The following is a 226695-nucleotide window of genomic DNA, read 5'->3' as shown; positions in this document are numbered from 1 at the left end:
GCCGACTGCCTCCGGGTGATGCTTACTTGGCGGCGTCGATCTTCGCCTGCATGCGGGCGGCACGCTCGTTGGAGCCGGGATGCGAACTCATGATGCTGCTTTCGCCGCCACCCAGTTCAGCCAGCTTCTGGAAGGCCGTGACCAGTCCCTGGGTGTTGAGTTTGCGCTCGGTCAGCAGTTCGAACGAGTAATCGTCGGCAGCGGTTTCCTGCGATTGCGAGAACTGTGCATTGAGCAGGGCCTCGGTCAGATCGCCCAGTTGCGAGCTGCTCAGCGCCACGGCGGCGGCATTGCCCGATGCGCCCACTGCATCGCGTGCAGCCGACAGGGTGTAGGCCGTCTGCATGGCACGCTTGCTGTGACCCAGTTCAACGTGACCCATCTCGTGGCCGATCACGCCACGCAGTTCGTCGTCGTTCATCTTGTCCATCAGGCCGGTGTATACGCGGATGCAGCCATTGGCCATGGCCCAGGCGTTGACGTCGTCGGTCAGGTAGACCTTGAACTCAGGCGTCTGGCCGTTGAGGTCCTTGGCGAGCGGGCGCACGATGCGCTGCAGGCGCTGGTTGTACTTGGAGTTCTTGCCGGCGACGCGGTTTTCCTGGTCCATCTGGGCGCATGCCTGGTTGGACAGGTCGATGACTTCCTGGTCGCTCAGGTTGTAGGCCTGCATCAGCTTGCTGCCGGAGTCCATCAGGCCGCCCATGTTGGCGGTTTCCATGCAGCCTGCGGACAGACCTGCCACCAGTACGGCGCTGGCAATCAATTTGAACTTCATGCTTCTTCTCCTGTGTGTGACAACTTTTTTGAATATAGGGCCGGCGGCATTGTAACGGGCGCAGGCGAGCCTGCAGTCGTGCTGCAATACGTTGATGCAAAACGAGAAAAAATGCAGCAAGCAGCTCAGTGCGCAGCCTGGGCGTGCTCGATGATCAACTGTGCCGAAACGACACCTCGCCAGGCATTGGGTTCCAGTCGGTAGGCTGCCTCGATGTATTCGGGCAACAGCTCCGACTGGCCGAACCAGATGGCATCGAAACGCTGGTGGTCACGCTCCAGCGACAGCTTGAGGTGCTTGCCCTTGAGCAAGCGCTGGTCGCGCACCACGAAGCGGTCGAGGAAGGAGGGGGCCGGGAATCCCGCTCCCCAGACCTGGGCCTGCAGCATCAAGGCCACATCTGCGTTGGCAAAGATACTTTCGAGGGAGCCATCGGTTTCGATCTGGGGATCGAACTGGCTGCGGCCGGTCAGGGTCTGGACGGCCTCGTCGAATGCATCACGGAAAAAAGGCAGGTCATCGCGGCCCAGTGTCAGGCCGGCTGCCATGGCATGGCCGCCGAACTTGCGGATCAGTTGCGGATGACGTTTGGAGACGAGATCCAGTGCATCACGCAGGTGCACATCGGGAATGGAACGACCCGAGCCTCTGATTTCGTCGTCGTCGGCCGGTGCGAAGGCCAGCGTGGGCTTCCAGAAGCGTTCTTTCAGGCGTGCGGCGACCAGCCCGACTACGCCCTGGTGCCAGTTGGGATTGAAAACGCAGACACAGGCGCTCTGGCTGGCCTCGGTGCTTTCCATGGCCTGCATGGCTTCGTCGCGCATGACGGTTTCGATGCTGCGGCGTTCGCGATTGATGGCATCGAGCTCATGGGCAATCTTTTCGGCCAGGGCGTCATCGTCGGTGATCAGGCAGGTGATGCCCAGACTCATGTCGGCCAGGCGACCGGCGGCGTTGAGGCGCGGGCCTACGGCAAAGCCCATGTCGAATGCGCTGGCGCTGCGTGGATCGCGTCCTGCCACGGCAAAAAGTGCCCGTATGCCGGGTTGCATGCGGCCCTTGCGGATACGCGCCAGTCCCTGGGAAACGAGCAGACGATTGTTGTCGTCGAGGCGGACGACATCGGCCACGGTGCCGAGCGCGACCAGGTCGGCCAGTTCGTCGAGTCGTGGGCCGCCGTTGGCTGGGTAGACACCGCGCTGGCGCAATTCGGCACGCAACGCCAGCATCAGATAAAACGCGACGCCGACGCCTGCCAGATTCTTGGACGGAAAGCCGCAGCCCGGTTGGTTGGGATTGACGATGGCCAATGCGTCCGGCAGCGTGTCGCCAGGCAGGTGGTGGTCGCTGACGATGACCTCGATGCCGGCCGCACGCGCAGCCTCGACGCCATCGATGCTGGCGATGCCGTTGTCCACAGTCAGGATCAGATCCGGTTTGCCGGCATGGTGCCGGCAGGCCAGTTCGACGACCGCAGGAGATAGCCCATAGCCGGTCTCGAAGCGGTTCGGCACCAGGAAATCGACCTGCCCACCCATGGCACGCAGTGCCCGCAGGGCAACTGCGCAGGCCGTGGCACCGTCGCAGTCGTAGTCGGCGACGATCAGGATGCGTCGACCGGCTGCCAGCGCGTCGGCCAGCAGGCTGGCCGCCTGCTGATTGTGGGTCAACTGGGCGGGTGGGTGCAGCCGGTCCCAGCCGAGTCGCGCCTGTTCCGCACGGGTAATGCCGCGCGCGGCCCACAGGCGGGCCAGCAGGGGGTGAATGCCTTCGGCTTCGAGTTGCCGGGAAGCTGTGTCATCGCCGGGGCGAAGCGTCAAGCGGGGAGAGACCACCAGGTAATCCAGTCGTGTTTCGGTTTGGGAAGCCAGCGGCGCCAGCCGTGGCGGGCCGGGCGATTCAGGGTGACGATGCGGTCACTGCCTGTCAGGACCAGGGTCAGTGGCTGGCCGGATGCGGCATCCAGTTCCTGACTCAAGGGGGCCAGTTGGTGGTCGAGTTGTTCCAGCTGTCCGATCCAGGTATTCCAGTCGCCCTGGGTATAGGCGGGCAGCAGATCCTCGAACAGGGTGGCGGCCTGGGGCGGCGTATTACCTGACTGATAACGGGTACCGCCATACAGCCACAGGCTGTTGAGTGCGGTCTGGCCACGCTCGGCGCGTGCCAGGTTGACGGGATGCTCGTGCCAGGTCATCTGGATTTCATTGAGCAGGCGTCGCCAGGGCTGGGGCAATTGGCGTGGGGGACACAGAATGTCCATGCGCTGACCTGCCAGCATGTCGGGCGTGCCGAGGTGTTGACAGTTCCAGGCCTTGGGCACCTGGATCTGCCATGTTTGCGGTGTCAGCATGTGTGCTTCGATACCGTCGCCCTCCAGCAAAGGGTGGATGGCATCGAACAATGCGGTGCTTTCTTCACGGCCGGGATCTAGGGCAGAGGGCGGCAGCAGGGTGGCCCCTTCGCTGCCCAGCGCCAGATGCACCAGGTCGACCAGCCAGACCGGACGGTCAGCGGGCGGGTTCTCGGGCAGGGCCGACAGCGCCTGCGACAGACGCCAGGGGCCGAGGGCTGCGCCCAGGGGCTGCCCTGGCTGCGCAGCATAGCCGGCCTGCTCGAGCAGCCAGCCCTCGTAGGGCGTGCAGCCATTGCGGCGGATATCGAAGGGCCGGATTTCGCGACGCGATTGCGCCATCCAGGCAACCAGCGTGGGCGCGATGGAAGGCAGTCGCGCAGCCAGGGAGGCGGAGACAGGGGAGGACGGCAAAGCGCCGGGCAGAACGATCAGCATGGGGGGATTGTAGATTATGATGCAGGCAATCAGGCGGCTGGACCCGCTCCCAATTGTCAAACACGTTCATGGACACGGTTGGAATCGACGATGTATGAATTCTGGATAGGTGCGCGCTACTCGGGCATGGCCTGGCTGCGCCGCTTCAAACGGCGCGGTGCTGCCGGCCGCGACCGTTTTGTGTCGTTCATTGCGGTCAGTTCCATGGCGGGCATCGGCCTGGGCGTGGCGGCATTGATCGTGGTGCTGTCGGTGATGAATGGCTTCCAGAAAGAAGTGCGCGACCGGATGCTGTCGGTGCTGCCCCATATCGAACTGTTCGTGCCGGGTGCCAGCCCTGCCGTGACGCTGCCACGCTGGCGCGAGCTGGTGACTGATGCCGAACGGAACCCTGCCGTGCTGGAAGGGGCTCCCTTCGTGGCCGCGCAGGCCATGCTGGCCCGGGGCCAGGCGCTGCGCGGCGTGCAGGTGCGCGGCGTGGATGCAGAGTATGAAGGCGGGGTTTCCGATCTGCCCGCTCAGATGGTGCAGGGGCAGTTGTCCAACCTCAAGCCGGGTGGCTTCGGGATTGTGCTGGGGCAGGAACTGGCAGGTTCCATCGGCGTCGGCGTGGGTGATACGCTGCTGCTGATGGCACCGGAAGGCAGCATCAGTCCGGCCGGCATGACGCCGCGCATGCGTCAATTCACCGTGGTGGGCTTGTTCGCCAGCGGACATTATGAATACGACTCGACCTTTGCCTTTGTGCAGGTCGAGGATGCGGCGCGGGTATTTCGCCAGGGGGCGGTGGCCGGGGCGCGACTGCGCATCTCGGACATGCAGCAGGCACCACGCGTGGCAGCACAGTTGCCGGCCGTCCTGCCGCCGGACGTCCTGGCGCTGGACTGGTCACAGAACAACCGGGCCTGGTTCGCAGCGGTTCAGACCGAAAAGCGCATGATGTTCCTGATCCTGGCGCTGATTGTGGCCGTGGCTGCCTTCAATCTGCTTTCTTCTCTGGTCATGACGGTCAAGGACAAGCGTTCGGACATTGCCATTCTGCGTACCCTGGGTGCCAGCCCGGCGTCGGTGGCGCGCATCTTCCTGGTGCAGGGGGCGCTGATCGGCATTGTCGGTACCGTGCTGGGCGTGGCCGGCGGTACGCTGGTGGCCCTCAATGTCGATGTTATCGTGCCTGCCATTGAGCGGCTGCTGGGCGTGCATTTCATTCCGCAGCAGATCTATTTCATCAATCAATTGCCGTCCGATCCGAGAGCGCCCGATATCCTGATGATCGGTGGCGTGTCCCTGCTGCTGTCTTTCGTGGCAACCCTGTATCCGAGCTGGCGCGCCTCGCGCCTGCAACCTGCGAGCGTGCTGCGCCATGACTGATCGTTCCGTTTCCATTGCCTCGTCCACCCAGGCAGGCGGACAGTTGCCCGTGGCCCTGCGTGCCGTCGATGTCTGCAAGGCCTACGATGAGGGGCCGGTCCGCATCCAGGTGCTGGATCACGTCAATCTCAGTGTCGCGGCCGGTGAGATGGTTGCGATCATCGGAGCATCCGGGTCTGGCAAGAGCACACTGCTGCATATCCTGGGGTTGCTTGACGCGGCCGACAGCGGCCGTGTCGAAGTTGCCGGAGTGGCGGGCATGGGGCTGTCCGAGTCGCAGCGCAGCGCTTTGCGCAACCGCAGCCTGGGTTTTGTCTACCAGTTCCATCACCTGCTCAACGAATTCTCCGCTGTCGAGAACGTGGCCATGCCGCTGATCGTGCGCCGCATGCCGCGCCATGAGGCGCGGGCACAGGCGCTGGCGGTGCTGGAGCAGGTCGGGCTGGCAGCGCGTGCCGAACACTATCCGGGCCAGTTGTCGGGGGGTGAACGTCAGCGTGTGGCGCTGGCACGGGCGCTGGTGACGCGACCTGCCTGCGTGCTGGCCGACGAGCCGACCGGCAATCTGGACCGTCATACGGCCCATGCCATGTTCGATCTGCTGGAACGCCTCAACCGGGAATCGGGCACGGCGTTCATCATCGTGACCCACGACCCGGAGCTGGCGTCGCGTGCCGACCGTCGCCTGGTCATGAGCGAGGGACGTCTCGAGGCAGAGCAGGCCTGAAATACAGGCCTGGCATACAGGTGGATTCGCTTGCACAGGCGCTCTGCCGCGCCATGACTGGACTGTACGGATGCTGATAGATACGCACTGCCACCTCGATGCGCCGGAGTTCGATACGGACCGTGCGGTGCTGATCCAGCAGAGCCTGCAGGCGGGCGTGGATCGCATCGTGATTCCCGCCGTGGCCAGGTTCAATTTCGAGACGGTGCGCAATGTGGCCCATGCGTGGCCCGGTGGTGCCTATGCGCTGGGCATTCACCCGCTATATGTGCATCGCAGCGAAGATGCCGACCTGATGGTATTGCGTCAGGCCATCATGCAGTCCATGGACGATCCCCGCTTCGTGGCGATTGGCGAGATCGGGCTGGATTTTTTCGTGGCGGACATTGCGGTCGGTGCGGCCCGTGCACGTCAGGAACATTTCCTGAAAGCCCAGTTGAAAATGGCCGCCGAGTTTGGTCTGCCGGTCCTGCTGCATGTACGCCGGTCCCAGGACAGCGTGCTCAAGTACCTGCGGCAGACGACGGGGCTGCGTGGCGGCATTGCTCATGCCTTCAACGGCAGCGAGCAGCAGGCCCGTGCCTTTATCGAACAGGGCTGCGCGCTGGGGATAGGCGGGGCGATGACTTTTGAGCGGGCTCTGCGCATCCGCCGTCATGCCGCCCAGATCGATCTGGCACACCTGGTGCTGGAAACCGATGCACCGGATATTCCGCCAGCCTGGCTGGGACGGGATCAGGCGGGTGCTGTGGCCGCTGGATTGCAGCGCAATGCGCCAGCCGAGCTGGCCGGCATTGCTCAGGCACTGGCGGTGTTGCGGCAGGTGTCGGTGGAGACGATCCGGGGGGCGACGACTGCAGCGGCTTGCAGGGTGTTGCCGAGATTGGCCAGCCGATAAGGCGGCAGGTCCCGGTGGAGATCGTCTTGCATCAAGATGCATGGATCTCCGCGATATACAGGCATGCATGGGTCGCGCGCAGTTTGAGCGGAGTCGCCAGGTTTGTGACCAGCAGGCCCTGGTCTGTGCGCAGCGAGCCACTCAGGCTGCCATCCATCGTGTTGTAGTCAAGCGTACCTGTATTGCACCAGATGAGCAGATTGTCGGCCAGAGGTGCGATCTGCTCCTGTCCTGCCAGGTGTCTGTGCTGCAGGGTATGGCTGAACAGTCCTCGGCGTGTCATCAGATTGAAATCCGTGATCTTGCTGCCCACCAGGCTGGCCCGTATGGGGACTTCGCCTGGAAAGGAGGCGGGGGAAGAGCAGGGGCGCAGCGTTATTTTTTTCTGGGCATCGTACAACTCCATGCCATCTCCAGACAGGACCGCCAGACTGCGGTCGACTCCAGGAAAGGCTGAAAAAGGCCCGGGATGCGTGACCTGTGCGCAACTGATACGCCAGCCAAAATCTTCGAGGCTGGCATCGCAAGGGTATATCGCCAACTGCTGGGTGCTGCCAAGACCGTTTTTCCATGGATGGGTCGCGAGTGTGGCGAGGTCAAGGTGTTCAGCATGCATGATGTGGGTCTGTGCTCTTAATGTATATACATTAATTGGATTGTAAGGTTGCGCCAACCTGCCTGAAATGGTTTTCGTATAAGGGTTTGTACTGATTTGTTTGGTGTTGACTGGGAAAACGTTGGGCTTTTATATTGTATATACAATATGAATGGGACACGGTGTGATGCAAACTCTTCCAGCAGTGCGGCAGCTATGGCGCGATGTCATTCTTTTTGACGGATATCGGCAATGGTCAGAGCCCATGGCGGTATTGGCAGAACAGGGAATCGTGGCGGGGCTGTGGCCCGAGCACGAGTTCGTATCGTCCATGGCGCAAGGTGCCCACGAGGCGGGTCGCGGCGGTGTCATGACACCCGGTCTCGTCGATTGTCATACGCACCTCATTTACGCTGGCGACCGAGCCGGCGAATTCGAACAGCGCCTGGAAGGGGTGAGCTACGAAGAGATCGCCAGGGCAGGTGGCGGCATCCTGAGCACGGTACGGGCGACTCGCAATGCCAGTGAAGAAGATCTGATCAAGAGCAGTCTGCCACGTCTGGATGCCCTGCTGGCGGATGGGGTGACGACGGTTGAAATCAAGTCCGGTTACGGCTTGACTGTCGCTGACGAGTTGAAGATGCTGCGGGTCGCGCGTCGATTGGGTCAGTTGCGACCGGTCAGGATCACGACAACCCTGCTTGGGGCACATGCATTGCCGCCCGAATATGCCAAAGACAGTGATGGCTATGTCGATCTGGTGTGCCGAGAAATGATTCCGTTGGCTGCCCGGCAGCAATTGGCGGATGCTGTCGATGTGTTTTGCGAAGGCATCGGATTTTCCCCTGCCCAGTGCGAACGCATTTTTCAGGCGGCTATTCAGGAAGGGCTGGCCATCAAGATACATGCCGAGCAGTTGTCGAACCTGGGCGGGAGTGCATTGGCAGCCCGGTATGGTGCCCTGTCGGCGGATCATGTCGAGTATCTCGATGAGGCGGGTGTCCAAGCCATGGCAGAGGCGGGCACGGTGGCCGTTTTGTTGCCGGGTGCCTTCCATGTGTTGCGCGAAACGACGCTGCCGCCCATCGATGCCTTGCGTCGGCATGGTGTGCCGATGGCTGTGGCGACAGATGCCAATCCGGGCACATCGCCGATTTGCATGCCGACTCTGATGCTCAATATGGCCTGCACCCTGTTCCGCTTGACACCGCGTGAGGCGCTGGCTGGCATGACGCGGCATGCCGCCCAGGCGATCGGCCACCCTGAGCTGGGGCATATTGTGCCGGGAGCACCCGCCGACCTGTGCATATGGGATATCAATCAGCCTGCGGAGCTGGCTTATGCCATCCAGGCCGGGCGTTTGCGTCAGCGTGTCTTTGGGGGAGTTGTACAGAATGTCCGATAAGGAAATCTCAATGGCGAGCTGGCAGGGGCGTGTGGACCCGGAGCCCGATAGTGCGCGTTGGCACCAGCGTATCCTGCCCTGGCGTGCGGGCAGTGTGCCAGGCGTGGTGCTGGTGGGATTCGCCTGCGATGAGGGTGTCCTGCGCAATAAGGGCCGCGTTGGCGCTGCGGCCGGGCCGCTGGCCATCCGCAAGGCGTTGGCCAGCCTCGCCTGGCACCAGCAGCGGCCTGTCTACGATGCGGGTGACATCACGTGCCCGGATGGCGATCTGGAGTCTGCCCAGGCACGCCTGGCAGTGCGAGTCAGCGAGGTGCTTGCCGAGGGGCATCAGCCGATTGTGCTGGGCGGGGGCCATGAGGTGGCCTATGGCAGTTGGACTGGCCTGGCGACATATATGGGAAGTGGCGGCGTTGTGCCACGCATCGGCATTGTGAACTTTGATGCTCATTTCGATCTGCGGGATCCTGCGAACGGTCCTTCGTCGGGAACGCCCTTTGCCCAGATTGCAGCACAGTGCACGATGCGTGGCTGGCCTTTTCACTATGCCTGCCTGGGTATCAGTCGTGCCAGCAATACCCAGGCGCTTTTTGCCCGGGCTGCAGCGCTGGGGGTTTGGGTACGGGAAGACCATGAAATCCGCGAGTCGACACTCCCGCAGATTGCAACGGAGCTGGATGCCTTTGTGGCGGAATGCGATGTGCTGTACCTGACACTGGATATTGATGTGTTGCCAGCCGCAGAGGCACCTGGTGTCAGCGCGCCGGCTGCACATGGCGTCAGCCTGCCCTTGCTGGAACCGCTGCTGGCCCGGCTCTGCAAGAGCGGCAAATTGCGGGTGATTGATCTGGCCGAACTGAATCCGAGTCATGACATTGATGGCAGAACGGCCCGCACGGCAGCACGGCTGATTCACCGCTTGTCCCTGATGTCCTGATATGCCCGATCAAATCGTGCGGGTGCCTGATCGCTTGTTGCTCGGGCAGGTGCTCTGTGTCTTCCAAGACTGCACAGCATAGCCAGCCCGGTGGCCTGTTTTTTTTCCGATTTTTCTTTTTACCCATCAAGGAGTCTGTCATGACCAAGTTCCGTGACATTGAAATACGTGCGCCGCGAGGCAGCAAACTCAACGCGAAAAGCTGGCTGACTGAAGCGCCGCTGCGCATGCTGATGAACAACCTGGACCCGGAAGTGGCCGAAAACCCGAAGGAGCTGGTGGTCTATGGTGGTATCGGGCGTGCGGCCAGAAACTGGGAATGCTACGACCGTATCGTAGAGACACTGAAAGAACTCAATGATGATGAAACGCTGCTGGTACAGTCCGGCAAGCCCGTGGGCGTGTTCAAGACGCATGCCGATGCGCCGCGTGTGCTGATTGCCAACTCCAATCTGGTGCCGCATTGGGCGACCTGGGAGCATTTCAATGAGCTTGATGCCAAGGGTCTGGCCATGTATGGGCAAATGACCGCAGGCAGTTGGATTTACATCGGCAGTCAGGGGATTGTGCAGGGCACTTACGAAACATTTGTCGAGGCAGGACGCCAGCATTATGGTGGCGATCTGACTGGACGCTGGGTGTTGACTGCCGGGCTGGGTGGGATGGGAGGCGCACAACCCCTGGCTGCAACCCTGGCAGGGGCGTGCTCTCTGAATATCGAGTGCCAGCAGAGCCGTATCGATTTCCGGCTCAAGACACGCTATGTCGATGAGCAGGCCAGTGACCTCGATGACGCCCTGGCACGCATCAAGCGCTATACGGAGGAAGGCAAGGCCGTGTCGATCGCCTTGCATGGCAATGCTGCCGAAATCCTGCCGGAACTGGTGCGTCGGGGAGTACGTCCGGATATGGTGACCGACCAGACCAGTGCCCATGATCCGCTCAACGGCTATCTGCCTGCTGGCTGGACCTGGGCGCAATATCGCGAGCGCGCCGTGAGCGAGCCTGCTGCAGTCGCCAGGGCTGCCCGCCAGTCGATGGCGGTGCACGTGCAAGCCATGCTGGATTTTCAGAAGCAGGGCATTCCCACGTTCGACTATGGCAATAACATCCGGCAGATGGCCAAGGAGGAAGGCGTTGCCAATGCCTTTGACTTTCCGGGATTCGTGCCGGCCTATATCCGCCCATTGTTTTGTCGGGGTATCGGTCCGTTTCGCTGGGCCGCACTTTCCGGCGATGCGCAGGACATCTACAGGACGGATGCCAAGGTCAAGGAACTGATTCCCGATGATGCACACCTGCACCGCTGGCTGGACATGGCTCGTGAGCGGATCAGTTTCCAGGGGCTGCCTGCCCGTATTTGCTGGGTCGGACTTGGCCTGCGCGCCAAATTGGGTCTGGCATTCAACGAGATGGTGCGTTCCGGGGAGTTGTCAGCACCCATCGTGATCGGCCGTGATCATCTGGATTCAGGCTCCGTGTCCAGTCCCAACCGGGAAACCGAAGCGATGCAGGATGGCTCGGATGCGGTGTCGGACTGGCCCTTGCTCAATGCTCTGCTGAACACGGCGGGCGGTGCGACCTGGGTTTCCCTGCATCATGGTGGTGGCGTTGGCATGGGGTTCTCACAGCATTCGGGGATGGTCATCGTCTGCGATGGAACCGATGCGGCTGCCGCACGGATTGCCCGTGTCCTGACCAATGATCCAGGCACGGGTGTGATGCGGCATGCCGATGCAGGTTATCAGGAAGCCATAGATTGCGCCCGGGAACAGGGGCTGAACTTGCCGATGCTGGGACGATGACGGCAATCTGAGTGTGTGCAGGGACGCCTGGCTGGAATCGTTTTGGCCAGACGTCGCTTGCCTGGGGAAAAATCTTATACCAAGGCCAAAAAATGAGTCAAAGTTTGCGCAAACGCTTGGATATCGCTGTATTTCTGCCTACCTCTCTCATCATTTTGTCTGCCGCCGTGTTGGGCCTGGTGGATAACGAGATGCTGGTGCGCATTGCCAAGGGCATCTTTTATTTTGCACTGTCCGATTTTGCCTGGTTATATCAACTGGCGGCCTTTGCGGCCTTGGTGCTGACTGGCTATATTTTCTTTTCCAAGGCAGGCAATATCAGGCTGGGTGGGCCTGATGCAAAGCCGGTGTTTTCGCTGGCCTCGACTTTTGCCATGGCCTTGAGTGGCGGCATTGCCACGGGAGTCGTGACCTACTCGGTGAATGAGCCGATCATCTACCTTGGCAATGTCTATGGAGAGATTGCAAACCAGGATTTTTCACCCGTCAGCAATGAGGCAGCGATTTTTGCGATTGCACGCAGTTTTCACAACTGGAGTTTCATTCCTTACGCGATCTACTCGGTCGTGGGGTTGATGATTGCCTACACGCATTTCAATGCGCGGCGTGATTTTTCGATTGCCGCAACGCTGGCCCCAGTGCTGGGAAGCATTCAGGAAAAGCCTGCGGTGCGCTCGGGGATCAGCATCATGGCGGTACTGGCGATTGCCCTGGGGCTGGCGTCTTCGTTTGGTGCCGGGCTGGCCCTGATCGGCTCCGGCCTCGAATCTCAGTACGGCATTGTGTCTACTCCGTCCAGTTGGCTGGTGCTGACGCTGGTGACTGCTTGTGTATTCCTGGTTTCGGCATTGTTCGGGCTGCGGCGCGGCATGAAGTTCATGTCCCATGTGAATGCATTTGTCTTCTATGCCTTTCTGGTGATCCTGCTGGTGGTGGGCCCGGTCAGCTATATCTTCAGTCTTTCCACGACTGCCCTGGGTTACTGGCTGGACAACTTTTTCCTCTGGTCGTTTGATACCGGCTTCCACGGTGGCGAAGCCCTGGTGTCGTGGTGGACGATGTATGACTGGTCCATCTGGATTGCCTATGCGCCACTCATGGGTTTGTTCCTGGCACGGATCAGCTATGGCCGGACATTGCGTGAGTTTTTGCTGATCAACTGGATTGCACCGTCCATTTTCGGGATGGTGTGGTTTTCGATATGGGGAGCCTCGGCCATTCAGTGGCAGATGGATGGCACGCTCGATCTGGTGAAAATCGTGACAGAGGGCGGTGCGGTAGCGGGGCTCTGGAGTTTCCTGCAGCATTTGCCATTCGCCTGGATCCTGGTACCCCTGGCGATCCTGACCCTGGTGGTTTCATTCGCCACGGCTGCTGATGCGATGACTTCCACGATTGCGGCAACCTGCGTCAAGCGGATTACAGCAGAAGAGGAAGCACCTAAAGTGCAGAAAGTGTTCTGGGGCATCCTGATCAGTGTGATTGCGTATGTCATGGTGGCGTTCGGTGGGGGTGCCCAGGGTGTGGACGGGATCAAGTTCCTGGCTGCGGCGGGGGGATTCTGCGTGCTGTTCCTGTTCATTCTGATAGTGGTGTCGGCGATACGCCTGTTTGTGGGGCGTGGCATGTTGCCGGGCCAGGATGAGGTCGTTGCAGGCAGCAAGGAGAAAATGTGATGAATCAGGTCATTATCGGTTCTCGGGAACCATCCTGGATGGACGTGGTGCATGTGGCTCGTGATGGCTGGATGCTGTCACTGGATGAGCCGGCGTGGTTGCGGATCCGACGGGCACGGGCCGCAGTGCTGGAACTGGCCAATTCCGGCCGGCCTTATTACGGTATCAACACAGGGTTGGGGGCATTGTGCGATGTCGTGCTGGAGGCCGGGGCACTGCAGCGCCTGTCGCGCCATACCTTGATGAGCCACGCCTGCGGAATCGGGCAGCCGCTGGCGGCCGAACAGGTACGTGCCATCATCTGTGCGGCAGTGATCAATTACAGCCACGGCTGCTCGGGTGTCAGCGAGACCGTGGTACATGCGCTGTTGCAGTTGCTGGAGCATGACGTGCTGCCCGAAGTACCCGCCGAGGGCTCGGTGGGGTATCTGACGCATATGGCGCATATTGGTCTGACGCTGATCGGAGAGGGGCAGGTACGTCATCGCGGTGAACTGATGCCTGCCGGCAAGGCCTTGTCTGCCATCGGGTTGATGCCGGTCGTACTGGGGCCGAAAGAGGGGCTGTGTCTGGTGAACGGGACACCGGCAATGACGGGCCTGGCCTGCCTGGCGCTAGATGATTCGCAGGCTCTGGCAGATTGGGCGGATGTCGTGGCGGCCATGAGTTTCGAGGCGTTGGGTGGGCAGGTTGATGCCCTGGATGACGAAGTGGCCATTCGCAAACGGCAGCCTGGCGTGCGTGTCAGTGCTCGCCAGGTGCGTCACATGCTGGCGGGCAGCGCCCGGCTGGATGCGTGCCAGGGCTGGCATTTGCAGGATGCGTTGAGTGTCCGTGCCATTCCGCAGGTCCACGGTGCCTGTCGGGACCAATGGCAACATGCTGCCGCGCAGGTCAATGATGAACTGGCTTCGGCAACGGACAATCCTCTGGTGATCGAGCGGGATGGCATGTTCAGAATTGTTTCTCAGGCCAACCCGCATGGGGAGTCCGTGTCCATGGCGTGCGATCTGCTGGCCATCGCGGTGTGCGAGTGGAGCAGTATTTCCGAACGGCGCAGCTATCGGCTGGTGACGCCTCAGGCAAATCGGTTGCCCCCTTTCCTGACCAGGGATGGCGGGGTCAAGTCGGGCATGATGATTGCCCAGTACAGTGCCGCATCGCTGGTGGCGGATAACAAGCGTCTCGCCGTGCCGGCCGTGGTGGATAATTTCCTGACTTCAGGCTTGCAGGAGGATCATCTGTCACTGGGGGAGTGTGCGGTGCTCAAGTTGGGCAAGGCTGTCGACAATGCCTTCCATGTACTGGCGATTGAGTATCTGTTGGCGGCACAGGCATTTGACCTGATCGAGGAGCGACCCTTCGGGCAGGGAACGGCGCATGCCTGGCGATGGCTGCGTGAGCGTATCGCGTTTTATGAAGAGGACCATCCCCTGTCGGAAGATATTGCTGGCGCGTGCCTGTTGATGCGTCATCAGGACGGCAGGGAGGCGCTGGGTTCATGGCTGGTATAGATAGCGTTTTCAGGCAGCCTGGCGCGGCGGGTCGCCGCAGCGCCAGGCTGATATAACGAGCACCGTTTCCGGTCGTGGGCTGGGGATGGATGACGGACGCGCTATCATTCGCCATCGGATGCCGTACCAGGAGACTTCGTGAGCCGTTCCGCCCTGCCTCGCTATAAAGCGATCGAGGATTTCTTGCTTGAGCATATCAAGAGGGGGGAGTACCCCGTCCATCACCAGATTCCGCCAGAGGAACAACTGGCCCGCGATTTTGAAGTCAGCCGCATGACGGCGAACAAGGCGATCAATAATCTGGTTCAGCAAGGTTATCTGGTACGCCAGGCCGGCCTGGGGACGTTTGTCACGGATCGCAAGTCGGAGTCTTCACTGCATGAAGTGTTGAATATTGCGACGGAGGTCCGGGGCCGTTGCCATGACTATAGCAACGACGTGCTTCGTTGCGAGGCCATTGAGGCCGATGACGAGGTGGCACTGCGGCTTGGTCTGCGGCTGGGGGCCAAGGTTTTTCACAGCATACTGGTACATCGCGAAGAGGGGGTACCCATACAGCTGGAAGACCGCTTCGTGAATCCGCGTTGGGTGCCGCATTACCTGGAAAGCGATTTTTCACGACAGACGCCTAATGAAGTGCTGGTGAAAAGCTGTCCAATCAGCGATGTCGAGCATGTGGTGGAGGCTATTCATGCCGATATCCAGACCGCCACGTGGCTGGATATCGCCCCTGGGGCCGCATGTCTTTCCATGATCCGGCGGACCTGGTCGGGAGAGCACCTGGTCAGTTATGCCAAGCTGATTCATCCAGGTACACGCTATAAATTGCGCTCCGGTACACAGCATGCTGCGCAGATGCGTGTGCATGGCAAATAATGCCGTGCGTGTGACTGCAAGAACAGCCGCGCCAAAATGACGCACTGAACGCGCCATCTCCCATTTCCCCGGCTAGCATGCCGGCAGACGGTGGGAGATCTCAATGACAGGTCGAGGAGCGGCAGTCGTGTTCGTGCTGGGCACGGCCTGGGTACAGCATTGGTCGGCCTTGCCGCCTCGACTGCTGGCCTGGGGATGCCTGTTGCTGGCTGGGCTCTGGAGCCTGGGTTGCTGGTGCCGGGCTGCCTGTCTCCAGCGTCGCGACCGCGCTGGCTGCCACCGGCGGCGACTCTGGCAAGTTGCCGGACTGTGGGGCGCAGCATGGGGGCTGGCAATCGGGCTGGCGCATCTGCAGGCACTTGATCGCATGGCGCAGTCCCTGCCTGCCAGTGAACAGGATCAGGTCTTTCGGGTGACACTGCGCGTGGTCAGCCTGCCCGATGCCGATGCAGGGCAGGTCCGGTTCGAGGCCGAGGTGCTGGACAGCCGGCCTGCGGGCTTGCCTGGACGCATCCAGGTTGCCTGGTATGCACCTGGATACCGGTCGGTCGAACGAGGCGCTCCTGAGGGCGAGAGGGCAACCGGCAGGGATGGGCAGGCTGGGGCCGAGTCGTCGTTGCCAGAGGTGGTGCCTGGGCAGGTCTGGCGCATGGCGCTGAATATGCGCAGCCCGCATGGCAGCCGCAATCCACATGGGTTTGATTACGAAGGCTGGATATTTCAGAAGGCGATCCGTGCTGTGGGTACGGTGCGTGGCACCCCGGTTATGCAGGATCGTCATGTGGTGCCTTCGTGGTCGATTCGGGTGCAGCAGGTTCGGCATGCGGTGCGTGCGGGCATGCAGCATCATCTGGCCGGATCGCGCTACGGCGCAGTGCTGGTTGCCCTGGCCCTGGGGGATCAGGCCGGCGTGCCGGCACAAGACTGGGCGACCTTCAATCGCAGCGGCATTACCCATCTGGTTTCCATCAGTGGGCTGCATGTCACCATGGTGGCCGCGCTGGGCGGTGGGCTGGCGCTTTATCTCTGGAAAAGGCTGTCCTGGCGTGGGGTGCCGCTGGCTGCACGCTGCCCTGCGCAGATACCGGCAGCCTGCTGCGCCTTGTGGGTGGCCTGGCTGTATTGTCTGTTGGCAGGCTGGGGCGTGCCGGCCCAGCGGACTTTTTTCATGCTGGCGGTGGTGGCTGTGTGCGCCTTGCTGCAACTGCCACTCAGCCTGTCGCGGGTATTGGCCCTGGCTGCCGTCATCGTGCTGTTGTTTGATCCGTGGGCGGTGCTGGCGCAAGGGTTCTGGCTGTCTTTCGGAGCCGTGGGCGTGCTGATGCTGGCGTCCCAGGGGCGCTGGCTGTCTCGTGATGCCGCGCAGGTCAGCCAACGAACGTTACACTTCGGACGAGATGCTTCAGGCGAGGTACCCGGTACGGAAGCGGACCGGGCCTGGCAGGAATACGTTGAGTTGTTCAGCCCGCCAGCGATTGCCGTATCTCGTGCCGAGCGTTGGAACACGGCATGCTGCCATGTCGCCCGGCAGCAGGTCAGCAGTCTGTGGCAGGGTACCCGGCTGCAACTGGCCATCAGCATGGCGCTGGTGCCGGTGCTGGCTGCCATGTTCCAGCAGGTGCCTCTGCTGTCGCCTCTGGCCAATGCGTTGGCGATTCCGCTGGTCAGTTTCCTCGTGACACCGCTGGCATTGATCGGGGCGGCCTTGGGCATGTTGCCCGCGTGGGGACAGGGTATGGCGGCACATGTGCTGGATATGGGGCAGGCTATCTTCGCTGTGTTGATGTTGTGGATAGACTGGTTGTCGAGCTTCGAGGCGGGGCTGCTGGATACGGCTGCAGCCCCGTGGTGGCTGACTTTGCTGGGCGTGATGGGAGCCATCATCCTGTTGCTGCCTGCGGGGGTGTTCGGAAAACTGTGCGGAGTGACCCTGCTGATGCCGGCCCTGTTCTGGCGGCCGGAAGCGATGACCCCTGGGAGCTGGAGTCTGACGGCGCTGGACGTGGGGCAGGGATCGGCCATTGTCGTGGCAACAGCGCGGCATGCGCTGCTGTTCGATACGGGGCTGCCCTATGGCCCAGGGAATGATGCAGGCGAGCGGGTGGTGTATCCCTATTTGCGGGCAAGTGGTATCAAGGGTCTGGATGTGCTGGTGGTTTCCCATGCCGACAGCGATCATGCGGGCGGTTTGCCGGGGCTGCTGCGACATGTCCCTGTGCGCTACGGTTTTGCCTCGTTTGATCTGGCCGCGCAGCGCTTGCCAGCGGATGCCGGGTTGCCAGCGCACAGATTGCCTTGTCGGGCAGGGATGCACTGGGAGCTGGATGGTGTCCGATTCCGCTTTCTGAATCCGCAGGGCACGGACGCGTTGCCCATTCGTTCAGGCAATGCCCAGAGCTGCGTGCTGCAGGTCGAGGGGCAGTATCACCGTGCATTGCTGACGGGCGATATCGGTGTGCAGGAAGAACGTCTGCTGGTGGAAAACGAGGGGCAGCAACTGCGCAGCGAGGTGGTGCTGGCCGGCCATCATGGGGCGCGGACATCGTCCGGCAATCGGTTCGTCCGTGCGACGGCCGCACGTCACGTCATCGCTCAAAGCGGACGCTTCAACCGGTTTGGGCATCCGCATCCCGATGTCGAGCAGCGCTGGCAGCAGGCTGGCGCGAGATTCTGGCGTACGGATCTGGAAGGGGCCGTGATGGTACGCTCCGATGCGACCGGCCTGGCGGTGCAGGCCGAGCGGCAACGGCGGCGTCGCTACTGGCAGGGGAACATGCCTTGACTGCTGCCGAACAGTCTATCGCGGCGTGTCTTCGCCCAGCGTTTCTTCTTGCCCGTAGTACTTGACGCCGATCTTGATGCGCTCGCGGCCATGCTCGCGACGCCAGCGGTTGGTGTCGCGCAGTGAGTACACGCAGCCGCAGTATTCCTGCTGGTAGAACTCTTCGCGCTTGCTGATCTGGATCATGCGCTGCGAACCGCCGCCCTTGCGCCAGTTGTAGGCCCAGTAGACCAGATCGGAGTAGCGGGCAGCGGCACGTTCGCCGCAGTCGTTGATCTGGTTCATGTCTTTCCAGCGCGAGATGCCGAGAGCACTGGTCAGCGTGTCGAATCCATGCTCGTGTGCATAGAGCGCAGCACGCTCGAAACGCATGTCGAAGCAGACGGTGCAGCGTTCGCCACGCTCGGGGGCGTCTTCGAGGCCCTTGACACGGTCGAACCAGTTGTCCATGTCGTAGTCGGCATCGATGAAGGGGATGTTGTGCTTCTGCGCGAACCGGATGTTTTCTTCCTTGCGGATTTCGTATTCGCGCACCGGATGGATGTTGGGGTTGTAGAAGAAAATGCTGTAGTCGATACCCGAGGCCGTCATGGCTTCCATGACTTCGCCGGAACAGGGCGCGCAACAGGAGTGCATCAGCACTTTGCTGCGGCCTTCGGGCAGTTCGAGTTTGGTACGTTTGAAATCGGTCATGGCTCTGTCCGGCGCAACGGGCCGGCCTGGGCTGATGGACAATCTTCCATTATCGCATTCTCAGCCCAGCACATGTTGCCAGAGCGTCCTGACCTGTTGTCGTTCCGTATCGAAGCGGCCCGGGTCGATGCGCGCCTTCTCGGCACCCTGCAGGCGCATCCGGTGCTGCATGGCACGATAGGCCCGGTAGGCATCGGCCACACGCTGTGCCAGTTCGAGCGGGATCAGGCCGGCTTCGCCTGCCAGCCGCAGGAGCGTAATGTTGCCCAGGTTATCCAGCAGTTCGGGATGTATCCGGCTGTGCAGCAGGACGAGGTATTGCACGATGAATTCGATATCGACCATGCCACCGCTGTCGTGCTTGAGGTCGAACAGTTCGCTGCGATTGGGATGGCCTTCGTCGATCTTGACCCGCATGGCGCGGATTTCGTCGGCCAGACTGGCGGGATCGCGCGGCAGCAGCAGGATCTCGCGTCGGATCTGCTCGAAGCGGGCTCCCACGTCGGCGTCGCCGGCTGCGAAGCGTGCCCGGCTGAGTGCCTGGTGTTCCCAGACCCAGGCATGGTTGCGCTGATACTGCTCAAAGGCGTCCAGCGGCAGCGCCAGCAGGCCGGCATTGCCGTCGGGACGCAGGCGCAGGTCGATTTCGTAGAGCCGGCCGGAAGGGGTCATGGTCGAGAGCCACAGGCTGAGGCGCTGGCCGAGCTTGGCGTAGCGCTGGCCGGCCAGTTCATGCGCGTCGTCGTAGAGAAAGACCAGGTCCAGGTCGGAGGCGTAGCCCAATTCCTTGCCGCCCAGGCGGCCATAGGCGATCACGGCGAAATGGGGGGCTTCGGGGTAGGGCCAGTTGCGATAGAGGATTTCCTCCAGCAGCATGTCGGCCAGCGCCGAAAGCTGGTCGGCCAGTGCCTCGACGCTGAGCAGGCCTTCCAGGTCCTGGGCCAGCAACTGGAAGCTGATCTGGTGCTTGCTGTCGCGCAGCAGGTCCATCTGGTGCTCGACATCCGGCTGTCCGTCAGGCAGCCGGCAGGCATCGAGTCCGGCCCGCAGTTGCTGGCCAACCTGCGTCATGTCGATCGGTGCCATCAGGGAGTGCCAGTCGAGCAGGCCGTCGAGCAGCAGGGGGTATTGCATCAGGCTCTTGGCGGCCCAGGGGCTGGCCGACATCAGGCGGGCAATGCGTACCAGCGTACCCGGATATTCGGTCATCAGGGCCAGGTATACGCTGCGCTGGGCGATGTGTTCTACCAGGTCGAACAGACGTGTGAGCGCCTCCCAGGGGGCATCGGTCTGGGCGGCTGCCTGGACCAGCTCCGGCAGCAGGGCTTCCAGGCGGCGGCGGCTGGTTTCCGGCAGACGGCGGATGCGGGAACTGCCCAGCAGCGCTTCGGTGCGCTCGATGACGGCTTCTGCCTGGTCAGGAAAATGCGTCTGTATCAGGCTGGCCAGGTCGTTGTCGGTACGTGCCTTGTCAGCAGGCAGGCTGCTGTGTGCCGGCAGGCTCAGGCAAGGTGCCGGCTCGCCGGATTCCATGCCGGCCAGCCTGAAGACATCGCGAAAGGCGGTTTCGACCACCGTGCGATGCTGTCGCAGTGTGTGTTCGAAGTCATCGTGCGACAGGCCCAGCGCCTCGGCCAGGCGTGCCCGCTGGGCGGCTTCGGCCGGCAGCAGGTGGGTCTGTTCGTCTTCGCGATATTGCAGGGCATGTTCGGTGCGTCGCAGAAAGCGGTAGGCCTGTTCCAGCGCATCCGCCGTGTCGTGCTGCAACAGGCCGGCCTCGCGTTCGGCGTGCAGCGACTGCAGCAGGTTGCGGGTCTGCAAGGTGGGCATGCGTCCGCCGCGCACCAGTTGGAAAAGCTGGGCGATGAATTCGATCTCCCGGATGCCGCCGGCACCCAGCTTGACGTTGTCGCCGGTTTCCAGACCGCTGCGGCGCAGGGCACGCAGTTGCCAGTCCTGGCGGATGCGCTCGCGCAGGTCGCGCAATGCCGACAGGGCATCGAAATCGAAGTATTTGCGATACACGAAGGGGCGACGCAGGCTTTCGAGCTGTTGCTCCTGTACCTGGGGCTGACTGTCGTCAAACGCCTTGCAGGGCATCAGCCGGGCCTTGAGCCAGGCATAGCGCTCCCATTCACGGCCCTGGGTGACGAGATAGCGCTCGAGCGCGCCCAGGCTCCAGGCCAGTGGCCCCGAATCGCCATCCGGCCGCAGTCGCAGGTCGGTCCGGAACACATGGCCCCATGCCGTGTTTTCGGAGAGAATGGGCATCATGCGCCGCGTCAGCCGACCATAATATTCATGATGGCTGATGCGGCGAGGTCCGTCCGTTTCGCCTTCCTCGTCGTAGAGCATGATCAGGTCGATGTCGGACGAAACATTCAGCTCGCAGCCGCCCAGCTTGCCCATGCCGACGATCATCATTTCCTGGGGCAGGTTGCTGCCCGGCGCGCGTGGCATGCCGTGGGTCGGTCGCATTTCCTCGACCACCTGCCGGTAGGCGGCATTCACGGCAAGATCCGCCAGTGCCGTCATGGCACCGGTGACTTCCTCGAGAGAGGCCTGTCCTCCCAGGTCGCGTGCCATGATGGCTAGGAAAGTCTGCTCACGCAATCGCCGCAGCCAGACGGCGGCGTTTTCATGTGGCTGCTGCTGGCGCAGGGTGTCGTACCAGTCTGCCAGGCATGCCCCATCGATGGGTACATGCAGATGCGCGGTCAGCCAGTCCGCCAGTTCCGGACGCGCCTGCAGGCGACGATTGAAGTACCCGGACCAGGCGAGGGCGGGAGTGAGTTCGGCGGGCAGGCTGCTCATGAGGCGCTATGAAAGGAAAAGGATGTTCGCTGACTGTAGCAGTTTCGGCAGATGGGTGGCAGCCGTGGCTATGCTTTCAACTGTGCTCCGTAGCGGCGGAACATCATCGCGCACCACAGCAGTGCGGCCAATGCCAGTATGCCGCCGGCAATGCCGATATCGGCCAGCCCGCTGTGCTGGCTGACCTGGCCACCCAGCAGGGCACCCGCACCGATGCCGACGTTGAAAATGCCGGAAAAAATCGACATGGCCACGTCGGTGGCGTCCGGTGCCAGTGCCAGTACCTTGACCTGCATGCTCAGGGTGACGCAGAGGATGACCATGCCCCAGATCGCGCACAGCGCCAGCAATTGCAGAGGATGGTGTGCCAGCGGGTAGAGCAGCAGCAGGCAGGTGGCCAGCAGGGCGACGGATACCTGGGTGAACACGGCCGGATGCCTGCTGCTGTAGCGGCCGAACAGGACGCTGCCGATGATGCCGGCACCGCCGAACAGCAACAGCAGCAGCGTGGTGGTCTGGCTGTCGAGGGCGGCGACACGCTGGGCAAACGGTTCGATATAGCTGTAGGCCGTGAAGTGCGCAGTGACTACGACGGCAGTCAGCAGATAGAGACTCATCAGTGCCGGGCGTCGCATCAGTTCGGGCAGGCTCTGCAGTGTGCCGGCCCGCAGGCTTGGCAGGATGGGCAGCAGCCGTACCAGTGCGATCAGGACGATCAGGGCCAGCACCGCGATGCCCAGGAAGGTCATGCGCCAGCCCAGTGCCTCACCCAGCATCCGTCCGAGCGGGATGCCCAGCACCATGGCCAGCACGGTACCGGTCGCCAGGATGCTCAGGGCCTGAGTGCGCTTGCCCTCAGGAGCCAGCCGCACCGCCAGCGAGGCTGTGATCGACCAGAATACGGCGTGTGCCAGCGCAATGCCGATGCGGCTGGCGACCAGCATGGCAAAGCTGTTGGCGATGCCGGAGACGATATGGCTGGCAATGAACAGAAGGAAAATGCCGACCAGCAGTTTTCTGCGTTCCATCTTGCCGGTCAGCAGCATGAACGGCAGGGAGGCCAGGGCCACGACCCAGGCATAGATCGTCAGCATCCAGCCGACCTGGGCCACCGGCATGTCGAAACTGGTGGCGATATCGGTCAGCAGGGCCACCGGGACGAACTCGGTGGTGTTGAAAATGAAGGCGGCAAAGGCCAGCACGATGACTGGCAGCCATACGCGCATACGATCAGGCAGAGCGGGCATGCTGTGTCAGCTCACATGCTTTGAGTAGCTATTGCGTTCCATCTCGCTGATCTGGACGGTCAGCGAAATATCCTGCTGACCAAGTGCCAGCAAGGCATCCATGACATGGCGGGACAGGGCCGTGCGTTGTTCCAGGGTGCGACCGGACAACAGGCGGACTTCCACATGAATGAAATCCTGCTGTTGCTCGCCTGTCTGGTAATCCTCGAAGGCCAAAGCCCGCGTCTTGATGTCCTGTCCCTGGAAGAGGCCGGAGGCCAGGGCGCTTGCGTAGACAGTCTGGACAAGTTGCTCAGGGGGAACCCGGCTTGCAAGCGGACGGGCGTAATGAATAATGCAGTGGGGCATGGTATGCGTGAGAGGGAGGGCAAAGGAAAACATCATATCCCAGCATGGCGCAGTCGCATACGGTTGTTCGCATATGGAAATTTGTGTGAATTTTCCGGGCCTGGCGATGTTTTCAGGGTATAAGGAGACACCTCGGAATCGTTTCCATTCTGCCCGTTTTTTTGTGCCGATCCTGCTTAAATCCCTTCGCTGGCTGCTCGTGGCCGTGCTTGCCGTTTACCTGGCTCTGGCCGTGGCTATCCTGGTGCTGCGCTATTGGGTCCTGCCCGATATCGGACGCTGGAAGCCGCAAATCGAGCAGATGAGCAGTCGGGTACTGGGTGTGCCGCTGACCATCGAGAAGATCGAGGCCGACTGGCGGGGGCTGCATCCTCAATTGTCCTTGAGCGGTGTCCGGATTGCCGGGGCAGATAACGCCACGATGCTGGACATCCCGCAGGCTGATGCCGTTTTCGCCTGGCGCAGCGTTCTGGCGCTGTCGCCACGCCTGTTGAGCCTGCGTATCGAGCGGCCGGATATCCAGATCCGACGCCTGGCGGATGGGCGTCTGAGGGTGGCTGGTTTCACGCTGGAAGCTGACCGTCAGGATACGGGGCATTCGGGCCTGCCTGCGGGTTTGCAATGGTTGCTGGCACAGCGTGCCATGGTGATTGAGCAGGCCAGCATCGAATGGACTGATGAACAGGGCAAGCTGCCTGCCCTGCGTGTATCGCAGGCGACCTTTCAGGTCTACAACCGGGGTTTGAGACACCGTTTTGCCTTGCGTGCACAACCGCCGCAGGGCATGGGAAGCCTGCTGGATATCCGGGGCGACTTTACGCGCAGGCTGTTTGCATTCAACGAACATGATCCGGATAGCTGGAAAGGGACGCTCTACGCGAGTCTGAACGAGACGGATCTGGCCGAATGGCAGCCCTGGCTGACACTGCCGGTGAGCCAGGGTCGCGGGCAGGCGCAGGTCTGGCTGGATTTCGACGGCAGTCTGCCAACGCGCCTGACACTGGGGGCTGCGCTTCAGAACCTGGCCGGGGAGGTGGCGTCCGACCGTTTTGCGGCAGGCTTGCTGCAGTTCGAACTGGATGGTCGCCAGGGGACGCAGCAAGACACCGTCGAACAGAGCCGCAAGGATGGGCTGACCTTGATGCAGGCCATCGAGGCCCGCCTGTCTGGATATGACTGGCAGGCCAGGGTGCGAGCCAGCCAGGCAGACCTGCATCTGCCCGACGTTTTCGAGCATCCTGATTTGCACCTCAATCATGCCCAGGCAGCGCTGGCGTTGCAACGCACCGGCCAAGACTGGACTCTGACGGTCGAAGAGGCGGCGTTGCAGAACGCTGATGCGCACATTACCCTGCGCGGCAACTGGCGTTCCGGCTGGGGCGAGGCAGGCATGGCCGCTCTGCAGGGGCGTATCCTGCGCGCATCGATGCCGGCCATTCACCGTTATCTGCCGCTGACCGTCAATGCCGATGCCAGACTGTGGCTGCGGCAGGGGCTGTTGCAGGGCGAGATTCGCGAAGCTGATTTCGATGTGAGTGGTGACTTGGCCTATTTTCCCTTTCAGGAGCGTGCCGATGCCGGCGATTTCAATTTGAAAGGGCAGTTCCAGGATGCCGTAATCGACTACATGCCGGAACCTCAGGACGGTGCCCGCTGGCCGGCGTTGCACGATCTGCGCGGGACATTCGGTCTGGCGCGTGCGGCCCTGTCGTTGCAGGTGGAAGCCGGGCGCATGCCACTGGCTGGCGATGATATTGTCCTGGGGCCAGTCTCGGCCCGTATTCCGAACATGGAGCATCACGCTACGCTGCTGCTCGATGGCCAGACTGAAGGGGCCGCTGCGACCTATCTGGCACTGGTACGCAGCTCCCCGCTCAATCACATGACGGGCGAAGCGCTCTCGGAAGCGGTGGGTGCGGGGCGCTGGAAGCTGGGACTGGCTTTCGAAATGCCGTTGCTGCATTCGGTCGACACCACGGTCAAGGGTGAAATCGATCCGCAAGGGGGCAGCTTCCGCTATATGGATGATACGCCCGAGATGACGGCACTCTCGGGACGCGTGCTGTTTACCGAAACGGGCATTGCCATGGAACAGGTGGCTGGCCAGACGCTGGGCGGGCCTGTAAAAATCAGCGGCAAGCTTGGGCCTCGCGATCCCGGACTTCTGTTCGAGGGGCAGGCAAGCGCTGCGGGCCTGCGCGATTTCATGCCCATGCCCGCGCTCAAGCGGTTGAAAGGCGGGTTCGATTGGCAGGGCCGTATCCTGCAGCGTGGTGATGACTGGACGCTGTCATTGTCAAGCAGTCTGCAGGGACTGGAAGCCGACATGCCCGCACCGCTTGCGAAGACGGCACAGGAAGCATGGCCGCTGGAGGTGCGCTGGTCTACACCGAATGCCCCTGCCCAGAAAGCGGCAACGGCCAATCCGGATCTGCGCTGGCTGACCGTGCAGGCAGGTGACGATCTTCGCCTGGTTCTGGAGCGCAATGTGCGCACACCGGGGCCGACCTATTTCCGGCGCGGCATCATCAGCTTTGCGCGTCCGGCCGATCTGCCGGCCAGTGGCCTGGCACTGGCCGTCAAGGCTGCCCATGTGGATGTGGATGCCTGGGAGCAATGGCTGGACGAAACCACGCTGCCACCAGTGAAAGGATCGCCTCGGCAATCGCTGTGGCCCGTGCTGGATGCGGTGAGCGTCGAGACGCCCAGCATGCATCTCAGCGGCCTGAACCTGCAGGATGTCCAGGCCAGTGCCCGCATGCCGCAGCAAGGGGTCTGGGAGGCTCAGATCTCCTCGCGCCAGATGACCGGTACGGCCCACTGGAAGGAATCTGCCGGTGCCGTCTCGGGTGAGGTAGTGGCGCGCTTGCAGCGGTTGTCGCTGGAGCCCATGGAAGATGACGACAAGGAGAGCCTGAGCACCGAGTTTTCGGATCTGCCAGGGATCGATCTGCAGGTAGAGTCCTTCGCGCTGTGGGGGCGCGAACTGGGGGCGCTGCGGCTCAAGGGACGTAGTCTGCAGCGGCGGGCTGTGTGGCAACTCGATGAATTGCGTGTCTGGAACGAATCCGGCAGCCTGGATGCCAGCGGTGTCTGGCATCTGGCACAGGATGCCGATGGTGAGGACGCACGTGGTTTGACCGTGGATCTCAAGCTGGCGACCAGTGACCTGGGCGGCTGGCTGGACCACATGGGCTGGCCGGATCTGGTCGGCAGTGGCAAGGGTGTGATCGAAGGGCGGTTGCAGTGGCGTGACTTGCCCTGGCACTACGATCTCGACAAAATCGACGGCAAGCTGTCGATTGCCCTGGAACAAGGGCGTTTCATCGGCGTCAATTCCCGCAGCGCCCGTTTGCTGGCGCTGCTGTCGGTCCAGTCGATCACCCGCCTGGGCAAGGGCGAACCCCCCTCGCTGGGGGTGCTGCAGTCCGGATTTCCGTGGGATACGATCAAGGGACAGATCACGTTCGCCAATGGCCTGGGATTGACCGATGACCTGCGCGTGGCCGGGCCGGCCGCGACGATTCTGCTGGCCGGCAGCGCCAATCTGGTCGAACAGCAATGGGACCTGCAGGCCGTGGTGGCTCCGGTGCTGGACGTCAGTGGTGCGGCAGTGGCGACGGCACTGGCGGTCAATCCAGTGGTCGGCATCGGTGCCTTGCTGACACAGTGGCTCTTCAAGGATCCTCTGGCACGGGCCATGACCACGGAATATCGTGTGGATGGCAGTTGGGATGATCCTCGTATCGAAGAGGCCAAGTAGTCACGCTGCTCCTGGCTTCTTCATGGAAAGTCTTATGCGTTGGGCACGCGCCTTGTGCGGCGTGTTTCAGCCCGCGATCATGTCACGCCATATCCACCAGGCCAGCAGCAGCATGATGCCACCGGTGACGGCATCCAGCAGTCGCCACGCCCGGGGATGTGCAAATACCCCCTGCAGCCGCTTCCCTGCCAGTGCCAGCAGCAGGAACCAGACCAGACTGGCGCTGGCCGCACCCGTCACGAAGATCCATTTCAAGCCGCCTTCCTGGCGGGCACCGATCGAGCCGATCAGGATGACTGTATCGAGATAGACGTGCGGGTTGAGCAGGGTCAGGGCAGCCAGGGTGCCCAGTACACGCAGCAGACTGTGTTCGCTGCGGCCGGCTGTGACCAGCGCGGCATCACCGCCATAGAGCGCCCGTCGCCAGGCAAACAGGCCATATGCCACCAGGAAGCTGGCACCGCCTACGGCCATGTACCAGGTCAGTTCAGGGGCGTGGCTCAACAACTTTGCCATGCCGGCTACGCCCAGGCCGATGAGCAGGATATCGCTCACCACACACCACAGTACACAGGCACGCACATGGCTGCCTTTGACCACCTGGCGCAGCACATACAGGTTCTGTGCGCCCAGTGTGGCGATGAGGGTAAAGCAGACCGTAAAGCCGGCCAGCCAGGTAGAGGAAAGGGAAAGGGCAGAGGTCCACATGGCCGGCATTATGGATATTGTCGATATTTAAGTAAAATTAATTATCCTAAGTAATATTAAGAAAATCTGAATGTTGGACTACCACGGACTGGAAGCCCTTGCCGCTGTCGTGAGGGAGGGAAGTTTCGAGCATGCCGCTCGCCGGCTGCACATCACCCCTTCTGCCGTGTCGCAGCGTGTCAAGCAACTGGAAGAGGCCACAGGGCAGGTGCTGGTACAGCGGGGCAAGCCATGCGCGGGAACCGAGGCAGGCAGACGCCTCTGCCTGCACCTGGAGCAGGTGGCTCTGCTGGAAAACGAATTGCGTCGCAGCAACCCCGCACTCATGCCGGATACGGAAGCTCCCGCACCGTCGCTCAAGCTGGCGGTCAATGCAGATTCGCTGGCGACGTGGTTCATGACGGCCATGGAAGCATTCAGTGGCGCAGGCAACGAACTGCTGGACATCAGCATCGATGATGAAAACCATACTGCGCAGCGCCTGCGCGAAGGCGAGGTACTGGCTGCCGTGACGGCCAGCAGTGGCAGCATTGCCGGCTGCAACGTCATGCCGCTGGGTGAGATGCGATATGTGGCGGCGGCCAGCCCGGCCTATATGGCGCGTTATTGCGCTGACGGTGTGACCCAGGAAGCCATGTCGCGGGCGCCGGTGCTCGTATTCAGTCGCAAGGATCGCCTGCAGGATGGCTGGCTGGCGCATTACGGATTGGCCTCGCGGCGTCAGCCGCCACGGCATTTCATCCCTACGGTGTCGGGCTACGAGCGCGCATGCGAGGCGGGCATGGGCTGGGGGATGCATCCGACCGTGCTGATAGGACGACAACTGGCGGAAGGGACCCTGGTGCAGATGGCACCGGACATGCCGTTGCATGTGCCGCTGTACTGGGCATATCCACGCACGGCACAGATCAGTCTCGAGCGGCTGACGCGGTGCGTGATGCGTGCTGCGCGCGAATGGCTGCACGAATCAGGCCGGGTGGCCGAAGCAGAATGAAGGGGAGCAAGGAGGAGGGGGCCGGGGGCTGAATTGCCCCCCGGCTGAGACTACGCTGCATGGGCGCATGCAGGGCATGCATGCAGCAGAAGGCAGTCTTATTTCTTCTTCATCATGTCGAAGAATTCGGCATTGGTCTTGGTCGAGCGCATCTTGTCCATGATGAATTCCATGGCCTCGATTTCGTCCATGTCGTGGATGAACTTGCGCAGTACCCAAACCTTTTGCAGCAGGTCCGGTGCAATCAGCAGTTCTTCGCGACGGGTACCGGACTTGTTGAGGTTGATGGCCGGGTAGACACGCTTCTCGGCCAGGCGACGCTCAAGGTGGACTTCGGAGTTGCCGGTGCCCTTGAATTCTTCGTAGATCACTTCGTCCATGCGGCTGCCGGTTTCGATCAGGGCTGTACCGATGATGGTCAGCGAGCCGCCTTCCTCGATATTGCGCGCTGCGCCGAAAAAGCGCTTGGGACGCTGCAGGGCGTTGGCATCCACGCCGCCGGTCAGCACCTTGCCGGAGGCCGGTACCACGGTGTTGTAGGCGCGTGCCAGGCGGGTGATCGAATCCAGCAGGATGACCACGTCTTTCTTGAGTTCGACCAGGCGCTTGGCCTTCTCGATCACCATTTCGGCGACTTGCACGTGGCGGGTGGCCGGTTCGTCGAAGGTCGATGCCACCACTTCGCCGCGCACCGTGCGCTGCATTTCCGTGACTTCCTCGGGACGCTCATCGACCAGCAGCACGATCAGGTAGGCATCCGGATTGTTGGTGCTGATGGCATGCGCGATGTGTTGCATCATGACCGTTTTGCCCGACTTGGGGCTGGCGACGATCAGGGCACGCTGGCCGTGGCCCAGCGGTGCGAAGATGTCGAGGATGCGACCGGTGAAGTTTTCCTCGCTCTTGATGTCGCGCTCCAGCCGCATCGGGCGGTTGGGATGCAGCGGCGTCAGGTTCTCGAACATGATCCGGTGCTTGATGGCCTCGGGGGCCGCGCCGTTGACCTTGTCCACCTTGACCAGGGCGAAATAGCGCTCGCCATCCTTGGGCGTGCGGACTTCGCCTTCGATCGAGTCGCCGGTATGCAGGTTGAAGCGGCGGATCTGCGACGGCGAGATGTAGATGTCGTCGGTGCTGGCCAGATAGGAGGTTTCGGGCGAGCGCAGGAAGCCGAAGCCATCGGGCAGGACTTCGAGCACGCCGTCGCCGAAGATCTGCTCGCCTTGCTTGGCGCGGCGACGCATGATGGCGAACATCAGTTCCTGCTTGCGCAGGCGGTTGGCGTTTTCGATTTCCAGGCCTGCGGCCATTTCCAGCAACTGCGAAACGTGCAGCGCCTTCAATTCATTGAGGTGCATGAGAGAAGAGAGAAAAGAGAGAGTGATCTGTGCGGGAAAGTGTCGGCAGGCCGCGAGCGGGCCTGCGCAGACAGTGGTCGTGAGCCTTACAGGGCGCCGTCGAGGAACGCCTTGAGCTGCGACTTGGACAGCGCACCGACCTTGGTGGCGGCCAGTTCGCCGTTCTTGAACAGCAGCAGCGTCGGGATGCCGCGCACGCCGTATTTGACGGGAGCCTCGGGGTTTTCGTCGACGTTGAGCTTGGCGATGGTCAGGCGATCCTTGTACTCCTCGGACACTTCGTCGAGGATCGGGGCGATCATCTTGCAGGGGCCACACCAGGCAGCCCAGAAATCGACCAGGACGGGACCCTGGGCCTGCAGGACGTCTGCCTCGAAGCTGGCATCGCTGACGTGTTTGATCAATGTGCTCATAATGTTCTGTTTGTTGAGTCAGATACGTATGCTGCCCCATGAGCAGCAGGCGGAAAATGCGCCTGCCCTGTCGGGCCCGCCTGTCTGGCGGCGTCTGGAGCAAGGAATGTGTGTCCGAAAATGTACCGCATCGCATGCGGTGTACGGAGCCCGTACGGCAATCAGAATCGGCTGTACGAACTGCATTGTGCCACAAAATTCAGCCGGTTCGTTGCGCATTTTTGCCATCATGCCGCGTTGCCTCGGCAACTGTCCTTAAAATAGGGCGTTTCCGTCCACAGTTTTGGGGATCAGTTTGACGAGTCCATCGCGCTATACCGAAGAGTCGATCCAGGTGCTCAAGGGGCTGGAGCCTGTGCGGCAGCGTCCCGGCATGTATACCCGCACCGAGAATCCGCTGCATATCATCCAGGAAATCATCGACAACGCTGCCGACGAGGCGCTGGCCGGTCATGGCAAGCATATCCAGGTCACGCTGCAGGCTGATGGCGCGGTCGCGGTCGAGGACGATGGGCGCGGCATTCCGGTCGGGTTGCATCCCGAAGAAGGCGCGCCAGTGGTCGAACTGGTGTTCACCCGCCTGCATGCCGGCGGCAAGTTCGACAAGCATGCCGGCGAGGGGGCCTATGCCTTTTCGGGCGGGCTGCATGGCGTGGGCGTCTCCGTGACCAATGCGTTGTCGACCCGGCTGGATGTGACGGTATGGCGCGATGGCGGTGTGCATTGCATGGCCTTTGCCGGTGGCGAAGTGATACAGCCGCTGGCACCGGTCGAGGGTGCCAAGCGCAAGAAATCCGGTACCCGCGTGGTGGCTCGCCCCGATCCGCGTTATTTCGACAGCCCCAATATCCCGCTGGGCGAACTGATCCACCTGCTGCGCAGCAAGGCCGTGCTGCTGCCCGGCGTCAAGGTCTCGCTGAATGTCGAAAAAACCGGCGAAACCCATCGCTGGCACTACGAAAATGGCCTGCGCGGCTATCTTGAAGAAGCCCTGGCCGGTACCGATCTGCTGATCCCACTGTTCGAGGGGGCTCAATTTGCCGGCAAGCACGACGAGCAGTTCGCCCAGGGCGAAGGCGCGCAATGGGTCGTGGCCTGGTCGGAAGAGGGGGCGGCCGTTCGCGAATCCTATGTCAACCTGATCCCCACACCGGCAGGTGGCACGCACGAAGCAGGCTTGCGCGAAGGGCTGTTCGGCGCGGTCAAGGGATTCGTCGAGCTGCACAGTCTGTTGCCCAAAGGGGTCAAGCTGCTGCCCGAGGATGTATTCGCTCGTGCCAGTTTCGTGTTGTCGGCCAAGGTGCTGGACCCGCAGTTCCAGGGGCAGATCAAGGAGCGCCTGACCAGCCGTGACGCAGTGCGGCTGGTGGGCGGGTTCGTGCGCTCGGCACTGGATCTCTGGCTGCACAGCAATGTCGAGTACGGCAAAAAGCTGGCCGAACTGGCGATCCGGCAGGCTCAGGCGCGTACCCGCTCCAGCCAGAAGGTTGAAAAACGCAAGAGTTCGGGGGTGGCTGTGCTGCCCGGCAAGCTGACCGATTGTGAGTCCAGCGATCCGTCCCGTACCGAGATTTTTCTGGTCGAAGGCGACTCGGCCGGCGGTTCGGCCAAGATGGGCCGCGACAAGAATTTCCAGGCGGTATTGCCGTTGCGCGGCAAGGTGCTCAACGCCTGGGAGGTCGACCGTGATCGGCTGTTCGCCAATAACGAGATTCACGATATCTCGGTGGCCGTCGGCGTTGATCCGCATGGTCCCGACGATACGCCAGACCTGAGCGGCCTGCGCTACGGCAAGATCTGCATCCTGTCCGATGCCGACGTCGATGGCTCGCATATCCAGGTGTTGCTGCTGACGCTGTTTTGCCGGCATTTCCCGCGACTGGTCGAACTCGGCCATATCCACATTGCCCGCCCGCCGCTGTTTCGCGTGGACGTGCCAGCCCAGGGCAAGCGTCCGTCGCGCAAGCTGTACTGTCTGGACGCGCGTGAGTTGCAGATTGTCGAAGATAAGCTGCGCAAAGAAAACGTGCGCGATGGCAGTTGGAGCATCAGCCGCTTCAAGGGGCTGGGTGAAATGAGCGCCGAGCAGCTCTGGGAAACCACCATGAATCCCGATACGCGCCGCCTGCAGCCGGTTGGCTACGGCGCGCTCGACCGCAGCCAGACCCATGGCATGTTCACCATGCTGATGGGCAAGGGCGAGTCGGCCTCGCGCCGTGCCTGGCTCGAAAGCAAGGGCAACCTGGCCGAAGTCGATATCTGACCCCACCAAGACACACAAGAGACGCATGCATGACTGATACCTTGCAACCCGAGCTGTTCGAGCCGGCTTCCGGGCCGGACGACCGCATTACGCTGGGCCACTACGCCGAGCGCGCCTATCTCGATTACGCCGTGTCGGTGGTCAAGGGCCGTGCCCTGCCCGATGTGGGAGACGGCCAGAAGCCCGTACAACGGCGCATTCTGTACGCGATGGAACTGATGGGCCTGTCGGCAGGCAGCAAGCCCGTCAAGTCGGCCCGCGTGGTCGGCGACGTTCTGGGCAAATACCATCCACACGGTGACCAGGCCGCCTATGACGCACTGGTGCGCATGGCGCAGGATTTCGTGCTGCGTTATCCACTGATCGACGGTCAGGGCAATTTCGGCTCGCGCGATGGTGATAACGCGGCTGCCATGCGCTACACCGAGGCGCGCCTGACGCCGGTCGCCCGCTTGTTGCTGGATGAACTGGGCGAGGGTACGGTCGATTTCACGCCCAACTACGATGGCAGCCAGAAAGAGCCGGTGCAATTGCCGGCACGCCTGCCCATGGTGCTGCTCAACGGAGCCTCGGGGATCGCCGTCGGCATGGCGACCGAGGTGCCGCCGCACAACCTGCGTGAAGTGGCTACGGCCTGCGTGGCCCTGCTCAAGACGCCGGACCTGGACGATGCTGCATTGCAGGCACTGGTGCCGGGCCCGGATTTTGCCGGTGGTGGGCAAATCATCACATCACCTGAAGACATTGCCCACATCTACCGTACCGGGCGCGGCTCCCTCAAGGTGCGGGCCCGTTGGACTTTCGAGGAACTGGCACGTGGCCAGTGGCAACTGGTGGTGCAGGAGCTGCCGCCGGGTGCTTCCTGCCAGAAGGTGCTGGAAGAAATCGAGGAACTCACCAATCCCAAGATCAAGGCCGGCAAGAAAAGCCTGAGTCAGGATCAGCAGCAGACCAAGGCCAAGTTGCTGTCGCTGCTTGATACGGTACGCGATGAGTCGGGCAAGGATGCGGCCGTGCGACTGGTGTTCGAACCCAAGAGTTCGCGTATCGACCGTGACGAGTTCGTTAATGTACTGCTGGCCCAGACCAGCATGGAATCGAGTGCGCCGATCAACCTTGTGATGGTCGGCAACGATGGCCGGCCTTGCCAGAAAAGCCTGCGCGATATCCTCCAGGAATGGCTGGCATTCCGCAACCAGACCGTGACGCGGCGTTCACAGTATCGACTGGACAAGGTCACCGACCGTATTCATGTGCTGGAAGGGCGCATGGTGGTTTACCTCAATGTCGATGAGGTGATTGCCACCATTCGGGAGTCCGACGAACCGAAGGCGGCACTGATGCAGCGTTTCAACCTGAGCGAGCGGCAGGCCGAGGATATTCTCGAAATGCGGCTGCGCCAGTTGGCACGGCTGGAAGGCATCAAGATCGAGCAGGAGTTGTCCGAGCGTCGCGACGAAGCGCAGAAACTGCGCGAATTGCTCGACAGCCCGGCAGCCATGCGACGCCTGATGATCAAGGAGATAGAAGCCGATGCCAAGCAGTTTGGCGACGAGCGGCGGACCCTGATCGAAGTGGCCGAGCGTGCCGTGGTCGAGGTCAAGGTGGTGGACGAGCCGGTGACCGTGATCGTGTCCCAGAAAGGCTGGCTGCGTGCGCGTCACGGGCATGGCCACGACGCCGCGCAATTCGGTTTCAAGGCGGGGGATGCGCTGTATGGTGCCTTCGAGTGTCGTACTACGGATACGCTGATTGCTCTGGGGGACAATGGCCGGGCCTATTCGGTGCCGGTATCGGCGCTGCCTTCCGCGCGAGGTGACGGGGCACCGATCACCACACTGGCAGATGTCGAAGCAGGCTCGCGCATCCTGCATATGTTTGCCGGTGATCCGGCATCGCGCTGGCTGCTGGCTGTCGAGCAGGGGCTGGGGTTTCTGGCGCGGCTGGGCGACATGAGTGGACGCATGAAGGCCGGCAAGCAGTTTTTCAACCTCGAGAAGGGTGAGAAGCTGATGCGTCCGGCCCCGGTGCCTGCCGATGCCACGCATCTGGCACTGGTCTCGGCAAAAAATCGCCTGCTGGTGGTAGCGCTGGACGAGATCAAGGTGCTGGCCGGTGGTGGGCGCGGCACCATTCTGATGGGACTGGATGCCGGCGAGAAGCTCGGTCGTCTCATCGCCATCGGCGAGGCTGGCCTGCGTGCCAGCGGTCTGTATCGCAACCGGGCTACCGAGGATGTCCTGGCGGGCGAAGCGCTGGAGCCCTATATCGGCAAGCGGGCACGCAAGGGTCGGCTACTGGAGGTGCGGCCCAAGCAGCCGGAGCTGGCGGCCCTGTGGCCGGATGAGGCCGAGGCAGGCCAGGGAGGTGTGGCATGAAACTGAAGATGGCCAAGAATTCGCTGTTTGCGATCCTGCTGCGCAACCCCTGGTGGATCAGTGCCTGTGTGGCACTGGCCTTCGTGGGCGTCGCCTTTGCCGTGCTGCCGCCGGAATATGCCCCCGTGGGGGCCATCGGTGCCTTTCCGTTCGTCGTGATTGCCGCAATTGCCGGCTGGAAGCAGATGCGTGCGCCCCGTCCGGCACAGCTTGAGGCCGTGCGTGGCGAAGTGGCTGCCATGAACTGGAAAGCCTTTGCGGCGCGTCTTGAACAGTCCTGGCGCGCGGCCGGCTATCAGGTGGAGGTTTCGCGCCAGGAAGGCGCAGACTGGTTGCTGCGGATTGAAAACCGACGTATCGCCGTGTCTGCCCGGCGCTGGAAATCGGCGCATACCGGCCTCGAACCGCTGACCCGCCTGTTGCAGGCAGGCGAACAGCTTGAGGCCAACGAACGCTGGTATATCGCCCTGGGCCAACCCAGCGAGAGTGCCGCAGCCTATGCCGCCAGGCAGAACATCAGGCTGATCGATGAGATAGGGTTGACACGAATTTTTAGTGCAAATATCATTTGAGCTGAAATTAATTATGCAGCCACCTCAATCGAAACCTGCCGCCATGCCCGACACCACTGGTATGCCCCTGCAAAACTATGACGTCCGCATCCTGCGAGCCTTGCGCCGCATCACGCGGTCAGTGGCGCTGTATTCGCGCCAGTTGTCGGCCTGCAGCCATATCACGGCACCGCAACTGGTCTGCCTGCGTGCGCTGGTTGCGGCCGAGCATCCGCTCACGGCCACGGCCATCAGCAAGGAAATCCATGTCAGTCCCAGCACGGTGGTTGGCATCCTTGACCGCCTTGAAGACAAGGGGCTGGTCCGGCGTGAACGTGGTCGCGAAGATCGCCGCATCGTCTTTGTCAGCGTGACAGAGGCTGGCCGCACGCTGGCGGCAGAGGCACCGTCGCCCTTGCAGAAAAAGCTGGCCGATGCGCTCAATGCACTGCCGGAACTGGAGCAGGCCACGATTACGCTGTCGCTGGAGCGGATCGTCGACCTGATGGATCCCGAGTCTGTGGCCAGTGGTGATGCCGGCCATGCCGCCGGCTCTCCCATTCTCGAGGTGCCGACCGATGGGACGGCACCCGAGTCCGGATTGGTGGTATGACGGGGGACGGCCCGATTCTCCGTTCTCCCAGGCGCGCCGATGGCGCGGCTATCCATCGCCTGGTGGCTGATTGTCCGCCGCTGGATCTCAATTCGACCTACGCCTATCTGCTGCTGTGCGAGCATTTTGCTGCGACCTGCGTGGTGGCAGAGGATGCGCAGGGCCTGGCCGGTTTCATTTCGGCCTATCTGCCGCCCGACCGGCCCGATACGCTGTTCATCTGGCAGGTTGCAGTGCATGAGCGCACGCGTGGCACGGGCTTGGGTGGGCAAATGCTGCTGCATCTCCTGGCGCGTCCCGGATTGCGGGTGCAGGCGCTGGAAACCACCGTGTCGCCCGACAATCGGGCGTCACGTCGCATGTTTGAAAAACTGGCCGCAGCACAGGGTGCTGCGTTGACCGAACAGGTGTTGTTCCGTGCCGCCGACTTCGGCGGTGACTTTCATGAAGAGGAGTGCTTATTGCGCATCGGCCCGTTCTGATGCGTACCAGTTCCAGATAGACGCAAGGAGGAAATCATGGACTTGAAAATATTCGACCGGATGGAGTCGGAGGTCAGAGGCTACATCCGGTCCTTTCCAGTCATTTTCAGTCAGGCGCGGGGTTCCCTGCTGATCGATGAAGAAAAAAATGAATACATCGATTTTTTCAGTGGCGCGGGAACCCTGAACTATGGACACAATAATCCCATTTTCAAGGAAAAACTTCTTGAATACCTCGCTTCGGACGGGGTGGTGCACGGGCTGGACATGGCAACCAGCGCCAAGAAGCATTTCCTTGAAACGGTAGACAGGGTACTGCTCAAGCCACGCAACTGGCGCTATACCCTGCAGTTCACCGGACCCACCGGCACCAATGCGGTCGAGGCGGCGCTCAAGCTGGCTCGACAGGTCAAGGGCCGTCCTGGCATCGTGTCCTTCACACACGGCTTCCATGGCGTCAGCGCCGGTTCGCTGGCGGCAACGGCCAATGCCAAGTTCCGGCGGGCTGCCGGTGTCGCGCTCGACAATACCGTGTTCATGCCCTATGACGGCTATTTCGGCCCTGATGTCGATACCATCAGCTATCTGGAACGCATGCTGGAAGATCCCTCCAGCGGGCTGGATCATCCGGCTGCCGTGATCGTCGAGACCGTACAGGGCGAGGGCGGCATCAATGTGGCGACACTGCGCTGGCTCAAGGAACTGGAGCGGGTCTGCCGACGTCATGACATGCTGCTCATCATCGACGATATCCAGGTCGGTTGCGGTCGGACCGGCAGTTTTTTCAGCTTCGAGGCAGCCGGGATCCGGCCCGACATTATTACCCTGTCCAAGTCGCTGTCGGGGTTTGGCCTGCCGATGTCGCTGGTGCTCTTCAAGCCGGAACTCGATGTCTGGAAGCCCGGTGCGCACAGCGGCACGTTCCGGGGCAACAATCTGGCATTCGTCACGGCGACCGAGGCACTGCGCCAATATTGGGCAGACGATCTGTTCACGGCAGAAATCCAGGTCAAGGAGCGCCATGTACGTGACTGGCTGGAAAATGTCGTGCACAGCTATCCCGAGGCAGGGCTGGTGGCACGCGGTCGCGGGCTGATTCAGGGGCTGGTCTGCCAGAGCCAGCCGGGACTGGCCAACCGTATTGCCGCCAAGGCATTCAGCCATGGCGTGGTGATCGAAACCTCCGGAGCCGAAGACGAGGTGCTCAAGCTGCTGCCTGCCCTTACCATCGAGTCCGAACTGCTGACTCGCGGGCTTGAGATCATCGAGCGCAGTGTGGCTGAGGCGCTGGCCGAACAGCAGGTATCCGGAAAGGTGCTCAAGTTCGCGGGAGGCAAGCGATGATCGTCAAGCATATCGATGACATTACCGGCACAGCCGACGAAATCCGGGCCGACAACTGGGTCAGCAAGCGCGTGCTGCTGGGCAAGGACGGCATGGGCTTCTCGTTTCACGAGACCACCATATTCCCGGGTACCGAAACGCACATCCACTATCAGAACCACCTCGAGGCGGTCTGGTGCATAGAAGGCGATGGCGAGATCGAAACCATTGCCGATGGCCGCAAGTATGCGCTGGGGCCGGGCGTGGTCTATGCACTTGACCAGCATGACGAACATTGGCTGCGCGGGGGGAAGCAGCCGCTGCGCGTCATCTGCGTTTTCAATCCGCCGCTGACAGGGCGTGAAACGCACGATGCGCAGGGGGTCTACCCGTTGCTGACGGAGGAGGCATCATCATGATACTTGCTGCCACCGACCCCTACGCCTCCCGGACCGAACGCGATTCGGCCATTGTCATGCGCCAGGAGCCGGTCGTCCACGGTGACGGGCATTATGTCGATGTACTGGCCGAGGCGCAATTGCAGGCCTACGAGCAGGACGGTTTCCTGGTGCTGGATGGCCTGTTCGAAAGCCGGGAGGTGGATGGCTGGCTGGCCGAAATCGAACGCCTGATGCATGCGCCGGACATCCGGGCACGCGAAGAAGCCATTCGCGAGAAAGGTAGCGATGCCGTGCGGTCGATTTTCCGTGTGCATGCCCTCAGTCCGATGCTGGCCAGGGTCATGCGCGATCCGCGTGTGACCGATATCGCCCGGCAATTGCTGGGGTCCGAAGTCTATATCCACCAGTCGCGCGCCAATCTCAAGCCAGGCTTCAAGGGCAAGGAGTTCTACTGGCATTCGGACTTCGAGACCTGGCACATCGAAGACGGCATGCCGGCCATGCGTGCTGTCAGTTGCTCCATTCTGCTGACCGAAAATACGGCCTGCAATGGTCCGCTGATGCTGATTCCAGGCTCGCACCGGCAATTCGTGTCATGCGTGGGACGGACCCCCGATGCGCATTACAAGGATTCACTGCGGCGTCAGGAATACGGCGTGCCGGATCCGATCAGCCTGCAACTGCTGGCGGAGCAGGGGGGCATCAGGGCCGTCACCGGCCGGCCGGGCACGGTGGTGTTCTTCGATTGCAATACCATGCATGCTTCGGCCGGCAACCTGTCTCCCTGGCCGCGTGCCAACCTCTTCACGGTCTATAACAGTGTCGAGAACCGGCTGGCCACACCTCGCTATGGGTTGGCACCACGTCCCGAGCACGTGGCTACGCGCGAGACGTTCGAGCCACTGTAAGTCAGGCTTGGCGACACGGTAGCATGTCCTGTCCAGGCAGGGGAATGCGGCCGTGTGTCCGTTCCGGCGCAGCTGCCGGGACGGATTTATAATGCCCGCAATATTGTGCTGGGTCATGTGAGATATATGAGTTTTCAAGTAGCAGTGCAGCCTTCCGGGCATGTCTTTGCCGTTGCCGCAGGCCAGACGGTTCTCGATGGAGCTCTGGCTGCCGGTCTGGTGATTCCCTATGGCTGTCGTACCGGCGGCTGTTCGAGCTGCAAAGGGCGCGTGCTGGCCGGCGAGTACGATGCCGGTCCTGCGCCTGCACAGACGCTGACGGTCGATGAACTGGGGGCTGGCTACACCCTGTTCTGCCAGGCCAAGCCGCTGTCCGACATGCAGATCGAGGTGAGCGAGGTCAGGCTGGCGACAGATATCCAGATCCGCAAATTGCCGGTACGGGTGATCCAGCGGGAGCCGCTGGCCGCCGATGTCATGCGCCTGACGCTGCAGCTACCGGCCGGCGATCCGTTCCGCTTCCATGCGGGCCAGTACGTCGACGTGATCTTGCGTGATGGCAGCCGCCGCAGCTATTCGATGGCGCGTGCGCCGCATGTGGATGGCCCGCTCGAACTGCATATCCGGCACATGCCGGGGGGGCTGTTTACGGACCATGTGTTCGGTGCCGGGGCGACCCAGATGAAGGATCGCGAGATCCTGCGCCTGGAAGGACCTTTCGGATCGTTTCACCTGCGCGAGGAAAGCCAGCGCCCCGTCGTGCTGCTGGCCAGCGGCACCGGATTTGCGCCGGTCAAGGCCATGGTAGAGCATATGATCCATGTCGGCATTTCGCGCCCGGTTGTCCTGTACTGGGGCGGACGACGTCCGTCCGACCTGTATCAGGATGCACTGGCGCGTGAATGGGAGCAGGTCCTGCCGGGCTTTCGCTATGTGCCGGTGGTCTCCAATGCGCAGCCCGAAGACGGCTGGCAGGGGCGTACGGGCTTCGTGCATCAGGCGATCATGCAGGATATGCCCGACCTGTCCGGCAGCGAGGTCTATGCCTGTGGTGCGCCGGCCATGGTGGACGCAGCTCGCCGCGATTTCGTGGCCCAATGTGGGTTGCCGTCCGACGCATTTTATGCAGACGCTTTTACCTCCTTGGCAGACACCGCCGTGCAGGCAGGTTAAACTTTGCCAGCGCGTCTTGTTCGAGAGGAATCGCACACATGAAAGTCGCAGTATTGGGTAGTGGGATCATCGGCGTATCGACTGCCTGGTGGCTCCGCCAGGCCGGTCATGACGTAGTGGTCGTGGATCGCAGCCATGGTCCGGCTCAGGAAACCAGTTTTGCCAATGGCTCGCAGATCTCGGTATCGTATGCCGAGCCCTGGGCCAATCCACAGGCACCTCTCAAACTGCTCAAGTGGATGCTGCGCGACGATGCGCCCCTGTTGTTCCGTCCCCAGCTCGACTGGCGGCAATGGCAATGGGGGTTGGCTTTCATGCGCGAGTGTCTGCCTGGACGTCTCAATCGCAACATCCGTGCCATGGTCAGAATGGCAGAGTACAGCCGCAGCACGCTGCAGCAGATGCGGTCGGCTCTGGGGATCGAATACGATCACCTGGAGCGCGGGATTCTCAATTTCTATACCACCCACGAAGAATTCGATGCTTCGCAGAAATCCGCCAGTGTGATGCGCGATTTCGGTGTCGACAGGCGTATCGTGTCCGCTGACGAGGTCATCTCGATCGAGCCGGCGCTGGCCCCCAATCGTAGCCGTATCGTTGGTGGCGACTATACCGCCGAAGATGAGAGCGGTGACGTGCATCTGTTTACCGTGGCACTGGCCCGCAAGGCCGAGCAGGCAGGCGTGCAGTTTCTTTACGATACGCAGGTCACGCGTTTGCTGCCCGAAGCTGGTCGTATTGCAGGGGCGGAATTGATCGACGCCGAAGGGGCCTACCGCACACTGCAGGCAGATGCCTTCGTGGCGGCATTGGGCAGCCATACGCCAGCTTTGGTGCGTCCTCTGGGTGTGCCCTGCATGGTCTATCCGACCAAGGGCTATTCGGCGACTTTCCGTGTCATCAACCCGGAGCAGGCACCCACGGTCAGCTTGACAGACAGTGCTCACAAGGTCGTCTATTCGCGGTTGGGTGATCGCTTGCGCATGGCAGGTACGGCCGAACTGGCAGGCTATAGCCGCACGCTCAACACGGCGCGCTGCGAGTCCATGAAGCAACTGGCCCGCGAGTATTTTCCACAGGCGCTTGATTTTGACGACGTCAGTTTCTGGACCGGCCTGCGCCCGTCCACGCCGTCCAATATCCCGCTCATCGGGCGTACGCGCATCAACAATCTGTACCTGAATACCGGTCACGGTACGTTGGGCTGGACCATGGGCGTTGGATCGGGGCGTGCACTGGCGGATCTTGTCAGTGGCCGACAGCCCGAGCCCGAATTTCCTTTCCTGGGTGGCTGAGTACAGCTATCCGTTCTTGCGTCATCAACGTCTCTCAGGCGTCATACATGAATAATCATTCCAAATTCCATCGTCTGCCGCATGCGGCTCGTCTATGGCGGCAGATCAGCGTGGCATGTGCCGGGCTGTTCAGTTGCGCAGTGGTACAGGCTGCGCCCGTGGATATCCAGGTCTGGCATTCGCTCTCCAATGCCAATCGTGCCGAGTTCGAAGAACTGGTCAAGCAGTACAACAAGGAACAGGATAACGTTCACGTCAGCCTCAAGGGCTTCGAGACGCAGGCCGCATTGCAGGGTGAGGCTGGGGCAGCGGTGGCGGCCAAGCAGGCTCCTAACCTGATCCAGCTCGATGACGAACATTCCCCCGAGGTCACTGCCCAGCATCGCGCCATCCTGCCGTTGCATACACTGTTGTCGCGCAATCCTCTGCCTGACAGCGACTGGTTCCTGTCGCAAACGGCCGGATTCACCCGTGACCGTCAGGGGCGCCTGCTGGCCTTTCCCTGGATGGCCGAAGTGCCGCTCATGTTCTACAACCGTGATCTGTTCGTCAAGGCTGGCCTGGATCCCAACGCCCCGGCCCGGACCTGGTCTGAATTGCAGGCCCAGTTGCTGGCCCTGCGCGACAGCGGCGTGATGTGTCCATATGCCACCAGCAAGCAAGTTTCGGTACACCTTGAGAATCTTGCGCCAGTCAACAATCAGCTCTACTCGGCCAACAACAATGGCTTTGGCAACGGTGTGCCTGCGTTGCAGTTCAATGTGTTGTACGCCCGCCATCTGGCCCTGATGTCGAGCTGGACCAAGTCGATGCTGCTGACGATGCATTCCAACGATCAGCAGCCGGATGATCTTTTTGCCAGTGGTCAGTGCGGTGTGCTGACCAGCGGTTCCGGTGCTGTCGGTGCCTTCCTGGCTGCGCCAGGGCTGTCCTTTGGCGTGGCTCCGCTGCCTTATTATCCGCAGGCCACCCGCACGCCCGGTGCTCCGTTTGTCAGTGGTTCGGCGTTCTGGGCCGTGGCCGGTCATGGTCGCGATCAGGAACGCGCCGTCGTCGATTTCCTGGGCTGGCTGGCCAAGCCCGTCAACGCTGCCCGCTGGCATCAGCAAACCGGCTTTTTGCCTCTGACCGATGCTGCATTCCGGGCTTCCGATGTGTCGTACTACGATCGTATCCCGGGTGCGCAAAGCGTGGTGAACAGTCTGAGTGGGCGTGGTGCCCAGGTCAGCCGCAGCTTCCGCCTGCCGCACTATGCGCAGGCCCGGGTGCTGCTGGATCGAGAACTCAACGCTGCGTTGCAGGATGGCGTGCCGCCCTCGCTGGCATTGAGCCAGGCTGCCTCGCAGGCCAACTCGGTGATGCAGCGCCGTTGAGTGCTGGGTTTGTCGTGAGTTGACAGATGAACCGCCGCGTTTGCGGCGGTTTTTATTTCAGTCGCATATGCAACAGCGGAAATGGTTGTCCCTGTCCATCGAGAGGTGATCGCCCCACGATTTCAAACCCCTGATGCTGATAAAACCCCACGGCATCAGGGTTCTGTTCATTGACATCCAGCTCTACAGCTTTCATGTGATGGATCGCATATTGCAGCAACTGCTTGCCGATGCCTTTGCCCTGTGCCTGTGGCGCGATGAACAGCATTTCAATCTTCGCGTTGGCAACTCCTACGAAACCGAGAATCGCGTGATGCTCGTCCCTGAAGGCGTGTAGTTCGACATGAATGAGATAGTGGTTGCGGATGCGGGGGCGGAGCCAGACGATGTCAGTTTCTTTGAGGAAGGTATGGGTTGCTCTGACGGAGGCCTCCCATAGCCCTGTGAGCGTATCGAAATCGTGTTCCTGCACTGCGCCGATGTTGCCTTTCATGATGAGATCCTGCCTGCTATAGGGGATGGTTTAGGCAGCCTTTGCTGCATCATATTCAATCCGCCGTCGACAGATACGTACTTTCCTTGATTTCTTCCATCACGATGCTGCTGCGGGATTCGGCCGCTGCGGGCAGGCGCTTGAGGATGTCGCCCAGCAACTGGCGGTAGTCGCTCATGGCGTGCAGCCGTGCCTTGACCAGATAGTCGAAGTCTCCCGATACCAGATGGCACTCCATGACTTCCGGCACGTCGCGCAGTGCCTCGCGGACCTTGTCGAAGACGTTGCCGGACTTGGCCGAAAGCTTGATCTCCAGGAAGACCAGCAGGGATTTTTCCAGAGCAAGCGGATTGACCCGGGCATGGTAGCCGGTGATCACGTTTTCCCGCTCCAGGCGCTTGACCCGTTCGGCACAGGGTGTGGCTGAAAGATTGACCTTGTCGGCCAGTTCGGTGATGGAAATACGTCCCTGGCGCTGCAGGATATCGAGGATTTTGCGGTCGGTGCGATCGAGTTGGCGCATTTCACTTGTATCCAGGATGAGTGTGGCATTATGGTAGTGGAACTGTCTGTATCCAGTCAAAAAAACAGTGATTGACACTGCTCTGAATGGGCTAGACTTTCGATTTTCCCGTTACTCAGGACTTTTCATGCGACCCGCACGCGCCCGGATTGATCTATCGGCTCTCAGACACAATTACGGCGTGGCCAGGCAGACGCATGGTGGTCAGGTCATGGCGGTGCTCAAGGCCAATGGCTATGGGCACGGTGCCATTCCCTGTGCGCAGGCATTGCAACAGACGGCAGATGGTTTTGCCGTGGCTTTCGTGGCTGAAGGCGTGGCCTTGCGTGAGGCTGGCATCCAGGGGTCTTTGCTCAGCCTTGAGGGCTGTTTCGATATGGATGAGTTGCAGCAATGCGTGGTCCTGGATATCTGGCCTGTCGTGCACCAACTGGCGCAGGTCGAGCAGATCGAACGTCTCGATCTGCCTGCGGGCCGGTCACTGCATGTCTGGCTGAAAATAGATACCGGCATGCACCGTGTGGGCTTTGCGCCCGACGCGGTGGCGACTATCCATCGACGCCTGTTGGAGAGCGGCAAGGTCGGCCAGATCACCTTCATGACCCACTTTGCGCAGGCCGATGACCTGGCTGTCGACGCTACCCGGCTCCAGATCGAACGATTCAACCAGGCCACGGCCGGGCTCGAAGGCGGGCGCAGTCTGAGCAATTCTGCGGCCATACAAGCCTGGCCGGCAGCCTATGGCAATTGGGGGCGGCAGGGGATTTCGCTGTATGGTGTGGACCCCGTCGACCAGACCCGGTCGCATCCTGAGCTGCGTGCCGTGATGACGCTTGAGGCCGGCATCTTTGCCGAACGCTGGCTGGAGCCGGGGGATGCGCTCAGTTATGGTGCTACTTTTGTGGCCGAGCGTCGTACGCGTATCGGATTGGTGGCGTTGGGTTATGCAGATGGCTATCCGCGCAGTGCGCCTACAGGCACGGCGGTCTGGGTCAGGGGGCAACGTACCCGGTTGGTCGGGCGTGTCTGCATGGATATGCTGATGGTCGATCTGACCGATCTGCCGGAGGCGGGTTCGGGCGACTGGGTGGAGTTCTGGGGACCACATATTCCTGTCGGCGAAATTGCCGCAGCCGTGGGCACGATCTCCTACGAATTGCTATGCAATGTCAAGCGGGTGGCATTCGAGTACCAGGGCTGAATCCGGCTGCGCTAGACTGGCACTTCCAATCTACGCATACAGGAGCGTTTCATGAATATCCTCGGATCCCTTGCTTCGGCTCTGGGCGGTGGCCAGTCCCCTCTGTCGGCGGCGAGCCTGCTGCCTGCGCTGATCGAACAGATCAAGAAATATCCCGGGGGCCTGACCGGACTGATCGAGAGTTTCCGCAAAGGGGGGCTGGGCGAAATCGTGACTTCGTGGATCGGTTCCGGCCAGAATCTGCCGGTCAGTGCCGATCAGTTGCGCGCCGTGTTGCCCGATAGCATGATTGGCGCACTGAGCCAGGCCTCGGGTCAGGACAATGGTTCGGTGCTGAGCCTGCTCACGTCGCTGTTGCCACAAGTGGTGGACAAGGCCACACCGGCTGGGCAGCCAGACGAACAGGCCCTGAATTCCGGCGGTTTGCTGGGGGCCTTGTCCGGCCTGCTCAAGTAAGCACAGGAAGCGTGCACGAAGGCAGGTGGACGGCGGGATCGGCAGTCGTTCCCGCCTTCGGTAGCGATACTGGCCTGCTGCGGGCCGTCTGTTGTCAGACAGTCGGTGCGGGCTGGAGCAGATGGCGGCTGCGTTCGAGCGCGTCTTTCAGGTCCCAGGCTACATGGCTGGCACCCAGCTTGTCTAGGAAGCCGTAGCGCTTCATTTCTATTTCGGGCTGTGCTGCCAGCCCGCATACCATCAGTTGGCTACCTTTTTGCTGCAGATGCTGGCGCAGATGATCGAGCGCATCCAGCCCGCTGGAGTCCAGCTTGACCAGTGACGTCAGATCCAGGATCGTGATGGCGGGCGGTGGTTGCGTAGAGGCTTCGAGTGGCTCGATCTTGTCGGTCGAACCAAAGAACAATGTGCCGTACAGCGCCCAGACGTGCACCTGCTCGGCGAGGTCCGGAGCCTCCTGATCCAGAGCGACACGTCGTACGTGTGTCGTCGCCGCCATGTGTACGATAAAGAATACGCATGCCAGTCCGAGGCCGACCTGTATGGCGACGGTCAGATCAAAGACCACCGTCAGCAGAAACGTCCCCAGCATGATGATGCGGTGCGACAGCGGAAAGCGTTTCAGGCTGGCAAAGGCACGCCATTCACCCATGTTCCAGGCGACCATCATCAGGATGGCGGCCAGCGCCGCCATCGGCACATGCACGGCGAGTGGTGCTGCGACCAGCATGATGATCAGCAGTGTTAGGGCGTGTACGCAGCCGGCAACCGGGCTTGTTGCGCCGGCGCGAATGTTGGTGACGGTACGGGCAATGGTGCCGGTGACCGGAATGCCGCCGAAGAAGGGCACGACGGCATTGGCGACGCCCTGGGCCATCAGTTCCTGGTTGGGATCGTGGCGATCGCCTGTCATGACGTCTGCCACACGTGCGCACAGCAGGGATTCGATGGCACACAGCACGGCAATGGTAATGGTGGGCCCGAACAACTGCTTGACCGTGAGCCAGGAAAACTCGGGCAGTTCGAAGGGGGGCAGGCTTTGCGGAATGCCGCCGAAACGGTTGCCGATGGTATCAACGGGGAGTGTGAACAGCCAGGTGGCGAGCGTGGCCAGCACCAGAACGACGACAGTGCCCGGAATGCGCTGGAGTGTATTGTGCAGGCCCTGGGTCGGAAATGCCTTTGGCAGTATGCGGCGTGTGACCTGAGCAAGGCGACCTGGGCGCGACGGGTTGCCGGGACGCGGCCAGATGGCCAGCAATAGCAGGCAGGCTGCGCCCAGCCCGACTGAAAAGAGCGATACGGTCTGGATGTGCGTGCCGATGGCATGCAATTGAGAAAAGAAGTCTGCCGGTACCTTGGCGATATCCAGTCCGAGAAAGTCCTTGACCTGGGTCAGTCCGATCAGGACAGCGATGCCGTTGGTGAAACCGACCACGATGGGCAGTGGTACGAAACGTACCAGCGTGCCGAGCTTGAACAGGCCCAGCAGGAACAGCAGGATGCCGGCCAGTATCGTACTGATCAGCAGGTTGGCCAGGCCATATTGCTCGATGATGCTGTACACCACCACGATGAAGGCACCGGCCGGCCCGCCGATCTGTACCCGCGAACCGCCCAGCAGCGAGACCAGCAATCCGCCCAATACGGCGGTGAACAGGCCGGCTTCCGGGTTGACGCCGCTGGCAATTGCAAAGGCCATGGCCAGCGGCAGGGCGACGACGCCGACCGTGATGCCGGCACCGATATCGCGCCCCAGACGGTCGCGGCTGTAGTGGCCGATGATCTTGAGCAACTCGGGCCGGAAACGGGCCAGATGGAGGGACGGAGCCTTCCGGTGAGGGTGAGGTGTACGCATGATGAAGCCGATAACGAAAACGACTGACTGCGGTTGCAGTCAGTCGGTTGCACAACGGAAATCATGTCGCAGGCGTTCGGGCATGCCAGGATGTCTGGGCGCCGGCAGGCATAGGATTTTGTAAGTTTTCTTATTCTACGCCGTAAGTGCAGTTTTGTGTGAAGATGCGTGATTTTGGCTGATTTTCATGGCCTTAAGTCTAATTGCGAAAATCAGCCAGACATGCATCGGGCCAAAGTCAGGCCGACGGTGGCACGAAACCCTGGGCCTCGATGTCGTGATCCTCGAACAGGAATCGTTCCATCTGTTCGGCCAGGTATTTGCGGGCGCGGGCATCGGCCAGGTTGAGGCGGTTTTCGTTGACCAGTCGGGTCTGGATACCGGTCCATTCTATCCAGGCTTCCTTGGAAATCCCTTGCCAGATGCGCTTGCCCAGTTCACCGGGATAGGGAGGATAGTCCAGTCCTTCGGCTTCGCGTTTGAGTTTGACGCATTGAATCATACGTGCCATGGCGTACAGGCTCCCATGTGAAAATTGAATCGATGTGGTGTGGCTGATTGTACCCAAGCGGGCCTGTCAGAGCCGCTTGATGAAAATCAAGCTGTTGCGCGACGGATTGTAGGTGGCCTGCTTGCTCCTGGGCAGGTCGCTGATGCCACCGGGCGTGAACCCACGCTTGATGAACCAGTGCGAGGTGCGCGTGGTCAGCACGAACAGCCGCTTGACGCCTGCTGCGCGGGCACGCCCTTCGATGTGGCGCAGCAGGATCTCGCCTTCGCCTTCGCCCTGCCAGTCGGGGTGTACGATCAGGCAGGCCATTTCGGCCATTTTTTCGTCAGGATGGACATACAGTGCAGCGCAGCCGTAGATGACGCTGTCGTGCTCGAGTACCGTGTATTTCTCGACATCGCGCTCGATTTCGCCACGGGCGCGGGGCACCAGCGTGCCGTCTGCCTCGAGCGGTTCGATCAGGCGAATGATGGCACCGACATCATCCATGGTGGCGGGTCGCAGGTCATCCAGCGTGTCTTCGACGACCATGGTGCCGACGCCGTCGTGGGTGAAGACTTCCAGCAGCACGCTGCCGTCGAGATCATAGGGCAGCAGGTGGGCGCGTGCCACGCCGCGCTTGACGGCTTTCGAGGCAAAGCCGAGGTAAAAGGCGGTTTCCTCGTCGAGCGCGCCGCCTGCCAGCAGGGCGTCTGCGTCGGCACGGGCCAGTTCGGTGTCGATGCCGCCGCTTTCTTCCACCACGCCGCTGGAGCCGGTCAGGAAAATGAGTTTTTCGGCACGCAGCGCGATGGCGGCAGCAGTCGCCAGGTCGGCCATGTCGAGCGTGAAGGCTTCGCCGGTGGGCGAGAAGCCCAGGGGCGACATGAGCACGATTGAGTCGTGCGACAGTGCGAACTTGAGTGCGTCCTGGTCGAGCTTGCGGGCGACACCGGCGTGCCGGTAGTCGACGCCGCCGATCACGCCAAGCGGGCGTGCGGTGACGAAATTGCCCGAGACGACACGCACATGGGAATGCGACATGGGCGTATTGGGCAAGCCCTGGCTGAAGGCGGCCTCGATATCGAGGCGGATTTCGCCAGCGGCTTCCTTGGCGCATTCGAGCATGGCGGCATCGACGATATTGAGGCCGCGCGTGAGCTGCTGCGAATAGCCCTTGAGGCGTAGTTGCTCGTTGACCTGGGGCTCCGAGCCGTGGATCAGCAGCAGACGAATGCCCAGCGACGACAGCAGCGAGATATCCTGTACCAGCGCATTGAGGGCACCGGCCTGTACCAGTTCGCCACCGAAGGCGACCACGAAGGTTTTGCCGCGAAAGGCGTGGACGTAGGGTGCGACCTCTCGAAACCATCGAACGAACTGAGCCGGCGCGAATTCGGGCGCATCGAGGGCTGAGTAGGTATCGGGCTCGGGGGTATCGGTCATGGCGTCGTGGCAGTCCGGGTCGGGGTTTGGGAGGGCGACATGAGCCGCCAGCATATCCGTGGTTTTGGTTGGCGTTTATTTTAGACGGATATGGAAGATGGCATTGTCTGAAATCAAAACCGGCTACAGAAACAAAGCGGTAGAATTCAGCCCATTGACATGACACTGGAGCGTGTGCGAGATGAATGTGGACGTAGTCATCGTCGGGGCCGGCCCGACCGGCCTGAGCATGGCCCATGTACTGGCGCAGGCAGGCATTTCGGTGGCGCTCCTCGAGCGTCAGTCGCGCGCAGCGCTGGCCGATGCTGCCTTTGACGGGCGCGAGATCGCCCTGACACACGAGTCGCGTCGCCTGATGCAGGCATGGGGGATGTGGGAGCGCATTCCGGCCGAAGAAATTTCGGATCTCAAGCACGCACAGGTCATGGACGGATCCTCGCGCCATGGCATGCATGTCCAGGCAGAAGCAGGCAGCGAGGCCCAGTTGGGCTGGCTGGTGCCCAACCACCTGATCCGCCAGGCGGCGTATGCCAATATCCTGGGCAACGAGCGCATCCAGTTGCTCGACGAGGTCAAGGTCGAGCGCGTATCGACCGACGAGCAAGGCTGTACGGTCAGCCTGGCAGATGGTCGCGTAATCGGCGGCAAGCTGCTGATCGCCGCCGACAGCCGTTTTTCCGAAACACGGCGGGCGCTGGGCATCCCCGCCCACATGAAAGACTACGGCAAGAGCATGATGGTGTTCCGTGCCCAGCACGATGTGCCGCACGGACACGTGGCCTGGGAATGGTTCGGCTATGGCCAGACCCGCGCGCTGCTGCCGCTCAACGGCAACCAGGCGTCGGTGGTGCTGACCCTGCCGCACAGCCAGATGCAGCAGTTGCAGGCGCTCGACGAAGATGCCTTCAATATCGATATTCAGCGCCGTTTCGAACACCGCCTGGGTACGATGAAACGTGTCAGCGTCAGCACGGTTTACCCGCTGGTCGGCGTGTATTCCTCGCGGTTCCATGCCCGGCGGTTTGCACTGATCGGCGATGCGGCTGTCGGCATGCATCCGGTCACCGCACATGGCTTCAACCTGGGGCTGACCAGCGTCAAGCTGTTGTCCGAGCGGATACTCGCAGCCCACCGCGCAGGCCAGGACATGGCGGCCGCTTCGTTGCTCGAGAGCTATACCTGGGCACATCGCCGCGCCAGCCTGCCACTCTATACGGCCACCAACCTGGTGGTATCGCTCTATACCAATGACCGCGCACCGGCGCGCGTGCTGCGCAGCGCCGTGCTGCGCGTGGCTGATGCGCTGGCACCTTTCAAGCGCATGGTGGCCTCGCAATTGACCGGCTGATCGTTGCTGTCCCGCTACTGGCAGGGGACTTTGCGCACCGATCGGGTGCGTAGCGTTTGCGCATTCCCCTGCAACGCGGTAAATTCGTTTTCTTGTATGTGCTTATTCATCAGTCGCACATGCATTGGCAGACAAGAACCCGGCCATCATCCGGGAACGATGCGCTAATACAACCTGCTGCGAGCCGCGCCACAAGCGTGTGATGCCACAGCTTCCGTTTCGACCTCAGGCATTCTCAGGAATGTTGCGATGCGCCCCGGGTGGTGCGCGCCGGGTCGGCAGGGCATCCAGGTAGCCCGGTTCCGTGAACCGTCAAGCCTTGATGTGCTGTTCCGATCAGCGCAAACCATGTTGCCGCCTTACCCTGGCAGGCAAGACTCGATGTCGCAAAGCCGGTTTTGAAAGGAATACAACATGGAAATCAATGGCGCCGAAATCGTCGTGCGCTGTCTGGTCGAAGAGGGCGTGACGCACGTCTTCGGATACCCTGGCGGCGCGGTGCTCTACATCTACGACGCGATTTACAAGCAAGAACAGTTCGAACACATTCTGGTGCGACACGAGCAGGCTGCCGTGCACGCGGCCGATGCCTATTCGCGTTCGACCGAAAAGGTCGGCGTGGCACTGGTCACCAGCGGTCCGGGCCTGACCAATGCCGTGACCGGCATTGCCACAGCCTACATGGACTCGATCCCGATGGTGATCATCAGTGGTCAGGTTCCCACGGCAGCGATCGGCGAGGACGCCTTCCAGGAGTGCGATACCGTTGGTATTACCCGCCCCTGCGTCAAGCACAATTTCCTGGTGCGCGACGTCAAGGATCTGGCCGACGTGATGCGCAAGGCATTCTATATTGCCCGTACCGGCCGTCCCGGCCCGGTGCTGGTGGACATCCCCAAGGACATTACGGTGGCGCAGTGCAAGTACTCGCCGGCCCGTGAGGAAATCCACCTGCGCTCCTACATGCCTGTCACCAAGGGTCATCAGGGACAGATCAAGAAGGCCGTGCAGATGCTGCGCCAGGCCGAGCGGCCGGTGATCTATACCGGTGGTGGCGTGATCCTGTCCAATGCTTCCGAAGAGTTGCGACAACTGGTTGATCTGATGGGTGCGCCCTGCACCAATACCCTGATGGGCCTGGGTGCGTTCCCGGCCAGTGATCGGCATTTTGTGGGCATGCCCGGCATGCATGGCACCTACGAGGCCAATATGGCCATGCAGCACTGCGATGTGCTGCTGGCCATCGGCGCGCGCTTCGATGACCGTGTGATCGGCAACCCGCGCCATTTTGCGCAAAATCCACGCAAGATCATCCATATTGACGTCGATCCGTCGTCGATCTCCAAGCGCGTCAAGGTCGATGTGCCCATCGTCGGCAACGTCCGTGATGTGCTGCAGGAGATGATCGAGCAGTTGCGCACGGCACCCGAGGCACCCAAGGCTGGCCGCTTCGAGAAGTGGTGGCAGCAGATCGAGACCTGGCGCGGCAAGCAGTGCCTGGCCTACGAACCCTCCGATGAAGTCATCAAGCCGCAGTTCGTGGTGCAAAAGCTCTGGGAAGTGACCGGCGGCGATGCCTATGTCACTTCCGACGTGGGCCAGCACCAGATGTGGGCGGCGCAATACTATGGCTTTGACAAGCCGCGCCGCTGGATCAATTCGGGTGGCCTGGGTACCATGGGTGTGGGCCTGCCGTACGCCATGGGCGTGAAGATGGCACACCCCGATGCCGAGGTGGCCGTGATCACCGGCGAGGCCTCGATCCAGATGAACATCCAGGAGCTGGCGACCTGCCGTCAGTACCGGATCCATCCCAAGATCATCTGTCTCAACAACCGTTTCCTGGGCATGGTGCGCCAGTGGCAGCAGATTGAATACGGTTCGCGCTATTCCGAGTCGTACATGGATTCGCTGCCCGATTTCGTCAAGCTGGTCGAGAGCTTCGGTCATGTCGGCGTGCGCGTCGAAAAGCCGGGCGATGTCGAGGGCGCGTTGCGCGAGGCCTTCGCCCTGAAGGACAGGCTGGTGTTCCTGGACTTCCTGACCGACCGCACCGAGAACGTCTGGCCCATGGTCAAGGCAGGCCGTGGCCTGACCGAGATGATGATGGGCTCGCAAGAGCTTTGAGGAGACGACATGAGACACGTGATTTCGGTTCTCATGGAGAACGAACCCGGCGCGCTGTCGCGGGTGGTGGGGCTGTTTTCAGCCCGTGGCTACAACATCGAGACCTTGACCGTGGCACCGACCGAGGATGCCACGCTGTCGCGCCTGACGGTGGTGACGACCGGTTCGGATGCCGTGATCGAGCAGATCACCAAGCATCTCAACCGCCTGATCGACGTGGTCAAGGTGGTGGACCTGACCGAAGGTCCGCATATCGAGCGTGAGCTGATGCTGATCAAGGTCCGTGCCGTGGGCAAGGAGCGTGAAGAGGTCAAGCGCATGGCCGATATCTTCCGCGGCAGCATCATCGACGTGACCGACAAGTCCTATACCATCGAGCTGACCGGTGCGCAGGACAAGCTGCAGGCGTTCATCGATGCACTTGATCGCAGCGCCATTCTCGAAACGGTCCGTACGGGCGCGTCCGGCATCGGCCGGGGCGAGCGGGTACTGAAAGTCTGACGCAGCGCCGGTATGCAGGGTGGGTTGCCCTGCATGGCCGGTTCTGCAGCAATGCATATTCCAATTTCTGAATCTGACTGAATACACAGGAGAGCACACATGAAGGTTTTCTACGACAAGGATTGCGATCTGTCCCTCATCAAGGGCCGCACCGTCGCCATCATCGGTTATGGTTCGCAGGGCCATGCCCATGCGCTGAACCTGCACAATTCGGGTGTCAAGGTCATTGTTGGCCTGCGCCAGGGCGGTGCATCGTGGAACAAGGCCGCCAACGCCGGCCTGGAAGTCAAGGAAGTGGCCGAGGCCGTCAAGGCTGCCGACATCGTCATGATGCTGCTGCCCGACGAGAACATCGCCGCCGTGTACCGCGACCAGGTCGCGCCCAACATCAAGGCAGGTGCCGCACTGGCCTTCGCCCACGGTTTCAACGTGCATTATGGTCAGGTCGTGCCGCGCGATGACATCGATGTCATCATGGTCGCGCCCAAGGCCCCCGGCCACACTGTGCGTGCCACCTATACCCAGGGCGGCGGCGTGCCTCACCTGATAGCTGTCTACCAGGACAAGTCCGGAGCTGCCCGTGATATCGCCCTGTCGTACGCCAGCGCCAACGGCGGTGGCCGTGCCGGCATCATCGAGACCAACTTCCGCGAAGAGACCGAAACCGATCTGTTCGGCGAACAGGCCGTGCTGTGCGGCGGTACCGTCGAGCTGATCAAGGCCGGTTTCGACACGCTGGTGGAAGCCGGCTACGCACCCGAAATGGCCTATTTCGAGTGCCTGCACGAACTCAAGCTGATCGTCGACCTGATCTATGAAGGCGGTATCGCCAACATGAACTACTCGATCTCGAACAACGCCGAATTCGGCGAGTACGAGACCGGCCCCAAGGTCGTGACCGAAGAAACCCGCAAGGCCATGCGCCAGGCGCTCAAGGATATCCAGACTGGCGAATACGCCAAGAAGTTCATCCTCGAACACGCTGCCGGTGCGCCCACGCTGACTTCGCGTCGTCGCATCAACGCCGACTCGCAGATCGAGCAGGTCGGTGCCAAGCTGCGTGCGATGATGCCGTGGATTGCTGCCAACAAGATGGTTGACCAGACCAAGAACTGATCATTCTCCAGGCTGTGTCGGGTTTTTAAGGCCTGGCATGGTGTGGTGGCTATCTGAAACCCGGTGCCTGGAAAGGTGCCGGGTTTTTTGTCGTCGGTATCGCTGGCCGAAGCGCTTCTGCACCTGCACCTGCTAATGCGTCTGTAGAAATGTATTCAGCACCGGCAGTAGCCACTGTGACTGGCTTTCCTGCGCAGAGTGATCAGCGAATGGCAGATTCAGAAGCTTTGCCCCTGCCACACGGTCTGCCAGTTCGACGGCATTGGTACGGGAGACGAGCGGGTCGTCATCGCCCCGCACGACCAGCAGGCTGGCGCTGATGGTACACACGGTTTCGCCGGGGTAGCCCTCTTCGCTGTCGTCCAGCCAAAGCGTGCGCACCGCCGTCATCAGCCTTTCGAAATCAGGTTCCGGGTTCAATGCCAGGTAGCGATCGACCTCTTCAGGAAACATCTCGCGCCAATCTGCGGCGGTGATGCCCGCGTACATCTCGCGGGTCGGGTCGTTTGCCGACAACGCCCAGTGCGCGCCAATCGTAATGAGCTTGTTGATCCATGGAGTGCCGCTTGCGGCCAAGCGCAGGGCTGCGATGCCGCCATCGCTGTGGCCGATGATGCTGGCATTGGTCAATGCCAGATGCCGGACCACGGCTTCTACATCCTCTTGAATGCGCTTATAGGTTAGAGGCGAAGTGCCGAGCGTGGATTTTCCCTGCCCTCGACTGTCGATGCCGATCAGTCGATAGGTCTTGCCCAGGTGTGCTGCAAGCGTGTTGAAGGTTTCCACATCGCCGAGGCCACCATGCAGGAAGATCAGTGCAGGGCCGTCCTGATGGCCCTGCTGTTCGTAGTAGATGCGCGCGTCGTTGATTTGAAGATGCTCGCCGTCCCGATGATTGAAGACTGTCATGTTGTTGCCCTTGTACGGAATACCGTGGATGCTTGTACAGCATCAGTTTAGGCCAGCGGCCAATAGAAGTCTGGCGGCAATCCGGCCTCGGCCCGTTTTTCGTCATTGAAAGGCGGTTTGAGTGAACCCCGGAAGTACTGCCGCACCTTGTCATGGAAGGCCTCCTTGGGATCCAGGTCATATCGTCCGCACAGAAAATGGAACCACTTCGAACCATAGGCAACGTGTGCAACCTCTTCGGCGTAGATGGTTTCCAGTGCGGCAAGCGCGTCGGCCTGCCCAGCCTTGCGGAAAATCTCGATCATGGCGGGTGTCACGTCCAGCCCGCGTGCCTCCAGCACCATGGGCACGATGGCCAGCCGACCCATCAGGTCATGGGCCGTGTTCTCGGCAGATCGCCACATGCCGGCATGGGCAGGAAGCATGCCATAGCCACTGTCCTGTGCGATCAGGCAGTCGTTGACCAGATGGAAGTGTCGTGATTCGTCATCGGCGGCTCGAACCCAGTCGTCGTAGAAACCCAGGGGCATGGGGGTATCGGTAAAGCGGGCGATGATGTCCCAGTGCAGGTCGATGGCGTTGAACTCAATGTGGGCCACGGCGTGCAGCAGGGCGATACGCCCGCGTGGGCTGCCGGGATTGCGGCGCGGTACCTGGGTTGGCGACAGGAGTTCCGGATCCGCCGGGCGGGCCGGGTGGTCCGGGGCGGCAGCCTGACCGATTGGCATGGGCGTGCCACTGGCGCGGGCGTCTAGCCAGGCACGGGCGTAGGCACGTGAGCGGGCTGTCTTCTGTGCAGGATCTGCGGTGTTCAGGACGTCGACCGCACAGGCGGCCAGACAATCGGGCATGGGAGCATGCATGAGGATATCGACAATCGGTATGAAGGTTTGCACTGAGCAGGCGAGACCCTATCACAAGCTGACTGAAACTGGTATGCTGGCCGAGGCGTTTCGATTTGAAACGACCGTCAGACTGCTCCACGCAACTCAAGTCTGCCCGGCTGCACGATGCAAGGCCGGGCTCCGTCGTGTCGTTTCTTCGAGTGCCTCATGCATGAAGCCATCCCATCGGGTGGCGTGCCCGTGAGCCTATGAGTTTTATCCAGAGTCTTTTACTGCTTTTACTGCTGATCGGCGCGAGTGCCTTTGTCTCGCTGGCCGAAATATCGATGGCAGCATCGCGCCGCCTGCGCCTGCAGCGCATGGTCGACGAGGGCGATGAACGCGCCCGCACTGTGCTCCAGACACAGGAGCAACCCGCACATTATTTCACCGTGGTGCAGATCGGCACCAACGCATTGGCCATCCTGGGCGGGATCGTCGGTGAGTCCGTGTTCAGTCCGTACATCAATGCCCTGCTGGCGTTCTGGCTGGAGCCGGCCTGGAGCGAGCCGCTGGCCTTCCTGATTTCCTTTTTTCTGATCACCTCGCTGTTTATCCTGCTGACCGATCTGGTGCCGCGCCAGTTGGGCATGCTGCTGCCGGAGCAGGTGGCACTGCGGGTCATTCGCCCCATGCATGGCTTGATCTTCCTGCTGCGGCCATTGGTGCTGTTCTATTCGTGGCTGATGCAGCGTACCTTGCAGCTCCTGGGAGCACCTGCGCAGCGCGAGGAGAGGGTCACGTCGGCTGACATCCTGGCACTGACCGAAGCGGGCACGCGCTCGGGCGCGCTGGCGGCCGGAGAACAGCAGGTCATCGAGAATGTCTTTGAACTGACGACGCGCATGGTACCCAGTGCCATGACCCAGCGCGATCGCATTGCCTATTTTCTGGTCGATGATCCGGATGAAGTGATTCGCGCCCGGATCTCGGCCGAACCCTATTCGACTTACCCGGTCTGCCGTGGTGATATCGATCATGTGATCGGCTACGTGGATGCCAAGGATCTGTTCCAGCGTGTGCTCAATAACCAGCCGCTCAGACTGGATGACGAGACGCTCCTGCGCAAGGTATTGCTGGTACCGGATCGGCTGACGCTGGCCGAAGTGCTGGAGCAGTTCCGGCAGGTGGGCGAGGACTTCGCCATGATCGTCAACGAGTACAGCCTGATCGTGGGGCTGGTCACGCTCAATGACGTGATGAGCACGGTGATGGGCGATCTCGTCTCGCCCTGGGATGAAGAGCAGATCATCCGGCGCGATGCCGATTCCTGGCTGATCGATGGTGTGACGCCGATCCAGGATGTGCAGCGTGTGCTGGACATCGATGTGTTGCCCGAGGCGGATGAATACGAGACGCTGGCCGGTTTTTTGATGGTGATGTTGCGGCGCGTGCCGCGCCGCACCGATACCGTGACCTGGGGTGGCTACCGCTTCGAAGTCATGGATGTGGATAGCTTCCGGATTGACCAGGTGATGGTGACGCGGCTGCGTGAATGAGTCCTCGTCGATGGCCCGATCCGGACGGTGCCGGGCTCGACCACCGCGCAATAAAAATCAACGCACCCTGGATTCAGCGTACCAGGCCTTGCAGTGCCAGCCTGATGCCGGCGGCCACGTCGATATCGGCGGGCAGTTTCTTGAGGGCTGCCTGCGACTCCTTGTCAGAGTAGCCCAGTGCCAGCAGGGCATTGAGGATGTCGGACTGGCTGCCTGCCGGAACGGCTTGGGGGGTATTGCCCAGGTCTGCGCCGAGCTTGCCGCGCAGCTCAAGCAGCAGGCGCTCGGCGGTTTTCTTGCCGATGCCCGGCACGCGGGTCAGGCGCGCGCTTTCCTGCTGGGTGATGGCCTGTGCCAGTTCTGCGACCGAAAGACCGGAGAGGATCGCGAGTGCCATGCGAGCCCCGATGCCGCTGACCTTGATCAGGGTACGAAAAGCCCCCCGTTCTTCACGGGTGGCAAAACCATAGAGGATATGGGCGTCTTCGCGTACGCTCAGGTGCGTGAACAGGCTGACCTGTTGCCCGACTTCCGGCAGTGCGTACAGCGTGTTCATGGGAACATCCACTTCATAGCCGACGCCTTGCACGTCTATGCACAGGGTGGGCGGGGATTTTTCCACGAGAGTGCCAGTCAGACGGCCGATCATGATGAGGTTTCTCCAAGGCGAGTGAGGGCAGGGTGATCCCTGGGAATCGGGCCGTGCCCGATGATGCGGAAACTGTGTCGAGGGTAGACGAGGATTTTATCCGTGGCCGATGACCCGTCCCCGGCGCAGGGTCTTGCGATGGCGAGGCAGGTTCACGGTTGCACCGGTCTGGGCGTCGATGGCCAGGACGCGTTCTGACAGTTGTCCGGTATGGGCATGGCAGATGGCGCAGGCCAGGGCATCGGCGGGGTCGGGCGGGGGCAGGCCGTTCAGGCGCAGCAGGTGCTGCACCATGGTTTGGACCTGATGCTTGGTGGCCCGACCTGTACCGACGACAGATTTCTTGATCTGCAGCGCCGTGTATTCATGCACGGCAAGGCCTGCATCGGCCAGTGCACACATGGCGGTGCCGCGGGCCTGGCCCAGCAGCAGCGTCGAGGCCGGGTTGGTGTTGACGAATACTTTTTCCAGGGCGGAAATATCGGGCTCATACTGGCGAACCACCTCGCGCAGATTGGCGAGGATGGTTCGCAGCCGTTCCGACATGGGCTGGTCTGCCGGCACCACGATGGCACCGCTGGCGATATACCGGACCTGGCCGCGATCCAGTTCGATCACGCCAAACCCGGTACGTCGCAGGCCGGGATCCACCCCAAGGATGCGCATCTCAGTGGCGGAAATGGCGCATGCCCGTGAAGACCATGGCGATGCCGCGCTCGTCGGCCGCAGCGATGACTTCATCGTCGCGCACGCTGCCACCCGGATGGATCACGCAGGTTGCGCCAGCATCGGCGACCACGTCGAGACCGTCACGGAACGGGAAGAACGCATCCGACGCCACGGCGCAACCCTGCAACGACAGGCCGGCGTTTTCGGCCTTGATGGAAGCGATGCGAGCCGAGTCGATGCGACTCATCTGGCCGGCCCCGACACCCAGTGTCATGCCGTTGGCGGCAAAGACGATGGCATTGGACTTGACCTGTTTGGCCACTTTCCAGGCAAACAGCAGATCGTCGAATTGCGCTTCGGTAGGTGCCAGCTTGCTGACGACCTTGAGGTCTTCGCGGTTGATGCGGCCGAAGTCGGGGTCCTGGACCAGCCAGCCCCCGCCCACGCGCTTGACGTCGAAACCGTTCTGACCGGCTCCTAGTGGGACTTCGAGCACGCGCAGGTTCTTTTTCTCGGCCAGGATGGCGAGCGCCGCACCGTCATAGCCCGGTGCCAGCAGTACTTCGACGAACTGGCCGGTTACCGCCTTGGCCGTTGCGACGTCGACCGGGCGGTTGAAGGCAATGATGCCGCCAAAGGCCGAGGTCGGATCGGTCTGCAGGGCCTTGCGGTAGGCTTCTTCCGTTGTGGCGGCGATGGCGACGCCGCAGGGGTTGGCATGCTTGATGATGACGCAGGACGGAGTGTCGAAGCTGCGTACGGTTTCCCAGGCGGCGTCAGCGTCGGCGATGTTGTTGTAGGACAGTTCCTTGCCCTGCAACTGGCGGTAATTGGCCAGCAGGCCGTTCGGCACGTAGGCGTCGGCGTAGAAGGCGGCTGACTGGTGAGGGTTCTCGCCGTAGCGCAGGGTCTGCTGGCGAGCCAGGTTGATGTTCAGGATGCGTGGCCAGGGTTCGCGGATTGGCCGCTCGTCGGGTACAGGTGCGGCTTCGACCAAGCTGCTCAGGTAGTTGGACACGGCACCGTCGTAGGCGGCGGTATGGGCATAGGCCTTGCCAGCCAATTCCAGGCGTAGTGCGTACGACACCTGGTTGCCGTTGCCGGCCATTTCCTCGAGCACACGCGGATAGTCTGCCGGGTTGATCACGACGGCGACACCACCGGCTTCAGTGCCGTGATTTTTGGCGGCGGCACGCAGCATGGCAGGACCGCCGATATCGATGTTTTCGATGGCATCGGCGAAGGTGGTGCCATCGCGTGCGATGGTTTCGCGGAACGGATAGAGGTTGACGACCAGCAGGTCAATCCGGTCAATGCCTTGTTCGTCGAGCGTGGCCATGTGGGCCGGATCGTCGCGACGGGCCAGCAGGCCGCCGTGGATGCGGGGATGCAGCGTCTTGACGCGGCCATCGAGGATCTCGGGTGAGCCGGTGTGCTCGGCGACTTCGGTGACGGACAGGCCGGCTTCGGTCAGCAGGCGTGCGGTGCCGCCAGTGGACAGCAGTCGTACACCGGCGGCGGACAGCGCGCGGGCGAATTCGACGATGCCGTCCTTGTCGGATACGGAAAGCAGGGCAGTTTGGATTTTCATGGGACTAGCGGTCCAGGGAATGGAAAACTGGTACGTAAAAGGATCAGTCGAGCAACTGATGCGCCAGCAACTTCTTGCGCAGGGTATTGCGGGTCATGCCGAGGTATTCGGCGGCGCGGGACTGGTTGCCTTGAGCATGGTGCAAAGCGACTTCGAGCACGGGCTTTTCCACGCAGCGCATGACCATCTCCCACATGTCGTGTGGTGTTCCACCTTCGCCGAGGTCGGCCAGGTACTGTTCCAGGCTTTCTCGTACACAGTGTTCCAGGATGTTGGGATTCTTGCTCATGATCGGAAGATATTCGGGTAAAAGGATGTCGCAGGCAGGTCAGGCGGCCAGGATCTCGGCGGTGGCTTCTGCGGGCGGTGCGGTCTGGTGCGCGAACCACTGCGACAGCGCATGCTGCTGCGCAGTCGAGGAGTCCAGGGTATTGATGTGCGCGCACAGCGCCTGTCCGCCGGGAAGATGGCCGAGATACCAGCCGATGTGCTTGCGGGCCGTCCGTACGCCAGTATATTCGCCGTAGAAGCGGTAATGGTCGTCCAGATGGTCCAGTAGCAATGTCGCCATCTCGCTATAAGAGGGCGGGGGCAGCATTGTACCTGTTTGCAGGAAATGGTCGATTTCGCGGAAGATCCACGGACGTCCCTGTGCGGCGCGGCCGATCATGACGGCGTCGGCACCGGTATGCTCCAGCACGGCACGGGCCTTGTGCGGGCTGTCGATGTCGCCATTGGCGATCACCGGTATCTCCAGCAGCGACTTGACCTCGCGTATGGTGTCGTATTCGGCCTCGCCCATGTACAGGTCGGCACGGGTGCGCCCATGCAGGGTCAGGGCGGCAATGCCGATCTCCTGCGCCATCAGTGCGATGCGGGGGGCATTGCGGGAAGTGCGGTCCCAGCCGGTACGGGTCTTGAGCGTGACGGGCACGTCGTAGGGACGACAGGCGTCGACCACTGCACGCAGGATGCGTGCCACCAGGGCTTCGTCGCGCAGTAGCGCCGAACCGGAGGCGGCACTGCAGACTTTCTTGACAGGGCAGCCCATGTTGATATCGATGATGCGGGCACCCTTGCCGATGTTGAAGATGGCGGCTTCAGCCATCATCTCGGGGTCGGCCCCGGCGATCTGTACGCCGATGGGTTCGATCTCGCCATCATGGTCGAGACGGCGCGACGTCTTGACGCTGTCCCACAGGCGTGGATTGCTGGCTGCCATTTCGGATACCGCATAGCCAGCCCCGAGCCGCTTGCACAACTGGCGGAACGGGCGGTCGGTCACTCCGGCCATCGGGGCGACCAGCACGTTGTTGGGAAGGGTATGGGGGCCGATGCGCATGCGGGCATTTTAACCCGCCTGCAGCAAAGGGGGTCAGATCCGCAGCCCCTGTAACAAGTGGCGGACCAGGGGCTGGCGCAGGGTGGGCATCAGGTCCAGCCCGAGCAAGGCCAGTCCGCCGGCGTGTTCGGCAGGGGACAGGCCGGTACTGAAGCTGCGGGCGAGGAGGTCGGTGATGCCGATCGTCAGGGCTCGGTCTGCCTTGCGTTGCATCAGCCAATCATGCAGGTCGGGTGTGCCACAAGGCGTATTCGCACGCAGCCAGTCGCGCAGCGCCAGGGAGAGTTGGGCTGCATCACGCAATCCAAGGTTCAGGCCCTGCCCGGCGACGGGGTGCAGAGTTTGGGCTGCATTGCCGATCGTGACGATGCGGCCACGCAGCGTGCGTTGACGCATGGTCAGCCGCAATGGGACGGCATGGCGTGGCCCATAGGGTTGCAGCGTGCCGAGGCGCAGTCCGAAAGCGGATTCCAGTGCCTGCCCGAAATGGCTGTCATCAAGCGCCTGCAGGGCTTCGGCCTGTGCCTGGGGCTGGCACCAGACCAGCGCGTAGAGATCATGCCGCTGCGGATGTGGCAGCAGGGCCAGGGGGCCCTGCCGGGTAAAGCGTTCCCAGGCGCGGCCCGGGAGCGGATTGCTGGCATGCACTGTGGCGAGGATGGCATGCTGTCCGTAGTCACGGGTTCGGGCGGCTGCTTCCTTTTCATCTTCGGTCAAAGGGGCCTGTGCCTGGCCATCGGCCAGGACTGCCAGCCGGGCGTGATAGGTCTGTTGGCCCTGGCGGATGGTGATACCCCGGTCGTCCTGCCCTGTAATCAGGGCGGGCGGTCCACCTGCGACAGTCACACCGGTGATCTGCAGTGACTGGTTGAGCCGTTCATGCAGCGCACTGTAGGTGACGACGCTGCCCAGTCGGGGTGTCTGCATGTCGGCATGCGAAATCAGCGTGCGGCCCAGTCGTCCCTGCTGGGAGACATGGACTGTCAGGATATCGGCTGCCTGATCAGGCCAGGCATCGATGGATTCGAGCAGGACCCGGCTACCCTGGTTGAGCGCCAGTGCACGGGGATCCAGGGCTGTCGCATCAAGGTTTTCGGGACGTTCATCACGCAGCAGCAGAATGCGGCTGGGCGTATTGGCAATCTGGGCCAGCAGTTGCGCCAGTGTGTTGCTGACCGGGCCGCTGCCCAGGATGGCGATATCGTAGAGCGGAGTATCCATTGCAACCTTCGGGTTCACGCTAGTTCGTCAGCAGGGGCGGGGCATCGCGCATGATGGCTTCGATCTCGTCGGCATCGACGGGTACGCCGCGCGTCAGCAATTCGCAACCGGTTTCCGTGACCAGCGCATCATCTTCGGTCCGGATGCCGATATTCCACCAGCGTTCGTCTACGTCGTCACCCGGCCGTACGTAGATACCCGGCTCGATCGTCAGGACCATGCCGGGCTGCAGGGTGCGCCAGGGGCGGGGGCCACTGCCGGCAATGGCACTTTGCAGCAGAGACGGCGGTTCGCGATAGTCACCGACGTCATGTACGTCCAGGCCCAGCCAGTGCCCGGTGCGGTGCATGTAAAAGCGACTGTAGGCACCCGATTCGATGACACCATCGAGTGATCCCTGCAACAGTCCTTCGTCAATCATGCCTTGCGCCAGCACGCGCACGGCCGCTTCGTGGCCGGCATTCCAGCTGGCACCAGGGCGCGTGACGGCAATCGCGGCCGCTTCGGCAGCGACTGTCAGGTCATACAGGGCTCGCTGTGGGCCCGAATACCTGCCATTGGCCGGAAAAGTGCGGGTGATGTCCGCTGCGTAGCTGTCGAGCTCGCAGCCGGCATCGATCAGGACCAGATCGCCGTCGCGCAGTTGGGTATCGCCGGCACGATAGTGCAGTACGCAGGCATTGGCACCGGTGGCCACGATGGAGCCGTAGGCGACATCCTGGGCTCCATGACGGCGGAACTCGTGCAGCAACTCTGCTTCGATCTGGTATTCGCGCAGGCCGGGTCGTGCCGAACGCATGGCGCGGACGTGGGCGCGCGCCGAGATCTGGGCGGCCTGTCGCATGGTGTCGATTTCGGTTGCATCCTTGATCAGTCGCATTTCGGCCAGCACGACCCGCAGGTCCAGTTGCCTGGCAGGTGTCTGGAAACCGGCCCGGCTGCGCTGGCGGGCTGCGGCAAGCCATTGGCGCAGACGCTGGTCCAGCGTGTCCTGTTCGGACAGCGGCGCATAGAGGATGGGCTGGTCCTGCAGCAATTCGGGCAGGGTCTGATCAAGCTGTTCGACGGGCAGGGCTTCGTCGAACTGGAAGTGCTCCGCAGCCGCTTCCGGGCCAAATCGGTAGCCATCCCAGATCTCGCGCTCCAGGTGTTTGTCACGGCAGTAGAGAATGCTGCGATTGTTCTCGCCGGCGATCAGGACCAGCCAGGCCTCTGGTTCGGTGAAACCCGACAGGTAGAAAAAGTCGCTGTCGTGTCGGTAGGGATATTCGTTGTCGCGGTTGCGGCGAATTTCCGGAGTCGTGGGCAGGATGGCGATGCCGCCACCCAGGGCATGCATCAGGTCGAACAGGCGTTCACGCCGTTCCACGAAGGGATTGGTGTCAATGGGAGGCAGGCTCATGTGTATCTCATCCTTGCTTTGCCATGGAGGCGGTGTGCCGGGGGCGGCCAGCCAGCCAGAGGCGTGCGCTGTCGCGTGCGGCGCGGGTCAGCAACGGCGCGGCGTCGTGCCTGGCCTGCTCCAGCGTGATCGGTCCCGGCACCAGGCTGAAGGCGGCACTCAGTCCGATGTCGTAAAGCGCTTCATAGCCATCTTCCAGCATGCCTGCCAGCGCAATCAACGGGCAGCCGGCCTGTTGTGCCAGGCGGGCGACGCCGGCAGGTGTCTTGCCCATCAGGGTCTGGCGGTCCAGGCGACCTTCCCCGGTATAGGCCAGATCAGCCGTGGCCAGCGCCTCGGCGAGCCGGACCTGTTCTGCGACCACTTCGACGCCCGGCCTGAAATGGCCATTGAAAAATGCCAGCGCTGCAAAGCCGATGCCGCCTGCGGCACCGCTGCCCGGGTGGTCGCGCAGGTCCCTTGCCAGGGTGGCATGGCAGATATCGGCAAAATGGTCCAGATAACCGTCGAGTTCGGCCACCTGTTCGGGACGCACGCCTTTTTGGGGGCCGAAAATGGCCGTGGCTCCCTGTGGGCCGCAGAGCGGGTTGCCGACATCGGAGGCAATATGGAACCGGGTGTTGGCAAGTCGTGGATCCAGCGCTTCAAGATCGAGGCGATGCAGTTGCGGCAATGCACCGGGACCGGGTAGCAGCAGGGCATCATGGCGATCCAGCAGGCGTACGCCCAGGGCCGTCAGCATGCCTGTGCCGCCGTCGTTGGTGGCCGAGCCGCCCAGGCCCAGAATGATCTGTTCGGCACCTGCGTCCAGGGCGGCCATGATCTGCTGACCGACGCCGTAGCTGCTGGCTGTCAGCGGGTTGCGCCGAGCGGGTGGTGCATGGGCCAGTCCGATGGCGGCCGCGACTTCGATGAGGGCGGTACGTGACTCGGGCAGCCATCCCCAGTGGGCCTGAACAGGCTGTCCGTCGGGGCCCTGCACGGTGTGTTCACGGCGCTCGCCATCAAGCACGGAGAGCAGCGCATCCACCGTGCCTTCGCCGCCGTCGGCCATGGGCAGGCACAGCAGTTCGGCATCTGGCAGGACCTGGCGGATGCCTGCCGCGATGGCGTGGGCTGCATGCTCGGCCGAGAGACTTTCCTTGAATGAGTCAGGCGCGATGACGATGCGGTAGGGGGCAGTGCGCGACATGCTGGGGTGCTTCCATTCAGCCGAAGAACCAATAGCATACGGCAATGGCCGCGATGATGCCGGCCAGATCGGCCAGCAGGGCGCAACTGACCGCATGGCGGCTGCGCTGTATGCCGACGGCACCGAAGTAGACAGCCAATACATAGAAGGTGGTCTCGGTGCTGCCCTGGATGGTGGCGGCGACCAGCGCGGGGAAACTGTCGACGCCGAAATGCTGCATGGTCTCGATCAGCATGGCGCGTGCGGCACTGCCCGAGAAGGGTTTGGTTAATGCGGTGGGCAAGGCATCGACGAAGCGGCTGTCCACGCCGAGCCAGGTGACCAGCCAGCGGATCTGTTCAAGCAGCAGGTCCAGAGCGCCGCTGGCGCGCAGTACCCCGATGGCACACAGCATGGCGACCAGGTAGGGCAGCAGGTCGCGGGCGATGCCGAAACCTTGCTTGGCACCGTCGACGAAGGCGTCGTAGACCGGTACCTTGCGGATGGCACCGACCACCAGGAAGAGCATGATGATGCCAAACAGGAACAGATTGCCTGCCAGTGAAGACACACTTGCCAGGGCCGTGGCCGACAGCCCAGCCAGCAGCGCCATGAGCCCGCCCAGGATCAGTCCGGTGCCAAGCAGCCAGAGCAGGACGACGGGGTCCCAGAGGCGCAGGCGCTGGGCCACGGCAACGGCGAACAGGCCAGCCAGGGTCGAGGCGCTGGTGGCCAGCAAAATGGGCAGGAAAATCAGGGTCGGGTCTGCCGCGCCCTGTTGGGCACGGTACATGAAAATGGTGACCGGCAGGATCGTCAGCGACGACGCATTGAGCACCAGGAACAGGATCTGGGCATTGCTGGCGGTATCGGGACGTGGATTGAGTGTCTGCAACTCGCGCATGGCGCGCAGACCGATCGGGGTGGCGGCATTGTCCAGCCCGATGCCATTGGCGGCAAAGTTGAGGGTGATGAGGCCGATGGCCGGATGACCGCGCGGTATTTCAGGCATCAGACGTGCAAACAGCGGACCCAGCCAGACAGCCAGACGCTCGACCAGTCCGGCACGTTCTGCGATCTGCAGGAATCCCAGCCAGAGCGTCAGCGTGCCGAACAGCAGGATCATGAGTTCGACCGACAGCTTGGCCATGGCGAACAGACTGGCGACCATGCCGGCAAAGACTGCCGTATCACCGAGGACCAGCCAGCGATGCAGGCCGGCAGCGGCCGCAATGACGAAAAAGGCCAGCCAGAGTCTGTTCAGCATGGTGGTGCGATATCAGTCTGCGCGGCCGTCTTTCTGAATGAATTCGATTTTGTAGCCGTCAGGGTCTTCGACAAAGGCGATGACGGTAGTGCCGTGCTTCATGGGACCTGCCTCGCGCACGACATTGCCGCCCTGGGCGCGGACGCGGTCACAGGTGGCATAGGCGTCTTCGACTTCAAGAGCGATGTGGCCATAGCCCGTGCCGATTTCGTATTGGGTGGTATCCCAGTTGTGGGTCAGCTCGATCACGGCACCCTGGTCTTCGTCTTCGTAGCCAACGAATGCCAGCGTGAAACGACCTTCGGGATAGTCCTTGCGGCGCAGCAGGCGCATGCCCAGCACCTGGGTGTAGAAAGCGAGCGAGCGCTCGAGGTCGCCTACGCGCAGCATGGTGTGCAAGAGACGCATGGTGTTACTCCTTGATCAGTGATGGGTCGAAAGAAGGCAGGCGGCGCGGGTCGTGCTGCTTGAGCCGGGCGCGTGCCTGTTCGTAGTTCGGCATGATCTGGCCTACCTCATGCCAGAAGGCGGCGCTGTGGTTCATCTCGCGCAGATGTGCCAGTTCATGTGCAATAACGTAGTCAATGATATCAGGCGCGCAATGGATCAGTTTCCAGTTCAGCATGATGCGGCCGTCGCTGGAGCAGGAGCCCCAGCGAGTATTGGCGGCGGAAAGTCGCCAGTGACGCACGCGCAGGCCGGTACGTCGTTCAAAATGGCCGATGCGCAGGCTGAACAGTTCGCGGGCACGTTGTTGCAGCCATGCCTGAACTGCCTTGCAAATGCTGGCCGAATCGGCATCAGTAGGCAGCGGCAGGTACAGACTGTTTGCCTGTGCCTGTGGCATGGCAACTTGGCCGTCGGTGTTGCTGCTGAAATGCAGTGCCGGAGCCGCCAGGACGATGCGAACCGGACGCCCCTGGTATGGAAAATGGCCGCCGGCACGCCAGCAATCAGGCTCTGCTGCCAGCGCTGCGTGGCGGTTCTGCCAATCGGACAGCTTGCGGGTGATCCAGGCCGCTTTGGTCTGGACTGCGTCATCGATCTGTTTCAGGCTGGCCCAGACCGGTGCCGTGATTCTCAGGCCATCTTCGCATATCCTGAAGCCGATGCTGCGCCGATGGGAGCGCAGCAGCATGAAGCGTATGGCCTGGCCGGCGCACAGCAACTCACGCCAGCGGGCACCGGGAGGCAGGGCAGCAACAGCGGGCAGCGCATCGGTGGCCGGTGTATTGCAGGCCGGTGCATGCGACTCAGCGCGCATAAAGCTCCGGATTCATGGCGCGGACTTCGGTTTCAATCCAGCTCTGTACTTTTTCGTTGAGTTCTTCTGCACTCAGTCCCTCGGGCTGGATGGCCGGTCCGATGGAGACCGTGATCAGGCCTGGGTGCTTGAGAAACGAATTGCGGGGCCAGCAGATACCGGAATTGACTGCTATCGGAATGACCGGTACGCCGGTACGGCATGCCAGCCGTGCGCCACCGCTCTTGTAGCGGGTTTCCTGGCCGGGACGTGTGCGTGTGCCCTCGGGGAACAGGATGGGCCAGCGGCCTTCGTTCAGGCAGCGTTGACTCTGGCGGACGACCTGCTCGAATGCTTCCGAACCCTTGGCCCTGTCGATGGCGATCATGCGCAGTCCGGCCAGGCCCCAGCCGAAGAAAGGTACCTTGTGGAGCTCGCGCTTGTAGACAAAGCACATATTGCGCGGCATGTGGCCGATCAGGTACATGGTTTCCCATGCCGACTGATGCTTGGAAAGCAGGATGGCCGGGCCGTCAGGGAGGTTTTCCCAGCCTTTGACCTGCCAGCGAATACCGGCAATGACACGGGCCCCCCAGATGCCCAGCCGGGGCCAACCCAGCGTGATGCGGTAGCGCCATTTGAGCGGAAAGGCGAGTGCAACGATCGACAACAATGCGAAAGGCACTACGGTCACTGCAAGAAACAGGGCGTAGAGTGTGGAGCGTAGCCAGATCATGATCAGGAAGCGGCAGAAAGTGAATCGGACGGTGTCTCGGCGCGTACCGCCAGCAACTGGTCGACCATGTCGGCGAGGTCACGGGCAATACGGGTGCCGGGGGGCAGCGGTTTCCTGGCAGTGCTGTCACCGTTGCCGGTCAGCACCAGCCATGGCGCACAGCCGACCTGTGCGCTGGCCTGCAGATCGCGCAGGGAGTCGCCTACGGCAGGTACGCCATTGAGATCGACATCATAGCGCTGTGCAATGTCGCGGAACAGGCCGGGTGCCGGCTTGCGGCAATCGCAGCCTTCGTCGGGGCCGTGCGGGCAGATGAAAATGGCATCGACCATGCCGCCTGCCTGATGCAGCAGGCGGCGCATCTTGCCATGGATGGCGTTGAGGGTTTCCATCGAGAAGTAGCCACGTGCCAGTCCGGATTGGTTGGTGGCGACGACCACCCGCCAGCCCGCTTCGTTGAGCCGTGCGATGGCTTCCAGGCTGCCTGGCAGGGGAATCCATTCGTCTGGGGACTTGACGTACTCGGCGCTGTCCTGGTTGATGACGCCATCCCGGTCAAGCACGATGAGTTTGAGCCCCGCCAGAGCGGACGGGGGGCAGGAGGCACTGGGGTTGGGCAGATTCATGCCAGTCGTGACAGGTCGGCCACGCCGTTCATCAGTTGATGCAATTGCTGCAGCAACGCCAGGCGATTGCTGCGTACTGCGGTGTCTTCGGCCATGACCATGACCTCGTCGAAAAAGCGGTCCACTGCTGTACGGGCCTGCGCCAGCGTGCTCAGCGCTTCGGTAAAGTCACCTTGAGACAGATGGGCCTGGACTTGCGGGGTCAGGTCGGCAATCGCCTGGGCCAGCGCCTGTTCGGCGGGCTCCTGAAGGAGTGCGTTGTCGAGTGTTGCGTGCAAGTTGTCTGCCTTCTTGAGCAGGTTGCCGATCCGCTTGTTGGCGGCCGACAGGCTTTCCGCCTCGGGCAGGGCACGGAATGCAGTGACAGCCTGCACACGTGCCAATACCTGATGCAGGGGCGGTTGCTGGGCGATGACGGCATCGACCACGGCCCGGTCGTACTGGGCGTTGAGCTGGTTGCGATAGCGTTCGTAGATAAAGGCTTGCACTTGCGGCAGCGTATCGGCGGAAATCAGTCCGTCCAACTGCTGTGCTGCATGTGTCAGCAAAGCATCCAGTGTGAGGGTGCCGGCCTCGTGTGCCGGCAACAGGCCGCCCGCAGCCAGTTGTTCGAAGCCACTGATCAGGCCCAGTGCGGCACGCCGCAGGCCATAGGGGTCGCGCTCTCCGGTCGGAGCCAGGCCGATGCCCCAGATGCCGACGAGCGTCTCGGCGCGTTCGGCGAGGAAAAGGGCTGCGCCGGGCAGGTTCTCGAGGCTGACAGGCTGCTCCAGGCGTGGGCGGTACTGGCTGCGGATGGCATCGGCCACGCTGGCCTTCTCACCATCGGCCAGGGCGTAGTAGGCACCCATGACGCCTTGCAGTTCGGGGAATTCGCCGACCATGTTGGAGAGCAGGTCTGCCTTTGCCAATTGTGCTGCGCGGTCGGCGTCGGCGACGTTGCCACCCAGCGCCTGAGCGATACCCCGTGCCAGGGTGCGGACGCGCTCGGTGCGTGCCAGTTGGCTGCCCAGCTTGTTGTGGTAGACGATGTTGCCGAGATCGGCGACACGGCTTTCGAGCGGTGCCTTGCGGTCGGTATCAAAAAAGAAGCGGGCATCAGCCAGTCGTGGACGGACCACCCGCTGGTTGCCTTCGACGATGTTGGAAGGATCGGCTACCTGCATGTTGCTGACGATCAGGAAACGATGTGTCAGCTTGCCGCTGGCCGGATCGAACAGTGGGAAATACTTCTGGTTCAGGCGCATGGTCAGGATCAGGCATTCCTGCGGCACCTGCAGGAAGTCCGGATCGAACTCACCTACATAGATGGTGGGATGTTCGACCAGCGCGGTGACTTCATCGAGCAGGGCCGTGACTGCAGGGTCATCGCCCAGATCTGCCTGCAGACGCGCTGCAGCAGCGCTCAGGTCACGCCAGATGATATCGCGTCGTTGTAGGAAGGCCGGAATGACCTTGCCCTGGGATTCCAGGGCCTGGACATAATCGGTGGCCTGAGCCAGGCTGATTTCGCCGGTTGACATGAAGCGGTGACCCTGCGTGATACGGCCGGACGACAGGCCGAGTGCCTGCACCGGGACGATGTCGGCACCATGCAGCGCAACCAGCCCATGGGCCGGACGCACGAAACGTACGGAAGTCAGGCCGTCAGGCAGCTGATAGCGCATGACCTTGGGGATCGGCAGGTGAGTCAGCGCATAATCGAGTGCCTGTTGCAGGCCCTCTGCCAGTGGTGCGCCTTGTGCCGTGCCATGTGCAACCAGGTAATCCTGCTTGCCATCGGACTCACGCGCCAGCGAGGCGACATCAAGATCGGCCCAGCCCTTGGCGGCCAGTTTCTTCTGCAGTGCAGGCGTGGCCTTACCATCGGCGTCGAGTCCGACCTTGACGGGCATCAGCTTCTCGGCAAAGGCCTGTTCGGGGGCCTGCGTACGCACGGCACTCAGCAAAGCGGCCAGCCGTCGCGGCGTGGCATAGGCTTCGACCGTGCAGTCGTCGGCCAGCAGGTTCAGGCCGGCCAGTTGCTGGCGCAGGCCTTCGGCAAAGGCCTCTCCCAGCTTCTGCAATGCCTTCGGCGGGAGCTCTTCGGTAAACAGTTCGACCAGCAGGGGGCGTACGTCGGTATGGGACATCGTCATTTCAGTTGGACTCCACGGTAGCCTGGTCGATCTTGAGCGCTTCGCGGGCAGCGCCGGTCAGCATCGGAAAGCCAAGTCGTTCGCGGGATTCGTAATAGGCCTGGGCTACGGCGCGGGACAGGTTGCGGATACGGCCGATGTAGGCGGCGCGCTCGGTGACGCTGATCGCACCCCGGGCATCGAGCATGTTGAATGTGTGGGCGGCCTTGAGGACCGCCTCGTAGGCGGGCAGCGCCAGGGGCACGCCGATCAGGCGCTGGGCCTCGGCTTCGTAGTCGTTGAAGTGGGCAAACAGCATGTCCGTCGAGGCGTACTCGAAATTGTAGGTGGACTGCTCGACTTCGTTCTGATGGAACACGTCCCGGTAGAGCACCTTGCCCTGGCCATTGGCACCTTCCGTCCAGACCAGGTCGTAGACGCTTTCGACGCCCTGCAGGTACATGGCCAGTCGCTCAAGCCCATAGGTGATCTCGCCTGTTGCCGGGGTGCAATCCAGGCCGCCAACCTGCTGGAAATAGGTGAACTGGGTGACTTCCATTCCATTGAGCCAGACTTCCCAGCCCAGACCCCAGGCACCCAGCGTGGGGTTTTCCCAATCGTCTTCGACGAAGCGGATGTCATGTTGCTGCGGATCGATGCCCAGTGCCTGCAGCGAACCGATATAGAGGTCGAGAATGTTTTCAGGCGCAGGCTTGAGCACGACCTGGTACTGGTAATAGTGCTGCAGCCGGTTGGGATTGTCGCCATAGCGGCCATCCTTGGGGCGGCGCGAAGGCTGCACATATGCGGCACGCCAGTGTTCGGGACCGATGGCACGCAGGAATGTGGCGGTGTGCGAGGTGCCTGCACCCACTTCCATGTCATACGGCTGGAGCAGGGCGCAGCCGTGCCGGTCCCAGTAGTTCTGCAGGGTCAGGATGATTTGCTGGAAGGTGAGCATAGCGCTGTGGGTCCGATGTCGAAAACGTGTATCCAACCTTCTATTGTAGCGCTGTTGCCTGTGATGTATGTGGTGTTGGTTTCAGGCCATGCCCGCGAGTTGATGTCTATGAATATTGAACATTGCTCTTGTTGAAAATGGCCGGGATTTTGTAATATTCGGCCTCTATGATTTATTCGGGGCATTGATAATGAGAGGGAAACAATTTTGAAGAAGGCCGCATTATTGTTGCGTAATCGCGAGTTTTACGGGGCCAATATTGTTTCCTTGCCTGTGATCTATGCCCTGAAGAGACATGCTGAAGTGGATCATCTGACAGTCTTTGCCAGCAGGGGGCTGCAGAGTTTCTATGGCAGCATTGTTTGGATTGATAATTATTCTGAGGAAAGAAGTCTGCTCAGGACGTATCTCCAGGTACCCATGGATGTGGATGTTTATTATTCAATGCGTCCTGGAATGGACGGGGCGTCCCTGATTGGAATGTTGAGACGTGCGAGTCTGTCAATTGGCCTGGGCAAGATGGCCAATCCCCTGAACAGGCTTTTTGACCAATGCTATATATATACCGAAGATCGGTATCGTGCAGTCAGCTACCTCTTGCCGGTCATAGACGCGCTGAAGTTGCCCATGAGTCCTGATTTCTACATGCGGGAGGCCATGCTGGACATGGCAGCCGGACGCATGGCGAACCGATCCGGGCATGTCTGTATGTTGCCCGGAGCTGGGGCAGGCGAGTTCAAGAAGTGGGGGGTTGAGCGTTTCTATGAGCTGGCCTGTACGCTGCATGCCCGATATCCTGGTTTGGTCTTTGATTTTATCATTGGCCCCAGCGAGCGGTCGGAAAGGCAATTTCTTGAAGCGAAGTGTGGGCAGGGGCTGCCATTCCGGATTCACGAAAATCTTGGCTTGGCCGATAATGCGGCCTTGATGTCATCCAGCGTGCTTGTCGTTGCCAATGATTGTGGACCATCCCATTTTGCGCAATGCCTGCAACGCCCTTTTATTGGGTTATATTTCGAAGATAATCCAGAGTGGTTTTTTGCTCATGAGCGAAGTGTTGCGTTGTTGCCGGAGGTTGGTTCCGGTATTAAGAGCATTCCTCTTGAAAAGACAGTTCAGTCTGCAGTTTCATTGATAGAAAAGAAGCAGTGTTAGGATAATTTGCATGAAAACTGCCAAGGCCATTCCGGTATTGATGTATCACCATATTTCACCAGCAACCAATGGGCTGGCGACAAGTCCAGCCAACTTTGCCAGCCAGATGCGCTGGCTGGCGCGACATGGCTGGCAAACCCTGTCCTGTGCGCAGTTGCAATCCTTCCTTCAGGAAGGGGTGTCCGTGCCGGCAAAGTCGGTCTTGCTTACGTTCGATGATGGGTATCTTGATAACTGGCAGTATGCTCACCCCGTTCTTAAGGAGCACGGCTTCAGTGCCGCCATGTTTCTGGTGACGGGGTGGGTAGGTCATGGGCCAGTGCGTCCGAGTGCAACGTATGAACAGATCATGACTAACCAGTTGGATGGCTTTGAATCCTGGTGCCATGCCGGTTGCAAGCAATGGGTAGAAAAAGGAAAGATGGATCGCGTGATCGTAAGGCAGAGCGAGGTTGACGCCATGCGTCATGCCGGCACTTTCGAATTTCATTCCCACACCCACACTCATGTGCGCTGGGATCAGGTTTCGGAGGATGCTGCGGTCAAGCGGAATGCTCTGCATCAGGATCTTGAAGCATCAAGAGTATTTTTCGACCAGAACCTGGGTGGGGCGACATCACAACTGTGCTGGCCACAGGGATACTTCGACCGGGACTATCTTGAAATTGCTGAAGATCTTGGATTTGATACCCTGTATACAACGGACAGCCGTGGACTGAATCGCGAGGCATGCGGTAGCCGGCATATTTATCGGATAGCGGTGCGCAATCGAGGTGGCTGGAAGTTTGGGCAGCGTGTCATGCTGGCTGCTTCCCCTCTTTTGAGTGGACTATACAATCGCTTGAAATCGTGAGGTCGCTGCGGAAGAGGGAGCTAGGCATTTCGATGCGGCTTGCTGCGTGAAGACGCTTCCTGCCGCTGCAGCAGCCATAGCTTGGCATAGCGGAAAAAACTGCCTGCGCCGGCCGCAACTGCCAGGATGAAACCATGCGCACCGTCCAGAAAGCCACGACGGAGCAGATAGGACCGCACGAATGTCCAGAAGCCGTGTCCGACTGCGCCCAGGACATGCGTGCGCTTGCCCTTTGCATACATCATGGCGGCGGCATCGCTTGAGTAGCGATTGATCTTGTTGATCAATGCTTCGAGGTTGTCGTAGGGATAGTGCAGGAAGTGGGCCTGGAGGCGACCGGTGCGTCCATCTTTGGCGACCAGCTTTTCATGCACGGCGGCATCGGTGAATCTGGCACTGCCACGCTTGAAGAAACGCAGGACATAATCGGGCCACCATCCGCTGTGGCGAATGGCCTTGCCACAGAAATGCGACAGGCGGGCCACCTCGTAGGTGTTGTTTGCTGGTGTCGTCTGCAACTGCCGGCAGATTTCATCGGCAAGCTCCGGGGTGACCCGTTCATCGGCGTCGATCGACAGCACCCATTCGCAGGTCGCCAGGTCCAGTGCCCGATTTTTCTGCGGGCCGAAACCTGGCCAGTCGGGCGTGACCTGAATGCGTGCGTCGAAACGTGCGGCGATTTCGCAGGTGTCATCGGTGCTGCCGGAGTCCACGACAATGATCTCGTCGGCAAAGCTGACTGATTCCAGACAGGCACCGATATGGCGGCTTTCATTCTTGGTAATGATGATGACGGACAGCGTGGCGCGTGTCGCTGCAGTGGAGGGGGAAGTCATGCGCGGGATTCCAGAAGATCGGTGTAAAGCGCCAGGTAACGTTGCCCCATGGCGGTCACACCGTGGACGTGATTGACATAGGCGTAGGCGCGTTCGGCCATGCTCCTGCACAGGTCGGGCTGGTCGAGCGCCTGTGACATGGCCTGCGCCAGCGCCTCGGGCGAGCCGACGGGGCAGAGCAGTCCGCGTTCGTCGGCCAGGGATTCCGCCAATCCGCCCGCGTCCGTGGAGACCACCGGCACATGCTGCATGAAGGCGTCCAGGACGCTGCTGCCCAATCCTTCATGACGCGACGACATGACAAACAGGTCGAAGAGCGGGTAGAGCGTGTCGACTTCGGGCTGGAAGCCGGCATGGACATAGCAGGTTTCCAGTCCGAGCTCATCGCGCAGGCGCAGGATGCGTTCTGCTAGCGGGCCCGAGGTGCCCATGTGTACGAAAATGAAATCCTGGCGCTGGCGATGCAATATGGCAATCGCACGCAACAGGGTTTCAGGATCTTTTTCCGTCGTGAGGGAGGCGGCCGTGGCGATGACCTTCCTGCCCGCAGGCAGGTACTGGTCGCGGAACTGTGCCAGCCTGACCGGATCAGCCGACTTGGCAGGCTCGACGGCACTGGGAATGATCTGGGGGTGCAGGCCCAATCGCAGCGGCTCCCGTGCGGCGGCCTGGCTGATGGCCACCATGCGGTCGGCGCAGCGCCACTTGAAGGCCGTGATCGCTTCTCGCCGGCGTATCGGCAGATCGGTGCGGCGTGTAATCACGAGAGGGCGACGGTACAGGCTCTTCATCAGCGCCGCCCAGGTCAGGGCACCGGCCGTTTGGCAGTGCACGATATCGTAGCGGTGTCCCTGTCGCGCCAGGAAGGTGGCGACGCCACTGGTACGCGATACTTCGTGGCAGACAAAGTTTTCTGCCTGCGCCTGTGTGGACAGGGGCCCGGACTGTCGGGCCAGCAGTTCGACCTGGTGTCCATTGCGCCGAAACTCCCGCATGCTGAGCAGTGTCTGGCGTTCGCCGCCGCGCCAGCTTTTTTCAGTATTGATCTGCAGGATGCGCATGGAGATAGATGATGGTCTGGAGCAAACAGCCAATTATATATTGGCACATAGTTCAGAACAGGGCATGCCTGCGGGGCGTTCTATAATCCGGTTGCCCAGCTATCAGCCCGCCCATGACCCAGATTCCAGCAGACCATCCCGCAGCACGACTTGCCATTACCTATCCCGAAGACCTGCCGGTCAGCGCCCGCCGCGAAGAGATTGCCCGGGCGGTCCGGGCGAATCAGGTCGTGATCGTCAGCGGCGAGACGGGATCCGGCAAAACCACGCAGTTGCCCAAAATATGTCTTGAACTGGGGCGGGCTGCCGGTGGGCGCATGATCGCGCATACCCAGCCCCGGCGGCTGGCCGCGACATCGGTGGCAAAACGGATTGCCGAGGAACTGAATACGCCCATGGGCGAGACCGTGGGCTACCAGATCCGTTTCAATGATCGCAGCAGCGCAGCGACGGCGATCAAGCTGATGACTGACGGCATCCTGCTGGCCGAGACCCAGCGCGATCCCTTGTTGCGGCGCTATGACACCATCATTATCGATGAGGCGCATGAGCGCAGCCTGAACATCGATTTCCTGTTGGGCTACCTGAAGCAGATCCTGTCGCGTCGCCCGGACCTCAAGCTGATTATCACTTCGGCCACCATCGACGCGGAACGGTTCGCCCGCCACTTCGGCGCGACGCCCGACAGGCCGGCTCCGGTGATCGAAGTTTCAGGGCGTCTGTATCCTGTCGAGGTCCGTTATCGTCCCATTGCCAGTGATCGCTACCGACAAGGCAGCGATGATGACGATGCTGCAGGCAGCAAAGCGGAAGCACATGATCGCAGCACCTCAGGTCGGGGACAGGACGATGAAGAGCGCGACTTGATCGATGCCATCGTCGATGCCGTTGACGAGTGTGCTCGCCATGGTGCGGGTGATGTGCTGGTGTTCCTGCCCGGCGAGCGCGAAATCCGCGAGGCAGCCGAAAGCCTGCGCAAGCATCATCCGCCGGGTACGGAAGTGCTGGCCCTGTTTGCGCGTCTGTCGCAGGCCGAACAGGAACAGATTTTCAGGCCACGTGGCAATGCGCGCCGTATCGTGCTGGCGACCAATGTGGCCGAGACATCACTGACGGTGCCTGGCATCCGCTATGTGATTGACAGCGGCCTGGCGCGCGTCAAGCGATACTCCTGGCGCAACAAGGTCGAGCAGTTGCGGATCGAGCCGGTCAGTCGTGCATCGGCCAACCAGCGTGCCGGTCGTTGCGGTCGTCTGGGGCCAGGAGTCTGCATTCGCCTGTACGATGAACCCGATTTCATGGGGCGGCCTGCGTTTACCGATCCCGAGATCCTGCGCTCCTCGCTGGCCTCGGTGATCCTGCGCATGAAATCGCTGCGGCTGGATGATATCGAGCAGTTTCCCTTTGTCGATGCCCCGACCGGGCGTGCCATTGCCGACGGCTATCACCTGTTGCAGGAGCTGGGCGCGCTGGATGATGGCAACGTCCTGACGGCGGAAGGGCGGCAACTGGCCAAGCTGCCGGTGGATCCGCGCATCGGTCGCATGATTTTGGAGGCGCGCCAGCAGCAATGCCTCGCCGAAGTCCTGTTGATCGCTTCGGCGCTGTCGGTCCAGGATCCGCGCGACAGGCCGTTGCAGGCTCGCGAGGCAGCCGAGCAGGCCCATGCGCGCTTCGCCGATGACCGGTCCGAGTTCATGTCGTATATCAAGCTGTGGCTCTGGTACCGTGAACAGGTCGAGCACAAGGCATCGCAGCGCAAGCTGGCTGCCCTGCTGCGTCAAAATTTCCTGTCGCCACTGAGACTGCGCGAATGGCATGATGTGCATACGCAGCTGAAGACCGTAGTCACGGAACAGGGCTGGCGCATCAACCAGACCGAAGCGACATTCGAACAGATCCATCTGGCGCTTCTGACCGGCCTGCTTGGCAATATCGGGCTCAAGAGCGAGGAGGCCGGCCATTACTTGGGGGCCCGCGAAATCCGTTTTCATATCCATCCGGGTTCCCGTTTGCTCAAGAAGGCGGGACGCTGGATCGTGGCTGCAGAACTGGTGGAAACCACACGTCTGTATGCCCGCTGCATTGCCAAAATCGATCCCACCTGGCTGGAGAAGGCCGGTGCACACCTGCTGAGGCGCAACTGGTCCGACCCGCGCTGGGAGAAAAAGTCCGGCCAGGTGGTCGCCAATGAAAGGGCGACGCTTTACGGGCTGCCGATCTATACGGGGCGGCGCGTGCAGTATGGTCGAATCGATCCGGCCCATGCGCGCGAGATTTTCATCCGCCAGGCGCTGGTCACCGGCGAGATCGAGACCAAGGCGGCTTTCGTCGGCTACAACCGCAAGCTGGTCGCGCAGATCGAAAAACTGGAGCATCAATCGCGCAGGCCCGATATTCTGGTTGATGACGAGTTGATTTTTGCTTTCTATGAGCGTCAGATCCCGGCCGGCATGTCGCAGACGGTGGAGCTGGAAAAATGGGTCAAGGGGTTGCCGGCGGAAGAAGCCGCCCGCTTGCGTCTGACCCGCGATGAGCTGATGCGCCATGAGGCCGCCGGCATCACGACTGATGTCTTTCCCAAGAAAGTGGAATGGCATGGCGTGACCATGGCGCTCGACTACCACTTCGAGCCAGGCTCACCCAAGGATGGCGTGACGCTCAGCGTGCCGCTGGCGGCGCTCAACCAGCTTGATGCTGCCCGTTGCGAATGGTTGGTGCCGGGCATGCTCAAGGAAAAAGTGCAACTGCTGGTCAAGTCGCTGCCGCAGAAGCTGCGCCGTCATTGCGTGCCGGTACCCGACTATGCGGCCGCTTTCTATGATCGCTGGTTCGAGCGGCTGGGCAATCCAGGACGCAGCCTGACTGATGGCCTGATCGAGGATATATGGGCCACGCTACGCATTCGTGTACAGCCGGCTGATTTCAAGCCCGAAATGCTGCCGCCGCATCTGTCGATGAATTTCCGCATCCTGGATGAGCATGGCCGCATGCTGGCGGCAGGCCGCAATCTGGCCCAGCTCAAGGCCGAGCACGGCAAGCAGGCCCAGAGCCAGTTCCAGCAAATGGCTGCGCGTGACCATGAGGTGGCACAGGCACTGGCACATGAAAACCTGACCACCTGGACTTTCGGTGAGCTTCCCGAATTGCTGGAAATCAAGCGCAAGGGGCAGTCCTTCATTGGCTACCCGGCGTTGGTCGATCGTGACACGCATTGCGATCTGGATGTGTTCGATGATCCGCACGAGGCACGGCGACGTCACCATGCAGGCTTGTTGCGCCTGTTTCGCATCGGCTTGCGGGATCAGGTCAAGTTTCTGGAGAAGAACCTGCATGAGCTGACCCGCAGCGGCATGATGTACATGCCCTTGGGGAGCCAGGAAGAACTGCGTGACCAGATGGTGGATTGTGCGCTTGATCGCGCCTGCCTGGCCGAACCCTGGCCGTCGGATGCTGCTGCGTTCGAGCAGCGCCGTGAAGAGGGGCGCAGCCGGCTGGGATTGCTGGCCCAGGAGGTGGCACGCCTGGTCAATCTTATCCTGACCGAGTGGACGGCACTGCAGCGCAAACTGCCCCAGGCCAAGTCACATGCAGCGGCCCATGCCGACCTGCAGAAGCAGATTGGTGCGCTGGTGCATCGCAGGTTTGTACGCGAGACGCCCTATGAGCAACTGGCGCATTTTCCACGTTATCTCAAGGCGGCCGGCATCCGGATAGACAAGCTGCGCGCCGATCCGGCACGCGATGCCCGCCTGCAGGCCGACATGGCACCGCTATTGACGCTGCTGCAGCGCGAGGTGGCTGCCCGCAAGGGGGAGCCGGACGAACGGCTTGAGACCTTCCGCTGGATGCTGGAGGAGTTACGGGTATCGTTGTTCGCGCAGGAACTGCGTACGCCCATGCCGGTATCGGTCAAGCGCTTGCAGAAGACCTGGGAGACGATGCAGCGCTGATAGCGACAACCTCACAATCAGCATTGACATGAGCCGGACATGGTGTGGCCCTGTGGGGGAGAGGCTTTGTGCAATGCCGCTGATGCCTGGGGTGGCGGGAGAAAAGGCGGAAACTGTTTGAGGGCGTAGCCCGAGTTTTTCCGCCGCCCGCCACCCCAGGCATCAGCGGGAAGTCTGGCTGCGAAGCGGCCAGACCATTGCGCAGACCGAACGCCACTGGGCCACACCATGTCCGGCGGCTTGCGCAGGCCTTAAATCAAAATAAACCCGACAATCACCAGCGCAATCAGTCCGAACTTGGTGGCCTTGTAGACCGTCTTGTTCCAGTTCTTGAAGGCGCGTCGTTTCTGGTCGATGACCCAGTGCAGGTGCGTCAGCCGGTTGATGGCACCGGTCTGGTCGCCGCCATCGTTGGGGGCGCTGGCCGCCGACATCACCACGCGACCGAACCAGCGGTTGAATGCCTGCGCCCAGCCATAGCGCATGGGGCGTTCGACATCGCAGAACAGAATGATGCGGTTGTCTTCGCTGTCGTTACGGGCATCGTGCACGTAGGTTTCATCGAAAATCACGCTTTTTCCATCGCGCCAACTGTGGATCTCGCCGTCGACGCGGATGAAGCAGCGGTCATCATTGGGGGTCGCCAGACCCAGGTGATAACGCAGGGAACCGGCGTAAGGGTCCCGGTGCGCGTTGAGCTTGCCGCCGGCAGGCAACTCGGCGAACATCGCTGCCTTGATTTCCGGGATCTCGCGCAGCAGAGCGACTGTGCGCGGGCACAGTTCCTCGGCTGAAGGGTGACGTGCGTCGTACCATTTCAGGTAGAAACGCTTCCAGCCATACTTGAAGAAAGAATTGAAACCGATGTCGTCATTCTTCTGGGCAGCCTTGATGTGCCGGAGTTCGGCCATGGACAGTGCTTCGTCGCGGATGGTTTCCCAGTTGTCGTCGAGCTTTTTCAGGCCGGGCAGGTAGCTGTTGTCCAGGTAGGGGGTGGTCGGGACCTTGGACAGCAGGATCATGAAGGCATTGACCGGTGCCAGCAGGACGGAGTGATCCAGCAACTGGCGATGCAGGGGGATACGGACTTTGCCTCGAAAATGGGCAAACAGGATGGCGGCCAGCCAGAGGGCCGGGATGATCCATTTCATGGTGTCGATATCCTCCGATGTCGAATTGTGCTGGCGGCCATGGCCGGCATGTCGTAACAAATCTTGCTGCGTTGCACATGGCAGGGTGGTTACAATCCTGCCATGTCTGAAAATGCTGCTATTCCCTTCGTACATCTGCGCGTCCATTCCGAGTTTTCGGTACAGGACGGCGTGGTCCGCATTCCCGATCTCGTCAAGCGGGTGGCCGCGCTCGGCCAGCCTGCCGTGGCGCTGACCGATCTGTGCAATGTCTTCGGCCTGATCAAATTCTACAAGACTGCGCGTGGCAAGGGGATCAAGCCCATTGCCGGATGCGATGTCTGGATGACCAACGACGAAGAGCGTGACAAGCCCTTCCGTGTGCTGTTGCTGGCGTCCAACGACCAAGGATACCGCAACCTGTGCGAATTGCTCTCGCAAGCCTGGTTGACCAACACCTGGAAAGGCCGCGCAGAAATCCGGCAGGACTGGCTGCGCAGCCAGGGTGACGGCATCATCCTGCTGTCGGGTGCCCGTGCAGGCGATATTGGTCACGCGCTGGAAAACGGCAACATGGCCCAGGCCGTGGCGTTGGCCGAGCGTTGGCGCGCGTTGTTGCCGGATCGCTTCTATGTCGAGCTTCAGCGCAGTGGCATGGATGGTGATGAGTCCTATGTGCAGGCGGCGCTGGCTCTGGCCGTGCAGGCAGACCTGCCGGTGGTGGCCACGCACCCGGTGCAGTTTCTGCAGGCTGATGAGTTCGAGGCACACGAAGCCCGTGTCTGCATTGCCGAAGGCGAACAACTTGCCAATCCCAAGCGTCCCCGGCGCTTTACGCCCGAGCAGTATTTGCTGGATAGCCAGGAAATGGCCCGGCGTTTTGCCGATGTGCCCGTGGCCCTGCAGAACAGCATCGAAATCGCCCGACGCTGCAACCTGACGCTGACGCTGGGCAAGCCGCGTCTGCCTGACTTCCCGACGCCGGATGGCATCACACTCGATGATTACCTGGTGCAACTGTCCGAGGAAGGGCTGGAAAAGCGCCTGGTACAACTGTATCCCGGCGAGCAGGAGCGTGCGACCCGGCGTCCCGTGTACGACGAGCGTCTGGCCTGGGAGTGCAAGACCATTATCGGCATGGGGTTCCCAGGCTACTTCCTGATCGTGGCCGACTTTATCAACTGGGGCAAGAACAACGGCGTGCCGGTCGGGCCGGGCCGGGGGTCGGGGGCCGGCTCGCTGGTGGCCTACAGTCTGGGGATTACCGATCTCGATCCAATTCGGTATGACTTGCTGTTCGAACGTTTTCTGAATCCAGAGCGGGTCTCCATGCCCGACTTCGACGTCGACTTCTGCCAGGACAACCGCGAGCGGGTGATTGAGTACGTCAAGGACAAATACGGCCGCGCTGCTGTCAGCCAGATCGCGACCTTCGGTACCCTGGGTGCCAAGGCTGTGGTACGTGATGCCGGCCGGGTGTTGGACATGCCGTATTCGCTGTGTGATGGGCTGTCCAAGATGATTCCGTTCAATCCGGCCGATCCCTGGTCGCTGGATCGGACTTTAAGCGATGAACCGGCGTTCAAGGAGCGCTACGACCAGGAAGAAGAGGTGCGTGCCCTGGTTGACCTGGCGCGCCCGCTGGAAGGGCTGACCCGCAATATCGGCATGCACGCCGGTGGCGTGCTGATCGCACCGGGCAAGCTGACCGACTTCTGCCCACTCTATTGCCAGCCCGGGCAGGACACCAGCGTGGTGTCGCAATACGACAAGGACGATGTCGAGGCAGTCGGACTGGTCAAGTTCGACTTTCTGGGGCTGCGCAACCTGACCATCCTGGACTGGGCTGTGCGCTTCGTGCGTCAGTTCAACGAGGGCCTGCGTGATTTCGACATCATGGCAGTACCGCTGGATGACCAGGCGACCTACCGGCTGCTGACCGAAGGCAATACCACGGCCGTCTTCCAGCTTGAATCGCGCGGCATGAAGGAGCTGCTCAAGAAGCTGCAGCCCAGCACCTTCGAAGACGTAATCGCCATGCTGGCACTGTACCGGCCCGGTCCGCTGGAGTCGGGCATGGTCGATGACTTCGTTAATCGCAAGCATGGTCGTGCCGACGTCGATTATTTCCATCCTGACCTGGAACCCACGCTCAAGAGTACCTACGGCGTGATTGTGTACCAGGAGCAGGTGATGCTGATCTCGCAGATCATCGGCGGCTACTCGCTGGGTGGTGCCGATTTGCTGCGGCGCGCCATGGGCAAGAAGAAAGCCGAGGAGATGGCCAAGCACCGCGAGATCTTTGAAAAGGGTGCGGTGGCCAAGGGCTATGACGGCGATCTGGCAGTACGCCTGTTCGACCTGATGGAAAAATTCGCGGGCTATGGCTTCAACAAGTCGCACTCGGCCGCCTACGCGTTGATTTCCTACCAGACAGCCTGGCTGAAGGTCTACCATCCGGCCGAGTTCATTGCCGCCACGCTGTCGTCCGATATGGACGATACCGACAAGGTCCAGATTTTCTGGCGCGACGCGCTGGAGAACAAGATTGCCGTGCTGCCACCGGATGTCAATGCGTCGGGTTACCGCTTCGAGCCGGTTCGCGACGAGCATGCGCTCAAGGGCAAGCCGCCGCGTACCATCCGCTATGGATTGGGGGCGGTCAAAGGCACCGGACAGGGGGCGGTCGAGGACATTCTCCGTGCTCGGCAACAGGGAGGGCCGTTTCGGGATCTGTTTGATTTCTGCAGGCGCGTCGATCGCCATACCGTCAACCGGCGCACCATGGAAGCGCTCATCAAGGCGGGTGCCTTCGATGCGATCGAACCCAACCGGGCAGCCCTGTTCGAATCGGTAGGCATGGCAGTCGAGGCCGCCGAACAGGCCGAACGCAGCGCCAATCAGGTGTCGCTGTTCGGTGACGATAGTGATGCCGGTATCGGTAGCCTGACGCTGGTGCCGACCGAGCCCTGGACGTTGCAGGAAAAACTGACGCATGAAAAAGCCGCGCTGGGTTTCTTCTTCAGCGATCACCTGTTCAATGCCTGGAAGGACGAGGTGCGGCAGTTCGTGCCCACGGCACTGGATCGCATCGAGCCGTCGCGTGATCTGCTCTGGATGACCGGTGTGCTGACGGCGGTGCGCGTGATGATGACGCGGCGCGGCAAGATGGTGTTCGCCACGCTGGACGATGGTACGGCGCAACTCGAAATCTCGATCTTCAACGAACTCTACGAGCAGCATCGAAACCGTCTGCGCGAGGATCAGTTGCTTGTGGTGCAGGGCAAGGTCAGTCATGACGATTATTCGGGCGGCACGCGCATCGTGGCCGATTCGATCTTCGATCTCCAACTGGCTCGTGAGGCGCGCGCGCGGGCCATCAAGATCATGCTGACGCACCAGTCGGATGTGCAACGCTTGCGTCAGTTGCTCAATCCCTTCCGTGCCGAGCCCGAAAATGGCGTGCCTGGTGTGCCGATCGAGGTGCTCTACCACAGCCCCGATGCGAGTTGCCAGATCAGGCTGGGCGAGGATTGGCGTGTGCGCATGGCCGACACCCTGCTGGAAGGCATTGAGGAGTGGACCGGCGTGCCGGTCGAGGTGGTGTATTGATGCGAAAACTGAAAATATTGCACACCGAAGCCGCCACGCATATGGGTGGGCAGGAAATCTATATCTACCGTCATATGTTGGCGATGCGGGAGCGGGGGCATGATATGTCGCTGCTGTGCCAGCCGCATGCGCAACTGGGGCAGCGGGCCCGTGATGCCGGATTTCCTGTCTTCACCATGAAAATGGGGGGATTTCGTCGGTTGCTGGCCGGAGCGGTGGCTGCGCGTACCTTGATGCGCGAGCAGCGATTCGACGTCGTCAATACGACAAGCCGGCGCGACACACTGATTGCGGCCGCGGGTGCTCGCCTGGCAGGCGTGCCGCTGATCGTGCGGTCCAGGCATCTGATGAGCCCGATCAATTCGTTATTGAGCTATACCTGGTTGCCGCATCGAATTCTGACGGTCAGCGAATATGTGCGCAACTATATGGCGACGCGTGGCATTGCGCCGGAGCGGGTCGGCATTGCACCTCCAACGGTCAGCCTGCCGGAAGAACGCTGGGGATATCCGACAGATATGGAGGCCCGTTGCCTGGCGCAGAGGCAACGGGTGCGCCAGGAATGGGGTGTGGCCGATGGCGATGTCGTGGTCGGCTGCGTGGCGATATTACGACCGGCCAAGGGGCATGCCGACCTGCTGGCGGCCATGACTCCATTGTTTGTGCGTTATCCCAATCTTCATCTGGTGCTGGCTGGTGATGGCGATGTCGTGATGCAGGAGTTGAAGGCGCAGGCGCAGGCATCGGGTGTGGCTGGACGCGTGCATTTTCTCGGCTATCGCAAGGATGTGGCCGATCTGCTGTTCGGTTTCGATATCTTTGCGCTGGCAACACACAAGGAGGCAAGCGGCACGGCTTTTCTCGAGGCGGCTGCCAGCGGTTTGCCCATTGTCGCCACGGATGTTGGTGGGGTGCCGGAAATGGTACTGCCAGGCCGGAATGCGCTTCTGTTTCCGCTGGGCAATCTGCCTGAATTGACTTCTGCGCTCGATACGCTTGCGGCCGATTCCCAACGGAGGAAAGCCATGGGGTATGAGGGCTGGAAATGGATTCGCAGCGAATCCCGATTCAGTCCTGATGGACAGGCCGCTCTGATCGAAAACTATTATGCGCAATGGTTGAGGGAGTTGGGTCATGAAGTCGGCTAAATGCGTGCCTGTGCTGATGCATCATCATGTCTCTCCTTCCCAGGGCATGATCACGGTTTCTCCCGAAAATTTCGAGGATCAGATTGCATGGCTGGCGCACGATGGTTGGACCAGTCTCACGCTTCAGCAGTTTGCTGGGTTCCTGGCTGGAGAACTGGTGCCGGAAAAATCGGTTCTGATTACATTTGACGATGGTTATCTCGACAACTGGGTTTACGCGCATCCCGTATTGCAGCGTCATGGCATGCATGCCGTATTGTTTCAGGTGACGGGATGGACGCATGATGGTCCGTCCAGGCCCCATGCAGGGCAAGATGCCGTCTTGCCGGTCACCCCGGATCACAGAACCTGTGAACGCATTATTGCCGATGGACGTAGTGATGAGGTAATTGCACGTTGGAGCGAATTGCAGGCCATGATCGAGGCAGGTACGTTCGAGATTCATAGCCATACGCATACCCACACACGCTGGGATCGCCTGGAATCCGATCAGATGCGCAGACGAGAACACATGCGGGAGGAACTGATCCTTTCGCGTAGTGCGCTGGAGCGTTCTCTTGGCCATGCATCATCGCATCTGTGTTGGCCTCAGGGGTATTTCGATCAGGATTATGTCGAGGTCGCCCAGGCAGCCGGGTTTGATCATCTGTATACGACCCACGCGTTCGGGCGCAATCTGCCGGGAGGCGACCCTCTGCATATCTATCGGTTTGCCGTACGCAACAAACCTGCAAAATGGCTGAGGCAGCGCATGCGGTATGGCATGCATCCGCTGATTTCGCCTATTTTTAATCGTTTCAAGGCATGGAGAAAGGGGCTGCCCAAAGGGGCCTGAGTTGATTTCCATGTGCTGGTTCTTTCCGCGAGCACCAGATCCTGTATGACGTTTTTTCATTTGTGATGGTTCTCATCATGTCTCCAGCTATTATCTATTCATCAGTCGCTGTTTTTTTATTCAGTGCCATCTCTCTGGTGGTGTCTTCGGGGTACTCAGGTGGCGCAGTGTTGCTCAGTCTGGCAGGCATCGGCTTGCTTTTCAGGCGTGCGTCATGGCCGAAGCTGGAACGCCGCGACTGGATTATCCTGCTGCTTTTTCTGGTTTATTTTCTGACGTGGGCTGGCGAGGTTTGTCTGGATGGGCAATCATCCAGCCGGCTGGACAAGCCCAGTAGAATTGTGCTCGCAGCGTTAGCTCTGTTCTGGCTTCTCAAATATCCTCCCAGGGCCAGTGCATTCTGGGGTGGAATTGCAGCAGGAGCCATCATGGTTGGTTTGTGGGCTGGATGGCAAAAGTTGTTTGAGGGGGTAGATCGTGCGGGTGGTTTTACCCATATGATCCAGTTTGGCAATATCTCGATGCTGCTGGGGATGTTGTCACTTACTGGTCTTGGATGGGCCATGACGCAGAAGCGCAAGGTGTTATGGTTTATTGTGTTGCTGGCAGGCATGCTTGGCGGTATGGGAGGTTCCCTTTTTTCCGGGTCGCGTGGTGGCTGGATCGGGATTCCTTTCGTGTTGCTGGTATTGGCGCATGCCTATGCGGATCTGGTTGGTCGTAGGCGTATTGCCATTGTCGCAGTGCTGGTGGTATTGCTGGGAACTGTTTTCTATTTTCATCCGGCTACAGGCGTTCAGTCTCGTGTTCAGGCTGCTGTCAGTGATGTGGATCGTTTTTTCAATGAAGGTGTTGTGAATACTTCCGTGGGGGCACGCTTTGAAATGTGGCGTTCCGGGGCATTTGCATTCAAGGAAAGCCCCATCTGGGGAATGGGCACCAATGGCTTTCGGGTCTATCGCGATACGCTCATCGATGCCGGCAAGGTGGATCCGCTATTGGCAGACTATGGGCACTTGCACAATGAATATATCGATACTGCAGCAAAACGCGGACTGATCGGACTGCTCGCCCTTCTGGCTCTGTATCTGGTGCCTTTGAAAATGTTTACCCGGATGCTGGGAGAACGGCTGGTCAATCGCCAGCCATATGCTGCTGCAGGCGCTGTGCTATGTGTGTCTTATATGGATTATGGCCTGTCGCAGACGTTTTTGAGCCATAACAGCGGCGTCATGGTGTTCTTTTTCATGATGGCGATCATATGGTCATTGGTCCGATCATCAGAAACAGGTACGGCTTAGACCCAGCCCCGCAGCCGATAGATTGCCAGGCCGATATATTCCTTGAGTATTGAGCGGCTGGCATCCAGTGCCCGCAGGCTGGGCCACCATTTGCTGATACCAGGCTCGTTGCCATTCAGGTATATCTGAGGTGGGTTGCTGGCAGGGATGACGGATATGCCTTGCTGGGCGAAGACAGCGACTGAGCGTGGCATGTGCAGTGCAGAGGTAACCAGCAAGGCGGTTTTCAGACCACGCTTCTGCATTGCCTGCTTGCTGTAGTAGGCGTTCTCATAGGTATTGCGGCTCTGGTTGTCCAGCAGGATGGCTGAATCCGGAATGCCTCTTTGCCTCAACAGATAGGCAAGTCCTTGCGCTTCGCTGACATCCCCCTCCAATGCCCCCCCGGAAAGCAGGAGTATAGGGGCCTTGCCTGCTCGATACAGGTGTTCTGCCGTATCCAGGCGCGAGACCGCGGAGTCCTTTTCGTGTGGCAGGAACCAGTTGCCTCTGTTGTTGGCTGTATTGCCGCCCAGCACGATAATGGCATCTGCCTGGGGCAGGGCTGTTGCATCAGCAGCCGGATAGGCCTGTTCAAGCAAGCCTCCCATCCAGATGGATGTACCTGGTAGCGACCAGGCCAGCACCCAGGACAACCCAAGAATTGCAAACAAGGTGGCCGTGCGGCGCAAGCGCAGCAGCAGGCACAGGAAGGCGATGGCAATGAGCAGTGCGCAGGCATTCTGCGGCACGACCAGCAGGGTCAGCAGGGAGGAAAGTGAGTCAGGCATGATATGTCGCTGGCGTGAAAGAGGAAGGACCGGCCAACAATGCCTTGATATTGTTTTCGACAATATCAAGGTCTGGCCAGTGGCCGTCTGTGCCGAGAATCGCTGCATCAGGAGACCAGGGGCCTGTGCGGTCTGGGGATGTGACACCAAACAGAGTGAGCTGGCGTGCGCCTGAGGCAGCTGCAATATGCGAGACACCCGAGTCATTGCAGATGACAAGCTCCGCCTGGCGGCAAAGTGCTGCAAAACCGCCCAGAGGCAATGGTGGAAGCAACACCGCTGTCGGGGCAGCGTGCTTGGCTGCTTCGACCTCGGAAGGGGGCGGGCTCATGATGACGGTCTGTCCCGCCTGTTGCAGCCTGCGTGTCAGAGCATCGAACTGCGGCCAGACTTTGACTCTTCCCTTGTGCAGCCCGGTGGCTGTTGGCGCAATCAGTACGAAGCGATTGGCAGTGAGCTGATGCTCTGCAATCAGGGAAGCAGCCAAAGCCAGATGCGTTGCGGTCAGCGGTAGATGGAGACGGGGCGATGGTTGTGTCCGTGCGGGCGTATATCCCCAATGCAGCAGGGCTTCGCATGTCAGGTAATGCCAATGCTCGACTGCATGCATGGGCGTGTCTGGTTTGTTGATGGGCCAGTGCAGCAGCAGACTGCGGCCATCGTCCCGATAACCGGCGCAGTGCAGACCAGCAAGTCGATATACCAGCGCACTGCTGAGGGAGTCCGGCAGCAGCAAGCCTCGGGAAGGTGTTTTGGTTGCATGGGAAGTACGGATATGGTTACGGACAGTCTTGCGATCCTGCTGCCACTTTCCTGTCATGGGCAAGAAATCATGGGGTGGCAGGCCTGCAAGCATATCTCGAGCCCAGGGGCGTGCGCATAGCACCAGGGGCAGGCCGGTATCGAACAATGTCTCCAGTGACGGCAGGCTCATGCAAACATCACCTACCCAATTGGGCAATCTTACATACAGCGTGAAAATGGCCGGCTCCTTGCTACCTGAGTACAATCACGTCTAGATTGTATCCATTAAAAAGAGAGCTTCAATTTGAAAACTGCAGTGCGTATTGCCGCAGCCGATGCCGAGCCGGTTCGCCGCGAATTGTGGCATCGAATCTATGAGCGAGTCGGACGCTACTGGAAGGCGTTGGTGCTGGCGGTCATCATGATGAGTGGCGCAGCCGCCACGCAGCCTGCGCTGGCGTTGATCATGAAGCCTTTGCTGGATCAGGGTTTCAGCGGTAGCGAGCCCCATTACGTCTGGTTTCTGCCAATGATGGTGATTGTCTTGATCCTGGTGCGCGGGATCTGCAATTTTTGCAGTGACTACCTCTTGGCCTGGGTGGCCAACAATGTGCTCAAGGGGATGCGTGGCGACATGTTCAAGCGTTTGCTGGGCATGCCTGACAGTGCATTCAAGCAAGGGGAGACCGGACGCTTGCTCAATCGCTTCACTGTCGATGCCGGCAATGTGACCAACTATGCTACTGAGGTCTCGACGGTTCTGGTGCGCGAAGTGCTGGTCGTGATTGCTTCCGTCGGTGTTCTACTCTACATGTCATGGAAGCTGACCCTGATCGTATTGGTGATCCTGCCTTTGTCTGTGCTGGTCGCACGCTCGTTCATCAGGCGTTTACGTCGCATCAACCGTGATACGGTCAACATGAATGCCGAGCTGACTCGTGTGGTCAGCGAAGGCATTAATGGACAGCGCGTCATCAAGCTGTTCGATGGTTACGAGCGCGAACATACGCGTTTCGACTACGTCAACGCACGTTTGCGACGGTTTGCCATGCGTAGCTCTGTTGCAGACGCAGCGATGACGCCGCTGACACAGTTGTTCGTGGCGATGGCTGTGGCTGCGGTGATTGCTTCGGCATTGAGTGAGGCCAATCTGGGGGAGCTGACCGTTGGCGGTTTTGCCGCTTTCATGGCGGCTCTCGCGCAAATTTTCGATCCGATCAAGCGATTGACGAACGTGGCCGGCAAGGTGCAAAAAATGCTGGTGTCGGCGGAAAGTGTGTTCGCTCTGATCGATTCAGACACAGAAAACGATCAGGGCACCCAGACCCTGCCAACCCGCGTGCGTGGCGAGATCGAATTCCAGGCGGTATCGCATCGCTATCCGGACGCCCATCGTCTGACATTGGATCAGGTGTCCTTCAGCCTGCATCAGGGACAGACCGTGGCGCTGGTGGGGCGCTCCGGCAGTGGCAAGACGACATTGGCGAATATGCTGCCACGCTTCGTTGAGCCGACCGACGGACGTATCCTGCTGGATGGCCATGTCCTGGATACGCTGAGCCTGAACAGCCTGCGGGCGCAGATGGCACTGGTCAGCCAGGATGTGGTGCTCTTCGATGACACGATCGGTGCCAATGTGGCCTATGGGGCGTTGCACGATGCCAGCGAGGCGCAGGTCTGGGCCGCGCTGGAAGCGGCCAATCTCAAGACCTTTGTCGAAAGCCTGCCTCAGGGGCTGGACACCATGGTGGGCGAGAACGCCATGCACCTGTCCGGTGGCCAGCGCCAGCGCCTGGCGATTGCCCGCGCCCTGATCAAGGACGCCCCGATCCTGATTCTGGATGAGGCGACTTCGGCACTCGACAATGAGTCCGAGCGCCAGGTGCAGCAATCCCTGGAGCGCTTGATGAAGGGGCGAACCACACTGGTTATCGCCCATCGTCTGTCGACTGTACAGAATGCCGACATGATTGTCGTGCTGGATGATGGCAAGGTCATGGAGCAGGGCAACCATGACGCTTTGCTCAAGCAGGATGGGATGTACGCTGCCCTGTATCGCATGCAATTCCGCGAAGCGAGCTGATCTGGATGCTCATGCAGCAGCCTTCTGGTGGTTCAGGGGGCTGCGGCAGGCAGGCGTTTGCTGCCCCCGCAGGCTACATCAGCACAATATCGTAGGTTTCCTGGACATAGCCCGCCGCCACCTCCAGTGTAATGCGCTTGCCGACGAAATCGCCCAGCATCGCCAGATGCTGGCTTTCCTCTTCCAGAAACAGGTCGATCACATCCTGCGAGGCCACGATGCGGAACTCGCGGGGATTGAACTGGCGAGCCTCACGCAGGATCTCGCGCAGGATTTCATAGCAGATGGTGCGGGGCGTGCGTACATTGCCGCGCCCCTGGCAAGTCGGGCAGGGTTCGCACAGTTGGTGCGCCAGCGAGTCACGGGTTCGTTTGCGCGTCATCTCGACCAGCCCGAGTTGCGTGAAGCCGTTGAGCGTCATCCGGGTACGATCCGGCTGCAGCGCTTTCTCGAGTGCGGCCAGCACGGCCTGGCGATGACCTTCGTCTTCCATGTCGATGAAGTCGAGGATGATGATGCCGCCCAGATTGCGCAGGCGCAACTGGCGGGCAATGGCCTGGGCCGCTTCCAGATTGGTTTTGAAAATGGTGTCGTCGAAATTGCGACCACCGACGTAGCCGCCTGTGTTGACATCAACTGTGGTGAGCGCTTCGGTCTGGTCAATGATCAGGTAGCCGCCAGACTTGAGATCAACCCGGCGTGACAGTGCGCGTGCGATTTCCTCATCCACACCAGACATGTCGAACAGCGGCCGTTCGCCGCTGTAATGACTCAGGCGTGTCTCCACGGCAGGCGTATATTGGCGGGCCCATGCCACCATGTCGGCGAATACAGTACGCGAATCGACCTGGATCTTGCCTGTCAGTGGAGTGACCATGTCGCGCAGCACGCGCTGGGCCAGTGTCAGATCCTGGTGCAGCAGTACCGGAGGGCCTGCTGTACGCGCCGTGGCCTGAATCATGCGCCAGAGTGTGCGCAGGTAGTCGAGGTCGGCCCGGATTTCCTCGTCGGAGGCCCCTTCGGCCTGCGTTCGGACGATGAAACCGCCTTTTTCGTCATCGGGTGTCAGTGCTTCCAGCCGTTCACGCAGGCGGTTGCGCTCGGTATCGTCGTCGATTTTCTGGGAGATGCCGATATGAGGCTCGAACGGCAGATAGACCAGCATGCGTCCGGCGATACTGATCTGCGTGGACAGGCGTGCCCCTTTGGCTCCCAGCGGATCCTTTGCAACCTGCACCATCAGGGTTTGTCCCTCGAACAGCAACTTCTCGATGGGGGTGACGCTGTTGCCCTGCGTGCGCTCGCTGCGGTTTTCGCGCAGGTCGGCGATATGCAGGAAGGCTGCACGTTCGAGGCCGATGTCCACAAAGGCGCTCTGCATGCCCGGCAGCACACGGACGACCTTGCCCAGATAGAGGCTGCCAACGTGACCGCGCTGGACACTGCGCTCGATGTGCAATTCCTGCACCGCACCCTGGCCAACAATGGCCACGCGTGTCTCGAAAGGGGTGACGTTGATAAGGATGTCTTCAGTCATGAATGGGCACTCCGGCTAGTTCCAGTATGCCGAGCGTTTCGAACAGGGGCAAGCCCATGACGCCGGTATGACTGCCGTCGATACGTGTGATGAAGCGCGCTGCCGGGCCCTGGATGCCGTAGCCCCCCGCCTTGTCGTAAGGTTCCCTGCCATTGCAATAATGCTCGATTTCGGCAGTCTGCAGTGTCCGCATCCATACACGGGTATGAGAAACACGTTCGATCAGTATCGGCGACGTGTTGCCTGGTACAGGCGGGCAGACAAGCACGACAGCGGTACGGACATCGTGTTCGGTGCCGGACAGGTGCTTCAGAAACGTGACCGCTTCGTTGTGATCGCGGGGTTTGCCGAAAATCGTTTCACCCAATGACACGCAGGTGTCGGAGGCCAGCACCGGCAGGCAGGGCAATTGCTGTTGCTGCAGCCAGTGCCAGCCGCGCAAGGCCTTGTCGCGTGCCGTGCGCAGGACATAATCGGCAGGTGTTTCCTGCGCCAGCCTGGGTTCATCTTCGCCAGGGGGCTCGGGGGCGAGCAACACCTGATGGCGGATACCCATCTGCGTCAGCAATTCACGCCGGCGCGGGCTGCGCGAGGCGAGATAGAGATCGTAGGCATGCATGGATTGAAAACAGGCCTAGGCCCGGTGGTAGGGATGGTTGTGCAGGATGGCCCAGGCTCGATAGAGCTGTTCGGCCAGCAGGACCCGCACCATCGGGTGCGGCAGGGTGAGGGAAGACAGGCGGATGCGCAGGCGGGCTTCGGCCTTGAGGCTGGGGGCGAGCCCATCAGGGCCGCCGATGATCAGGGCGACATCCTGGCCCAGTTCGCGCCATTCCTGCAGTCGGTCGGCCAGTGCCATGGTAGTCAGGTCCTGGCCTCGCTCATCAAGAATCACGGGAAGTGCCCCGGTTGGCAAGGCGGCGCGAATGCGTGTGGCTTCCGCATCCATCATCTGGGTGACTGTTTTGCCCTGGGTACGCGGTTCTGGCTTGATCTCACGCAATTGCAGGCTGCAGTCCGCCGGCATGCGCTTGGCGTAGTCGCGCCACGCGGTTTCGACCCAATCGGGCATGCGGGTGCCGACTGCGAGGATATGCAGCTGCATGACCTTGCCCCGGCTCAGTCGTTGCTGTCGAAGCGCAGGTCGAGCGGAGGAACGGGTTGTACCGGACGGGTGGATTGCGGCAGCAGTTCGACATCGACTGGTGTATCACCCCAGATTTCTTCCAGGTCGTAGTACTGGCGAATGGCGGGCTGCATGATATGCACCACGATATCGCCGAGATCCACCAGCACCCACTCACCGGTTTCCTCGCCCTCAGTCGCGATGACCTGGCCACCGTGCTTCTTGGCAGCCTCGGCCACGCTGGAGGCCAGTGCGCGGGTCTGTCGGTTGGATGTTGCACTGGTGATGATTACCCGGTCGAACAGGCTGGTCAGGCGTACGGTGTCGAACACCTTGATATCCTGTGCCTTGACGTCTTCCAGGGCGTCGATGACGATTTTTTGCAGTGTCTGTGTATTCATCAGGAAAGATAAAGATGGTGGGTGTCAATGTAATGCCGGACTGCCGGCGGCAGCAGGCCTTCGGTAGGCTGGCCTGCTGCAATCCTGTGGCGGATGGCGCTGGATGAAATATCCAGTGGTTCGAACGGCAGTTCCAGCAAGTCACGGTCGTTGTCTGTCAGTGCTTGCCTGAGTTCTGGTGTGCACGCCATCGGTGTTCCGGGGCGCTGGGCAACCAGCAGGTCGACGTGATGGACGATTTCCTGCCAGTGGTGCCAGGTGTGAAATCGTGCCAACTGGTCGCTTCCAAGCAGCCAAAGGTAGCGCGGACCACTGGGCAGATTGCGTACTGTGTCCAGCGTATAAGTGGGGCCGGTGCGCTCGATTTCAATGGCGTTGATACTCAAGCCTGCGGTATCGGCAATGGCCAGCTCCAGCATGTGCAGCCGTTGCTGCGGGTTGGCACCCAGAGCTGGGCGTTGCCAAGGCTGTCCTGCCGGGATCAATTGTACCTGGTCGGCCTGTTGACTTTGCAGTGCGCACCTGGCCAGCGCCAGGTGTGCGAGATGCACCGGATCGAAGCTGCCGCCGAACAGGACGATGCGCTGCGTCACACCCAGTCCCTGGGACGCAGGTAATCGGCGAGCCGGGCTTCCGGTGTGCCGGCGTCGGGTTGCCAGTCGTAGCGCCAGTGTGCGGCAGGTGGCATTGACAGCAGGATGGATTCGGTGCGCCCGCCAGACTGCAGGCCGAAAAGCGTGCCTCGGTCAAAGACCAGGTTGAATTCGACGTAGCGTCCGCGCCGATAGGCCTGGAAGTCGCGCTCCCGCTGTCCATAGGCATGGTTGCGGCGACGCTCGACGATGGGCAGGTAGGCATCCAGAAAGGCATCGCCAGTGGCGCGTGTCAGGGCGAAACTGTCCTCGAAACCCGGTGCATTCAGGTCGTCGAAGAAGACGCCGCCGATACCGCGCGTTTCATTGCGATGCTTGAGGAAGAAGTATTCGTCGCACCAGCGTTTCCAGTCGGGATACCACTGCGTACCATGTGGTTGCAAGGCATCGCGGCAGACCTGGTGAAAATGCTGGGCATCCTCATCGAAGGCGTAGTAGGGCGTGAGATCCAGACCGCCGCCGAACCAGAATACATCGCTGGCCTGTGACCCTTCCGGGGCTCGCGCCACGAACAGCCGCACGTTCATGTGCGTGGTGGGGATGTAAGGGTTGCGCGGGTGCAGCACCATCGACACACCCATGGCCTGCCAACTGCGTCCGGCCAGTTCGGGGCGACGCTGGCTGGCCGATGGGGGCAGGGCGTGGCCTTCGACATGGCTGAACAGGACGCCGGCCCGCTCGAACAGTTCCGCGTCCTCGATCAGGCAGGACACTCCGCCGCCGCCTGAAATGCCCTGGCCGTCGGCCTGGCGCTCCCAGGCGTCGCGGCGAAAGGGGGCATTGCCGGCCAATTCGAGTGCCGCGACGATACGCGCCTGCAAGCCAGTGAAGTAGGTACGGGCGGCATCCTGTCGTTCAGCAGAAATCTGCTGGCCGCGTTCTGTGGGCACGGACATGCCTCAGTTCCTTTTCAGCGCGCGCCAGCCAATGTCGCGGCGGTATTGGCGGCCATCGAAATGGATGCGGTCCACGGCATCGTAGACACGTTCCTGTGCCATGCGCACCGAGTCGCCCAGGGCAGTGACGCAAAGCACGCGGCCGCCTGCAGTGACAATCTGGCCGTTTTCATCCTGGCGGGTGCCGGCATGGAAGACCATGCACTCGGCCTCATCGGCAGGCAGTCCATCAATCACGTCGCCGCTGCGTGGCGTGCCGGGGTAGTTGTGTGCCGCCAGGACCACGCCCAGTGCAGTCCGTCGGTCCCAGACGATGTCTGCCTGGTCGAGCGTGCCGGCCACGGCATGTTCGAAGACATCGAGCATGTCGCTCTTGACGCGCATCATGATGGGTTGCGTTTCGGGGTCGCCCATGCGGCAGTTGTATTCCAGTACCTTGAGCGCACGCTCGGCATCCTTGCCGGGGCCGATCATCAGGCCGGCGTACAGGAAGCCCGTATAGGGCAGGCCGTCGCGCGTCATGCCCTGGATAGTGGGCAGGATCACTTCGCGCATGATGCGGTTGTGCAGTTCGGGAGAGACCACAGGGGCCGGGGAATAGGCCCCCATGCCGCCTGTATTCGGACCCTGGTCACCATCCTGCAGGCGCTTGTGGTCCTGGCTGGTGGCCAGCGGCAGCACATTGCGCCCATCACACATCACGATGAAGCTGGCTTCCTCGCCCTGCAGGCATTCCTCGATGACCACACGCGCACCTGCTGCACCCAACGAGCCGTCACCCAGCATGGCATCGACGGCTTCATGAGCCTGTTCGAGTGTTTCGGCTACGACCACGCCCTTGCCGGCGGCCAGTCCATCGGCCTTGATGACGATGGGCGCACCTTGTGCATCAATATAGGCATGTGCCTGGACAGGGTCTGTGAAGGTTTGGTAGGCCGCCGTGGGAATGGCATGGCGCACCATGAACGCCTTGGCGTAATCCTTGGAACTTTCGAGCTGCGCGGCCGCCCGGGTCGGACCGAAGATTTTGAGCCCGTGTTTCTGGAATACATCGACGACGCCGGCGGCCAGCGGTGCTTCCGGGCCGACCACTGTCAGGCCGATTTGCTCGCGCTGCGCAAACGCGGCAAGCTGTTCGGGATCGGTCAGTGCCAGGTTTTCCAGGTTGTCGGCGCGGGCCGTGCCACCGTTGCCGGGGGCCACATAGACCTTCTGTACCCGCTCGGACTGGGCCAGCCGCCAGGCCAGGGCATGTTCGCGGCCGCCAGAGCCAATTACCAGGATTTTCATAGCGTTGTGAAACACCTATTCAAAATATGATCGAGAGAGTTCAAGCGTCGGTTTCGTCCATGACGGCAGTCGTGAAGACTTCCTGCACATCGTCAAGGGATTCGAGCACGTCCAGCAGTTTTTGCATCTTGATGGCGTCTTCGCCTTCAAGTTCGGCTTCATTGAGCGCCTTCATGACCACACCATCCATCTCGGCCTTGAGGCCAGCGGCTTCCAGTGCCTGCTTGACGGCGGGATAATCACCCGGCGCGGTGATGACCTCGATACCGCCTTCTTCGTCGGTAATGATGTCTTCCGCGCCGGCCTCGAGTGCGACTTCCATGATCTGTTCTTCGGATGCGCCGGGTGCAAACATGAACTGACCGCAATGCTTGAACATGAAGGCGACGGAACCATCCTGCCCCAGGTTGCCACCATGCTTGCTGAAAGCGTGTCGGACTTCGGAAACCGTGCGGGTGCGGTTGTCGGTCATGCAATCGACAATAACGGCTGCGCCACCGATGCCATAGCCTTCGTAGCGGATTTCTTCATAGTTGCTGCCGTCGCCGCCACCGGTGCCGCGTGTGATGGCACGCATGATGTTGTCCTTGGGCATGTTGGCGTCGGTGGCCTTGTCCCAGGCCATGCGCAGGCGGGGGTTGGCATCCGGGTCAGGGCCACCGGCGCGCGCGGCGACGGTGACTTCGCGAATGATCTTGGTCCACAGCTTGCCGCGCTTGGCGTCTTGACGCCCTTTGCGGTGCTGGATATTCGCCCATTTGCTATGCCCTGCCATGATGAGATGTTTCCCTAGAAGACGGTAAAAGAAGATGGAAAAGAGACGGCGCAAAATGGCCGCAAAAGAATGCCTGAACGCAGGCAGGCCCGATTTTAACGTGTCCTGCCGGATTTGGCCCGAAGCGTCTATCGGACAGGCGGAATGGGTGGCTGGTACCAGACGGTGACGCTGGCGGGTACGTAGATCGGATTGATGATCGGACCGCGCCCAGGCACGCTGTGCCACAGCGTAAAGGGGCGGGATGCATCAAGCCCGGCAAAGGCGCTTGTGTCCATGTGGGCGGCGGTCACCGTGATGCATCGAGATTTATTCCAGCACAGGCGCGTATTGATCTGTGCGGCGCTCTGGCCGGTCAGATTCACGGCAACCCGTGTGATGGTCGAGCCAGAGGGGACACCGACACCCGCAGATCCGGGGCTATAGTCAGTGGGCACTTCATAGCTTTTGCGATGGATGGCGCTACTGGTCCGGGTGTCGTGCCAACTGAGGTCGGCGCGGGCGTGGACAGGTGCCTGCATCAGGCTACCAAGGACCAGCAGGCAGACTGCAGCGAGGTGTCGGGGAGTATTCATGGGATAGCAGGATCTGGCGCAAAGAGAACAGGGATTGCCTGTGCCAGAATAGCATCTGTTGCAGCAGGAGCAGAACATCATGACAGAAGACAATCCAGTTGTGCTGGGGGCCATTATTGCGCCGGACAGTGGGCAGGCAGATGAGTTGCTGGCCTGGGCGGTAGAGGCGTGCAGAGCGCATGGCAAGCAGGTGCGGGGTGTGCTCATGGAAACGCCGCCGCACGAGGCTGGGCAACCTCGACCCAAGGCCGTGCTCCGGGATTTGCATACGGGAGAAAGCTATTCGATCCTGCAGGATCGGGGGCCGCTGTCGCGTGGATGCTGTCTGGATACGAACGTATTGAGCCGGGCAAGTATCGTGCTGCGCCGTGCGGCCACTGAAAAACCGGATCTGGTGATCGTCAATCGTTTTGGGTCCTCCGAGGCGGAAGGGGAAGGTTTCACGGAGGAGCTGCTCGCACTCATAGAAGCTGGCATTCCGCTATTGTTGATCGTCAATACCCGTTATCTGGAAGCCTGGCGCCATTTCAATGGCGGCATGGGCGATGAGATTGCATGCGAGCAAACATCGGTGGCGGGCTGGCTGGATAACAGACTGGGTGTGGGAGCTTGTTGAAGGTGGTCAAGGATATGCATGCAGTTGTGGTGCATATTTCTTTTCTTTATAAGAGGGTGCGGTAATTTCAGGATATGCGAAGAATGCGTTAAGCTGTCAAGATCGGTTATTGAACTGGATTTTTGATATGACATTCCTATCGCGTTTCTTCGTACTGTTGCTGGCATGCTCGGCCAGCGCCGCTACCCTGGCCGGACCCCTGGTTACGCCTGTTGAACTGAATGCCCTTCGGCAGGATGACAGCGTTCGCATTATCGATATCAGGCCTGTCGACGCATACGCCAAGGACCACATCCCAGGGGCGGTGTCGGCACCTTACGCGGCCTGGCGAGGTCCGGCAGCAAGTCCTGGAGAGCTGCCACCCGTCGACAAGCTGACAGAACTGGTGCGCAGTCTGGGGCTGGATGCCGGCGTGCGAGCCATCGTCGTTTCGAACGGGGAAAACACATCTGACTTCGGCGCGGCCGCACGGGTGTACTGGACACTCAAGTACCTGGGGCTGAAGAATCTGTCGATCCTCAATGGTGGCGTGCAAGCATGGGTCGACGCTGGGTTGCCACAGGATGATCAGGCGGTGCAGGTTGCAGCCAGCAGCTACGAGCCGGTCCTTAATGATGCCCTGATCGCGACGCAGGCTGATGTCCAGGCCAGTCTCGACAGCCCGACCACACGACTGGTCGATGCGCGACCCGCCAATTTCTTCCGGGGCGAGGTCAAGGCACCGACCGCCAGCGTGCCCGGCACGATTCGTGGTGCCGTCAATCTGGAGCATGATCGCTGGTTCAAACCGGGCAGCAACCAGATCGTATCTGCCGAAGAGGCCAAGAAAATCGCCCACGATGCCTTCGAGGCACCGGCGGACGAGACGATCTCGTTCTGCAATACTGGACACTGGGCGGCCACCGATTGGTTTGCGCTGTCGGAGCTGGCAGGCCAGGAAAATGTGCGGCTCTATCCGGCCTCGCTGGCCGAATGGACCCAGTCTGAGCAGTCCCTGCCCATGGACAATGTGCCGGGGCGAGGCTCGCAACTGATGGACAAGCTCAAGGGATTGTTGAACTGATATGGCCCGCTTGCCTCTGACGTTGTTGATGGCAGCCTTTGCCATCTGGCTGGCCTGGTTTGTTTCGTTGCGACAGGCTATTCTGTTTGTGGTCGGCATTGGCATGGGAGGCGTACTGGCAGGTGCGCGTTTCGGCTTCACGACAGGCTGGCGTCGCCTGATAGAAGAGCGCGATGCATCGGGCGTCATGGCGCAGTTGCTGTTGCTGGCGGTGGCTGCAGCATGTTCGATTCCTCTGCTGGCGATGTTTCCGGGAGATCTGGCAGCAGCGCTGGGACCGCCCAGTATCAGCTTGCTGATTGGTGCTTTCGTGTTCGGTGCATCCATGCAAATTGCCGATGGTTGTGGTTCCGGTACGCTCTACAAGGCAGGTCTCGGTATTCCTCTCAATATGGGCATTTTGCCTGTGTTTGCGCTGGGTAGTTTCCTGGGGTCGGCTCATCTCGACAAGTGGCTGGCGCTTGGGGCCATCCAGCCTGTTGGCCTGGTTGATCTTTATGGTCCGACGGTTGCCCTTGCGTTGACAGCACTTGGGTTGGTGCTGATTGCCTTTGTCGTGCGTCGCTGGAGCGGCTCGACGGCGCGTTGGTATGACCGCAAGCTTTTTATTGGTGCCGTGTTGCTGGCGGTGCTGGCCGTGCTCAACCTGCTGATAGCCGGGCAACCCTGGGGGGTGGTATACGGTTTCGGTCTGTGGTTTGCCAAGATCGCCACGGCAACAGGCATGTTTGACCCGGCCCAGAATGCGTTCTGGAGTCAGCCGGGTAATTTCAACGCGCTATCCCAGACTGTATTCCTGGATGTTACTTCCATCACCAATATCGGCATCATGGCGGGTGCGCTCTGGATTTCCGTGCGCAAGAAACCGGCGGCGGAGCCGCTGAGCAACCGTCAGTGGCTGATTGGTATCGTGGCGGGTTTTCTGCTCGGTTATAGTTCGCGCCTGGCATTCGGCTGCAACGTAGGGGCCATGGTCAGCGGCATTTCCACAGGCAGCCTGCATGGCTGGATCTGGGTTGTGATGGCGTTTGGCGGATCGTTGATCGGTGTGCGCCTGCGTCGGCGTTACGGGTTCTGAGGGAGCGTGGCCATGAATGTTCGCATTGTGCGAGGCACTTTGTTCTGGCTGGTGCTGATTGCCTTCTTCGTCTGGGACTGGAATGTTTCCAGGCCTGTCGACTTTCGCCATGAACCGCCGCTGATTGCGGCGGGTTCGGGGCAGGCACCGAGCGGCGGGCACTGCTCAGCGTTTTAGGGTTTCAGTTTCTGCGTGGCACGCGCCAGGCGATCGTGGCGGTTGCTGCACCCAGCAGCCAGCCTGCCACGATATCGAGCGGGTAATGCACGCCCAGGTAAATTCGAGCCAGACTGACGAACAGTGTGACCCATCCCCAGGCCAGTGCTGTGGCGCGTCGCCCTGCGTACCACAGGCAGAATGCGCTGGCCATCATGATGCTGGCATGGTTGCTTGGGAAGGAGGGGCTGTCTCGATGCGGCATCCAGGCCGGGCCCAGACCGTCCAGGAAAGGGCGTGGCCGCATCCATATTTCCCCGATTAGAAAACTGCTGGCGATTGTCAGTACAAGTGCTGCAAAAGTGCGCAGCGCGAGTTCCCGGTCCCGGGGCGCGTTGCGCAGCCAGAGTGCAACCATGCCGGCGGGAATCAGGTAAATGGGTATTTTGGCAATGACGATCGCCAGCCAGAGTAGTGCGGGTGGCGTGGCGGGTGCGGCCTTGATGGCCTGGAATAGATTGCTGTCCAGCAGCAGAAGGTCGGTCATGGTGTCGATCCCTCGGTCATGCATCCAGAAAAACAAAAGGGCCTTCCATGTAGGAAGGCCCTCGAAACTGGCGCGCCCGGCAGGATTCGAACCCACGACCCCTTGGTTCGTAGCCAAGTACTCTATCCAACTGAGCTACGGGCGCATTTCTTTGCTGCGTGAGCAGCGAAGAAACGGAATTATATGGGAAACAAAAAAATTTGTACAGCTACGCTGGAAAAATATGTTCATCTGAAATCTGAATCCATGTCATTCATGTGTCTTTTCTATTTTTTCAATATTTTTTGACATGAAAAGCAGTTCATGTATAGAATAGCGGGCTGTCAGCAAACAAACCTTCTGGTTTCGCTGCGACGAAGTGTCCCCTTCGTCTAGAGGCCTAGGACATCACCCTTTCACGGTGAGTACAGGGGTTCGAATCCCCTAGGGGACGCCAGTTAAATCTGGCAATTGCCGAAAGGCATACCGCTGCGGAGCGGTAGTTCAGTTGGTTAGAATACCGGCCTGTCACGCCGGGGGTCGCGGGTTCGAGTCCCGTCCGCTCCGCCAAGAAATTTAAGCCCTGCATGCCTTGTGCCTGCAGGGCTTTTTGTTGTTTGTGTTGGCTATTATCAGGTAACAAGCCTGCCGACCTGTAGGTTTCTCAATCCCCATGTGCTGATGGCAGAAAGCGCAAATACAAGCAGCGTCACTACCGGTATCACCCAGTAGGTTCCACTTTCGGGATGATAAAGGCCGCTGGTGCGCAGAATGTCCAGGTATACGGGGTGCAGCAGATAAATGCCGAATGCCACGCCAGCCAGGGCGGGTAAGCGTGGCAGCAGGGTGTTGCGCAGCAGTAGCTGGAACGTCCCCAGTGCCATGGGAATGACCCCCAGGCTGAAGGAATCGTAGAAATAGAGTCTGAGGGTTGTTGAGTCGGAGAGTCCCCAGGTGCCAAGCGTCGTCAGTACGATGCCTCCTGTCAGCAGGGCGGCTGGCGCGGGTATGCGCCATTGCCTGTTGTATATCAACCGTCCCGCCAGGAAATAGCCCAGGTAGGGCAGGAACCAGCTCATGAAAAAACCGCGCTGGGTATTGCCGGTCAGATGGCTGTGGAGCGAGTCCAGCATCGCCAGCGCAAGGATGCCGACAGTGGCGAAGCCTTGCTGGCGCGGATTCATCCCGCGCAGGCTGCGTGCCAGGAATGGAGTAAAAAAATACAGCCCCGGAATCATGTACAGATACCAAAGGTGGTAGTAGGGCGCGCCACTCCAGAGTTTGTTCAGCCAATCTGCGAGCCTGAGGGGGTCGCCTTGCCAGAGATGCATCAGACGACTCCAGCCCAGGTAGAACAGGCTCCAGAATATAAGTGGCAATATCAGTCGAGCCGCACGGCGCAGATAGAATTCACGGAAAGGGCGCTGCCTGGACGGGTCAAGCAGCAGGGCACCGCTGATCATGACGAAGATAGGCACGCACCAGCGCGCGGCTGCGTCGTATAGATTGGCCCATTGCCAGGCGGGCGTGCCATATTCGGTGGTGCGTACCAGTGGATGTGCTGCGCAGTGCACCAGGACCACAGCCAGGGCGGCCAGCCATCGGGCGGTGTCGAGGTTGTGCAGGCGCAGATCGGATGAAAAATTCGGGCTGTTGCTTGGCATGGGACTCCTGCGTACCTGGATGTATCCAGGGTAGCAGCCGCAGGGCCCGAAAAAATGACAGAATATGGCGAAGTGCGCCGAATGCTTGGTGTGCTCAGAAAATGATGTAACCAGGACGTCCCCTGCTGGGCGGCACGAATGCAGACACCTGGTTGTAGCGCCGATTCTGGCCATTCTCCAGGCTCAAAGTGCCATTGAAGGCAGGATGGGACACCTGCTCTCCTGTGGGTGTGATGAGGCGCACCTCAAGCAGCTGGGGGCGGGTGGCGAGCTTCAGCGCATCGATGTTGGGTGCCATGTGCGGCAGGCTGTAGCGTGCGCCGGTCACTTCGCCCTTGTAGTGATAGATGCAGCGTCGGTCAATACGATTGGTGTCGGGTGAGCAGAAGAATTTGGTAAAGCCGATGATCTCGATGGTGCTGCCACTGACGGTGATGAACTTGAACTCGGGTGTGGTGTCTCTCAGCAGCGCAGGATTGGCGAGCAGCCGTCGGGCCTCCTGCTCATCCAGCAGGCTGTGGTCCTCTACATCGTAGTCGCGATAGGCGTGGTATCCGTGCAGGTCCGCCAGCGCCTGGGCGATCAGTTCCTTGGAGGGAGTGGGGTGCGACCAGCGTACGCTCCTGCTGCAGCCACTCAGTATGATCAGGGTTGCCAGACATCCCAGCAGCAGGCAGGAAATCGATCTGGTGGTGCGAGGATTTTTATGCATGGTGGCGAGTCCTAGTCTCTGGCGAAGATCACCGGTGGCTCGCAATATATCATTTGTCTGAGGCTGTGGAGGGCTGTTCGGGTGGGGGGATGTCCAGATCCCAGTCTCCTACCAGATACCAGTCTTCTCCCAGGACCTCGGATGGGTGCTGGGTGCGGTTGGAGCCATTGCCGCATTTTGTGGCATCCACAGGACAATACATATCGCAGCCCCAGCATACACGTTCCGGATGTTTGGGGTTGAGTGGAAATTTCTTTGCCATGTTGATGCCTTGGTGTGCAGCGCAATGGCTTCAGTGTATGGTGCTTTTTCAGTGCACTGGCTTGATAAACATCATGGGCCCTTGCTGGGGTTGGATGGCAGCAGGGGGGCGGGTGTGTGTTGGGCTTCTTGCTCGTCCATGAGCAGAACGCTCATGGGAACGTCGAGTGCGATGGCGATGCGTTCGATATTTCGGATCGAAATATTGCGTTTGGCACGTTCGACCGAACTGATGTAGTTGACGTGCAGGTCGGCCGCTTCGGCGACTTTTTCCTGAGTCAGATTCTTGGCCAGGCGAATGCGACGCATGTTGCTGGCAAATCGTTGCTGGGCATCGCTGGGTTTGATGGAAGGGGGCATGTTTCGGAGTATTTCCGAGTCGTCCAATGCAATCCACACACTTTGAGTTTGGTTTGGTTCGTGCTAATCTCGCGCTGAAACAACTAAACTCAAATCGTTATTTTTAAGCAATAAAGCAGCTGGGTCGGTCATCCGGTGGCAATATTGCGCGATTCCGACTCCTGGGTTGGAGTGCGGCCGATTCCGTGTGTTTCCCGGACAGGCATGCGTGGCGCGCATTTTGGATGATGCTCGGCCATGGGAGTATATTGAAATGTGGGTGGGGCTTCCCGGAGTGGAGCGTAATGCAGCTACAGCATGGCGGCAACGTGTCGAATGGCTCCTGCTGGCGGTTGTGCTGGCCATAGTGGCGTTGTTGCTGGCACGTAGTTATGATCGGCAGTGGCTGTTGGCCAGTCGGGGTGAGCTTGATGCGCTGCAGCAATTTTCGCATTTGCTTCATGTCACGGTTTTTCTGGTGCTGTCTGCATCCCTGGGGGGGGCGCTGTTTTGGGTACAGCGCCGCAGGCAGCGCTTGTCGCGGCTTATTTCCGTCTTGCGGCGTGAGCGGCGTGATCATGATCGTCATATGGCGGCAGTGCTCGAACATGTTGTGGACGGCATTGTCTGTGTGGATGGCGATGGTGTGGTGCTGGCTTTCAATAGTGCGGCATCGCGTCTGTTTGGGTACGCACCTGCCGAGATACTGGGACGTGATGTCGCCATGCTGATGCCGTTGCGTTATCGGCGACGTTACCAGAGTGAGCTGCGTAATGGCATGCAGGCGGGCATTGGAAATGTCATCGGCAGTCGTCGTGAGGTGCGTGGCCTGTGCAAGGGCGGGCGCGAATTTCCGGTGATGCTGGCTGTCTCGCGTTTGCCGGATCGGGCGGGGCCGCGTTTCATCGGTTTGCTGCGTGATATGTCCGAGACGCGTCGTGCCGAAGCGCGGATACGACAACTTTCCTATTATGATGCCCTGACCAAGTTGCCCAATCGCAATTTGCTGCTGGATCGTCTCGCGCGGACGCTGCACACCGCGGGTGAGGCAGGCGGGTGTGGCGCGCTGTTTTCCATAGATATTGATGATTTCAAAAGCATCAATGATGCCAGGGGGCACGGGGCGGGTGATCTGCTTTTGTGTGAGGTGGCGCAGCGTTTGCGCAGTTGCGTGCGAGAAACGGATGTGGTGGCCCGCCTGGCAGGGGATACCTTCGGAATCATGCTGGCAGGGCTTGTTGCGGATACGCGGGAAGCTGCACAGCAGGCACATGATCTTGGTGGGCGCATTCTCGGCCGGTTGAATCAGATCTATCGCATTGAAGATGAAGAGGTGCACTGTGCATTCAGCATGGGCGTCGCCTTGTTTGATGTGGGGGGGGATTCTGCCGAGATGCTCCTGGCACATGCGGATATGGCCATGCATCAGGCCAAGCAGGCAGGGGGTGGTCGTCTCTGTTTTTTTGATCCAGCCATGCAGCAACTTGCTGTCGAGCGTGCTGCGTTGCTGGCGGATCTGCATCAGGCTATCGAGGCGGATCAGCTCAGGCTTTATTATCAGTTGCAGGTCGATGGCGAGGGGCGTGCAACAGGTTTCGAGGCGCTTGTGCGCTGGCAGCATCCGCAGCGGGGGATGGTCCCTCCGGGGGAGTTCATCGGGCTGGCTGAGGAAAGCGGACTGATCGTGCAGATGGGGCGCTGGGTGCAAGAAACGGCCTGCGCGCGATTGGCCCAGTGGGTGAGCGATCCCGAACGATGTCATTTGACCATGTCGGTCAATGTCAGCGTACGGCAACTGCGGCAGGCCGATTACGTTGATAATCTGTTGACGATGCTGGCGCGCACCGGTGCGCCGCCAGGACGTCTCAAGCTGGAGCTTACCGAAAGCATGTTGGTGGGCGATGCTGGCGATATTATTCGTAAAATGCAGCAAATCCAGGCTTATGGTATTGGCATCGCGCTGGATGATTTCGGGACGGGTTACTCATCCCTGGCCTACCTGGCGCGTTTGCCGCTGGAGCAACTCAAGATAGATCGTTCCTTCGTGTGCAATATCGAGGTAGACGAAGTCGATGCCATGATTGCCCAGACCATCGTATCCCTGGGCAAAATCCTTGGCTTGCAGATCGTGGCCGAAGGGGTTGAGACACAGGCGCAATGGGCACGTCTGGTCAGTTATGGCTGCACGGGATTTCAGGGGTTCCTGTTTGGCAAGCCTGGCCCCGACTGTGCATTGCCGGCCCCGGAAGGTCAGGCGTCGAGTCCAGCAGCAGTGTGTCGCATTGGCGTGACAGGTGCCTGATGCTTTTTTACGCTGCTCGGGATATAATCGTGGGCTTTCCGGCTTCGTGGCTGGAAAACAATAAGTGAAATCAGGTTAACAAGACCCGTGACTGCAGTGGTTCGGGCGCCTGCCTTCATAACTTCGAACCCACAGGGAACTTTCATGCCCAAGATGAAGACCAAAAAAGGCGCTTCCAAGCGCTTTAAGGTCCGCGGCAGCGGATCCATCAAGCGTGGTCAGGCGTTCAAGCGCCACATTCTGACCAAGAAAACCACCAAGAACAAGCGCCAACTGCGCGGTTCTGCAGCTGTGCACGTGGCAGACGTGAATGCTGTCAAGGCCATGCTGCCTTTCGCTTGATAAAGGAGATCTGATATGCCTCGCGTCAAACGTGGTGTAACCGCCCGCGCCCGTCACAAAAAAGTCATCGCCGCCGCCAAGGGTTACCGTGGCCGCCGCGGTAATGTATTCCGCGTCGCCAAACAGGCGGTCATGAAGGCAGGCCAATACGCCTACCGTGACCGTCGTGCCAAGAAGCGTACGTTCCGCGCGCTGTGGATTACGCGCATCAACGCCGCTGTGCGTCAGCATGGCGTCAGCTACAGTGCCTTCATCGCCGGCCTCAAGAAGGCCCAGATCGAACTGGATCGCAAGGTCCTGGCTGATCTGGCTGTGCGTGACCAGGCTGGTTTCGCTGCGATCGTCAAGCAGGCTCAGGCCGCTCTGGCCGCCTGATTCCAGGCTTTTTCGCGGTGATCGCAAACGGGGCTGCAAAGCCCCGTTTGCATTTGTACAATGCATCTTTTCCTCCAGTTGCTTGATAGGCGTGACGTATGACTGTGGAGCTCGATGACCTGATCCGTCAGGCCCAGGAACAATTTTCCGCGTCCCCCAATGTGGCCGCACTCGAAAATGCCAAGGCCAGGTTCCTTGGCAAGCAGGGGGCGTTGACGGAACTACTCAAGGGGCTGGGCAAGCTCGATCCCGAGCAGAAGAAGTCGGAAGGGGCGCGCATCAATCAGGCCAAGCAGGCCATTTCCGATTTGCTGGATGCACGCCGGCAGGCGCTGGCCGATGCCGAACTCGAACAGCGTCTGGCGAGCGAATCGATCGACGTGACCTTGCCGGGCCGCGGTCGTGGGCGGGGTGGCATCCATCCCGTGATTCGTACCTGGGAGCGCGTCGAGGAAATTTTCCGCTCGATTGGTTTCGACGTGGCCGATGGTCCTGAAATCGAAAATGACTGGACCAACTTCACTGCGCTGAACAATCCCGAGAACCATCCTGCCCGTTCGATGCAGGATACGTTCTATGTGGACATGAAGGATGCCGGTGGCTTGCCGCTGCTGTTGCGTACCCATACCAGCCCGATGCAGGTGCGCTATGCCCGCATGAACAAGCCACCGATCAAGGTCATTGCGCCGGGGCGTACCTATCGTGTCGATAGCGATGCCACGCATTCGCCGATGTTTCATCAGGTCGAGGGGCTGTGGATTGACGAAAACATTTCGTTTGCCGACCTCAAGGGCGTCTATACCGATTTCCTGCGTTGTTTCTTCGAAACCGACGATCTGGTCGTGCGCTTTCGTCCGTCGTTTTTTCCGTTCACGGAGCCATCTGCCGAAATCGACATGATGTTCACCGAGGGACCCAACAAGGGCCGCTGGCTCGAGATTTCCGGATCAGGTCAGGTGCATCCTAACGTAATCCGCAATTTTGGCCTGGATCCCGAGCGTTACATCGGCTTTGCCTTTGGCTCAGGCTTGGAGCGGCTGGCCATGTTGCGCTATGGCATCAACGACTTGCGCCTGTTCTACGAAGGCGATGTGCGCTTCCTGGCGCAGTTCAACGATTGAAACCGATCATAGGCTGACTTAACATGCTGCTTCCCGAGTCCTGGCTGCGTACGCGCGTCAATCCCGAGATCTCTACCGAAGAACTGGCTCACCGACTGACGATGGCGGGGCTTGAGGTCGAAGGTGTCGAACCTGTGGCACCTGCCACCTCCAATGTCGTAACGGCTCGCATCGAAAGCGCCGAACCGCATCCCAATGCCGACCGGCTGCGGGTCTGCCAGGTCAATGACGGTTCCGGCCAACTGCTGCAGATTGTCTGCGGTGCGCCCAATGCACGCGCCGGCTTGGTCGTGCCTCTGGCGCGTATCGGTGCCGAACTGCCGGGAGGCATGAAAATCGGTCCGGTCAAGATGCGCGGTGTCGAATCGTCCGGCATGCTGTGCTCGGCGCGTGAACTTGCGCTTTCCGAAGAGAGCGCCGGCCTGCTTGAGTTGCCTGGCGAGACTGAAATCGGCCAGGATATCCGCCGTGCGCTGGATCTTGATGACCATGTGCTGGAACTCAAGATGACGCCGAATCGTGCCGATTGCCTGTCAATCATGGGCGTGGCTCGCGAGGTGGCGGCCCTGACCCAGGCCTCGCTGGCCCCGCTGGCTTTCGAGCCCGTGCCGGTGACACTCGACGAGCGTCTGACGGTCGATGTACAGGCTCCTGACTTGTGTGGTCGCTTCGGCGGTCGTGTGGTGCGTGGCGTCAATGCGCATGCGCAGACACCTGACTGGATGAAGCGTCGCCTGGAACGTGCTGGTCAGCGGCCGATTTCCGCCCTGGTCGATATCTCCAATTATGTCATGCTGGAGTTGGGTCGGCCTTCGCATATCTTTGATCTGGACAAGATCCAGGGCGGCCTGGCAATACGCTGGGCACGCCAGGGTGAAACGCTGGCATTGCTCAATGGTCAGATCATCGAGCTTGCGCCTGATGTTGGTATCGTGGCCGCCGGGGATACCCCCGAAAGTCTGGCCGGCATCATGGGGGGGGAAGCCAGTTCGGTCACGCTGGAGACGCAATCGATCTACATCGAGGCGGCCTTCTGGCATCCCGAGTCGATCGCTGGCCGTTCGCGTCGTTATAAATTCAGTTCCGAAGCGGGGCACCGCTTCGAGCGCGGTGTCGATTTTCAATCCATCCCTGAGCATATCGATTACATCACCCGGCTCGTGATCGATATCTGTGGTGGTCAAGCGGGACCGATCACCGACGAGCAGGTCAGTCTGCCGGCACGGCCTGCAGTGAAGATGCGCCTTTCGCGCTGCCGCCGCCTGTTGGGCATTGATGTGACACAGGATGAGGTGGCCGGTATTTTCGAGGCTCTGGGGCTGCCTTTCGTGCTCGAGGGCGAGACATTCAGCGTCACGCCGCCGTCCTTCCGCTTCGATTTGAACATCGAAGAAGATTTGGTCGAAGAAGTGATCCGTATTTACGGCTACGAACGCATTCCCGAGCGTCCGCCGCTGGCACGGGCAAAAATGCGCATGCGTCCGGAGGCCAAGCACGGCCCGCACGCCTTGCGTCGGGTCATGGCTGACCTGGATTACCAAGAAGTGGTCAACTATAGTTTTGTCGAGGCGGCCTGGGAGCGTGACCTCACCGACAATGTGCAGCCCATCGAATTGCTGAATCCGATCACCAGCCACATGTCGGTCATGCGTTCCAGCCTGTGGGGCGGCCTGCTGGCCAATATTCGTCACAATGCCAATCACCGCCAGCCACGCGTGCGAGTGTTCGAGCTCGGGCGTGTATTCCGGCGCAATGCTGCTGCCGAAGATGGTCCGCTGGGCGTGCAGGGCGTCGATCAGCCGCTTCGGCTGGCTGCTGCTGCATGGGGGCCGGCCTTGCCCGAGCAATGGGCGGAAACGGCCCGCAAGGTGGATTTCTTCGATATCAAGCAGGATCTGATCGATCTGTTCGGTGTTCAGGCTGATGCGCTGTCCTTCGTGGCGCAGCCGCACCCAGCCCTGCACCCGGGGCGCAGTGCGCAGATTCTATTCAAGGGCGAGGCAATCGGCTGGCTGGGTGAACTGCATCCGCGCTGGGTGCGTCAATTCGACCTGGCCTCGGCACCGGTGCTGTTCGAGGTGGCATTTGATGCTCTGGTACAGGCGCATGTGCCTTCTTATCGGGAGGTGTCGCGCCAGCCGGTGGTTCAACGTGATCTTGCGCTGTGGGTGGATGAAGCAGTGACTTGGCAGTCCATGCTGGATACCATTGCCGCCGAACGCCTGCAGCAGCCGGAGTTGGCCATTGTTCGTGACGTGCGGTTGTTCGATGTCTGGCGTGACGCCGGGACGGCCGTCGAAGGGGATGACAAGGCTTTGTTTAAAAAGGAAAAGAGTCTTGCCTTCCGCTTCTGGTTGCAGGACACTGATGCCACTTTGGACGATGCGCGGGTCGAAGCGGCTCTGGCGCTGCTGCGCGATGCACTCGTCCGGCAGCATGGTGCCCGTCAGCGGGTATGAACAGGAGCAAGGAATGACAGACGCATCCCGGACCTTGACCAAGGCCGAACTGGCCGAACAGCTCTTTGAGCAGGTCGGTCTCAACCGGCGTGAGGCCAAGGAAATCGTCGATGTCTTTTTTGAGCAGATTCGCGATACGCTGGCCAAAGGCGACGAGGTCAAACTGTCGGGATTCGGCAATTTCCAGGTGCGCAACAAGCCGCCCCGTCCGGGACGAAATCCCAAGACTGGTGAGGTGGTGCCCATCGAAGCTCGTCGCGTGGTGACCTTCCATGCCAGTCAGAAGCTCAAGGATGCCGTCGAGCATGCGGGTGGCGAAAACGACACGCAAACGGTTATCGAGGTAGACTGATGCAGAATCTCCCAGAGTCGAGTGCCATGACTGCCCAGGAATCCACCTCTGCATTGCCTCCTATTCCAGCAAAGCGCTATTTCACCATCGGTGAGGTAAGTGAGTTGTGTGGCGTCAAGCCGCATGTGCTGCGGTATTGGGAGCAGGAGTTTACTCAGCTCAAACCCATGAAGCGACGCGGCAACCGGCGTTACTATCAGCACCACGAAGTGTTGCTGATCCGTCGCATTCGTGCACTTCTCTATGATGAAGGGTTCACGATCAGCGGTGCCCGGAACCGGCTGGGTGAGGGGCGCGACGAGCCTCGCGATCTGGAGGCCGCCGTGCGCCTGAGCGGAGCCGAATTGCAGGCCATACGAGCCGAACTGGCCAGTATTTCAGAAATGCTGGGACGTGCCATCGGTTGATGGCTCTTGTTTTCAACAAGGGCGGCAGCCTGCCAGGCTATCGCCCTCTTTTTGAACCGTTTTAACCCAGCGTGTGCTGTACTGCCAGGGGATGTGCCGCGACATCGATCACATCCCTGGAGTTGATCCTGAATACCGACACGGCCTGGCGCAACTGACGGGCCTGCTCTTCCAGTGAGCTGGCTGCGGCTGCCGCTTCTTCGACCAGGGCCGCATTCTGCTGGGTGACCTGATCCATTTGACCGATGGCCAGGTTGACCTGCTCGATGCCGTTTGACTGCTCTTGAGTGGCAGCCGAGATGTCGCCCATGATATCGGTGACACGCTGCACGGCTTCGACGATTTCTTTCATTGTGCCGCCAGCCCGGCCAACCTGGGCCGAGCCGGTTTCGACCTTGCTGACGGAATCCTCGATCAGGCTCTTGATCTCGCGTGCTGCCTGGGCGCTGCGCTGTGCCAGTGTCCTGACTTCGCCCGCCACGACGGCAAAACCTTTGCCCTGTTCGCCGGCTCGGGCTGCTTCGACTGCGGCATTCAATGCCAGTATGTTGGTCTGGAAAGCGATGCTGTCGATCACGCTGACGATTTCTGCGATTTTGCGAGAGCTGGCTGAGATGTCGTCCATGGTCGAGACCACTTCGGCGACCACGGCCCCCCCTCTCTGGGCGACATTCATGCTGTTGCCGGCAAGCTGTTCGGCCTGGCGCGCATTTTCTGCATTCTGGCGCACCGTGCTGGACAGTTGCTGCATGCTGGCGGCAGTTTCCTCAAGGGACGCGGCCTGTTCTTCGGTCCGGCTGCTGAGATCGGTGTTGCCCTGGGCGATTTCAGTCGAACCTGTATTGATTTCATCTACGCCCCGACGTACCTGCGAGACGACTCGTGACAGGCTCTCCTGCATTTTGCGCAAGGCGGCAAACAATTTCCCGATTTCGTTGCGTGAAGACACTTCGACACGGTGTGTCAGGTCTCCTGCTGCGACATATTCCAATGCTTCTCCTGCCTGTTCCAATGGGCGCAGGACCTGCCTGGACATATAAAGCCAGCAGCTTGCGGCAAGCACGATGCTCAGGATCAGCAGGGCTATCGAGCTGATACCGGCCAACTCAACCCGCTGTTCTGCGTCTGACATGAGCGACAGGCTGGCTTGGTCCATGACGCGAAAGAATGCCGCGACGATCTTGTCTGCTTCTTCACTGATGCGGGCACGCTCCTCGACGCTGTTTGCATAAACGTCGCCATTTCCCTGTTGCAGGGCAACGGCTGCCGCAGTGGTCAGTTGGGTATATTGCTGCAATAGTTGGCCATATTGTGAGGCCAGTTTTTCGACCTCAGGCCAACTGCCGGCATTGGTACCGCTGCCGCTATTGTTGCGATTGACCTGGTCGACTACCTTGAGGGCATCTTCTGCTCGCTTGATCGCAGTCTGTACGCCAGTCTGGTCGTTTTGCAGGAAATAGCGATGCGCAGCAACCATCCAGAGGCGGTTTGTGGTGAAGGCAATCTGCAGATCCTTGGCGGGCTGGATGCGTTCCGTGGATATTTGGTAGAAGTTTTCAAACCCCTTGGAGGCTGAACTTGCATTGAACCAGTTGGCGGCAATGGCGAGCCACAGGCTGCATGACATAAGTGTCAAAGTCAGCAATATTCCGGCTCTTACTGTTACATTTTTCATGGAAAAGGTACTGCAGGTGGATGAGGAAATCCGGGCCGCCGATCGGACAATGTCGGATGCTCTACGGAGCTAGTATCCTATTGCCGGGATGCGACATTCAGTGCGGCAAATTGGTCCTCTTTTTAATATCTGTTCAATGAAAGGCCAAACGTCGGACGTGCCATCTGCAGCAGGTGGCGCGATTTCTGTCATGGTGTTTGAACAATCGTGCTTGGGAGCTCTCGGCAGATGGATTACTTGATTTTTTGCACTGGATTTCTGGAAGAGTCAAGGATCATTCCGCCGAGCGAACGAAGATAGTAAAAACAAAAAAAATATGCTTTCATAATTGTTGTTGCTGTATCCCGTTCGTGCCGACTCCACACGAAGCCGGGCAGACCCTGGAGTGGTTGCGGTATAACTGACATGAGGTTGGCTATGAAAAAAACGATGCTGATGTTGGCTGTGTTCGGTATGTCCGCTTTGGGTGGTGTGGCGCATGCCGATACCAAGAAGCCTGTACCGCTGTGGCTTTGCAGTGATTACCTGGCCGTGAACGAAAATGTCCAGCCGACGGTACTTGGCTTTGCCGAGGCGCTCAATCGCGCCGGCAAGCCGGATGCCGAAGTGCTGGATGTCGATGGGGTGGCCAAGCTCCAGCCCGTGCTGCTGACGCACTGCAAGGAAAACCCGACGATTGCCCTGCATGATGCGCTGGTGCAGGCGTGGGGCACGATCAAGCAATAAGAAGCCAATACCTGGCTGCAATATTGTCTGGGCTGTCATAAATATGACAGCCCTTTATTATTTCCGGGCGTGAAGTCAGGCCTTGACTGGAATACCCAGGAAGGTGAAGGCCGGCGCAGGCACAAAATTGTCATTGACCACGCCATGAAAGATATTGCGCTGGTTGAGACCCAGTTCCAGCTTGCGTACGGTGCCGGTCTCCTGTGAAAAATCCAGGGATCCGACATCCACCCAGAATACATTCGGTGTCGTGGTGGACTCGAAGTAGTAACGCAGGCGCTTGTGATCCACAACTGTGCGCCAGCGGGTGGATGAAATGTTGGGCTGGTCGGGCGTGCTCAGGCCGAAGGGCACGGAAGCGTTGCGGATGACGCTCAGTACACTGGCCAGGGCCAGGTCAGGGTCCTCCTGCTTTTCCACGGCATTGATATAAAACTGAGCGCGGGCAAAACGGTCGGCAGCGCGATTGGTGCCTGGTAGCATAATTGTGCCCCCGATACTCTCCCAGTATTTGTTCAGGGCCAGTTGCTCGTCGTAGGTAGGCGAGTTGGTCATCACCTGATAATCCCTGCTGTGGTGGATAACAGGTTTGCCATCGATATATTCGATGATGGCACTGTCGCCGCTGCTGTCAGACAGCGACATGTGCAGGGTCGTCAATCGTTCTTCCCCGGGTACGTTTGCAGACACCAGCGAAAACGGCTCGCTCGAAATAGCCTTGATGGCTTCGTCTACTGTGGCAAACTGATCCAGCACATACTGTGCCCAGGCGGCGATGGTCAGCAGCGGCTTGGATGCGTCGGGTGCAGGATATTGGGATTCAGCCAGCCACAGCAGGTTGACCGAAAGACCGGCTTCGTTGACGCCGTCTGTGCTGGAGACGTCATAGCCCGTGGCGACGACGCTGCCATATTTGGCAGTCCACTGAACGCTGTTAGGGCCGCAGTTGCCATTGCGCGCAATACCTCGCGGCAGCACCCACAGGTTGGTATGCATGTCCGATTTCCAATCCATGGAACGGGCGGTGAAATTCAGGCCCTGGAGCCCGTGATAGATGATTCGTGTGCACATAGGATGTTGTGAGGTGGAAAGGCGTGAAAACTCGTGGGAGAAACAGTTGCGGCAGACGTTCCGGTCCGCCCCTGATTTGTACCAGAAGTCCGCAGTGCGCGGGGTGTCTTGTTGCGATTGTTGAATGTGCCGCCCAGAGCCCTTGCTGGAGGACAGATATCAGGCGCGGGCAGAGCAACTGCTGACAGAATATCTGGAATTGCGTATCCGGTTCTATGAAATTGACAATGAAGTGCTGCGTGCCCAGTAGCGCTTGCAGGCTATTGAGTTGCAGACACGCATGTGGTCATTGATCAGCAGGATTGCCAGGGTTGAACCCAATGCCGCATGGATCATGCTGTTGTTTTTGATGTGTGTTCCAACTTTCTGATTGGCTACAACACGCGTGGCAGACAGGTGGGCATTTGCTTTTGCTGGCGACCCCCGTCATTGCCGCATTCACATTATTCATGATTGCCGAGATCGATGTGCCGGGCAGGGGGGCTGATTCATGCCGTGCCCGATAATCTGCGGGCCATCAGGATATCTTGGAGTACGGTAGGTTGACACCTTGATAGGCATTGAAATGAACAAGGCCTTACGTAGATCACTACGTAAGGCCTTGATTTTTATGGTCGGGACGGCGGGATTCGAACTCGCGACCCCTTGCACCCCATGCAAGTGCGCTACCAGGCTGCGCTACGCCCCGAAAGAAAAAGATTATATCCCTTCTTTTTAAAAAACACAAACCTCAAACCGACATCGCCTGGTTGCGCCCGCGTTGCTTGGCCTGGTACATGGCGCTGTCGGCATCTGCAATCCAGTCGCGCAGCATGCTGTGCGAGGGCTGCAGCTGAGCGCTACCGAGGCTGATGCTGCAACGCAATTCCGGGTTGCCTTCAAAAGTCAGCTTCTCGACCTGTTGTCGGACGCGTTCGCCGATTTCCAGCGCGGACTTGGCTTCTGTTGCCGCCAGCAGGACGGCAAACTCATCGCCACCATAACGGGCAGCGAGATCGATGTCGCGTACGGCTCTGGCTAGGGTGCTCGCTACGGCCTGCAGCACGGCATCGCCTACGGCATGGCCATAACGGTCGTTGATGGATTTGAAGTGGTCGACATCGATCAGCAGTAGCGAGGCATGTTGGCCGGTGCGCTTGAGCAGCGACATGGCGTGCTGGGCACGATCCTCGAAATAGCGGCGATTGGGGAGGCCGAGGGCGGGGTCCAGTCGACTCAGCCTCTCCAGTTCGCGATTCTGGCGGGCGATTTGGCGGGCCAGTTGGTGCGTGACGTAGCTCAGGCTGACGCCATAGATGAACAGAAAGGGAAAGCAGGCAGCGATGGTGCGCAAAGAGCTCTCCGGCTGGAATGGATAGCCCAGGCACGTCCAGGTGAGCACAAAGCCGGCCACGATAGCGATCAGCGTCTTCTTGAGTAGGCGTAGACCGCCTGCGGCAATCCTGTCGGCGCTCAGGATGCTGACAATAATGATGGTGGGTACCAGGCTGACATGCATCAGAGCAATCCAGGCACCTGCCAGCGCTGTGTCGGCAATCAGGTTGCCGAACTCCTGGCGCAAAGGCTGTTCGGCTCGACGTGCCAGCCACCAGGCAATGTGTGGCCAGATCAGTCCGTTGATGATGAGCGCAGCCCATATCCAGGCAGGTGGTTGTACCTGTTCCATGAGCACGGATGCGATCGGCAGCATGTACAGGCCCGTGCCGACAATTCGCATCCGGTAGATGCGGTTGACGAAACTCAGGCTGCGGGCGCGATTGTCGTGTGGTGTGGCAATCAGAGGAGGAGGCGAGGACATTGGCGGGTAGCCCTGCGTCAAGGAATAGCCCCATGGATGCCGCTGCGCAGCCCCGACGGGGCATGTTGCCTGGGGCTTGTGGGCACCAAAAAGGCCGCAGACGATGCGGCCTTTTTGAAATGTCCGATTGGCGGACAGGGTGGGATTCGAACCCACGGTACGCTTGCACGTACGCCTGATTTCGAGTCAGGTACATTCGACCACTCTGCCACCTGTCCTGTTCCTGGTTTTGTCATGATGCACCGCGTGGTCGATTCCCGTTTCTGGGGCTGTGCGACAAAAGCCAAGCCCTGAATTATAGCAACGCTTTTGGCTTTTGCAAGCGAAGCAATATGTTTTTTGGAAATCAGCATAGTCTTGTCGTGCAGCATGGTCGTACTGTAGGTGGTAACATTTCTTTTTCTCCCTTTCACTGCGTCACTTCTTTTCAGAGATCGAACATGAATAAACTGACTGCTGTTGCCATGGTGTCCGCTGCTGTTGTCCTCGCCGCCTGCGGCAAGGGCGAGGAAGCCAAGCCCCAGGAGCAGGCCGCTGCTCCCGCACCTGTTGTGGCCACCAGCATTGTCGTCGGCCTGGATGACAATTTTCCGCCCATGGGTTTCCGTGATGAAAAGAATGAGCTGGTCGGTTTCGATATCGACATGGCCCGTGAGGCAGCGAAGCGGCTGGGGATCGAGGTCGAATTCAAGCCCATCGACTGGAGCGCCAAGGAAGCCGAGCTCAACAGCAAGCGTGTCGACGTGCTCTGGAATGGTCTGACCATTACCGAAGAGCGCAAGAAGAACATCGGCTTTACCGATCCCTACATGGAAAACCACCAGATCATCATCGTGGCCGCTGCTTCCCCGATCCAGGGCAAGGCAGACCTGGCCGGCAAGACGGTCGGTGCGCAGGAAGGCAGCAGTGCGGTCGATGCCATCAAGAAAGAGGCCGACGTGGCCGCTGGTTTCAAGGAATTGAAGACGTTTGGTGACAATATCACGGCCTTGATGGACCTGGGGACGGGTCGCCTGGATGCTGTCGTCGTCGATGAAGTCGTGGGTCGTTACTATGTCGCCAAGCGTGCCGACGAGTTCCGTGTGCTCGAAGACCACTTCGGTACCGAAGACTATGGTGTTGGCGTGCGCAAGGACGATACCGAATTGCTGACCAAGATCAATGATGCCCTCAATGGCATGAAGCAGGATGGCAGCGCTGGTAAAATCGCTACCCAGTGGTTCGGTGCCGACATCATCAAGTAAGAATCGGGATGAACAGGATGGCTGCCTGGTGCGATGCGCCAGTGGTTATCCCGATATCCGGCGCACCGGCGGTCCTTCGGGACGCCGGTGTTTTGTTTTTTGTCGCCGGCATCGAACGTGGGACTTTTCGAAGGCTGTCATAATCCCAAGGTTGTGCAGCAGGAATCCATTGCATGGACTATGTCATTTCACTTGTAGGACCGCTGGCCCAGGGGGCACAGGTTACGCTCAAGCTGTTTTTCATCACGCTGGTGCTGGCCGTTCCGTTGGGGCTGGTGTTGGCACTGGCGCGGATCTCGCGTTTCAGCGTACTGAGCGGCCTGGTCAATGGATATATCTGGCTGATGCGCGGTACGCCGCTGATGCTGCAGATGCTGTTCATCTATTTTGCCTTGCCGTTCGTGCCGGTGATCGGCATACGCTTGCCTGATTTCCCGGCTGCAGTGGTTGCGTTTGCGCTCAATTACGCCGCCTATTTCGCGGAGATCTTCCGGGCCGGCATACAGTCGATCGACAGGGGGCAGTACGAGGGGGCCAAGGTGCTGGGGATGAATTATTCCCAGACCATGAGGCGTATTGTTCTGCCGCAGATGGTACGGCGCATCCTGCCGCCCATGAGCAATGAAACCATTACGCTGGTCAAGGACACTTCGCTGATCTATGTGCTGGCGCTGAATGACCTGCTGCGTGCCGCACGCGGTATTGTTCAGCGGGATTTCACTACCACGCCTTTCATCGTGGCGGCGGCGTTCTATCTGATCATGACGCTGATCCTGACCTGGGGTTTCCAGCGGCTGGAGAAACACTATGCAAAGTACGATGACTGAGTCGCGCGGCTCAATACCGGCAGTCTCTGCTGATGCAAATGAAATCATGATCGAGGCGCGCGGCGTCGGCAAGAGTTTCGGAGCTGTGCGTGTTCTGCAGGATGTCTCACTGACCTTGCGCCGGGGGGAGGTGGTGGCCGTGATCGGTCCTTCGGGTTCAGGCAAGAGCACTTTCCTGCGCTGCCTCAATCATCTTGAAACGATCGATGAGGGGAGCATTGTCGTCGAGGGTGAGGTGCTGGCTTCAGCCGAAGCAGGCGGTCGCAGTCGCTACGCGCCTGACGCCGAGGTGCGTCGGATCTGTCGAAAGATGGGTATGGTGTTCCAGTCGTTCAATCTGTTCCCGCATATGTCTGTGCTGCAGAACATCATAGAGGCACCGGTCACGGTCAAGGGCATGAAACCCGAGGCGATCATACCCAAGGCCGAGGAGTTGCTGCGCAAGGTGGGCTTGCTCAACAAGCGGGACAATTATCCCTCACGCCTGTCGGGCGGACAGAAACAGCGTGTGGCGATTGCCCGGGCTCTGGCGATGGAGCCCGATATCATGCTGTTCGATGAACCGACATCGGCGCTCGACCCGGAGTTGACTGTCGAGGTGCTGCGCACCATGCGGCAACTGGCTGACGAGCGGATGACCATGCTGGTGGTGACTCATGAGATGGGTTTTGCCCGTGAAGTGGCGCAGCGGGTGGCATTCATGGATCAGGGTGCTATCCTGGAGGACCGAGCTTCGGCAGATTTCTTTGCAGCCCCCGCTCATGAGCGTACCCGGGCCTTTCTGGGGCAGATGCTCTAATAGGCGGCACGCCAGCTGGCGTGCCTCGGCTCAATCAGTCATCGATGCCGATCATCACGCTGGAAGCCTTGACCAGGCCATAGGCTTGGTCGCCTTCCTTCAGACCAAGGGATTTGGCTGAATGTGTCGTGATTGACGAGACAATCTCTACGCCTGGGGCAATCTCCAGTGTGACCTCAGTGGATACCGGGCCGCTTACGATGGAGATGATTTTGCCGGAGAGAACGTTGCGGGTGCTGATTTTCATGGTCATTCATCCTTTATGTGGGTGGAGGTGCCTGTGCAAGGCCACGCCAAGCATACGTGCATCCGGATCGTTGCGGGTAAAAAAATGATCCCTGACATGGCGTTGCGCAAAGTCATTCATGTCGATATGGATGCCTTCTATGCTTCGGTCGAGCAACGTGACGATGCATCGCTGCGCGGACGTCCGGTCGTGGTGGCCTGGGAAGGGCCGCGCTCGGTGGTCTGTGCGGCCTCGTACGAGGCGCGTCGCTTCGGGTTGCACTCTGCCATGTCGGCCCTGCGCGCTGCGGCTCTGTGCCCTCAGGCGGTGTTCGTACCGCCTGATTTTGGGCGTTATCGTGCAGTGTCACAGCAGGTCAGGGCTATTTTTGGTCGTTATACCGATCTGGTCGAGCCACTGTCGCTGGACGAGGCCTACCTTGATGTGACCCTCAATAAGCGCGGGCTGGCTTCGGCGACGGAGGTGGCCGAGATGATTCGCCGTGAGATCCGTGAAGAAACCGGGCTGACGGCATCTGCCGGCGTGGCACCCAATAAGTTCCTGGCCAAGATTGCGTCGGACTGGAACAAGCCTGATGGTTTGTTTGTCATTCGTCCCAGGGATGTCGATGCTTTCATGCTGCAATTGCCAGTAGGCAAGATTCCAGGGGTCGGCAAGGTGACCCGACAGCGGTTGTCCGAGTTGGGCATAGAGACTGCCGGCGATGTGCGGCAACATGACCGGATGGAGCTGGAAAAATTATTTGGCCGTTTCGGTGGCAAACTGTTGGATCGTGCCCATGGTCTGGATTTCAGGCCGGTGGAGTCTGCTCAGGCGGTGCAACAGGTCTCGGTAGAGGAAACATTTGAGCGCGATCTGAACCTGGACGCCTTGCAGCTTCCGCTGCGTAGGATGTGTGACAAACTTTGGGCACAGGCTGTGCGCAAGGGACTATTTGGCCGGACGGTCGTGCTCAAGCTCAAGACGGCCCGCTTCCGAGTGTTGACGCGCAGTCAGAGCTTCACGGGTACCCTTGATTCCGGAGAGCGGCTGTATCTGGCGATTGAGCAATTGTTGCGGCGGGTGGAGCAGCCACCTCGCACGCTCTACAGGTTGGCAGGGGTCGGCATGAGCAGTTTTCAGGAACCCGGTGCGGTGACCCGCCAGATGAGCCTGTTTGATCAGTGACGGCCACCGGGGCGATGTTGCGGTGCCGGTGCGCCAGTGCGCTCGACTTTGTGGCGGAAACTGATACGCCCCTTGGTGAGATCATAGGGTGACATTTCGAGCGTGACCTTGTCGCCAGCCAAGATACGGATGCGGTGTTTCTTCATCTTGCCCGAGGCATAAGCCGATACGCAGACGCCGTTGTCGAGCGTGACACGAAAGCGGGTGTCGGGCAGCACTTCGTCGACGGTGCCGTTGAATTCGATGAGTTCTTCTTTGGCCATGATGCTTTTCCTTCTGAATATCCCCGGCAGCGAGGCAAGACGTCGCTACGATTCCCTGGGCATCCGGGTGCGGCACGGGCTCGAAAACAAAACGGGCGTACGTGTCGGTGCCTGCGCCAGGCGCTGTAACCTGGCACCGCAGACTGGACAGCGGCGGTGGGAAAGGGGAGGTTGATGCCGGACCTGCAGCGGGATCCGGCAAGGCGGGACTGCACTCAATATGCAGCCGGATATGCGGTGATGCACATCATCTTGTCGCCTAGTATATCATCTGCGTACGCTCTGTTGTCAGTATATCCACGCTGCGTATGGATTTGAGGTGCACAGGATGGATGCCTCAGAGGCGTGCCTTGACGTCCTTGGACAGCGCGCCCATATCGGCACGTCCAGCCAGTTTCTGTTTGAGTTCTGCCATGATCACACCCATGGCGGGGGCACCGCTGACGCCCTGGGCCGTGGCGGCAGCAATGGCGGCGTCAATGGCGGCGGATATTTCTTCCGCGCTGGCCGCCTGGGGCAGGAATTCCTGCAGGACCGTGATCTCGGCACGCTCCTGGGCAGCGGTTTCTGTGCGTCCAGCCTGTTCATAGGCAGCGACCGACTCGCGGCGTTGCTTGACCTGTTTCTCCAGGATTGCTGTGATGTCGGCATCACTCAGTTCGCGGCGTTCGTCCACTTCCTTTTGTTTGATGGCGGCCTGCAGCAGGCGCAAGGTGCCGAGACGTTCGGAGGCGCGGGCGCGCATGGCGTCCTTCACGGCAGAGCTGATGCGTTCTTTGAGAGAGATGTCGGTCATGGTGAATACGGGTTCGTAGCGCAGGCGGCAGCCGCTGCGCGGGATGGGGAAATAGGCTAATGTTACACCTCGGGTATCCATTTTGTGAAATGTCCGGCACAGCCTGCTCAGGCATTGAGCAGGCTGTGCCGGATACGCATACCGACATGGTTTCGCCAACATGTGCCCGAGCCATCCACAAAGATATCCACAGATCGTGTGGATAGCTGGTGACAAGCGAGGTGGCTTGTATGTTGTGGCCGTGCAATGTGTTGCTCTGGCCTGGTATCGAAGAAAGAAAAAGGTTTTGTGTCTATGAAAATTGCCACCTGGAACGTCAATTCCCTCAAGGTGCGCCTGCCTCAGGTGCTGGACTGGCTGGCTGCCAGTGAAACCGATGTGCTGTGCCTGCAGGAACTCAAGCTGACAGACGAGAATTTTCCGTTGCAGGCCTTTGTTGATGCGGGTTATCACGCCTGCTGGAGCGGTCAGAAGACCTATAACGGTGTGGCGATCATTTCCCGGGAGCCGGGCCGTGACGTCATCAAGAATATCCCTGGCTACGAAGACAGCCAGCAGCGTGTGATTTCAGCGACATTGCCGGATGGTGCTGGTGGCGAGATGCGTGTGATCTGTGCCTACTGCCCTAATGGCCAGTCGCTCGAGAGCGACAAGTACGTCTACAAGCTGGCCTGGTACGCAGCGCTCCAGCGTTGGCTGAAATCGGAACTGGCGCGTTATCCACAATTGGCGTTGCTGGGAGATTACAACATCGCGCCGGCGGACGAGGATGTGCACAATCCTGAAAAATGGGCTGACCAGGTGCTGGTGTCGGTGCCCGAGCGGCAAGCATTCCAGGATTTGCTGGGGCTGGGCCTGAGTGATGCGTTTCGTCTGTTCGAGCAGCCGGAGAAATCATTCAGCTGGTGGGATTACCGTCAGTTCGGATTCAGGCGCAATGCGGGCCTGCGAATCGATCATATCCTGCTGACGCAGGCCCTGGTCGAGCGTTGCGTGGCCAGCGAAATCGACAAAGGACCGCGAGGTAACGAGCAGCCTTCCGATCATGCGCCGGTCTGGGCAAGGCTGGTTGCCGGAGCATGATCGGAGCGGCGGCATTATTCGAGCAACTGCCGCCGCCAGTCCTGTGACCGGTTGGCCGAAGCTACTGCTTGCCGGTGCTGCCGAAGCCACCTTCGCCGCGGTCTGTATCGGTGGAGAATTGGTCAACCAGGTGCAGTGATACCTGTACGACAGGCTGAAACATCAGTTGGGCAATGCGTTCGCCGGGCTGGATGATGTAGTCATCCTGACTGTCGTTGGCCAGGATGACGGCGATCTCTCCATGATAGTCGGCATCGATCACGCCGATACCCTGTGCCACACGGACGCCATGCTTGAGCGAGAGCCCTGAGCGCGAAGCAACGATGGCAACCAGTCCTGGGTCCATCATATTGATGGCCAGACCGGTCTTGACCAGGGTGCGACCTCCTGCGACCAGCGTCACGGGCTCTGTTGTGCAGGCGCGCAAATCCATGGCGGCAGAACCGTCGGTGGCATAGGAAGGCAGGGGCAGCGTGGAGCCGAGCAGGTCGTTAACGATGCGGGCTTCGAGTTTTCGATGCATGGACAGACATTCCGTATGAAAAAACAGGGTGTGATGTTAACAGCGCGGCCAGATTGAGGCAGATACGGCAGGCGGGGATTCAGTCCGGCAGTTTTCCCTGGCGGCGCAGGTCGCGTCCGCGCTGGAAGAATTGACTGCCGATGAGCAGCAGTACGAACATGGGGATCAGTTCGCTGAATTGCTGATAAAGCAGAACATTGGAGGCGAAATCAAAACCCTTGATCAGGGCTGCAATACCGATCAGCATCATGACCAGACCGCCACGCCGCTTTGTGGCAAGCTCTGCCAGGGTGGGCTGAGGCGTGTCTGATGGCTGGTTGGCAGGTGCGGGCGGTGTTGCCGGACGCTCATGGCGGGGTGCTGCTTGTCTGGCAGGCCTGCCTCCTGTCGGGAGAGGGGCGGGCTGGGGAGGCAGCGAGGAGGGCATGTCAGGGAACTGACTGCGTGTCTTGGCTGCACCTGTCTGGGGCCGTCTTGCTGTCTGGCCGGGCGCGGTTGTCTGGCGATTGACGAGTGCGTCGATATAGCTGGCATAGTCCCCGTTGCGGGGTTCGGAATCCAGGGGCATGGCAGAAAGGGGTATCGGCTTGTAAACCCTGATTTTAGGTGCGAATCAGGCCGACTGCGATACCTTCGATCGAAAACGCGGGTGATGCATGCCCGTCATCGCTACCTGCGGTGATGATGATGGGTTCGAAATCAGGATTTTCCGGCAGAAGCTCGATTTGTGTAGACGTGCGGTGCAGACGCTTGACCGTGACTTCGTCATCAATGCGTGCCACGATGATCTGGCCGTTGCGGGCTTCGCTGCTGCGCTTGACGGCCAGCAGGTCGCCTTCGAGGATGCCGGCATCACGCATGCTGAGGCCACGCACCTTGAGGAGATAGTCCGGCGTCTGGCTGAAAAGACCGGGATCGACGGTGATTTCCCGGTCAATGTGTTCCGTGGCCAGGATGGGGTGCCCGGCGGCCACACGTCCGACCAGTGGCAGGACGAGGGCAGACAGGGCGGCACGCACAGGGTGCATGTCGTGGCTGGCACTGCTTTGTGGTTCCGGACGGGTGTCGGGAGTGTTGAGGCGAATGCCCCGCGAGGCCCCTGCCGTCAGGGTGATAGCTCCCTTGCGGGCCAGGGCGCGAAGATGGTCTTCGGCCGCGTTGGCAGAGCGAAAACCGAGTGTCTGTGCAATTTCTGCACGCGTGGGGGGAAAGCCTGTCTGGGCGATCGTTGCGCGGATCAGGTCCAGGATCTGCTGCTGGCGGGCGGTCAGCTTGAGGGCCATGATGTGCAAAATTCCAGAGTTGAATCTGTATAAATATACAGCAATTCAATCTTCGGGGCGAGGAGCTCACTCAGTCTTAAGGGGGGCAGGAATGAAACAGGGGCCTTTTTTACCGGAATTCCGGCAAAAAAGGCCCCTCGCATATCGGACGTTTGTTCTGGTTTACTTCAGAACAGTCGCGATGGCGCTGGCGACATAGTCAATATTGCCGCTGTTGAGTGCCGCCACGCAAATGCGACCACTGGAGACGGCGTAGATGCCATGCTCTGCACGCAATTGTTCGACCTGTTCCGCATTGAGGCCGGAGTAGGAGAACATGCCACGTTGTGTCAGCACGAAGCTGAAATCATGGTCGGGGGCACGGTCACGCAGTTTTTCGACCAGTTGGTGGCGCATTTCACGGATGCGGTCACGCATGCCACCCAGCTCATCTTCCCAGAGCTGGAACAGTTCCGGGTTGTTCAGGACGCGCGACACGACGGAACCACCATGGATGGGCGGGTTGGAATAGTTGGTGCGGATTACGCGCTTGACCTGACTCAGCACCCGGGTCGCCTCGTCGGCCGAAGCGGTGACCAGCGTCAGGGCACCCACGCGTTCACCATAGAGCGAGAACGACTTGGAGAATGACGAGCTGATCAGCATGCTGATATTGGCGTTGGCAAACAGGCGCACCACAGCGGCATCTTGGGCCAGTCCGTCGCCAAAGCCCTGGTAGGCGATGTCGAGGAAGGGCACCAGATTGCGGGCCTTGACGATGGAGGCGATCTCTTGCCACTGAGCCAGCGTGGGATCAACACCTGTGGGGTTGTGGCAGCATGCGTGCAGCACGACGATGGATTGCTCGGGCAGTGCGTTGAGTGAGTCCTTCATGCCTTCGAAATCGAGGCCGTGGGTTTCGGCGTCATAGTAGGCATAGGTTTCGACAGGGAAGCCGGCCCGCTCGAACAGCGCGCGATGGTTTTCCCAACTGGGGTTGCTGATGGCAACGCGGGCTTGCGGCAGCAGGCTGCGCAGGAAATCGGCACCGATCTTGAGTGCGCCGGTACCGCCCAGCGCCTGAACCGTCAGCACGCGGCCTTCGGCGATTTGCGGTGCATCGGCACCGAGCAGCAGCTTCTGGGCACCTTGGTTGTAGCTGCCGATCCCTTCGATGGGCAGGTAGCTGCGTGCGGCGGCATCCGCCAGCAATGCGGTTTCGGCCTTGCGCACGCTCTCCAGCAGAGGGATGCGTCCTTCGTCATCGTAGTACACGCCAACGCCGAGATTGACCTTGTTGGAGCGGGTGTCGGCCTTGAACTGTTCGTTCAGGCCCAGGATGGGATCACGGGGAGCAAGTTCTACCGAAGCGAAGAGGGAGCTCATGATATCGTCAGCTTGATTTGGGTATGGCAGGCGGGTGGACGCTGTCTTGCCTGACATGGATAATAGAAAGTTTGCGTCCAGTCAAAAGTCTAGCATGAGCGCTCCTGGCTTCGTCGATTTTCCGGATAGTCCTTTTCACCTGTACCAGCCTTATCCACCGGCTGGTGATCAGCCGCGTGCCATCGGTCAACTGGTCGAGGGCGTGAGCGATGGCCTGATGGCCCAGACCCTGTTGGGGGTGACGGGTTCAGGCAAGACCTACACCATGGCTAACGTGATTGCCCGGCTGGGGCGTCCTGCGCTGGTGCTGGCACCCAACAAGACGCTGGCGGCGCAGCTCTATGCAGAGATGCGAGAGTTCTTTCCTCGTAATGCCGTCGAGTATTTCGTGTCGTATTACGATTACTACCAGCCCGAAGCCTACGTGCCGACGCGGGACCTTTTCATCGAGAAAGATTCCTCTGTCAATGAGCACATCGAACAGATGCGCCTGTCGGCCACCAAGAGCCTGCTGGAACGGCGTGACACCATCATTGTCGGTACGGTGTCGTGCATCTATGGTATCGGCAATCCGGGTGATTATCATGCGATGGTGTTGATCCTGCGTGCGGGGGATCAGGTACCGCGTCGAGAGATCCTGGCCCGGCTCGTCGCCATGCAGTACACCCGTAACGATGTCGATTTCACGCGTGGGACGTTCCGGGTACGGGGTGAGACCATCGATATCTATCCTGCCGAAAGCGCGGAACTGGCATTGCGCCTGACCCTGTTTGACGATGAAATCGAGAGCCTGGACCTGTTCGATCCGCTGACCGGTCGAGTGCGCCAGAGGGTGCCACGCTTTACGGTATATCCGGGATCGCATTATGTGACGCCGCGGGAAACGGTTCTGAGGGCCATCGAAAGCATCAAGGATGAGTTGCGCGAAAGGGTAGGTTTTCTGGTGGCCGGCGGCCATCTCGTGGAAGCGCAGCGGCTTGAGCAGCGTACGCGTTTCGATCTGGAGATGCTGCAGGAACTGGGTTTCTGCAAGGGGATCGAAAATTATTCCAGGCATCTTTCAGGGGCTGCACCAGGCGATCCCCCGCCGACACTGATCGATTATCTGCCGGTCGATGCGCTCATGTTCATTGATGAAAGCCACGTCACGATAGGGCAGTTGGGTGCCATGTACAAAGGGGACCGGTCGCGCAAGGAAACGCTGGTTCAGTATGGCTTCCGGTTGCCATCGGCACTCGATAATCGCCCCTTGCGGATGGAAGAGTTCGAAGTGCGCATGCGCCAGACTGTTTTCATTTCCGCGACGCCTGCCGATTACGAGGCGCAGCATGCCGATGCCGTGATTGAGCAGGTGGTACGGCCGACCGGGTTGGTCGATCCTGTGGTGGAAGTACGTCCTGCGCTGACGCAAGTGGATGATCTGTTGGGTGAGATCCGACAGAGGGTCGCTGTGCAGGAGCGTGTGCTGGTGACCACCCTGACCAAGCGCATGGCCGAAGACCTGACAGACTATCTGGGTGAGCATGGCATCCGAGTGCGCTATTTGCATTCTGATATCGATACGGTCGAACGGGTGGAGATTATCCGTGACTTGCGGTTGGGCGTGTTTGATGTCCTGGTGGGGATCAACTTGTTACGTGAGGGGCTGGATATCCCCGAAGTGTCGCTGGTGGCGATTCTGGATGCGGACAAGGAAGGATTCCTGCGTTCCGAGCGCAGCCTGATCCAGACAATTGGCCGGGCTGCACGCAACCTGCACGGCAGGGCTATTCTCTATGCGGATCGGGTCACGGGATCGATGCAGCGTGCGCTGGCGGAAACCGAGCGTCGTCGTCAGGTACAGGTGGCTTTCAATGCGGAGCATGGTATTACACCCCAAGGTGTGCACAAGGAAGTGAGGGATCTCATCGATGGCGTGATCGATTCGCGGGAAACGACTGCTGCCGTTTCGGTGCCGGACAATCTGGCGGAATTGGCGGGTAACGAGAAGGCGCTCGCGCGCGAGATCAAGCGGCTTGAAAAGGCCATGCAGGAGCATGCCCGCAACCTGGAGTTCGAGCAGGCAGCGGCTGCACGCGACGCCTTGCAGGCACTCAAGGTGCGTGTCCTGCTGGCATAGCGGATACGTGCGCATAGATTGGCGCAAATGGATTTTTGTGGCTGGTAGTGTCGTTTTATTGCAAAGAAAGGGGTGGAGGGCATGGTCTGCCGTTTGGGCGTAGAGGCTTGGGTGGCAGGCTGATATGCCGCTCGATAACTATTTGTTTTTGTTTGTATAAAATCCTTCTTTTGATGGTGTTTCTGGTGATTCTCAGGCTTAAAAAGTGCTTGCCTTGTTAGGTGTTTTCCCGCACACTTACGGCCATGATGACCAAGGTTCTTTTCGTTAGTACAGGTAATATCTGCCGTTCTCCCAGTGCAGAAAGCGTGTTTCGTCGCATGATCGACGAGGCGGGTCTGTCTGAGGCCGTTCTGGTGGATTCCGCAGGTACCCACGATTATCATATCGGTGAGGCACCTGATGCGCGTGCGCAGGCAGCTGCCCGCAAGCGTGGCTACGAAATTACGCACTGCGAAGCCCGTCAGATCTCGGCGGAAGACTTTGCCGAATCCGACATGATTCTGGTCATGGACTGGGATAATCTGACAGCGTTACGCCAGCGCTGCCCCAAGTCCTACCTGCACAAGCTGAACCTGTTGATGCGCTACGCCAATGAGTTCGAAGAAGCAACCGTGCCCGATCCGTATTACGGTGGTGTTGAGGGCTTTGGCAAGGTGCTCGACTACATCGAGGATGCCTGTCAGGGCGTACTGGAGCAGATCCGCAAACGGGTGCTTCAGTACCAGGCGGCCTGAGCTTCTCCTGCTGAGTCCCGAACCGCGCGCTGCGCGGTTTTTTGTGGGTAAATCCCTAGTAAATTTGTCGGAAACCGGCTATACTTGACTTAATTGCTCGGGTATTGCTGGTTTTTTATTTGCTGGGAATGCTAGGGTGTTAAAAGGGAGCCAAATATGCGCTTGACAACCAAAGGCCGTTTTGCCGTGACTGCCATGATTGATCTGGCCTTGCGCCAGCACAGCGGGCCGGTGACGCTGGCCGCGATCAGTGGCCGCCAGAATATATCGCTGTCCTATCTGGAGCAGCTTTTTGGCAAGCTGCGGCGACATGAGCTGGTCGAGAGCATGCGCGGTCCGGGTGGCGGCTATACGCTGGCCAAGCTGGCGCGTCACGTGACCGTTGCAGATATCATCTTTGCCGTGGATGAACCCCTTGATGCCACCAATTGCGGTGGCAAGGGTAACTGTACTCAGGGTGCCGATGGAAAGATGGGCAAGTGCATGACGCATGAACTCTGGGCAACACTCAATCGCAAGATGGTCGATTACCTTGATTCCGTTTCGCTGCAGGATCTGGTTGATCAGCAGCGCATGCGCGATCTCAAGGAGGCCACGGTGCAACAGGAGCAGAAGTCTGCTGTCGTTGCCAAGCCACGTACGCGTCGTGCTGTCCGCCAGCCGGCTACGCAGGTCATCGCTTAACGGCACATTACTGTATACATTTTTGCAGCAGGAACAGAGTCATGAGCAAACCGATTTACTTTGACAACTCCGCCACTACGCCTGTCGATCCTCGCGTGGTCGACAAAATGGTGCCCTGGCTGTACGAGCACTTCGGCAATCCTGCCTCGCGCAGCCATGCCTATGGCTGGGAGGCGGAAGAGGCTGTTGAGCAGGCGCGCGTGCAGGTGGCTGAACTGGTTCATGCCGATCCCCGCGAGATCATCTGGACCTCAGGTGCCACCGAGTCCGACAATCTGGCCCTCAAGGGCGCAGCACACTTCTATTCGGGGCGCGGCAAGCACATCATCACGGTCAAGACCGAACACAAGGCCATTTTGGATACCTGTCGGGAGTTGGAGCGTCAGGGCTTCGAATTGACGTATCTCGATGTTCAGGAGAACGGCCTGCTGGATCTCGACGCTTTCCGTCAGGCGCTGCGTCCAGATACCATTCTGGTGTCGGTCATGCATGTCAACAACGAGATTGGTGTCATTCAGGACATTGCCGCGATTGGTGAAATCTGCCGCGAAAAGGGTATCGTCTTTCACGTCGATGCCGCGCAATCCGCCGGCAAGGTCGAGATCGACCTGCAGGCGCTCAAGGTCGACCTGATGTCGTTTTCCGCGCACAAGATCTATGGCCCCAAGGGCATCGGTGCACTGTATGTGCGTCGCAAGCCACGTATCCGTCTCGAGGCACAGATGCACGGTGGCGGCCATGAACGTGGTTTCCGATCGGGCACGCTGGCGACGCACCAGATTGTCGGCATGGGTGAGGCATTCCGGATTGCCCGCGAGGAAATGGCCGAGGAGCGTGTGCGTATCGGTGCGCTGCGAGATCGGCTGTGGGCCGGGCTGTCCCAGATCGAAGAGGTCTATCTCAATGGCGATACCCAGCAACGCATCCCCCATAACCTCAACGTCAGCTTCAACTACGTCGAGGGCGAGTCGCTGATCATGGCGATCAAGGAACTGGCTGTTTCCAGTGGCTCGGCCTGCACTTCGGCCAGCCTGGAGCCTTCCTACGTATTGCGCGCACTGGGCCGCAACGATGAATTGGCGCACAGCTCGATCCGTTTTACACTCGGGCGCTTCAATACCGAGCAGGACGTGGACTTTGCCATCGAGCTGCTCAAGGCCCGTGTTGGCAAGCTGCGCGACATGTCGCCGCTGTGGGAAATGGCCAAGGAAGGCATCGATCTCGACAGCGTCCAGTGGGCGGCGCATTGATGCGCGGATACGCGCAGGCCAACGGCATCAACAAAACAAGCAAGGAGCACGATCATGGCATACAGCGATAAAGTCCTGGATCATTACGAAAACCCCCGCAATGTGGGTGCCTTCGACAAAAGCGATGAAAATGTCGGAACCGGCATGGTCGGTGCCCCGGCCTGTGGCGACGTGATGAAGCTGCAGATCAAGGTCGGTCCCGACGACATCATTCAGGATGCCGTGTTCAAGACCTACGGCTGTGGTTCGGCAATTGCCTCCAGTTCGCTGGTGACGGAATGGGTCAAGGGCAAGACACTCGATGAGGCGCTGAGCATCCGCAATACCCATATCGCCGAAGAGTTGGCATTGCCTCCTGTCAAGGTGCACTGCTCCATCCTGGCCGAAGATGCCATCAAGGCGGCGGTCGAGGATTATCGCAACAAGCGCGGGTGAGTATCATGTCGGTCACGCTGACATCACGGGCGGCCGAGCATATCGGGCGCTATCTCCAGAAACGCGGCAAGGGCATCGGGCTGCGGGTGGGGGTGCGCACGACGGGATGTTCGGGCATGGCCTACAAGCTGGAATACGTCGATGAGGCCGATGGTCAGGATCAGGTGTTCGAAAGTCATGGCATCAAGGTATTCATCGATCCCAAGAGTCTTCCCTACCTGGATGGCACGCAGCTCGACTACGAGCGCCAGGGACTGAACGAAGGATTCAAGTTCAGCAACCCCAACGAAAAGGCGACTTGCGGTTGCGGCGAGTCGTTCACGGTGTAGCGTTTGACGCAGGAAGACTATTTTTCGTATTTTGGCCTGAAGCCGGCCTTTGCCCTGGACCGCGACGTGCTTGATGCTGCCTGGCGTCAGGCGGCTGCGCGTGTGCATCCGGATCGATTCGCGACAGCGGGCCCCGCCGAAAAACGCGTAGCCATGCAATGGGCCTCCCGTATCAACGAGGCCTATCGCTGCCTGCGCTCACCGCTGTCGCGCGCCCGCTATCTGTGCGAACAGGCTGGTGTTGATCTGCAGGTGGAAACCAATACTGCCATGCGGCCGGCCTTCCTGATGCAGCAGATGGAATGGCGCGAAGCCCTCGACGAGTTGCGCGAACAGCCTTCGACCGAAGCGGCTGCAGTTTTGCGCCAGACTCTGGCGCAGGCCGAGGCGGATATTCAGTCGGACGTGGCGAACTTGCTGGATAAGCAGCAGGATTACGAGACGGCGGCAGCCCGTGTGCGCGAATGGATGTTCCTCGAACGGATGGAACAGGCCATGTCGGATCTGGAGGCCTAGGGCGGTTGCTCTGATAAGGTATTTTTTATGGCGTTGTTGCAAATCTCCGAACCCGGCCAGTCGCCGGCTCCCCATCAGCGTTCGCTGGCAGTCGGCATTGATCTGGGCACCACGCATTCGCTGGCTGCCTCGGTGCGTAGTGGTCAGCCCGAAATACTGAACGATGCGCAGGCGCGCGGGTTGCTGCCGTCGGTGGTAGCTTATCTCGATGATGGTTCGGTACGTGTGGGCTGGGAGGCATTGGCCGAAGGGACGGGCAGGAAACAGACTCGCATTGCCTCGTTCAAGCGTTTCATGGGACGTTCGGCCCAGGATGCACATGCCGTCAATGCACCTTATGCCTTTGCGGAAGGCGAGGGCATGGCACGCGTGCAGACGGTGCAGGGACCACGGACGCCTGTCGAAATTTCGGCAGAGGTTCTGCGCGTCCTGCGCGAGCGCGCCGAGGCTGCCCTTGGCGGGGATCTGGTAGGGGCCGTCATTACGGTGCCTGCCTATTTTGATGATGCACAACGCCAGGCGACACGCGATGCAGCGCAATTGGCCGGTCTGAATGTGCTGAGACTGCTCAATGAGCCGACGGCGGCGGCGATTGCCTATGGACTGGATCACCAGGCCGAAGGCATCTACGCTGTTTATGACTTGGGTGGGGGCACCTTCGATCTTTCCATCCTGCGCTTGAGCAAGGGGGTGTTCGAGGTCATTGCCACAGGAGGCGATACGACGCTGGGCGGAGATGACTTCGATGCCGCCATCGTGCAGCATGTGCTGGCCCAGTCAGGTGCTGCTGCTGCACTTTCCCATGAAGAACGCAAGCAGTTGCTGATCGAGGCCCGCCGTGTGCGCGAGTCCCTGACTGACAGCGACAGTGCTGTTTTTGAGGCCGTGTTGGTATCTGGTCGTGCCGTGCATTGCACCCTGACCCGCGCTGTTTTCCATGCGCTGGCCCAGCCATTGATCGAGCGTACCCTGCAATGGGTGCGGCGTGCCCTGCGTGATGCTGCGCTTCAGGTGGCTGATATCAAGGGCGTAGTCATGGTGGGCGGGGCTACGCGCATGCCGGTCGTGCGGCAGGCCGTCGAGGTATTCTTTGGCAGGCCGCCCTTCACGGAACTGGATCCTGACAAGGTCGTGGCGCTGGGTGCGGCCTTGCAGGCCAATCTGCTCGCGGGCAATCATGCGCCGGGCGATGACTGGCTGCTGCTTGATGTGATCCCATTGTCTCTTGGTATCGAGACGATGGGGGGGCTGGTCGAGCGCATCATCGGGCGCAACAGTACCATTCCCGTAGCCCGGGCACAGGAGTTCACCACCTTCAAGGATGGCCAGGGAGCCATGAGCTTCCATGTGGTACAGGGCGAGCGGGAACTGGTTTCGGACTGCCGCTCGCTGGCACGCTTTGAACTGCGTGGCATTCCGCCCATGACTGCCGGCGCTGCGCGTATCCGTGTCACGTTCCAGGTAGATGCCGATGGTCTGCTCAACGTGTCTGCGCAAGAACTGAGCACAGGGGTGCAGGCCACGATCAGCGTCAAGCCGTCCTATGGCCTGTCCGATGACGAGATTGCCCGCATGCTGGCGGATGGCATGGCGCAGGCCGATGCGGATGCGCAGGCACGGATGCTGCGCGAGGCACAGGTGGATGCCCGCCGTTTGGTAGAATCCGTCGACGCTGCGCTGCAGGTTGATGCCGACCTGCTGGATGCGCAAGAGCGGATTGCCGTGGATGACGCGCTCAATGCGGCGCGTCAATGCGATCTCATGGACGATACAGCCCGTGTGCGGGCTGCGATCGAGCAATTGACCCAGGCGACCGATGCCTTCGCCGCCCGCCGCATGGATCGCAGTATCCGTGCAGCGCTGGCCGGGCGTGCGGTTGACGATATTCTTTCCTGATACTATGCCCAAGCTGACTGTATTGCCCCATCCCGATTTCTGCCCGGACGGTGCCGTGATCGAAGACGCGCCCGCAGGGGTTTCGGTATGCCGTGTGCTGCTTGACCACGATATCGAGGTCGAGCACGCTTGCGAGCTTTCCTGTGCCTGCACAACCTGCCACGTGGTGGTTCGCGAGGGTTTCGATTCTCTCGATGAGGCCAGTGATACCGAAGAGGATATGCTGGATCGTGCCTGGGGGCTGGAGCCGACTTCGCGGCTGTCCTGCCAGGCCAAGATCGGCTCGGAAGACCTGATTGTCGAAATCCCGCGCTATACCATCAACCATGCCAAGGAAAATCACTGAGGAGGGCGGATCATGAAATGGACCGATAGCCAAGAGATTGCCTTTGCTCTGGTGGATGCCCATCCCGATGTGGATCCGCGCACTATCCGCTTTACCGACCTGCATCGCTGGGTGACTGAGTTGCCGGATTTTGATGATGTGCCGGACCGCAGCAATGAGAAAATCCTGGAAGCGATCCAGATGCTGTGGATCGAAGAGTCGGATTGAGCGTGACCGATTTGCGCAGATGCGTCGATGCTGGTAGCATGTTTTCATGATTTCGAACCGCGTATCCTTTTATTTTTATTTTTTTGGATTTCCAATGCCGCTGGCGGAGGGAAGGGATACGCCTTACTCGAACTGATAGTTCAAGTTTCCTCGAAAAGCCGCCAGCACTGGCGGCTTTTTTTGTGCCGCCAGACCGACGGTACGGGGTATGACAAGCAGGCACTCGATGTGCCGACCCTACCAGGAGTTTTTCGTGTTGCACAATACCGACGATATTCGAATCCGTGAAATCAAAGAGCTGGCACCGCCCGCGCATGTGATGCGCGAGTTTCCCTGCAGCATGAGGGCCTCGACCGTAGTCCACAAGTCGCGCCAGGAACTGCATCGCATCCTGCATGGCATGGATGATCGCCTGGCGGTGGTAATCGGACCATGCTCGATTCACGATACGCAGGCTGCGCTGGAATATGCCCGACGGCTGATTGCGGTACGTGAGCGTCTGGGAAGCGAGCTGGAAATCGTCATGCGTGTCTATTTCGAAAAACCGCGTACCACGGTTGGTTGGAAAGGCCTGATCAACGATCCCGATCTGGACGGCAGTTTCAATATCAACAAGGGTCTGCGTGTGGCACGCGAACTGTTGCTGGAAATCAATGAGCTGGGCATGCCGGCGGGCTGCGAGTTTCTGGACATGATTACCCCGCAGTACATTGCCGATCTGGTGGCCTGGGGGGCCATTGGTGCACGTACCACCGAAAGCCAGGTACATCGTGAACTGGCGTCGGGCCTGTCGTGTCCGGTCGGCTTCAAGAATGGGACCAACGGGGGGGTCAAGATTGCCGTCGATGCGATCAAGGCTGCCTCGCAGCCGCACCACTTCCTGTCCGTCACCAAGGGCGGACATTCCGCGATCGTGTCGACCGGAGGCAACGAGGACTGTCATCTCATCCTGCGCGGTGGCGACAAGCAGCCCAATTACGATGCAGCCAGTGTGGAAGCGGCCTGCAAGGATATGGCCAAGTCCGGTCTGGCGCAGCGTGTGATGATCGACGTCAGTCATGCCAACAGCAGCAAAAAACCCGAGAACCAGCCGATTGTCACTGCCGATGTGGCGGCTCAGGTCGCTGGTGGCGATACCCGCATTATCGGTCTGATGGTTGAAAGCCACCTGGTGGCCGGCCGCCAGGACCAAACCCCCGGGCAGTCGCTGACCTATGGGCAGAGCATCACCGATGGCTGCATCGACTGGGATACCTCGGTCGCGGTGCTGGAAAGCCTCGCTGCCGCTGTCCGGGAGCGGCGCAATCGCGTGACCAGCGCCGGCAAGTGATTTGACTCGGCCTGGCGGTGGCCCATATTGCAATCCGGTGTCGTTTCTGACCGGAACTGCACTCTGGGTACACCGGGCCTGCGACAAGCATGGCAGCAGGCATTAAACTGTCGGATTATTCTTCATCGCCATAATCGGACGTTGTCTCTACAGCGCGTCCGTGCACAGACCCATGAACCTGTCAGACACCCACGCGGCCGTGCGCCGCCCCGTTCCCCAGGAACTGCTGGACGTGCTCGCCAGTCATTTCGGCACGCGTTGCTCGCAGGCCGATGCCGTCCTTGAGCATCACGGCCGTGATGAGTCCCCGTACCCGGTGACGCCACCCGATGTCGTCATCTTTGCCGAGTCGACCGAAGATGTCGTGCTGGTTGCCAAACTGTGTAGCCAATACAAGGTGCCCCTGATTCCCTACGGTGCCGGATCTTCGCTGGAGGGACACTTTCTGGCGATTCAGGGGGGAGTGACACTCAACCTGCAGGGCCTGAACCGGATTGTTTCGGTCAATGCCGAGGATCTTACGGCGACCGTGCAGGCGGGTGTTACGCGCAAGCAGCTCAATGAAGAGATTCGTGATACTGGCCTCTTCTTTCCGATCGATCCAGGTGCCGATGCGAGCCTGGGGGGGATGGCGGCAACGCGGGCGTCCGGGACCAACGCGGTGCGCTACGGCACCATGCGTGAAAATGTCGTGAACCTGACGGTCGTGACGGCGGATGGGCGAGTACTGCGCACCACCGGACGAGCCCGCAAGTCGTCTGCCGGCTATGATCTGACCCGCATCTTCGTGGGCAGTGAGGGCACCCTGGGCATCATCACCGAGGTCACGGTGCGTCTTTATCCCCAGCCCGAAGCCGTGTCGGCGGCAATCTGTACCTTCGATACGCTCGACAGCGCGGTCAAGTGCGTGATCGATACCATCCAGATGGGTGTGCCGGTGGCGCGCGTCGAATTCATGGATGCCAATGCCGTGCGCACGGTCAACCAGTACAGCAAGCTGTCCCTGCGCGAAAGCCCCATGCTGTTGTTCGAATTCCATGGCAGCCCCGAGGGCGTCAAGGAGCAGGCCGAGGTGGTGCAGGACCTGGCACGCGAGCATGGCGGTCATGACTTCGAATGGGCCGAAAGGCCCGAAGACCGCAGTCGCCTGTGGACAGCACGGCACAATGCCTATTTTGCGGGCGTGCAGTCGCGTCCGGGCTGTCGTTCCAGCACGACCGATGTCTGCGTGCCGATCTCGCGTCTGGCCGATTCGGTCGGTGCGGCAGCCCGTCTGCTGGAGCAGGCTCCGTTTCCCTATACCATCGTCGGCCATGTCGGCGATGGCAACTATCATGTCCTGATGTTGCTCGACCCGGAAGATACTGCCGAGTGGAAGCTGTCCGAGGAAATCAACCATGCGATCGTGCGCCAGGCCATCGAGGTCGGCGGTACCTGCACGGGCGAGCATGGCATCGGCATGCACAAGATGCAGTTCATGCAGGACGAATTCGATCCGGCTGCGCTGGAACTCATGCGCAGCCTCAAACTGGCGTTCGATCCCGATAACCTGCTCAATCCCGGCAAGATCGTCTGAGTGCCGCACATGAAGACACAGGCACGCAGCAAAGGCAGGGTGGTGATCGGAATGTCCGGCGGGGTCGACTCGTCGGTTGCGGCCTGGCTGCTCAAGCAGCAGGGCTACGAAGTCATCGGTCTGTTCATGAAGAACTGGGAAGATGACGACGATAGCGAATACTGCTCATCGCGCCAGGATTGGCTTGATGCGGCGAGCGTGGCCGATCTGGTCGGGGTGGATATCGAAGCAGTCAATTTCGCGGCGGAGTACAAGGAACGCGTGTTCGCCGAATTCCTGCGTGAATATTCGGCAGGCCGTACGCCGAATCCGGACGTGCTGTGCAATGCCGAGATCAAGTTCAAGGCGTTCCTTGATCATGCCATGACACTGGGAGCCGACCTGATCGCCACGGGTCACTATGCCCGGGTGCGTGCGGTGGAGGTGGATGGCGGCGTGCAGCATCAGTTGCTCAAGGCGCTCGATGCCTCCAAGGACCAGAGTTATTTCCTGCATCGACTGAATCAGGCGCAGCTGTCGCGCACCCTGTTTCCGCTGGGGGAAATCGAAAAGACTGAAGTGCGCAGGCTGGCACGCGAAATCGGACTGCCCAACGCGGCCAAGAAAGATTCCACCGGGATCTGCTTCATTGGCGAGCGGCCCTTTCGCGAATTCCTGTCACGCTATCTGCAGACCGCACCCGGACCAATGCTGACCCCGGATGGCCAGCAGGTTGGCGAGCACGTCGGGCTGTCGTTCTACACGCTCGGCCAGCGCAAGGGGCTGGGGGTAGGCGGCATCAAGGGACGGCAGGCGGCCGATGGCACGGCCGATGCCTGGTATGTGGTGCGCAAGGATATGCAGCACAATGTGCTGTATGTGGCGCAGGGACATGATCATCCCTGGCTGCAAACGCATACCTTGCAGGCCGGGCAGGTCAGCTGGGTTGCCGGGCACATGCCCGTATCCGGACGCTATGCTGCCAAGACGCGCTATCGCCAGGCTGATGCAGCATGCATGTTGCAGCCTCTGGCGGTTGAGTCGGGTGGTGCGTTCTCGCTGTCGTTCGATGAGGCTCAGTGGGCGGTTACGCCAGGGCAGTCGGCCGTGCTGTATGACGGCGACATCTGCCTGGGGGGCGGAATCATCGAGTAATAAACATCGGTGGTCTGAATAAACTGGCCCAAGCGGCAGGATACCGCCGCCTGGGCCAGTTTTATTCGGGCTGCCCGGCTGCGCGTCGACCTGCAGGTGCGCAGCCGGCAGTTCGTGTCGTGTGTTTCAGACCGCAGGCGGCGGTGTGGTGTCGCTGAAAGAACTGCGTGTCAGCAGCTTGTCGTAAAGGCGCGACAGGGCGGGGCGGTTCTGGCGCCAGTCAAGCTCGGGGAAACGGAAGTCGAGATAGCCAAGGGCGCAGCCGACGGCGACATCGGCCAGGGTATAGCTGATACCGGTGCAGAAGCTCAGTTCACCGAGGTCTTTTTCCATGGCATCGAGCGCGGCATCGATCTTGGCCTGCTGGCGCGTGATCCAGCTGGCGCTGCGTTGGCGCGAGGTGCGCTGGGTCTGCTCGACAAGGATGGCGACGGCCGCTTCCTGCAGTCCATCGGCCAATGCTTCCCAGCATTTGACCTGGGCGCGATCACGTCCGGAGGCCGGGATCAGCCGGCTGACCGGAGACAGGGTATCGAGGTACTCGACGATCACGCGCGAATCGAACAGCGCGGTACCGTCTTCCATGACCAGGCAGGGCACCTTGCCCAGTGGATTGAATTGCTGGATGGCGCTGTCGGCGGACCATACGTCTTCCAGCTCGAACTGGTAGTCGAGTTTCTTGTCCGCCATTACGATCCGCACCTTGCGGACGAAAGGGCTGGTAAGCGAACCAAGCAGTTTCATGGCACACATCATAAAAACGGAAGGCGCGCGAAGTATAGCAGGAGGATCTTGATAGCGTGTCTCAATGCCACACCAAATTAATTCGAATTGACAAGTCCGAAGGGGCATGCGGGGCGCAATGCTAGAATCCACATGATTCTTATCAACCGCCTGTGCGCAGAGACTGCGCATTTCACTGTCTCATTCTGACTATCATGCAACTCGTTTCCGATCTTACTTCCCTCAATGCCTTGTCTCCTCTGGACGGGCGCTACGCTGCGCGTGGTCATGCCTTGCGCGGACTGCTGTCCGAAGCGGGTTTCATGGCGCATCGGGTCGAGGTCGAAGTGGCATGGCTGGTCGCCCTGTCCGATGCCGGACTGCCTGAGCTGCCGCCGTTTGGCGCACAGGCCCGCAAGCGCCTGCAGCAACTGGTGGCTGATTTTTCCGAACTCGATGCGGCACGCATCAAGGAAATCGAGCGCGTGACCAATCACGACGTCAAGGCGGTCGAATACTGGCTCAAGGAAAAGGTGGCGGATATTCCTGAACTGGCTGCGGCTGGCGAGTTCATTCATTTTGCATGCACCTCTGAAGACATCAACAATACCTCCCATGCGCTGATGCTGACGCGTGCCCGCGACGAAGCCGTGCTGCCGGTCCTGCGCCGCCTGTCGGATACGCTGCGTGATCTGGCCGCCACTCATGCTGCGCAACCCATGCTGTCGCGCACGCACGGCCAGCCGGCCAGTCCGACGACACTGGGCAAGGAATTCGCCAACGTTGCGGTGCGCCTGCAGCGCGCCATCACCGATATCGAACAGGTCGTGCCGCTGGCCAAGCTCAATGGTGCTACCGGTAACTACAACGCACATCTGTCTGCCTATCCCGAGATCGACTGGCAGCGCTTTTCCGGTCAGGTCCTCGAGGGGTTGGGGCTGACCCAGAACCGCCATACCATCCAGATCGAACCACATGACTGGATGGCGGTCCTGTTCGATGCTGTGGCACGCGCCAACGTTATCCTGCTCGACCTCAATCGTGATGTCTGGGGCTATATCTCGCTGGGCTATTTCAAGCAGCGCCTGAAAGAGGGCGAGGTCGGCTCGTCTACCATGCCGCACAAGGTCAATCCCATCGACTTCGAAAACTCCGAGGGCAACCTGGGCCTGGCCAATGCCGTGCTGCGTCATCTTTCGGAAAAGCTGCCGGTATCGCGCTGGCAGCGCGACCTGACCGACTCTACGGTGCTGCGCAATCTGGGCGTGGCCTTTGGCTATTGCCTGGTGGCATGGGATGCCTGCCTGCGCGGTCTGGGCAAGCTCGAGATCAATACGCAGGCCATCGATGACGATATCGACCAGTGCTGGGAAGTACTGGCTGAGCCGGTGCAGACCGTGATGCGTCGCTACGGCCTGCCGCAACCTTACGAACAGCTCAAGGCGCTGACGCGTGGCAAGGGGATCACTGGTCCGGCATTGCGTGAGTTCATCGAAGGTCTGGCATTGCCCGACGAGGCTCGCCAGCGCCTGCTCGACATGACCCCGCGCAGCTATATCGGTCTGGCGGCCAAGCTGGCCAACGATCTGGACTGAGAGATTGCCACAGACATGCCCGGATGCGCCGGGCATGTCTGTGGCCGCTGATTTTTGGGCAAATCAGAGGTTGCTGATGAGGTTCTGGGTCAGCTGGTTTTGGGTGGCGTAGATGTTTCCTGATGCAGCCATTCCCGCCAGATGGCGACCAGCAGCGCCATCAGGACCGGGCCGACGAATAGTCCGACGAATCCCATGGTCTGTACGCCGCCGACCAGCCCGAAGAATGTTGGCAGGAAGGGCAGCTTGACCGGGCCGCCCACCAGACGAGGACGCAATGTCTTGTCTACGATGAAGAGTTCGATCGACCCCCAGGCAAACAGGGCCAGCCCAGCCACGGCGTGTCCCGAACCGACCAGATAAAGCGATACCAGCGTGAAGGACAGGGGTGCCCCGCCCGGGATCAGTGCCATGAAGCCTGTAATCACGCCCAGCAGCACGGGTGAAGGCACGCCGGCCAACCAGTAGGCAATGCCGAGCACTACGCCTTCGCCGATGGCGATCAGACCCATGCCCGTGACAGTCGAACCGATGGTGGCCGGCACGACGCGCGAAAAACGCTGCCAGCGGTCCGGCAGGATGCGTTCACCCAGAATATCAAGCTGGCGTGCGATGTGGGCACCGTCTTTGTAGACAAAGAACAGCGTGATCAGCATGAACAGGACGGTTAGCGCCAGGTGAAAGACATTGCCGGTGGCCGAGAGCGCCATGCGGTAGATATTGCCGAGATGCTGGCCGCTCAGTAGTTGTACCCAGTCGCCCAGAGCATTGGGTTCGCCAAGGTGATCGACCCAATAGGCTGCCAGGCGCGCACCGATGATCGGCAGATCGGTGATCCACTGTGGCACATCCACGCCGTTGCGGTTGGCATCGACCAGCCAGCCAATGAAGGAACTGGCTTCCTTGATGGCATAGGACAATGCCAGCGACAGCGGCAGGACCAGTACGACGCAGATCAGCAGCAGGGCACCGCTGGCAGCCAGGGTGTTGTTGCCGCGGCAGACGCGTAGCCAGCGTTGGTACAGGGGCCAGCTTGCAAAACCGATGATGAGCGCGGCGAGTGCCGGCACGACGAAACCGCTGAAAAAATAGACGCCGGCCAGCAGGATCAGAACCAACAGTGACCGTGCAATCAGGGAGGCAGGCAGGACAGGTGGCATGGCGTTTTCATCTCGGTCAGGATCGACGATTATTGCAGGTGTGTGCCCGTCGCGCCACATCGGCATTGACAATTGGCAAAACATAGTCGATTAAAGCTGTGCATATGGTATGATCAAAAGAAATGATGATTCCTTTGGATACCGGATATTCTTGGCTGACACCATGCGCATTCTGACGACACAACGAACTACTTGCGGGCATGCCCGCTAGTCGCGTTTGTCGTGGAGTGAGTCGTCAGGCAATGTAAAGTCTGGGGTTCCACAAAGTGATCCAGAACGCGGCCCAGGCCGCGTTTTTCGTTTCCGGTGCATGGGTGTCGGAAATTGGCTGAATTTTTGTTGCGGGCGACACGCCCAGGAAATTTGAAAATGGTGCAGATTACTCTTCCAGATGGTTCGCAACGCCAGTATCCCGGCCCGGTGACCGTGGCTGATGTGGCGCAATCCATCGGTGCGGGCCTGGCGCGAGCCGCCCTTGCCGGGCGCGTGTCCGGAGCCGACGGAACCAGCCGGCTGGTCGATACCAGCCATTTGATCGAACAGGATGCGAATCTGGCCATCATCACCGCCAAGGACCGTGATGGTGTGGACGTGCTGCGTCACTCCACGGCCCACCTGCTGGCCTATGCGGTTAAGGATCTGTTCCCTGATGCGCAGGTCACCATCGGCCCGGTGATCGACAACGGTTTCTACTACGATTTTGCCTATGAGCGCCCGTTCACGCCCGAGGATCTGGAGCAGATCGAAAAACGCATGCACGAACTTGCCAAGAAGGACGAAGTGGTGCAGCGTGAAGTCTGGACCCGCAACGATGCCGTCGCATTTTTCAAGGGCATCGGCGAGGACTACAAGGCCGAGATCATCGAATCGATCCCCGAGGATCAGGTGCTGAGCATGTATCGCGAGGGCGATTTCATCGACCTGTGTCGTGGCCCCCACGTACCTTCCACCGGCAAGCTCAAGGTGTTCAAGCTGATGAAGGTGGCCGGTGCCTACTGGCGTGGCGACAGCAACAATGAAATGCTGCAGCGGATCTACGGTACGGCCTGGGCGACCAAGGAAGACCAGGATGCCTATCTGCACATGCTGGAGGAAGCCGAGAAACGCGACCACCGCAAGCTGGGGCGTGAGCTTGACCTGTTTCACTTCCAGGAAGAGGCACCGGGAGCCGTGTTTTGGCATCCTAATGGCTGGACGCTGTTCCAGCAATTGATCAGCTATATGCGCCAGCGTCACAACGAGGCGGATTATGTCGAGGTCAATACGCCTGACGTCATGGACCGTTGCCTGTGGGAAGTTTCCGGGCACTGGGGCAACTACCGCGACCACATGTTCACCACGCAGACCGAGGATGAACGCATCTTCGCTCTCAAGCCCATGAACTGCCCGGGTGCGGCATCGCTGTTCGGCCATGGCCTGCGCAGCTACCGTGATCTGCCGCTGCGCATGGCTGAGTTCGGCAAAGTGCACCGCTACGAGCCTTCGGGAGCGCTGCATGGTCTGATGCGGGTGCGTCATTTCACTCAGGATGATGCGCACGTTTTCTGTACGCCTGGTCAGATGGAAGAGGAGTGTCGCCACGTGATTGACCTGACGCTGGGGATTTATCGCCAGTTCGGTTTCAATGACGTGACCATCAAGCTGTCGACCCGTCCAGCCAATCGGATCGGATCCGATGAACTCTGGGATCGTCTTGAGGGGGCGCTGTCGAGCGCGCTGGACGGCATGGGGCTGAGCTACCAGTTGAATCCCGGCGAAGGTGCCTTCTATGGCCCCAAGCTGGAGTTCGTGTTGCGTGATGCGATTGGCCGCGACTGGCAGTGCGGCACGCTGCAGGTCGACCTCAACCTGCCCGAGCGCTTCGGGCTCGAGTATGTTGCGGAAAACGGACAGCGTGAACGGCCCGTGATGCTGCACCGTGCCTTCTTTGGTTCGCTGGAGCGTTTCACCGGCATTTTGCTGGAACACTACAGTGGTGCGCTGCCGACCTGGCTGTCGCCGGTGCAGGCGGTAGTCTGCTGCATCTCCGAGCCTTCGGCAGAGTATGCCGAGCAGGTATTCAAGCACTTGAAAGAAAAGGGTTTCCGCGTCAAGGTTGATGTGCGCAGCGAAAAAATTACCTACAAGGTGCGCGAACACAGTCTGCAGAAGATTCCGTATATCGTGGTCGTAGGTGACAAGGAGCGTCAGTCCGGCCAGGTGGCAGTGCGTGTGCGTGGCGGCGGAGATCTGGGCGTGATGTCGCTGGAGGCTTTCGAGGCGCACCTGGCAGAGGATGTCGCCAGCGGCGGCAACCGCGCCTAACTCGGCTACAATCGGCCGAAAGGGTATTGCAGTCTGATACCCGCTTTATCTTTTATTTTTCAGGGAGTCGTTAACATCGCAACCGAAAAGAAACATCGCATCAATGGTGAGATCCGTGTCCCCGAGGTACGCCTGATCGGTATCGAGGGGGAACAGTTGGGCGTCGTCAAGACTGTCGAGGCGCTCCGGCTGTCCGAACAGAATGAAGTGGATCTTGTAGAGATCGCGCCGACTGCGGAGCCGCCGGTGTGTCGCCTCATGGACTACGGCAAATTCCGTTACCAGGAGCAGAAGCGTCAGCAGGAAGCCCGCTCCAAGCAAAAGGTGATCCAGGTCAAGGAAGTCAAGTTCCGTCCTGCCACCGACGAGGGCGATTACCAGGTCAAACTGCGTAACCTCAAGCGCTTCCTCGATGATGGTGACAAGGCCAAGGTGACGTTGCGTTTTCGCGGTCGCGAAATGGCTCACCAGGAGTTCGGCATGAAAGTGCTTGAGCGCGTGCGTGATGATCTGGTCGAACTGGCACAGGTCGAGGCCATGCCCAAGCTCGAAGGTCGTCAGATGGTCATGGTTCTGGCACCTCGCAAGAAAGCGCCTGGCAAGGGCGACAGCGCGGCCTCCTGAGCCGCCAGCCTGGTCAGGTGCCGGCTGCATGACGACGATTCGGTGCAATGCGGCCATTTCCTGCAGCCCGCCGCTGTTTCAGCAGGCGGGCTTTTTTCTTTTTCGAGAGTTAAGACGATGCATGTACTAATCATTCTGGATCCGCTGCCTGGCCTGAAGGCTTACAAGGACTCGACCGTGGCCATGATGCGCAGCCTGGCTGCACGTGGACACCGGATCAGCGTGGCGGGCCAGGGCGATCTGTTCATCGATGGCGGGACCGTCATGGCCAGTGTGACCGGCATTGAGCTGGTCGATGGGGCTGACCTGCATGGTCATGACTGGTGGCGCGAGACATCGTCCGCAGATGATCTTGAACTGTCGGCCTTTGATGCAGTCATCATGCGCAAGGATCCACCGTTCGACATGGAATATGTGTATGCCACGCACCTGCTCGAATATGCCGAGGCCCAGGGGGCCCGGGTATTCAATGCCGGGGCGGCTATCCGTAATCATCCCGAGAAGCTGGCCATCACAGAGTTCGCCCGTTTCACGACGCCGACACTGGTCAGCCGCGATCCTGCCAGGATCCGGGCATTCCATGCCGTGCATGGCGATGTGATCGTCAAGCCGCTCGATGGCATGGGCGGCATGGGTATTTTCCGCCTGCAGCGCCAGGAGCCCAATCTGAATGCCATCCTGGAAACGCTGACCCATGACGGTACGCGCAGCATCATGGCGCAACGCTATATTCCCGAAATCGTGCAGGGCGACAAGCGCGTGCTGCTGATCGGTGGCCAACCCGTGCCGTATGCACTGGCACGTATTCCGCTGGCGGGCGAGACCCGCGGCAATCTGGCGGCAGGCGGCCGTGGTGTCGCCCAGCCGTTGACCGCTCGGGACATGGAAATCGCAACGGCGCTGGGACCGATACTGGCTGCGCGTGGTTTGCTGCTGGTGGGTTTGGATATCATTGGCGATTGCCTGACCGAAGTCAACGTGACCAGTCCGACGTGCTTTGTCGAAATCACGGAGCAGACCGGCTTTGACGTGGCGGGAATGTTTGTCGATGCGCTGGAAACAGCTCTGGAAACGACGACGGAGCCAGCTCAATGATCGGCCTGGTGCTGGTCGCCCACCAGCCGCTTGCGGCTGCGCTGGGCGAGGGCATACAGCATGTGTTCGGAGACCAGGCAGCCCTGGTGCTGCGCGATATCCGGCCTGATGAGGATTGCACGCAGGCGAGTCGCCGATTGGCTGCGGATATCGCTGCCGTCGATAGTGGTCAGGGTGTGCTGGTGTTGACCGACGTGCAGGGTGCCACACCCACCAATATCGCCTGTGAGGCCGTGCGTGACGCCATGTCGGCCGGACATGCGGCAACGGTTTTGTCAGGCACCAATCTGCCCATGCTGTTGCGTGTGGTCAATCAGCGCCTTCGCGAACCGGGTCTCGACCTGGGGGAGCTGGCTCAGCGTGCGCTCGAGGGCGGACGTGATGGCGTGGTCCTGATTCACTTTTCTCCCAATGGACAATAACGCGCCTGCCTGCTGGCAGGTATGTCACCATGCATACTATCGATATCGTCATCAGCAACAAACTGGGCCTGCATGCACGGGCCGCCGCCAAGCTGACCCAGCTGGCTGGTAAATTTTCCTCGGAAATTTTTATCGCGCGTGGTGAGCGCCGCGTGAATGCCAAGAGTATTATGGGCGTGTTGATGCTGGCTGCCGGGCAAGGTATTACTGTTCGCCTGGATGCTGCGGGGGCTGATGCTGCCGAGGCATTGCAGGCGATACACACCCTTTTCGAAGACAAGTTTGGTGAAGGCGAGTAATGGCCATAGTGTCGCTACGCGGACAAGGTGTCGCGCGAGGATATGCGATCGGACGGGCGGTGGTGATGGATGCCGCCGTTCTGGAGGTCGCGCACCATCGCATTGCCGAGCATGAGGTCGACGCCGAATGCGCCCGACTGCATCACGCCCTGCAGGTCGCGCAGCAACGCCTGTCCGAGATGGCTCAGGCATTGCCTACCGATGCGCCGGCAGAACTGGGTGCGGTGCTCAACGTTCATGCGCTGCTGCTGGCCGATCCTGAATTGGAGCAGCCGGCGCTCAAGCTGATCCGCGAACGTCACTACAATGCCGAGTGGGCGCTGACTGCTTGTGGCAGTGCACTGGGCGAGCAGTTTGCCCAGATGGAGGATGCCTATCTGCGTGAACGTGCCACGGATATCCGTCAGGCTATCGAGCGCGTGCTGATGGCACTGGCTGGTGCTGATGCGGATATTCTCTGCGCTGCACACAGGATGGCAGAGCATCACGATGAACCATTGATCGTGGTGGCGCATGATATTGCGCCCGCTGATATGCTGCATCTGCGCGAAGGGCGTTTCGCTGCTTTCGTGACGGATCTGGGGGGGCCGACCTCGCATACCGCCATCGTGGCTCGCAGCATGGGTGTGCCGGCCGTGGTGGCGGTCGGCAATGCCCGCACGCTGATCCGGGATGGTGATCAACTGGTGGTTGATGGGGCGACCGGGGGGGTCATTGTAAATCCTTCGGCACAGGTGCTCGATGAGTACCGTCAGCGCAAGCAGCAGTTCCTGCAGGAGCGTGCGGAGCTGGCATTGCTGAGCTCCGCCCCGGCCGTTACGCTCGATGGTGTGGCGATTACCCTCAATGCCAATATCGAATTGCCAGACGAGGCTGCGGCGGCCTGCAGGGCCGGTGCGGAAGGGGTCGGCCTGTTTCGCACAGAATTCCTTTTCATGGGGCGCAATCATTTACCCGATGAGGAAGAGCAATACCGGGCTTATGCCGAGGCGGTCAAGGGCATGGCCGGGCGGCCCGTCACCATTCGGACGCTTGATATCGGAGCCGACAAGGCTCTGCTCAATGAGCCGGCCGTGGCGACCAATCCTGCACTGGGGCTGAGGGCCATCCGTTATTGCCTGGCACATCCGGACATTTTCGCGACCCAGTTGCGCGCCATTTTGCGGGCCTCGGCGCATGGTCAGGTGCGTATCCTGATTCCGATGGTGGCGCATATGCACGAGGTGCATGCCACCCGTCAGGCGCTGGCCTCAGCCAAGGCTGAGCTGCAGGCGCGTGGTCAGCCCTTTGACGATCAGGTACAACTGGGTGCCATGGTCGAAATCCCGGCCACGGCCATCGCCATCGAACCTTTTGCCGAAAATCTTGATTTCCTGTCGATCGGGACCAACGATCTGATTCAGTACACGCTGGCAATCGATCGGGGCGACACCGAGGTCGCCCATCTGTATGACAGCCAGCATCCTGCAGTATTGCGGCTGATCGCGCAGACTATCAATGCCGGCGTGCGCTACGGCAAGCCGGTGGCCGTATGCGGTGAAATGGCTGGCGATGCCACGCTGACCCGTCTTCTGCTGGGCATGGGGCTGACGCAGTTTTCCATGCATGCCAGCCAGATGCTGGAGGTCAAGCGCGAGATCCGCAGCGCACATTCCAATGCGTTGCGCGCCAAGGTTGCCATTGCGCTCAACCGCGCCGAGCGGGTTGATCTGAAGGCGCTTTGAGATTGATGAGATACATCGTCGTCAGGCCGCATCGCAGCGAATATCCTGATCCGATCCGCCTTGTCATTGGCGATGTCTTTGTCATTGGTGAGTGCTATGAGGGCCCGGAAAGCTGGGATGACTGGTTTTTCTGCACCTTGCCAGGCCATCCTGGCGGCTGGGTACCCAGTCAGGTGATCGAACGTCAGGACGATGGGATGGGGCGAGCCCTGGAGGATTACTGTGCCCGCGAACTGGATATCGATACGGGCGACATCCTGGATGGCGGCAGGATGCTGAATGGCTGGATCTGGTGCCGGCGCAATGCGGACGGTGAGTCGGGCTGGGTGCCACAGGACAATCTGAAGCCGGTGAGCGTCGGGTAGATCGGCGATTGCGGATGTATGTGGTTTCGCTATGAAAAAGCCTCCCGCAGCAGTGCTGCGGGAGGCTTTTTTCTGCCGGATCCGCATGATACGGATCCGTTGCATCGTAGGCGGAGAGTCAGCTGTGGTAGGCCGATTCGCCGTGTTCGCTGATATCCAGGCCGGCGCGTTCGACTTCTTCGCTGACACGGATGCCACCGCAGACCTTGCCGCTGACCCAGTAGGCGACGAGTGCCACGACTGCAGACCAGGCGATGGTGATCAGCACGCCTTCGAGCTGGACCCACAGTTGGCCGCCGATTTCACCGATGCTGGCCAGGCCGGGGCCGCCGAATGCCTGGGCATTGAAGATGCCGGTCAGCAGCGCGCCGATGATGCCGCCCACGCCGTGGATGCCGAACACGTCGAGCGTGTCATCGGCCTTGAGCATGTGCTTGAGGCCGTTGACGCCCCAGACGCAGACCAGGCTGGTCAGGATACCAATGATCAGGGCACCGAAGGGGCCGACGAGACCGGCACCCGGGGTGATGCCGACCAGGCCGGCAATGGCACCCGAGGCTGCACCCAGCAGCGAAGGCTGGCCCTTGATGATGCGCTCGGCAATGATCCAGGCCACGACGGCTCCGGCCGTTGCAATCATGGTGTTGAAGAAGGCCAGGGCAGCGGTTTCGTTGGCAGCCAGGGCCGAACCGGCGTTGAAGCCGAACCAGCCCACCCACAGCAGCATGGCACCGATGAAGGTCAGGGGCAGGCTGTGCGGACGCAGGGCTTCCTTGCCGTAGCCCAGGCGCTTGCCGATGACATAGGCACCGACCAGACCGGCCACACCGGCATTGATGTGCACCACCGTACCACCAGCAAAGTCGAGCGCACCGGCTGCGAACAGCAGGCCCGAGACTTCGTCCGAACCGTACCAGACCATGTGGGCGATAGGCACGTAGGCAAAAGTGAACCAGATGACGGTGAAGACTAGCACGGCGCTGAATTTCATGCGTTCCGCGAAGCTGCCGATCACCAGTGCGCAGGTCAGCCCGGCAAAGGTGGCCTGGAAGGCGGCAAAGCTGATTTCAGGCACGCTGCCGGCCATGACGAATTCGCTGGTGGCTGGATCGAAGATGCCTTGCAGGAAGACGCGCGAGAAACCGCCGAAGAAAGCATTGCCTTCGGTGAAGGCCAGTGAGTAGCCGTAGAGGAACCACAGGAGTACACCCAGCGAGAAGACGGCGAGTGTCTGGATCAGTACCGACAGGGCGTTCTTGCTGCGGACCATGCCGGCATAGAACAGGGCGAGACCGGGAACGGCCATCATCAGTACCAGGAGGGTTGATACGCTCAGCCAGGCGAGATCTGCTTTGTCCATGAGGAAATCCTTTTATCTATCAAATTGCCGTGTCGCCGGTTTCGCCGGTACGAATGCGCACGATCTGTTCAAGCGGCATGATGAAAATCTTGCCGTCGCCGATCTTGCCGGTATGTGCGCTCTGGATGATGGCTTCGATGGCGGGGTCGACCTGGTCGTCCGGCACGGCGACTTCCACACGCAGCTTGGGGAGGAAATCGACGGCATATTCTGCGCCGCGATACAGCTCCGTATGACCCTTCTGGCGTCCAAAGCCCTTGACCTCGGTCACGGTCATACCTTGCAGTCCGATGCCAGACAAGGCTTCGCGCACCTCGTCGAGCTTGAACGGTTTGATGATGGCAATTACCAGTTTCATGACATTTCCTTTGTAGATCAGGGCATCTGATCCAGTGCGCTCCGGTAGGGAAGCCGGACAGATACATTCGGATTCAAGCAAAAAGCGTGCCAACCCGAAAATGACAGAAAACCGGGGCAGGCTAAAATAGCGACCGGCCTCTCATGGACACTGTGTTGGTGCCTGTGATGCGGACAACCTCAACATGGTGCATGCATGCACTTTTATGGTGCGCATGCCAGGTATCGAAAAGGTGCATGGATGAAACACAGAACGGAATGGTTCGAAGAACTGCAGAAAAATGTCTCTGACCTGATCGCCCGCAGCCCGGTGGCGGATGTCGAACGCAATGTGCGTGGCCTGATGACACAGGCCTTTTCCAAGCTTGACCTGGTGCCACGCGAGGATTTCGATATCCAGGCTGAGCTGCTGCGTCGCGCACGTGCTGACCTGCAGCAACTGGTATTGCGCGTTGAAGTTCTGGAGGCCAAGTTGGCCGAGCGTCAGGGCGGGCCAGCGGCTGCGTTGTCGTCGGATTCGCAGGAACAGAAATAATCAGACGAGAGGCCGTGTATGCCACTGTGACAGTTATGTCACGGTGGCACTGACGCCGAATGCAGTACGTCGCATACTGGTGCCTGCCATATCGCAAGGAGCCAGTCATGTCGCTTGCCATTGTTGCCAGCCGCGCGGTAGCCGGGCTGGATGCCCCGCCCGTGCGGGTCGAAGTGCATCTGGCACCGGGGTTGCCGTTGTTCACGATAGTGGGCCTGCCCGATACCGGGGTTCGGGAGAGCCGTGAGCGGGTGCGGGCTGCCCTCGTCAATAGCGGCTATGTTTTTCCTCCTGGTCGTGTCACTGTCAATCTCGCGCCTGCCGACCTTCACAAAGAATCTGGTCGATTCGATCTGCCGATTGCGATCGGCATCCTGCTGGCATCAGGTCAACTGGTCGAGCATCCTGATCGGCGGATCGAGCATTTTGTGCTGGCAGGCGAGCTGTCGCTGACCGGGGCGCTGTCACCCGTGGCAGCGGCCTTGCCGATTGCCCTGGCAGTGGCTCGCAGCCAGCCTGCTGCCATCTTGATCCTGCCGGCCGGCTGTGCCGCCCAGGGCAGCCGCGTACCAGGCCTGACGGTGCTGGCCGCCCCGGACCTTGCTGCCGTGACTGCCCATCTGTCTGGCGGCCTGAACCTGCCGCAGGCCCAGATGATGTCGTGCCGATCCGGAATGCCGGATCAGCCGGCATGGCCATGCCTGTCGGATGTCAGGGGGCAGCCCGCAGCCAGGCGTGCGCTGGAGGTCGCGGCAGCGGGCGGGCATCATCTGCTGCTTTCTGGAGCCCCAGGCAGCGGCAAGAGCATGCTGGCGCAGCGGTTGCCGGGTATCCTGCCACGCCTGTCCGCAGAGGAGGCGCTGGAGGTGGCAGCGATTGCATGCTTGCAAGGCGATGAAAGGGCTGCATGGGATGCGTGCCGACCATTCCGGGCACCACACCATGGCACCACGCCGGTTGCCATGGCGGGGGGAGGCGCGGGGCCACGCCCTGGCGAAGTCAGCCTGGCCCATCGGGGCGTGCTGTTTCTGGACGAGCTGCCGGAGTTCCGGCGCGAAGTACTGGAAATGCTGCGCGAACCGCTGGAAACAGGCACCATCCAGATTGCCAGATCTCGTGCCAAGGTGTCGTATCCGGCCGCCTTTCAACTGGTTGCAGCGATGAATCCGTGTCCCTGCGGAGGTGGACTGCATTGTCTGTGCACGCCCGAGCAGCGGCAGCGTTATCGCAGTCGCATTTCCGGTCCGCTGCTGGACCGCTTCGATCTGCTCCAGGCCATGCCGCCTCAGGATGCGGAATGGCTGGCATTGCCGGCAGGCGAGGCCAGTCGCTGCGTGGCGGAGCGGGTGCTGTCCTGCCGGAACAGGCAGACAGCACGCCAGGGATGCAGCAATGCCATGCTATCTGCTGGTCGGATCGAAAGCCTGTGTCCATTGCAGGCATCGGCACAGTCCATGTTGCGCCAGGCGATGCAGCGCTGGCGCTGGTCTGCACGTGCTGTACACCGGGTGTTGCGGGTGGCGCGTACCGTGGCAGATCTGGAGGGACGTAGCCAGATTGACGATACGCACCTGGCTGAGGCAATCCGCTATCGCAGGCCGCTGGCGTCTGCGGATGCAATCGGTTCCTGATCCGTATCGCCGCCCAGCGCTTTGTACAGCGTGACCATGTTGCTGTATTGGCTGAAACGGTTCTGTGCCACGTTGATTTCTGCCGTGCGCCGTTTTTCCTGTGCATCGAGCCAGCTTCTGAGCGGTACTGCACCCAGTCGATAGCGGGCTTCGTAGAGTGCCTCGGCCTGTCGGGCAGAGCGCAGTGTCTGCGCCAGCAGTTGCCCCTGGCTGGCCAGTTGCTGGCGCGCCGAAAGGGCATTGTCTACTTCGCTCATGGCGACATACAGTGTCTGTCGGAATCCGACGACGGCCTCTTCGTACTCTGCTTTCGAGGCGGCAATGTTCAGGTTCATCTGGTTCCACTGCAGGAAAGGCAGGTTGATGCCTATGCCCAGGGTGGCGACCGGGCTGTTCAGTACGGATGAAAGTGCGGTGCTGGAGCTGCCTAGCGAACCGGTCAGGCTGATGGAGGGATAGTAGCTTGCACGGACTGCATCGCTGCTGGACAGGGTGCGACGCAGGCGCAGCTCGGCTGCCTGCAGATCAGGACGTCGGGCCAGCAATCCGGCCGGCAGTCCGGGGGCAATGTCGGGCAAGGCCGTGTCGGGCAGTCGTGCTGGAATGTCGAATTGCCCCCCGGGGGGGGCGTCGAACAGAATCGACAGGGCGTTCAGCGTTTCCTGGAGATCTTGCTGCAGTTGCTGGTGACTGGCCTCCTGTCCGTACAGATTCTGCTCGGCTTCGGCGACTTCCAGCGGCGAGACGGCACCTGCATCGAACTGGGCGCGTACCAGATCAAGCGTCGTCCGGGCATGGGCGATGCTGGCTTCGGAGTTCTGCAGGCGCTGGCGGTTGTAGCTGGCCTGCCAGTACAGGTCCATGGTGCTGCCGATCAGAGCCAATTCGGCGCTGCGGCGGTCTTCTTCGGTGGCCAGGGCTTCCCAGCGGGCGCTGTCGTGCAGGCTGGACAGCCGACCCCACAGATCCAGTTCATACTTGACGGAAGCACTGGCCGAGTCGGATTCGCTCCAGCGTGCCGATTCATCGATACGGCGGCTGGTGCCGGCCTGTCCGCTGGCAGAGAGCTGGGGCAGGCGATTATCCTGAGCCAGGCCAGCCTGCAACTGTGCCCGGCGAACGCGGATGGCGGCCACGGCCAGGTCGTTGTTGCGCGCAATGGCCTGTTCGACCAGGTTGATCAGCACGGGGTCGTCAAAGCGTCGCCACCAGTCGTGGCCCGTTGCGGCATGAGCTGTTTGGCTGGAGGGGGCGTGCGCAGCGACTGCCGTTTCTCCCTGCCAGTGTTCTGGCACCTGGAAGACAGGTTGCTGGTAAGGCGTGTGGACGACGGCTCCGCAGCCGGCCAGCAGCAGCGCTGCAGTCAGTACGCTAAAGGAAGTGCGCAGGGAGAGGGCAGGCATGTGCGTCATGTCATCAGTCTCGTGCCAGGGCATCGACCGGGTTCAGCCGCGCCGCGTTGCGTGCGGGCAGGAAGCCGAAGGCAATGCCGATCAGGGTTGAGCAAAGGAAGGCTGCCACCATCGAATTGGTGGAATAGATCATGTTGAAGGCTCCGTCGCTGAGCTTCGCCAGCAGCGGGCCAAGGCCAAGTGCCAAGCCGATGCCCAACAGGCCGCCTACCAGGCAGACGAGGACGGCTTCAATAAGGAACTGGATCAGGATATCGCTCTGGCGGGCACCGACAGCCATGCGCACGCCGATTTCGCGCGTGCGTTCGGTGACGGAGACCAGCATGATATTCATCACCCCGATCCCGCCGACCAGCAGCGAGATCAGCGCAATCGATGAGATCAGCAGCGTCATGGTCGCCGTTGTGCTCTCGATGGTCTGGCGGATGCTGTCAGTGTTGATGATGAAAAAGTCCTGAGTGCCATGGCGGCGTGTCAGCAACTGTGTGAGCGCGGCTTCGGCGTCTTCCATCGAGGTGCCGTCATCGACCCGCACGGTAATGCTGCGCAAGTGCGATTGCCCCAGGATGCGGTGCATGGCAGTGGTGTAGGGAATCCAGACGTTGAGTGATTCACTGCTGCCGAACATGCTTGGCTTGGCTTTGACCACGCCGATGATGCGACCAGGAATGGTGCCCAGCATGATGATCTGGCCCAGCGGATCCTGGTCGCCGAACAGTGTCTTGCGGGTATTTTCGTCGATGATCACGTCCTGGCTCTGGCGACGCACGCTGTCGGCACTCAGTCCTACGCCTTGTTGCAGTTCCAGGCCGCGCACGCGGAAATATTGCTCGTTGACGCCATTGATGGTGCCGGTCGCAGAAACGTTGCGATAGCGCAGGCTGGCCGAGGTGCTGACGTTCGGCGTGACGCTGTCGACCCAGGGCGCGGCGGCGATGGCACGGGCATCGTCCGGAATCAGCGTCTGCACCCGCCCCGAGCGTTCGTCGCCGAATCCCCGGCCCGACATGATGTCCATGGTATTGGTACCCATGGCATTGATGTCGCTCAGGATACGCTGGCGTGAGCCTTCGCCCAGTGCCACCACGGAGACGACCGAGGCGATGCCGATGATGATGCCGAGCATGGTCAGGAAAGTACGCAGACGGTGCGCGTTCATGGCCAGCAGGGCCATGCGCAGGGCTTCGCGCAACCGTTCCAGGCCGCCAGTACTCCAGGCTGCGGCAAGTCCTTGCGGATGGTCATGCGTCGTGCCGCTGGCGGTGGCAGTGTCGTCTGCCTTGGCCTGGGGCTGAGGTGCGTCTGCCGGTGTTTCCGGATTGCCGCTCAGGATGGCCTGGTTGGGGTGGTCACCGATGATCCTGCCGTCGCTGATTTCGATGATGCGTCGTGCGTGCCTTGCCACATTCATGTCATGCGTGACGAGGATGATCGTATGCCCGTCGCGATTCAGATCCTGCAGAATGCGCATGACCTCCTGGCCGCTCTGGCTGTCGAGGGCACCGGTCGGTTCATCGGCCAGGATGACCTGGCCACCGTTTATGAGGGCGCGGGCGATGCTGACACGCTGCTGCTGGCCGCCGGAGAGCTGTCCGGGGCGGTAGTGCAGACGTTCTGCCAGCCCCAGCCGGTCAAGCAACTGTTGCGAGCGGGCATGTCGCTGGGCCGTAGGTCGGCCGGCATAGACGGCAGGGACTTCGACGTTGCCCATGGCATCGAGATCGGACAGCAGATGGTAGCGCTGGAAGACAAAGCCGAAATGTTCCCGGCGCAGTTCGGCCAGATCGTCGGGCTGCAGGGTCATGACATCCTTGCCCTGAACCCGGTAGTGTCCCCGGCTGGGCTGGTCGAGACAGCCGAGGATATTCATCAGCGTCGATTTGCCGGAGCCTGATGCGCCCACGATCGCGACCATTTCCCCGGCATGGATGTCGAGGTCGACTTCCGCCAGTACGGAGATGGTCGTGTCGCCGGCCGGAAAATCACGGCCGATGCTGCGCAGCTCGAGAAGGGCCTGCGTCATGGTCAGAACATCCTGGGGCCGCGCGGCCGGTTGGCACCGATGGCACCGGCCAGCCCGCCAGGTTGTTGTACGTGCAGTACGACGCGGTCGTTTGCCTGGAGTCCGCTGGTGATTTGCGCATCGACATTGTTATTGATGCCGACGTCGACTTCACGCTGTTCGAGGCGGTCGCCGGCAGTCAGCACGGTGACGCTGGCCTTGCCCTGTGTCGTACCTGGATTGCTCAGTGCCGAGGAGGGGATGAGCAGGGCGTCCTTGGCCTCGCCCAGGATGATATAAACCTGGGCCGTCATGGAAATGCGCAATAGGCCATCCGGGTTGGGGATGTCGAACAGTCCGTTGTAATACACGGCAGAGCTGGTCGAAGAGGAACTGGACGAGGTGCTGGTGCTGCTTTCGCTGCTGATCGAGTCGGGGGCCGGCTCCACCGAGCGCAGCGTGGCATAGTGGCGTGTGTCGGGATCGCCGAGGATAGTGAAATAGACGCGTTGGCCAGGATGCACGCGGATGACGTCGGCTTCCGAGATCTGCGCCTTGACGGTCAGTTGGTCGAGCTGCGCCAGCTTGATGATGGTCGGGGTCGACTGGTTGGCGTTGAGTGTCTGGCCTTCCTGGGCCACGATGGCGACGACCGTTCCGGCCATGGGAGCCGTGATGCGCGTGTAGCCCAGCTTGACCTGGGCGTTGTCGACGGCGATCTGGGCCTGTGCCAGCTCGGCATCGAGTGCCGCCAGTTGAGCTCGTGCCGTGGCCTGTGCAGCCTCTGCTGCATCGAAATCCTGGCGCGAACTGGCGTTGGCGGCCAGCATCTGCTTCTGGCGGTTGTAGGTGAGCTGTGCTTCCCGCAGGGTGGCTGCTTGGGCCTGGCGGCGGGCGCGGACGGTCAACAGCGATGTCTCTGCGGTACGCAACTCGTTCTGCTGGGTCAGTGAGTCGATTTCGGCGACTAGCTGGCCCTGTTCAACGCGATCACCCAGCTCGACATGCAGGGTCTGCAACTGGCCCGAGGCCTGTGCACCGACGCTGACCAGCTTGAATGCTTCAAGCGTACCGGTGGCGAGTACGTTGGTTTCGATATCGCCGGTGCGCACGGAGGCCGTGGCAGGCGGTGTCGGTGGCGCTGACGGAAACAGGACATACTTGCCGACGGCCAGCAGGGCAATGCCGGCCAGCAACAGCAGAATCACTTTCAGGCGTCGGGACATGGGAGCTTTCATGAGAAATGGCTAGGTGACGAAGAGCTGAGGGGCAGGCGCATAGCTTATGCCTGCAACAAGGCCCGACAATGCAGGAAATGCGGAAAAATCATGGAGATTAGAGATCGAGCTTGTAACCGACGCCGTAGATCGACTGGATGACTTCGGCCTCTGGCCGGATGGCATTGAGTTTGCGGCGCAGATTCTTGATATGGCTGTCCACGGTGCGGTCCGTGACCACACGATGATCGTCGTAGAGATGATCCAGCAGTTTTTCCCGCGAGAAAATGCGTCCGGGTGATTCGGCCAGGGTCTGCAGCAGGCGGAATTCGACGGGCGTCAGGTTCAGGGGCTGTTGGTCCAGCAGCGCCTCGAAACGATCCGCGCGAATGACCAATGCCGAAGATACTTGGGCCTCGGCCGGCGTTGTATCGGTCTGTGGGCGCTGGACCCGTCTCAGGATGGTCTTGACCCGCGCCACGACTTCACGCGGACTGAACGGCTTGCAGATGTAGTCGTCGGCACCCAGCTCCAGCCCCAGCAGACGGTCGATTTCCTCGACGCGGGCAGTCAGCATGATGACGGGCAGGTCGCTGTCGCGACGCAGTTCGCGACAGATGTCGAGTCCGTCCTTGCCGGGCAGCATCAGGTCAAGCAGCACAAGGTCAGGTTGCCGGTCACGAATGGCCTGCAGGGCGTCCAGGCCGTTGTGGATGGTATGGGTGTTATAGCCACTGGCCTGCAGGTAGTCGGACAGCAGCGAGGCGAGCTTGGGTTCGTCTTCGACGATCAGGATCGTGTTCATTCGGTATGCGCTCCTGTCTGCGGGAAATCCAGCCGGATGCGAATGCCGCCCAGATCGGATGGCATGGCGCTGATCGTGGCGTCGTGCGCTTGGGCGATGCGCAAGGCCAGGGCCAGTCCCAGACCACTGCCGCCCTGGCCCCTGCTGCGGGCGCTCTCGGCCCGGAAAAGACGGTCGAAAATGCGCGGCAATTGCTCGGTTGCAACACCCGGCGGCGTGTCATCGAAGTCGATTCTGATGGCATCGGCGGGTGTCGTGAGCGTAATACGCAGCAGGCCGCCAGCATGGGTATAGCGTCGGCTGTTGTCGAACAGGTTGTTGAACAACTGGGTCAGTCGCTGGGGATCTGCCTGGATCAAAGCAGGCTGGGAAGGAAGGTTGAGCTGGAGTTCGATGCCTGCCTGCTGCAGGGCTTCCTGCCAGGCCTGCCCGGTATGTCGCAGCAGACCCGCCAGGTCGATACGGGTCATGCGGTAGCGCAATGCACCGACATCGGCCAGCGACAGTTCATGCAGATCGTCGATGAGCTGCTGCAGGTGCAGAACCTCGCTTTGCAGGGATTGCAGTGTTGTTGGCGTCAGGGGGCGCACGCCATCCTGTATGGCTTCGAGTTCGCCGCGCAGAATGGCCAGCGGTGTGCGCAGGTCGTGCGAGATGTCGGCGATCATATCGCGTCGTGATCGCTCGTTCTGTTCCAGCGCATGCGCCAGAAAGTTGAAGTCGCTGGCCAGTTGACCGAGCTCGTCATGGCGTTTGATGGCCACGCGTGTCTCGAAGTGACCTCCCGCCAGTTCACGTGTGGCTTCGCCCAGCCTGCGTATCGGTAGCAGCAGCATGCGCGTCAGCAGATAGCTGACCAGTGCGGCCAGCAGGGCGGAAAAACCGATGATGGTCCATCCTGCCTGAAGCTGCTGGCTCCGGAAACGCGTTTCAAGTTGGTCGGGCATGGGAGCCGGCGGCAGGCGCACCAGCCAGCCGATGGTGCGGCCATCAAGCTCGACCGCAAAGCGGGGGGCCTTGGGATCGGCCGGAATATCTTCGGGAGCCCCCGCAATCGGATGCCCGGATGTATCCGTCAGGTAGAACGGAGGTGGAGGTGCATACTCCTGATGCGGGCCGCGCAAGGGGGGACGATGGCCACCGCCTGCCGCATATTCCTCGATGGAGACGGTGCGCAGGATGCGCCACCAGCGCCGGCTGTCGCGCGCCAAGGGAGCCCAGTCACCGTGTTCACGGTAGTACTCCGACACGACATTGGCCAGCGATTGGGCGCGCTGTACTTCCCGTTCGGCGATGAAGCCCTTGAATCCCTGTTCGAAGCTGGTATGGACGGCCAGCCCCATGACCATGGCGATGGTCAGGCAGACGCCGAAGATGGCGATGAAGAGCTTGGCAGCGATACCGGGGCGGGGCAGGCGCAATTTCATGCCGACATTATGCATGGCAGACATGGGCCGACCCGGTTTCTCCATCAAATTTTCAAGATTGCGCCAGCAGTGAGACGATGCTGTCGTAGAGATGCTGCGGCTGCTCGACGCAGGCGTCAGCCTGCCATTGGGCTGCCTGCGTGCCCGCACTGTAGCCATAGGCGACGGCGATGGTACGCATGCCGGCTGCCTTGCCTGCCTGGATGTCGCGCAGGTCATCACCTATATAGATACAGTGAGTGGGCCCATGCCCGGCCAGGCGTGCTGCGTGCAGCAGGGGTTCGGGATGGGGTTTGATATGTGCAGTGGTGTCGCCGCACACTACGGTGCGGCTGCGCAGCAGGCCAAAATGCCGGACCAGCGGCAGGGTCAGGCGGGTGGCCTTGTTGGTGACGATACCCCAGGGGATGCCGGCGACATCCAGCGATACCAGCATTTCTGCAATGCCGTCGAACAGGGTACTGCTTAGCGTCATACGTGCTTCGTAATCGGCAAGGAACTGGAGGCGGGCCGCTTCGTAGCCCGTGCTGTCGGGTTCGAGTCCCAGCGCGACGCGCAGCAGGCCGCGTGCGCCTTGCGACGCGACTTCGCGCAACGGTGCGTGATCGAGAGGCGGCAGACCTTGGCGCTGGCGCTGTTGATTGGCGGCGGCAGCCAGATCAGGGGCGGTATCAGCCAGCGTGCCGTCAAAGTCGAACAGGATCAGCGGGGTGGGGGAAGGCTGTCGCATGTCAGGCCAGCGGGCGGCGGGTAGCCATCAGATAGTTCACGGAGGCATCGCTGGAAAGCCAGTAGTGGTCGGTCAACGGGTTGTATTCCATCCCTGCCAGTTGCTGCAGATCCAGGCCACTGCGGCGTGCGGATTGCGCCAGCTCGCTGGGGCGGATGAAGCTGCTGTGCTGATGTGTGCCTCGAGGTAACATCCGCAGGATGTATTCGGCACCGACAATCGCGTGCACGAAAGATTTGAGATTGCGGTTGAGCGTGGAGAAGAACACCATGCCTCCTGGTTTGACCAGGGTGGCACATGCCTGGACGACCGAACCGGGGTCGGGGACGTGCTCAAGCATTTCCATGCAGGTGACGGTATCGAACGAGGCCGGAGCCTCGGCCGCCAGTTGTTCCACGCTGATGACTTGATAATTGACGGCGATGCCGGATTCGAGACTGTGCAGGCGAGCGATCTTGAGTGAGCGCTCGGCCAGGTCGATACCCGTGACATCGGCCCCGAGGCGGGCCATGCTTTCGGCCAGGATGCCACCACCACAGCCGACATCGAGGACGCGCTTGCCCTTGAGGCCGCCTGACAGATCGTCGATCCAGTCCAGCCGCAAAGGGTTGATGGCATGCAGCGGCTTGAATTCGCTGTCTGGATCCCACCAGCGGCTGGCCAGGGCGCTGAACTTGTCGAGTTCGGCCTGATCGGCGTTGAGGGTGGGGATTGCGTGAGCGGCGGTGGACGTCATGGCGTATTCCTGAAATGACACGCCTGCGATTGTACCGTGTCACGCCTATTCGATGGACGCAAAAAAGCCCCGCAGGGCGGGGCTTTGGATCATGCACACACCCTGCAGGCAGGGCGCGTGATGCATGTCGAAATTAGCGGCGGCTGCCGACGATTTCGATTTCCACGCGACGGTTGCGTGCGCGACCTTCGCGGGTGGCGTTGGTGGCGATCGGGTCAGCTTCGCCCTTGCCTTCGGTGTAGATGCGGTTGGCATCGATGCCTTGCTCGACCAGATAGGCCTTGACGGCAGCGGCGCGACGCTCGGACAGCTTCAGGTTGTAGGCAGCGGGGCCGGTCGAGTCGGTGTAACCGACGGCGATCACGGTTTCCAGCGTCAGGCCACGGGCTTGGGCAGCGACTTGATCCAGCAGCTGACGGCCTTCCGGCTTCAGGGTGGCCTTGTCGAAGTCGAAGAACGTGTCGGCGCTCAGAACGACCTTGTCGGCGATGGGGTTGGGAGCAACCACGGGAGCCGGGGCTTCAGCCTGGGCAACGGGCACGCCGTCGCAGCCGGGGATACCGGTAGCGGGCGTCCAGAACGAATCGCGCCAGCACAGTTCACCGTCGCCATTGCGAACAGCATTGCCGGACGAATCGCGCCAGTTGTCGATGGTTTGTGCGGAAGCTGCGCCGGTAGCCGTCAGAGCGGCAATGGCCAGCGCCAGAGCGATTTTGGAGGGCTTATTCATGTTTCTCCTCGTTGAGCTTGAAGCAGGATGGTTGACTCGCAGCGAACACCCGCCGCAATCAGGAAAACGGGGTCAGTATAGCAACGCCAAGAACATGTTTCCAAGGTTTGCGCTGGTTTACCTGCGTGCTGAGGGCAATCTTAAGCGATTTGTTCTGCTTTTGGTGCCATCTTTACTGGGATTGATCCTGATGCAGGCCAAAATAAGGAGGCTGGCAGGGGCGCTGTGTTGGTTGTTTGCAACACTGTGCGTTTTCAGGTGGGATGTTGGATTTGGCCTTCGATACAGGATGGGGCAGGCAGGGATGCCGATTCGATGTTTTACGACCTCAATGATAGAATTTCCTGTTAGCCCTGCATTCTGGGGTCGGTCTACACGCTTTTTTGGGTATAGGTAGATATGGATTCCTTTGCCAAGGAGACGCTTCCGGTTTCGCTGGAAGACGAAATGCGCCGCAGCTATCTCGATTACGCCATGAGCGTGATCGTGGGGCGGGCCCTGCCGGATGTGCGCGATGGCCTCAAGCCCGTGCACCGGCGCGTGCTGTTCGCCATGCACGAACTCAACAACGACTGGAACCGCGCCTACAAGAAGTCGGCCCGTATCGTCGGTGACGTGATCGGTAAGTACCACCCACACGGCGACCAGGCGGTCTATGACACCATCGTGCGGATGGCGCAGGATTTTTCGCTGCGCTACATGCTGGTCGACGGCCAGGGTAACTTCGGCTCCATCGATGGCGACAATGCTGCGGCCATGCGCTATACCGAAATCCGTCTGTCCAAGATCGCTCACGAATTGCTGGCCGACATTGACCAGGAAACCGTCGATTTTGGTCCTAACTACGATGGTAGCGAGCAGGAGCCGCTGTTGTTGCCTTCGCGCCTGCCCAATCTGCTGGTCAACGGCAGTGCCGGGATCGCGGTGGGCATGGCAACCAATATTCCTCCGCACAACCTGGCTGAAGTGATCGACGGTTGCCTGTTCGCACTGCGTAATCCGCAGTGTTCGGTGGATGAACTGATCGAACTGATCCCCGCCCCGGATTTTCCTACTGGTGCCATCATCTATGGCATGTCAGGTGTGCGCGAAGGCTATCGCACCGGTCGTGGCCGAGTGGTGATGCGGGCGCAGACGCATTTCGAGGATATGGACAAGGGCAACCGGCAGGCCATCGTGGTCGACGCTATCCCCTACCAGGTCAACAAAAAGACGCTGCAGGAGCGCATTGCCGAACTGGTCAACGAAAAGAAGATCGAGGGCATTTCCGATATCCGCGACGAGTCCGACAAGGATGGCATGCGGCTGGTGATCGAGCTCAAGCGCAATGAAGTGCCTGAGGTCGTGCTCAATAACCTGTACAAGCACACCCAGCTCCAGGATACCTTCGGGATGAATATGGTGGCCCTGGTCGATGGCCAGCCACGCCTGCTCAATCTTAAGCAGATGGTGGATTACTTCCTGTCGCATCGGCGCGAGGTGGTGACCCGTCGTACCGTATTCCAGTTGCGCAAGGCCCGCGAGCGCGGCCATGTGCTGGAAGGCCTGGCCGTGGCACTGGCCAATATCGATGACTTCATCGCCATCATCAAGGCAGCGCCCACGCCGCCGGTGGCACGTCAGGAACTGATGGCACGGTCCTGGGACTCGTCGCTGGTGCGTGAGATGCTCAGTCGTGCCGATGATGGTCAGACGCCTGGCGGCAGTGCTGCCTACCGTCCTGATGGTTTGTCCGCCGAGTTCGGCCTGCAGGGCGATGGACTGTATCGCCTGAGCGATGTGCAGGCCCAGGAAATTCTCAACATGCGCCTGCAGCGCCTGACCGGGCTGGAGCAGGACAAGATCGTCGGCGAATACCGCGACATCATGGCGACCATCGCCGACCTGCTTGATCTGCTGGCCCGTCCGGAACGCATTACCGAAGTGATTGCCGACGAACTGACCGCCATCAAGCTGGAATTCTCGATCAACGCGAAGGATACGCGCCGTTCGCTGATCGAATTCAATGCCACCGAACTCGATACCGAAGACCTGATCACGCCGCAGGATATGGTGGTCACGCTGTCGCACAGCGGCTATATCAAGAGCCAGCCGCTGTCCGAATATCGTTCGCAGAAGCGCGGTGGGCGGGGCAAGCAGGCCACGGCGACCAAGGAAGACGATTGGGTCGAGCAGCTCTTTATCGCCAATACGCACGACTACCTGCTGTGCTTCTCTGATCGCGGCCGGGTCTACTGGCTCAAGGTCTGGGAAGTCCCGCAGGGTACGCGCAATTCGCGGGGCCGGCCCATCATCAATATGTTCCCGCTGGTTGATGGCGAAAAGGTCACGGTGGTGCTGCCGGTCAAGGCCTTCAGCGACGATCACTATATCTTCATGGCGACCTCGCGAGGCACCGTCAAGAAAACGCCGCTGTCCGATTTCTCCAACCCCCGCAAGGCCGGCATCATCGCCGTGGGCCTGGATGAGGGTGACTACCTGATCGGTGCCGAGCTGACCGATGGCAAGCATGACATCATGCTGTTCTCGGATGCCGGCAAGGCTGTACGTTTCGATGAGGGCGACGTGCGTGCGATGGGTCGTACCGCACGCGGCGTGCGCGGCATGACGCTGGAGGATGGGCAGGCGGTGATTTCGCTGTTGGTTGCTTCTGATGAAGAGCGCAGCGTGCTGACCGCCACCGAGAATGGCTTCGGCAAGCGGACCTCCATCTCCGAGTACACGCGCCACGGGCGCGGTACCAAGGGCATGATCGCCATCCAGACCTCGGCTCGCAATGGCAAGGTCGTGGGGGCTGTTCTGGTTGTTCCCGAGGACGAGATCATGCTGATCACCAATGGTGGCGTGCTGGTTCGCACACGGGTGCAGGAAATCCGCGAGATGGGGCGTGCCACCCAGGGCGTGACCCTGATCAACGTGGACGAGGGCTGCGTGCTGTCGGGTGTTCGACGCGTGGCGGAAAGCGATGCGGATGAGTCCGCAGACGAGGCCGAGGCAACTGGCGAGACGCCGGCTGCAGCAGGTGAACAATCAGCCGAAGAGGCAGCAGAATGAGCAGTCAAGCACGTCCCTGGAATTTCTCCGCAGGTCCTTCCGTTTTGCCCGAAAGCGTTTTGAGGCAGGCGGCTGCTGAAATGCTCGACTGGCACGGCAGCGGCATGTCCGTGATGGAAATGAGTCACCGGGGCAAGGAATTCGGACAGATCTGCAGCGAGGCCGAGGCCGACCTGCGTCAGTTGTTGAACGTGCCCGATGATTATGCGGTGCTGTTCATGCAGGGCGGTGCCATTGCAGCCAATGCGCTGGTGCCGATGAACCTGCTGGGCCGTTCCGACGCGGCCGACTACGTGCTGAGCGGCAGCTGGTCGGTCAAGTCCGAGAAGGAAGCGCGTCGCTATGGCGATATTCGCGTGGCCGCCAGTAGCGGTACCGTTCTCGAGTCCGACGGGCAGCAGTGGCAGCCTTGGACCTGGGTGCCTGATGCAGCAAGCTGGCAGGTGCGCCCGGACGCAGCCTATGTACATCTGTGCAGCAACGAGACCATCGGCGGTGTCGAGTTCAGCGACTGGCCCGATCTGGCTGCACTGGGCGCATCTGATGCCGTGCTGACGGTCGATGCCTCATCCAATATTCTGTCGCGTCCGATGGATGTCAGCCGTGCGGGCGTGATCTTTGCCGGTGCGCAGAAGAATGCCGGCCCTGCCGGCGTGACGCTGGTCATCGTGCGCCGTGACCTGCTGGGACATGCCCAGGCAGCCTGCCCGTCGGCCTTCGACTTCGCCAATGTGGCCAAGGAAGGTTCGTGCTTCAATACGCCGCCGACCTACTCTATCTATATTGCCGGCCTGGTGTTCAAGTGGCTGAAGGAGCAGGGCGGACTGGCAGAGATCGAAAAGCGCAACATTGCCAAGTCGGCGTTGCTGTATGACTATCTGGCCCAGACCGGGTTCTATCGCAACCCGGTACACCCGAACTTCCGTTCCCGCATGAATGTGCCCTTCACGCTGCATGATGCAGCGCTGGATGCCGAGTTCCTGTCTGGCGCTACGGCACGCGGCCTGCTGCAGCTCAAGGGCCACAAGAGCGTGGGAGGCATGCGTGCTTCAATCTACAACGCCATGCCGATCGAAGGCGTGCAGGCGCTGGTCGACTACATGAAAGAGTTCGAGCGTACGCATGGCTGAGCATGACGAGGCACCCGAAGCGGGGCAGCCGACGGATTTGCAGCAGGCCCTGCAGCCGCTGCGCGAGCGTATCGACAGCATTGATGCGCAGATTCTGACCCTGTTGTCGCAGCGTGCGGCAGCGGCCATGGACGTTGGCGTGGCGAAGCACCGCTTCAATGCGAACGACGCCGTGTTGCGCCCCGAGCGTGAAGCGCAGATCATCCGCCGCCTGCAGGCCGATAACCCCGGTCCCTTTCCGGACAAGGCGGTTGCTGCAGTCTGGACTGAAATCATCTCGGCCTGTCGTGGCCTGGAGCGCGGTCTGGTCGTGGCCTATCTCGGACCGCATGGTTCCTTTTCCGAGCAGGCGGCACTGGATCATTTCGGCCGCGCCGTGCAATGTCTGCCCTGCAGTTCCTTCGACGAAGTGTTTCGCGTGGTCGAGGCCGGCGAGGCCAATGTCGGCATGGTGCCGGTCGAGAACTCCACCGAGGGGGCCGTCAACCGGACGCTGGATCTGTTCCTGACGTCGCCGCTGCGCATTCTCGGCGAACGTTCGCTCGAGATTCGCCACTGCCTGATGACGGCCAGTGGCAGCATGGATGGCGTGACGCGTGTCATGGCACATCCGCAGGCTCTGGCTCAGTGCCAGGGCTGGCTGGCACGCAATTATCCGCTACTGGCACGTGATGCTGCTGCCAGCAATGCCGAGGCGGCGCGCATCGCGGCGCGTGATCCCTCCGTGGCCGCCATTGCCGGCGAAGCTGCGGCGCTGGCCTGGAATCTGCACCTGGTGGCCTCGGGCATCCAGGATGATCCCCAGAATCGGACGCGTTTCTTCGCCATCGGCAACATGGATACCTTGCCCAGCGGCAAGGATAAGACCAGTCTGATCCTGGCCCTGCCCAACCGGGCGGGTGCGGTCTATGACATGCTGGCCCCTCTGGCGGCGCATGGCGTTTCGATGACGCGTTTCGAGTCGCGTCCCGCACGGACAGGGCAGTGGGAGTACTTCTTCTATGTCGATATCGAAGGTCATCGGGATGACGCAGCCGTTTCCCAGGCCATCGAGGCACTCAGGGAGCGAGCGGCATTCATCAAGATATTGGGCTCCTATCCAGCCTGATTCCGGCGCGGAGAAACCGGATGGACAAAATAGCGACTCTTGCTGTGGTGGGCGTGGGCCTGATTGGTGGCTCCTTTGCGGCTGCCGTGCGTCGTGCCGGGCTCGCCGGGCGCATTCTGGGCGTAGGGCGTCACGTGGATACATTGCGCCGTGCCCAGACGCTGGGGTTGATCGACGGCGTGGCTACGCTCGAGGAGGCGGCCGCCCAGTCTGACCTGATTCTGCTGGCGGTGCCGGTCGAGCAGACGGCCGCCTGCCTGGGGAGGATGGCACCACACTTGCGGGATTCGGCACTGGTAACCGACGCCGGCAGTACCAAGGCCGGTGTGGTGGAAGCTGCCCGTATGGTACTGCAGGGCAGGGTCGGGCAGTTCGTGCCGGGGCACCCGATTGCCGGCTCTCATGAGTCAGGCCCGGAGGCTGCGCGTGCAGACCTTTACGATGGCCGTCGCGTGCTGATCACGCCGATTCCCGAGAATCGCCCGGACGATGTGGCACGCCTGCAGGCGATCTGGGAGGCGTGTGGCGCACGCGTTGACTGTCTGGATGCCGGACGCCACGATGCGCTGCTGGCCAGTGTCAGCCATTTTCCCCATTGGCTGGCCATGGTCTATATCAATCAGATACTCGGGACCGATGACGCCCAGGCGAGATTCGACATGGCCGGTACCGGGTTTCGCGACTTTACGCGGATTGCTGCAGCATCGCCCGAAATGTGGCGTGATATCTCGCTGCAGAATGCGCCTGCGCTGCTCGATGAAATACGCTCTTGGCAGGCAGCCTTCGATGTAGCTGCCCAGGCGCTTGAGCAGAGGGACGGCGAAGCCTTGCTGGCGTTGTTTGAGCGGGCATCGTTGGCACGTCAGCAGTGGGGCACACAAGTGGAGACAAAACAATGACCCGGGAATATCTCGATCTGCAACCATTGAAACGTGCGCAAGGGCGTGTGGTGCTGCCAGGTTCCAAAAGCATTTCCAATCGGGTGCTGCTGCTGGCGGCACTGGCGGAAGGTGAAACCCGCGTGCGTGGCCTGCTCGATTCGGACGATACCCGCGTCATGCTGGCTGCGCTAGAAACGCTGGGCGTGGGACTGTCGCGACAGGATGACGGTGATGTTGTCGTGCGGGGCGGTGCGCGCTTTCCGGTGCGGCAGGCCGAGTTGTTCCTCGGTAATGCCGGCACGGCCTTTCGCCCGTTGACGGCTGCACTGGCGCTGATGGGCGGCGACTATACCCTGTCGGGCGTGCCACGCATGCACGAACGCCCCATCGGTGATCTGGCCGAGGCACTGCGCGAGATGGGGGCAGTCATCGATTACCTGGGCACACCCGGTTATCCGCCGTTGCGTATCGGCATGGGAACCATTTCCACCGCAGGCAGCGTGCGCGTGCCGGGTGCCGTCTCCAGCCAGTTCCTGACCGCGCTGTTGCTGGCTGCGCCCCTGGCGACCCGCGCCAGCGGCCAGCCTTTGCGCATCAAGGTCGAGGGCGATCTGATTTCCAAACCCTATATTCGTATTACGCTCAATCTGATGGCCCGGTTTGGCGTGCAGGTCGAGCAGCACGAGTGGGACGAGTTCGTGGTGCCTGCCGATGCTCTCTATCGTTCGCCGGGGCATGTGCAGGTCGAGGGCGATGCGTCGTCTGCGTCGTATTTCCTGGCGCTGGGTGCCATCGGTGGTGGCCCGGTCCGGGTTGAGGGGGCGGGGGCCGACAGCATTCAGGGGGATATCCTTTTCGCTCGTACGCTCGAGGAGATGGGGGCCGCCGTGACCTGGGGGCCTGACTGGATTGAAACTTCGGGCACGCAAGTCGCGGCAGGCGGACGTCTGCGCGCCTTCGATGCCGATTTCAATCTGATTCCCGACGCCGCTATGACGGCAGCCGCACTGGCACTCTATGCCGATGGGCCGTGTCGCCTGCGCAACATCGGCAGCTGGCGCGTCAAGGAAACCGACCGCATTCATGCCATGCATGTCGAGCTGTCCAAGCTGGGCGCGCAAGTCCGTTCCGGAGAGGACTGGCTCGAAGTCACGTCGCCGGCAGTGCAGGATTGGCGTGCTGCGGAAATCGGTACCTGGGATGATCATCGCATGGCGATGTGCTTTTCGCTGGCGGCGTTCGGTCCCGTACCGGTTCGTATCCTGGATCCGGATTGCGTCAGCAAGACATTCCCGACCTATTTCGAGGTTTTTTCCACGTTGGTGCAAGCATGAGTCCTAACGATCTGTCGAACGATATCCCGGTGATTGCCATCGATGGGCCCACGGCGTCCGGCAAGGGGACCGTGGCGGCGGGCGTGGCGCAGGCGCTGGGCTGGCATATCCTCGACAGCGGGGCGATCTATCGCCTGGTGGCACTGGCGTCGATGCGACGCGAGGTGGCGGCAGGCGATGAAGCTGCCCTGGTTGAACTGGCGGGGCATCTTGATATCCGCTTCGATGTTGATGGGGCCTGGCTGGATGGTGAGTGCGTGGCAGATGCCATTCGCCAGGAAGCCGTTGGTGCGCGGGCTTCGGTGATTGCGGCCTTGCCCGAGGTACGTGCCGCGCTGCTGGCTCGCCAGCGTCAGTTTCGCCAGGTTCCCGGTCTGGTGGCTGATGGGCGCGACATGGGAACGGTGGTGTTTCCTCGGGCGCAGCTCAAGGTATTCCTGGTCGCTGCTGCGCAGGCGCGTGCCGAGCGGCGCTATAACCAGTTGAAGGCGAAGGGGATTTCTGCTAATCTCGAAGACTTGCTGCGTGATCTCATGGAGCGCGATGCGCGGGATACGGGCCGCAAGGCGGCACCGCTTGTACCCGCATCAGACGCCATGACGCTCGATAGTTCGGCCATGACAGCGGCTGAAGTGATTGCCCAAGTGCTTTCACTCTATCGTGCTCGCATCGCTGCAGCAGTCTGATTTTAAGTCGTACCGGTTTGTTGGCGTCGGGTCGCAAGGCCAGGCGTTTTCAGGTCCTTGCATGTGCGGATTGTCCGTTGCATGCGGGGTTTTTTCACTCCGCCCGGGTGGGATGAGCCTGTTCGGGCGTGTAATTTAGAGGCAGTCTTTCGGGGCTGTCATGGATCCTTTTTCAATGTCTTCTGTTTCTCTCAACCCCGCGCCCACCGGCATGGAAAGCTTTGCCGCCCTCTTCGAGGAAAGCATCAAAAACCAGGACATGAAGTCCGGTGAGGTCATCAGCGCCGAAGTCGTGCGTGTTGACCACAACTTCGTGGTCGTCAATGCCGGCCTGAAGTCCGAAGCCTTCATCCCCCTCGAAGAGTTCCTGAATGACCAGGGCGAGCTTGAAGTCAATGTCGGCGACTTCGTGTCGGTCGCCATCGATTCGCTCGAAAACGGCTACGGCGACACCGTGCTGTCGCGTGATCGCGCCAAGCGCCTGTCGGCCTGGCTGTCGCTGGAACAGGCGCTGGAATCCGGCGAACTGGTCAACGGCACCATCACGGGCAAGGTCAAGGGCGGTCTGACCGTCATGACCAACGGTATCCGTGCCTTCCTGCCGGGTTCGCTGGTCGACCTGCGTCCTGTCAAGGACACCACGCCCTACGAGGGCAAGACCATGGAATTCAAGGTCATCAAGCTCGATCGCAAGCGCAACAACGTTGTGCTGTCGCGTCGTGCCGTCCTTGAGGCCAGCATGGGCGAGGAACGCGAGAAGCTGCTCGAGACGCTGCACGAAGGCGCGATCATCAAGGGTATCGTCAAGAACATCACCGATTACGGTGCGTTCGTCGACCTGGGTGGTATCGATGGCCTGCTGCACATTACCGACATGGCATGGCGCCGTGTCCGTCATCCTTCCGAGGTCCTGCAGGTGGGTCAGGAAGTCGAAGCCAAGGTGCTCAAGTTCGACCAGGAAAAGAGCCGTGTCTCGCTGGGCGTCAAGCAACTGGGCGAAGATCCCTGGATCGGTCTGGCACGTCGCTACCCGCAAGGTACCCGCCTGTTCGGCAAGGTCACCAACCTGACCGACTACGGTGCATTCGTGGAAGTCGAATCCGGCATCGAGGGTCTGGTGCACGTGTCCGAGATGGATTGGACCAACAAGAACGTCGATCCGCGCAAGGTTGTGACCCTGGGCGAAGAAGTCGAAGTCATGGTTCTGGAAATCGACGAAGACCGTCGTCGTATCTCGCTGGGCATGAAGCAGTGCCGTCCCAACCCATGGGAAGAGTTCTCGACCAACTTCGCCCGTGGCGACAAGGTTCGTGGCGCGATCAAGTCGATCACCGACTTCGGCGTGTTCGTCGGCCTGCCGGGTGGCATCGATGGTCTGGTGCACCTGTCCGACCTGTCCTGGAGCGAGTCCGGTGAAGAAGCCGTGCGCAACTTCAAGAAGGGCGATGAAGTCGAGGCCGTGGTGCTGGCCATCGATACCGACAAGGAGCGCATCTCGCTGGGCATCAAGCAGCTGGAAGGCGATCCGTTCAACAACTTCGTGTCGACCTACGACAAGGGTGCTGTTGTTCCGGGTACGGTCAAGAGCGTCGAAGCCAAGGGTGCTGTTGTGACCCTGTCGGTCGATGTCGAAGGCTACCTGCGTGCTTCCGAAATCTCGGCTGGCCGTGTCGAAGACGCGACCACCGCGCTGAAGGAAGGCGACAATATCGAAGCCATGATCCTGAACGTGGATCGCAAGACCCGTTCGATCCAGCTGTCGATCAAGGCCCGTGACAACGCTGAAACGGCTGAAACCATCCAGCGCATGTCCGAAGCCAGCGCCTCCTCGGGTACGACCAACCTGGGTGCACTGCTCAAGGCCAAGCTGGACCAGCAGCAGCGCGGTAACGACTGATTGCAGCCGTGACACGCTCCGAGCTTATCGCGATTCTGGCAGACCGCTTTCCGCAGCTCGCGGCGCGCGACAGCGATTACGCGGTCAAGACCATCCTGGACTCGATGCTGTCTGCGCTGGCCAGTGGCCAGCGTGTCGAGATCAGGGGGTTCGGCAGCTTTTCGCTGTCCCGGCGCGCGCCGCGTGTCGGGCGCAATCCCAAGTCCGGTGAGCAGGTGTTGGTGCCCGAAAAATGGGTGCCACATTTCAAGGCCGGCAAGGAGCTGCGTGAGCGGGTCGATCAGGCCGCGCAATCGTCATAAGATACGGATCGCGTCGCTGGCGCGTTCTGTCAAATGGCCTCCCTCAACAGGGAGGCCATTTTTTTGTCGTGACTGCACGCAGGCCTTACAATAGCCGTTTACTTTCTGGAGCGTACCGATGCGCTACCTTGTCTGGACCCTGCGCCTGCTGATCTTCCTGCTTGTGCTCGTGTTTGCACTGGGCAACACCGCTCCGGTAGCGGTGACGTTCTATTCTGGCCTCGTGTTGCAGGATATTCCGCTCATCGTGGTTATGCTGGCGGCTTTCGTGCTGGGCGCGGTGTTTGGCCTGCTGCTGACCATTCCAGGTGCCATGCGCCGACGTCGCGAAGCTGCCCGCCTGCGGCGCGAACTGGATCGCCTGCAGGAAACCACGCCTGCCGCGCCGGTCCAGCCGGCACCTGCGGTCATCGATACAGGCTTGCCTGCCCGCTGAGCGCCGTACGTCCACGGCATTGTTGTTCGGATGATATTTCCGGTCCGCATGCGGACCTAAGGCTGGTATTGTGAATTTGGATTTTGAGCCCTGGCTGCTGATACTCGTGCCTGTGCTCTTTGGCCTGGGCTGGGTCGCCGCACGCGTCGACATCAGGCAGATGCTGAAAGAAACACGCAATCTTCCCCAGTCCTATTTTCGAGGACTGAACTTTCTGCTCAACGAGCAGCCGGATCACGCCATTGACGCTTTCGTCGAAGTCGCCAAGCTGGATTCGGAAACGACGGAACTGCACTTTGCCCTGGGCAGCCTGTTTCGTCGCCGGGGGGAAATGGAGCGCGCCATCCGTGTTCACCAGAGTCTGCTGGCACGGGCCGACCTGCCTGCGGCCGAACGTGAGCATGCCTTGCACGAGCTGGCGCAGGATTATCTCAAGGCTGGATTGCTGGATCGCGCCGAAGAATCATTCCGTCAACTGGACAACAGTCGTTATGCGCTGCCTGCGCTGCGCGCGCTGATCCGCATCTATGAAACCGCGCATGACTGGCCGCGTGCCATCGAGGCGGTACGCACACTGCAGGGGCTGGTCGAAGAGCCGGTGCCGCAGCTCGTGCATTATTACTGCGAGCAGGCGCAGATGGCGCTGGCGGGCGGCAAGCCGGATCTCGAGGCTGCTTCGCGGGCACTTGATGCGGCCGAGCATGCAGTGGCTTCGCAGAAGCAGGCCATGCGCACACCGGTTTCGCAAGTACGTATTGCCATGCTGCGTGGTCGTCTGGCGGCGGTCGAACAGGATTTTCGCAGCGAACGTCAGCACCTGATGGGCATTCTTAAGGATGCTCCTGAATACGCCGGCCTGGTGGCCGAACGCATCCTCGAGAATTACCGTATCTCGGGTGAGGAAGTGCAGGCGCTGGCCGTGCTGCAGGCGCATTACGAGGAACATCCCTCCCTGGACCTGTTCAATATCGTTTTTCGGGAACTGCGCGCCCAGCAGGGCGGCGATATCGCCTGGGCATATGCACGCAAGGCGCTGGAGCAGCATCCTTCATTGCTGGGACTGGATCGTCTGCTTGAAGTCGAGCTGGCCGGCACGGACCAGTCCGGTGCGCTGGTGCGGGGGGCTGACCTGACGCTGTTGCGCAATCTGATCCACAAGCATACGCAACGGCTTGATCGCTATGTCTGCCATAACTGCGGCTTTCAGGCACGGCGCTACTACTGGCAGTGCCCTGGGTGCAACGAGTGGGAGACCTATGAACCGCGTCGGCTGGAGGAATTGTCATGAAGTCGTTTCCTGCAGCGCTGATGGCACAGGCCAGGGTGCTGATCGTCGGCGATATCATGCTCGATCGGTACTGGTTCGGTGCCGTCGATCGTATTTCGCCTGAAGCACCCGTGCCCGTGGTGCGGGTGGCCCGTCGCGAAGATCGTCTCGGCGGCGCAGCCAACGTGGCACGCAACGTCGCGGCGCTGGGAGCCAGGGCCAGCCTGTTGGGGGTGATCGGCCATGACGAGGCCGGTCGCCATGTCGCAGACATGCTGGCTGAAGCCGGTATCGCCGCTGAGCTCAATCGTGACGAAGCCTATCCGACCACGCTCAAGCTGCGTGTGCTGGGCCGCCAGCAGCAATTGTTGCGGATCGATTTCGAGGAACGTCCATCGCCACAGGCGCTGAGTGGCATCGAATTGCAGGCTGCCCAGCTGTTGCTGGTGCATGATGTACTGCTGCTGTCCGACTATGCCAAGGGTGTGCTCGACCGGGTCGAACACCTGATCGAATTGGCCCGGGCAGCCGCCATTCCCGTGTTGATCGACCCCAAGGGTGACGATTTCTCGCGTTATCGTGGTGCCACGTTGTTGACGCCCAATCGGCTTGAACTGGAGCAGGTGATTGGGCGCTGGAATTCCGAGGCAAGCCTGACCGAACGGGTTCAGAACCTGCGTCGGGAACTTGATCTCGAGGCCTTGCTGCTGACGCGGTCGGAGCAGGGCATGACGCTCTTCAGTGACAGCGGCCGCATGCATGTCGATGCACAGGCCCAGGAAGTCTTCGATGTTTCCGGGGCCGGTGATACGGTCATCGCCACCGTGGCTGCGATGCGTGCAGCCGGGGCCGACTGGGAACAATCCATCTACTGGGCCAATCAGGCCGCCGGCATCGTGGTCGGCAAACTGGGCACGTCCATCGTGACGGCGGAGGAACTCATATGATCATAGTGACGGGCGCAGCCGGCTTCATCGGCAGCAATCTGGTGCGCGGACTCAATCAGCGCGGCGAAACCGATATCCTGGCGGTTGATGACCTGACCGATGGCGACAAGTTCGTCAACCTTGCCTCGGGTCGCATTTCCGATTACATGGACAAAGACGATTTTCGCCAGCGTGTCGCCGAGGATGCCTTGCCACCGGTGACGGCCATCCTGCATCAGGGAGCCTGCTCGGCCACGACCGAACGCAACGGTCGTTTCATGATGGATAACAATTACCGTGTCACGCTGGAGCTGTTCGAATACACCCAGCGCAAGCGGATTCCCTTTCTGTATGCCTCGTCTGCCGCAGTCTATGGTCCTGGGCCGGTCTATGTCGAAGACCTGGCCAACGAGAAGCCGCTCAACGTCTACGGCTATTCCAAGTTCCTGTTCGACCAGGTGGTGCGCCGCCGTTTCGATTCGTTGACGGCGCAGGTCGTCGGGCTGCGGTATTTCAATGTGTATGGCCCTAACGAACAGCACAAGGGACGCATGGCATCGGTGGCTTTCCACAACATGAACCAGTTCCTGGCCGAAGGGCATGTGCGGCTGTTTGGTGGCTGGGACGGCTATGGCGATGGTGAGCAGAGCCGCGATTTCATCTCCGTCGAGGATGTGGTGGCCGTCAATCTGCATTTTCTCGACAATCCCGATGTGTCCGGTATCTTCAATTGCGGAACGGGACGTGCCCAGCCGTTCAACGACATTGCTGTGGCTGTGGTCAATACTCTGCGCGCCGAACAGGGGCATGAGGCGTTGTCGCTGCAGCAGCTGGTGTCGCAGGGACTGATTCGCTACACCGAGTTTCCCGATGACCTCAAAGGCCGCTACCAGAGCTTCACGCAGGCCGATGCCACGCAGTTGCGGGCTGCCGGCTTCGAAGCTCCGATGCGCGATGTCCAGACCGGCGTTGCCGAATATGTGCGGGCCCTGCGGGCGCGCTGAGCAGGAGAGGAAATGACACAGCAGTACCCAACCGTAGAGCAGACCATAGGCAATACTCCGCTGGTGCGCCTGCAGCGCATTCCCGGTAGTGATGATCGCGGCAACGTGATCTTGGCCAAGCTGGAAGGCAACAATCCGGCCGGCTCGGTCAAGGACCGGCCAGCCTTGTCCATGATCCGCCATGCCGAAGCCCGGGGCGATATTCGCCCGGGTGACACGCTGATCGAGGCAACCAGCGGCAATACCGGTATCGCCCTGGCCATGACTGCTGCCATGCGCGGCTACCGCATGATCCTGATCATGCCAGACAACCTGTCACTGGAGCGTCGTGCGGCCATGACGGCCTACGGTGCCGAACTTATCCTGACGCCGGCCAGTCAGGGCGGCATGGAATACGCCCGTGATCTGGCCATGAAAATGCAGGCCGAAGGCAAGGGCCGAGTGCTGGACCAGTTCGCCAATCCGGACAATCCGTTGGCGCATGTCGAAGGCACAGGGCCGGAAATCTGGTCGCAGACCGGCGGGCAGGTGACCCATTTTGTCAGTGCCATGGGCACGACGGGTACCATCATGGGTGTATCGCAGTATCTCAAGTCGCAGAATTCGGATGTGCGCGTGGTCGGGGCACAGCCTGCCGAGGGGGCCCAGATTCCCGGTATCCGAAAGTGGCCCGAGGCCTATCTGCCCAGCATTTTCGATGCGCAGCGCATCGATCAGGTCGAATCGATTGGTCAGCAGGAGGCTGAGGATATGGTGCGCCGCCTGGCCGCAGAAGAAGGCATCTTTGCCGGCGTGTCGTCCGGCGGCGCGCTGGTGGCTGCCTTGCGCGTAGCCCAACAGGTTCGCAATGCGACGATCGTGTTCATCGTGTGCGACCGGGGTGACCGCTACCTGTCGACGGGTGTATTCAATCCGCGTTGATTGGTACGACTGTGTGCCTGAGCGGCAGGTCATGCTGCCCATGAGGCTGGCGTACCGATGATATAGGATGTTTTTGTCCCGTTGCCTGCTGCGGTACAGGCTGCATCGGCGAAGATGAAAAGGCGTTCCCGTGGTGGGATCGCCTTTTTTTCTTGGCAAGGAGACACGAGATGAATCCATTCCTGGAGCCAGTGGTCGCGCAGCCGGAGCATATAAGACCAGCACGGATTGCCGACGCAGATGTGCCGCAAGCGGTCCCTCAAGGTTGTGATCATGAAACGCCCCCCGCTTTGTCGTCTGAGTCGGCAGGTGCGCTGCGTGGGCGGTCGGGACGCATGCGGCACAGTCCGGCACAACGGCAAAACCGGCAGGCGGCAGCGAGCCGACTCCGGCACTGGCTGTTGATCGTCGCGCTGCTGTCAGGCGTCGGTGGGGGTTGGGCCGATGCGCATGCCCTGGATCTGAACCAGGCCTCCGCTACTGCGTTACAGGCCTTGAAGGGTGTTGGCCCCAAGACGGCCGAGCGCATTGTGCTGGAGCGGCAGCGTGGCGGTGTCTATGCGTCGCTCGATGATCTGGCTGATCGGGTCAAGGGTATTGGACCGGCGCGCATGCAACGTTTGCTGGAGCAGGGGTTGCAAGTGTCCGGCGCGGCGAGCGGTGCAGAGGCAGGCTCATCTGGGCAGGTGTCAGCGTATCGTACCAACAGGGCTGTTCCAGCAAACAGACGTGGTTATGCTTCCCGGCCCGTGATCATCGAACCGCGTTCTGATTGAGGCATGAGGGTCTATCGAGGCCCCTCCAAATCCTGCGTCTGGGCATGCAGTCAGGCATAGTCAGTGCCTGTACTGCGGTTTTCAAGTGAAATCATCGGTGTAATAGCGCACGCCACAGCGCTTGCAGCAGAACTTGGAAATTTCGCCCAGATACTCCGGCTCGCCTTCTTCGGCAAAATTCCTGAAAGGCTCGGCCGGACCCGCATCCCAATATCGATAATCCTTCTGGACTTGGAGCAAGTCGTCCATGGTTGCCGGTATACCGACAAACTCGGTAAAAGTACCGCAGCAGAGAGGCCAATCGGACTGGAGGCCGGGCAAGCGATTGAAATCGTCCCATGCCGCTTTTTCGTCAGCCGAAAATCGAGGGATCGTATCCTGCACTGTCTCTGTGCTGCTGCGTGCGACATTGCCGCTATTGATGCAGGTGGCGCAAAGAAAGTACACGTCCGGGTACTCTTCAGCCAGTTTTGGATCGGCGGCGAGCGCTGGGTTCAATACGGTTCCCAGATAGTCATAGAGCGGCACGTTGGTGCGCGCGCATTGATGGCACTGATCCGCCATATCGGTGGGATTAAGCGCTGAATCTGCGACACATTTAAAAACGGTTCCCATCGTCTCTCCTTGTGGATAGATTATGTTGGCCCAGGGTGCTCAAGCGCAAGCTAGGTTACATGGCCCGGCCTCCCTGGTTCTGGCATACCTGATTGATGGGTTTGGGAGAAATTAACGGGCATCCTGCAGGGCAGCAGCCAGGTCTGCCACGGCGGTGGCATAGAAGTAGCTGCGGTTGTACTGGGTCAGCGCAAAAAAATTCGGCGTGGCTACCCGGTAGCTGGTGTGTTCCAGCACTTCATCCTTGAGATCGATGATCCCGAGCGGATGCTGCTGCCAGTTGGCCTGTTCGGCTGCGGCACCGGCCTGTTTGAGGCGAGACCAATCGAGCGTGGGCGTCAGTCCGCCATCGACCAGCAGGTGTGGCTGATCGGGGAGCTTGGCGGGAGCAAAGACCGGCAGCCCTGGCTGCCAGCCATGTTTGACCAGGAAATTGGCGACCGACATGATCGCGTCTGCAGGATTGCCGAGCAGGTCGATATGGCCGTCGCCATCACCATCGACGGCATAACGCCGCAGGCTGCTTGGCATGAACTGGGGCAGGCCGATGGCACCGGCATAGGAGCCGCGCACCTGCAGCGGGTCGATGTTGTCTTCCTTGAGCGTCCAGACCAGGAAATCGGCCAGGTTGTCGCGGAACATCTGCTGGCGATCCGGCCGCGCCGGGTCGGGGTAGTGAAAGCCCAGCGTATAGAGGGCATCCAGTGTGCGGTAGTTGCCGGTATGGCGGCCATACAGCGTCTCGACACCGATGATGGCGACGATGATGTTTTCCGGCACACCATATTGCTGGCTGGCGCGTTGCAGGATGTCGGCATGCTGTTGCCAGAAAGACAGGCCGTGACGAATGCGGATCGGCTCGACGAATCGGTCGCGGTAGCGTGACCAACTGCGTGGCGTGCGCTGCGCCGGCGGCATGGCAGCGGCCGGCAGGATGGCGCGGGCGATGCCGGGATGATTGCGGGCCTGCGTCAGGATGTTGCCCAGTCGGGCCGGATCGAGATCGTATTGTCGGGACAGACCATCGATGAAGGCGGGCAGGTCGGCATCGACAGGCAAGGCCGTCTCGATCGAGCGTGTCTGCGATGGTGTGGCCTCGGTCGTGCGGGCCTGTGTTGGAGAGGTTGCGGCCTGGCTCGCCGGACTCCTGCTGGTGGGCGTGTCGGCTGTTGATGCAGGGGTTTCCTGCTGTGCCTGTGCAGCAGGTGCAGAGCCGTCAATAGTAGTAGATAATGAAGGTGCGCCTGGATTTGATGCAGCACAGGCGCTCAAGGCCATGGCCGCAAGGCCGGTCGAAAGATGACGAATATAAAATGGCATAAAGCATCCAATGGAGACACTCTATATTACTCATCCTGCGTGCCGTTTGCACGAGATGGGAGACTGGCATCCCGAGTCGCCGCAGCGTCTCGATGCCATCTCGGACCAGTTGATGGCCAGTGGTCTGGCCGATTATCTGGCGCAGGATCTGGCCCCGGTCGTGACGCGCGAAGCACTCGAGCGCATTCATCCCGCAGGCTATATCGACATGCTGCAGGCGACCAGCCCGCAGAGTGGACATCGGCCGATCGATCCCGATACGCTGATGAATCCGCATACCTGGAAGGCAGCGCTGCATGCCGCCGGAGCAGGGATCGCTGCGGTGGATGCCGTGATGGCGCGGCAGTCGCGTACGGCCTTCTGTGCGGTGCGCCCGCCAGGGCATCACGCCTGTCCGGAGCAGGCCATGGGCTTCTGTTTCTTCAATAATATCGCGGTTGCGATTGCCCATGCACTGGAAGTGCATGGGCTGCAGCGGGTGGCGGTGATCGATTTCGACGTGCACCATGGCAATGGCACCGAAGCGGCTTTTGCGGGTGACGAGCGGGTGCTGATGTGCGGTTTTTTCCAGCATCCGCTGTATCCCAATGTCATCAACAATCATCCAGCGGCCAACATGGTCAACGTGCCGGTCGAACCCTACACGTCGGGCGCGGCGGTCCGTACATTGGTACACCGACACTGGTTGCCGAGGCTGGAGGCGCATCGACCCGAGATGATTTTCATCTCGGCTGGTTTCGATGCCCACCGCGAAGACGACATGGGCCAGATGACGCTGGTCGAGGACGACTACGCCTGGCTGACCGGGCAACTGGTCGAGGTGGCTGAAAAATACGCGCAGGGGCGCATCGTCAGCATGCTGGAAGGGGGGTATACCCTGTCCTCGCTGGGCCGCAGCGTGGTGGCGCATGTCAGGGTGCTGGCGAAGTTGTAGAATTGAAAGGTTTTTTCAATTTAGACCCGTATGTGTCCTGACCGGACTGGACGGGTATTTTCGGAGGATGTTGGATGAAGGTGCTTGTTCCCGTCAAGCGCGTGGTTGACTACAACGTCAAGGTACGCGTCAAGGCCGACCAGTCGGGTGTCGATATCGCCAATGTGAAAATGTCGATGAATCCGTTTGACGAGATTGCCATCGAGGAAGCCGTGCGCCTCAAGGAAGGCGGCGTGGCGACCGAGGTCGTGGCGGTTTCGTGCGGAGTGGCGCAGAGCCAGGAAACGCTGCGCACGGCCATGGCCATCGGTGCCGATCGTGGCGTGCTGGTGCAGACCGACGCAGAGCTGCAGCCGCTGGCCGTAGCCAAGCTGCTCAAGGCCGTGGCAGATAAGGAGCAGCCGCAACTCATCGTGCTGGGCAAGCAGGCCATCGATGATGATGCCAACCAGACCGGCCAGATGCTGGCAGCACTGCTGGGCTGGCCCCAGGCGACCTTCGCCAGCGCCGTCAAGGTAGAGGGTGGCAAGGCGACCGTAACCCGCGAAGTCGATGGCGGTCTCGAGACCATCGAACTCAAGCTGCCGGCGATCGTCACCACTGACCTGCGCCTGAACGAGCCGCGCTATGTCACGCTGCCCAACATCATGAAGGCCAAGAAAAAGCAACTCGATACTTTTACGCCCGAAGACCTGTCGGTCGATGTGGCTCCGCGCCTCAAGACTCTCAAGGTTGCCGAGCCGCCCGTGCGTTCGGCTGGCGTCAAGGTGGACAGCGTGGCTGCGCTGGTCGACAAACTCAAGAATGAAGCGAAGGTGATCTGAAGATGACGACTCTGGTTATTGCTGAACACGACAATACGCAGCTCAAGGCCGCTACGCTCAACACGGTGGCAGCGGCTGCCAGGCTGGGCGGCGATGTCCATGTGCTGGTGATCGGTCATCAGGCGCAGGCCGTGGCGGACCAGGCTGCCAAGGTAGCAGGTGTGTCCAAGGTTCTGCTGGCTGATGCGCCGCAGCTGGCCGAGGGGTTGGCGGAAAATGCTGCCGAACAGGTGCTGGCCGTGGCAGGCAACTATGGCCATATCCTGTTCCCGGCCACGGCATCGGGCAAGAACATCGCCCCTCGTGTGGCGGCCCGTCTCGACGTGGCTCAGATCTCCGACATCATCGCGGTAGAGTCGGCTGACACCTTTCAGCGCCCGATCTATGCGGGTAATGCCATTGCCACGGTGCAATCGGCTGATCCGGTCAAGGTCATTACGGTGCGTGCCACGGCCTTCGATCCTGTGGCTGCAGAAGGTGGTGCGGCTGCCGTCGAAAACGTAGCCGCTGTCGCCGATTCCGGCCTGTCGGCTTTCGTGGGCCGCGAACTGGCCAAGAGCGATCGTCCCGAGCTGACCGCTGCCCAGATCATCGTATCGGGTGGGCGGGCACTGGGCAGTGCTGAGAACTTTGCATTGCTCAATGCTCTGGCAGACAAGCTCGGTGCTGCTGTCGGGGCCTCGCGTGCCGCAGTCGATGCCGGTTATGCACCCAACGACTGGCAGGTCGGCCAGACCGGCAAGATCGTGGCACCCCAGCTGTATATCGCAGTCGGTATCTCCGGCGCGATCCAGCATCTGGCAGGCATGAAGGATTCCAAGGTCATCGTGGCCATCAACAAGGATCCCGAAGCGCCGATTTTCAGTGTGGCGGATTATGGCCTCGTGGCCGATCTGTTCCAGGCTGTACCGGAACTGACCGCGGCGCTCTGACGCCCGGTGCGGCCCGACCTCCATGAGGCGGGCCGCAATCCCCCCTGAAGCGGATGCTGTCGGTTTTTCATAACATGGAAGGAGACAGCCATGAACTACAAAGCACCGCTCGACGACATCCATTTCATTCTGCATGAGCTGGCAGGGCTGGACGCGATCTGCGCCTTGCCCGAGTCGGCAGGGCTTGGCGTTGACCTTGTCCATGCCATTCTCGATGAAAACGCCCGCTTCGTGCAGGATGTCGTTGCTCCCCTCAACCGTATCGGCGATATCCGGCCGCCTGTCTGGCAAGATGGCAGAGTCACGGCTTCGCCGGGATTTGTGGACGCTTTCCGGCAGTTTGCGGCTGGTGGCTGGCAGGGACTGCAGCATCCCGAACAATGGGGCGGGCAAGGCCTACCCAAGCTGGTGGGCGCGCCTGCCATTGAAAACCTCAATGCAGCCAGCCTGGCATTCTCGCTATGTCCCTTGCTGACCGATGGCGTCATCGAGGCATTGTTGCAGGTCGGTTCCGAGGATTTGCAACAGCGTTTCGTGCCGGGCCTGATCGACGGCAGCTACACGGGTACGATGAACCTGACTGAACCCCAGGCCGGTTCGGATCTGGCCCTGGTCGCGACGCGGGCGGTGCCCCAGCAGGACGATACCTATCGACTGTATGGCCAGAAGATTTTCATCACCTACGGCGAGCACGACCTGGCCGAGAACATCGTTCATCTGGTACTCGCCCGCACACCGGATGCGCCGGCCGGCATCAAGGGCATTTCGCTCTTTGTCGTGCCGAAGTACATCGAGCAGGATGGCCGGCAGGTTCGCAACGATGTGTGGTGTGCTTCGCTGGAGCACAAGCTGGGCATCCACGGCAGTCCGACTGCCGTCCTGCTCTATGGCTCAGGCAAGGGTGAGGTGGGTGAGGGGGCCGTCGGGTATCGGGTAGGAGAGCTCAATCGCGGCCTGGAATACATGTTCATCATGATGAACGCAGCGCGCTACGCGGTTGGCCTGCAGGGGATCGCCCTGGCCGAGCGCGCCACCCAGCAGGCGCTGGCCTATGCGCATGAGCGCATCCAGAGCCGTGCCGTCGAGGGCTCGGACGGGCCTGTCGCCATCATTCACCACCCTGATGTGGCTCGCCTGCTGCAGACCATGCGGGCCCTGACGCAGGCAGCCAGGGCCACGGCCTACGTGGCCGCTGCCATGCATGACCAGGCCCACCGCAATCCGGACAGTAGCCAGCGGGACGCCAGCCGGGCGCTGTATGAGTACCTGGTGCCCGTCGTCAAGGGATTTTCCACCGAAATGGCGGTCGAAGTGGCCTCACTGGGCATCCAGGTACATGGTGGGATGGGATACATGGAAGAAACCGGCGCTGCGCAGCATCTGCGCGATGCCCGTATCCTGCCGATCTACGAAGGAACGACCGCGATCCAGGCCAACGATTTGCTGGGACGCAAGACGCTGCGGGATGGCGGCAAGGTCGTGCAGAAGATCGTTGCCGATATGCAGGCGACGGCAGCCGAACTGGCCCGGCTGTGCGAGTCGGAGTCCGACAAGACACTGGCAGGCAGCCTGGCATTGATGCAGGCGCGCTTTGCCGAGGCGATCACGGCCTATGCCGACAGTGCGAGAATCCTGCTGACAAAGGCGGGCGGGGATATCCGGGGTGTGTTTGCCGGCAGTGTGCCGCACCTGATGCAGGCCGGTGTCGTATTCGGCGGCTGGCAGATGGTTCGTTCGGCACTGGTCTGCTTGCGTCGCCGCACGGCGGGCGAGGCCGGCATGTTCGAGCAGGACAAGCTCGACGTGGCGCTTTTCTACGCCGGCCACATCCTGCCTCGCGCCCGTGACTATGCCAGCCAGATTGAAGCAGGCCTGACAATCCCGGTCGCCTTGCGACAGTCATAGCAGAAACGGGTACTGACGTGGTGCGATAGGCATGTTGAAATACCGGGTGCTGCAAGCCCCGGTATTTCAACATGCCGACTCATCCGTACCGTATGCAGCAGTAACTGTAGACAGCAGACAGCCTGTAAACATGCAGAAATCGTAGACAGTCGCGATCGTAAACCGCAGCAGCCGAGCGAGCGTTTGACTCACCTCCATACTCAGAAAATGCAGCCAGTGCGGGATCATGGGTGTTCGTGGGCACCTGCGACACGGTCCGGGTGCCTGAACGGCACCGGACTGCCCACAATAGCCGCGCATAAGCGGGCAGCAGGACAAACTCACTGCGCTTCGCTCCGTTCAGACATGTCCTGCTGACAACTCCCGCTTATGCACGGTTATTGTGGCGTGTCACAAAGTGCCCACGAACACCCATGATCCAGCACTGGCGTGTCCCTTCTGAAAACATCCCAATATATGCATATACCCATTGATTATATTAATCAGCCATTCTCTATGAAAAAATCCATAATGTGTTTTCCCCTTTCAAGGACTGATTATGGCTACTCTGCGTCTGGGCGATATCGCCCCTGATTTCGAACAGGATTCCTCGGTCGGCAAGATCCGCTTCTATGACTACCTTGGCAACAGCTGGGGTGTGCTGTTTTCGCATCCGGCCGACTACACGCCGGTCTGCACGACCGAGCTGGGCTACACCGCCAAGCTCAAGGACGAGTTCGCCAAACGTGGCGTCAAGGTGCTGGCATTGTCCGTCGATCCGGCCGACAAGCACCAGGGCTGGATCAGCGACATCAACGAAACCCAGAACACTTCGGTCGAATTCCCGATCATCGCTGATGCCGATCGCAAGGTGTCCGATCTGTACGACATGATTCACCCCAATGCCAACGCTACCCTGACCGTGCGTTCGGTATTCATTATCGATCCGGCCAAGAAAGTGCGGCTGATCATCACCTATCCGGCCAGCACGGGGCGCAATTTCAACGAAATCCTGCGCGTGATCGATTCGCTGCAACTGACCGACAGCCACAGCGTCGCCACGCCGGTCAACTGGGAAGACGGTCAGGACGTGATCATCGTCCCCTCGCTGCAGGATGAGGAAGTCATCAAGCAGAAATTCCCCAAGGGCTACAAGGCCGTGCGTCCCTACCTGCGCATCACGCCGCAACCCAACAAATAACAGGCTTTCCGCACTGCCTGGTTGAAGGCGGTGCAGCCTGTCAGGCCTGGATGCCCGATGTCTTCGTCGGGCATCCTTCTTTTATGTGCATGACGTGGGTGGATTTGTAGTGATTAGATCGTTTGGTAATAAACAATGGCAAAACGGTTCGTTCCGTTTTGTATCCGGCGCAGGCACCATCGCTGTTCACCTGTTTACATTTATGTGAGTCAGCCATGTCTGGAAAAAACCGTTTCATCCTGTCTGCACTGTTCGCCGCCTCCACGCTCCTGCCGCTGGCCTCGGCACCTGCAGCCGCGCAGCAAAACGAGCAAACCCTGCTGAATGTCTCCTACGATCCCACGCGTGAACTGTATCGCGTGATCGATGAAAAATTCATCGAAGCCTACCAGCAGCAGGCAGGCACCAAACTCACGATCCGCCAGTCTCATGGCGGTTCCGGTCGCCAGGCGCGCTCGGTGGTCGATGGCCTGGATGCCGATGTCGTGACGCTGGCGCTGGCCTACGATATCGACGCCATTGCCGATGCGGGTCTGCTGCCGCAGGACTGGCAGACGCGCCTGCCCGAAAACAGCTCGCCCTATACCTCGACCATCGTGTTCCTGGTGCGCAAGGGCAATCCCAAGGGCATCCAGGACTGGGACGATCTGGTGAAGGAAGGCGTGCAAGTCATCACACCCAATCCCAAGACATCCGGTGGTGCACGCTGGAACTACCTGGCGGCCTGGGCTTATGCACTGGAAAAGAATGGTGGTGACGAAGCCAAGGCCCAGGCATTCGTGAAAGAACTTTTCGAGCATGTGCCGGTGCTTGATACCGGTGCCCGTGGTGCGACCACGACCTTTGTCGAGCGCGGCCTGGGTGACGTGCTGCTGGCCTGGGAAAACGAGGCCTTCCTGGCCCTGAACGAACTGGGTCCCGACAAGTTCGACATCGTGGTGCCGTCGCTCTCGATCCTGGCCGAGCCGCCGGTTGCCGTGGTGGACAAGGTGGTCGATCGCAAGGGCACGCGCGCTGCCGCCCAGGCCTACCTGGAATGGCTCTACACGCCTGAAGCGCAGGAAATCATTGCCCAGAATTACTATCGCCCGACCAACGCCGAAGTGGCGAAAAAGTATGCCGACAAGTTCCCGGACCTCAAGCTGGTGACCATCGATGGCGAATTCGGTGGCTGGCGTGATGCGCAGAAGAAGCACTTTGCCGATGGCGGCACGTTTGACCAGATCTACCTGCCGCGCTGAGCCTATTTGGGATGACGTCGAATGAGTGCAGTCATTGATGCAATCGGCCACCGTCCCCCGCAAGGGGGACGTAGCCGCAGCCGGCGCGCCGGGGTGCTGCCTGGTTTCGGGCTGACCCTGGGTTATGCCGTGTTCTATCTCGGTATCCTGGTGCTGATTCCGCTGGCGGCTTTGCCGCTCAAGAGTGCCGAGCTGGGCTGGAGTGAGTTCTGGAGCGTCGTGACGGCACCCAGAGTGGTCGCTTCCTACAAGCTGACATTCGGTGCTTCGCTGCTGGCCGCGCTGGTCAATCTGGTGTTCGGGCTAGTCGTGGCTTGGGTGCTGGTGCGCTATCGGTTCCCTGGCAAGAAGCTGGTCGATTCTCTGGTCGACCTGCCTTTTGCGCTGCCGACGGCTGTGGCAGGCATTGCATTGACCGCGCTCTATGCCGGCAATGGCTGGCTGGGTGAACCACTCGAAAAATGGTTCGGCATCAAGGTGGCCTATACTCCGCTGGGTATCGTGATCGCCCTGATCTTCATCGGCCTGCCTTTCGTGGTGCGAACAGTGCAGCCGGTGCTCGAGGATATCGAGCGCGAGATCGAGGAGGCGGCTGTCAGCCTCGGTGCGCAACGCTGGCAGGTGTTCGCTCGCGTGCTGTTGCCCACGATCGCTCCGGCGTTGCTGACCGGTTTCACGCTGGCATTTGCGCGTGCCGTGGGTGAATACGGCTCGGTGGTGTTTATCGCCGGCAACATGCCGATGGTGTCCGAGATTACGCCGCTGCTGATCATTTCCAAGCTCGAACAGCATGACTACGCTGGCGCAGCGGCAATCGCTACGGTCATGCTGGTGTTTTAATTCATCCTGCTGCTGTTGATCAATCTGCTGCAGTGGAGTCAGGCCCGCCGGGGCGCAGGGAGGCAGGCATGAGTGTGATTACATTGTCCGTGCCGCGCCCCGCGCATCTGGATGAACCCAAGTGGGTCAAGGGCATTCTGTTGCTTGTGGCGCTGGGTTTCCTGGCGCTGTTCCTGGTGATTCCCTTGCTGTCGGTGTTTGCCGAGGCCTTCCGGCGCGGCGTTGACCTGTATTTCAAGGCCATTCTCGAACCCGATGCGCTGTCGGCGATCCGTCTCACGCTGCTGGTCGCGGCCGTGGCGTTGCCGCTCAACCTGGTGTTCGGCGTGGCGCTGGCCTGGGCAGTGACCCGCTTCCAGTTTCGCGGCAAGCAGTTGCTGATCACGCTGATCGACCTGCCGTTCTCGGTGTCGCCGGTGGTGGCGGGGCTGGTGTTCATCCTGCTGTTTGGCCGTACCGGCTGGTTCGGTCCCTGGTTGCAGGCGCATGAAATCAGCATCGTCTACGCGGTGCCCGGGGTGATCCTGGCCACGCTGTTCGTGACCTGCCCCTTTGTCGCGCGCGAGCTGATCCCGCTGATGCAGGCGCAGGGCAGCGATGAAGAGCAGGCAGCCCTGACCATGGGTGCCAGTGGCTGGACCATCTTCCGCAAGGTTACGCTGCCCAACATAAAATGGGGGCTGCTGTATGGCGCGATCCTGGCCAATGCCCGTGCCATGGGCGAGTTCGGCGCGGTCTCGGTGGTTTCCGGCCAGGTGCGGGGGCTGACCAACACCATGACCCTGCACGTCGAAATCCTTTATAACGAATACATGTTTTCCGCTGCATTCGCAGTCGCCTCGTTGCTGGCGTTGCTGGCCCTGCTGACGCTGGGTCTCAAGAGCTGGGTCGAGTGGCGCAATGCGCGTTCAACCAGAGAGCTGTCATGAGTATCGAAGTCAGAAACCTGTCGCGCCAGTTCGGGTCCTTCAAGGCCCTGGACAACGTCTCTCTCCATATCGACACCGGTGAACTGGTGGCTCTGCTGGGTCCTTCGGGTTGCGGCAAGACGACGCTGCTGCGCATCATTGCCGGTCTCGAGACTGCCGACAGCGGCAGCGTCTGGTTCGCGGGCGAAGATTCCACCGATGTGCATGTGCGCGAGCGACAGGTCGGTTTCGTGTTCCAGCATTACGCGCTGTTTCGCCACATGACCGTGTTCGAAAATGTCGCCTTCGGCCTGCGCGTCAAGCACCGTTCGGTGCGTCCGTCCGAAAGCACCATCCGAGCCAAGGTCAAGGAGCTCCTTGAGCTGGTACAGCTCGATTGGCTGGCGGATCGCTATCCTTCGCAACTGTCGGGCGGCCAGCGCCAGCGTATCGCCCTGGCGCGCGCGCTGGCGGTCGAGCCGCGTGTGCTGCTGCTCGATGAACCGTTCGGTGCGCTCGATGCCAAGGTTCGCAAGGAATTGCGCCGCTGGCTGCGCCACCTGCACGATGAATTGCATGTGGCCAGCGTGTTCGTGACCCATGATCAGGAAGAAGCCCTGGAAGTGGCGGATCGCGTCGTGCTGATGAACAGCGGCCGCATCGAGCAGGTGGGCACGCCGCGCGAAGTCTGGGAGAATCCGGCCACGCCCTTTGTGTATGGCTTCCTGGGTGACGTCAACCAGTTCCTTGGCAAGATCGAGGACGGGCAGCTCAAGGCCGATGGCTGGACGTTCGCTGCACCGGATTATGCGCAGGCGCACGGGCTGGAGGCGACCGCCTACGTCCGGCCGCACGAGTTCGACGTGGCGCATCGCGAGGCGGGTCGCGAGGGCATTCCGGTCAAGCTCAATCATGTGTACCTGGCCGGCCCTAGTGCCTATCTGGAACTGCGCCATGCAGACAATGGTCGCATCATCGAAGCGCAGATTCCCGAGAGCCAGTACCGTGAGCTGAATCTGAAGGAAGGGCAGGATCTGCTGGTGCGACCGCGCCAGATCCAGGTGTTTGCCACACCCTCCAAGGCAGCGGCCTGAATGCCGCAGGGGGCAGGCCGCTGATCGCACAGGCATGTGTCGGCTTCTGGCCGGTGCATGCCATTGACGCGATTTTTTCGGCAGGAGGCTGCGGACGCAAGCAGCCCATGCTGACAATATAACGGCCAGCAGCGCAAAAACGGATATTGATTCAATACTTTATGGGCATGATCAAATGACACGGCAGGATATGGATTCATCTGTTTCTGGCAACGTAGATGTCGTCTCAGGCGATGCGCGCCTGGCTGGGTTGTGGCGGGATCTGCAGGCCCGGCTGCAGGATGCGGCTGTCCGTTATCCCGATGCCGTGCTGTCCTCTTCGCTGGCGGCCGAGGATATGGTGCTGACGCATGCGATCCTGGCGAATCGGATTCCGCTAGGCATCTTTACGCTGGATACGGGTCGGCTCCATGCCGAGACGCTGGGTGTGATCGATGCGGTCAAGGCGCGCTATGGCTACGACATCGAAGTCTGGCGTCCCGATGCGGCTGCCGTCGAGGCTCATGTGGCCGAGCATGGTGCCTACGCCTTCTACGAGAGTGTGGAACTGCGCAAGGTCTGTTGCCAGATACGCAAGGTCGCGCCGCTCAAACGCGCCCTGGCCGGTCGGGGGGCCTGGATTACCGGGCAGCGCCGCGAGCAGTCGGCCACGCGTACCGAACTGCCCTTTGAAGAGCACGATGCGACCTTCGGGCTGTACAAGTTCAACCCACTGGCAGAGTGGCATTTCGACGATGTCTGGCAGGCCATCCGCAGCTTCGATATTCCCTATAACCCGCTGCACGATCAGGGCTATCCCTCGATCGGTTGCGAGCCCTGTACGCGGGCGGTGAAGCCGGGTGAGGATGTCAGGGCAGGGCGATGGTGGTGGGAGTCGTCGGACTCCAAGGAGTGCGGGCTGCATGCAGTCAATATCCTGCAGCGGCAGTCCTAGCCCACAGGATAACCAAGGTTTCAGATCAACCGGATTGATTCATAAAAAGGCATATACATGACAGGAGCCAGTATCAACAGTCACCTCGACTGGTTGGAGTCCGAGGCGATTTATATCCTGCGGGAAGTGGCGGCAGAATGCGAGCGCCCGGTCCTGCTGTTTTCGGGGGGCAAGGATTCGTGCGTGCTGCTGCGGCTGGCCGAGAAGGCATTTCGCCCCGGCCGGTTCCCGTTTCCCCTGATGCATATCGACACCGGCCACAATTTCGACGAAGTGATTGCGTTCCGGGACCGGCGTGCCGGGGAACTGGGTGAACGCCTGATCGTGCGCAGCGTGGAGGATTCCATCAAGCGCGGTACGGTGGTGCTGCGTCGCGAAACGGATTCGCGCAATGCCGCCCAGGCGGTGACGCTGCTGGAATCCATCGAGGAGTTCGGTTTCGATGCCTGCATCGGCGGTGCCCGCCGGGATGAGGAAAAGGCACGTGCCAAGGAGCGCATCTTTTCCTTCCGTGATGAGTTCGGCCAGTGGGATCCCAAGGCTCAGCGCCCGGAACTCTGGAATCTCTACAACACCCGCGTGCATCCCGGCGAGAACATGCGTGTGTTCCCGATCTCCAACTGGACCGAGCTGGATGTCTGGCAGTACATCGCACGCGAATCCATCGACCTGCCCGAAATCTATTATGCGCACCCGCGCGAAGTGGTCCGTCGCAACGGTCTGCTGGTGCCGGTCACGCCGCTGACCCGGCCGGGCGAGGGCGATCAGGTCGAGACGCTGTCGGTACGCTTTCGTACGGTGGGAGATATTTCCTGCACCTGCCCGGTGGCTTCCGAGGCCGCCGACGTGGAGGCGATCATTGCCGAGACCGCCGTCACCGATATTACTGAGCGCGGTGCCACGCGGATGGATGACCAGACCTCCGAGGCTTCGATGGAACGTCGCAAGAAAGAAGGATATTTCTGATGAGTACTCTGCAACAACTGACAGCCGCCGATCGTGGCGTGCTGCGATTCATCACGGCGGGTTCGGTCGATGACGGCAAGTCGACCCTGATCGGGCGCCTGCTGTACGACAGCAAGGGCGTATTTGCCGATCAGTTGCAGGCCATCGGACGTTCGCGCCATCACCGTGCCGGCGACGAAGAGTTCGACCTGTCGCTGCTGACGGATGGCCTGGAGGCCGAGCGCGAGCAGGGTATCACCATCGATGTGGCCTATCGCTACTTTGCCACGCCGACGCGCAAGTTCATCGTGGCCGATGCACCGGGACACGAGCAGTACACCCGTAACATGGTCACGGGCGCTTCGACGGCGCATGCCGTGATCATTCTGGTCGATGCCACGCGGGCCAGCGATGGCGAACTGCTGGTGCAGACCCGTCGCCACAGCGCACTGGCCCATCTGCTTGGCATCCGGCACATTGTCGTGGCCGTCAACAAACTGGATCTGCTGGACTGGGATCAGGCTGTATTCGAACGCATCCGCGACGCCTATGCGGCGCTGGCAGCCAAGCTGGGCATTGCCGGTTTCGAGGCGATTCCGATGTCGGCCCTCAAGGGCGACAACGTCGTGCGTGCTTCACAGCACATGTCCTGGTACCAGGGGCCGACGCTGCTGCAGTGGCTGGAAGGGATTGAGGTCCAGGAAAACGACCCGGCCCAGCCGCTGCGTTTTCCGGTGCAGTGGGTGGCGCGCCACAATGGCAGCCAGGCCGATGATTTCCGCGGTTATGCCGGCAAGGTGGCGAGCGGCACGCTCCGCCGGGGTGATCGCATTGTGGTGCAGCCGGCCGGTACGCCCGCCACGGTGGCGCGCGTACTGACGTTCGAGGGCGATGTGGAGTACGCCACGGCGGGCGTGGCGGTCACGCTGGTGCTGGCCGAGGATGTCGATGTTTCGCGTGGCGATGTGCTGGTGCATGCCGATGACACCGATGTGGCCGTGTCCCGAGAGTTCCAGGCGGATGTCTGCTGGCTTGACAGCCAGCCGCTCAATACGGCACGCAAATACCTGATCAAGCAGGGTACCCGGACCAGTGCGGCACGCATCAAGTCCGTTCATACCCGGCGCGATGTACAGGTGCTCGAGGAGCGCGAGGCCGATACGCCCACGCTGGCCATGAATGATATCGGTCGCATTACGCTGGCCACGCGCGATGCGCTGGTACTCGATGCCTACGATCAGTTGCCGGCGACAGGTGCCTTCATTCTGGTGGACGAGGCAACCTATCAGACAGTGGCGGGCGGGATGATCCGGCGCTGAGCAGCACGCGTCATGGATGGGTCACAGGGGCTGTCTCAGGGCAGCCCCTGTGCTTTGCGTGCCTGCAGAAAAAACCTGTCCTGTAGCTCCAGGGCTTCATTGTCCAGCATCAGGAGCGCATTGCCGTTGCCGGACAGAAACCGGATTTTTGCATGGTCTGCCCCGACATCGATGAATGGCCCGTGCTCGAGACTCATCAGGAACCAGTCTATTTGGTCGTGTGTTTTCTGATAGATAAAACCGCAGGAGCCGTGTGCCGAACATTCGCCGCCGACATAGAGCGCACCCCGGATGGTTCGGGTGAAAAGGGTAAATATGTCAGTCAGCTCTACATCATCCGTACCTATCGCTTTGCCATGGAGCAGACCTTCCGAAGTGATCCGGCAGGTCAGGAAGCCCGTGTCCTTGGTATATAGGCAGTCGGCGCAATAAAACGCTTCCTGCTGCACCAGTTCATGTATGTCTGGCACGATTTTTCCTGTTTTCATTGGCACCCTGTTTGCTGCGATACCGCTGCCCGATGCAGGCGGATGGCCTGTGTGCCTGGATTCTAGCTGCTGAGGACGACCTGGTTCATAAATTCGGCAGGCCCTGGCATGGTGTCGGTGCGTTCCTGATGCGCGGGAAAACAGTGTTTGCAAAAAATACTGTATTTTTATACAGTATTCATATTGCGGCATCGGTGCCGCCCATCTCGGAGAAGTCCATGAGCAGTGTCGTCCGCTCCACCGCCATGCTGTCATCTGTTTCCGTCTGGCCCGTTCCGGCACGGTACCGCATTCAGTCGGCCACCGAGGCCGTGGCTGCACCTGCTGCACCTGCTGCGTCGCGCCGTCGCGCATCTGTTGCCCGAGTATCCGTATGGCGGCGCTGCACGCAGGCCGTGGTATGTTACCGTACCGAAATTGTCGATACCGGACTGGCGCTGTTCGGCGTGGCCATGATCCCGCTGGTGTGCTGGGTTGGGTATGCTGCCGGCTTTTGATATTTGCCTATTGGCAGGGTAAGTAAGATGGTATAGAATTAAGGGCTTTTCGCATCCTCTGCTGGCGTTCTTCTCTTTCTACAACAACCCGCCAGGCAAGATGTCATGGAGTTTTCAATGAACCTGATTGCCATCATCGAGCAAGAAGAAATTGCCCGTCTGACCGAAGGTCGGACCATCCCCGAATTCGCTCCCGGCGATACCGTCGTGGTCAACGTTAATGTGGTTGAAGGTACCCGCAAGCGCGTCCAGGCCTACGAAGGCGTCGTGATCGGCCGTCGCAACCGTGGCCTGAACTCGGCTTTCATCGTGCGCAAGATCTCGTCCGGCGAAGCCGTCGAACGTACGTTCCAGCTGTATTCGCCCCAGATTGCCTCGATCGAAGTCAAGCGTCGCGGCGACGTCCGTCGTGCCAAGCTGTACTACCTGCGCGAGCGTTCGGGCAAGTCGGCTCGCATCAAGGAAAAGCTGGTGCGCAAACAAGTCCAGGCTTAAGCCGTTTTCCGGCCCTGGTGCCGGAATCCGCAAAAAAAGACGCCGCAAGGCGTCTTTTTTTTGTCCATCAGCATGTCGCTGCTGTATTCATCGCTGCAGTATTCGAGCAGAAAGTCAGGTCGAATAGGCCAATGAACCGTTTTGTCGTGATTTCAGGTTGCTCCGGCGGTGGCAAATCGACGCTGCTGTCCGAGTTGCAGCGGCGTGGCCATGCCGTTGTCGAAGAGCCGGGCCGTCGCATCATCCTGGAAGAGCAGTGTCGGGGTGGGCGTGCTGTGCCGTGGATCGATATGGCTGTGTTCCTGCGGCGAGCCATCGAGGTGGCGCTGGAGGACCGTGCTCAGGCCCGGCGCAATGCAGGCTGGACATTTTTCGATCGTGGGTTGATCGATGCAGCTGCTGCGCTGGAGGCGCTGTCGGGAGAGTCGTTGCTCGACACATTGGGGCAGCAGCATCGCTATCATGCGTGTGTGTTCCTGACACCCCCCTGGCCGGCGATCTACAGGCAGGATACCGAGCGTCGCCATGATTTCGAGGCAGCGTTGCTCGAGTACGAGAGATTGCGGCGTGCGTACCCTGCGCTGGGCTACGAGATCTCCGTGCTGCCCGAATGCAGCGTGGCGGAACGGGCCGATTTCGTGCTGGAACGCCTGGAGGGCGTTTCCATGCTCCGACCATTGTCGTAACATGCAGGAGTATTCATTCTTTTTGTCTGCCATGCCACAGTCCGCTGCCAGTCGTCGAGCCCCGCCGGTCGTGATGACTCGCTTTGACCCTGAAGCCCAGCCCTGGGAGTCTGCGTCCCAGGGTTTGCTGTCGCTGCCTGCCGATCTGCTGGAGCCGGCTGCATTGCGCGGGGTGCTGCGTATTCCGCCGCCGCCGGGATGGATCTGGAGTCAGGGAGATGGTGTCTTGCTGCGACCGTTGCCCGATGAGGCTCAGTTCGAGCCCGTGCAGGCGGCGGTGCTGATCCCGTTGGTCATGCGTGGCGATGGCCTGCATGTCATGCTGACCCGGCGTGCCGGGCACCTGCGCGATCATCCCGGTCAGATCAGTTTTCCAGGTGGCCGCATGGAGCCGTTCGATGTGGACACCACCGCCACGGCGCTGCGCGAGACCGAGGAAGAAACCGGCCTGGGCAGCGAGTTCATCGAGGTATTGAGTACGCTGCCTGCCTATCAGACGATTAGTGGCTACGTGGTGACGCCGGTGGTGGCGCTGGTGCGTCCCGGCTTTGAGGTGCGTATCGATCCGGACGAAGTGGAATCGGTGTTCGAGGTGCCGCTGGCTTTCCTGATGGATCCGGCTAATCACCGTCTGCACCGTTTCACGCCGCCTGATGGTCAGGCGCGACGCTATTACTCGATGCCCTGGGGCGAGTATTTCATCTGGGGCGCGACGGCCGCCATGCTGCGCAATCTCTACCGGAGGTTGTCAGCAGCCTGAGTGGTGCTTTCAGGATATAGGCATGAGCGCCTGCTCTTTGGGCGCGCAGCTACTGGGCCACTGACTTTGAAACTTTGAAAGCAGCCGCCTCCAGGCAATGTTGCAGAAGATGGTCTGGAGTGGTGGTGTGGCTTTATTTGTTCCGACCACGCTCCTGCAGGATACGGGCATACAGCGCGTGGCGTTCCTGCCCGATCTGTGCGTGATCAAGCGCCTGCAATACCTGGCAACCCGGCTCGTGCAGATGGGTGCAGTTATAAAAGCGGCAGTGCGCCGCATGCTCGGCAAATTCCGGAAAGCCCCGTTCGATATCCGAGTCGGATAGGTGGCTCAGGCCAAAGGCCTGGAAGCCCGGTGAATCAATCAGGTCGCCGTTGCCATCGGGCAGGTGGTACAGGCGCGTGCTGGTGGTGGTGTGCTTGCCGGTGCCCAGCGCTGTGGATATTTCACGCGTGGCGGCCAGGGCATCGGGCACCAGGGCATTGAGCAGCGTCGATTTGCCCATGCCGCTCTGGCCCAGCAGCAGGTTGGCCTGTCCATGCAGATAGGGCAGCAGCTTGTCGCGTGCGGCTTCCTTGTGGTGCGCGCACAGCTCAATGATGGGAACACCCAGCCGGTCGATATCGCTTAACTGGGCGCGGGCCTGCGCCAGCCCGTCCACCAGGTCGATCTTGTTCAGGATGATGAGGGGGCGAATATCGGCGCTCCAGGCACCGACCAGGGCACGGCCCAGCAGATCCACGGAGAAGGGGGGGGCCACGGCCAGGACGATCAGCAACTGATCGACGTTGGCGGCAAACACCTTGGTACGCATTTCGTCGGATCTGTAGAGCAGGTTGCGTCGGGGCTCGATGCGCTCGATGGCACCCTCGGCCTCGCCCTGCAGGCTGACCTGCACCCGATCTCCCACGGCAGCCTGGCCTTTCTTGCCGCGAGGAAAACAATGGCGCAGGCTGCCATCGGAAAATTCGACCGTATAGTGGCGACCATGCGCCGCGATGACCAGACCGCAGGTGATGCTGCTCATGCGGGCTGTGCTCCACCGGCAAGGCGCAGGCGTGCGATGCGCACGGCTGCTGGAGGATGGCTGTCGTAGAACGCCGAATGCAGCGGGTCGGGCGTCAGGGTGGCGGCATTGTCGTCATACAGTCGTACCAGTGCGGCGATCAGGTGATCGGCATTGCTCTGGCTGGCGGCATAGGCATCGGCCTGGAACTCGTCGCGGCGTGAGCCCATGTTGGTGATGAAGGCAAACGGGAAGGTAAAGACAGGGACGACCAGGCAGAACAGTACCAGCGCCATGGCGTGGTGCGATCCATTCAGCATGGGCGCGACGCCCAGACTGGCGTAGAACCAGAGTTGTGTCGACAGCCAGCCAAGCAGGGCGAAGAATCCCAGGCTCAGTGTGAAGCTGACGACAATCCGCTTGAGGATATGGCGGTGATGGAAGTGACCCAGTTCATGGGCCAGGACGGCTTCGATCTGGTCATGGTTCAGGCGCGAGAGCAGGGTGTCGAAAAACACGATGCGGCGCGCTTTGCCAAAACCGGTGAAGTAGGCATTGCCATGCGCCGAGCGCCGCGAGCCGTCCATGACGAACAGACCATCCAGAGGAAAGCCGCAGCGTGTCGCCAGATTGCGGATGCGGCCGGCCAGGGTCTCGTCCTCCAGTTGGGTGAAGCGGTTGAAGAGTGGCGCGATCCACAGCGGGAAGGCAACCAGCATCACCAGGTTGAACGCGACCCACAGCAGCCAGGCCCACAGCCACCAGAGCGTGCCGGCCTCCGTCATTAACCAGAGCACGGCGGCAGCCAGCGGCAGTCCGAGCAGCGTGGACAGTACGATATTCTTGGCCAGGTCGGAGAAAAACAGCGGCAGCGTCATCCGGTTAAAGCCAAAACGGGCCTCCAGGCGGAATTGCCGCCAGAGGGAAAAGGGCAGGCCGATCAGCATCATGATGACGCCCACGCTTGCCAGCAGCAGTAACTGTCGGATGAAATCATTGTCGATCCAGCGCATCAGGCCGAAGTCGATCGCCTGCAGCCCCCCCAGCAGCGTCAGGCCAACCAGCACGCCGGCATCGACGATACGCTCGATCAGGCCCATGCGTACCCGTGCGACCGTGTAGTCTGCGGCGCGCTGGTGGCTGCGCAGCGAGATCTGGTCTGCAAAGATAGCCGGTACCGCATCGCGATGATGCATGACGTGAGCAACCTGGCGACGGGCCAGCCAGAAGCGCAGGCTGGCATCAAGCAGCAGGAACAGGGCGAACAGCAGGGTGAAGAGGGTCATCTGGCCGGAGCAGGTATGCGAAAATAGCGGATTGATCAAACCGATAGTGTAAACGCGCACATCGCCGTTGAGGGCAAGGAAACCAAATGCAGAACGAAAACCGCCTGGTGTGGCTGGACATGGAAATGACGGGCCTCGATCCGGAAAAGGAACGCATCATCGAAGTGGCTGTGGTCGTTACCGAACCTGACCTGACCACGGTTGCGGAAGGTCCGGTCCTGGTGATCCACCAGCCTGACAGCGTGCTCGATGCCATGGATAACTGGAACAAGGGCACCCACGGCCGCAGCGGCCTGATCGACAAGGTCAAGGCCTCTACGTTGGACGAGGCGACTGCCGAGGCTCAACTGATTGCGTTTCTGTCGCAGCACATGCCGGCAGGCAAGTCACCGCTGTGCGGCAACACCATCAGCCAGGATCGCCGCTTCATGTTCCGCTATATGCCGAAGCTCGAGGCGTTCTTTCATTACCGCAATCTGGATGTCAGCACGCTCAAGGAGCTGTGCCGGCGCTGGAAGCCCGAGCTGATCAAGGGCTTCGAGAAAAAGACCCGGCATGAGGCATTGGCGGATGTGTATGAGTCTATTGATGAGCTGAAGTATTACCGCGAGCACTTCATCAAGTTGTAGGGTGTTGACCTTCGCATTGCGAACGCTAATTACAAGTCAATAAAATCAATGGTTTTTGACTGATTAACGGTTATTTGCCACAATTTTGCCACACTGATTTTGGACGTTGTGGCATGGCAACTTTTCGCAAGCGCGGCCCTTACCAATGGGAAGCGCAGATACGCAAGCGGGGCTACCCCGCGCAGAGTAAGACCTTCAACACCAAGGCCGAGGCGGAAGCCTGGGCCAAGATGATCGAATCCGAGATGGCGCGGGGCGTGTGGCTAAGTCGCGGCGAAGCCGAGTCCACCACCTTGCGCGAAGCCCTGGAACGCTACCAGGCCGAGATCGTGCCACACAAGAAAGGCAAGGTGCAGGAGGATTCCATCATCAGGATGCTGCTGACCCTGCCGCTGGCCCTTCGTCCCTTGGCGTCCATCCGTGGTGCCGACATTGCCAGCCTGCGCGATGCCTGGTTGCAGGACTACGCACCGGCCACCGTACTGCGCCGCCTGGCGGTGCTGTCGCATGTTTTCAGCGTGGCACGCAAGGAATGGGGCATGGAGAGCCTTTCCAACCCGGTCGAGGTCGTGCGCAAGCCTGCGGCCAATAATGCGCGTGTGCGACGTGTGGTGACACTGCAAGGGGCTGTGCTGGATGCCGGTGATGAGGCGCGACAAATACAGGATGGAGAGTTGGAGCGCGTGATGGCGGCCAGCTCTTCGGCGCTGCTGCCTTCGATCATTCGGCTGGCTGTGGAGACGGCCATGCGACGCGGGGAGATCGTAGGGCTGCGCTGGGAGCATATCGACTTGGAACGTCGCGTGGCGCATTTGCCGGCGACGAAAAATGGGAGTGCGCGGGATGTACCGTTGTCGTCCAGGGCGGTGGCTGTGTTGCAGGCACTGCGCGATGGGTTGGACGCCAAGGAACAGAGGCAAGGGGCCGTGTTTGCGGTGCGGCCTGATGGCGTGACGCGGGCGTTTGAACGCGCTGTACAGCGGGCGCGTGGGTGGTATGAGGTGGAATGCAAGGATGCCGGTACTCGGCCTCGGGATGGTTTTTTGGTGGATTTACGGTTTCATGATTTACGGCATGAAGCGACGTCTAGGCTGGCGGAAGTGTTTCCTATGCATGAACTGACGAAGATTACGGGGCATCGCGATCCGAGGATGTTGATGCGGTATTATCATCCTAGTGCAGAAAGTCTAGCCAAAAGACTTAAGTAAAGCTTTTTTCTGGTTTTTAGCTTGGTTTAATTATTTGGTGGAAATTATAAATTGGAGATTGATGGTGCCTTATTTGCATAATTATCGCTTATTCATTAGTCACGCATGGCGATATAGTGAAGGGTATACGCGTGCGGTTAGTTTTCTTAATGGTTCGCCATACTTTAAATGGACAAATTATTCAGTCCCCGAGGATAGACGGTTTGGCAATATGTCTATATATGCGCTAAAAGAAGAATTGCGCGATCAAATCCGTCCTGTTCAATGCGTGGTTGTATTGGCTGGGATGTATGCGGCACACAGCGACTGGATCCAATTTGAAATCGACTTTGCGAGATCTTTGAATAAGCCGATTCTTGGGATTGTGCCGTGGGGAGGGGAACGAACACCCCTGTGCGTTACTTTAGCTGCTAATAAAGTGGTGCGCTGGAACTCCAGCTCGATCATTTCAGGCATCAGGGAGATTACCCCTTGATAGAGAAAGAAATAAAATATCCGGCGCTCTACTCGGGAGCCAGCGATCTATCTAGAAAATCTCAGAGCGCATACCTTTGGTTGCTTCGCATGGAGTATAGTCTTCTGATTGTTGCGGCTTTTTTCTCGATGAATCAAAGTCCTGGTCGCATAATGGGCTATGCGCATGCTTTTATTTTTGTTGCCCTGGCGGGGCTGTTGATTTATAGATCAAAAACAAAGCCTGAGCAAGACTGGTATAAAGGGCGTGCACTTGCCGAATCAATAAAAACATCCACTTGGAGGTATTGCATGCGTGCATCACCATTTGGTGATGTTGCTGAAGTACGTATAAGGCGTGCGGAATTTAGAAATCATTTGCGTGAAATTTTGCAAGCCAATAGGCATATAGGCGATAGAATTCCTCCGGATTCTGCTGCGGATGATCAAGTTACTTCCTCTATGGATGAGGTTCGTGCCCTTTCTCTCGATAGTCGAAAAGAGTTTTATTTAAAAAAGAGAATTAAAGAGCAACGGGCTTGGTACGCCAGCAAAGCTGGATATAATAAAAAATGCTCTAGAAGATGGGTTGTTTGCTGTGTGGCCACTTATGGCTTGGCAATTGCTCTTGTGACAATTCGTCCGGCGTTTCCTGAGTGGAGCATTTGGCCATTCGAACCTTTAATTGTCTTGGCATCTTCAATTATTGGGTGGATGCAAATAAAAAAATTCAATGAACTTAACTCCGCTTACACACTTACTGCGCATGAAATAGGCATAATCCAAGGAAGAATCGAAGAGATTGATAGCGAGGAAGATTTCTCGGACTTTGTTAATGAGGCAGAACTAGCATTTTCCCGAGAGCACACGCAGTGGGTTGCGCGACAAAATTCAATCTGATTGATTTTGGCTGTATTTAATATTAATTTTTGTGCGAAATTCGGGGGTTCCGTGTGGGCTTGCTTTAGTGCTTAATATCTGATTTTTAAATTAGTGCTATTAAACTGGTGCTGCATGGAAATCCATGGCCTTGCTGTACTGATTCCCGCTTTCTCCAAATTATCAGCCAACGTGATATTTAGGGATTCGCATCCTGCTAGCACTGCTGCTAGGTACTCTGTTTCCACATCGAACTTTATTGCGGTGTCACTTAATGATGGTACCAATGAGGCCATCACATCTTCCTGAATGAGTTGTCCTGGATGTGGTGGATTTTTCATGGCCATATATCCATCCTGGTTCTTTAATTGCTGTGTCTTTACGGTGCCATTTTAGTATCGTGATCAGTAGTAGCGTGAGAGTGTCGCGGCCTGGCGGGTCGAGTCATGGATACTGTGCCAGCCCTCCAGCATCAGCCCCGTGTTATATTGCACCAATCGTGTAACACATTGGGGTTGCGCCATGAGCGAAGCTACCTTTACCTTCCGAGTCGATGAGTCTCTGAAAGCTGACTTCTCCAACGCCGCCAAGGCACGCGACCGCAGCAGCGCCCAGTTGTTGCGCGACTTCATGCGTGATTTCGTGCGGCAACAGGAAGAAGCGGCTACGCATGATGCTTGGTTCCGTCGCCAGGTGCAGGTCGGCCTGGATGCAGCCAACGCAGGTGACGTGATCGCCGCCGCAGAGGTTGAAGCCGAGGCCGAAGCCTGGCGTGCCGAGGTACGCCGCAAGCTGGCCAGCAGCCCCGCAGAATCGTGAAGCTGGTCTGGACACGGCAAGCGCACGCCGACAGGAAGAAGATACGCGAATACATCGTGCAGCACGCTCCAGCAGCGGCGCTGGCCCTGGATGCGCTATTTTCAGAAAAAGCCAGCCTGCTGCTCGACCATCCCAACCTTGGCAGGCAGGGGCGTGTACCCGGCACCAGGGAGCTGGTAGCTCACCGAAACTACATCCTAGTCTATGACCTATCGGGTGATGCGGTGCGTGTGCTGCGACTGCTGCACGCTGCCAGGCAATGGCCGCCACGCTATACGATGGGTGAGTTGCTGGAAGGCCTGGAGTCCTCGGGTGCATACCCGTTGCCCCCCGAAGAGCGCGAATGGGTCGATGCGCCATCGGTAGGCAGGGAGTGGCCTGCCGAGGAATGAACAGGGCGACCACCAGGTCGCCCCTGTCGTTCTGCGAAAAATAATTCGGTAAGAATAATATTATTCTTCTTATTCTTACCGCTTCGCGCAACGCCTAAGCCGTGGGCAACGTCTGTTGAATTGCCGCCAGCGCCTCACGGAAATCATCCTGCGTGGCCTGGCCGGTTTCCGCCTGGTAGAAAAGCACGACGAACATATTGGCCACCGCTTCGGCCATTGGCGATATCTGACGCGCCGTGTCCTGGTCTAGCCATTTCAGGTCGCCCAGCAGAGCTGCTGCATGATGCACGGCCTCGACCGCTTCGTTACTATTCATAGTTGCCATGATCCACCTCCTATCAGGTGCAAATGGAAGTACGGGGTCGGTGTGGCAACACCAGCCCCGTGCGCTTTATAGTCCCGCCGCTTCGGCAAACGGGCTTTTGTCGTGAGTAATACGAGCCACCGCCGCCCCTGTTTCGGGCCTGCTGCTTACTGGTTCTTTCGGCTCGGTTGGCCGGGCGACAAACGCCGCGATCTCTGCCGCTGCATCGCAGGCTTCATCGGGGGATGACGCATCGACTGGCTCAAAGTGGCATGGCTCTATGCGTTGTTGATCCAGGACGGCGAATGCTGCCAGGTAGGGTGTTGTCATCTCGTTAGCTCCTGTTGTTGTCACGGTTCACGAAGGCATCAATTTCGGGATTGCGCTCCTGCTGCCGTTCCTGGACATACGAAACATAGTCCTCGACGCCGAATGTATTGCCTTCACTTTTGGCCTGCCATTCCGCGTGGGATTCCGTTGCCTTGGCTTGATCGGCTTCCGACAGGTTGCCGAATCCCCCGGTTTGGTTGATCCAGCCGCCACCGCTGCTGGCGTTATCAGCGCCGCCCAAGCTGTCGCCATCGAACGCGGCTGCATCAGTGCCGGCGGCCTTGGGTGGTTCCATGCTTGCGCGGATCGAGGCCGCAAGTTTCCCGCCTGCGGTTTCGCTGACGCGCTGCTGGGCGCTTTGCTTGACTGCGGCACCCGCACCCTTGGCAAGCTCTCCTACGGTGCCTGCTGCCAGTTTCGCCGCCCGAGCCAGGCCACCGCCGCCCGAGCCGCTATCGCCACCGCCGCCCGAGCCGCTATCGCCACCGCCAAAGCCTGCCGCCTGGGCGAATGGTGAACTGCCTGCCGTACCGGCCTCACTTCTGCCGCCTGCGTTCCCGGTGATAGAACCTAAGCCCGGTGTGTCGCTGCCGCTGCTCATGCTGCCCGCTGCTTTCTGCATTGCCGCTTGAACAGCAGAACCGACACCAGCGGCTCCCATCACCGCTTTGCCCGCCGCTGCCACGCCGCCTGTGGCCATGCTGGCGGCAGTCATGGCGGCACCCATTGCCGCACCAGCCCCGAAGCTGCCTACGCTGCCAATTGCGCCCACGCTGGCCCCTGTGACGATGCCGGAGATCATCGCGGGCACACGGTTCACTAGGAACAGCAGGATCAATGAAATCACCAGCATGACGGCCAGTTCTTGCGAGGCCATGCCTTCGCTGATCTGGTCGTAATAGTGGTTGATAAACTGCCTGCCGATAGCGACCAGCAGAATCATGGCCATCAGTTGGGCAGCGACGCCCAGCACGGTTTTGTAGTAGTTGATCGCCATGTCCGAAGTCCAACGCGACCCGCCAAAGCCCAGGAAGAAAACACCGGCGTACAGCAGAATCCACGTCGATGCCGTGACCAGCAGCAGGTTGATCGCAATCAGCGCCAGGACGATCAAGACAGCGATGGCCAGCAGTTCCATCGTTAGGGCAGTCGCCAGTTTGCGCCATCCGAGTTTCGTGGTCGCCTGGACGGTTTTGTCGTACAGCTCGAAGCCAAGATCAAGGATGCTGGAAGGCCCGAGATTGTTGTTCGACAGTCCCCCGGCTTCCGCGCCCAAGGTCTGCAGTGACGCAACTATCGTCCCGGCCAGATTCATGCCCGTGTTCGCTTGCGTGAGCAGCCACCAGAAGAAGCCGGTAAAGATGGTGAAGCGGACGAACTCCGCAAAGAACTCGCCTATGTCTGCTTTGCGCATGGCCATCAGGCCGAACGTCCACACCATCGAGATCACGACCAGCGACCAGAACAGGCGCGAAGCGGCAGACTGGATGGCTGGCCCCCAGGTGGCCGCCGCAGCATGAAAACGATCCAGCACGTCGTTCATGACGTTGCTGCTGGATAAGCCATCGGCAAAGGCTGGTTCGGCACTCAATGCGAACGTGCCAACGGCCAGGATGCCAAGAATCATGCGTTTCATGTGGCCCCCTCAGTAGCGATCAGGTGAACTGGGTTTGAACTCCCATTTCCGCATGTTCTCGGCACGCTGGAAGCTCTTGCATTCCTCCGTGAAAGCCAGGCGGTGGGACTTGCTCCTGATCTCCGCCAGCGCCTCTTCATACGCACCAGGTGCGCAGGTGGCGGCGTTGGGTTCGGGCATCGCGTCGCTGCAACCGGCCAGGCCGACGACAAGGGCGAGAAGAATGGTTTTTTTCATCTGTCTGTCTCCCTTAGTAGCGATCCGGTGAGCTCGGCTGGAAGTCCCATTTCCGCATTCTTTCTTCCATCGCTTCGCCCTGGGCCTCGGCATCCAGTTCCGCGGCGATGCGTGCCGCCTCTGCGTTCTGCTGGGCGGTGAGCATGGTGCGGATTTGCAAGAGCTGGTGGGCCTGTTGGCTGGCAAGCTGATTGGCATAGCCGATGGCCTGCAACTGGCCGTTGGCACCTTGCGCTGCGGTTTGCAAACGCTCAAGCGTGCGTGCGTCGTTGCGCAATGCCTTTTGCTGGTCGCTGATGGTTTGGAACAAGGCGTCGTTCGCCTTTTTCTGCGACTCCGATGCCAGGCGGCGGTTTTCTGCCATCGCGGCCTCCTCAGCAGGTGTGCAGCCGCCGCTGCCGTTAAAGCATGGAGAGCTACGGTAGTAGGCAATATCCTGGAACTTGGACAGATAGCGATCCAGGCTGCCAAGCTGGCTTTCGTAATAGGCCAGCGTGTTCTGCGCGGCAATCAGCCGGTCGATGGTGGTCTGTGCCTGATCCCAAATGTATGCAGCCGGTGCCAGCGTGTTTTGCAGCATGTTTTCGTACTGCTGCAACTGAGTCTGGTACTGCTCGATCTGCTTCTGCACGGCGGCGACTTGCTGCAAGGCCGTCACGATGTTTTGCGTGAGGTTGCCGCCGTCAATGACGGGGATGCCCGCGTGTGCTGGGGAGGTAAGGATGCTGCCGGTGAGGACGGCAACGAGCGCAGCTTTGGCCGCGTAAATGCGGTGCTTTTTCATGGTCGTGCTCCGTTCGATGAAAGGTAAGGCTTCGCCGTGGCCGAGCATGAGCTTGGCTACAGCAATGTTTTCATCGAAGAGCTACGCCACTAGCTAATCGGTATCGCCCTTGGCCTGACGGCCCGGACTTCGGTGGTGTTGCGGTACTGCGGGTGTGCCTGTGTCTTAACTGCCCTCCCAAGGGTTGATGACGGCCAGCCCTGCGGCTGCAAAGGGGCTGGTGTCGCGTGTGGCAACCGTATAGCCACGCGCAATGGCTGAGGCCGCAATGTAGCCATCCGCCTTTCCTATGGCGTTACCTGCCGCCCTGGCGGCTCCCATCAGCTCAGCATAAGCCCGCGATGCGTCCAGGTTGAAGGGCAGGATGCGCCCTGCGAAAGCCGGGATCACTTCACGCTCCAACCGATCCAGGTAGGTCGTCCGGCGCTTGCCTGCGGGCATTGCCGCCAAGCCGAAGCGGAGTTCGGCCACTGTGATGGCGGACAGGTACAGGGTTTCGATCATTTGCGCGTCCACCCAGGCCAGCACCTGGGGCGCAGGCTCGGCCTTCCACAGTTCGGATATGACGTTGGTGTCGATAACGATCATTCGAAGCTCATCGGCTCGGCAGGCGTCTTGTCGCGCTGCTGGTTGATGGCTTCGGCTTCGGCGTTGGTCAAGCCACCGGCCTCGCGGGCAATGGATGCCAGCATCGAGCCGAGCTTGATACGACCCTCTGGCCGTGCGGCTTGCTCCAGGATACGGCGAACCTCTGCCTCGGTGCTGTGACCGTGCATGGCTGCCCGCACCCGGATGGCGCGATGCACTTCCTCGGGAATGTTCCTGACGGTGATAGAGGCCATAACTCAAATCCTCAATGTGCTGTATTTGATATCACTTTATATTAGTGAAATCATTTTGGCAAGGCCGAGGTGATGATGCACTTGTCCTTGCCCAGCGGTAGCTGGCCGGCCTCGCAGAGCAGGATGCCCGTTGAGTGCCCCCGGCGCGAATAAGGGAGAGTGAAGATAGATAACCGGCTTGCCGGTTAGCTAACTTCACCCATCTTGCCCGCGTTACCACCGCTATTCCAGCTAGCCTTAGTATCGACAGACACCATTTTTTTAGCCAACCCAGTGCCGATTCTGTGAAAACAAAGGTGAAACAATGATTTTTGATGAAAAATCGGCCTTGAATCGGAGTGATCGCTAAAAAATCGAGATAATGTCGGGAAAAAGAACGTTGTAAAAACGGTTAAAGAACGCTAAGGAAAACGGCGTTACCGCCGCCCCTCAAGTGTCAATAACTTGGCGTCGTTCGAGCAGCGAAACTCATGCTGTCGGTGATGTGTCGGGTAAGTGGGTTTCGTGGCAGGACAGCATCCCGTGAGATTGATCATTTTTTAGCCGCTAAAATTTGGGCTGTTGATTGATTTCAGGCATCGCGGATGCGGTCAAGGAGAAGAAGTATGCAGGGGTTCAGAAGTGCGGTCTTGGTGGGGGTTCTGGCAGTAGCACTGGCGGGGTGTGGCGATAAGCAGGAAGTTATGCCTCCTGCACAGACGCCAGCCGTCGCTGCGCCAGGTGCGTCTGCCACGGGCACGGCTCCCGCTGCATCAGCCGGTGCTGAATGTTCTCCCGATTACTGGAAGACCCTGCCGGAAGGAAAGGATCGGGATGCCCTAGTCGAACGCTGCATGACGCAAGGCAGCTACCAACGCAGCGAACCACAGGCGTTTTAAAGCAGTTTTACGCCAATGTGAGGGGCAGGTATTTTCTGTGTGTCTGCCCGGTCAAGTGACAGTGAAATGCCTGTTTTTCAGCCACCTTGTTAACATATGAGGGGCAGGTTGATGAACAGGCTGTTTCCACCCAATTCCTGGCGTTCGCTTGGGTGCCGAAATTGACGCCTATCCCCATCCACATATTCAAGTAAATTCTCAGATCATAGTGGACTAGTTCCATTAGGACTGATGCGACAAAGCTGCCTTGACCCTAAGAAGGAATAACCTGTGCAAGATCAATCTCCGCAGATATTCATCAGCTACACAACTGTTGACCAAGACCGCGTCCTGCCTTTCTTTGATGCCCTTGAAAGAGACGGATTCAACATCTGGCTCGATTGCAAAAGACTGAAACCTGGCCAGAACTGGGATTTTGAGATCAAGCTCGCCCTTGACAAATCGAGCCTAGTGATCGCCTTCTTGTCAGAGGCCTCCGTGGGCCGACGTGGGTATGTCCAGCGAGAGCTCAAAGTCGCGCTGGACAAGTTGTCGGAAAAACTTGTCGATGACATATATATCATTCCAATTCTTTTAGACGAAGCACTGCCCATTCCCGAACAGTTGAAAGGAATTCAGTGCATCTCAGCACATGACCTGGATTGCATTTCGCGTGTAAGCGATGCGCTTACATTCCAACTCGGAAAGCTTGGCCTCGCGACTCAACGCATCCAGCACAAGGGAGAGCTTACTTGGAAGTTTGAAAGGTTTCGTGAAGAGTGGGATGGCTTACCAGGCTATGAGATCGAACTGCTGTTTGTCACCTTCCATTCAACCCGGTATGCAGGGCTGGAATTAGTAGGGGATTATATAAAGGGAGAATTGCTCAAGCATCTATTTGCGGCGCGAACCAAGAAGTTTGAGCAGGATCCATCACTCTACAACTACGGACAGGATAAGTTCAGACGGTCGGATACACTTGATTTGCATTGTAATGAACCCTCTGTTGTCGGAAAGGTTCTCACGGTCCAGTACGCAATCCATTGGTATGGCGCGGGCGCGGCTCACGGAAATATGTCCTTTGTCACCTACTCGTTTGTCATGGAGCCGTTGTGCCTGATTAACGGAATTTCCTCTATATTCAATTCTCCTACCGATGCGCTGCCGGTATTACAAGCCATTGTTCGTAGAATTCTGACGACGGTTGAGTCTGAATCCGAGGAAGACCAGAGCGCGTACCCGCTAGACGTGGATTGTGTTGAAAGTGGGACCAGAGAGTGGGCGGATTTTTGTTGCTTTATCCCAAAAGAGGACGGTATTGAGTTCCTTTTTGCACCATACCAAGTGGCCTCATACGCGCAAGGACCACAGTTCGCGATTGTGTCGTACTCCGACATCATCGAACTCATACGGCCAGAGTACCTGTCCGCGTTCGGAATCGAACATATTGCGTATCGCAAGCGCACTGCTGTTCACGGTTCGTGAGGTGCCGAGACTCGCTCCAAACATGATGGTTCGGGATTAATGCCTCGCTTGTTGGCAGTAGATAGGCTCGCCTAATTTCTGGTTACGAGCATCTATTGGAAAGCGGTTATCTCACCCATGTTTTCTGGTAGCCCAATGCCCATTTTGGGTAGAAAGCTGTCGCATCTCCTTGGCGTAAAACCTCGGCCAAAGGCCGAACGGCAAAGGCTACCAAAGCCTGCGCCTAGTGGATTATCTCTTGGATAAATCATGGATCGGTTTTTCAAGACCATCCTAACCTTATGTTTTTTATGTGTTTTTCAGAAACCTAAGGGGAACGTTAGTCCGGAGGGTGGGGAATGTTAGTCCGGCGAAGGGGGAACGTTAGTCCGGTCAACGTCGGCTGAACCGCCGCCAGTTTTCCCTTTCGCGGGCCTTCGCAGCATCCATTTCCCCTTGCTGTATTCATCGACGCCCCAACCGACGTTGTGCAGTTCAACTAGGGCGCGGCGCGTCACTTGGCGGCGTTTCTTCATCGCTTCGGCATTGGCCGCGTCGGGCCAGATGTAGGCGCAGAGCGTGTCCAGTTCCACGCTGCCTTGCTTGCCTGGGTCTATCCAGCCGCATAGGCGTTGGTGCATCAGCCTGGCCGGGTCGCTGTTCAGGCGGCGGACTTCGTTCAGGTCGATACGCGAGTGGGGTCGGTGTCCCAGCACGGCCTCTGCGATCTGTGGGTTCAGGCACACGAACAGCTTGCCGTCCTCGGCATCGAACGCATGGCTCATCAAGTGGAAAGAGGCGCGATGTGGGCCGCTGTCGATGATGACGGTCACGTTTGACATACGCACCAGGCTTGCCTTGACTGTGAGGATGTTCTTGCCACTATCATCCCAGCCGATTTCTGCCATCAATCGAGTGATGTGGTGCCGCACCACCAGACCGTCACTGTCCTTGGCATCGAGCTTGGGCGACAGGCCCAGCCGCAATTGCTTCGGCAAGTCTCCTGTCGGCGCTGCCGTGAGAATGACGCCATTGGGGCCAGCAAGTGCCACCAAGCCCTGGAGCAAGCGCATATCGTCCGCGCCCAGCGGCTCAAAGCCGATGAAGCGGGCGCATTCGTTATCGCCATAGCGATAGGTCACATCCAGCTTGAGCTTCTTGCGGTCGCCGCGTTTCAGGCTGCGGAAAAGTCCTGGCGCAAGGCAATGCATAGGGTCGTGACGGGCGTGAGTGAGGTTAGTAGCCATCGACAAGCCTCCGGGTGTCACGCGCCTTGCTTGTCGCCTGTTGGAGCGATACGGGGCGTAGAACACCGTCTTCCTGGCGTTCCAGCCATTGGGCCAGTGGTGCGGCGTTGTTGTTCTGCTTGGATACTCCCAAACGGAGGAACGCGCTGCGTCGATCAGCGCCGATCGCGGCAGGGCTGCTTTGCGGGTCAATGAAGCGTTTGGCCTGATCTTCGGTCACGCGTGCCAGGTAGCCGCACCAGCGGGCGTTGTCGATCAGGGCCGATGCGCCGCGTGCGGCTTGCTGCTGATCGAGCAAGCCATCGCGTGCGCTGCTTTTGCTGGTGTGATGCACATACAGGACGGCAGCGCCCGTGGTGTTGGCAAGCAACTCCAGGCGGGCAATCAGGAAGCCCATGTCGCCGTTGCTGTTCTCATCGAGCTGGTGAATGCGGCTGAGCGTATCCAGCACGATCAGGCGGTAGCCTTCCGTGTATTTCTGCAAGCTGGTGAAGTCATCGTTCGCCATGATGTTGAAGCGGCTGCATGGCGACAAGGCAAAGTTCGCGGCGATGGCGGCGCGTGCGTCCGCTGGCAGGTACTTGCGGATTGCGTAGCCACGGTGATGGTGTTCCAGGGCGTCATCTTCCGCCGCCAGGTAGAACACCTTGCCGGTCTTGCTCGGGGCCAGGTTCAGCAGATCACCACCAGGAACAGGGCACGCAACGGCCATTGCCGCCTGCAATGCCCAGGTGCTCTTTCCAATGCCGCCAGGCGCGATCAGGGCACCGACTTTGCCAGCCTGAAATCCTGGCCAGATCATGTCTCTGGCAATCGGGGCATGTTCAAAGATATGCGTGTAGTCGAGGATCTTCATGCCTCACCCCCGCGCCAATGCTGGCTGGGCCTGCGCCTGGCGCTGGCGGGCGACGGTTTCGGCTTTGGTGGGCCTGCCACGGCGCGTGGTGCGTGATGGTGTGGCGGAGGCATCCGTAACCTGGATGGCAACGTGGCCAGCAAGCCATGCTTCCACGTCTTCCATGCGCCACAGCAGACGCTTGGTGTTGGGCAGGCGGCAGATCGGCGGCAACGATTGCGGGTTGCGGCATGCATCGCTGCGGATGCTGTTGACGGATTTGTGTATGTACTGAGCCAGTTGCTCGACGGTGAGCAGAGGTTTCATGGCGAACGTCTCCGATCCCGACCGACATATGTCGGTCAAGTTCGAATGAGTCCACGGCCCCGAATCCAGACCTAGCCGACCACGCCCTTGCTCTACTGAGCCGCTGCGACCGGCATCGCATCGGAAAAGACTCGGTGGGGTTGTGCCCCAAGTTGCTTGCCCGCTTTCCGTGGCGATACCGACCTTTGTTTAACCGGCCCCATTCTGACCGGCGGGGGTATCGACTGGCGATGCTTGGCGCATCCTTTCTGGCGTTCCCACCGATCCGCTTACAGTGGGTGCTGCTGAACAATCCGTGGCTCTCGCTTGGTGGAGTGTGAGCGGCGCTACCCGCATCCATCCTTTGCTTTTTTCTCGGAGCCGTTCACAACGTCTTCAGCGCGTGGCAAACCGAATTTCTCGATAGGGGGTATGTTAGCAACAGCTTCGTGCGTTGTCATGCATTGCGCGTGACGAAAACCCGCTGCGGGGCGCGGTGGCTTGCCACAATTTTGCCACACCTGTTGTGGCAAAACCTGCCCTGAAATGCAAAACAAGGCACTACATCGCTAAACGTAGTGCCTTGTTTTAACTGGGAATTTTGGTGGAGCGGAGGAGGATCGAACTCCCGACCTTCGCATTGCGAATGCGAAGGTCAAATAACTCACGCCGTGGCTACCCCCCTCAAGGTGCCACGCGCCGGAACCAGACATGCAGCAAGGTGGCCGACAGCAGCAATCCCAGCGTCGCCATCAGCCACATCGCACTGGCACCTATCGGCGCGCCCGCCATCAGCAGGTCGGTCAATGGCGCCAGGGCACCCTGGGCGGGGCCGAAACCCAGCCACCAGCCGCCCAGCAGGCCAAAGCCGCTCAAAGCCACGATCTGCAGCAGCAGCGGCACTACCGCAATCTTGTAGGCGCGCAGGATATACGAGTTCACGCATTGCAGCGTGTCGCACAGGTGGAAGACCGGGATGATCTGCAGCAATGCCAGGGCCATCACGGCCACCTCGGCGTCGTCGGTGTAGAGCGCCACGATGGTTTCGCGCTGGGTGGTCAGCAGCAATGCGGTCAGGACGGCACCGATGATGGCCGCAGACAGGCCTGCGTATGAAATGCGGCGCGCGGCATCGTGGCGACCGGCACCGATGGCCTGCGCGGCCAGCGATGCAGTGGCCACGCCGATCGACATGGGCATCATGAAGCAGAGTGCTGCCAGGTTGGACATGATCTGCTGTGCGCCGACTGCGTATACGCCTTCGCGTGCCACCAGCAGCGCCATGAAGGTGAAGGCGCAGACTTCCACCAGGTAGGAGCCGCCCATGGGCAGGCCCAGGCGCAGCAATTCCTGCTGGTCGCGCCAGCGGGGACGGCCCAGTGTCAGGTTGAATTGCAGGTACCAGGTATTGCGACGCAGGTAGCCGAAGCCCAGCGCCAGCGTGATCCAGGCCACCAGGGCGCTGGACAGGCCGGCACCGGTGGCACCCAGTGCCGGCAGGCCGAATTTGCCGTAGATCAGCAGCCAGTTGAAGAAGGCCTTGCAGACCAGGCCGATCAGATTGATGATCATGACCACCTGCGGGCGCGAAACCGAGGTGCCCAGCGCATAGATGGTGCGAAAAACCAGTGCGGCGGGCAAGGCCAGGCACAGTGCCTGCAGGTAGCTGGCCATACCCTGGCGTACGGCAGGCTCGACGTCGCCCGAGAAGGCCAGCCAGATGTTCGGGAACAGCATCAGCGCGATACCCAGCACCGACAGCGCCAGCGCCAGCCAGACACCCTGCCCCCAGGCTCGGCCGACTTCGTGCAGGCGGCCGGCTCCATAGTGTTGCGCCAGGATCGGAATCAGTGCGTGCAGGACGCCCATCAGGCCGACGAACACGGTCACGTAGACGGAAATCGAAAGTCCCATGATCGCCAGCGCATCCGATGAGGCGTGGCCGGTCATGGCGGTATCGAGCACGGCATAGGCCATGCTGGCCCATTGCGAGATCAGTACGGGCCAGGCCTGCTTGACGATGCGCCGCATGGCGGCACCGATGCCGGCGGAATCGTGAGGGTGATTCATGCGGGGCGGTCCGGATCAGCGCAGGCGCAGCAGCCTGAACAGTTCGTGCCGGTCGGCGGCGCGTGCACCTTCCCAGAGTACGTGCTGGGCATCGGCGTGCGGAGCCCGGCCTTCCTCCATGGCGGAGCGGGAGGTCTGCACCAGCACGAAGTTGCAGCGGCTGTCGTAGGAGAACGACTGTTTGTCGAACACGTAGAAGGCCGCGCGTTGGCTGGTGCCCAGATTGACGGCACGGATGCATTCGCCGGGGCCGATTTCGCGGGCGGCAGTCTGCGCCAGCTCGGCGGAAACGGCTCGATAGCTGCGGGCATAGTCGATGGCCGGTAGCCACAGCAGGACCAGCAGCAGCCAGGTCGTGGCCAGGCCGCCAGCCGAGAGGATGGTGCCACGCCACAGGGCGGTCGGGCGGGCCTTGAAGCGCCAGCGCAGCAGTGCAACCCAGCCCAGGCTGATCAGGATCGCCAGCAGGGTGGGCAGCCAGTCCATGGAGGGATCGAAGCCGGTGGTCTGACGGGCGATATTGTGCGCGATCTTGGGTGGCCAGCCCAGGTGCAGGGCAATCCAGCCCAGCCAGACCGTGACGGCAGTGAGCGAGAAGCACATCACTGCGAACCAGTCCAGGGTGTTGACGATGCCCCTGCGCAGCGTCGGCAGGGAGAAGGCGGCCAGTGCTGCCGCTGGCACGACCAGTGCGATGAAATCAAGCTCCCCCGGGGTTGGCACGACCAGCAGGCTCAGCAGTCCTGCCGCCAGCAGGCCGAGGGCAATGGCGATGTGGGGGGCGTTGTACCAGCCGCGCCAGCGCGAAATAGCCAGTGCCGCCAGTGGCCAGGTAGGCCACAGGAACCAGCTCAGGTCGCGCAGGCCGCCGATGCTGCCCTTGAAGGTGGGCAGGCCATAGTAGTCAAGATTCCATTGCAGCCAACTGTCGATCCAGTACTCGCCGCGTGCGCCCTGGGCGCTGGCCGCCAGCAGCCAGGCAATGACGGGCAGGGCAGCGATGGCCAGGCCGAGGGCCAGCCATTTGAGTCTGTGCCACAGCAGGCAGCCGGGACGGAAAATGAAAGGCAGTGCCAGCAGCAGCGGTAGCACGCCGGGCAGGCCTCGAGCCAGGCATGCGCCGGCCAGACCGAGCCCCAGGAAGATGGCACCGTTGAGCGGCTTGTCGAGCATGCGTGTCAGGCCGTAGAAGGCCAGTGCATTGCAGGCCAGCAGGGCTGGCACGATGCCGGTTTCGTGAACGTGTATCAGGATGCCGGCCGTGGCCAACAGCAGCAGCAGTGCCGCATCGGCAATCATGCGACCATAGTCGCGCTCGTTGGGCTCGCCGCCGAAGGGCAGGGCCAGCGGCTGGGCCTCGGGCCGGCGGCCGATCAGGTAGGCACCATACCAGAGGCCTGCGGCGCAAAGCAGGAACCAGAGAATATTGGGCAACCGGGCAGCAGTGACTTCTCCCAGCCAGCCACCGAACAGCACGGCAAACAGCCCGCCAGCCCAGGCGGAAAGCGGCCCGTTCTGGGCGTGAGCCATGTCGCCGATGCGCGGTAGCAGCCATGCCTGTCCCCCTTCGCGGGCATTGTCCAGCATGGTGGCCATGCCGATCAGGTCATCACTTTTCCAGGGGTCGCGCATGAACAGACCCGCCACGATATAGGCCAGCAGCAATGCGTACAGCGCCAGGCGCGGCAGTTTGGTCGTGGCCGGGGCGGTCAGGCGGGCCGGTGTGGAGCGATATAGGGGAGACACGGCGCTAATTTATCCGACTTCAAATAAAAAAGGCAGCCGCTGCGGGGCTGCCTTTGCAACGGGATACGCCGTAAGGCGTTTCCAGGTTCCGGATCAGGAAGCCTTGCTGACTGCGCCGGTGGTACGAGCGAAACGGGCACGGAACTTCTCGACGCGGCCGGCATCGACGATGCGGGTCTGGGCGCCAGTGTAGAAGGGGTGCGATTCGGCAGTCACGTCGCACTTGAAGAGCGGGTAGCTCTTGCCATCGATCTCGACGGTTTCGCGCGTGTTGACGGTCGAACGGGTGATGATCTTGCTGCCGGTTTGCTGGTCGAGGAAAACGACTTCGCGGTATTCGGGGTGAATGCCTTCTTTCATGGTATGAACGTTCCTGATTGAGAAAATGGGTCGCCGGTCCGCGCTGAAAATATTGCGCCTGCCAGGCTGGTGCAGCAAGGCTGACCACGTATCCGTAGATAACCGCCCATTCTAGCATTTTTTGTATGCACGCTGCCAACACACGGATGAAAAAGATTCCATGAAAGCCAGCAGAAATGCTAGAATCGACGTTTTATCGTCACAACAGCAAGCGGGGCCGCTTTCCAGTCTGCCCTTGTCTTTACGGAGCTCATCATGGCTGAAATCAAGCGTACGCGTCGCAATACCCTCGAACGTCGTTGCCTGGGCAAGACGTTCAAGCGTCTGTTCATCAACGCCCCCAAGGGCGTCTTCAAGATGCTGGAAAAGGTCAAGCGCGTCTGATATCGACTCGCCTGAATAAAAAAAGCCGCGTTCATCGCGGCTTTTTTTTTCGTCGGGCCGTTCCTGGGCAAAAAGCGCCCCCTTGGCAGAGGGGTAGCGCCGGAACGCAGTAACAAAAACGTGGGGCTCAGGTTGCCGGTATCCAGGCCTGGATGGCTGCCTCTGTCTCGGTGTCCAGGATGATCTGTTCGCGAAGGCACAGCGAACGGATGTTGTCCGTCAGCTTCTGCTGCAGTGTCGAAGGATCGTTGGGACCACGCTCGAAGGCGTGTCCGCGAAAGAGGATGCCGCGCAGCACATGCTGTATGGCCGAGCGGCTGATGGGCTGTGCAGCGTCCTTGCTGGCATCTCGCAGGCGTTTGCTGGTTTCCACGAGATTGAAAGGGTGCGATGCCACATCCCGGGAGAGCAGGGAGATCAGAAGACGATATTTGCCAGGCGGCAGCAAGGGGATATCGGTGGCTTCGTGGATACGGCTGACGATGTCATAAAGATGCGGTGTTGTTTCCCAGCCTTCGTGGGGAAGGGTATCCGCTGTATCTGCATCCACGGCAAGCAACCGCCCACCTGAGGCATTCCATTCGAAAGTGAATGGTTCGATATCCAGTGTTTCGGAGAATTTTCGGAATGTGCCGTGTCCATTCCAGTCTGTGGCCAGTTGCGGATACTTCTGGATAATCAGGTTGGCCATGTGCGCACACGAAATGTTTCTTTGCGTTTGCTGCAGATGCGATCTGATCAGATCCTCTACGTCAGCGCCGATATCCATGGGCACCGTTGCGGGTTCTGGCTCATCGTCGATACCCAGGCCATAGCGGATGAAATCGTCGGGATTGATCAGCAGGTCTGCCGAGGCGCGATATGCGGCAGAGGGGAATCCGACCGCCAGCACGGTGGTACGTCTGTCCCATCGACGCAGGCGGCGCAATACTGGCGTGAAATCCGCATCGGCGGAAAAAACGATGAATTCGTCGTAGTGCGCTTCATGCTGCAGGAGATCGACAATATCCAGCACCATATGGATATCGGTGCTGGTTTTGCCGCCGCTGGTCAGTGCGGGGCAATCGACAATCTCAAAGCCAGCCATATTGAAGCGGGCACGAAACTGTTGGTAGACCTGTGGATTGAGATAGCAACGGCGTACCAGGATGCGTCGTTTGGCATCGGCAGGTGCGCCGTCAGGCAGTTGCAGCGCATCGACCAGCCACGACAGCCAGGCTGCAGGTTGCTGGGCAAAGCGCTCTGCATACGTGAGATCAAGCTGCTTCAGGCAGGAATAGACATTGTCGAAATCGATGAAAAGCGCGCTTTTCATCGATCGTCCTCATCGTCGTCCTCGTCCGGCGGCAGGATCTGCGCGTCGGCTCCCGCGGCAAAAGGCAGCAGATCCGGCAGGAAGTCCGACCAGGCTGCCGCCTCGCCGTCTTCATCCAGCTTGACGAAGCGTGCGCCTTCGTCGTCGGTGATCTGGATCGACCAGATGTAGCGGCATTCGTACACGTCGTCAGGGCCGGGATTGAGCCCGCCGGCGTTGCCCAGCCAGAGCGTGCCGGGACCGCCCATCTGGACAGTCGTCGTGCCTTTTTCGACCTTTTCCTCGACACTCAGCGGAATGGCGAAGATGACCCAGGCTCCGCCGTCCTCGAAGGTGCCATGTTCGGCCAGGACCGATTTGCCCGAGTAGGCGGTCAGGGCATCGGCGGTGCGGGCCAGCAGCGTCAGTTCATCGGAGGTAAAGGTCAGGTTTTCCTGGCGAGCGTCAGGCAGATCGGAGTTTGGGGTGAGGTCGGCAGACATGGTAGACAGAATTCCGCAGTGTGGGCCAGACCGCAATGATACAGGGCGCGCAGGATAGGCTAAACTCGCCGCTTCAACCCCTTGTTTTTTCGAGTTTCCACCGAATGGCTCAATACGTTTTCACCATGCACCGCGTGGGCAAGATCGTGCCGCCCAAACGCCAGATCCTGCGCAATATTTCCCTCTCTTTTTTTCCGGGTGCCAAGATTGGCGTGCTGGGCCTCAATGGTTCGGGCAAATCCACGCTGCTCAAGATCATGGCCGGCGTCGATAAAGAGATCGAGGGCGAAGCCGTGCCCATGCCTAACCTGAATATCGGCTACCTGCCTCAGGAACCGCAGCTTGATCCTGCGCACACTGTGCGCCAGGCGGTCGAGGCGGGTCTGGGCGATGTGTTCACGGCCCGCAAGCGCCTGGATGACGTCTATGCGGCCTATGCTGAGCCGGATGCCGATTTCGATGCGCTGGCTGCCGAGCAGGCCGAACTGGAAGCCATCATCGCGGCGGCTGCTTCCAGCGGCTCCGATGATATCGAGCATCAGCTCGAGATCGCCGCCGATGCGCTGCGCTTGCCTCCCTGGGATGCCGTGGTCGGCAACCTGTCCGGTGGTGAAAAGCGTCGCGTGGCACTGTGCCGCCTGCTGCTGTCCAAGCCTGACATGCTGCTGCTGGATGAGCCGACCAACCACCTTGATGCCGAGAGCGTCGAGTGGCTGGAGCAGTTTTTGCACAAGTATCCCGGCACCGTGGTGGCCGTCACCCACGATCGCTACTTCCTCGACAATGCGGCCGAATGGATCCTTGAGCTGGATCGAGGTCATGGCATTCCCTGGAAGGGCAACTACAGTTCCTGGCTGGAGCAAAAGGAAGACCGCCTCAAGCAGGAAGAGGCCGCCGAATCCGCCCGCCAGAAGACCATCCGCAAGGAACTGGAGTGGGTACGCCAAAATCCCAAGGGCCGCCAGGCCAAGGCCAAGGCGCGTCTGGCGCGCTTCGAGGAGCTCAGTTCCCATGAATACCAGAAGCGCAACGAAACCCAGGAAATCTTCATCCCGGTGGCGGATCGCCTGGGCAACGAAGTCATCGAGTTCGATGGTGTCAGCAAGGGCTATGGCGACCGCCTGCTGATCGACAATCTCAGCTTCAAGGTGCCGGCCGGTGCCATCGTCGGCATCATCGGCCCCAACGGGGCGGGTAAGTCCACGCTGTTCCGCATGCTGGCCGGCAAGGAGCAACCGGACAGTGGCGAGGTCAAGATCGGTGCCACGGTCAAGATTTCCCACGTTGATCAGTCGCGCGATTCGCTGCCTGACGACAAAACCGTGTTCGACTCGATTGCCGACGGGGCTGATCTGCTCACCGTGGGCAAGTTCGAAATGCCGGCGCGTGCCTATCTGGGCCGCTTCAATTTCAAGGGCAGCGATCAGAGCAAGCAGGTCGGTCAGCTTTCCGGGGGGGAGCGTGGTCGGCTGCATCTGGCCAAGACGCTGATTGCCGGCGGCAACGTGCTGCTGCTCGATGAGCCTTCCAACGATCTGGATGTCGAAACCCTGCGCGCACTTGAGGATGCCTTGCTTGAATTTGCCGGTACGGTGCTGGTGATCAGCCACGATCGCTGGTTCCTGGATCGGATTGCGACCCATATTCTCGCTTTTGAAGGCGACTCGCAGGCAGTATTCTTCGACGGTAACTACCAGGAATATGAAGCCGACAAGGTACGCCGCTTGGGCGAGGAGGGAGCCAAGCCGAAGCGCCTGCGCTACAAGTCGCTCAAGTAAAAACCGCAAGGAGGCGGGCTGATGACAATCTGGGCCGATGACAGTGTGTTGCTGCTGATCGATTTTCAGGAAAAACTGATGCCCGCCATGCATGATGGCACCGCCACTGTCGCGTGTGCCTCCATGCTGGCTCGTGCGGCGCGCTTGCTGAAGGTGCCGGTTGTCGTGACCGAGCATCAGGCCGACAAGATCGGCCCTACGGTGCCGGCACTGGACGGGCTGGCTGATCTGGTATTTCCCAAGATCCATTTCAGCGCAATCGAGGAACCTGGCTTTGGTGTTGTACTGCCGCCGGAGCGCAGTACTTTTTTGCTGGCAGGCTGGGAAGCCCATGTCTGCGTCTTGCAGACTGCCCTGGGGCTGCGTGTGGCGGGCCATCGGGTGGTATTGCTTGCCGACGGTAGCAGTTCGCGCCGACCGGTTGACCATGCCATCGCATTGCAGCGAGCCCAGGGGCATGGCATCGAGATCGCCACGGCCGAGATGGTGCTGTTCGAGTGGCTGCATCATTGTGAAAACCCGAAATTCAGGGATGTGCTGGCCTTGATCAAGCAGCGCTGATCGCATTGGCAACTTGCCTTACATCAATCACGATACGGTACGCCTCGTGTGATGATGCTCATATCGATAGGAAATCCATATGAGCGAACTTCTGCATATTCACGAACCTGAGCCGTCTCCGTCGCGTCCGCAGTGGCGGGCCTTCCTCGAACTGGGATTCAGGCCGTTGTACATGGGGGGCTGCGCCTGGGCTGCCGTGTCGCTGGCGGTCTGGATGTATGCGCCGGGCTGGCTGACGTCGCGTCTGTTTGGCGTGGTCTGGCATGCCCATGAAATGCTGTGGGCGTTCATCGCCACCATTGCCGTGGGGTTTTTGCTGACGGCGGTCAACAATTGGACAGGGGTCAATCCTCTGAGCGGGCGCAAGCTGGGCGGGTTGGTGCTGCTTTGGCTGGTGGCCCGGATCGCTTTTCTGCTGCATGGCGATGCGGCCTTTCTGGTCGGGGCAGCCTGTGAACTGCTGTTTTACGCCGGTGCGGCGTGGGCTGTGGGGCGGGCGATCTATGGCACCCGCAATCGGCGTAACTATGCCGTGCCGTTGCTGATACTGGCGCTGGGAATCGCGGATGCTTTGTTTCTCCTTGAGGCCTGGCGCGGCGATTATGCCGCGTTGATGGAACGCTTCAACCAGGGCTTGCTGAGCATGGCCCTGATTGCATTGCTGGTGGCGCGGCGCGTGATTCCGTTCTTTGCATCACGAGGGGTCCAGGGGCTGGAGATTCCCATGCACGTGCGCAGCGGGCAGTGGCAACTCTATCTGACGGCATGTGCACTGGTCGCCAACCTGCTGCAGTGGGATGTCGTGACGGCATTGGCCCTGCTCGGTGCTGGGGGGATTTCGCTCTGGCAGTGGCTGAGTTGGAAACCGCTGGCCGTGCGCCGTGTGCCGCTGCTGTGGATTCTCTATCTGGGTTACGCCATGCTGGGAGCCGGCTTGCTGGTCGAAGCGGGGCAGCGTGCAGGATGGGAAATCCGCGTTGCATGGCCGGTGCATGTGATCGGCATCGGTGGCTTTACCTTGTTGATTATCGGCATGGTCACGCGCACGGCGCTGGGGCATCTCGGGCGTCCACTCAAGACCGACCGCAGCATGGTGACGAGTTATCTGCTGATGGTGCTGGCATTCGTGCTGCGGCTTCTGGCACTGCTGCCCGCTGCTCCGGCGATACCGTTGCTGCACGCGGCAGCCTGCGCCTGGATCGTGTCCTTGGTGCTGTACCTGTGGCGCTTCGTGCCGTACCTGATCCGTCCCAGGGCCGATCAGCCGCGTGGTCGCGTGCTCAAGGCGACGCAGGTTCGGCTGTAGTCGATATGCCTTGGGTCAATGCCTCAAGGCTGTTCCGATGCCTTTACCGGCAGTCGCCTGCCCGCCTGAAACCGGCGGCCCGGGCGGCGTTTTCACTGTCGAACTCGATGATGTTGTGCTGTGCCATGCGGCTGTAGCCTGGGCAGCCCTGCGGCAGGTGATACACCTGGCTTCTGCGGTTGCCGCGTACCGAGGTCGTGCTGACATGGCTGGATGCCGATGCGGGTGCCACTCTCATCTGTGAGGCCGTTGAGGTGCTGCTGGCCGGTGTGCTCCGAATATGGCCTTGCGCGCTATTCCTGAGGCCTTCGCCGCTGTTGCGATGGCCCTCCGACCATTGCCGTGCGCCACTGACGAACGGATTGCCGTGGCCCATGCGTGTCGCGATGCGCTGGTCGCGCTCCCGCTCGGCGGCATCGACCGGGAACTGGCGATCCCATGTCATCAGCAGGCGTGCCTGCTGGCGCGACATCGGCAGGTTGTAGCGGTCATGCATGTAGAAGTAGACCCGCGCCAGCAACCCTTTGGCACTGTCTGGCGGCTCAGCGGTACGCTGTCGGAAATCGATCCGAAAAGAACAGGCACCGTAGTCGGCCTGATTGTTCGCGACAGGGCCGAATGGAAAATTTTGCCGGTCACCATTGACTTCGCCCACGACAGGAGTGAGGTTGTGCATATCGGCTTCCATGGCGTTGAATACCGGGTCGGTCTGCTGGCAGTGCCCACGGCCACCCTGCTGCCAGCACTGACGGGCCCGCCCGAAATTGCTGGCTGGCACGATATGTTCCCATTCGAGCCGTTCGGCTCGCTGGGGCTGGGCGCGCGTGCTGTAGCCGCACGAGGTCGGCTCCATGCGTCCGCCAGAACGGCCGGTCCAGCGCCAGTCGCAGCCGCAATAGAGATCACCACCTACGCCTTGGTTGCGATCATGATAGACATGCTGGCGGGATTCGATCTTGGCCTGTTCGAAGTCGGGAGGCGCGGCAAGTGCCGCGCAGGGTAGGAGGATGGCAAGCAGAAGCAGGCACAGTCTATGGGCAAGCATACATGTCGGGGCAGTGATCAGACAGGGCATCAGTAAAAATGCAAAAGGGGAAAGATGGTGCGGGGCAGGCATACTGCCATCAACAGCGTATTTCGATCAACTCGTTCCAGCAGGTCGTGGCCCGTGGCGACATACGTTCCTGGCGCATCAGCCAGGGAGCATCATGATCGTGCAGGGCGCTGGCGATCTGCAGTGTATCCGCGCCAAAGCGGGCATTGATTCGATCCAGTGCCAGCATGGTCCTGTCGTCGGCGCGGGGCGGCTCGGCAGGCGCAAACAGGTCATATTGAAATTGGGCATGAGTGGGCTGGATATCCATCAGGCAGACGCCGGCCTTGGCGTAGTTGCAGCCGGGTCGATAGCCGCCACGCAGCCCGGCGAGGGCAACGGCAATCAGGCGGTCGGTCCGATCGGAGGGGGGCGTCAATGGCAGAACGGCACTGCAGGCGTGTTGCCGACCCGGCTTGAAATAACTGGTTCGCGCGAATACCTGCAGGGTGCCGGCCAACGAACCCTGTCTCCGCAGCTTTTCGGCAGCCCGGCTGGTGAAGCGGCTGATAGCCTGGAGCAGATCGTCGAGCCGGGTCACGGGCTGCCCGAAGCTGCGTGAGCAGAGGATCTGACGGCGCGGTTCCGGATGATCCTGCCAGTCCAGGCAGGCCTCTCCGGCCAGTTCCCGGGCAGTATCGGCCACGGTGCTCGAAAATGCACTGCGCAGGTCTCGGGGGTTGCTGCGAGCCAGGTCCAGCGCCGTGTGGATGTCCTGGGCCCGCAATCGGGGGGCGAGCCGGCGGCCGATGCCCCAGACGGCATCGACGGGCGTCAGTGCCAGTGCCCGATCACGCCGTTCCGGGGCAATGTCGCAAAGATCACAGACGCCCTGCAGGACAGGGTAGGTCTTGGCCAGATGGTTGGCCAGTTTGGCTAGTGTTTTGCTGGCACCGATGCCGACGCAGGTCGGCAGGCCGAGCCACTGTGCGATGCGATGGCGGATGGCCTGGCCGATCTCTTGCCCGGTGTCCGACAGGCCGCCCAGGTCGAGAAAGGATTCATCGATGGAATAAATTTCCTGATGTGGTGCGAACTGGCCGATCAGGGTCATCATGCGATCGCTCATGTCACCATATAGGGCAAAGTTGGCGGATCTCGCCACCAGGCCCCGGGATTCCAGGTGCCGGATACTGAACCATGGTGCGCCCATCCGTATGCCGAGCGCCTTGGCCTCGTTGCTGCGGGCAATGGCGCAGCCATCATTGTTGGATAGCACGATCAACGGTTTGCCTGCCAGAGCCGGCTGTATGACCCGTTCACAGGCGCAGTAGAAACTGTTGCCATCGATCAGCGCGATGCGTGTCGATGTGCTGCCTTGATGATCCATGTGACGACTCCCCAGATACTCAGTTCCTGGCCTTCGCGCAGCGCGATATCGGTGAAGGCGGGATTGGCAGCTCTCAACATGACCTTGCCCTGATGCTGATACAGGTACTTGACGGTGAATTCGCCTTCCATCACGGCGACGACCATGTCGCCGTGCGTCGCCTGAAGCGACCTGTCCACGATCAGGACATCACCGTCGTCGATGCCTGCGTCGCGCATGGACTGACCTCGTGCTCGGAGATGAAAGGTGGCTTCGGGGTTGGGTGTCAGGATGCGGGCGAGATCAATGCGACGCTGACCATGGTCGGCGGCAGGGCTGGGAAAGCCGCACTGGACAGTGGCACTGGCTTGCCATATTTCATGGAGACATGGAGCAGATGGCGCAATCATGGTTTTATGCTGTATATAAAAACAGTATTATTGCGCTTTCTGCTTCAAAGCTCCAGTCTCCCAGCAAGACTTTCTACATGAAAGAATCAAGGTGGGGTTGACAGGCTGATTTCAACAGTGCATAATTTCATCTTTGACGTACAGAACAGACGCGGGGTGGAGCAGTCTGGCAGCTCGTCGGGCTCATAACCCGAAGGTCGTAGGTTCAAATCCTGCCCCCGCAACCATACTCAATGGCCCTGATCGCTTTGGTGATCAGGGCCATTTTGTTTTTTGGCACCACCGCGTGCTGCGGCCCGAATTTCTTTGTGAACAGGCTTTGCTTTGCGCAGTGTGGCGGCGGCTCACAGGCCGGTTGTCCTGGCTGTATGCGCAATGTGCATATGTATCTACATGATATGTCCTTGCTCCAGGGGTTAAAACCAGTAATAATCGGGAGCAGTTGCTCA

At 60.3% G+C, this 226695-nt stretch carries 217 protein-coding genes, 6 tRNA genes and 1 pseudogene; 123 read left to right on the top strand and 101 right to left on the bottom strand.

Features of this window, described 5'->3' with window-relative positions; all coding sequences use genetic code 11:
- Positions 1-22: 22 nt before the first annotated feature.
- From DD235_RS09280 to DD235_RS09270, 3 genes are all read right to left on the bottom strand, one after another.
- A complete protein-coding gene (locus DD235_RS09280; RefSeq protein ID WP_109061785.1) occupies positions 23-778 on the bottom strand; it encodes a M48 family metallopeptidase in 756 nt (251 codons plus the stop codon).
- A 125-nt stretch (positions 779-903) separates the two neighbouring features.
- Positions 904-2613, bottom strand: coding sequence for a single-stranded-DNA-specific exonuclease RecJ (gene recJ / locus DD235_RS09275; RefSeq protein WP_109061784.1), 1710 nt, complete (start codon positions 2611-2613; stop codon positions 904-906).
- Positions 2595-3566: a hypothetical protein gene (locus DD235_RS09270; RefSeq protein WP_146193479.1), complete on the bottom strand. Its 972-nt coding sequence runs from the start codon at positions 3564-3566 to the stop codon at positions 2595-2597. Before DD235_RS09270 ends, recJ begins: the two co-directional genes overlap by 19 nt.
- A gap of 90 nt (positions 3567-3656) precedes the next feature.
- Here DD235_RS09270 and DD235_RS09265 point away from each other — a divergent pair, with 90 nt between their 5' ends.
- The 3 genes from DD235_RS09265 (at position 3657) to DD235_RS09255 (ending at position 6562) form a co-directional block, all read left to right on the top strand.
- Positions 3657-4937 carry a lipoprotein-releasing ABC transporter permease subunit gene (locus tag DD235_RS09265; RefSeq protein ID WP_420810456.1) on the top strand — a complete coding sequence of 427 codons (1281 nt, stop codon included), beginning with the start codon at positions 3657-3659 and terminating at the stop codon, positions 4935-4937.
- On the top strand, positions 4930-5664 hold the full coding sequence (locus DD235_RS09260; protein WP_109061782.1) for an ABC transporter ATP-binding protein: 735 nt from the start codon (positions 4930-4932) through the stop codon (positions 5662-5664). Before DD235_RS09265 ends, DD235_RS09260 begins: the two co-directional genes overlap by 8 nt.
- Positions 5665-5734: 70 nt before the next feature.
- The gene (locus DD235_RS09255; protein ID WP_109061781.1) at positions 5735-6562 is read left to right on the top strand and encodes a TatD family hydrolase; all 828 of its coding nucleotides are present in this window, start codon (positions 5735-5737) and stop codon (positions 6560-6562) included.
- Positions 6563-6593: 31 nt separating this feature from the next.
- Here DD235_RS09255 and DD235_RS09250 read toward each other — a convergent pair whose 3' ends face one another.
- On the bottom strand, positions 6594-7178 hold the full coding sequence (locus tag DD235_RS09250; RefSeq protein WP_109061780.1) for a HutD/Ves family protein: 585 nt from the start codon (positions 7176-7178) through the stop codon (positions 6594-6596).
- A 166-nt stretch (positions 7179-7344) separates the two neighbouring features.
- Here DD235_RS09250 and hutI point away from each other — a divergent pair, with 166 nt between their 5' ends.
- The 7 genes from hutI to DD235_RS09215 all read left to right on the top strand — a co-directional run bounded on the left by hutI (position 7345) and on the right by DD235_RS09215 (position 18149).
- On the top strand, positions 7345-8562 hold the full coding sequence (gene hutI, locus DD235_RS09245) for an imidazolonepropionase (protein WP_109061779.1): 1218 nt from the start codon (positions 7345-7347) through the stop codon (positions 8560-8562).
- A 10-nt stretch (positions 8563-8572) separates the two neighbouring features.
- Entirely contained in the window at positions 8573-9496 is a 924-nt protein-coding gene (hutG, locus tag DD235_RS09240) for a formimidoylglutamase (protein WP_239990098.1), read from the top strand.
- A 140-nt stretch (positions 9497-9636) separates the two neighbouring features.
- Positions 9637-11301 (top strand): urocanate hydratase, encoded by a 1665-nt coding sequence (gene hutU, locus DD235_RS09235; RefSeq protein ID WP_109061777.1) that lies wholly within the window; start codon positions 9637-9639, stop codon positions 11299-11301.
- A 104-nt stretch (positions 11302-11405) separates the two neighbouring features.
- Positions 11406-12977, top strand: coding sequence for a BCCT family transporter (locus DD235_RS09230; protein WP_204524222.1), 1572 nt, complete (start codon positions 11406-11408; stop codon positions 12975-12977).
- Positions 12977-14491: an HAL/PAL/TAL family ammonia-lyase gene (locus DD235_RS09225; protein ID WP_109061775.1), complete on the top strand. Its 1515-nt coding sequence runs from the start codon at positions 12977-12979 to the stop codon at positions 14489-14491. The genes DD235_RS09230 and DD235_RS09225 overlap by 1 nt, the downstream gene beginning before the upstream one ends.
- 138 nt (positions 14492-14629) lie before the next feature.
- Positions 14630-15367 carry a histidine utilization repressor gene (gene hutC, locus DD235_RS09220; protein ID WP_109061774.1) on the top strand — a complete coding sequence of 246 codons (738 nt, stop codon included), beginning with the start codon at positions 14630-14632 and terminating at the stop codon, positions 15365-15367.
- 103 nt (positions 15368-15470) lie between these two features.
- Positions 15471-18149 (top strand): DNA internalization-related competence protein ComEC/Rec2, encoded by a 2679-nt coding sequence (locus DD235_RS09215; protein ID WP_109061773.1) that lies wholly within the window; start codon positions 15471-15473, stop codon positions 18147-18149.
- A gap of 15 nt (positions 18150-18164) precedes the next feature.
- On the opposite strand, the gene DD235_RS09210 is transcribed toward DD235_RS09215, so the two are convergent.
- The 4 genes from DD235_RS09210 to DD235_RS09195 form a co-directional block, all read right to left on the bottom strand.
- Positions 18165-18842 carry an epoxyqueuosine reductase QueH gene (locus tag DD235_RS09210; RefSeq protein WP_109061772.1) on the bottom strand — a complete coding sequence of 226 codons (678 nt, stop codon included), beginning with the start codon at positions 18840-18842 and terminating at the stop codon, positions 18165-18167.
- Between the two features lie 60 nt (positions 18843-18902).
- Positions 18903-21656, bottom strand: coding sequence for a bifunctional [glutamate--ammonia ligase]-adenylyl-L-tyrosine phosphorylase/[glutamate--ammonia-ligase] adenylyltransferase (glnE, locus tag DD235_RS09205; protein ID WP_109061771.1), 2754 nt, complete (start codon positions 21654-21656; stop codon positions 18903-18905).
- A gap of 68 nt (positions 21657-21724) precedes the next feature.
- Positions 21725-22903, bottom strand: coding sequence for a sugar transporter (locus DD235_RS09200; protein WP_109061770.1), 1179 nt, complete (start codon positions 22901-22903; stop codon positions 21725-21727).
- 6 nt (positions 22904-22909) lie between these two features.
- Positions 22910-23251: a 5-carboxymethyl-2-hydroxymuconate Delta-isomerase gene (locus DD235_RS09195; RefSeq protein WP_109061957.1), complete on the bottom strand. Its 342-nt coding sequence runs from the start codon at positions 23249-23251 to the stop codon at positions 22910-22912.
- On the opposite strand from DD235_RS09195, the gene DD235_RS09190 reads away from it, so the two are divergent.
- Positions 23238-27014: a YhdP family protein gene (locus tag DD235_RS09190; RefSeq protein ID WP_109061769.1), complete on the top strand. Its 3777-nt coding sequence runs from the start codon at positions 23238-23240 to the stop codon at positions 27012-27014. The two genes, DD235_RS09195 and DD235_RS09190, sit on opposite strands and share 14 nt — an antisense overlap.
- Positions 27015-27080: 66 nt before the next feature.
- Here the strand turns inward: DD235_RS09190 and DD235_RS09185 are convergent, their stop codons facing one another.
- Positions 27081-27722 (bottom strand): LysE/ArgO family amino acid transporter, encoded by a 642-nt coding sequence (locus DD235_RS09185; RefSeq protein ID WP_109061956.1) that lies wholly within the window; start codon positions 27720-27722, stop codon positions 27081-27083.
- 70 nt (positions 27723-27792) lie between these two features.
- Here DD235_RS09185 and DD235_RS09180 point away from each other — a divergent pair, with 70 nt between their 5' ends.
- The gene (locus DD235_RS09180) at positions 27793-28716 is read left to right on the top strand and encodes an HTH-type transcriptional regulator ArgP (protein ID WP_109061768.1); all 924 of its coding nucleotides are present in this window, start codon (positions 27793-27795) and stop codon (positions 28714-28716) included.
- 98 nt (positions 28717-28814) lie between these two features.
- Here the strand turns inward: DD235_RS09180 and rho are convergent, their stop codons facing one another.
- Both rho and trxA read right to left on the bottom strand, forming a co-directional pair.
- Positions 28815-30074, bottom strand: coding sequence for a transcription termination factor Rho (gene rho / locus DD235_RS09175; RefSeq protein WP_109061767.1), 1260 nt, complete (start codon positions 30072-30074; stop codon positions 28815-28817).
- 86 nt (positions 30075-30160) lie between these two features.
- Positions 30161-30487, bottom strand: a complete 327-nt coding sequence (trxA, locus tag DD235_RS09170) for a thioredoxin TrxA (protein WP_109061766.1) — start codon at positions 30485-30487, stop codon at positions 30161-30163.
- 289 nt (positions 30488-30776) lie between these two features.
- Here trxA and DD235_RS09165 point away from each other — a divergent pair, with 289 nt between their 5' ends.
- The 11 genes from DD235_RS09165 to DD235_RS09115 all read left to right on the top strand — a co-directional run bounded on the left by DD235_RS09165 (position 30777) and on the right by DD235_RS09115 (position 43247).
- Complete coding sequence (locus DD235_RS09165) at positions 30777-32750, top strand: DNA topoisomerase IV subunit B (protein WP_420810460.1); 1974 nt, start codon at positions 30777-30779, stop codon at positions 32748-32750.
- 29 nt (positions 32751-32779) lie between these two features.
- Positions 32780-35128, top strand: a complete 2349-nt coding sequence (gene parC, locus DD235_RS09160; RefSeq protein WP_109061765.1) for a DNA topoisomerase IV subunit A — start codon at positions 32780-32782, stop codon at positions 35126-35128.
- Complete coding sequence (locus DD235_RS09155; protein WP_109061764.1) at positions 35125-35700, top strand: restriction endonuclease; 576 nt, start codon at positions 35125-35127, stop codon at positions 35698-35700. Before parC ends, DD235_RS09155 begins: the two co-directional genes overlap by 4 nt.
- 43 nt (positions 35701-35743) lie before the next feature.
- A complete protein-coding gene (locus tag DD235_RS09150) occupies positions 35744-36292 on the top strand; it encodes a MarR family winged helix-turn-helix transcriptional regulator (protein ID WP_109061763.1) in 549 nt (182 codons plus the stop codon).
- Complete coding sequence (gene ectA, locus DD235_RS09145; RefSeq protein WP_109061762.1) at positions 36289-36774, top strand: diaminobutyrate acetyltransferase; 486 nt, start codon at positions 36289-36291, stop codon at positions 36772-36774. The genes DD235_RS09150 and ectA overlap by 4 nt, the downstream gene beginning before the upstream one ends.
- A 36-nt stretch (positions 36775-36810) precedes the next feature.
- A complete protein-coding gene (gene ectB / locus DD235_RS09140) occupies positions 36811-38118 on the top strand; it encodes a diaminobutyrate--2-oxoglutarate transaminase (protein WP_109061761.1) in 1308 nt (435 codons plus the stop codon).
- Complete coding sequence (locus DD235_RS09135) at positions 38115-38516, top strand: ectoine synthase (RefSeq protein ID WP_109061760.1); 402 nt, start codon at positions 38115-38117, stop codon at positions 38514-38516. The genes ectB and DD235_RS09135 overlap by 4 nt, the downstream gene beginning before the upstream one ends.
- A complete protein-coding gene (gene thpD / locus DD235_RS09130) occupies positions 38513-39406 on the top strand; it encodes an ectoine hydroxylase (protein WP_109061759.1) in 894 nt (297 codons plus the stop codon). Before DD235_RS09135 ends, thpD begins: the two co-directional genes overlap by 4 nt.
- Positions 39407-39532: 126 nt before the next feature.
- Complete coding sequence (locus DD235_RS09125; RefSeq protein WP_109061954.1) at positions 39533-40579, top strand: CDP-6-deoxy-delta-3,4-glucoseen reductase; 1047 nt, start codon at positions 39533-39535, stop codon at positions 40577-40579.
- A gap of 38 nt (positions 40580-40617) precedes the next feature.
- Positions 40618-41874, top strand: a complete 1257-nt coding sequence (locus DD235_RS09120) for a D-amino acid dehydrogenase (protein WP_109061758.1) — start codon at positions 40618-40620, stop codon at positions 41872-41874.
- A 47-nt stretch (positions 41875-41921) separates the two neighbouring features.
- Complete coding sequence (locus tag DD235_RS09115; RefSeq protein ID WP_109061757.1) at positions 41922-43247, top strand: extracellular solute-binding protein; 1326 nt, start codon at positions 41922-41924, stop codon at positions 43245-43247.
- 52 nt (positions 43248-43299) lie between these two features.
- Here DD235_RS09115 and DD235_RS09110 read toward each other — a convergent pair whose 3' ends face one another.
- Both DD235_RS09110 and DD235_RS09105 read right to left on the bottom strand, forming a co-directional pair.
- Complete coding sequence (locus DD235_RS09110; protein ID WP_109061756.1) at positions 43300-43740, bottom strand: GNAT family N-acetyltransferase; 441 nt, start codon at positions 43738-43740, stop codon at positions 43300-43302.
- 55 nt (positions 43741-43795) lie between these two features.
- On the bottom strand, positions 43796-44263 hold the full coding sequence (locus DD235_RS09105; protein WP_109061755.1) for an Lrp/AsnC ligand binding domain-containing protein: 468 nt from the start codon (positions 44261-44263) through the stop codon (positions 43796-43798).
- Between the two features lie 127 nt (positions 44264-44390).
- Here DD235_RS09105 and alr point away from each other — a divergent pair, with 127 nt between their 5' ends.
- Complete coding sequence (gene alr, locus DD235_RS09100) at positions 44391-45464, top strand: alanine racemase (RefSeq protein ID WP_109061754.1); 1074 nt, start codon at positions 44391-44393, stop codon at positions 45462-45464.
- Positions 45465-45515: 51 nt separating this feature from the next.
- Complete coding sequence (locus DD235_RS09095) at positions 45516-45920, top strand: YidB family protein (protein WP_109061753.1); 405 nt, start codon at positions 45516-45518, stop codon at positions 45918-45920.
- A 94-nt stretch (positions 45921-46014) separates the two neighbouring features.
- On the opposite strand, the gene DD235_RS09090 is transcribed toward DD235_RS09095, so the two are convergent.
- The 3 genes from DD235_RS09090 to argA all read right to left on the bottom strand — a co-directional run bounded on the left by DD235_RS09090 (position 46015) and on the right by argA (position 49714).
- Entirely contained in the window at positions 46015-47778 is a 1764-nt protein-coding gene (locus tag DD235_RS09090; RefSeq protein WP_109061752.1) for a SulP family inorganic anion transporter, read from the bottom strand.
- A 238-nt stretch (positions 47779-48016) separates the two neighbouring features.
- Positions 48017-48289, bottom strand: a complete 273-nt coding sequence (locus DD235_RS09085) for an oxidative damage protection protein (protein WP_109061751.1) — start codon at positions 48287-48289, stop codon at positions 48017-48019.
- A 66-nt stretch (positions 48290-48355) separates the two neighbouring features.
- Positions 48356-49714, bottom strand: a complete 1359-nt coding sequence (gene argA, locus DD235_RS09080; RefSeq protein WP_109061750.1) for an amino-acid N-acetyltransferase — start codon at positions 49712-49714, stop codon at positions 48356-48358.
- 181 nt (positions 49715-49895) lie between these two features.
- Between argA and ubiM the strand changes: the two genes are divergently transcribed.
- From ubiM to ilvC, 4 genes are all read left to right on the top strand, one after another.
- Positions 49896-51062, top strand: coding sequence for a 5-demethoxyubiquinol-8 5-hydroxylase UbiM (ubiM, locus tag DD235_RS09075; RefSeq protein WP_109061749.1), 1167 nt, complete (start codon positions 49896-49898; stop codon positions 51060-51062).
- A gap of 414 nt (positions 51063-51476) precedes the next feature.
- A complete protein-coding gene (locus tag DD235_RS09070) occupies positions 51477-53189 on the top strand; it encodes an acetolactate synthase 3 catalytic subunit (protein WP_109061748.1) in 1713 nt (570 codons plus the stop codon).
- Between the two features lie 9 nt (positions 53190-53198).
- Complete coding sequence (gene ilvN / locus DD235_RS09065) at positions 53199-53690, top strand: acetolactate synthase small subunit (RefSeq protein WP_109061747.1); 492 nt, start codon at positions 53199-53201, stop codon at positions 53688-53690.
- 99 nt (positions 53691-53789) lie between these two features.
- Positions 53790-54806 carry a ketol-acid reductoisomerase gene (gene ilvC / locus DD235_RS09060; protein WP_109061746.1) on the top strand — a complete coding sequence of 339 codons (1017 nt, stop codon included), beginning with the start codon at positions 53790-53792 and terminating at the stop codon, positions 54804-54806.
- A 132-nt stretch (positions 54807-54938) separates the two neighbouring features.
- Here ilvC and DD235_RS09055 read toward each other — a convergent pair whose 3' ends face one another.
- The gene (locus DD235_RS09055; RefSeq protein WP_109061745.1) at positions 54939-55715 is read right to left on the bottom strand and encodes an alpha/beta fold hydrolase; all 777 of its coding nucleotides are present in this window, start codon (positions 55713-55715) and stop codon (positions 54939-54941) included.
- A gap of 47 nt (positions 55716-55762) precedes the next feature.
- Entirely contained in the window at positions 55763-56578 is an 816-nt protein-coding gene (locus DD235_RS09050; protein WP_204524221.1) for a ferritin-like domain-containing protein, read from the bottom strand.
- Positions 56579-56808: 230 nt separating this feature from the next.
- Between DD235_RS09050 and paeA the strand changes: the two genes are divergently transcribed.
- The gene (paeA, locus tag DD235_RS09045; RefSeq protein ID WP_109061743.1) at positions 56809-58098 is read left to right on the top strand and encodes a polyamine export protein PaeA; all 1290 of its coding nucleotides are present in this window, start codon (positions 56809-56811) and stop codon (positions 58096-58098) included.
- 73 nt (positions 58099-58171) lie between these two features.
- On the opposite strand, the gene ruvA is transcribed toward paeA, so the two are convergent.
- From ruvA to glyQ, 15 genes are all read right to left on the bottom strand, one after another.
- Positions 58172-58747, bottom strand: a complete 576-nt coding sequence (ruvA, locus tag DD235_RS09040; RefSeq protein WP_109061742.1) for a Holliday junction branch migration protein RuvA — start codon at positions 58745-58747, stop codon at positions 58172-58174.
- A gap of 96 nt (positions 58748-58843) precedes the next feature.
- Positions 58844-59413, bottom strand: coding sequence for a crossover junction endodeoxyribonuclease RuvC (ruvC, locus tag DD235_RS09035; protein ID WP_109061741.1), 570 nt, complete (start codon positions 59411-59413; stop codon positions 58844-58846).
- A 1-nt stretch (position 59414) separates the two neighbouring features.
- Positions 59415-61007 (bottom strand): bifunctional phosphoribosylaminoimidazolecarboxamide formyltransferase/IMP cyclohydrolase, encoded by a 1593-nt coding sequence (gene purH / locus DD235_RS09030; RefSeq protein ID WP_109061740.1) that lies wholly within the window; start codon positions 61005-61007, stop codon positions 59415-59417.
- Positions 61008-61050: 43 nt separating this feature from the next.
- Positions 61051-61296, bottom strand: coding sequence for a helix-turn-helix domain-containing protein (locus DD235_RS09025; RefSeq protein WP_109061739.1), 246 nt, complete (start codon positions 61294-61296; stop codon positions 61051-61053).
- A 39-nt stretch (positions 61297-61335) separates the two neighbouring features.
- Positions 61336-62349, bottom strand: coding sequence for a tRNA dihydrouridine synthase DusB (dusB, locus tag DD235_RS09020; RefSeq protein ID WP_109061738.1), 1014 nt, complete (start codon positions 62347-62349; stop codon positions 61336-61338).
- A 33-nt stretch (positions 62350-62382) separates the two neighbouring features.
- Positions 62383-63570, bottom strand: a complete 1188-nt coding sequence (locus DD235_RS09015) for an FAD-dependent monooxygenase (protein ID WP_109061737.1) — start codon at positions 63568-63570, stop codon at positions 62383-62385.
- Between the two features lie 19 nt (positions 63571-63589).
- Positions 63590-64972: an aminopeptidase P N-terminal domain-containing protein gene (locus DD235_RS09010; protein ID WP_109061736.1), complete on the bottom strand. Its 1383-nt coding sequence runs from the start codon at positions 64970-64972 to the stop codon at positions 63590-63592.
- A gap of 7 nt (positions 64973-64979) precedes the next feature.
- Complete coding sequence (locus DD235_RS09005) at positions 64980-66164, bottom strand: glycerate kinase (protein ID WP_109061735.1); 1185 nt, start codon at positions 66162-66164, stop codon at positions 64980-64982.
- Positions 66165-66180: 16 nt separating this feature from the next.
- A complete protein-coding gene (locus tag DD235_RS09000) occupies positions 66181-67410 on the bottom strand; it encodes a nucleoside recognition domain-containing protein (RefSeq protein WP_109061734.1) in 1230 nt (409 codons plus the stop codon).
- Between the two features lie 12 nt (positions 67411-67422).
- Positions 67423-67818 carry a lactoylglutathione lyase gene (gene gloA / locus DD235_RS08995; protein ID WP_109061733.1) on the bottom strand — a complete coding sequence of 132 codons (396 nt, stop codon included), beginning with the start codon at positions 67816-67818 and terminating at the stop codon, positions 67423-67425.
- A gap of 4 nt (positions 67819-67822) precedes the next feature.
- Positions 67823-68674 (bottom strand): M48 family metallopeptidase, encoded by an 852-nt coding sequence (locus DD235_RS08990; protein WP_109061732.1) that lies wholly within the window; start codon positions 68672-68674, stop codon positions 67823-67825.
- The gene (locus DD235_RS08985; protein WP_109061731.1) at positions 68664-69389 is read right to left on the bottom strand and encodes a lysophospholipid acyltransferase family protein; all 726 of its coding nucleotides are present in this window, start codon (positions 69387-69389) and stop codon (positions 68664-68666) included. The genes DD235_RS08990 and DD235_RS08985 overlap by 11 nt, the downstream gene beginning before the upstream one ends.
- Positions 69390-69391: 2 nt before the next feature.
- Positions 69392-70015: a D-glycero-beta-D-manno-heptose 1,7-bisphosphate 7-phosphatase gene (gene gmhB, locus DD235_RS08980; RefSeq protein WP_109061730.1), complete on the bottom strand. Its 624-nt coding sequence runs from the start codon at positions 70013-70015 to the stop codon at positions 69392-69394.
- A complete protein-coding gene (glyS, locus tag DD235_RS08975; RefSeq protein WP_109061953.1) occupies positions 70012-72147 on the bottom strand; it encodes a glycine--tRNA ligase subunit beta in 2136 nt (711 codons plus the stop codon). The genes gmhB and glyS overlap by 4 nt, the downstream gene beginning before the upstream one ends.
- Before the next feature lie 7 nt (positions 72148-72154).
- On the bottom strand, positions 72155-73093 hold the full coding sequence (gene glyQ, locus DD235_RS08970; RefSeq protein WP_109061729.1) for a glycine--tRNA ligase subunit alpha: 939 nt from the start codon (positions 73091-73093) through the stop codon (positions 72155-72157).
- A gap of 207 nt (positions 73094-73300) precedes the next feature.
- Here glyQ and DD235_RS08965 point away from each other — a divergent pair, with 207 nt between their 5' ends.
- Together DD235_RS08965 and DD235_RS08960 are read left to right on the top strand one after the other, a co-directional pair.
- Positions 73301-74248, top strand: a complete 948-nt coding sequence (locus DD235_RS08965) for a glycosyltransferase family 9 protein (RefSeq protein WP_109061728.1) — start codon at positions 73301-73303, stop codon at positions 74246-74248.
- Positions 74249-74258: 10 nt separating this feature from the next.
- The gene (locus tag DD235_RS08960; RefSeq protein ID WP_109061727.1) at positions 74259-75101 is read left to right on the top strand and encodes a polysaccharide deacetylase family protein; all 843 of its coding nucleotides are present in this window, start codon (positions 74259-74261) and stop codon (positions 75099-75101) included.
- A 20-nt stretch (positions 75102-75121) separates the two neighbouring features.
- Here DD235_RS08960 and DD235_RS08955 read toward each other — a convergent pair whose 3' ends face one another.
- Both DD235_RS08955 and DD235_RS08950 read right to left on the bottom strand, forming a co-directional pair.
- Positions 75122-75937, bottom strand: a complete 816-nt coding sequence (locus tag DD235_RS08955; RefSeq protein ID WP_109061726.1) for a glycosyltransferase family 2 protein — start codon at positions 75935-75937, stop codon at positions 75122-75124.
- Positions 75934-76998: a glycosyltransferase family 4 protein gene (locus DD235_RS08950; RefSeq protein ID WP_109061725.1), complete on the bottom strand. Its 1065-nt coding sequence runs from the start codon at positions 76996-76998 to the stop codon at positions 75934-75936. Before DD235_RS08950 ends, DD235_RS08955 begins: the two co-directional genes overlap by 4 nt.
- Positions 76999-77111: 113 nt before the next feature.
- Between DD235_RS08950 and hrpA the strand changes: the two genes are divergently transcribed.
- Entirely contained in the window at positions 77112-80951 is a 3840-nt protein-coding gene (hrpA, locus tag DD235_RS08945) for an ATP-dependent RNA helicase HrpA (protein ID WP_109061724.1), read from the top strand.
- Between the two features lie 251 nt (positions 80952-81202).
- Here the strand turns inward: hrpA and lpxO are convergent, their stop codons facing one another.
- Positions 81203-82102, bottom strand: coding sequence for a lipid A hydroxylase LpxO (gene lpxO, locus DD235_RS08940; RefSeq protein ID WP_109061952.1), 900 nt, complete (start codon positions 82100-82102; stop codon positions 81203-81205).
- Positions 82103-82204: 102 nt separating this feature from the next.
- Between lpxO and dnaE the strand changes: the two genes are divergently transcribed.
- The 4 genes from dnaE to DD235_RS08920 all read left to right on the top strand — a co-directional run bounded on the left by dnaE (position 82205) and on the right by DD235_RS08920 (position 88977).
- Positions 82205-85693: a DNA polymerase III subunit alpha gene (gene dnaE, locus DD235_RS08935; RefSeq protein WP_109061951.1), complete on the top strand. Its 3489-nt coding sequence runs from the start codon at positions 82205-82207 to the stop codon at positions 85691-85693.
- Positions 85693-86841: a glycosyltransferase family 4 protein gene (locus tag DD235_RS08930; protein WP_204524220.1), complete on the top strand. Its 1149-nt coding sequence runs from the start codon at positions 85693-85695 to the stop codon at positions 86839-86841. Before dnaE ends, DD235_RS08930 begins: the two co-directional genes overlap by 1 nt.
- A complete protein-coding gene (locus DD235_RS08925) occupies positions 86828-87676 on the top strand; it encodes a polysaccharide deacetylase family protein (RefSeq protein ID WP_109061723.1) in 849 nt (282 codons plus the stop codon). Before DD235_RS08930 ends, DD235_RS08925 begins: the two co-directional genes overlap by 14 nt.
- 77 nt (positions 87677-87753) lie before the next feature.
- The gene (locus tag DD235_RS08920; protein ID WP_204524219.1) at positions 87754-88977 is read left to right on the top strand and encodes an O-antigen ligase family protein; all 1224 of its coding nucleotides are present in this window, start codon (positions 87754-87756) and stop codon (positions 88975-88977) included.
- Here the strand turns inward: DD235_RS08920 and DD235_RS08915 are convergent.
- Together DD235_RS08915 and DD235_RS08910 are read right to left on the bottom strand one after the other, a co-directional pair.
- Positions 88974-89747: a YdcF family protein gene (locus DD235_RS08915; protein ID WP_109061721.1), complete on the bottom strand. Its 774-nt coding sequence runs from the start codon at positions 89745-89747 to the stop codon at positions 88974-88976. The two genes, DD235_RS08920 and DD235_RS08915, sit on opposite strands and share 4 nt — an antisense overlap.
- The gene (locus DD235_RS08910; protein WP_109061720.1) at positions 89740-90681 is read right to left on the bottom strand and encodes a glycosyltransferase family 9 protein; all 942 of its coding nucleotides are present in this window, start codon (positions 90679-90681) and stop codon (positions 89740-89742) included. Before DD235_RS08910 ends, DD235_RS08915 begins: the two co-directional genes overlap by 8 nt.
- A 114-nt stretch (positions 90682-90795) precedes the next feature.
- On the opposite strand from DD235_RS08910, the gene msbA reads away from it, so the two are divergent.
- Positions 90796-92574, top strand: coding sequence for a lipid A export permease/ATP-binding protein MsbA (msbA, locus tag DD235_RS08905; protein WP_109061719.1), 1779 nt, complete (start codon positions 90796-90798; stop codon positions 92572-92574).
- A gap of 73 nt (positions 92575-92647) precedes the next feature.
- Here msbA and rng read toward each other — a convergent pair whose 3' ends face one another.
- The 9 genes from rng to DD235_RS08860 all read right to left on the bottom strand — a co-directional run bounded on the left by rng (position 92648) and on the right by DD235_RS08860 (position 99827).
- On the bottom strand, positions 92648-94111 hold the full coding sequence (gene rng, locus DD235_RS08900) for a ribonuclease G (RefSeq protein WP_109061718.1): 1464 nt from the start codon (positions 94109-94111) through the stop codon (positions 92648-92650).
- Positions 94104-94730: a Maf family protein gene (locus DD235_RS08895; RefSeq protein ID WP_109061717.1), complete on the bottom strand. Its 627-nt coding sequence runs from the start codon at positions 94728-94730 to the stop codon at positions 94104-94106. The genes rng and DD235_RS08895 overlap by 8 nt, the downstream gene beginning before the upstream one ends.
- A gap of 15 nt (positions 94731-94745) precedes the next feature.
- Positions 94746-95216 (bottom strand): 23S rRNA (pseudouridine(1915)-N(3))-methyltransferase RlmH, encoded by a 471-nt coding sequence (gene rlmH, locus DD235_RS08890; RefSeq protein WP_109061716.1) that lies wholly within the window; start codon positions 95214-95216, stop codon positions 94746-94748.
- 14 nt (positions 95217-95230) lie between these two features.
- Entirely contained in the window at positions 95231-95638 is a 408-nt protein-coding gene (rsfS, locus tag DD235_RS08885) for a ribosome silencing factor (RefSeq protein WP_109061715.1), read from the bottom strand.
- A complete protein-coding gene (gene nadD, locus DD235_RS08880; protein WP_109061714.1) occupies positions 95638-96237 on the bottom strand; it encodes a nicotinate (nicotinamide) nucleotide adenylyltransferase in 600 nt (199 codons plus the stop codon). The genes rsfS and nadD overlap by 1 nt, the downstream gene beginning before the upstream one ends.
- Positions 96228-97187 carry an oxygen-dependent coproporphyrinogen oxidase gene (hemF, locus tag DD235_RS08875; protein ID WP_109061713.1) on the bottom strand — a complete coding sequence of 320 codons (960 nt, stop codon included), beginning with the start codon at positions 97185-97187 and terminating at the stop codon, positions 96228-96230. Before hemF ends, nadD begins: the two co-directional genes overlap by 10 nt.
- Before the next feature lie 3 nt (positions 97188-97190).
- On the bottom strand, positions 97191-98477 hold the full coding sequence (gene purD / locus DD235_RS08870; protein ID WP_109061712.1) for a phosphoribosylamine--glycine ligase: 1287 nt from the start codon (positions 98475-98477) through the stop codon (positions 97191-97193).
- A gap of 40 nt (positions 98478-98517) precedes the next feature.
- Positions 98518-99252, bottom strand: coding sequence for a YebC/PmpR family DNA-binding transcriptional regulator (locus tag DD235_RS08865; RefSeq protein WP_109061711.1), 735 nt, complete (start codon positions 99250-99252; stop codon positions 98518-98520).
- Positions 99253-99380: 128 nt separating this feature from the next.
- Positions 99381-99827: a flagellar protein FlhE gene (locus tag DD235_RS08860; protein ID WP_162300452.1), complete on the bottom strand. Its 447-nt coding sequence runs from the start codon at positions 99825-99827 to the stop codon at positions 99381-99383.
- A 79-nt stretch (positions 99828-99906) separates the two neighbouring features.
- On the opposite strand from DD235_RS08860, the gene DD235_RS08855 reads away from it, so the two are divergent.
- The 4 genes from DD235_RS08855 to DD235_RS16845 all read left to right on the top strand — a co-directional run bounded on the left by DD235_RS08855 (position 99907) and on the right by DD235_RS16845 (position 102761).
- Positions 99907-100443 (top strand): DUF2478 domain-containing protein, encoded by a 537-nt coding sequence (locus tag DD235_RS08855; protein WP_109061710.1) that lies wholly within the window; start codon positions 99907-99909, stop codon positions 100441-100443.
- A gap of 127 nt (positions 100444-100570) precedes the next feature.
- Positions 100571-101506: a sulfurtransferase gene (locus DD235_RS08850; protein ID WP_109061709.1), complete on the top strand. Its 936-nt coding sequence runs from the start codon at positions 100571-100573 to the stop codon at positions 101504-101506.
- A gap of 1 nt (position 101507) precedes the next feature.
- On the top strand, positions 101508-102584 hold the full coding sequence (locus tag DD235_RS08845) for a YeeE/YedE thiosulfate transporter family protein (protein ID WP_109061708.1): 1077 nt from the start codon (positions 101508-101510) through the stop codon (positions 102582-102584).
- Between the two features lie 12 nt (positions 102585-102596).
- Positions 102597-102761 (top strand): hypothetical protein, encoded by a 165-nt coding sequence (locus DD235_RS16845; protein ID WP_164497339.1) that lies wholly within the window; start codon positions 102597-102599, stop codon positions 102759-102761.
- Between the two features lie 4 nt (positions 102762-102765).
- Here the strand turns inward: DD235_RS16845 and DD235_RS08840 are convergent, their stop codons facing one another.
- Positions 102766-103287 (bottom strand): undecaprenyl-diphosphatase, encoded by a 522-nt coding sequence (locus DD235_RS08840; protein WP_162300451.1) that lies wholly within the window; start codon positions 103285-103287, stop codon positions 102766-102768.
- A gap of 68 nt (positions 103288-103355) precedes the next feature.
- Positions 103356-103432 (bottom strand) — tRNA-Arg (locus DD235_RS08835).
- 215 nt (positions 103433-103647) lie between these two features.
- Here DD235_RS08835 and DD235_RS08830 point away from each other — a divergent pair.
- Positions 103648-103723: transfer RNA gene (locus DD235_RS08830), tRNA-Glu, on the top strand.
- 36 nt (positions 103724-103759) lie between these two features.
- Positions 103760-103836, top strand: a tRNA-Asp gene (locus DD235_RS08825).
- Positions 103837-103898: 62 nt separating this feature from the next.
- On the opposite strand, the gene DD235_RS08820 is transcribed toward DD235_RS08825, so the two are convergent.
- From DD235_RS08820 to DD235_RS08805, 4 genes are all read right to left on the bottom strand, one after another.
- Positions 103899-104930, bottom strand: coding sequence for an acyltransferase (locus DD235_RS08820; RefSeq protein WP_109061706.1), 1032 nt, complete (start codon positions 104928-104930; stop codon positions 103899-103901).
- A gap of 94 nt (positions 104931-105024) precedes the next feature.
- On the bottom strand, positions 105025-105642 hold the full coding sequence (locus DD235_RS08815; RefSeq protein WP_109061705.1) for a hypothetical protein: 618 nt from the start codon (positions 105640-105642) through the stop codon (positions 105025-105027).
- Between the two features lie 49 nt (positions 105643-105691).
- Positions 105692-105904 carry a DUF3079 domain-containing protein gene (locus tag DD235_RS08810; RefSeq protein ID WP_109061704.1) on the bottom strand — a complete coding sequence of 71 codons (213 nt, stop codon included), beginning with the start codon at positions 105902-105904 and terminating at the stop codon, positions 105692-105694.
- Positions 105905-105975: 71 nt separating this feature from the next.
- The gene (locus tag DD235_RS08805; RefSeq protein ID WP_109061703.1) at positions 105976-106263 is read right to left on the bottom strand and encodes a helix-turn-helix domain-containing protein; all 288 of its coding nucleotides are present in this window, start codon (positions 106261-106263) and stop codon (positions 105976-105978) included.
- Between the two features lie 253 nt (positions 106264-106516).
- Between DD235_RS08805 and DD235_RS08800 the strand changes: the two genes are divergently transcribed.
- The 7 genes from DD235_RS08800 to DD235_RS08770 all read left to right on the top strand — a co-directional run bounded on the left by DD235_RS08800 (position 106517) and on the right by DD235_RS08770 (position 113600).
- Positions 106517-108544 (top strand): putative bifunctional diguanylate cyclase/phosphodiesterase, encoded by a 2028-nt coding sequence (locus DD235_RS08800; protein ID WP_109061702.1) that lies wholly within the window; start codon positions 106517-106519, stop codon positions 108542-108544.
- A gap of 144 nt (positions 108545-108688) precedes the next feature.
- Positions 108689-108886, top strand: a complete 198-nt coding sequence (rpmI, locus tag DD235_RS08795; RefSeq protein ID WP_109061701.1) for a 50S ribosomal protein L35 — start codon at positions 108689-108691, stop codon at positions 108884-108886.
- Between the two features lie 15 nt (positions 108887-108901).
- The gene (gene rplT / locus DD235_RS08790; protein WP_109061700.1) at positions 108902-109261 is read left to right on the top strand and encodes a 50S ribosomal protein L20; all 360 of its coding nucleotides are present in this window, start codon (positions 108902-108904) and stop codon (positions 109259-109261) included.
- 98 nt (positions 109262-109359) lie between these two features.
- Positions 109360-110382: a phenylalanine--tRNA ligase subunit alpha gene (pheS, locus tag DD235_RS08785; RefSeq protein WP_109061699.1), complete on the top strand. Its 1023-nt coding sequence runs from the start codon at positions 109360-109362 to the stop codon at positions 110380-110382.
- Positions 110383-110405: 23 nt separating this feature from the next.
- Positions 110406-112841 (top strand): phenylalanine--tRNA ligase subunit beta, encoded by a 2436-nt coding sequence (gene pheT / locus DD235_RS08780; protein ID WP_109061698.1) that lies wholly within the window; start codon positions 110406-110408, stop codon positions 112839-112841.
- Between the two features lie 13 nt (positions 112842-112854).
- On the top strand, positions 112855-113193 hold the full coding sequence (locus DD235_RS08775) for an integration host factor subunit alpha (RefSeq protein WP_109061697.1): 339 nt from the start codon (positions 112855-112857) through the stop codon (positions 113191-113193).
- A gap of 26 nt (positions 113194-113219) precedes the next feature.
- Positions 113220-113600 (top strand): MerR family transcriptional regulator, encoded by a 381-nt coding sequence (locus DD235_RS08770; RefSeq protein ID WP_109061696.1) that lies wholly within the window; start codon positions 113220-113222, stop codon positions 113598-113600.
- A 61-nt stretch (positions 113601-113661) separates the two neighbouring features.
- On the opposite strand, the gene DD235_RS08765 is transcribed toward DD235_RS08770, so the two are convergent.
- The gene (locus DD235_RS08765; RefSeq protein ID WP_109061695.1) at positions 113662-115227 is read right to left on the bottom strand and encodes a methyl-accepting chemotaxis protein; all 1566 of its coding nucleotides are present in this window, start codon (positions 115225-115227) and stop codon (positions 113662-113664) included.
- A gap of 465 nt (positions 115228-115692) precedes the next feature.
- On the opposite strand from DD235_RS08765, the gene hdeA reads away from it, so the two are divergent.
- A complete protein-coding gene (hdeA, locus tag DD235_RS08760; RefSeq protein WP_109061694.1) occupies positions 115693-116001 on the top strand; it encodes an acid-activated periplasmic chaperone HdeA in 309 nt (102 codons plus the stop codon).
- 75 nt (positions 116002-116076) lie between these two features.
- Here hdeA and DD235_RS08755 read toward each other — a convergent pair whose 3' ends face one another.
- The 4 genes from DD235_RS08755 to DD235_RS08740 form a co-directional block, all read right to left on the bottom strand.
- Positions 116077-117072: a linear amide C-N hydrolase gene (locus DD235_RS08755; RefSeq protein WP_109061693.1), complete on the bottom strand. Its 996-nt coding sequence runs from the start codon at positions 117070-117072 to the stop codon at positions 116077-116079.
- Between the two features lie 611 nt (positions 117073-117683).
- Positions 117684-117760: transfer RNA gene (locus tag DD235_RS08750), tRNA-Pro, on the bottom strand.
- Between the two features lie 42 nt (positions 117761-117802).
- The gene (locus DD235_RS08745; protein WP_109061692.1) at positions 117803-118870 is read right to left on the bottom strand and encodes a diguanylate cyclase; all 1068 of its coding nucleotides are present in this window, start codon (positions 118868-118870) and stop codon (positions 117803-117805) included.
- Between the two features lie 128 nt (positions 118871-118998).
- A tRNA-Ser gene (locus DD235_RS08740) sits at positions 118999-119088 on the bottom strand.
- A gap of 222 nt (positions 119089-119310) precedes the next feature.
- Between DD235_RS08740 and DD235_RS08735 the strand changes: the two genes are divergently transcribed.
- The 3 genes from DD235_RS08735 (at position 119311) to DD235_RS08725 (ending at position 121740) form a co-directional block, all read left to right on the top strand.
- A complete protein-coding gene (locus tag DD235_RS08735) occupies positions 119311-120114 on the top strand; it encodes an amino acid ABC transporter substrate-binding protein (protein WP_109061691.1) in 804 nt (267 codons plus the stop codon).
- 173 nt (positions 120115-120287) lie between these two features.
- Complete coding sequence (locus tag DD235_RS08730) at positions 120288-120941, top strand: amino acid ABC transporter permease (protein ID WP_109061690.1); 654 nt, start codon at positions 120288-120290, stop codon at positions 120939-120941.
- 46 nt (positions 120942-120987) lie between these two features.
- Entirely contained in the window at positions 120988-121740 is a 753-nt protein-coding gene (locus tag DD235_RS08725; protein WP_109061689.1) for an amino acid ABC transporter ATP-binding protein, read from the top strand.
- A 34-nt stretch (positions 121741-121774) separates the two neighbouring features.
- Here DD235_RS08725 and DD235_RS08720 read toward each other — a convergent pair whose 3' ends face one another.
- The gene (locus DD235_RS08720) at positions 121775-121987 is read right to left on the bottom strand and encodes a TOBE domain-containing protein (RefSeq protein ID WP_109061688.1); all 213 of its coding nucleotides are present in this window, start codon (positions 121985-121987) and stop codon (positions 121775-121777) included.
- A 96-nt stretch (positions 121988-122083) separates the two neighbouring features.
- Between DD235_RS08720 and dinB the strand changes: the two genes are divergently transcribed.
- The gene (gene dinB / locus DD235_RS08715) at positions 122084-123154 is read left to right on the top strand and encodes a DNA polymerase IV (RefSeq protein WP_109061687.1); all 1071 of its coding nucleotides are present in this window, start codon (positions 122084-122086) and stop codon (positions 123152-123154) included.
- Here dinB and infA read toward each other — a convergent pair.
- Both infA and DD235_RS08705 read right to left on the bottom strand, forming a co-directional pair.
- Positions 123148-123417 carry a translation initiation factor IF-1 gene (gene infA / locus DD235_RS08710; protein ID WP_109061686.1) on the bottom strand — a complete coding sequence of 90 codons (270 nt, stop codon included), beginning with the start codon at positions 123415-123417 and terminating at the stop codon, positions 123148-123150. The genes dinB and infA overlap by 7 nt on opposite strands.
- A 337-nt stretch (positions 123418-123754) precedes the next feature.
- Positions 123755-124213 (bottom strand): GatB/YqeY domain-containing protein, encoded by a 459-nt coding sequence (locus DD235_RS08705; RefSeq protein ID WP_109061948.1) that lies wholly within the window; start codon positions 124211-124213, stop codon positions 123755-123757.
- A 294-nt stretch (positions 124214-124507) separates the two neighbouring features.
- Between DD235_RS08705 and xth the strand changes: the two genes are divergently transcribed.
- Positions 124508-125296: an exodeoxyribonuclease III gene (gene xth, locus DD235_RS08700; protein WP_109061685.1), complete on the top strand. Its 789-nt coding sequence runs from the start codon at positions 124508-124510 to the stop codon at positions 125294-125296.
- 61 nt (positions 125297-125357) lie between these two features.
- On the opposite strand, the gene dut is transcribed toward xth, so the two are convergent.
- From dut to DD235_RS08680, 4 genes are all read right to left on the bottom strand, one after another.
- Entirely contained in the window at positions 125358-125819 is a 462-nt protein-coding gene (gene dut / locus DD235_RS08695; RefSeq protein ID WP_109061684.1) for a dUTP diphosphatase, read from the bottom strand.
- A 79-nt stretch (positions 125820-125898) separates the two neighbouring features.
- The gene (locus DD235_RS08690; RefSeq protein WP_109061683.1) at positions 125899-126387 is read right to left on the bottom strand and encodes a hypothetical protein; all 489 of its coding nucleotides are present in this window, start codon (positions 126385-126387) and stop codon (positions 125899-125901) included.
- 34 nt (positions 126388-126421) lie between these two features.
- Complete coding sequence (lexA, locus tag DD235_RS08685) at positions 126422-127102, bottom strand: transcriptional repressor LexA (RefSeq protein ID WP_109061682.1); 681 nt, start codon at positions 127100-127102, stop codon at positions 126422-126424.
- A gap of 162 nt (positions 127103-127264) precedes the next feature.
- Complete coding sequence (locus DD235_RS08680; protein WP_109061681.1) at positions 127265-128467, bottom strand: amino acid aminotransferase; 1203 nt, start codon at positions 128465-128467, stop codon at positions 127265-127267.
- Positions 128468-128561: 94 nt separating this feature from the next.
- Between DD235_RS08680 and uvrB the strand changes: the two genes are divergently transcribed.
- The 13 genes from uvrB (at position 128562) to mnmA (ending at position 141026) form a co-directional block, all read left to right on the top strand.
- On the top strand, positions 128562-130586 hold the full coding sequence (uvrB, locus tag DD235_RS08675) for an excinuclease ABC subunit UvrB (RefSeq protein WP_109061680.1): 2025 nt from the start codon (positions 128562-128564) through the stop codon (positions 130584-130586).
- Positions 130587-130831: 245 nt separating this feature from the next.
- Positions 130832-131323, top strand: coding sequence for a low molecular weight protein-tyrosine-phosphatase (locus DD235_RS08670; RefSeq protein WP_109061679.1), 492 nt, complete (start codon positions 130832-130834; stop codon positions 131321-131323).
- A gap of 156 nt (positions 131324-131479) precedes the next feature.
- The gene (locus DD235_RS08665; RefSeq protein ID WP_109061678.1) at positions 131480-132007 is read left to right on the top strand and encodes a Fe-S cluster assembly transcription factor; all 528 of its coding nucleotides are present in this window, start codon (positions 131480-131482) and stop codon (positions 132005-132007) included.
- Positions 132008-132048: 41 nt separating this feature from the next.
- Positions 132049-133257: an IscS subfamily cysteine desulfurase gene (locus tag DD235_RS08660; RefSeq protein ID WP_109061677.1), complete on the top strand. Its 1209-nt coding sequence runs from the start codon at positions 132049-132051 to the stop codon at positions 133255-133257.
- Between the two features lie 54 nt (positions 133258-133311).
- Positions 133312-133692, top strand: a complete 381-nt coding sequence (gene iscU, locus DD235_RS08655; protein WP_109061676.1) for a Fe-S cluster assembly scaffold IscU — start codon at positions 133312-133314, stop codon at positions 133690-133692.
- Positions 133693-133697: 5 nt separating this feature from the next.
- A complete protein-coding gene (gene iscA, locus DD235_RS08650; protein ID WP_109061947.1) occupies positions 133698-134021 on the top strand; it encodes an iron-sulfur cluster assembly protein IscA in 324 nt (107 codons plus the stop codon).
- A gap of 3 nt (positions 134022-134024) precedes the next feature.
- Entirely contained in the window at positions 134025-134537 is a 513-nt protein-coding gene (hscB, locus tag DD235_RS08645; protein ID WP_109061675.1) for a Fe-S protein assembly co-chaperone HscB, read from the top strand.
- Between the two features lie 27 nt (positions 134538-134564).
- The gene (hscA, locus tag DD235_RS08640; protein ID WP_109061674.1) at positions 134565-136433 is read left to right on the top strand and encodes a Fe-S protein assembly chaperone HscA; all 1869 of its coding nucleotides are present in this window, start codon (positions 134565-134567) and stop codon (positions 136431-136433) included.
- 4 nt (positions 136434-136437) lie between these two features.
- Positions 136438-136779: an ISC system 2Fe-2S type ferredoxin gene (gene fdx, locus DD235_RS08635; RefSeq protein WP_109061673.1), complete on the top strand. Its 342-nt coding sequence runs from the start codon at positions 136438-136440 to the stop codon at positions 136777-136779.
- A gap of 12 nt (positions 136780-136791) precedes the next feature.
- Positions 136792-136986: a Fe-S cluster assembly protein IscX gene (iscX, locus tag DD235_RS08630; protein ID WP_109061672.1), complete on the top strand. Its 195-nt coding sequence runs from the start codon at positions 136792-136794 to the stop codon at positions 136984-136986.
- A 253-nt stretch (positions 136987-137239) separates the two neighbouring features.
- Complete coding sequence (aroG, locus tag DD235_RS08625; RefSeq protein WP_109061946.1) at positions 137240-138316, top strand: 3-deoxy-7-phosphoheptulonate synthase AroG; 1077 nt, start codon at positions 137240-137242, stop codon at positions 138314-138316.
- A gap of 172 nt (positions 138317-138488) precedes the next feature.
- A complete protein-coding gene (locus DD235_RS08620) occupies positions 138489-139892 on the top strand; it encodes an FAD-binding oxidoreductase (RefSeq protein WP_109061671.1) in 1404 nt (467 codons plus the stop codon).
- A gap of 9 nt (positions 139893-139901) precedes the next feature.
- Positions 139902-141026 carry a tRNA 2-thiouridine(34) synthase MnmA gene (gene mnmA, locus DD235_RS08615; protein ID WP_109061670.1) on the top strand — a complete coding sequence of 375 codons (1125 nt, stop codon included), beginning with the start codon at positions 139902-139904 and terminating at the stop codon, positions 141024-141026.
- A gap of 126 nt (positions 141027-141152) precedes the next feature.
- Here mnmA and DD235_RS08610 read toward each other — a convergent pair whose 3' ends face one another.
- Positions 141153-141770: a glutathione S-transferase gene (locus tag DD235_RS08610; protein WP_109061669.1), complete on the bottom strand. Its 618-nt coding sequence runs from the start codon at positions 141768-141770 to the stop codon at positions 141153-141155.
- 194 nt (positions 141771-141964) lie between these two features.
- Between DD235_RS08610 and purB the strand changes: the two genes are divergently transcribed.
- Positions 141965-143344, top strand: coding sequence for an adenylosuccinate lyase (gene purB / locus DD235_RS08605; protein WP_109061668.1), 1380 nt, complete (start codon positions 141965-141967; stop codon positions 143342-143344).
- A gap of 89 nt (positions 143345-143433) precedes the next feature.
- Here the strand turns inward: purB and DD235_RS08600 are convergent, their stop codons facing one another.
- Positions 143434-144504 (bottom strand): AI-2E family transporter, encoded by a 1071-nt coding sequence (locus DD235_RS08600; RefSeq protein ID WP_109061667.1) that lies wholly within the window; start codon positions 144502-144504, stop codon positions 143434-143436.
- A 369-nt stretch (positions 144505-144873) separates the two neighbouring features.
- On the opposite strand from DD235_RS08600, the gene thrS reads away from it, so the two are divergent.
- The 7 genes from thrS to DD235_RS08565 all read left to right on the top strand — a co-directional run bounded on the left by thrS (position 144874) and on the right by DD235_RS08565 (position 151337).
- Positions 144874-146808 carry a threonine--tRNA ligase gene (gene thrS, locus DD235_RS08595; RefSeq protein ID WP_109061666.1) on the top strand — a complete coding sequence of 645 codons (1935 nt, stop codon included), beginning with the start codon at positions 144874-144876 and terminating at the stop codon, positions 146806-146808.
- Positions 146809-146862: 54 nt separating this feature from the next.
- Positions 146863-147432: a translation initiation factor IF-3 gene (infC, locus tag DD235_RS08590; protein WP_239990106.1), complete on the top strand. Its 570-nt coding sequence runs from the start codon at positions 146863-146865 to the stop codon at positions 147430-147432.
- Between the two features lie 117 nt (positions 147433-147549).
- On the top strand, positions 147550-148527 hold the full coding sequence (gene gshB / locus DD235_RS08585) for a glutathione synthase (protein WP_109061664.1): 978 nt from the start codon (positions 147550-147552) through the stop codon (positions 148525-148527).
- Entirely contained in the window at positions 148524-148949 is a 426-nt protein-coding gene (locus tag DD235_RS08580; RefSeq protein ID WP_109061663.1) for a PTS sugar transporter subunit IIA, read from the top strand. The genes gshB and DD235_RS08580 overlap by 4 nt, the downstream gene beginning before the upstream one ends.
- 29 nt (positions 148950-148978) lie before the next feature.
- Complete coding sequence (locus tag DD235_RS08575; RefSeq protein WP_109061662.1) at positions 148979-149248, top strand: HPr family phosphocarrier protein; 270 nt, start codon at positions 148979-148981, stop codon at positions 149246-149248.
- Positions 149248-150972, top strand: a complete 1725-nt coding sequence (gene ptsP / locus DD235_RS08570; protein ID WP_109061661.1) for a phosphoenolpyruvate--protein phosphotransferase — start codon at positions 149248-149250, stop codon at positions 150970-150972. Before DD235_RS08575 ends, ptsP begins: the two co-directional genes overlap by 1 nt.
- Positions 150973-150977: 5 nt before the next feature.
- A complete protein-coding gene (locus tag DD235_RS08565) occupies positions 150978-151337 on the top strand; it encodes an SH3 domain-containing protein (protein ID WP_109061660.1) in 360 nt (119 codons plus the stop codon).
- Positions 151338-151455: 118 nt separating this feature from the next.
- Here DD235_RS08565 and DD235_RS08560 read toward each other — a convergent pair whose 3' ends face one another.
- Both DD235_RS08560 and glnK read right to left on the bottom strand, forming a co-directional pair.
- A complete protein-coding gene (locus DD235_RS08560) occupies positions 151456-152697 on the bottom strand; it encodes an ammonium transporter (RefSeq protein WP_109061659.1) in 1242 nt (413 codons plus the stop codon).
- A 19-nt stretch (positions 152698-152716) separates the two neighbouring features.
- A complete protein-coding gene (gene glnK / locus DD235_RS08555; protein WP_109061658.1) occupies positions 152717-153055 on the bottom strand; it encodes a P-II family nitrogen regulator in 339 nt (112 codons plus the stop codon).
- Positions 153056-153295: 240 nt separating this feature from the next.
- On the opposite strand from glnK, the gene DD235_RS08550 reads away from it, so the two are divergent.
- Together DD235_RS08550 and DD235_RS08545 are read left to right on the top strand one after the other, a co-directional pair.
- Positions 153296-153589, top strand: coding sequence for an accessory factor UbiK family protein (locus tag DD235_RS08550; RefSeq protein WP_109061657.1), 294 nt, complete (start codon positions 153296-153298; stop codon positions 153587-153589).
- Positions 153590-153696: 107 nt separating this feature from the next.
- On the top strand, positions 153697-155220 hold the full coding sequence (locus tag DD235_RS08545; RefSeq protein WP_109061656.1) for a YifB family Mg chelatase-like AAA ATPase: 1524 nt from the start codon (positions 153697-153699) through the stop codon (positions 155218-155220).
- Here DD235_RS08545 and DD235_RS08540 read toward each other — a convergent pair.
- The 8 genes from DD235_RS08540 to ompA all read right to left on the bottom strand — a co-directional run bounded on the left by DD235_RS08540 (position 155178) and on the right by ompA (position 164279).
- Positions 155178-156632 carry an efflux transporter outer membrane subunit gene (locus DD235_RS08540; RefSeq protein WP_338028413.1) on the bottom strand — a complete coding sequence of 485 codons (1455 nt, stop codon included), beginning with the start codon at positions 156630-156632 and terminating at the stop codon, positions 155178-155180. The genes DD235_RS08545 and DD235_RS08540 overlap by 43 nt on opposite strands.
- Positions 156633-156636: 4 nt before the next feature.
- The gene (locus tag DD235_RS08535) at positions 156637-158655 is read right to left on the bottom strand and encodes a MacB family efflux pump subunit (RefSeq protein ID WP_109061655.1); all 2019 of its coding nucleotides are present in this window, start codon (positions 158653-158655) and stop codon (positions 156637-156639) included.
- Positions 158656-158657: 2 nt separating this feature from the next.
- Positions 158658-159872, bottom strand: coding sequence for an efflux RND transporter periplasmic adaptor subunit (locus tag DD235_RS08530; RefSeq protein WP_109061654.1), 1215 nt, complete (start codon positions 159870-159872; stop codon positions 158658-158660).
- A gap of 97 nt (positions 159873-159969) precedes the next feature.
- Positions 159970-160656 carry a response regulator gene (locus tag DD235_RS08525; RefSeq protein ID WP_109061653.1) on the bottom strand — a complete coding sequence of 229 codons (687 nt, stop codon included), beginning with the start codon at positions 160654-160656 and terminating at the stop codon, positions 159970-159972.
- The gene (locus DD235_RS08520) at positions 160653-162107 is read right to left on the bottom strand and encodes an ATP-binding protein (RefSeq protein ID WP_162300450.1); all 1455 of its coding nucleotides are present in this window, start codon (positions 162105-162107) and stop codon (positions 160653-160655) included. The genes DD235_RS08525 and DD235_RS08520 overlap by 4 nt, the downstream gene beginning before the upstream one ends.
- Positions 162108-162135: 28 nt before the next feature.
- A complete protein-coding gene (locus DD235_RS08515; protein ID WP_109061651.1) occupies positions 162136-162813 on the bottom strand; it encodes an HAD-IA family hydrolase in 678 nt (225 codons plus the stop codon).
- A gap of 1 nt (position 162814) precedes the next feature.
- Positions 162815-163549, bottom strand: a complete 735-nt coding sequence (ubiG, locus tag DD235_RS08510; protein WP_109061650.1) for a bifunctional 2-polyprenyl-6-hydroxyphenol methylase/3-demethylubiquinol 3-O-methyltransferase UbiG — start codon at positions 163547-163549, stop codon at positions 162815-162817.
- Positions 163550-163682: 133 nt separating this feature from the next.
- Positions 163683-164279 (bottom strand): outer membrane protein OmpA, encoded by a 597-nt coding sequence (gene ompA, locus DD235_RS08505; RefSeq protein WP_109061649.1) that lies wholly within the window; start codon positions 164277-164279, stop codon positions 163683-163685.
- 399 nt (positions 164280-164678) lie between these two features.
- Between ompA and gyrA the strand changes: the two genes are divergently transcribed.
- The 14 genes from gyrA to DD235_RS08435 all read left to right on the top strand — a co-directional run bounded on the left by gyrA (position 164679) and on the right by DD235_RS08435 (position 180001).
- Entirely contained in the window at positions 164679-167333 is a 2655-nt protein-coding gene (gyrA, locus tag DD235_RS08500; RefSeq protein ID WP_109061648.1) for a DNA gyrase subunit A, read from the top strand.
- The gene (gene serC, locus DD235_RS08495) at positions 167330-168463 is read left to right on the top strand and encodes a 3-phosphoserine/phosphohydroxythreonine transaminase (protein ID WP_109061647.1); all 1134 of its coding nucleotides are present in this window, start codon (positions 167330-167332) and stop codon (positions 168461-168463) included. Before gyrA ends, serC begins: the two co-directional genes overlap by 4 nt.
- Entirely contained in the window at positions 168456-169571 is a 1116-nt protein-coding gene (gene pheA, locus DD235_RS08490; protein WP_109061646.1) for a prephenate dehydratase, read from the top strand. The genes serC and pheA overlap by 8 nt, the downstream gene beginning before the upstream one ends.
- A gap of 20 nt (positions 169572-169591) precedes the next feature.
- Entirely contained in the window at positions 169592-170470 is an 879-nt protein-coding gene (locus DD235_RS08485; protein WP_109061645.1) for a prephenate dehydrogenase, read from the top strand.
- Positions 170467-171786 carry a 3-phosphoshikimate 1-carboxyvinyltransferase gene (gene aroA, locus DD235_RS08480; RefSeq protein ID WP_109061644.1) on the top strand — a complete coding sequence of 440 codons (1320 nt, stop codon included), beginning with the start codon at positions 170467-170469 and terminating at the stop codon, positions 171784-171786. The genes DD235_RS08485 and aroA overlap by 4 nt, the downstream gene beginning before the upstream one ends.
- A complete protein-coding gene (cmk, locus tag DD235_RS08475; protein ID WP_109061643.1) occupies positions 171783-172472 on the top strand; it encodes a (d)CMP kinase in 690 nt (229 codons plus the stop codon). Before aroA ends, cmk begins: the two co-directional genes overlap by 4 nt.
- 175 nt (positions 172473-172647) lie before the next feature.
- On the top strand, positions 172648-174369 hold the full coding sequence (gene rpsA, locus DD235_RS08470) for a 30S ribosomal protein S1 (RefSeq protein WP_162300449.1): 1722 nt from the start codon (positions 172648-172650) through the stop codon (positions 174367-174369).
- Positions 174370-174377: 8 nt separating this feature from the next.
- Entirely contained in the window at positions 174378-174671 is a 294-nt protein-coding gene (locus tag DD235_RS08465) for an integration host factor subunit beta (RefSeq protein ID WP_109061641.1), read from the top strand.
- A gap of 118 nt (positions 174672-174789) precedes the next feature.
- The gene (locus tag DD235_RS08460) at positions 174790-175107 is read left to right on the top strand and encodes a lipopolysaccharide assembly protein LapA domain-containing protein (RefSeq protein WP_109061640.1); all 318 of its coding nucleotides are present in this window, start codon (positions 174790-174792) and stop codon (positions 175105-175107) included.
- Between the two features lie 76 nt (positions 175108-175183).
- On the top strand, positions 175184-176395 hold the full coding sequence (lapB, locus tag DD235_RS08455; RefSeq protein WP_109061944.1) for a lipopolysaccharide assembly protein LapB: 1212 nt from the start codon (positions 175184-175186) through the stop codon (positions 176393-176395).
- Entirely contained in the window at positions 176392-177321 is a 930-nt protein-coding gene (rfaE1, locus tag DD235_RS08450) for a D-glycero-beta-D-manno-heptose-7-phosphate kinase (RefSeq protein ID WP_109061639.1), read from the top strand. The genes lapB and rfaE1 overlap by 4 nt, the downstream gene beginning before the upstream one ends.
- Positions 177318-178304, top strand: a complete 987-nt coding sequence (rfaD, locus tag DD235_RS08445) for an ADP-glyceromanno-heptose 6-epimerase (protein WP_109061638.1) — start codon at positions 177318-177320, stop codon at positions 178302-178304. The genes rfaE1 and rfaD overlap by 4 nt, the downstream gene beginning before the upstream one ends.
- Positions 178305-178316: 12 nt before the next feature.
- Complete coding sequence (gene cysM / locus DD235_RS08440) at positions 178317-179225, top strand: cysteine synthase CysM (protein WP_109061637.1); 909 nt, start codon at positions 178317-178319, stop codon at positions 179223-179225.
- Positions 179226-179395: 170 nt separating this feature from the next.
- The gene (locus DD235_RS08435; protein ID WP_239990096.1) at positions 179396-180001 is read left to right on the top strand and encodes a ComEA family DNA-binding protein; all 606 of its coding nucleotides are present in this window, start codon (positions 179396-179398) and stop codon (positions 179999-180001) included.
- Between the two features lie 81 nt (positions 180002-180082).
- Here DD235_RS08435 and DD235_RS08430 read toward each other — a convergent pair whose 3' ends face one another.
- Together DD235_RS08430 and mltB are read right to left on the bottom strand one after the other, a co-directional pair.
- Entirely contained in the window at positions 180083-180616 is a 534-nt protein-coding gene (locus DD235_RS08430; protein ID WP_109061636.1) for a CbrC family protein, read from the bottom strand.
- 111 nt (positions 180617-180727) lie between these two features.
- Entirely contained in the window at positions 180728-181936 is a 1209-nt protein-coding gene (gene mltB, locus DD235_RS08425) for a lytic murein transglycosylase B (protein WP_239990095.1), read from the bottom strand.
- Between the two features lie 10 nt (positions 181937-181946).
- Between mltB and DD235_RS08420 the strand changes: the two genes are divergently transcribed.
- The 12 genes and pseudogenes from DD235_RS08420 to DD235_RS08370 all read left to right on the top strand — a co-directional run bounded on the left by DD235_RS08420 (position 181947) and on the right by DD235_RS08370 (position 194992).
- Positions 181947-182870 (top strand): histone deacetylase family protein, encoded by a 924-nt coding sequence (locus tag DD235_RS08420; protein WP_109061635.1) that lies wholly within the window; start codon positions 181947-181949, stop codon positions 182868-182870.
- A 74-nt stretch (positions 182871-182944) separates the two neighbouring features.
- The gene (locus DD235_RS08415) at positions 182945-183694 is read left to right on the top strand and encodes an electron transfer flavoprotein subunit beta/FixA family protein (RefSeq protein WP_109061634.1); all 750 of its coding nucleotides are present in this window, start codon (positions 182945-182947) and stop codon (positions 183692-183694) included.
- A gap of 2 nt (positions 183695-183696) precedes the next feature.
- Positions 183697-184626 (top strand): electron transfer flavoprotein subunit alpha/FixB family protein, encoded by a 930-nt coding sequence (locus DD235_RS08410; RefSeq protein WP_109061633.1) that lies wholly within the window; start codon positions 183697-183699, stop codon positions 184624-184626.
- Between the two features lie 90 nt (positions 184627-184716).
- Positions 184717-186531, top strand: coding sequence for an acyl-CoA dehydrogenase (locus DD235_RS08405; protein WP_109061632.1), 1815 nt, complete (start codon positions 184717-184719; stop codon positions 186529-186531).
- A gap of 538 nt (positions 186532-187069) precedes the next feature.
- Positions 187070-187711, top strand: coding sequence for a peroxiredoxin (locus tag DD235_RS08400; RefSeq protein WP_109061631.1), 642 nt, complete (start codon positions 187070-187072; stop codon positions 187709-187711).
- A gap of 215 nt (positions 187712-187926) precedes the next feature.
- A complete protein-coding gene (locus tag DD235_RS08395) occupies positions 187927-188952 on the top strand; it encodes a sulfate ABC transporter substrate-binding protein (RefSeq protein ID WP_109061630.1) in 1026 nt (341 codons plus the stop codon).
- A gap of 21 nt (positions 188953-188973) precedes the next feature.
- A pseudogene (gene cysT, locus DD235_RS08390) lies at positions 188974-189864 on the top strand (sulfate ABC transporter permease subunit CysT).
- A complete protein-coding gene (cysW, locus tag DD235_RS08385) occupies positions 189861-190721 on the top strand; it encodes a sulfate ABC transporter permease subunit CysW (protein WP_162300448.1) in 861 nt (286 codons plus the stop codon). Before cysT ends, cysW begins: the two are co-directional and overlap by 4 nt.
- Positions 190718-191794: a sulfate/molybdate ABC transporter ATP-binding protein gene (locus tag DD235_RS08380; RefSeq protein ID WP_109061628.1), complete on the top strand. Its 1077-nt coding sequence runs from the start codon at positions 190718-190720 to the stop codon at positions 191792-191794. The genes cysW and DD235_RS08380 overlap by 4 nt, the downstream gene beginning before the upstream one ends.
- Positions 191795-191984: 190 nt before the next feature.
- Positions 191985-192728: a phosphoadenylyl-sulfate reductase gene (locus DD235_RS17045; protein ID WP_239990094.1), complete on the top strand. Its 744-nt coding sequence runs from the start codon at positions 191985-191987 to the stop codon at positions 192726-192728.
- Between the two features lie 57 nt (positions 192729-192785).
- Entirely contained in the window at positions 192786-193694 is a 909-nt protein-coding gene (gene cysD, locus DD235_RS17040; protein WP_239990093.1) for a sulfate adenylyltransferase subunit CysD, read from the top strand.
- A complete protein-coding gene (locus DD235_RS08370; protein WP_109061627.1) occupies positions 193694-194992 on the top strand; it encodes a sulfate adenylyltransferase subunit 1 in 1299 nt (432 codons plus the stop codon). Before cysD ends, DD235_RS08370 begins: the two co-directional genes overlap by 1 nt.
- Before the next feature lie 35 nt (positions 194993-195027).
- Here DD235_RS08370 and DD235_RS08365 read toward each other — a convergent pair whose 3' ends face one another.
- The gene (locus DD235_RS08365) at positions 195028-195672 is read right to left on the bottom strand and encodes a hypothetical protein (RefSeq protein ID WP_146193475.1); all 645 of its coding nucleotides are present in this window, start codon (positions 195670-195672) and stop codon (positions 195028-195030) included.
- Positions 195673-195698: 26 nt separating this feature from the next.
- Here DD235_RS08365 and DD235_RS16745 point away from each other — a divergent pair, with 26 nt between their 5' ends.
- The 4 genes from DD235_RS16745 to DD235_RS08345 all read left to right on the top strand — a co-directional run bounded on the left by DD235_RS16745 (position 195699) and on the right by DD235_RS08345 (position 197918).
- Entirely contained in the window at positions 195699-195977 is a 279-nt protein-coding gene (locus tag DD235_RS16745) for a hypothetical protein (RefSeq protein WP_146193473.1), read from the top strand.
- Between the two features lie 117 nt (positions 195978-196094).
- Complete coding sequence (rplS, locus tag DD235_RS08355; RefSeq protein WP_109061624.1) at positions 196095-196472, top strand: 50S ribosomal protein L19; 378 nt, start codon at positions 196095-196097, stop codon at positions 196470-196472.
- Positions 196473-196603: 131 nt separating this feature from the next.
- Positions 196604-197158 carry an AAA family ATPase gene (locus DD235_RS08350; protein ID WP_109061623.1) on the top strand — a complete coding sequence of 185 codons (555 nt, stop codon included), beginning with the start codon at positions 196604-196606 and terminating at the stop codon, positions 197156-197158.
- Between the two features lie 73 nt (positions 197159-197231).
- Positions 197232-197918: a CoA pyrophosphatase gene (locus DD235_RS08345; protein WP_420810459.1), complete on the top strand. Its 687-nt coding sequence runs from the start codon at positions 197232-197234 to the stop codon at positions 197916-197918.
- A 133-nt stretch (positions 197919-198051) separates the two neighbouring features.
- On the opposite strand, the gene rsgA is transcribed toward DD235_RS08345, so the two are convergent.
- A complete protein-coding gene (gene rsgA, locus DD235_RS08340; RefSeq protein ID WP_109061622.1) occupies positions 198052-198945 on the bottom strand; it encodes a ribosome small subunit-dependent GTPase A in 894 nt (297 codons plus the stop codon).
- Positions 198942-200210, bottom strand: a complete 1269-nt coding sequence (locus DD235_RS08335) for a M48 family metallopeptidase (protein ID WP_109061939.1) — start codon at positions 200208-200210, stop codon at positions 198942-198944. Before DD235_RS08335 ends, rsgA begins: the two co-directional genes overlap by 4 nt.
- An 86-nt stretch (positions 200211-200296) precedes the next feature.
- Here DD235_RS08335 and orn point away from each other — a divergent pair, with 86 nt between their 5' ends.
- From orn to DD235_RS08315, 4 genes are all read left to right on the top strand, one after another.
- The gene (gene orn / locus DD235_RS08330) at positions 200297-200839 is read left to right on the top strand and encodes an oligoribonuclease (RefSeq protein ID WP_109061621.1); all 543 of its coding nucleotides are present in this window, start codon (positions 200297-200299) and stop codon (positions 200837-200839) included.
- A gap of 113 nt (positions 200840-200952) precedes the next feature.
- On the top strand, positions 200953-202047 hold the full coding sequence (locus DD235_RS08325) for a site-specific integrase (RefSeq protein WP_109061620.1): 1095 nt from the start codon (positions 200953-200955) through the stop codon (positions 202045-202047).
- Between the two features lie 61 nt (positions 202048-202108).
- Positions 202109-202522, top strand: coding sequence for a TIR domain-containing protein (locus DD235_RS08320; RefSeq protein WP_109061619.1), 414 nt, complete (start codon positions 202109-202111; stop codon positions 202520-202522).
- Positions 202519-203400, top strand: coding sequence for a DUF4231 domain-containing protein (locus DD235_RS08315; protein ID WP_109061618.1), 882 nt, complete (start codon positions 202519-202521; stop codon positions 203398-203400). The genes DD235_RS08320 and DD235_RS08315 overlap by 4 nt, the downstream gene beginning before the upstream one ends.
- A 71-nt stretch (positions 203401-203471) precedes the next feature.
- Here the strand turns inward: DD235_RS08315 and DD235_RS16740 are convergent, their stop codons facing one another.
- Positions 203472-203726, bottom strand: a complete 255-nt coding sequence (locus DD235_RS16740) for a helix-turn-helix transcriptional regulator (RefSeq protein WP_146193471.1) — start codon at positions 203724-203726, stop codon at positions 203472-203474.
- A 175-nt stretch (positions 203727-203901) separates the two neighbouring features.
- Here DD235_RS16740 and DD235_RS08310 point away from each other — a divergent pair, with 175 nt between their 5' ends.
- Both DD235_RS08310 and DD235_RS08305 read left to right on the top strand, forming a co-directional pair.
- Positions 203902-204198, top strand: coding sequence for a CopG family ribbon-helix-helix protein (locus DD235_RS08310; protein ID WP_109061617.1), 297 nt, complete (start codon positions 203902-203904; stop codon positions 204196-204198).
- Positions 204195-204590, top strand: a complete 396-nt coding sequence (locus DD235_RS08305; RefSeq protein WP_109061616.1) for a type II toxin-antitoxin system RelE/ParE family toxin — start codon at positions 204195-204197, stop codon at positions 204588-204590. Before DD235_RS08310 ends, DD235_RS08305 begins: the two co-directional genes overlap by 4 nt.
- Before the next feature lie 94 nt (positions 204591-204684).
- On the opposite strand, the gene DD235_RS08300 is transcribed toward DD235_RS08305, so the two are convergent.
- From DD235_RS08300 to DD235_RS08270, 7 genes are all read right to left on the bottom strand, one after another.
- Positions 204685-204915 (bottom strand): type I toxin-antitoxin system ptaRNA1 family toxin, encoded by a 231-nt coding sequence (locus DD235_RS08300; protein WP_109061615.1) that lies wholly within the window; start codon positions 204913-204915, stop codon positions 204685-204687.
- A gap of 66 nt (positions 204916-204981) precedes the next feature.
- Positions 204982-205224, bottom strand: coding sequence for a hypothetical protein (locus tag DD235_RS08295; RefSeq protein WP_109061614.1), 243 nt, complete (start codon positions 205222-205224; stop codon positions 204982-204984).
- Positions 205225-205228: 4 nt separating this feature from the next.
- Positions 205229-206860, bottom strand: a complete 1632-nt coding sequence (gene trbL / locus DD235_RS08290; RefSeq protein WP_109061613.1) for a P-type conjugative transfer protein TrbL — start codon at positions 206858-206860, stop codon at positions 205229-205231.
- Positions 206861-206869: 9 nt separating this feature from the next.
- Complete coding sequence (gene trbK / locus DD235_RS08285; protein ID WP_109061612.1) at positions 206870-207097, bottom strand: entry exclusion lipoprotein TrbK; 228 nt, start codon at positions 207095-207097, stop codon at positions 206870-206872.
- A 13-nt stretch (positions 207098-207110) separates the two neighbouring features.
- A complete protein-coding gene (trbJ, locus tag DD235_RS08280; RefSeq protein WP_109061938.1) occupies positions 207111-207881 on the bottom strand; it encodes a P-type conjugative transfer protein TrbJ in 771 nt (256 codons plus the stop codon).
- A gap of 165 nt (positions 207882-208046) precedes the next feature.
- Complete coding sequence (locus DD235_RS08275) at positions 208047-208469, bottom strand: type II toxin-antitoxin system VapC family toxin (RefSeq protein WP_109061611.1); 423 nt, start codon at positions 208467-208469, stop codon at positions 208047-208049.
- On the bottom strand, positions 208466-208723 hold the full coding sequence (locus DD235_RS08270) for a FitA-like ribbon-helix-helix domain-containing protein (protein WP_109061610.1): 258 nt from the start codon (positions 208721-208723) through the stop codon (positions 208466-208468). Before DD235_RS08270 ends, DD235_RS08275 begins: the two co-directional genes overlap by 4 nt.
- 605 nt (positions 208724-209328) lie before the next feature.
- Here DD235_RS08270 and DD235_RS08265 point away from each other — a divergent pair.
- Positions 209329-209601 carry a hypothetical protein gene (locus tag DD235_RS08265; RefSeq protein ID WP_109061609.1) on the top strand — a complete coding sequence of 91 codons (273 nt, stop codon included), beginning with the start codon at positions 209329-209331 and terminating at the stop codon, positions 209599-209601.
- A 270-nt stretch (positions 209602-209871) separates the two neighbouring features.
- The gene (locus tag DD235_RS08260; protein ID WP_109061608.1) at positions 209872-211065 is read left to right on the top strand and encodes a TIR domain-containing protein; all 1194 of its coding nucleotides are present in this window, start codon (positions 209872-209874) and stop codon (positions 211063-211065) included.
- Between the two features lie 341 nt (positions 211066-211406).
- On the opposite strand, the gene repC is transcribed toward DD235_RS08260, so the two are convergent.
- The 6 genes from repC to DD235_RS08225 all read right to left on the bottom strand — a co-directional run bounded on the left by repC (position 211407) and on the right by DD235_RS08225 (position 217608).
- Entirely contained in the window at positions 211407-212291 is an 885-nt protein-coding gene (gene repC / locus DD235_RS08255; RefSeq protein WP_109061607.1) for a replication protein C, IncQ-type, read from the bottom strand.
- The gene (locus tag DD235_RS08250) at positions 212281-213147 is read right to left on the bottom strand and encodes a helicase RepA family protein (RefSeq protein WP_109061606.1); all 867 of its coding nucleotides are present in this window, start codon (positions 213145-213147) and stop codon (positions 212281-212283) included. The genes repC and DD235_RS08250 overlap by 11 nt, the downstream gene beginning before the upstream one ends.
- 3 nt (positions 213148-213150) lie before the next feature.
- Complete coding sequence (locus DD235_RS08245; protein WP_109061605.1) at positions 213151-213453, bottom strand: hypothetical protein; 303 nt, start codon at positions 213451-213453, stop codon at positions 213151-213153.
- A 663-nt stretch (positions 213454-214116) separates the two neighbouring features.
- Positions 214117-215502: an MATE family efflux transporter gene (locus tag DD235_RS08235; protein WP_109061604.1), complete on the bottom strand. Its 1386-nt coding sequence runs from the start codon at positions 215500-215502 to the stop codon at positions 214117-214119.
- 15 nt (positions 215503-215517) lie between these two features.
- Complete coding sequence (locus DD235_RS08230) at positions 215518-217248, bottom strand: glycosyltransferase (protein ID WP_109061603.1); 1731 nt, start codon at positions 217246-217248, stop codon at positions 215518-215520.
- 93 nt (positions 217249-217341) lie between these two features.
- On the bottom strand, positions 217342-217608 hold the full coding sequence (locus tag DD235_RS08225) for a type B 50S ribosomal protein L31 (protein WP_109061602.1): 267 nt from the start codon (positions 217606-217608) through the stop codon (positions 217342-217344).
- Positions 217609-217863: 255 nt separating this feature from the next.
- Here DD235_RS08225 and DD235_RS17145 point away from each other — a divergent pair, with 255 nt between their 5' ends.
- Positions 217864-217992 carry a hypothetical protein gene (locus DD235_RS17145; RefSeq protein ID WP_275667547.1) on the top strand — a complete coding sequence of 43 codons (129 nt, stop codon included), beginning with the start codon at positions 217864-217866 and terminating at the stop codon, positions 217990-217992.
- 127 nt (positions 217993-218119) lie between these two features.
- On the opposite strand, the gene DD235_RS08220 is transcribed toward DD235_RS17145, so the two are convergent.
- Positions 218120-219307: an NYN domain-containing protein gene (locus tag DD235_RS08220; protein ID WP_109061601.1), complete on the bottom strand. Its 1188-nt coding sequence runs from the start codon at positions 219305-219307 to the stop codon at positions 218120-218122.
- Entirely contained in the window at positions 219304-219789 is a 486-nt protein-coding gene (locus DD235_RS08215) for a hypothetical protein (protein ID WP_109061600.1), read from the bottom strand. Before DD235_RS08215 ends, DD235_RS08220 begins: the two co-directional genes overlap by 4 nt.
- Before the next feature lie 104 nt (positions 219790-219893).
- Between DD235_RS08215 and ettA the strand changes: the two genes are divergently transcribed.
- The 3 genes from ettA (at position 219894) to DD235_RS08200 (ending at position 223434) form a co-directional block, all read left to right on the top strand.
- A complete protein-coding gene (gene ettA, locus DD235_RS08210) occupies positions 219894-221567 on the top strand; it encodes an energy-dependent translational throttle protein EttA (RefSeq protein ID WP_109061599.1) in 1674 nt (557 codons plus the stop codon).
- Positions 221568-221588: 21 nt separating this feature from the next.
- Positions 221589-222128 carry an isochorismatase family protein gene (locus tag DD235_RS08205; protein ID WP_109061598.1) on the top strand — a complete coding sequence of 180 codons (540 nt, stop codon included), beginning with the start codon at positions 221589-221591 and terminating at the stop codon, positions 222126-222128.
- A 79-nt stretch (positions 222129-222207) separates the two neighbouring features.
- Positions 222208-223434, top strand: coding sequence for an NnrS family protein (locus DD235_RS08200; protein WP_109061597.1), 1227 nt, complete (start codon positions 222208-222210; stop codon positions 223432-223434).
- A gap of 43 nt (positions 223435-223477) precedes the next feature.
- Here DD235_RS08200 and DD235_RS08195 read toward each other — a convergent pair whose 3' ends face one another.
- From DD235_RS08195 to DD235_RS08185, 3 genes are all read right to left on the bottom strand, one after another.
- Positions 223478-224479 (bottom strand): endonuclease, encoded by a 1002-nt coding sequence (locus DD235_RS08195; RefSeq protein WP_109061596.1) that lies wholly within the window; start codon positions 224477-224479, stop codon positions 223478-223480.
- 79 nt (positions 224480-224558) lie between these two features.
- Positions 224559-225857, bottom strand: coding sequence for a Y-family DNA polymerase (locus DD235_RS08190; RefSeq protein ID WP_109061595.1), 1299 nt, complete (start codon positions 225855-225857; stop codon positions 224559-224561).
- Positions 225818-226246 (bottom strand): LexA family protein, encoded by a 429-nt coding sequence (locus DD235_RS08185; protein ID WP_109061594.1) that lies wholly within the window; start codon positions 226244-226246, stop codon positions 225818-225820. Before DD235_RS08185 ends, DD235_RS08190 begins: the two co-directional genes overlap by 40 nt.
- A 150-nt stretch (positions 226247-226396) precedes the next feature.
- On the opposite strand from DD235_RS08185, the gene DD235_RS08180 reads away from it, so the two are divergent.
- Positions 226397-226473 (top strand) — tRNA-Met (locus DD235_RS08180).
- Positions 226474-226695: the final 222 nt, after the last annotated feature.

It is taken from the genome of Corticimicrobacter populi, from assembly GCF_003123725.1.
Classification (GTDB): Bacteria; Pseudomonadota; Gammaproteobacteria; order Burkholderiales; family Burkholderiaceae_B; genus Corticimicrobacter; species Corticimicrobacter populi.
This window is presented reverse-complemented; position numbering and strand designations above follow the sequence as displayed.

Bases quoted from the DNA above. Each gene is read 5' to 3' on its own strand.
- DD235_RS08920 (WP_204524219.1), top strand. From the start codon at position 87,754: ATGTCTCCAGCTATTATCTATTCATCAGTCGCTGTTTTTTTATTCAGT.
- DD235_RS08930 (WP_204524220.1), top strand. From the start codon at position 85,693: ATGCGAAAACTGAAAATATTGCACACCGAAGCCGCCACGCATATGGGT.
- DD235_RS08225 (WP_109061602.1), bottom strand. From the start codon at position 217,608: ATGAAAGAAGGCATTCACCCCGAATACCGCGAAGTCGTTTTCCTCGAC.
- DD235_RS17145 (WP_275667547.1), top strand. From the start codon at position 217,864: ATGGCTGAAATCAAGCGTACGCGTCGCAATACCCTCGAACGTCGTTGC.
- DD235_RS09110 (WP_109061756.1), bottom strand. From the start codon at position 43,740: ATGAAAGGCAACATCGGCGCAGTGCAGGAACACGATTTCGATACGCTC.
- DD235_RS08200 (WP_109061597.1), top strand. From the start codon at position 222,208: ATGAGCGAACTTCTGCATATTCACGAACCTGAGCCGTCTCCGTCGCGT.
- ptsP (WP_109061661.1), top strand. From the start codon at position 149,248: ATGGCCATAGTGTCGCTACGCGGACAAGGTGTCGCGCGAGGATATGCG.
- DD235_RS08600 (WP_109061667.1), bottom strand. From the start codon at position 144,504: ATGCCACCTGTCCTGCCTGCCTCCCTGATTGCACGGTCACTGTTGGTT.
- uvrB (WP_109061680.1), top strand. From the start codon at position 128,562: ATGAGCGCTCCTGGCTTCGTCGATTTTCCGGATAGTCCTTTTCACCTG.
- aroA (WP_109061644.1), top strand. From the start codon at position 170,467: ATGACCCGGGAATATCTCGATCTGCAACCATTGAAACGTGCGCAAGGG.
- DD235_RS09155 (WP_109061764.1), top strand. From the start codon at position 35,125: ATGAAACTGAAGATGGCCAAGAATTCGCTGTTTGCGATCCTGCTGCGC.
- DD235_RS09015 (WP_109061737.1), bottom strand. From the start codon at position 63,570: ATGGATACTCCGCTCTACGATATCGCCATCCTGGGCAGCGGCCCGGTC.
- rsfS (WP_109061715.1), bottom strand. From the start codon at position 95,638: ATGAATACACAGACACTGCAAAAAATCGTCATCGACGCCCTGGAAGAC.
- DD235_RS08705 (WP_109061948.1), bottom strand. From the start codon at position 124,213: ATGACCGACATCTCTCTCAAAGAACGCATCAGCTCTGCCGTGAAGGAC.
- ectB (WP_109061761.1), top strand. From the start codon at position 36,811: ATGGACTTGAAAATATTCGACCGGATGGAGTCGGAGGTCAGAGGCTAC.
- rsgA (WP_109061622.1), bottom strand. From the start codon at position 198,945: ATGAGCAGCATCACCTGCGGTCTGGTCATCGCGGCGCATGGTCGCCAC.
- DD235_RS08420 (WP_109061635.1), top strand. From the start codon at position 181,947: ATGGAGACACTCTATATTACTCATCCTGCGTGCCGTTTGCACGAGATG.
- gyrA (WP_109061648.1), top strand. From the start codon at position 164,679: ATGGATTCCTTTGCCAAGGAGACGCTTCCGGTTTCGCTGGAAGACGAA.
- trbL (WP_109061613.1), bottom strand. From the start codon at position 206,860: ATGAAACGCATGATTCTTGGCATCCTGGCCGTTGGCACGTTCGCATTG.
- DD235_RS08730 (WP_109061690.1), top strand. From the start codon at position 120,288: ATGGACTATGTCATTTCACTTGTAGGACCGCTGGCCCAGGGGGCACAG.
- DD235_RS09215 (WP_109061773.1), top strand. From the start codon at position 15,471: ATGACAGGTCGAGGAGCGGCAGTCGTGTTCGTGCTGGGCACGGCCTGG.
- DD235_RS08205 (WP_109061598.1), top strand. From the start codon at position 221,589: ATGACAATCTGGGCCGATGACAGTGTGTTGCTGCTGATCGATTTTCAG.
- ilvC (WP_109061746.1), top strand. From the start codon at position 53,790: ATGAAGGTTTTCTACGACAAGGATTGCGATCTGTCCCTCATCAAGGGC.
- DD235_RS08850 (WP_109061709.1), top strand. From the start codon at position 100,571: ATGACATTCCTATCGCGTTTCTTCGTACTGTTGCTGGCATGCTCGGCC.
- DD235_RS08435 (WP_239990096.1), top strand. From the start codon at position 179,396: ATGAATCCATTCCTGGAGCCAGTGGTCGCGCAGCCGGAGCATATAAGA.
- iscX (WP_109061672.1), top strand. From the start codon at position 136,792: ATGAAATGGACCGATAGCCAAGAGATTGCCTTTGCTCTGGTGGATGCC.
- DD235_RS08915 (WP_109061721.1), bottom strand. From the start codon at position 89,747: ATGCCTGACTCACTTTCCTCCCTGCTGACCCTGCTGGTCGTGCCGCAG.
- orn (WP_109061621.1), top strand. From the start codon at position 200,297: ATGCAGAACGAAAACCGCCTGGTGTGGCTGGACATGGAAATGACGGGC.
- DD235_RS08460 (WP_109061640.1), top strand. From the start codon at position 174,790: ATGCGCTACCTTGTCTGGACCCTGCGCCTGCTGATCTTCCTGCTTGTG.
- DD235_RS08365 (WP_146193475.1), bottom strand. From the start codon at position 195,672: ATGCCGCAATATGAATACTGTATAAAAATACAGTATTTTTTGCAAACA.
- cysW (WP_162300448.1), top strand. From the start codon at position 189,861: ATGAGTGTGATTACATTGTCCGTGCCGCGCCCCGCGCATCTGGATGAA.
- trxA (WP_109061766.1), bottom strand. From the start codon at position 30,487: ATGAGCACATTGATCAAACACGTCAGCGATGCCAGCTTCGAGGCAGAC.
- DD235_RS08865 (WP_109061711.1), bottom strand. From the start codon at position 99,252: ATGGCAGGGCATAGCAAATGGGCGAATATCCAGCACCGCAAAGGGCGT.
- DD235_RS08185 (WP_109061594.1), bottom strand. From the start codon at position 226,246: ATGATTGCGCCATCTGCTCCATGTCTCCATGAAATATGGCAAGCCAGT.
- DD235_RS08430 (WP_109061636.1), bottom strand. From the start codon at position 180,616: ATGGGAACCGTTTTTAAATGTGTCGCAGATTCAGCGCTTAATCCCACC.
- DD235_RS09050 (WP_204524221.1), bottom strand. From the start codon at position 56,578: ATGCATGCTCCCATGCCCGATTGTCTGGCCGCCTGTGCGGTCGACGTC.
- serC (WP_109061647.1), top strand. From the start codon at position 167,330: ATGAGCAGTCAAGCACGTCCCTGGAATTTCTCCGCAGGTCCTTCCGTT.
- DD235_RS09115 (WP_109061757.1), top strand. From the start codon at position 41,922: ATGAATAATCATTCCAAATTCCATCGTCTGCCGCATGCGGCTCGTCTA.
- DD235_RS09255 (WP_109061781.1), top strand. From the start codon at position 5,735: ATGCTGATAGATACGCACTGCCACCTCGATGCGCCGGAGTTCGATACG.
- DD235_RS09105 (WP_109061755.1), bottom strand. From the start codon at position 44,263: ATGCGCCAACTCGATCGCACCGACCGCAAAATCCTCGATATCCTGCAG.
- hutG (WP_239990098.1), top strand. From the start codon at position 8,573: ATGGCGAGCTGGCAGGGGCGTGTGGACCCGGAGCCCGATAGTGCGCGT.
- DD235_RS08670 (WP_109061679.1), top strand. From the start codon at position 130,832: ATGATGACCAAGGTTCTTTTCGTTAGTACAGGTAATATCTGCCGTTCT.
- trbJ (WP_109061938.1), bottom strand. From the start codon at position 207,881: ATGAAAAAGCACCGCATTTACGCGGCCAAAGCTGCGCTCGTTGCCGTC.
- hscA (WP_109061674.1), top strand. From the start codon at position 134,565: ATGGCGTTGTTGCAAATCTCCGAACCCGGCCAGTCGCCGGCTCCCCAT.
- DD235_RS09225 (WP_109061775.1), top strand. From the start codon at position 12,977: ATGAATCAGGTCATTATCGGTTCTCGGGAACCATCCTGGATGGACGTG.
- DD235_RS08845 (WP_109061708.1), top strand. From the start codon at position 101,508: ATGGCCCGCTTGCCTCTGACGTTGTTGATGGCAGCCTTTGCCATCTGG.
- DD235_RS17045 (WP_239990094.1), top strand. From the start codon at position 191,985: ATGGATTCATCTGTTTCTGGCAACGTAGATGTCGTCTCAGGCGATGCG.
- DD235_RS09095 (WP_109061753.1), top strand. From the start codon at position 45,516: ATGAATATCCTCGGATCCCTTGCTTCGGCTCTGGGCGGTGGCCAGTCC.
- DD235_RS08820 (WP_109061706.1), bottom strand. From the start codon at position 104,930: ATGCCAAGCAACAGCCCGAATTTTTCATCCGATCTGCGCCTGCACAAC.
- DD235_RS08925 (WP_109061723.1), top strand. From the start codon at position 86,828: ATGAAGTCGGCTAAATGCGTGCCTGTGCTGATGCATCATCATGTCTCT.
- DD235_RS08270 (WP_109061610.1), bottom strand. From the start codon at position 208,723: ATGGCCTCTATCACCGTCAGGAACATTCCCGAGGAAGTGCATCGCGCC.
- DD235_RS08910 (WP_109061720.1), bottom strand. From the start codon at position 90,681: ATGAGCCTGCCGTCACTGGAGACATTGTTCGATACCGGCCTGCCCCTG.
- DD235_RS08410 (WP_109061633.1), top strand. From the start codon at position 183,697: ATGACGACTCTGGTTATTGCTGAACACGACAATACGCAGCTCAAGGCC.
- hdeA (WP_109061694.1), top strand. From the start codon at position 115,693: ATGAAAAAAACGATGCTGATGTTGGCTGTGTTCGGTATGTCCGCTTTG.
- iscU (WP_109061676.1), top strand. From the start codon at position 133,312: ATGGCATACAGCGATAAAGTCCTGGATCATTACGAAAACCCCCGCAAT.
- DD235_RS16740 (WP_146193471.1), bottom strand. From the start codon at position 203,726: ATGGCCATGAAAAATCCACCACATCCAGGACAACTCATTCAGGAAGAT.
- alr (WP_109061754.1), top strand. From the start codon at position 44,391: ATGCGACCCGCACGCGCCCGGATTGATCTATCGGCTCTCAGACACAAT.
- DD235_RS08765 (WP_109061695.1), bottom strand. From the start codon at position 115,227: ATGTCATGCAGCCTGTGGCTCGCCATTGCCGCCAACTGGTTCAATGCA.
- parC (WP_109061765.1), top strand. From the start codon at position 32,780: ATGACTGATACCTTGCAACCCGAGCTGTTCGAGCCGGCTTCCGGGCCG.
- DD235_RS09265 (WP_420810456.1), top strand. From the start codon at position 3,657: ATGTATGAATTCTGGATAGGTGCGCGCTACTCGGGCATGGCCTGGCTG.
- DD235_RS08950 (WP_109061725.1), bottom strand. From the start codon at position 76,998: ATGCGCATCCTGCAGATCAATACTGAAAAAAGCTGGCGCGGCGGCGAA.
- DD235_RS09250 (WP_109061780.1), bottom strand. From the start codon at position 7,178: ATGCATGCTGAACACCTTGACCTCGCCACACTCGCGACCCATCCATGG.
- DD235_RS09135 (WP_109061760.1), top strand. From the start codon at position 38,115: ATGATCGTCAAGCATATCGATGACATTACCGGCACAGCCGACGAAATC.
- mltB (WP_239990095.1), bottom strand. From the start codon at position 181,936: ATGCCATTTTATATTCGTCATCTTTCGACCGGCCTTGCGGCCATGGCC.
- rfaE1 (WP_109061639.1), top strand. From the start codon at position 176,392: ATGAAGTCGTTTCCTGCAGCGCTGATGGCACAGGCCAGGGTGCTGATC.
- DD235_RS09185 (WP_109061956.1), bottom strand. From the start codon at position 27,722: ATGTGGACCTCTGCCCTTTCCCTTTCCTCTACCTGGCTGGCCGGCTTT.
- rpmI (WP_109061701.1), top strand. From the start codon at position 108,689: ATGCCCAAGATGAAGACCAAAAAAGGCGCTTCCAAGCGCTTTAAGGTC.
- glyS (WP_109061953.1), bottom strand. From the start codon at position 72,147: ATGTCCCATACCGACGTACGCCCCCTGCTGGTCGAACTGTTTACCGAA.
- DD235_RS09270 (WP_146193479.1), bottom strand. From the start codon at position 3,566: ATGCTGATCGTTCTGCCCGGCGCTTTGCCGTCCTCCCCTGTCTCCGCC.
- DD235_RS16745 (WP_146193473.1), top strand. From the start codon at position 195,699: ATGAGCAGTGTCGTCCGCTCCACCGCCATGCTGTCATCTGTTTCCGTC.
- thrS (WP_109061666.1), top strand. From the start codon at position 144,874: ATGGTGCAGATTACTCTTCCAGATGGTTCGCAACGCCAGTATCCCGGC.
- DD235_RS09090 (WP_109061752.1), bottom strand. From the start codon at position 47,778: ATGCGTACACCTCACCCTCACCGGAAGGCTCCGTCCCTCCATCTGGCC.
- DD235_RS09025 (WP_109061739.1), bottom strand. From the start codon at position 61,296: ATGAGCAAGAATCCCAACATCCTGGAACACTGTGTACGAGAAAGCCTG.
- DD235_RS08610 (WP_109061669.1), bottom strand. From the start codon at position 141,770: ATGAAACTGCTTGGTTCGCTTACCAGCCCTTTCGTCCGCAAGGTGCGG.
- DD235_RS08275 (WP_109061611.1), bottom strand. From the start codon at position 208,469: ATGATCGTTATCGACACCAACGTCATATCCGAACTGTGGAAGGCCGAG.
- DD235_RS08345 (WP_420810459.1), top strand. From the start codon at position 197,232: ATGACTCGCTTTGACCCTGAAGCCCAGCCCTGGGAGTCTGCGTCCCAG.
- DD235_RS08520 (WP_162300450.1), bottom strand. From the start codon at position 162,107: ATGTCTGCCATGCATAATGTCGGCATGAAATTGCGCCTGCCCCGCCCC.
- ilvN (WP_109061747.1), top strand. From the start codon at position 53,199: ATGAGACACGTGATTTCGGTTCTCATGGAGAACGAACCCGGCGCGCTG.
- mnmA (WP_109061670.1), top strand. From the start codon at position 139,902: ATGAAGACACAGGCACGCAGCAAAGGCAGGGTGGTGATCGGAATGTCC.
- cmk (WP_109061643.1), top strand. From the start codon at position 171,783: ATGAGTCCTAACGATCTGTCGAACGATATCCCGGTGATTGCCATCGAT.
- DD235_RS08805 (WP_109061703.1), bottom strand. From the start codon at position 106,263: ATGCCCCCTTCCATCAAACCCAGCGATGCCCAGCAACGATTTGCCAGC.
- rng (WP_109061718.1), bottom strand. From the start codon at position 94,111: ATGACTGAAGACATCCTTATCAACGTCACCCCTTTCGAGACACGCGTG.
- hemF (WP_109061713.1), bottom strand. From the start codon at position 97,187: ATGTCCGTGCCCACAGAACGCGGCCAGCAGATTTCTGCTGAACGACAG.
- DD235_RS09180 (WP_109061768.1), top strand. From the start codon at position 27,793: ATGTTGGACTACCACGGACTGGAAGCCCTTGCCGCTGTCGTGAGGGAG.
- glyQ (WP_109061729.1), bottom strand. From the start codon at position 73,093: ATGCTCACCTTCCAGCAAATCATCCTGACCCTGCAGAACTACTGGGAC.
- DD235_RS09120 (WP_109061758.1), top strand. From the start codon at position 40,618: ATGAAAGTCGCAGTATTGGGTAGTGGGATCATCGGCGTATCGACTGCC.
- DD235_RS08550 (WP_109061657.1), top strand. From the start codon at position 153,296: ATGAAACACAGAACGGAATGGTTCGAAGAACTGCAGAAAAATGTCTCT.
- DD235_RS09200 (WP_109061770.1), bottom strand. From the start codon at position 22,903: ATGCCCGCTCTGCCTGATCGTATGCGCGTATGGCTGCCAGTCATCGTG.
- DD235_RS09195 (WP_109061957.1), bottom strand. From the start codon at position 23,251: ATGCCCCACTGCATTATTCATTACGCCCGTCCGCTTGCAAGCCGGGTT.
- DD235_RS08960 (WP_109061727.1), top strand. From the start codon at position 74,259: ATGAAAACTGCCAAGGCCATTCCGGTATTGATGTATCACCATATTTCA.
- purD (WP_109061712.1), bottom strand. From the start codon at position 98,477: ATGAAAATCCTGGTAATTGGCTCTGGCGGCCGCGAACATGCCCTGGCC.
- iscA (WP_109061947.1), top strand. From the start codon at position 133,698: ATGTCGGTCACGCTGACATCACGGGCGGCCGAGCATATCGGGCGCTAT.
- DD235_RS08300 (WP_109061615.1), bottom strand. From the start codon at position 204,915: ATGGCAACTATGAATAGTAACGAAGCGGTCGAGGCCGTGCATCATGCA.
- DD235_RS08325 (WP_109061620.1), top strand. From the start codon at position 200,953: ATGGCAACTTTTCGCAAGCGCGGCCCTTACCAATGGGAAGCGCAGATA.
- rfaD (WP_109061638.1), top strand. From the start codon at position 177,318: ATGATCATAGTGACGGGCGCAGCCGGCTTCATCGGCAGCAATCTGGTG.
- DD235_RS08680 (WP_109061681.1), bottom strand. From the start codon at position 128,467: ATGAGCTCCCTCTTCGCTTCGGTAGAACTTGCTCCCCGTGATCCCATC.
- DD235_RS08320 (WP_109061619.1), top strand. From the start codon at position 202,109: ATGGTGCCTTATTTGCATAATTATCGCTTATTCATTAGTCACGCATGG.
- DD235_RS08250 (WP_109061606.1), bottom strand. From the start codon at position 213,147: ATGAAGATCCTCGACTACACGCATATCTTTGAACATGCCCCGATTGCC.
- ectA (WP_109061762.1), top strand. From the start codon at position 36,289: ATGACGGGGGACGGCCCGATTCTCCGTTCTCCCAGGCGCGCCGATGGC.
- DD235_RS09150 (WP_109061763.1), top strand. From the start codon at position 35,744: ATGCCCGACACCACTGGTATGCCCCTGCAAAACTATGACGTCCGCATC.
- argA (WP_109061750.1), bottom strand. From the start codon at position 49,714: ATGACCGATACCCCCGAGCCCGATACCTACTCAGCCCTCGATGCGCCC.
- rpsA (WP_162300449.1), top strand. From the start codon at position 172,648: ATGTCTTCTGTTTCTCTCAACCCCGCGCCCACCGGCATGGAAAGCTTT.
- DD235_RS08575 (WP_109061662.1), top strand. From the start codon at position 148,979: ATGCATACTATCGATATCGTCATCAGCAACAAACTGGGCCTGCATGCA.
- hutU (WP_109061777.1), top strand. From the start codon at position 9,637: ATGACCAAGTTCCGTGACATTGAAATACGTGCGCCGCGAGGCAGCAAA.
- lexA (WP_109061682.1), bottom strand. From the start codon at position 127,102: ATGGCCCTCAAGCTGACCGCCCGCCAGCAGCAGATCCTGGACCTGATC.
- DD235_RS08395 (WP_109061630.1), top strand. From the start codon at position 187,927: ATGTCTGGAAAAAACCGTTTCATCCTGTCTGCACTGTTCGCCGCCTCC.
- DD235_RS08855 (WP_109061710.1), top strand. From the start codon at position 99,907: ATGACAGAAGACAATCCAGTTGTGCTGGGGGCCATTATTGCGCCGGAC.
- ruvA (WP_109061742.1), bottom strand. From the start codon at position 58,747: ATGATCGGCCGTCTGACTGGCACTCTCGTGGAAAAATCCCCGCCCACC.
- DD235_RS08295 (WP_109061614.1), bottom strand. From the start codon at position 205,224: ATGACAACACCCTACCTGGCAGCATTCGCCGTCCTGGATCAACAACGC.
- DD235_RS09280 (WP_109061785.1), bottom strand. From the start codon at position 778: ATGAAGTTCAAATTGATTGCCAGCGCCGTACTGGTGGCAGGTCTGTCC.
- DD235_RS08990 (WP_109061732.1), bottom strand. From the start codon at position 68,674: ATGCGCGCTGAGTCGCATGCACCGGCCTGCAATACACCGGCCACCGAT.
- thpD (WP_109061759.1), top strand. From the start codon at position 38,513: ATGATACTTGCTGCCACCGACCCCTACGCCTCCCGGACCGAACGCGAT.
- DD235_RS08815 (WP_109061705.1), bottom strand. From the start codon at position 105,642: ATGCATAAAAATCCTCGCACCACCAGATCGATTTCCTGCCTGCTGCTG.
- DD235_RS08560 (WP_109061659.1), bottom strand. From the start codon at position 152,697: ATGGACAAAGCAGATCTCGCCTGGCTGAGCGTATCAACCCTCCTGGTA.
- ubiM (WP_109061749.1), top strand. From the start codon at position 49,896: ATGAATGTGGACGTAGTCATCGTCGGGGCCGGCCCGACCGGCCTGAGC.
- DD235_RS08540 (WP_338028413.1), bottom strand. From the start codon at position 156,632: ATGACGCACATGCCTGCCCTCTCCCTGCGCACTTCCTTTAGCGTACTG.
- DD235_RS08310 (WP_109061617.1), top strand. From the start codon at position 203,902: ATGAGCGAAGCTACCTTTACCTTCCGAGTCGATGAGTCTCTGAAAGCT.
- fdx (WP_109061673.1), top strand. From the start codon at position 136,438: ATGCCCAAGCTGACTGTATTGCCCCATCCCGATTTCTGCCCGGACGGT.
- dnaE (WP_109061951.1), top strand. From the start codon at position 82,205: ATGTCTGAAAATGCTGCTATTCCCTTCGTACATCTGCGCGTCCATTCC.
- DD235_RS09055 (WP_109061745.1), bottom strand. From the start codon at position 55,715: ATGACAGTCTTCAATCATCGGGACGGCGAGCATCTTCAAATCAACGAC.
- purH (WP_109061740.1), bottom strand. From the start codon at position 61,007: ATGAAAATCCAAACTGCCCTGCTTTCCGTATCCGACAAGGACGGCATC.
- repC (WP_109061607.1), bottom strand. From the start codon at position 212,291: ATGGCTACTAACCTCACTCACGCCCGTCACGACCCTATGCATTGCCTT.
- purB (WP_109061668.1), top strand. From the start codon at position 141,965: ATGCAACTCGTTTCCGATCTTACTTCCCTCAATGCCTTGTCTCCTCTG.
- DD235_RS08665 (WP_109061678.1), top strand. From the start codon at position 131,480: ATGCGCTTGACAACCAAAGGCCGTTTTGCCGTGACTGCCATGATTGAT.
- DD235_RS08370 (WP_109061627.1), top strand. From the start codon at position 193,694: ATGAGTACTCTGCAACAACTGACAGCCGCCGATCGTGGCGTGCTGCGA.
- DD235_RS08735 (WP_109061691.1), top strand. From the start codon at position 119,311: ATGAATAAACTGACTGCTGTTGCCATGGTGTCCGCTGCTGTTGTCCTC.
- ruvC (WP_109061741.1), bottom strand. From the start codon at position 59,413: ATGCGCATCCTTGGGGTGGATCCCGGCCTGCGACGTACCGGGTTTGGC.
- DD235_RS08525 (WP_109061653.1), bottom strand. From the start codon at position 160,656: ATGAACACGATCCTGATCGTCGAAGACGAACCCAAGCTCGCCTCGCTG.
- DD235_RS09070 (WP_109061748.1), top strand. From the start codon at position 51,477: ATGGAAATCAATGGCGCCGAAATCGTCGTGCGCTGTCTGGTCGAAGAG.
- DD235_RS09010 (WP_109061736.1), bottom strand. From the start codon at position 64,972: ATGAGCCTGCCTCCCATTGACACCAATCCCTTCGTGGAACGGCGTGAA.
- DD235_RS08565 (WP_109061660.1), top strand. From the start codon at position 150,978: ATGAGATACATCGTCGTCAGGCCGCATCGCAGCGAATATCCTGATCCG.
- DD235_RS08235 (WP_109061604.1), bottom strand. From the start codon at position 215,502: ATGAATCACCCTCACGATTCCGCCGGCATCGGTGCCGCCATGCGGCGC.
- ompA (WP_109061649.1), bottom strand. From the start codon at position 164,279: ATGAATAAGCCCTCCAAAATCGCTCTGGCGCTGGCCATTGCCGCTCTG.
- DD235_RS08535 (WP_109061655.1), bottom strand. From the start codon at position 158,655: ATGACGCAGGCCCTTCTCGAGCTGCGCAGCATCGGCCGTGATTTTCCG.
- DD235_RS08770 (WP_109061696.1), top strand. From the start codon at position 113,220: ATGACTGCCCAGGAATCCACCTCTGCATTGCCTCCTATTCCAGCAAAG.
- dut (WP_109061684.1), bottom strand. From the start codon at position 125,819: ATGCATCGAAAACTCGAAGCCCGCATCGTTAACGACCTGCTCGGCTCC.
- DD235_RS08755 (WP_109061693.1), bottom strand. From the start codon at position 117,072: ATGTGCACACGAATCATCTATCACGGGCTCCAGGGCCTGAATTTCACC.
- ettA (WP_109061599.1), top strand. From the start codon at position 219,894: ATGGCTCAATACGTTTTCACCATGCACCGCGTGGGCAAGATCGTGCCG.
- DD235_RS09085 (WP_109061751.1), bottom strand. From the start codon at position 48,289: ATGGCACGTATGATTCAATGCGTCAAACTCAAACGCGAAGCCGAAGGA.
- DD235_RS08405 (WP_109061632.1), top strand. From the start codon at position 184,717: ATGAACTACAAAGCACCGCTCGACGACATCCATTTCATTCTGCATGAG.
- DD235_RS09005 (WP_109061735.1), bottom strand. From the start codon at position 66,164: ATGTCGCGCACTGCCCCCTACCGCATCGTCATCGCGCCTGACTCATTC.
- DD235_RS09190 (WP_109061769.1), top strand. From the start codon at position 23,238: ATGCAGTGGGGCATGGTATGCGTGAGAGGGAGGGCAAAGGAAAACATC.
- DD235_RS16845 (WP_164497339.1), top strand. From the start codon at position 102,597: ATGAATGTTCGCATTGTGCGAGGCACTTTGTTCTGGCTGGTGCTGATT.
- DD235_RS08530 (WP_109061654.1), bottom strand. From the start codon at position 159,872: ATGAAAGCTCCCATGTCCCGACGCCTGAAAGTGATTCTGCTGTTGCTG.
- DD235_RS08220 (WP_109061601.1), bottom strand. From the start codon at position 219,307: ATGAAAAGCGCGCTTTTCATCGATTTCGACAATGTCTATTCCTGCCTG.
- xth (WP_109061685.1), top strand. From the start codon at position 124,508: ATGAAAATTGCCACCTGGAACGTCAATTCCCTCAAGGTGCGCCTGCCT.
- cysD (WP_239990093.1), top strand. From the start codon at position 192,786: ATGACAGGAGCCAGTATCAACAGTCACCTCGACTGGTTGGAGTCCGAG.
- DD235_RS08620 (WP_109061671.1), top strand. From the start codon at position 138,489: ATGAACCTGTCAGACACCCACGCGGCCGTGCGCCGCCCCGTTCCCCAG.
- DD235_RS09000 (WP_109061734.1), bottom strand. From the start codon at position 67,410: ATGCTGAACAGACTCTGGCTGGCCTTTTTCGTCATTGCGGCCGCTGCC.
- DD235_RS08955 (WP_109061726.1), bottom strand. From the start codon at position 75,937: ATGACTTCCCCCTCCACTGCAGCGACACGCGCCACGCTGTCCGTCATC.
- ubiG (WP_109061650.1), bottom strand. From the start codon at position 163,549: ATGACGTCCACCGCCGCTCACGCAATCCCCACCCTCAACGCCGATCAG.
- DD235_RS08190 (WP_109061595.1), bottom strand. From the start codon at position 225,857: ATGGATCATCAAGGCAGCACATCGACACGCATCGCGCTGATCGATGGC.
- DD235_RS08745 (WP_109061692.1), bottom strand. From the start codon at position 118,870: ATGTCCTCGCCTCCTCCTCTGATTGCCACACCACACGACAATCGCGCC.
- gmhB (WP_109061730.1), bottom strand. From the start codon at position 70,015: ATGAATCTGCCCAACCCCAGTGCCTCCTGCCCCCCGTCCGCTCTGGCG.
- lpxO (WP_109061952.1), bottom strand. From the start codon at position 82,102: ATGAAATGGATCATCCCGGCCCTCTGGCTGGCCGCCATCCTGTTTGCC.
- pheS (WP_109061699.1), top strand. From the start codon at position 109,360: ATGACTGTGGAGCTCGATGACCTGATCCGTCAGGCCCAGGAACAATTT.
- DD235_RS08800 (WP_109061702.1), top strand. From the start codon at position 106,517: ATGTGGGTGGGGCTTCCCGGAGTGGAGCGTAATGCAGCTACAGCATGG.
- infA (WP_109061686.1), bottom strand. From the start codon at position 123,417: ATGGCCAAAGAAGAACTCATCGAATTCAACGGCACCGTCGACGAAGTG.
- rho (WP_109061767.1), bottom strand. From the start codon at position 30,074: ATGCACCTCAATGAATTGAAGGCGCTGCACGTTTCGCAGTTGCTGGAA.
- DD235_RS08660 (WP_109061677.1), top strand. From the start codon at position 132,049: ATGAGCAAACCGATTTACTTTGACAACTCCGCCACTACGCCTGTCGAT.
- DD235_RS08810 (WP_109061704.1), bottom strand. From the start codon at position 105,904: ATGGCAAAGAAATTTCCACTCAACCCCAAACATCCGGAACGTGTATGC.
- DD235_RS09125 (WP_109061954.1), top strand. From the start codon at position 39,533: ATGAGTTTTCAAGTAGCAGTGCAGCCTTCCGGGCATGTCTTTGCCGTT.
- DD235_RS08265 (WP_109061609.1), top strand. From the start codon at position 209,329: ATGCAGGGGTTCAGAAGTGCGGTCTTGGTGGGGGTTCTGGCAGTAGCA.
- DD235_RS08415 (WP_109061634.1), top strand. From the start codon at position 182,945: ATGAAGGTGCTTGTTCCCGTCAAGCGCGTGGTTGACTACAACGTCAAG.
- DD235_RS08840 (WP_162300451.1), bottom strand. From the start codon at position 103,287: ATGACCGACCTTCTGCTGCTGGACAGCAATCTATTCCAGGCCATCAAG.
- DD235_RS08895 (WP_109061717.1), bottom strand. From the start codon at position 94,730: ATGCATGCCTACGATCTCTATCTCGCCTCGCGCAGCCCGCGCCGGCGT.
- glnK (WP_109061658.1), bottom strand. From the start codon at position 153,055: ATGAAACTGGTAATTGCCATCATCAAACCGTTCAAGCTCGACGAGGTG.
- DD235_RS08515 (WP_109061651.1), bottom strand. From the start codon at position 162,813: ATGCGACAGCCTTCCCCCACCCCGCTGATCCTGTTCGACTTTGACGGC.
- DD235_RS08545 (WP_109061656.1), top strand. From the start codon at position 153,697: ATGTCGCTTGCCATTGTTGCCAGCCGCGCGGTAGCCGGGCTGGATGCC.
- DD235_RS08400 (WP_109061631.1), top strand. From the start codon at position 187,070: ATGGCTACTCTGCGTCTGGGCGATATCGCCCCTGATTTCGAACAGGAT.
- DD235_RS08725 (WP_109061689.1), top strand. From the start codon at position 120,988: ATGATCGAGGCGCGCGGCGTCGGCAAGAGTTTCGGAGCTGTGCGTGTT.
- trbK (WP_109061612.1), bottom strand. From the start codon at position 207,097: ATGAAAAAAACCATTCTTCTCGCCCTTGTCGTCGGCCTGGCCGGTTGC.
- DD235_RS08690 (WP_109061683.1), bottom strand. From the start codon at position 126,387: ATGCCCCTGGATTCCGAACCCCGCAACGGGGACTATGCCAGCTATATC.
- DD235_RS08335 (WP_109061939.1), bottom strand. From the start codon at position 200,210: ATGACCCTCTTCACCCTGCTGTTCGCCCTGTTCCTGCTGCTTGATGCC.
- gloA (WP_109061733.1), bottom strand. From the start codon at position 67,818: ATGCGTCTCTTGCACACCATGCTGCGCGTAGGCGACCTCGAGCGCTCG.
- DD235_RS08485 (WP_109061645.1), top strand. From the start codon at position 169,592: ATGGACAAAATAGCGACTCTTGCTGTGGTGGGCGTGGGCCTGATTGGT.
- hrpA (WP_109061724.1), top strand. From the start codon at position 77,112: ATGACCCAGATTCCAGCAGACCATCCCGCAGCACGACTTGCCATTACC.
- rplT (WP_109061700.1), top strand. From the start codon at position 108,902: ATGCCTCGCGTCAAACGTGGTGTAACCGCCCGCGCCCGTCACAAAAAA.
- DD235_RS08350 (WP_109061623.1), top strand. From the start codon at position 196,604: ATGAACCGTTTTGTCGTGATTTCAGGTTGCTCCGGCGGTGGCAAATCG.
- pheA (WP_109061646.1), top strand. From the start codon at position 168,456: ATGGCTGAGCATGACGAGGCACCCGAAGCGGGGCAGCCGACGGATTTG.
- glnE (WP_109061771.1), bottom strand. From the start codon at position 21,656: ATGAGCAGCCTGCCCGCCGAACTCACTCCCGCCCTCGCCTGGTCCGGG.
- DD235_RS08775 (WP_109061697.1), top strand. From the start codon at position 112,855: ATGACAGACGCATCCCGGACCTTGACCAAGGCCGAACTGGCCGAACAG.
- DD235_RS08720 (WP_109061688.1), bottom strand. From the start codon at position 121,987: ATGAAAATCAGCACCCGCAACGTTCTCTCCGGCAAAATCATCTCCATC.
- DD235_RS08985 (WP_109061731.1), bottom strand. From the start codon at position 69,389: ATGATCTGGCTACGCTCCACACTCTACGCCCTGTTTCTTGCAGTGACC.
- cysM (WP_109061637.1), top strand. From the start codon at position 178,317: ATGACACAGCAGTACCCAACCGTAGAGCAGACCATAGGCAATACTCCG.
- DD235_RS08380 (WP_109061628.1), top strand. From the start codon at position 190,718: ATGAGTATCGAAGTCAGAAACCTGTCGCGCCAGTTCGGGTCCTTCAAG.
- rlmH (WP_109061716.1), bottom strand. From the start codon at position 95,216: ATGCAGCTGCATATCCTCGCAGTCGGCACCCGCATGCCCGATTGGGTC.
- DD235_RS09210 (WP_109061772.1), bottom strand. From the start codon at position 18,842: ATGACCGATTTCAAACGTACCAAACTCGAACTGCCCGAAGGCCGCAGC.
- DD235_RS08860 (WP_162300452.1), bottom strand. From the start codon at position 99,827: ATGAATACTCCCCGACACCTCGCTGCAGTCTGCCTGCTGGTCCTTGGT.
- DD235_RS09260 (WP_109061782.1), top strand. From the start codon at position 4,930: ATGACTGATCGTTCCGTTTCCATTGCCTCGTCCACCCAGGCAGGCGGA.
- rplS (WP_109061624.1), top strand. From the start codon at position 196,095: ATGAACCTGATTGCCATCATCGAGCAAGAAGAAATTGCCCGTCTGACC.
- pheT (WP_109061698.1), top strand. From the start codon at position 110,406: ATGCTGCTTCCCGAGTCCTGGCTGCGTACGCGCGTCAATCCCGAGATC.
- dusB (WP_109061738.1), bottom strand. From the start codon at position 62,349: ATGCGCATCGGCCCCCATACCCTTCCCAACAACGTGCTGGTCGCCCCG.
- gshB (WP_109061664.1), top strand. From the start codon at position 147,550: ATGCATGTACTAATCATTCTGGATCCGCTGCCTGGCCTGAAGGCTTAC.
- hutI (WP_109061779.1), top strand. From the start codon at position 7,345: ATGCAAACTCTTCCAGCAGTGCGGCAGCTATGGCGCGATGTCATTCTT.
- DD235_RS08580 (WP_109061663.1), top strand. From the start codon at position 148,524: ATGATCGGCCTGGTGCTGGTCGCCCACCAGCCGCTTGCGGCTGCGCTG.
- DD235_RS08245 (WP_109061605.1), bottom strand. From the start codon at position 213,453: ATGAAACCTCTGCTCACCGTCGAGCAACTGGCTCAGTACATACACAAA.
- dinB (WP_109061687.1), top strand. From the start codon at position 122,084: ATGGCGTTGCGCAAAGTCATTCATGTCGATATGGATGCCTTCTATGCT.
- DD235_RS08215 (WP_109061600.1), bottom strand. From the start codon at position 219,789: ATGTCTGCCGACCTCACCCCAAACTCCGATCTGCCTGACGCTCGCCAG.
- paeA (WP_109061743.1), top strand. From the start codon at position 56,809: ATGAGTTTTATCCAGAGTCTTTTACTGCTTTTACTGCTGATCGGCGCG.
- DD235_RS08195 (WP_109061596.1), bottom strand. From the start codon at position 224,479: ATGCTTGCCCATAGACTGTGCCTGCTTCTGCTTGCCATCCTCCTACCC.